The sequence below is a fragment of the Macrococcus epidermidis genome, from assembly GCF_024205965.1.
Lineage (GTDB): Bacteria > Bacillota > Bacilli > Staphylococcales > Staphylococcaceae > Macrococcoides > Macrococcoides epidermidis.
The window spans coordinates 1670422-1901107 of sequence record NZ_CP073819.1; the positions used below are offsets into that span (position 1 = coordinate 1670422).

The window sequence follows — 230686 nt, forward strand, 5'->3', positions numbered from 1 at the left end:
CACCAACTTTAGATAATTGCACATTAACAATCTGGTCGCCTTTAGTCACAATCTCTTTAATTTCTATTTCAACGCCTGGATTCTTTTCTTTAAGTTTAGCGATAAACTGCTTGCTTTGAGTAAGTGCAAGCTGACTTCTTCTAGAACCAACGATAAATTTTTTCATATTAGCCTCCAAATATTAATAGAATAACTGGTGGAATCCTGAAAAACGAGAAATGATTAAATAATTAATGAGTAATAATAAGAATAACACGATATTAAAATCCATCAATCTATGCATCATCAACTTGTTTTTTTGATGTAAAAATATATATACGGAATAACCGATAAGTAGTAACAGTGAACCTAACACTTTAGAGTCCGTCCAGATGGATTTCCCTTCAAAAGTAATTCCCCAGTAAATGCCTAATATTAATGAAATCATTAACATAACGCAGCCAATTATCGAGAATATTTGTACAAATCGATTCAAACTTTCCAGATCACTTATTCTGAAAAATTTATGATTAAATTTCTTTTGTTTTAATTGGTGCATTTGTATTAAGTATAACACGGCATGCAAAGCAGCTATTAAAAACATGACATAAGAAACTATTGCAAGTGTAACATGTATCCACAATAGTTCATTCATCATATGTGAAACAGTTGTTCCAGTAGAAAGATCTAAAGGTTGAAACGTATGAATCATCATAAATACGAATCCTATTAAATTCATCAAAAAGATAAAAAACTCTGTTCGAATTACCTTAGATAATATTAATGATATCAAAATTATGAGCCACGTAAAAAAATAGAAACCTTCATTGATCGTTTCTATAGGAATCCGCCCCACTATAAAAATAAACAAGATAATTGAAATTGACTGCAAAACAAATACGCTAAGTAATAATAAATATCCATAACGTTTAAGTCGGGGTGACTTCTCTACAAAGTCAAAGAAATAACAAGCAATACTTATCATGTATAGAATAAGTATTGCTTCATGTAAACGCATTAATAATAATTCATTCATTTTATCACCTAATGTTTAGGACTTAACGTAAAGCTCTCTTCCGTACGATGTACCATCGTTACATTTTGATTTAAACTTTCAACTTCATTTGAAATATTAAAGATATCCTGGAAAAACTGAAGTTCTGCTTCTCTATTTTCAGAACCACTAATTTCTTTTGCCTGTGAAATTGGGTCTTTTAACATTTGATTGATGATACTCTTCATATGTTTAGAAATTACTTTTCTTTCACGATCTGTTAAGTCCGGCATTTTACGATCAATACTTTCCATCGTTGTTTCCTGAATACGTAATGCTTTTTCACGTAATGCAGTAATAACTGGTACAACACCTAGCATATTAATCCAGGCAATAAAATCTTCGACTTGTGTATCTATCATCGTCTCGATGATATTTGCTGCTTTTTGACGCTCAGCTAAATTTGCATCCACTAATCCTTTAAGATCATCAACGTCGTAGTTAAAGATAAGATCAATATCATTCACAGCAGGATCAATGTCACGTGGCACTGCAATATCAATTAATACGATTGAACGATTATTACGCATCTTCATTAAATCATACATCATCGGTTTCGTAATAATAAAATCCTGAGCACTTGTAGAAGAAATAACAATATCATTTTCAATTAATGCACATTGTAATTCATCCATAGATTTTTGACTCCCACCGTATTTATCTGCAAGAGAGATTGCTTTTTCTGCTGTACGATTAATTACGGTAATCTCCGCTGCACCAGAACCTACTAAGTTCTCTAATGCAAGCTCAGCCATTTCTCCGGCACCAATGATTAAGATTTTTTTATTTTCTAATGTGCCTAAGACTTTCTTAGATAATTCAACTGCTGCATACGAAACAGATACTGCTTTTGAAGAAATATCAGTTTCAGCATGTGCTTTCTTTGCAAGCGTAATTGCATCTTTGAATAAACGATTAAAAATCGTACCTGTTGTACCTTCTGTTTGAGCAAGTAAGAAACTATCTCTCATTTGACCTAAAATTTGAGTTTCACCTAGTACAATTGAATCTAGCCCTGTAATTACTTTAAATAGATGGTAAATTGCAGCATGTCCAACTTTTACATCTGTTACTGATTTAACGATGTCTATATCCACATCAAACCATTCAGATAAAAATGATTTTATATAATATCTACCTGTATGCACCTGATCAACGACAGCATAGATTTCTGTTCTATTACATGTGGATAGGATTACACCTTCTAACACTGATTTTTGATTAATAAGTGCACTATGTGCACGTTCAATCGTTTCATCTGAAAATGTAAGTTTCTCCCTCAAACTCACATCAGCTGTTTTGTGATTCACACTCACAACAACGATATGCATGTATTCCGCCCCCAATTTTTTGCCATTACTTCTATACTAACATTTCTTTTATGTTTTATTTACAAAATATAAATATTCGTCACTAAAAATTCACAAATTATTTTAAGTACTTCTCAATTGCATTAAGGATTAAATCATTCTTGGCATTACTTAATGAAGAATAACTAATAAGTGTATCATCTGGATCCATATCCAAATCTTGTTTAATCACCTTAAGATGTTTCTGAACTTTTCCTTTAGGAATTTTATCTTCTTTCGTAGCGATAACGATTGTTGGTATATCATAATGTTTTAAAAAGTCGTACATTAATCTGTCATCTTCACTAGGATTATGACGTATATCAACAAGTTGAATAACAACCGCTAAAGACTCACGGGTCGTAATATATGTCTCAATCATCTTTCCCCAGCGTTCACGCTCTGTTTTAGAAACTTTTGCATACCCATATCCAGGTACATCGACAAAGACTAATTGGTCATCAATCTTAAAGAAATTTAATGTTTGTGTCTTACCTGGCTTCGAAGAGATACGTGCCATACTCTTACGGCCAATCATCGTATTTATAAAAGATGATTTACCAACATTCGAACGTCCAGCTAAAGCAACTTCCGGTAAACCTGTATCTGGATACTGTTCAGGTTTTACTGCGCTGATTAATATTTCTACATTATTTGGATTTATATTCATGACTTTCTCCTGTTCTTCATTTACGTCTTACTATTATACACGATTTTTTAATAAATATATGATAATTGATTTATAAATAGTAAAAAACCCACCATACGGCAGGTTTTATGCTGAAGTTACAATATCATTAATTAATTTATCATCTGCATCATACATTTCTGGCGCAGCATCATCTTTTATTGCAGCTTCTGTAATAACAACGCGTTTAACATTTTCTAGTGAAGGAATGTCGAACATTACGTCCATCATGGATTCTTCAATAATTGAACGTAATCCACGCGCACCTGTTTTCCTTTCAATTGCTAACTGGCTGATCGCTGTTAAAGCTTCCTCAGTAAACTCTAATTCAACTTCATCTAAAGCAAGCATTTTAGTATATTGCTTAACCAAGGCATTCTTAGGTTGTGTCAAAATACTTTTCAGCGCTTCAACATCAAGTTGTTCAAGGTTAGCGACTACAGGAATACGACCGATAAATTCAGGTATTAACCCATAGCTTTGTAAATCTTCTGGTTTAATTTGTGATAAAAGCGTCTCATCATCAAAATCTTTCTCTTTAATTCCGGTAAATCCAATAACTTTTTCACCAAGACGACGTTTAATCACTTCATCAATACCATCAAACGCGCCACCTAAAATAAATAGAATATTCGTCGTATCAATCTGAATAAATTCCTGGTTTGGGTGTTTTCTACCACCTTGTGGCGGAACACTTGCAACAGTACCTTCTAAAATTTTAAGTAACGCTTGTTGTACACCTTCACCACTTACATCGCGCGTAATCGATGTATTTTCTGATTTACGGGCAATCTTATCGATTTCATCGACATAGATAATCCCTTTTTCAGCACGTTCAATATCAAAATCAGCCGCTTGAATTAAACGGAGCAAAATGTTTTCAACGTCTTCACCTACATAACCCGCTTCAGTTAAACTTGTTGCATCTGCAATTGCAAATGGAACGTTTAATGAACGTGCTAAAGTTTGTGCTAATAACGTTTTACCTGAACCCGTTGGACCAATTAAAGCGATATTACTTTTTTGTAATTCAACCTCTTCTTCATCCATCGGTTTAAAAATACGTTTATAATGATTATATACTGCAACAGACAGCGCTTTTTTCGCTTTTGTCTGACCAATTACATATTCATCTAATAAAGCTAACATTTCATGTGGTTTAGGAATTTCAGTGATTTCTTCATGTTCAATCGTTTTAAGTTCTTCAGCAACGATTTCTGAACATAATTCGATACATTCGTTACAAATGTATACACCACTACCTGCTACAAGTTTCTTAACCTGATCTTGATCCTTACCACAGAATGAGCATTTTAAGTTCTCTTCTTCATTAAATTTAGACACACTTAACACCCCTATCTTTTAAAGAATATACTAAAGTTTCCTGTTGTTTGCAAACTTTTAATTCGAAAATCATCTGCTTTTTATTTATCTATAATTTAAATTAATCATTATCATAACAAAACCGAACAAACTTAAAAATCAAAAGCGATTTTACGGTTTGTTCGGTTTCTGATTATATTGATAGTTAAACTATATACAATACTACTTATTATTTAGTTTTAGATTCAGAAACTAAAACGTCAATTGCTTTTTGGATACGAAGATCGTCTTTTAAGATTGCTCCATTACCTAATGCAGCTTTAATATCTTCAACTGACATACCGAACTGCTCACTCATTTTTGTAAGTTCTGCATCAACATCTGCATCGCTTACTTCAATATTTTCAGCATTAGCAATCGCAGCTAAAGTTAAGTTCGTTTTAACACGTTGTTCAGCATCAGCTTTCATGCTCTCTTTTAATTGCTCTTCAGTTTGACCTGAAAACTGGAAGTATAATTCTAAATTTAAACCTTGTTGTGCAATACGTTGTTCAAATTCTTGCATCATACGATCTAATTCTGTGTTGATCATTGCTTCAGGGATATCTACTTTAGCATTTTCAACTGCTTGCATTACTAAGCTTTCTTTCGTATCGTTTTCAGCTTGTAATTTCTTTTGTTCTTCTAAATCTGCTTTATATTTAGTTTTATAAGCATCAACTGAATCAACTGACTCATCTAATTCTTTAGCCATTTCATCATCTAATTCAGGTACTTCTTTAGATTTAACTTCGTTGATTTTTACTTTAAATACTGCTTCTTTACCAGCTAATTCTTCAGCATGGTATTCTTCAGGGAATGTAACGTTAACGTCTTTTTCGTCGCCAACTTTAGTTCCAACTAATTGCTCTTCGAAACCAGGAATAAATTGACCTGAACCGATTTCTAAATCGTATCCTTCAGCTTTTCCACCTTCGAATGCTTCATCATTAACATAACCATCAAAGTCTAAGTTAACAACATCGCCTTCAGCAACTTCGCCTTCTTCTTTAACAACTAATTCAGCTTTACGTGCTAGATCAGCATTGATTGCTTCATTTAATTCTTCTTCAGTTACTTCAGTCTCAAATTTTTCAACTTCAAGACCTTTGTAATCACCTAATTCAACTTCTGGTTCTACAGTAACTTTAGCAGTAAAGATTAATTCTTTACCTTTTTCCATTTGTTCTACATCAATTTCAGGACGATCTACAGGGTTAATACCTACTTCATCGATTGCGTTAGCATATGCATCCGGTAAGATGATATCTAATGCATCCTGGAATAAAGATTCAACACCGAAACGTTGTTCGAACATTTGACGAGGCATTTTTCCTTTACGGAAACCTGGTACGTTAACTTGTTTAACAACTTTAGCGAATGCTTTATCTAATCCAGCTTTAACTTCCTCTTCAGGAACTGTTACTGTTAATAATCCTTCATTACCTTCTTGTTTTTCCCATTTTGCTGACATGTGTAATTCCTCCACGTTTTTCTAAAATTTTTTCAACTCATTAATTATAGCATATAACAATCTTGCTTCAACATTTTTAGCTGAAATTACAAACTATAATATCATTTTTTATATTTTTTTATCAATGCCATGATAATACTTACATCTATCTATGTATCTAACATGTTTTTATTCATGTATCAGATTATAATTTTCTAGTAAATTAATAGCTTCAATTATATCTTCAAATTGTGTATAAGACAAATCTATCGCACTGTCTTCAATATTAAATAGTCTATTAAACATTGCAATATAAGCATCCACAACAGTTTGAGTAGCGCTATTAAAGAATGTCTGATAGTGAATTGGATGCATTACAGTATTGTGTAACTTCATCGTTTCTACAATAACATCAACGATGTTCGGACTATTGTTCTCATAGTATGCTTTAACTTCTTCAACTACTTCAGACATGAATGATGAATGGACCATCGTGTTTAAATTCAAAACATTGATTCTAGTATCGATATTGAGCTTTGTAAATTTCACTTCACCTTTAAAGTTCGATAATAATAAATACTCTATCATCATACTGCTAATTACAGGATGTATTTCATTATATTCTAATAGCTGAACAAAGCTCATCTGGAATCGAAAATCTTCAGATTCTATCAACTCCATAATCAATTCAAGCTGTTTATTGTAATCATTATCTTTAAAAGTCTGTATAAACTTTAAATGTGCATCATTTCTTTTATTCAACTGATGATTTGCCTCATCATAAAAAGGCATAAGTGACACTATCAGTTTGTGATCAACATCTTCACTACGCAGCCCTTCAATTAACTCAATCACCGTTTTATATTGTTTCAATTTTAATAAACTTTCTATAAAATACGGAACAATTGTTGAATATGCGTAATGTCCTTGATTAAGCAATATACTAGATTCTTCACGTAATTCAAGGAAACTCTCTAACTGATAAAGACAATCCAGTTTTATAAGATGCTCGTCTTCAGTTAACTCGAAATGCTTTTCATAATCATTGAATAAATCATATGCTGTTTCATAATCTGCACGCTTCATTGCTGCTTTTATCTGTTTCATTAAATTTCCTTGCAACTTCGGAAAGATAATAATATCAGACATACTAATGACCTACATTATATATAGATTCTATGATAATACGTGACCATGATTCATATTCATCAACTTGCATTAAAGTATTTTCCGGTTTCCATTCTATCTTTAAAGTATCTGTTTCATTCACATAAACTTCAGACGCTTTAACTTTTAGTTTAAATACTAAACCGATATGTACACGGCCAACTTCATTGTCATCATCGTTAATAAAACCGATTAAATTTAAATTTAGTGGGTTAACATCTTTAACGCCTACTTCTTCTTCTAATTCACGTGCAGCATTATCTAGTAACACCCCTTCAATCTGAGTATCATCTAGCTGATTCATATGACCGCCGATACCAATTGAGCTTAACCCATGAAGACGCGCTTCACCACCACCTGTTAAACGTTCATATACTAATATCTCATCGTTTTCATTTTCTAGGATACAATATGAAATCAATTGCTTATATGAAGGATCCTCTTCCATATCACCGCGACGTTTCACTTCGTATTTAGATAGTGTTTCATAAATTTCTAACGCCTTTTGATTTTCTATAGAAATAAAGCCATTAAAATGATTTTTCTCATGATTAAAGATGGTTTCACGATTCACCACTATTATTTGTTCATCAAATTTATTCATACAATACTCCTTAAATCTGTCTTAGTTAAATTTTAACCAAATTTCTATGCTAACTCAAATATATTTAAGCTTATTATAATGAGATAACAATTCGAAACGATTACTAAACTCACAAATGTTGATTATATCTGAATTCATACAAAGTTGCAAAATTGAGCACAATGACGCGTCATGATAAACTTATTATATTGATGAAAGGAGAAGAATAATGCGTATCCAACAATTTAAACAAGCATTACTTGATAGTAAGAAAATCGTATTCTTCGGAGGAGCTGGCGTATCGACTGAAAGTGGCATACCAGACTTCAGATCTGCTAATGGAATATTTATGCAGGAAACTAATTCAGAATTTTCACCTGAACAAATTATTTCTCATTCATTCTTTAAACGATATCCAAAGCATTACTTTGATTTCCACTTCGACAAACTTGTATATCCAGATGCACAGCCGAACCTTGCACATACTTTCCTTCGAACACTTGAAGATAACGGTAAAGACGTAACTGTCGTCACTCAAAATATCGATGGATTACACCAACTCGCAGGTTCATCAAAAGTACTTGAATTACACGGCACAGTAATCAATAACTCTTGTATTGAATGCAATCAAAATTATTCACTTAATGAATTGACATTAGATGAAACAGGCATTCCAAGATGCCCTAAAGATGGAGGTATTGTAAGACCAGACATCGTTATGTATGAAGAAGCGCTAGATACTAATACGATAGAAAGTGCTATTCAGGCAATCAATTCAGCAGATATGCTGATCGTTGCCGGAACTTCTCTATCAGTTTATCCTGCAGCAGGATTTGTAGATTTGTTTCATGGCAAATATCTCATTGTAATCAATAAAACACCACTGCGATCTGTAAGGGAAGATGCCATCATTTTTGAAGATACTATCAGTAATGTATTTAAAAAAATACAAAAAGAAAACCGCTAAAATGAATTAGCGGTTTTTTAGCGTCCTGGGAGGGATTCGAACCCCCGACCGACGGCTTAGAAGGCCGTTGCTCTATCCAGCTGAGCTACCAGGACTTAATTTTTTAAGACAAGATTAATTATAATCAACTTCTGACTATAAAGTCAATAACATTTGGTAAGGAAATTAATTGATAACCACAATAAATAAGTATATTTACACATTTATTCTAATTTAACAACAAAAATTAAGATAACATCACTGTTATCTTAATTTTTATCGTTCAATTGACACTCTAAAAAATTAATATCTCTTTACCAACAATATCATGCTGCTGGTTATAGAAAGTTACCATCTTATCACTTTCATCAAAAGTTAGAACAGCGTATGTTTCTTCTTCCTGACTTCTTGACTGTGCAATAGAGCCTGGATTAATACATACTACACCTTCAACTAGTTCAACACGTTTAACATGCAGATGACCATATAAAGCGATTTGACAATCTGCATCACGTGCAACACTGGCTAAACGTTCACGCCCATTACCAACTTGATAAAGATGTCCATGCGTTAAAAATGCATTAATATCTTTTTGCTGTAATTCAAATGTATCATAAAAATCTTTTCCGTAATCACAGTTTCCTTTTATTTTAATATAAGGCTTTAATTCAGCATCATTATAATCAAATTCTGAATCACCAAGATGAATATAGACGTCTGCATCATCATGAATTGATACAATATCGGTTAATATATTTTTCATAGAATGATTATCACTCACAACAACCCACTTCATTATTACGCCTCCTCGATTATGCCAGAATCCAGCATTTTTTGTATTGCTTTACCTCTATGTGAAATCTGTGCCTTTTCTTCTCCAGTCATTTCTGCTGTCGTCTTACCTTTACTTTCTACATAAAATATCGGATCATAACCAAATCCATTTTCCCCTTTAGGTTCATGTAGTAATTCTCCTTCTACTTCACCACGGAAAGTGCGTGTCTCTTTACCTGGAATACTGACTGCAATCACACATACAAATCTTGCCTGACGATTATCTTTATCCTGCATATTTTTAAGCACAAGCTCAAGATTCTTCTCATCAGTCGCATCTTCTCCCGAATAACGTGCTGAATATACGCCAGGTGCATTATCAAGTGCATCAACTTCTAATCCTGAGTCATCACTAATAACAATTTTATTTAACATTTTTGCTCCGTATTCTGACTTTAACGCAGCATTTTCTTCAAATGTTGTTCCCGTTTCTTCTACATCGAAGTTTGGAATCAAACTTTTAATACCTATAACATTATAGTCTTTAAAGATATGTTTAAAATCATTGATTTTTCCTTGATTACCTGTTGCGATTACGATATCTTTCATATATCCTCCAAGTGTATTGATTGTATTTTTAAGCTTTCATCGTTTAACCATTCTTTAGCGATACGGGAAAATTTCTCTGTTGGCCCATTAACATAAAATTCATGATGTGGCGTTTCATTATATTTAGCATGTTCCTGACTAAATGTAAGTAATGCACTTACTTCTCTGGCCGTTTCTAATCCAGATGAAATTACTTTCTTTTCACCTTCAAAATACTTTTCAATATAATCCTGTAATAATGGATAGTGTGTACATCCTAAAATGACTGTATCACTCTTATCATGACGCCAGTCGCGTAAAGTTTTATGGATAACGATATTTGATATTGTAGGATCTTTATATCTTACCTGCTCAACTAAAGGCACAAAATCCGGACAACTTACACCATTGACATCTATTTTAGGATTGATGGATTTAATCTTATCACGATAGGCCTCAGATTTAATGGTACCTTCAGTACCTAATACAAGTACTTGATTGTTTGTTGTCGTCATGATTGCCGTACGTGCGCCTGGTTCTATTACACCGATTACAGGAATTGAGAGCATTTTCTGCAAAGGTTCCAATGCAACAGCAGTTGCAGTATTGCAAGCAATTACGAGCATCTTAATATGTTTCGTTAATAGAAATTCAGCAAGCTGAATTGTAAAATCTTTCACTTGTTCAGGTGGTCTTGGTCCATAAGGACAACGACTGACATCACCTAAATAACAAATTGATTCATTTGGCAGCTGACGCATAATTTCTTTAGCAACTGTCAAACCACCTACGCCAGAATCAATTACACCAATTGGAGCTGACACTACTTTCCACCTTCTTCTGTTGCACTGTACAACTTATGTATTTGTTCCTTAAATATGGGTATTGTATCAATCATACTCTCTTCTACAATCTTCTTCAAAAATTTTTGTCTTTTGATGATAACCGCTTTAATTACTGATTCACCTTTTTCAGTAAGTTGTATACTTACTTTACGTTTATCATCAGTTTGTTTCACACGCTCTGCAAATCCATTGTTACTAAGCGCGTCAACAAGTTCAGAAGTGGATGAAATCGCTAAATTCATGTGTTTTGCAAGTGTTCCGATATTTAAGGGACTTGCTTCTTTAATCCACTGAATTGCAATAAACTGTGTTTCTGTAATTTCATGTTTTTTTAGTTCACTACGGCCTTCATTTTTAATAATTTCAGCTAGCCTTCTTAACTCATATTCTAATGTGACGATCGATTGATCCACTTCGCTACACCTCTATTCACCTTTAAACTTATCATATCAAATAATGTGCAAATAAAAAAAGGTTTTGAGATAGTAGAATCTCAAAACCTTTTATAAGGGCTAAACGCAAGTTCGATAGCCTCTTAGTTAACCTGATGATCCGATCCAAAGAACGATTTGAACATCTGGAATGTTGCTTCACGGTTCATCGCAGCGATTGATGTTGTTAAAGGAATGCCTTTTGGACAACTTCTTACACAGTTTTGTGAGTTACCACATTCTGCTAATCCGCCTTCTTCCATTAACGCATGAATTCTTTCATCTTTATTCATGCTTCCAGTTGGATGTAGGTTGAATAAACGTACTTGTGAAATAGGTTGTGCACCCATAAATTTAGAATTTGCATTCACGTTCGGACATACTTCTAAACATACACCACACGTCATACATTTAGATAATTCATATGCTGTCTGACGTTTCTTCTCTGGCATACGTGGTCCTGGTCCTAAGTCATATGTTCCATCAATTGGAACCCATGCTTTAACACGCTTTAAGTTATCGAACATTTTCGTACGATCAACTTGTAGGTCACGAATAACAGGGAATGTTGCCATAGGTGCTAAACGAATTGGTTGCTCTAATGTATCAATAATTGTTGAACAAGATTGACGTGCTTTTCCATTGACTACCATTGAACATGCGCCACAAACTTCTTCAAGACAGTTCATATCCCATGTTACAGGTGTCGTTTTTTCACCACGTTCATTTACTGGGTTTCTTTGAATTTCCATCAACGCAGCAATAACGTTCATATTTGGACGGTAAGGAATCACAAAGGTTTCATCATAAGGCTTAGAATTTTGATCTTTTTGACGTGTAATGATCAGTTTAATCGTTTTTTCTGCCATGATTATTTACCTCCTTTTGACTTCTTAGAGTAGTCACGTACACGTGGTGGGATTAAGCTAACATCAACTGGCTCATAGTAGAATTCAGGTGCTTCTTTAGCGCCTTTAAACTTAGCCATCGTAGTTTTTAACCACTCTTCGTCATTACGTTCAGGGAATTCAGGTTTGTAATGTGCACCACGTGATTCATTACGATTATACGCACCGATTGTCATAACACGTGCTAACACTAACATGTTCCATAATTGACGTGTAAAGAATACTGCCTGGTTGCTCCATAACGCAGTGTCTTCCATATCAATATCATGGTAACGTTCCATTAATTCTACAATTTTCTTATCTGTTTCTAATAATCGGTCATTATGACGTACAACTGTTACGTTAGCTGTCATAATTTCACCAAGTTCTTTATGCAATTTATATGCATTCTCAGAACCTTTCATATTTAATAAAGCATCGAAACGGCGTTGCTCTTCTTCAACTTTACGCGTATAAATATCATCCGGTAAATCTGTATAAGATTTATCTAGCGCTTTAATATATTTAATAGCATTTGGTCCTGCTACCATACCGCCGTAGATTGCAGATAATAAAGAGTTCGCTCCTAGACGGTTACCACCGTGTTGAGAGTAATCACATTCACCTGCTGCAAATAAACCTGGAATGTTCGTCATCTGATCGTAATCTACCCAGATTCCACCCATTGAATAATGTACCGCAGGGAAAATCTTCATCGGTACTTTACGCGGATCATCACCAGTGAACTTTTCGTAAATTTCGATGATTCCACCTAATTTAACGTCTAATTCATGCGCATCTTTATGACTTAAATCAAGGTATACCATGTTCTCGCCATTGATACCTAATTTTTGGTTCACACACACGTCAAAGATTTCACGTGTTGCGATATCACGAGGTACTAAGTTACCATAGTCAGGATATTTCTCTTCTAAGAAGTACCAAGGTTTACCGTCTTTATATGTCCAGACACGTCCACCTTCTCCACGTGCTGATTCACTCATTAAACGTAATTTATCATCACCAGGGATTGCTGTCGGGTGAATTTGAATGAATTCACCATTGGCATAGATTGCACCTTGTTGATATACAACAGAAGCTGCAGATCCTGTATTAATCATAGAGTTTGTAGACTTACCAAAGATAATACCAGGGCCACCTGTTGCCATAATCACTGCATCTGAACCAAATGATTTAATTTCAGAAGTCGTTAAGTTTTGAGCAACGATACCACGTGCAGCGCCTTCGTCATCAATAACTGCGCCCAAGAATTCCCATCCTTCATACTTCGTAACTAAACCTTCAACTTCAAATTTACGTACCTGCTCATCTAATGCATATAGTAATTGTTGTCCTGTTGTCGCACCAGCGAATGCTGTACGGTGATATAACGTTCCACCGAAACGACGGAAATCAAGTAATCCTTCTGGTGTTCTGTTGAACATAACACCCATACGGTCTAATAAATGGATGATACCAGGCGCTGCTGCTGTCATCGCTTTAACAGGTGGTTGGTTTGCTAAGAAATCTCCACCATATACTGTATCATCAAAGTGAATTAAAGGTGAGTCACCTTCACCTTTCGTATTTACTGCACCATTAATACCGCCTTGTGCACACACTGAGTGAGAACGTTTAACGGGTACTAATGAGAAAAGATCAACACTTGTACCTGCCTCTGCTGCTTTAATTGTTGCCATTAATCCGGCTAATCCACCGCCGACAACAATAATATTACTTTTTGCCATTATATTGTCACTCCCCTAAATTTCTTATCCTACATAAATGCAAATAACGCGCGTAATCCGATGAAAGTAATGACTAAAAATGCACCTAATGACACATAAGCCATAATTTTTTGTGAACGATCTGACTGTGTAATACCCCAACTTACTGCAAATGACCATAATCCATTTGAGAAGTGGAAGATAACACTTACAATACCGATAACGTATCCGATAACATTAATCGGACTATTGAATAAATCTGCCATCATATCGTAATTAATGTGATGTCCTAATGCTGCCTGAACACGTGTCTGCCAAACGTGAATCGCGATAAAGATAAAAGCGATAATACCTGTAATACGTTGTAACAAGAACATCCAGTTTCTGAATGTCGAGTAATGAGTCACATTATTTTTAGAAGTAAATGCGATATACACACCATAGATTGCATGGAATAAAATTGGTAAATAAATAACAAGTGTTTCTAATACAATCTTAAATGGTAAATTCCACATAAAGTCTGAAGCATTATTAAAAGCTTCCGGACTATTTACTGCAAAGTGGTTGATCACTAAGTGCTGGATTAAGAATACACCTAATGGAATCACACCAAGTAAAGAATGTAACCTACGTAATGCAAATGATTTTTCTGAGCTTGCCAAGTGAAGTCCCCCCTACACATCTTTTTAAGTAAATTCACAAATTCAATAATACGCCTGTTCAAACGGTAAATCAAGAAACCGATTACAATTTCGTATAAAAAAAGTTTGTGAAATTTAATTTTCATCATCATTGTACCACTCTTTAACGTGCTGTGGGGTATGAAAATGATTCTCAATTAAGTAATTTCACAAACATTTTAATTCAATATTATTCTTTATTATTCACTTTGATGTTCAACTTTTTCCTGTTCTGCATTTAAGGTATTGTGTATTTCAGTCGCTAGTTTAATAGGCACTCCGATTTGATTTATTTCTTCAATGGATGCTTCTTTAATACGACGCACTGAACCGAAATGTTTCATTAGCATTAATTTTCTCTTAGGACCTATACCTTCAATCGCATCTAGTTGTGAAGATAAACCTGTTTTTCTACGTGTGTTTCTATGGAAGGTAATCGCAAATCGATGGACTTCATCCTGAATACGTTGTAGTAAGTAGAAGCTTTGACTCTTTTTATTTAATGGAATGATATCAAAGTCTTCACCGTATAGTAATTCAGCAGTCATATGTTTGTCATTCTTCTTTAAACCTGCAACTGGAATATCCAGATTTAATTCGTTAACAAGCACATCGATAACACTGCTCATATGCCCTTTACCACCATCAACAACGATTAAGTCTGGTAAGGGTAAATTTTCTCTTAGCACGCGTGAATAACGGCGACGAACGACTTCTCGCATACTTTCATAATCATCTGGTCCTGTTACAGTCTTAATTTTATATTTTCTATAATCTCGTTTACTTGGTTTACCATCAACAAAACACACCATTGCAGCTACTGGATCGACACCTTGAATATTTGAGTTATCAAAGGCTTCAATACGGACTGGTGTTTCAATGCCCATTGCATTACCAAGTTCTTCGATTGCTTTTACAGTTCTTTCTTCGTCACGTTCAATGATCTCAAACTTATTTGACAAAGCAATCTTCGCATTTTTAACTGCAAGATCGACCATCTCTTTTTTCTTACCACGCTGAGGTTGAATGACTTTTGTATCTACAACAGACTTAATCATATTTACATCCAGTCCAGTAGGTACATGCACTTCTGCTGGCAATAAATTTTCGGCTAAACCATAAAACTGTCCGATAAAATTGTAAAAATGTGACTTTGAATCATCAATCAACGGAATCATCGTCACCTTTCTTTCAATGAGATTACCTTGGCGAATAAAGAATACCTGTATGCACATCCATCCTTTGTCAACCGCATATCCGAAAACGTCTCTTGTAGTCATATCACTCGTCATCATCTTTTGCTTAAACATAAGTGACTCAACATGAGAGATTAAGTCTCGATATTCTTTTGCTTCTTCAAACTGAAGATTTTCAGCACGTTCATTCATCTTTGCGCGTAAGTCATCAATAATTGCTGTATCCTGACCATTTAAAAAATCCGTCACAACCTGAATGTAATGGCGATACTGCTGTTCTTCAACATTATAGACACATGGTCCTAAACATTGTCCGATATGATAATATAAACATAATTTATCCGGCAGATGATTACATTTACGTAGTGGAATAATACGGTCTAATAATTTTTTAGTTTCATGAGCGGCATATGCGTTCGGATAAGGTCCAAAATATTTACCACTATTCTTTTTAACCGTACGCGTAACTAACAATCTCGGGTGTTTCTCGTTCGTAATTTTAATAAAAGGATAACTTTTATCATCCTTTAACAAAATATTAAATCGTGGATAAAACTTCTTGATAAGTGTCAGCTCTAATAATAATGATTCAATTTCTGTATTCGTCACAATGAATTCAAAATCACGTATTTCCAAGACGAGACGAGTCGTTTTTTCATCATGTGCACCTGAAAAATATGAGCGGACACGGTTACGTAAATTTTTTGCTTTACCGACATAGATGACTTGGCCATTCTTATCTTTCATCTGATAACAACCTGGTTCATTCGGCAGCACCGCTAATTTACGTTTAATATTTAATTCATAATCTTCCATTACGTTCACCACATTTCTTTACTTACAAATAGTAAAACACAACAAAATAAAAAGAGCAAAATCAAAAGATTTCACTCTTAATATATTAATGCGCTAAATCTTAGTAATGTTTTTCTAAAACAGCTTGTAATTGTTCTTTTGGTTGGAAACCAACAACTTTATCAACTGCTTGACCGTCTTTGAATACGATAAGCGTTGGGATACTCATCACTTCAAATTTAGCAGCTGTTTCCTGGTTCTCGTCAACATCAACTTTAACAATGTTTGCTTTACCTTCAACGTCTTTCGCTAAATCTTCTAATACTGGTGCAATCATTTTACAAGGTCCACACCAAGGTGCCCAGAAGTCTACTAATGTTACGCCTTCTTTAATGTTTTCTTCAAAGTTTGTATCAGTTCCTTTAATAATAGCCATAATATAATTTCCTCCTAGTATTTCTGTTTAATATAAATGGAGTATAGCAAATTAAAATTCGTTGGTCACTACTTTTGCTCACTCACTAATTGTTATACCCTATAATGCAATAAATAAATATATTACACCTGCAATTAACATTAAAATTGACACAACAATCAATACTTTAGCAAGTTTATACATATCGAAGTTATCCAAATCAATCGCCTCACGTTATATTATTTTAATTCCACAACAGTAACACCAAAGCCACCTTCAGATGGCATACCGCCTCTAAATGATTTTACGGCCTTTGATTGCTTTAAATACTGCTGAACACCTTTTTGTAGTGCTCCTGTTCCTTTACCATGGATAATCGTTACTTGTTCGTAATTTGATAGAATCGCCTGGTCTAAATACTGCTCAACTTTATACAATGCATCTTCATAACGTTCACCACGAAGATCCAGTTCCATCTTAATCGTTTGACGATTGGCCCGCGGTACAACGCGGTGTTTCTCCTGTTTCGGTGGCGCTTCTTTTTCAAGTTCATTTAATGGCAGTTTCATCTTGATAATCCCCATCTGAACGACAGCTTCTTCCCCATCTACATCTAAGATAACACCTTTTTGTCCATAACTTAAAACTTTAACATGATCACCTTTTGCAATGACTTCATCCTTAGTCGACTTTTTATTTTGTTTAATCTTTGTTTCGTGATACATACCTGATAATTTTGAACGTTGTTCTATCAACTCGTTTTCTTTAATATCCGCATTTGATTTCAGATTACGCAGTTGCTTTAATAATTCATCCGCTTCTTTTTCAGCTTTTTTAACAATATCATTCGCTTGCTGCTTTGCATTTTCAATTAAGTTTTCTTTTTGTTTTTCGTAACTTGAGAAAGCTTTGTTTAAATCTTTGTGAAGGTTCTGAGCTTCAATCTTTAAAGTTTCTGTCAGAACGCGGTCATCTTCAATTTGCTTTGCATTCTTCTCTAATGAAGCAATCATATTATCAATTTCTTTATTATCCATATTGATCATTTGACGTGCTTCCTTGATGATTGACAAATCAAGTCCAAGCTTCTTAGCGATATCAAAAGCATTACTCTTCCCTGGAATGCCCATCAACAGACGATACGTCGGACTTAATGTCTCTACATCGAACTCCACACTTGCATTCATCACATGATCACGGTTGTAACTGTATGCTTTAAGTTCAGGATAATGGGTCGTTGCCATCGTCATAACGCCTCTGTTTAAACAACGGTCAAGTATACTCATCGCAAGTGCTGCACCCTCAGCTGGATCTGTCCCTGCACCTAGTTCATCAAACATTACAAAGCTTTGCTCAGTCATATTTTCTAATATCGATACAATATTAGTCATATGACTTGAGAATGTTGAAAGTGACTGTTCGATAGATTGTTCATCACCGATATCACAGAATACTTCATCAAAGATACTTATTGTTGCCCCTTCAAATGCGGGAATCATCATACCACTTTGTGCCATTAGAATAATAAGTCCGACTGTCTTTAACGTTACAGTTTTACCACCGGTATTCGGACCAGTAATAATCACAGTGTGAATGTCAGGGTAAAAAACAATATTATTTTTAACGACCGTCTCTTTCGGTAACATCGGATGCCATGCTTGCGGCAAATCTATTGTGCGTTCATCTGCGATATTAGGCATAACCATCTTATTGCGGTTACCATATTTCGCTTTGGCAAGATTGACATCAAAATCAGCTAATACTTTCGTTGAATATGTTAGTGCATTGTCATACTCTGCTACTTCGTTTGTCAGTTCATAAAGAATACGTTCTACTTCTTCGTTTTCCCGGTGTGTTACACTGTTTAATTCTGTTGACAGCTGAACGATGCTATTCGGTTCAATATAGAATGTCTGACCACTTGATGATGTATCATGGACGATTCCAGGGAAATCCTGTTTGTATTCGCTTCTTACAGGGATAACTTGTCGACCATTACGAACAGTGACAATTGCATCAGACAATTTCTTTTGATTGTTTGAACTACGCACAATTTGTTCTAATTTTTCTTTGATTTTACGATTGATACGATTCATTTCCTGACGAATTTGAGCAAGTTCTGGGGATGCATTGTCATATAGACTCGTTTCATCACACTTCGCCTGAATAGTTTCGGCTAGTTCTGTTATCGTTGGTAATTGTTTTAATTGATTGTAAATGAGCGGAATCTCTAATTCACGCTCTTCATATTGATTAAAGATATAAGTTTTATAACGGTTAATGACTTTGATGTTATTTTTTATTTTATTGAGTTCGATTACAGATAAGACCGAACCGATGACAGCACGTCGCACAAGTCCTTCAATATCAGAAAGCATACTCATACCCGGTTCGCTTTGCCCCATCTCTATCACACGGGCTTCTTCCAGGTGCGTCATCATTTCACGTACTTCATCAATATTTGAAGTAGGATGTGTAGATTGTAAAATACGTGAAGACAGTTCATTTTGAGAAAACTCAACAACGCGTTCTATAATTTTATCGTATTCTAAAATATTTAATGCTTTTTTATTCATAAATGTTACTTCCCTTTTGTTACCCATTCTTTAAACGTTGCACGGTCCATCGTATTGATAACCTGATTTTTCTTCACACGACCTTTAATAGCCGTACCTACGCCATAAGGCATTAAATCAAGTTGGTTAATCGCATGTGCATCCGTATTAATGGTTAATTGTAAATCCGGATATTGTATTAATATATTCGCTGATAAATCTAAGCGCATTGGATGTGCATTAATTTCCAGTACCGTATTTGTTTCTTTAGCAATTTGGATCAATTGTTCAATATTCACTGCATACCCGTGTCTTTTACCGATTAATCTTCCAGTTGGGTGTGCAATATGTCTGACATATGGATTTTCGCAGGCATTTTTAAGACGTTTCATAATATCCTCTTCAGATTGTGTGAGCGATTGATGTATTGCACCGATAGCATAGTCGAGTTCTTTTAATATATCATCATTATAATCCATCGAGCCGTCACCTAATATATCCATTTCAATACCTGAATAGATGTCTATCTCATTATATTGTTTGTTCAAAGACTTAATCAATGCATTTTGCTCAAGCAGACGTTCTTCAGATAAACCATTTGCTACAAATAAACTTTTTGAGTGATCAGTAATTGCAATGTATTCATATCCTTTTTCAATTGCACGTTCGATCATCTGTTCGATAGAATGCGCACCATCGCTATAAGTCGTATGCATATGAATATCACCCTTAATGTCATTTAAAGTAATGATTTCATCAAGATTTTGAATATCAAATTCTGAACCATCTGTGCGCATTTCGGGCGGAATATAGTTGACATTAAAGTGACGGTAGATTTCTTTTTCTGTTGCATATTGAATAAGTGACCCATCTTCTTTAGTAATTCCGTATTCATTAATCTTTTCATGCTTTGCTTTAGCTAACTGTCTGATACGAATATTGTGATCCTTACTGCCAGTGAAATGCTGTAGCATATGTGCATAGCCTATAGTATCTGTAAATCTGAAATCCGCTGTCGTCACTAAATCATCACGCTCAATCCGCACTGTAATCTTTTCATTTCCCTGCAGCTCAACCTCTTTTATAAATGGTGCTTCACTGATATATTTTGAAATTGCTTTTCTATCAGTGGTATTAATGATGTAATCAATATCACTCGAGAATTCATTTTTCCTTCTGAAACTTCCAGTTGCATCAAATTGTAATATGTCTTTTGACTCAGCGAGATACGCATCTATCATCTGTGTAAATTGATGCATTTGATAAATGCTTAACTTTTCAGTCATCGTAAGCATCTCATCAATACCTTTTAATATATTTTCTTCACTTTTTTTACCGAATCCCGGTAGTTCGCTTATCTTATTATCAATACATGCCTGCTTCAATTGTTCAATATCTTCGATACCCAGTGCTTCATTAATCTTCACAATTTTTTTAGCACCTAGATTACGAATTTTAAGCATCTGGATTAATCCTTGCGGTGTTGATTCTTTCAAAGTTAATAATAGTGAAGATTCACCGTTCTGCTTGATGTCATCCAGCACTTCAGCAACACCTTTACCAACACCTTTTATTTCTGTGAAATTTTGAAGCGTGTTAATATCCCCCTGAAAAGTTTCGATATTCGCTGCAGCTTTGCGATATGCAGAGATTTTAAATGGATTTTCACCTGATAATTCGAGATACGTAGCAATTGTTTCAAGTTGCTTTATATAATCTTTTTTATTTAACATGTTCATCCTCCATAATAAAAGTCATAGACACTTTTGCCTATGACTTTATTTGAATATGTGAATCAATCCGATATTTTCCCACCACGACTTAGCAATTCCGCTTAAGACAGGCGTATAGTTGACGATAAAGTTAGAAATAAAACTACCTTGTAAATGTTCCTGAATCCAGCCATTCGGCATCATCGAAAATAAAAATAGTACGATAAATAACAGCAGATAACATTCGATAAACCCTAACACCGCGCCTAGTGAAGCATTTAATTGTTTAAGCAGTGGTAACTGCGAAATATAATCAAAGACTGTTGCAACAATTTGTAAAATCACTTTACTCATAAAGAAAATGATAATAAAACTCACGACATTATAAAATGTCATCTCATTCGTAACCATATTTAAAAATTCGGATTTATAATTACCTTCAGCTGAAGGAAAAGGAATAATGAGTACAAGATGCTTGGCAAGTTCTGCATAATACATACGTGCAATAATCAGTGAACCAACCGTCCCCAGTAAGTGCAACGATTGTAATATAAAACCTCTTCTTAATCCAATCACAGTACCAAGAATCAAGAAAAATAATAATAATAAATTAATCATTTTGCTCGCCTATTCTTTCTATATTGATTAACTTTTGTTTTAAGATTTCGTACTCTTCTAGTAACTTCACATAATCATCCATTATATTTACCGCCGCTAGCACTGCTTTACGTGAAGTGTCAAGTCCAGCGCTCATACGGGCAATTTCATTGATTCGGTTATCTACGAGACTTGCCACGTGTCGGATATGACTCGGCTCATCTTCACCAATAATCGTATAATGTTGGTCATATATTGTTACAGTGATACGATTTTTAAATTCTCCCATAAAATCACTCCAACATCGTCTTTTATTACTGTTTATGTTACCATTTTTAGAGGAAGTTATACAATAAAAACATATAAGTGAAGAAAAAAATACGGAGTGATATATATATGAGCTCGAATGTTTACCAATTAGATGAAAAATCAGCACTTAAAATAATCAGTTTACTGCCTGAGAGCGATAGCAATTTACCAGCGGGTTCGAAATATCGTAAGAAAATCGAAGGTCATACAGTAACAATTTATAATTCAAATAAATTTATGGTACAAGGTAGTGCCAGTGAAATGCTTGCGATAAAATTACTTGGGAACGCAGGCATTAAAGTAGCTGCCAGTAGTGAGAAGAAGAATGTTGCCGGAAAAACAATAAGTTATGATGCGTTTAACTGCATCGGCAGTGATGAAGCAGGATCAGGCGATTTCTTCGGCCCAATGACTGTAGTCGCCAGCTATGTTTCAAAGAAAAATGCAGAAATATTAAAAGTGCTTGGCGTTATGGATTCTAAAAATTTAAAGGATGATAAGATCATTGCACTAGCAGAACAAATTATCCCGATTATCCCTCATTCTTTGTTAGTATTAGAAAATCCTAAATATAATGAACGAAAAGCGATTGGATGGTCTCAAGTTAAGATGAAAGCAGTGTTACATAACCAGGCGATTACGAATGTATTGAAAAAAATTGATGGCGCACCACTCGATTATATTGTGATTGACCAATTTGCTGTGCAAGGCGTTTATGAGAATTATGCATTAACTGCGATACCCGAACGCGAGAAAACCCGTTTCGAAACAAAAGGAGAATCTAAATCAATCGCGATTGCAGCAAGTTCTATTATAGCGAGATATGCTTTTGTTAAGTATTACGATCAGATTATCCGTGAGACTGGAATTCATATTACAAAAGGTGCCGGAGCTAAAGTGGATTTAGAAGCAGCAAAGATAATTGAAAGAAAAGGGATTGCTTATTTAGACAGTATTACAAAAAAGGACTTTAAAAATCGCGAGAAAGCATTAGGTTTAGTTAACAAAAAAAAATAGGAGTGAGATGATATGATGGATTACTTATATATGACGTTCGGGTTATTAGTATTTGTGTATTTATTGTGGTATATCAAAGTGAATCTAATCGATAGACGCAGGAAATGAGATTATCATTAGAGGAAGCGGCTGTATTTTGATAATACTACCGCTTGCTGTTTGATTTTTCTGGTTTGATTTGAGGAAGCGGTTGTATTTTTCTTTTACAGCCGCATTCTTTTTCATTCGCTGTTCTTTTGTTGAGTAAGCGGCTGTATTTTTCTTTTACAGCCGCATTCTTTTTCGTTTGCTGTTCTTTTGTTGAGTACGCGGCTGTATTTTTCTTTTACAGCCGCATTCTTTTTCGTTCGCTGTTCTTTTGTTGAGTACGCGGCTGTATTTTTCTTTTACAGCCGCATTGTAATTTATTCTTTTGTTAAAAACTACAAAAAATAAAATTCTTCATCATATTTCATTTTTGTATATTCAACTTCATTTTCTCTAATAAGAAAGTCATCAACTTTGTGAGGTAAATATTTACTATCTTTAAAAGTTCCCAATTTGTGATGTTCTTTCCCGAGCACTTCTTTAACTAAAGTCTTACCCACCCCAGTAAATTCAACAACATCTCTAACGGTAACACCACTATTTTTCAAAACATATATTGCGTCAAATGCAAGACGAACAAGTTCTTTCTTTGTCATTTCACAACCACATGTACACTTGACTTTTTCGCGGTCTTTGGAACTTTTGGTAAAAATGCACGACATTTTGGACACTTTACACCCTTTTTCATTTCACTAAATGGATAGTAATGTATGCGTGGACTTCTTCCTTTATGATCATAGTGGTCCGCAAAAATACGAGCGATTTCCAATTCTTCTGATGTTACTTCACGCTGATTTAAATTCTCTACAATTCGATTGATGTCATTATCAAATAATATTCTTTTATCACCATTAAACCCACTTACATTAAATTGTTCACCAACAAAAATTATAAAACTCAATACTTGATAACCAAATCCCATTTTATCTACAAATCGCACTAATCTCATATGTTGTTTTGTTTGCAATGCTATAGGATTATGAATGACATAGCCATTTTCACTTATAAAATTACCATCAACATAATTATATTGACCTTCATAATATTTCGTATCAAAATGCATAATCTTCCTATTTGATATAACAATAAAATCATACTGTGATTGACCGTTTAATCTAAGTCGCATATCCCACAACTTAGCTCCTCCACTACAATCTTTGATCCGCTCATAAAATTGTTCTTCACCTAGTAATCCTTTCTCAGTAGTAAACAAATTTTCTTTGTCAAAATCATCCATTTCATAGCGTTTTGCAACTTCTAAAATATATCGCTCATATTGATTTAATATCCGTGTCTTCAAAAACAAAGCTTCCACCTCATTTAACATATGTTAACACAAAACAAATATACAACATCCCTCTCAAAAAACACAACAAAAAAGAGGCCATCAAAAATGATGACCTCTTAACAAATATTATCCTCTTAACTTCGCACCAGTTGCAGTTAAGTTTTCTAACACTTTATCGTAAATTGGTTTAATATCTTCATCTGTTAATGTTTGTTCTGGGTTTAAGAATTCTAAACGTATTGCCACAGATTTCTTATCTAACGCAATATGTTCTCCTTCATAAACATCGAATACTTTTGCTGATTGTAATAACTTACTATCTGTTGCTTCAATCACTTTAATTAATTCCCCAGTGTCTAATGAGCGCTCAACTTCTAATGCAATATCTCTACTTGTGCCCGGGAACTTTGGAATCATGTTATAGATAATCTGCCCTTGAGCATCATTTAATAAAGCTTTTAGGTCAAGTTCAAAAATATACGTTTCATTTAAGTCGTTTTCTGATTCAAATGAAGGATGTAACTGTCCGATTATACCGACCTTTTTATCACCGACAAATATATCCGCACTACGTCCTGGATGTAATAATTCCTCTTCAGAACGACGATATTCAAACTTAATACCTAGACGTTCGCTGATTGCTTCAACAATTCCTTTTACATGGAAGAAATCAACGGTTTCTTTTTTACCTTGATGATAACTCGGTGTTACCTCTCCAGTGATAATACCTGCAACATGTTCCTCTTCTGAAGGTAATTCAGAACCTTCAACTTTAAAGAACGTGTTTCCAACTTCATAAAATGCCACATTCTTCATTTGACGGGCATTATTATAAACGATAACATCAACTAAATGTGGAATTAATGACTGACGTAATTCAGCATGATCAGCACTCATCGGCATAAGTAACTTAACAGTATCTGCTTGTTTCAATGCAAACTGTTGTGCTTTTTCCTTTGAAACTAATGCATACGTAATTGCCTGGTTTAAGCCTAGTCCTTGTAATAAAGATTTTACAGCACGACGTTTCGCTTGATAATCTGTAAGTCCAACTTGTTTATTCGTTTTCGTAACAGGTAACGTTGCAGGTAACGCATCATATCCATAAATACGAGCAACTTCTTCAACAAGATCTTCTTTAATTTTGATATCACCGCGACGACTTGGTACAACGACACTAAATGCATCACCATCCACTTTAGATTCAAATCCGAGACGCTCAAAAATATTCTTAATTTCAGTGTTTGATATTTCGAATCCGATTAAACGATTAATATCTTCCGTCGTAATTTCAACATTTGTCGTTAATGCAGGTAATGTGCCAGATGATACGATACCGCTTAAAACTTCACCTTGCGCATTTTCCTGTAAGAGATAAGCTGCACGGTTTAACGCATCTTCTACAAATTCAGCTGCTACACCTTTTTCAAAGCGGCTTGAAGATTCTGAACGTAAGTTTAAGCGACCAGCAGTTTTACGAATATTAAGTGGTGCAAACATCGCTGATTCGATTAACACGTTCACTGTATTATCAGTAACTTCTGAGAAATCTCCACCCATAACACCTGCTAATGCTACTGGTTTTTCACCGTTCGTAATTACGATATCTGATGATAATAATTTACGTTCCTGATCATCTAATGTCGTCATCACTTCGCCATCATTAGCATAACGCACTAAAATTTCTTTAGAGCCAATCTCGTCGTAATCAAACATATGTAAAGGTTGACCAAATTCAAGCATCAAATAGTTTGATACATCCACGACATTATTAATCGGACGAACGCCAGCTTTAATTAAACGACTTTGAATGTATTCCGGAGATGGTCCTATTTTTACATTTTTGACAATACGTGCTGCGTAATATGGACTTGCCTGCACGTCATCAATATGAATAGAAATGTAATCACTTGCTGCCGCTGCAATTTCTTTAATTTCAGAAATCGGGAATGATAAATCTTCTTCATATAATGCACTTGTTTCAAATGCTGTACCAATCATAGACATACAGTCGCTACGGTTTGGTGTAAGACCTAATTCCATCACCTCGTCATTTAAATCCAATGCTTCCAAGGCATCCTGACCTGGCTTAACATCGCCTGTAAATACATAGATACCTTCAGAATATTTCTCTGGAACAAGGTTTGAAGCAATACCTAATTCACCTAGTGAACAAATCATACCATTTGATTCAACACCACGTAATTTTGCTTTTTTAATTTTAATACCACCTGGTAAACGTCCACCCGGTAAACAAACGATGACATGCTGCCCTGCATCAACGTTAGGTGCACCACATACGATTTGTAATGTTTCCTCACCAACATTAACCTGGCAAACATTTAATTTGTCAGCATCCGGATGTTTTTCTTTTGACTCGACATAACCGACAACTAAATTTTTTATATCTTTTTTATAGTCAATAATTTCTTCTATCTCAATACCGCTTCGCGTGATCTTCTCAGCAAGCTCTTCTACCGGTAAATCAACTTTAACGTAATCACTTAACCATTCTTTACTTACTAACATCAACATTACCTCCATCTTCAGCACGTAAAAACTGTGTTACAAATCGTAAATCATTTGTATAGAAATGACGAATATCTTCAATACCATATTTCAACATCGCGATACGATCAGGACCCATTCCAAATGCGAAACCAGAGTATTTCTTAGAATCAAATCCTGCCATCTCTAAAACGTTAGGATGCACCATACCTGCACCTAAAATTTCAATCCAGCCGGTACCTTTACAAACGTTACACCCTTTACCTTTACATTTGAAGCAAGAAATATCGACTTCAACAGAAGGTTCTGTAAATGGGAAGAAACTTGGACGCAGACGAATTTCACGATCTTCACCGAACATTTTTTTCGCAAAGTATTCCAATGTTCCTTTTAAATCACTCATTTTAATATTCTCATCAACAACTAAACCTTCGATTTGTGTAAATTGATGTGAATGTGTAGCATCATCTGAATCACGACGGTATACTTTACCTGGACAAATAATCTTTACAGGCCCTTCGCCTTTACGTGACTCTAACGTACGTGCTTGAACAGGAGACGTGTGTGTACGCATTAATACTTCTTCAGAAATATAGAAACTATCCTGCATATCACGCGCCGGATGAGACTTCGGTAAGTTTAAAGCTTCAAAGTTATAATAATCACTTTCTACTTCATAACCTTCAACAACTTCATATCCTAAACCGACAAATAAATCTTCAATATCCTCGACAATACGATTTAATGGATGACTCGCACCACTCGTAAGTTCTTTACCTGGTAACGTGATATCTACTGTTTCACTTGCTAATTTACGGTTAATTAATTCACGTTGGATTTTTTCTTCAACTTCAGCAATCGCTTTTTCAACCGTTTGACGCGCATCGTTTACCAGTTGACCAAACTTTGGTTTCTCTTCATTCGGTAACGACTTCATTTCTTTCATTAAACCAGTGATGACACCTTTTTTACCTAAATAAGATACTTTAATATCCTGTAATTCTTTTTTCTCAGAAATCGATTGTACTTTTTGAACAGCTTCTTCTTTCAATGCTTGTAATTTATCTTTTAACTCCATCGTGATGCCTCCTTAAATTTTTAGAAACAAAAAAATCCTCCCCATCCCTGAATAAGGGACGAAAAGAATTCCGCGGTACCACCCAAATTTGCACAAATGTGCACACTTGTTGATGATAACGGTGTCCACCGGCTTAACTTCTTATTAAGCAACCAAAAAGATGAAAAAATATGTATCAATGACTATCTCTCACCAAACGATAGCTCTCTGAACACGTCCACATATTACGTCTTTTTATCGGTTCTTTATTTCATTAACATTTATTATAATCAATAAAAAAATTATATTCAACCTATAAATCATTGCGTTTATCACGCTTTTCTAAATCTTGTATTCGTCGTTCAAGTTTATTAATCTTTTTATAACGTCGAGAAAAATATATGAGAATTGAAGTAATACCTATCAACATTAGAAATGAAACTAAAGTAAATAATAAGGTACCCCATTCTATCCCCACTGATGTTTCTATCATTTTTTAATCTCCTCTAATTAATTTTTCTTCTTCTGTCAGGCTATTATTTTTGCTAAAACAGAAATTAGTCAACAACAATACTCCCCATGTTGTTTGAATGTATGTAGGGTTATTAATATATATTTGCCACAAGATTAATGCAAAATAAACTAAAAATATAATCATCATTAATGAAAAATGAATTTTCCAATTCAATTGTGTATGGTTCGAACGATGTATTTCATTAGGTAATTCAGTTAGTTTGAATAGTATTAATATAACAGCAGTTCCAATTGCAAATGGCAATTTATCATTTATTGCTAATGTATTCTGTTGCGCTTTTGACAATTCGTAATATGCATCAGTATAAATATCAGTCTGATCTTTAAAAAAATAAAATAGAAACAAAGCTGATGCAATTAAAAATACAAATGAAATCCAACTCTGTTGCTTATATCGCTTCAAATCAATACTCAATTTAGTATCAAACATGGTTTTATAATAAAAAGTAATAGCTTCTATCATTTTGATTCACCTAGCTTTTCTTCTTCATTCGTTGCATATGGATTTGCACCAAAAACGAAATTAGAAATAACTAAAACAAAAAATATTGCTTGCAAATTACCTGGTTGTTGTCGAAGATAAAAATAAATTCCTAATACGATATAAATGATAAAGAATGCTGCTAATATCAATAATCGAATACGCCAATTCTTATTTAACATATTGGCACGATGTATTTCATTCGGCAGGTTAATACCATGTGACAACAACATTAACACAAAAAATGTTACTGCAAATTTTGTATTATCTTTCAAATCATAGTCAAGTCGTTCTTTTTCCGACATCTCAAAATAAGCATCTGAATAGCCAAAATCATCCCACATATACCATAATCCTAAAATAATTAATGGTGCAACAATTAGAAATGCAACCCAGCGTTGTCGCTTATATCGTGTGATACCTATTCTGATATCGGTTCTAAAGAAATTCTCAAAAAAGAATTGTATCTCTTCCTTCATTCACACCAACTCCTTATACCAATAATAACATTTTATTACAATTTATTTCATCCATTTTGTTACAGTTCCAAAAAAATATACAAAAAAATAACCCTTCAAACAGAAGAGTTATATCGTATGCTTAATCCCCATCACCATATCGAGTCTTACTAAATTATTAAATTGAGCACCTTTTCTAAAGAATAAAGTGCATAATGCTTTGTCTTCAATCAATTCATAACGATTATTTTCGCGTGTAATCTCAACCACTACAATACTACTTTCACTTTTCTGCGCATTATAGATGACTTCAAAATCCCACTCTTGATCGGATTCAAACCGTTGTTGTAATAAATCAATTAATCCATCATAATCCATTACAATTTCTTCACATTCATTATTGATAAAAGTTGCTTTAATATCATGCGAAATAATTTTTTTAATTTGCACTATATCCTGATTACTCCATGCAGCTAAAAAATGAAAATACGCCATGCCCACACTTCTCTCTATTTTATGTTGTTAAATCAAGTGATACATTAATATACCTGCACATACTGCCACATTTAAACTTTCAGCTTTACCGTGTATCGGTACATAAAGATTTATGTCCGTTTGATCAAGTATCGCCTGATCTACACCTTGTCCTTCATTACCAAGGACTAATAAAAATGAATCCGTTTTTTCAACTTGATGATAGTCTACTGAATTTTCAAGACTTGTTCCCATAACTTTACCATCCACTTTTTGTCTTGCCTCTTCAAAATCCATCTCTATGACCGGAATATGAAAGACACTGCCTTGTGAGGCACGTAACACTTTATCGTTATAAATATCGACTGTGCCTTTCGCTATAATTACAGCATCTATACCTGCAGCATCTGCGGTACGAATAATTGTGCCGACATTGCCGGGATCCTGTATGCGATCCAGATAAACTGCGCGGTTCAATGTAACGTCGTCGATTGATGGCATATTACAAACTGCATAAATACCTTGAGGTGCTTCAGTTTGAGATAATTTCTCTGCAATCTTAAATGTTATTTCGTATTGCTGTTTACTGTTCTCAACCATCACTTCAGTCAACTTATCAGGATTTACAGTCAAGATCATTTCAATATCAATATTACTTTTTGCTGCTTCTTCTACTAAATGAAATCCTTCAAGTAAAAATTGACCTGTTTTCTTACGCTCTTTTCTTGCATGTAGTTTTGCAATCTGTTTAATTTTAAGATTGTTTACTGATTCTATAAGTTCCATACGTTACCTCGCTTATTATTCTTATCTTATTATGACTCTTTTTCATGCATAATGATACTAAATCCTTCTCTTTTTTGTGATAAACCTTCCATGACTTTATACCAGTCATAACCATGTTCAGAAAACATTTCATCCATCAAATCCCTTTGTGCTTGATTTAACTTCTCAATTAAAGCATAGCCTGACGGCGTGGGATGTAATTCTTTCAGTCGCTTATCATTGGTTGCTGTTTTTTCTTTAATGAGCGCTTTTTCTTTTAATACTTTTAATGTATTGTGTGAACCTTGCTTAGAAATTTCAAGCACTTGAAGTAATTCTTTTTGTGTAATCCCCGGTTTCATACAAATGAAAAATAGAAAACGGTGATGTTGTCGCTGCATGCCATATTGTTCTATAATCTCGTCAGCTGTGGTGATATACGTCTTATAGGCAAAATAAAATAGTAAATGTTCATTGTCACGATCCGGCGTCATTGTATTCTCCTTTAATATACTTATCTTTATTATACCCACTATTGCACTTATTTCAATTAATAGGTCAATAGTGTTGACTTATTATTTTTCACATATTATATTAAAGAAAGAATAATTAATATAAGGAGAGAATATTGATGAAACAAAGAATCGGTCAACTATTATTAGATACATTAGCAGTAAACGGCGTAGATAAAATGTTTGGTGTGCCCGGTGACTTTACATTAGCCTTTTTAGATGATGTTGTACGACATGACAACATTGAATGGATTGGTAACACGAATGAATTAAACGCAGCGTATGCAGCAGATGGTTATGCACGTGTTAAAGGATTAGCTGCAGTGAGTACAACTTTTGGTGTAGGTGAATTAAGTGCGGTCAATGGTATTGCCGGAAGTTATGCCGAACGCGTACCTGTTATAAAGATTGCTGGCGGACCATCAAGTATCGCTCAGCAAGAAGGGCGATACGTTCATCATTCATTAGGTGAAGGTGTGTTTGATGCTTATTCTAAAATGTATGAACACATTACTTGTGCAACAACAACTTTGACAGTTGAAAATGCGCAAACAGAAATACCACGCGTAATCAATGCAGCTATTCGTGAACGTCGTCCTGTTCATATTCATTTACCGATAGATGTTGCATTAACAGAAATTGAAGTAACAGATGCTCCTGTTGCGTATCAGCACGCAGCAAAAGACGTATCACAGTATATTGAAGCAGTTAAAGAAAGATTATCAAAAGCAAAACAACCTGTATTCATTGTAGGTCATGAAATTAATTCATTTGATCTACACGATAAACTTGAACAACTTGCAGACTTAACAAATATTCCGGTAGCTCAATTATCACTCGGTAAATCAGCCTTTAATGAAGAAAATAATAAATATTTAGGTATCTTTGACGGAAAAATTGCTGAGGAAAATGTACGTAACTATGTAAATAACTCAGATTGTATTATTAATTTAGGAGCAAAATTAACTGACTCAGCGACTGCTGGATTCAGCTATGAATTTGACGTTAACGACGTTATCTTCATGAATCAAAATGACTTTAAAGCTGGCAGTGTTGTAAGTGATGACGTTTCAATCATCGATTTAGTAGATGGATTATTGACATTAGACTATAAGAATAGTGCCGACTATCCTAAATTTAAACGCTCTGAGATGGATTATGTATTAAATGATGAACCGTTAGTTCAGGAAAACTATTTTAAATTAGTTAATGCCTTCTTAGAAAAAGATGATATCTTACTTGCCGAACAAGGGACATCATTCTTTGGCGCATATGATTTATCACTTTATAAAGGCAATCAATATATCGGACAACCATTATGGGGATCAATCGGTTATACATTCCCGGCATTACTAGGAAGCCAACATGCCGATGTAAACCGTCGTAACCTATTACTGATTGGAGATGGGTCTTTACAATTAACAGTTCAAGCATTATCAACAATGATTCGCACAGGCATTAAACCGATCATCTTCGTTATCAATAACGATGGTTATACTGTAGAAAGACTCATTCACGGTATGGAAGAACCATATAATGATATTAAAATGTGGAACTATAAACAGTTACCAGAAACATTTGGTGCAAAAGATGAAGTTGTTGTACACGACGCGAAAACTTCGAACGAATTGAAAGCTGTAATGGATAAAATTAAAGCGGATAAAGATCACTTACATTTCGTTGAAATCCATATGGCAGTTCAAGATGCACCGAAAAAATTAATCGACATCTCTAAAGCATTTGCAGAAGCAAATAAAAAAGCATAATATTTAACCCCCGTTTACTCATAAATATGAGGAGACGGGGGTTTCTTTGATTGTGGATACCATAATATGGCTGCATGTGCCCACTTTGTATAAATAGTGTGCATCTGATTACTTTTATTTACAAATATTGCGCAGAGTCCAACAAGAGTGCGCAAGAATTTGAAATAAATTACAACTACTGCACATTTCACATTCAGAGTGTGCAGAAATTGTAAACTACTTACAAATATTGCACTCAACTCATACAGTATGCGCAACATTTTCAAATTTATTACAACAAATCATAAATATTTAACCACTACATTTCCGCCAATTTCATATTCAAATACATCTGGCATGTTCATTTCACAGAAATCATTATAACCAAACGCCCCATCAGTCAGATGATTAAACAATACTGAAAAAGAAGTACCATGACCACAAATAATTAAGTCACCCTCGCTCCCTATAATCAGATCTTCAAACGCCGGCACAATTCTTTGCTTAACATCATTCAATGATTCACCATTCTCAAGTTTATAATCAAAATCCTTCCACTGACGTTCTGCAAATTCCGAGAAATTATCGATCCAATCACCAACCGTACGCTCATAAAAATTATCTAAAATCTCTATCTTCAAACCTTTATTTTCAGCAATCGCCGTAACTGTATCCAATGCACGTTTATAAGGGCTAGAAAAAATCCCTGCAATTTCTTTATCTTTAAAAATCTCAATTAAACCTTGAGCAAGCCTTACACCATCTTCAGTCAATGGTGCACTTTCATCATGTTTATACGAAATATCTCGAATGGAGTGTCTAATAAAATATACTTTGCTCATTTAACTACCCTTTCATCTGAAACATCATTTTTAATCATTTTTATCATTCTTCAGAATTCGGAAAATGTTCTAGCAATTCATCTTGAACTTTCTCATCATCTATTAATATTATCGTTCTTGAACTATCCATCGCTATTAATTCAAATACTGATTTATTCTCTATATGCTTAAATCCGCTATTATAATAAGGTTGTTCATCAGTGATATCATAATCCTTTGAATCCTCAATAATTTCTTCCCAGGAAACTTCATTAGGAAATCCTGATAATACACCCCATATCCACTGCACATCTGAATATTGTTCCAACATTAAATATAACGTTTCTCCATCTATAAATTGATTATCTGGATCATCAAACGGTACAGTATTATAGTTAAAATCCCCATTATGCTCATGGGGATATATCTTCCATTTGAGAGACTTCACATATTCTTCAATGTGTTTAAATACTTCAAAAGGATATGTAACAAATCCACCTTCATTCAGGAGAAATCCCTTCATGAAATCACTTCCCTATCATTAATAAATTATTCTTGATTATTTTTTTCTTTTATCATCATTAGACACAAGCGCTGCGCACAAATTACCAATAAAATCTATTAAATCAGTTATTATAGAAATCATCGTTTCACCTTATCTTTTTTCATATCTCTTTTAAAATAAATAAATGCTATTGTTCCAAATAGTATATTCATAACAGTATATGTTATGAGTGAAGCATTAATATAATCTTCATTCTTCGGATTTCCACTTGTGAAAAATTTAGGAATTAATTCTGGCATAATGATATAAACTAATACTGCAATAAAAAACCAACTTTTTAATACTATACAAACGACAATAAAGATCAAAGAAAGAATCAGTCCAATTATCAAACTATATTTTTCATCAATACTTGCCAAAGACTTACTTGGAAACTTTGACAATAATAGCTCACCTATTGTCATAACAGCAATTATTAAAATAAACAATATAAAACCATAAATATAAGTAGTTTTAGAGTCACCATGTCTCACTAAAATTGATTTTAAAATCCATAATTCTAATGGTGCTAATATAAATATAATAATTGCATAAAATATCAATCTATTCAGACTTAAATCTAAATCTCCGGATATTAATCGAGGTATCGCTAATAAAGCTAATATAGAGATTAGCATCAAAAATATAAAACTAAATATCCCTTTGTCAAATGGTAATTCATTCGAGATAGATTTAATATATTCCTTTACTGATCCTCCTGTTACGCTTTCTACACTTTCACCACGTGATTCTGCTTCGTACAAATGATCACGTAATTCTTCTTCAATCGCATCAATATCTTCGTCTTTCTTACCTTTCGATGCCAACTCTAATCTTAATTGTAATAAAAAATGTTCTGCTTCATTACTTAACATCATCAACACTCCTCATCAAATTATTTATGCCTGTATTCAATAAATCCCACTTTTCCTTAAACACTTTTAATTCATCCAAACCCTCTTTTGTAATTGAATAATATTTTCTCTTTGGACCACCGGTATCAGATTTAATCATTCGCGTACTGACATACCCTTTTTTATCTAATCTAAGTAATACCGGATAAATACTACCATCACTAATTTCAGGAAATTCTTTTTCTTTTAATTTTTCTAATATCTCATATCCATATGTTTCACCTTGAGAAATCAAACCAAGAATTGCTCCATCTAATAATCCTTTCATCATTTGATTATGTACAGACATTTGAAACCTCCTTGCTTCAGATAGCTATCTTATAATATAAGATAGTCTAGAAAATAAAAAAAGTCAACTATCTTATTATAAAAGATAGTCACTTTTTAATTTTACATATTGATCCAACCACGCTTTCTGCCTTTCCTCAAGCACTGGATATATATTATGATAATCATCTAAATCTTTTTCTCTAACATTACTGCTATTCATTTTATACAACAATTGAATTTCAGGTTGTATTATTTTCATATCATTCTTAACAAAATATATATCTTCAATTTTTTTCCTAACAGCAGCGTTTCTTTTATAGATCCAATGTCCCGCTTCTTCTTCAAAAAATAAAATTTGAATAATAAATGATTCTTCATCATCTTTTGCAATCCACAAACTGTCAGTAGAATGAACTTCATTAAATAAAGATAAACTTAAAGATCCATTTCTCGCTGTATAAACTTTATAATTATTAAAAAAATCTAAAATCCGTTCTAAATATTTAAAGTTCACCAATATATCAATATCTTCATGATTTCTCGTTTTTCTTCCTAGAAACTCATCCAGTGCAATCCCTCCAGCCAAATACCAATCAAAGTCTGCATCATGCATTATTTGCTTTAAAGATTCTATACTAAGTAGCTGCCAATTATTAAAGTCCGTCCTCATTCTCAACGCCTCTCTTATATTCTGGCTATTAAAATGATTTCATCTTCTATTTTGTAACCAATAAATTTTATATTAAAGTTTTTTTCCAAGGCGAGGATGTATCTTTTTTTATCTACAGCTTCTTCTTTTCCATCAACCTTATAATAATCCTCAACCTGTATTATTAATTGTGAATTCATTGGATACGTCTCATTAATATATAATACGTTCTTATATTCCGAGAAATCTTTCTGTGCTTTAATTATCATTGTCTTATAAAAAGAATAAAGTACTTTATCATTATGATACATATCAAATACATATACAAACTGAGGGATATAAATATTCATATAGTTCAATAACTTTAATTGCTCATCATCGATAGTACTTTGCGCTATCCGGTTAAATAACCTTTTCTTTCCTCTTAACTTCTTTAATCTCATTCTCTCCTCCAAAAAAATACCCACTTCTCAGTGGGTATTATGATGATTTCGCTTCAAATTTATAAGCTTTTGTGAGCTCGTTTGTAATGATTAACTCATAATCAAGGTTGCGTGATTCTGCACCTTCAACCAATATATCAATTTCCTGCTGATTAAAATATCTTTCAGTTGCTACTAAAGACACTATCATTATTAATGACAGCATGATAATTACTATTAGACCTTTAGTAAATGCTTTCATAATTACCACCTTAGTTGTTTTTTATCATCTTATCATAAACAACCAAATTTATACAGTATTAGTATGTTTGCCCTATAATCTTATCCACTAATGCATCATCCAGTCCTTCAACAACAGCTGTCATCAATTTCACTGCACTGGTATAATCTTCTCGGTTCATCATAGATACATTACTATGAATATAACGTGTTGGTACAGCGATTGTTACTGCTGGCACACCTGTGTTACTTTGTGCGACGTGTCCTGCATCTGTGTAGCCACCCGTTAAGTGATCGAACTGTATTGCAATATGGTGTGCTTTTGCGACATCAATAATATATTGTTTCAATGCAACATGCGCGATATTCCATGCATCGGCTAATATAATAACTGGTCCGTCACCCAACTTCGCATTACCTGCATCCTCCATACCAGGCGTTAATGAACAGAAACATACATCCATTGCAATCGCGAGACTTGGCTTTACTAAGTTAGCAGCTGTCTTTGCACCTCGAGACAATGTTTCTTCCTGTGTTACGGCTCCGGAATATAGATTAATCTTTGGTGAAGTAACATTTTTAACAACTTCATATGCAAGTGCACATCCAAAGCGATTATCAAATGCTTTTGCTAACAGATAATTTGGATTTTCCATCACTTCAAACTCAGTATATGGTGTTATACAATCTCCAACTTTAATCCCTGCTGCTATTGTTTCATCAAGTGATGCCGTCCCGATATCTATAAACATATTTTCTAGATTTACTTTATTTCTCTCTTCAACACTTAACACGTGTGGCGGCTTCCCTCCGATTACCCCTCTTATATCCCTATCTTTCGTATGTATCGTTACTTTCTGACTTGTCATCACTATCGGTGACCAGTATCCGAGACTTGTAAACTTTATAAAGCCTCGTTCAGTGATGTCAGTAACCATAAAGCCAATCTCATCAAGATGGCCTAATAACATGATAGCGTGTTCACTATTCGCTTTACGGACACCAAATATACTGCCAGTGTTATCACGTACCGTTTCAACGTTAATCGTTTCAAATAATTGCTGCATTAATTGTGTCATCGGCAATTCAAATCCCGCCGGTGCATTACATTCTGTCATTTGTTTAAGTAGTTCTAGTTGCTGATCCATCAATACATCTCCTATTCCACCGTAAACTTATATTTTATGTCATTATAGGATATTATTACATATACTGTCCTAAAAATACACCAATCGCTGTGCCGACATAGTTTCCGATAATATATCCGAGTGTACCTACAACAAGAATCGGTCCGATCAATTTATGCCACCCTTTAGCAATAGCTAATGCTGCTGCAGTTGTCGGCCCTCCTATATTGGCATTACTAGCAAGTAATATTTCCTCTAAGTCTGCGCCAATTAATTTACCGGCAACTAAACTTATGACAAGATTTAACATTGCAATAATAAACACAAACAATAATAGCAATGGTGCTGTCTGCATTATTAAAGGTATTGAAGCTGGAATTCCTAATACGAAGAAGAAAAGATATATAAGAAATGTTCCAAATTCACTACTACCATTTAACTGTTTAAAGAATTTAGGGAATAGTAATAGCAATACAAATGTAAACGTCGTTAAGATTAAATATTTATCTGTTACAAGACCTGTAAACATTTCATATAAAATATTGCCATCCGCTTTCGGCAAAATATCAGTCATAAATGCTGACAGTTTAAATGATACAGCTACAATAAAAAATGCTGCACCGAAATTTAACGCAATATCGAGCAGAGAGATTTCTTTACGACTGAAATAATCATCCTGCCCTGCAATATGTGTTCCTTCTACTTCATCAATGTGCGGTGTATTAAATTTCTTTCTAAAGAATTGCATTGTAGGTATCGCCATTAAAGTTAAAATAAATATCGCTGTCATTAAGTTATCTGCAACTACTGCAGCTGATATTACATCTTTAGGTGGATCAAACTTTAAAGTCATGGCTGCAAAATTCACACCACCCCCAATATAGCTTGCACTCATCATCGCACTTAATTTATCGAGATAAGGGATATGTTCTTTTAGTAAAAAGAATGCTACTAAAGTCCCGGCTACTGTCCCCACCGAACTTAATAAAAATATACCGAGTAAGCGACCGCTTTCTTTCCATATTGCTTTAATATCAATTTGAAATAATAATAACGGTAAAGCTAGCGGAATAATAAAACCCCATACTTGATCATAGACAACGGACTCTGTAGGAATCACTTTAAAGTTTGAAAGTAACAGTGCAAAGATTAAGGCAATAATAGCCCCTGAAACTTTGGCTGCCCATTTATATTTTAATTCAAGATAAATACTTAGACTGCTGAATATTACAATGATCGCCCATAACGTCATGACATCGTCTGCTGCAAAAAGTGTCTTCATCGTTTACCTCCTCAAAGCATTATACTTCTAATTTATCAGAATATTCTATATTATTGAAGAGTTAATTATTTATTATAAATGTTTCGCAAACTTTTCTTTGTGTTCTTCAGGTAAAGCATCAACTTTTAATGCTTTTTCAATCAAAGCTTTGTTCTTCTTATCACCGTAAACTAATTCATTAAACTCATGTAACGTCAATCCAGTTTCATCTTTCTTCATAAGTTCTAACTTGCTATTTGGTGCAACTACACCTTCAATAAGCACTCTAAAGTAACAACCTGTTGCTCGACTTACAGCCATCATCTTTACAATATTCGGTACATTGTGAACCTGTGCAATCGTATTACATGGTCCACGTCCTTCAGTCACTTGAATAAGTGCCTCTCCAAGTTTAAACGTATCGCCAATACAAATCGTATCTTTATCTAGTCCAACAGTCGTAATATTCTCACCGAACAAACTAAATTCTGTATCTATATCCATGTAATCTGACCATAAATCATAATCCTTATAATCATATAAACAGACTGCTTTATTGACACCACCATGACCTTTATAAACATGCTGATCTCCGACAAACCCTGTAACAGTAAGTTGTACTGCATTATCAATAGGATATTTATAATAAGCAGTTTTCTTCTCTTTACCGTTTACATCAATCTTTTCTATACCACCGATACAAATTCTTTTTAATTCATAATGCATACGCTCACCTCTAATTTTGTATTACTTCAAGTTTATTATTATCAATTACATAAGTAAATAATAAACAGCCACTCAAGTGAGCAGCTGTTATTTCATAAAATCCCTATTTTCTCTTCTTTTTCTTCTTACTTTTCTTCTGAACTACCTGTATTTTACTTCGTTTATATTCAGGCATTTCACTTACTTTCTTACCACCCAAACGCCATAAACGCACTTCCGTATAAACGTCTTTCAAAAGTCGCGTTAATCGTTCAGTTGGTACGACACTAATCATGTTCTTCACCCCTAAATCTGCGATAAATTCAAATGCAGTTTCAAAACTATCTGTCACACGGAACGTCTCAATAATCTCTGAATAAAGTGCTTCAACTTGTTGATTGTAAATTACTTCACCTTTCATATTGCGTTTTAATTCAACTTTCAGTTCACGTGTATTATTACTTGGTTCAACATATGCGTTTAATATATATTTATATACCGCTTCTTTTGACTGCGGTATATAATATTCCATATTACTGAACATCTCATCTAAATTTAATTGCTGATGTGAATATAATTCGTGCTTTATCCAGTTTCCTTTGATATTCGGTACTAAATTCGGGAAGAACGTTTGAATATCTTTCAAAATCATTTCACGCGTTAATGTTTCTTGATAAAGTTTACCATACACTTGCTGCATGATATCGATGCGTGTAAATCCATATATATTGAAAATACCACGGTAAAATTTAATCTTCTCAATATCCTCATTTAAATACCCATGTTGCTTTTGATATTTCTTAATATGTGCTGCAACATCATTTGGTAAGAAAAGAATTTCATTAAAAGTATGTGCATACAAGAAGATTTCTCTTGTTGCACCTTTCATATATGTAAAGTTATCATAGTTGAATTGTAGTGCATTCTCGATATTTAACAGCAGCTCGTAATCCATATATTTCAGCATTTTTTCTAGCATCGTGAAATCTTTGAAAAATGATTCATGAATGATATTAATTTGGGTTTGCTTATCATCTTTAATGTCCAATTGGTAAAACAGGACGATTGCTTTTAAATCTTCTAACGTAAAATGATTTAAATGTTCTCTTAACGGTTTGTTTCCATGCATTTGAATCATTGTATCGATTTGTTCTTCCATCTTCATCTGTTCATTATATTGCGCAATGTTCGTTTCAAACGCTGCGCTTTCATTTTCGATTTCTTCTTCCGATGGTGATTGTATTTCAGCAAATTCACTATTTAAGACATGTTGATTGTAGATATTGATTATTTCAATCGGCATAAAGAACATTGCACCATTTGTAGCAGGGATGATGCCTGCTTCGACCAAGTTCGGTAAAACGACTTCTGTTTGAATACTATCTCGATTAATGTTTAAGCCACGCTCCGCTAAAAGACTTAAATATACATGTTCTGTGTTGTTTAACTTTGGTAATACCGCTATAAATTTCTCTTCATTGATTGTCATTTGATAACTCCTTGATTTAAAAAAGCTTGAACTAATCGTTCAAGCTTTCATTCATTTTAATCTTTGATGGATTGATTTTTATATTAAATCTACTTTCTAGTAAACTTATTGACTCGAGTGAGTCTGTTATGACTTCATCAAAACCATGAATCGATAATATTTCAGAATGGATGTTGAAATACTTACTTTGTACAAGGTCATCGTTTAACTGATCAATTGCATAATAAAATCCACCTTGATCATACATCTCCAGTATTTCTTGCTTGTCGATGGATTTTTGTGAAATGTATAGTTTTCTTAATCCGAACTCCGGTAGTTGTTCATACCATGACAAACCGTCACGCACATTTACTACATCACCGATAATAATCATTGCTGGGTGTGTAACTTTATATTCTATAACAAGATCGTTTATCGTTGATAAATCTCCTATCACCGTTTTTTGATAACCATAACTTGCATTGCCAATGACAGCTACCTTTAAATGTGCATCCATATCTTTAGACAGGACAGAGACAATTTCAGGTAATGCTTTCATCCCCATATAAAGCGCTAGTGTACCACCTTTAGCCAACGCCTGAAAATCAATTTCGCGCATACTATCTTTTTGCAGATGACCTGTTGAGAAAGTAACATGAGGCGCATGCGCGCGATCAGTTAATGGAAATCCAGAATAGAGTGCAGCCGCACTAGCACTTGTTATACCAGGAATAACCTCATATTCATATTTCTTTTCTAAACTATCTACTTCTTCAGAAAGTCGGCCAAGTATACCAGGATCTCCACCTTTAAGACGCACTACTGTTAATCCTAATGCTGCTTTCTCATTAATAATACGATTGATTTCATCCTGTGCTTTATATTTAACATCTGGATTTTTACCCACATATATAAGTTTGCAATCTTGTTTTGATAATTGTAATAATATCGGATTGACTAGTCGATCATATATGATGACATCTGCAGTCTTTATTCTTCTGATTGCTTTATAAGAAACAAGACCAGGATCACCTGGTCCAGCTCCAATAAAAATGACTTTTCCTAGTCTATCCATATGAATAACTCACCGTTATCTACTTCTACTTTATATGTTGAAACACATCCATCTGCTTCATCTGGTGCCTGAACCTGTCCATCATTTAAATCAATTTTTCTGTCATGTAACGGACAGAATACATAATGTTCACTTACTGTCCCTTCAGATAAAGGTCCATTTTTATGTGGACAACGGTTACTGATCGCTTTAATATCACCAGATTCTAATAAGAAAATACCGATTTCTTCATCTTTAACAAATACTTTCTTACCGATTTGAGGTTCTAGTTCAGATACATTGAATAATTTTATTTTTTCCATGACTATACGCGCTCCACTTCATACATTTTTCGTTTCTCTTCGTCTGATGCAATTGCCTTCCACGGCTCTTCCTGACGTGCTTTATTGGCATCCATTAAACGTTCAAATAATTCTTTTTGTTTCCCTTCATCAAGCAATACATCTTTTACCTGGTCGAATCCTAGACGTTCCATCCATGGTGCAGTACGTTCACCATAAATACCTGTTTCACGGTAGTATTGCATCATCGCACCACATAATTGAATCACATCGTCTTCAGTTGCTACAGTTGTAAGTAATGTTGCAGCTTTAACTTCCGTACCACCGTTACCACCAACAAAGATCTGGAAGCCATTCTCAACGCCGATAACACCGAAATCTTTCACACCAGATTCTACACAGCTACGTGGGCAACCTGATACCCCGATTTTAAATTTATGAGGTGTATCGATATATTCAAATGTTGATTCAAGTCGAATTGCAAGTTGTGTCGTTAACTGCGTACCAAATCGACAGAATTCTTTACCGACACATGATTTAACAGAACGTAGTTTTTTTCCGTAAGCAGATGCTGAACGCATGCCTAAATCTTCCCACACTTGAGGTAATTCTTCTTTTTTAATACCATATAAACCGATACGCTGTGCCCCAGTGATCTTCACTAACGGTACATCATATTTCTTCGCAACTTCACCTAACTTAATTAACTGATCAGGATTTGTAACCCCACCCTGCATCTGTGGAATGACAGAGAAAGTACCATCATTTTGAATGTTTGCATGGAAACGTTCATTTGCATAACGTGAATCTTTTTCATCTTCATGCTCATGTGGCCAGCACATATTTAAGTAGTAGTTGACTGCCGGACGACATTTCGGACATCCACCTAAGTTTTTAAATCCTAATACGTGACGTACTTCTTTAGACGTTTTTAAACCTTTTGCACGAATTTGCGTCACAATCTGGTCACGTGAAAGTTCTGTACATCCACAAATTCCAGTTGGGCCACCCGCTTCAAATTTATCACCTAAAGTATGAACGAGTAAATCAGCGATTTGTCCTTTACATTTACCACATGATCCACCGGCTTTAGTATGCGCTGTAACTTCTGCAACAGTTGTTAAACCTTTTTCGTGTACTGCTTTAACAATCTGTCCTTTTGAAATACCGTTACATCCACAAATTGTTTCATCGTCTGCCATCGTTTCAACACTGATTGCATCAACTTCACCAGCTTTGTGTAATAAAGATACTAATGTGAATTCCTCGATTGCTTCTTCTTTTTTCATCATATTGTAGAAACGGTTACCTTCTTCAGTATCCCCGTAAAGTACAGCACCTACAACTTTACCTTCTTCTACGAATACTTTTTTATAGACATTATCTAAGCCGTTAAACACTTCAATACCGCGCGTCTTTTCACCTTCATAAATCTTACCGGCAGAGAATAGGTCACAGCCAGATACTTTAAGTGATGTAAATGTAGTTGATCCGTGATAACCATCTGTTGGATTGCCTGTGATATGATCTGCTAATACTTTCCCTTGTTCGTAAAGTGGTGCTACTAAGCCGTATACTTTTGAGTTATGTTCAGCACATTCACCAACGGCATAAATATCCGGGTCACTCGTCTGCATATAATCATTAACAACGATACCACGACCGATTTCAAGTTCAGCTGCACGTGCTTGTTTCGTTACCGGACGAATACCTACTGCCATTACAACTAAATCTGTTTCAATTACTGAACCGTCACTTAAACGGATTGCTTCAACACGATCTTTACCGATAATTTCTTGTGTGTTTCCTTGTAATTTAAACTTCATGCCTTGTTTCTCTAAATCAGCTTTTAACATTTCTCCAGCTTTACGGTCTAACTGCATTTCCATTAACCATTCGCCTAAATGTACAACTGTAACATCCATGCCCTGGTCTAATAATCCACGCGCACATTCTAAGCCGAGTAATCCACCACCGATGACAACAGCTTTTTTGTAATGACGTGCCTGTTCAATGATGTATTCTGTATCTTTAATTGTTCTCCAGCCGATAACACCTTCAAGTTTCACACCATCTATCGGTAACATGAAAGCAGTTGAACCTGTAGCAATGATTAATTTATCATATGAAACTGTGATCCCTTTTTTCGTTGTTACTGTTTTATTTGCTCTGTCGATTGATTCAGCTTTATCATCATTGATTAAAGTGATGCCTTGTTCTTTATACCAATCATAATCATTAAGAATCGTTTCCTGTATATCCATCTTCTTCTGTAAAATATTTGAAAGCATAATACGGTTGTAGTTTGGATAAGGTTCTTCACCAATAACTGTGATTTCAAATAAATCTGGATTACGCTCTAATATTTCTTCAATCGTACGTATACCTGCCATACCATTACCGATCATAACTAATTGTTGTTTCATATTATTTCTCCTCTGCACATTCGCTCATTTATTTTAATAAATCTTTAATTTTTTGTTTGAGTATTTTACTTTTCTCCGGGCTTGCTCCATCGCTTGAAATCATAATACGCATATCATCATGTTTAAAAGATGCTACATTAAAGAAATTTGAGTTACGCTTATTTGAACAATCATTAACAAGTTGATTATCATTCACACATTCCATAACCTGCTTATTAACACCTTCATCATTTGTTGCAATAAACACGATATCATAGTGACTGATATCCTGTTTTGTAAATGGGTATGGAATGCATTCAACATCCATTGACGCTATTTCAACATCTATCTCTGGTGCCATGACAGTAATAAACGCACCTTCACCATGTAAGCCGTTTACTTTGCGTTTGGCAATTCTGCCACCACCTACAATCAGTATCTTTTTACCTTCTAAATTAAGCATGACTGGATACATATGCATCCTCCTCAAGTTGTGCCAGTTTATTTAATACACCTTGTGTCATTGCAAAATCTAAATCCAATGTTTCAGTAAAAGATATATCGTATCCTGCTTCTATAAAAGGCTGACTCAGTCTTTTAATCTTACGCACAAGATGACCATCGAATAAGAAATATGGCATTATGATAATTTTGTCTTGCTTATCCATCGTCTTCAGTTTTTCTTCAAAACTTAAATTACCATATAACATTGCTGGTACTAAGTTCTGACCTGACGTCTGCTGCATGACTTCCACCATTTTAGTGAGACGTTCATCTGGTTCAGTAAATCTTTTATTACCATGTGCTGTAATCAGTATCGTTGCATCTTTAAATCCAGAAATAATGCGCTCACATACCTTGTAGACACTTGGTTCATCTCCGAAACAATCTGCAATGTGGTATGTTATATGTGGATAATCCTTCAATACATCATTAAGCTGTGCTGGAATATCTTCTCTTGCATGCATTGCTGGAAATAAGAGCATTGGCATGACTAAAAATTCTGTGACACCAGCATCTACCATACGGCGTGTAATAATTGGTACATTCTCGTCATCTTTTTCGAGAAAAGCTAACTGCTGTACTGTTTCAGGTCGCTTTGATATTATATTATCTACAAATTCTCTGAAAAGTTGATTTTTATCAGGCATCTTTGATCCATGTGCGATATATATGATTCCTTTCATGTGCCTCCCCCTCAATAAAAGATACATTTATATTATAGCTTATTTAGTTGTGAATATGTTCACATGTATATATGAATAGGGATTTCCCTATATAAATTTTTTTGCAAGTAATTTAATAAGAAATATGTCTTTACTTTTTATTACTTTCGGATTTATTATTTTTTTTGTTTATATATCTCCATCGATTTACCCTCCTTTTTTATATTAAAAATGGCCATAAAAAAAATCTCTAAGTCATCATAACTTAGAGATTTTTAAGATTAATATCTTATTATTTGTTTAAAGCCGCTTTCGCTTGTGCTACGATTTCAGCAAATGCTTTTTCGTCAGTGATAGCGATTTCTGATAACATTTTACGGTTGATATCGATACCAGCAACTTTTAATCCGTTCATTAAACGGCTATAGCTGATGTCGTTCATACGCGCTGCCGCATTGATACGTGCGATCCATAATTTACGGAAGTCACGTTTCTTTTGACGACGGTCACGGTATGCATATTGACCTGATTTCATTACTTGTTGTTTTGCTACTTTATATAATGTATGTTTTGAACCAAAGTAACCTTTAGCTAATTTGATTGTACGTTTACGACGCGCGCGTGTAACTGTTCCACCTTTAACTCGTGGCATTATAATTCCTCCTCAGTGTTTCTAATTTTATTATTTTACGTAAGTTAACATTTGTGCTACTCGTTTTTGATCGCCTTTAGATACTAATGACGCTTTACGAAGTCCACGTTTTTGTTTCGTTGATTTGTTTGCGAATAAGTGTGAAGTGTAAGCTCTTGAACGTTTTAATTTTCCTGAACCAGTTCTTTTAACACGTTTAGCTCCACCACGGTGAGTTTTCATTTTAGGCATGTTTTGTTCCTCCTAGTTTTGTTTTTTGTCGACGATTGGCGCTAACATTAAGAACATTGAGCGGCCATCCATCTTTGGTCTTTGTTCAACTGTCGCAAGATCTTTACATTCTTCTGCAAATTTCTCTAACACACGTTGACCAAATTCTTTATGCGTGATTGCACGACCTCGGAATCTGATTGATACTTTAACTTTGTCCTGCTTTTCTAAGAATTTACGAGCATTTTTAAGTTTCGTATTAAAATCATGATCTTCAATCGTTGGACTTAATCTAATTTCTTTAACGACAACAACTTTTTGATTTTTACGTGCTTCTTTTTCTTTCTTTTGTTGTTCAAATTTGAATTTACCGTAATCCATAATTTTGGCTACTGGTGGTTTCGCATTTGGAGCAACTAACACGACATCAAGGTTAACACGTTCTGCAATTTCAATTGCTTCGAACTTAGTTTTAACGCCAAGTTGTTCACCATCATGACCGATTAAACGAAGTTCTCTCGCACGAATTTTGTCATTGATTTGAGTTTGATCTTTAGCTATGGTTGACACCTCCTATTTGATTTACGAAGACAAACAAAAAAGCGAATGCATAATGCACCCGCTAAAAAATAGACATGTCTAACCATGTTATTTAACCCTGTAACTGCTCTTTGCGTCTTCAGGGCGAGAAGCGGGATGCTTCTACTTGTCCGTTTCGTATTCAACAGACTTAAGTATAACAGGCTAATATTTATAAGTCAACATCTATTTTTTCATATTCACTCATATCTGTATCTTGAGATAAATCAACTTCTGTTAAAGGAATCTTACGCGTTTTATATTTTAGTTTGTGGTAGAAATAGAACGCTAAGAAAATTGGAATCCCCATATAAGTGATCAAGAAACCATTAAGATCGAACTTACCACCTAATATTAAATCAGTATCCTGACCGATAATTACAAATAAACAGAGAACAAATGCAAATATCGGACCGAATGGGAACCACATCGCTTTATATTTTAATACTGATATATCTTTGTTCTGAGCATAAAACGCTCTTCTGAATCGATAATGACTAATTGCAATACCAAGCCAGGCGATAAATCCTGTTAAACCACTTGCTGCCACGATATATTCGTAAGCACCACTAGCAACACGCTCTACTAAGAAGATGATTACCACCACAACAAACGTTGCAAGTAAACTCGGAATAGGAACGCCTTTGCGATTTGTTTCTGAGAATTTACGTGATGCTAATCCATCTTTACCCATCGCATATAACATACGCGTTGAAGCATACATACCACTATTACCCGCTGATAGAATAGATGTTAAGATAACAGCATTCATAAAGGATGCTGCAAATGCAAGGCCAGCATTTTCAAATACTAACGTAAATGGTGACTTCGCAACACTATCTCCCCCCATTAAGTTAGGATTCGTGTAAGGAATGATTAATCCGATGACGAAAATAGAGAGAATGTAAAAAATTAAAATTCTCCAGAAAACTTGTTTAATCGCTTTCGGTATCGTTTTTTCCGGCTCTTCTGATTCACCTGCTGTAATACCAACAAGTTCTGTACCCTGGAAACTAAATCCGGCTACTAAGAATACGCCAAGAATCGTTAAGAAAGACCCCGTTAAACCATGACCGACAAATGGAGCATCACCTGTCGTGAAGTTATCAAAACCGATAAACTTGCCACCTAATATTCCAACGATTGTTAGTAATCCGATGATTAAAAATAATATAACAGTAGCAACTTTTATAATCGCAAACCAATATTCACTTTCACCATAAACTCGAACTGACAATGTATTTAAAAATAAAATAATTGCTAAAAACACTAAGCTCCATGCCCAACCCGGCAAGAAATCCATCGGTGCCCAGTACTTTATGACGCTCGCAGCGATACTCACATCTGCTGCAACTGTAATCACCCAGTTAAACCAATAATTCCAGCCAAGCGCAAATCCAAGAGATGGATCGACGAAGCGTGTTGCATAGGTAGAAAATGAACCTGAAATCGGTAAATATGTTGCCATTTCACCAAGACTTGTCATTAAGAAAAATACCATAATACCAATAATCGTAAACGCAAGTAACGCACCACCTGGGCCAGCATCACGAATCGCTCCTCCAGAGGTCATAAATAAACCTGTGCCGATACAGCCACCAATAGCGATCATCGAAATATGGCGCTGCTTCAATTTTCTTTGTACTCCATTCGTACTTTGCATATATTGACTTCCTTTCAAAAATTAAAAATGAGCACACGTATGATACGCGTACTCATTTGAAAGTATAATCATCAAAATTAAGTAGCGCATCACAAATGTGACAGTCTAACACTTGTTCAATGTTAGCCCAGGATATAATGTTCATACACATTATTCCTTCGGCACTGTTTCCTTTCGATAAACTTCGTTTATGTGTATGACATATCCATCATCTACTCATAAACAGTGCAACCTCTACCTCAACGAGGAATATTAAGTTAGTTACTAATATACATGACATCACTTATTATTTCAACCTCTTTTTATTAATACGTTAAAACATTAAATGATGATTTTCCTTAAAAACATAGACTCATAAAAAATCAAATCATTATTTTTTTAGACGAATCTCATCAACTAAATTCCAGATAAACTCGTCGCGATCTAAAGTTTTAGAATCTTTAGAACCATATTGACGCAGGTTTACTTCATTATTCTCAACTTCTTTATCTCCTACTACAACCTGGTAAGGGACTTTATGCATTTGTGCTTCACGAATTTTGTAGCCCATCTTTTCATTTCGGTCATCAATATGACAACGAACACCTTGAGATTTTAACTCATCATATAATTTACGCGCATAGTCATAATGCACTTCATTAGAAACCGGAATAATTTCTAATTGATTTGGAGCAAGCCAAGTAGGATATGCACCTTTATATTCTTCTGTTAAGAAAGCAACAAATCGTTCCATTGTTGAAATAACACCACGATGAATAACTACCGGACGGTGTTTCTCGCCGTCATTACCAATGTATTCTAAATCGAAACGTTCCGGTAATAAGAAGTCTAATTGAACTGTAGATAAAGTTTCTTCTTTACCTAACGCAGTTTTAACCTGTACATCGAGTTTTGGACCGTAGAATGCAGCTTCTCCTGGTGCTTCTTCGTAATCTAAGCCCATTTCATCAACTGCTTCTTTAAGCATTGATTGTGCTTTCTCCCACATTTCATCATCCTGGAAATATTTTTCAGTATCTTCTGGATCTCTATAACTTAGACGGAATTTATAATCTTTAAATTTGAAGTCTTTATATACATCTATTACAAGTTGCACGACACGGATAAATTCATCTTTAATCTGATCCGGACGAACGAAGATATGTGCATCATTTAAAGTCATACCACGAACACGTTGTAATCCGCTTACAGCACCACTTGCTTCATATCTGTGCATTGTACCAAGTTCAGCGATACGGATTGGTAATTCACGGTATGAATGTGGTTTATTTTTATAGACCATCATATGGTGTGGACAGTTCATCGGACGTAATACCATTTGCTCATTGTCCATCTCCATAACCGGGAACATGTCTTCCTGATAATGATCCCAGTGTCCAGAAGTTTTATAAAGATCAACTGAACCCATAACTGGTGTATACACGTGGTCATAACCTAATGCAACTTCTTTATCAACAATATAGCGTTCTAATTCACGACGAATTGTAGCGCCATTTGGTAACCATAACGGTAAACCAGGGCCGACAAGTTGATTTGTAGTAAATAACTCTAATTCTTTACCAATCTTTCTGTGGTCACGTTCTTTACGCTCTTCTAAAACCTGAAGATGTTCTTTTAATGCTTTTTTATCGAAGAAGGCTGTACCGTAGATACGTTGTAACATCTTATTATTCGCATCACCTCTCCAGTATGCACCAGCTGTAGATAATAATTTAAATTCTTTAATTTTAGCAGTTGATGGCACATGTACACCACGGCAAAGGTCAGTGAATTCACCTTGAGAATAGATTGTTACATGCTCATCAGCTGGAATCGCATCGATTAACTCCTGTTTGTATGGATCATCGGCAAAAATTTGTTTAGCTTCATCACGACTTACAACACGACGTTCAATCTTAATGTTTTCACCGACAATTTGACGCATTGTCTTTTCAATTTCAGGTAAATCTTCGCTTGAAATTTTATGTTCAGTATCTACATCATAATAGAATCCTTCTTCAATAACAGGACCTACACCGAAATGCACATTACCATACATACGCTTTAACGCTTGTGCCATTAAATGTGCAGTTGAATGACGTAGTACTTCTATACCTTCAGGAGACTCAGGCGTAATGATTTCGATGTCTCCATCTGTTTCAAGTGCCGTTGATAAATCTACCATCTGTCCATTAAATTTTCCTGCTAAAGCTTTCTTCTTTAAACCAGGACTGATTGAACCTGCAATATCCTCAGTTGTAACGCCAGCCTCAAAACTTTTTACATTACCATCTGGAAACTTAACATTAATTTCACTCATTCATAACGCCTCACTTTTTTATTTTATTTTAAACAACAAAAAAGACCCCATCCCAAAAAGGGACGAAGTCAATTCGCGGTACCACCCTAATTACTGATCACTCAGCAACTCTGCATAAGATAACGGTCTTGAGCCGGACAATGATTAGTTGTCATACCAATAAGGGAGTAACAATCTAACTTAATTACTGATTCTCAGCACCATCAGCTCTCTAAAAATTAATGATAGACTATCTTATCCTTACAATTTATATATATACGAATTTAGTTTTGTTGTTTGTTAATACATATTATACACTTATTATCGTAATTTTCAAACTTATTTTTCACGGCGATAATTTTTCCCTGATAACATATATTCATCACTTAATGTTTCGATACGCTCCATAATACGTCGCGCTTTCGTCTGTTCTGCACCTTGTTTCGTTATTGATAAATGATGACTTAGTTCTTTAAAATCAAAGTTTGAGCTAAAAAATGTCGGCACATTATTCATCATACGATAATTTAATATCGGCCCTAACACTTCATCACGTACCCATGGTGTTAAGTCTTCTGCACCGATATCATCGAGCATTAGAACAGGCGTATTCTTTACTCGATTTAATCGCTCTGTATATGTACCATCGTTAAACCCTGATTTTAATTCTCGAATAAATTCCGGAAAGTACATTAACGTCGTATAAATATGTCGCTCTTTCAATTCATTTGCGATTGCACCTAAAATAAATGATTTTCCGGTACCGAATGGTCCATGAATATACATACCTTTCGTATCGACACCCTTTGCGATATCTCTGCATACCATCCCTGCACGTCTCACAATATCTATTCTCGTTTTATCATCGAGGTAAATATCTGCAAGCTTTGCATTCAGGACATCTTTTGGCATATGAATTGCCGTTATAAACTGCTTCATCTTTTGTTCTTCATCATAAGCAAGCTTAGAAGGGCATGGTAAATGTCTGATCTTAATGTGATTATTTTCAATATATAGTTCAGGCGTGTGACCAGGGACAAAGTTCTTACACTGGCCATAAGATGCACAATCCTGGCACATAATTGAAGAATCTTTATATTCCTGGAGGACAGATAAATCATTATCTATCATCTGCTCGGTAACATGGTTAGCAGCAATAAACGCACTTATTTCAGGATGTTTTATCGTTTCTTTTTTTATCTTTTCAATACGCTTAAAAATTTCACTGTTAGCGTTTAATATTGAGCCCATCGGTTTCATCATTTATCCTCCTCCCATAATTGATTGAGTTCTTGCTGTAACTTACGACGTTCCGCTTCTAGATCGACATTTTCATCAACTTTATTGCTTGCTATCGGTTCTTCCGTTAACCATTTAGGTGTCATCTCTTTAGAAGGCGGTAAATATTGTTTCGGTCTACTTGATTTATCTTTACGTTCAGTACGTTTCTTATCCATCGATTTTACAAAATGATAAGCTTCCTGACTTGTTTTTAAATTTTGTTTCTTCCAGTTTGAGGCTATCTCTTCAATATACGCCTGCGGGAGTTTCATATCCTTTGTAAACAATACATATTGAATAAGAATATTAAACACACCATATGGCAGTTGTTCACGTTCTAAAATAGATTCAATCATGCGTTTCTGCTTTAAGGTCGGTTCTGATTTACTGAATGAAGTAAGCATATCGATTGGACTCGTTGTATCCAGCATTTCAAACCAGTTCAGTAGAGTACTCGCTTCCTTATCTTCAGGCTTTATATTATCTGACTGTTCCTGAAACTGCAAAGTTGGTAGTGCACCGTCGTGTTCTATCTTATAGAAATCACGTGCATTTTTGCGTAACGCTTCATGAGAAATCGTTTGATTGCTTGTAAGTGACTTCAAGATAATCTGACGCATTTCTGTAGGTGCAATATCATATAATGCAGCAAGCTGAGAAATTAAATCACGCGTCTTCTTAGGTAATTGTTCACTTGTGATCAGATTCTGTGCCAGCAATGTTTCAAGCATATCAAAATCAAATGTCTGATGATGAATAGGAATACCATACGGGTCACTTTGTTTAATAATCTCACTATTATATTCGAATACAACGGGTTCAGGAGATTTCGGCGTACCAAATACGTCCATATATTTACTTGAAATATCACGATAACCATCATAATCTATATTATTTGTAAAATATCTACTCTTTAACACTTGATATCGATGCTTACCCACCTGCTGATATAAGAACACAGAAAGCATAGGATCATTAAAAAATTGTGCAGGCATTACAGGACTGATTAATTTATAGATAAACTTCTGATTGCTATCATCTATTCTCATATACGTCTTAAGTAAACCAATTGCTTCAAGCCGTTTACGAATCACTTCGAAATGACTCAAATTCATCTTCAGTTCACTTAAGAAAATATAATGAGTGTAATCGTTACTAACCTGGTTATAGTCATTTAAAAACTGACTTAAGAACTGATAGACACCGACACATTCAATACCAATTAAAGGCGTATAAAGTGTCTTAAGAACATCTTCAGTCAGATGCGTACTTATATAGTTTGTCGTGACGGTAAACTGATCCGTACCATTTAATTCCGTAAAATAATGTTGCATGCTGACACCTACTTCTTATCTTTATCGTTCAATAGACCGCTCATTGTACGTAATAACTGATCGACATCTTTAAATTCTTTATAGACAGACGCAAACCTTACATAGGAAACCTGATCTAAAGTCATTAGATGCTCCATCACCAATTCACCGATATCAACCGAAGACACTTCCGTCTTACCTTTTTCACGTAAAGCAGTCTCAACATCTGTCGTAATTTTTTCAAGTGATTCAAAAGCAACAGGTCGCTTCTCACATGCACGGACTAAACCATGTAACACTTTATCACGGTTGAATGCTTGTCTTGTGCCGTCTTTTTTTACGACGATTAATGGCTGTAATTCAATTCTTTCGAAAGTAGTAAAACGTGTACCGCATTCTTCACATTCTCTACGTCTTCTGATTGCAGTCAAATCGTCTGCATGTCGTGAATCAATCACCTTCGATTGATTAAAACCACATTTTGGACATTTCAAGACAATCACCCCTTTTTTTATTATTATTTAATTATACATGAATACGAAACAATTAAAAATCCATAAGATTACACTGTTCTGGGTATATAATAAACTATATGAATAAGTTAAAATTAATAAATTAATAACTTTCCAGAAGGAGAAAACTGATGAGACCGAATTATATCCATTTACCAAAGTTAGAAGAAGGACATCCTGTAAACAAACTAAGAGAAAGCTTTAATCATAGAAATGAAGTGATACTTTATCATAACGACCCTGTAGGAATCGTCTTTATCGGTGATTCAATTACTGATTACTGGGATATAGAAAGTTACCTGCAATTAAACAATGGCAAGCGAATGATTAACCGTGGCATTGGAAACGATCGTACGCAATGGGTACGCGACCGATTTACAGCAGATAGTATCCAGTTGAAACCCGATTGGATTGTCTTATCGATTGGCATTAATAATACGAAAGCGCTCGACGTTGATCAAAGCGATAACAACCAGCAACAAATTAAGTCACGAATCCTTGAAGATATTGAAGCAATGATTATGATGGCAAATGAAAATAACATAAATATTGCAGTTACTACACTCACATCAACGAACCGACCTAAGTTAGAAGGATTTATAACGCGCTCAAAACTTGTTCAGATAATTAATCACGAAATTAAACAACTATGTACAGAACATGATGCATTATTTATCGATTACTATACACAGATGACTGAAACGAAAGATGGCATCGACTATTTACGAAATGAACTTACAGATGACGGACTACATCCGCATGTATTCGGCTACGACATTATGGCAAAAGTCATTGAAGCAACGTTTACCGATATTTATCCGATACAATTAAAGCAAAGATGAAAAAAGTGTCACACACCAAATACGGTATGTGACACTTTACTTTTAAGGCAACAACTTCAATTCAATGGTACTTGCTAAAATTAAGCCCATAAAAAATAAACGTAATACATTCTTCGATTCTCCGTAAAACAAAATCCCCACAATTGCTCCACCTACTGCACCAATACCGGTCCATATAGCATATGCAGTACTCATCGGAATTGCAATTAACGCAACGGAAAGAAAATAAAGACTACATGCAAATGTAAATATCAGCAATAAAACATAACGCTTTTGATGTGTGTTTGAATACATATTAATCACGACAACACCTAGCATTTCAAAGATACCGGCAAGTACTAAAATCAACCAATACATTACTTTGCCTCCTCTGGTGTTGCCATCTTAAGACCGATGACACCGATAATTAATACACTTATTAATATAACTTTCTCAACGCTTATTGGTTCATTGAAAAATACTACATCTGCAATCGTTACTAACGTTGCACCTAGACCAACAAATACAGCGTAGCTTGTTCCAACCGGTAAATATTTTGATGCATTCAGCAACAAATAGAAACTGATTGAAACACTGATAACAGTAAGTACCCACTCATACCAAGTATCAGCATGGGCTAGACCAATTACCCAGCACATCTCAAAAATCGCCGCAACGATAATTTTAATCCAGTTCATAACATACCTCACTATCAACATAATAGTGAATAGTATAACATATACAAAATTTCATTTTAAGAAATGAGTTTTCCAAACTTAATTCAATGATAAAAACATCTAAATCCAATAAATTTTAGCTGAAATATTGAATATAAGTTTATTTATATACTAATAAGTATCTCGTGCCCTTATTTGAGGATATTATGTTCAATTCTATATTTAACTTCTCACATATATTTCTTATTATTTTATTTCCTTTAGTATCATTAGAAACTTGATTCACGTCATACCCTATACCAAAATCAATAATCTCCAATTTATTTTGGTTAAGATTTATAATTAATTTTTCAGTATGTGAATGTCTAATAATATTTGAAAAAATATTATCTAATAATCTTTCAAAGAACAAAGCTTCAGATTTCCAAATTACATTTTCATCCAAATTCGTTTTAATACTTATTTTATTCTTCTCTAATAAATAATTCCACTTCATTAATGAATTTGTAACGGAAGAATCTATACTACAATCAACCATAAAAATATACTGATCTTCGTAATCAATTTCTTCTGTTTCAGAAACTTTCTTAACTAATTGATTAGTGTACATTATTTTAGAATATATTTGATTAATTTTTTCTTCAGGAATTTCATATTCAATAGCGAGTTCATAAAGCTCTAACATTATCGCAGTAAGGGGAGTGTTGATATCATGAGACAATTGTTTTATATGTTCCTGTTTCGTTTTATTTTGCTGTTCTAATAATGCCTCCTTAAATCTCAATCTATCAATCAATTTATTAATTGCACCTGATAAGGCATTAATTTCATCTTCACTATCTAAATGATATATTAACTTATCAGGAAAACTTTCATCATATGTAATACGTTCAACAGTAGAGTGGATATTATTAATTCTAGATATTACCTTTTCAAAATATTTAGAACCAATCCAGACTAGAAATAACAAAAAAATAAAATAAATAATATAAAAATTAACGTAAAAGAATGAACTTTGAAATTTCCAATCAAAGTTAAATATATAAGTAATACCAGTATAAGTTAATAAGAATAAATAATTTAATAATATAAAAGTAACTGGAATCAAAAATACACCAAATGCCATAATATAAAAATACTTTTTCAATAGCTTTTTATTTTTCATTTCCATTCAACCTATAACCTATACCATAAATTGTATGAATGATTTTACCATCATGATCATTTAACTTATCTCTTAACTTTTTTATATAAACATTTAAACTGTTTTCATATGTATCGCCTTCTGGCCATACATAATCAATTATTTTTTCTTTTTCTAGAATGATATTTTTATTCTGATATAAATAAAAAAATAAATTTCTTTCTGTTTTTGACAATTCTACTTCATTATCTTGGTCATCAAATACCATCTTACTTATTATATCAATTTGAAAATCATAGAAGTAATCCATCGTTTTAGAATATGAAGCATTTAATATATTTTCAATTCTTGCAATTAGTTCTAACGGATGAAATGGTTTTGTTAAATAATCCTCGCCATTTCTTAACCCATCTAATTTACTTTCAATATCATTCCTTGCAGATAAAAAAATAATAGGTATATTATTATCACTTTTTCTAATTAACTTTGTTAGTTCAATTCCATTGTCAAAAGGTAACATAATATCCATCAAAATAAGATGGATATCTTCTAACTGTTCATTTACATTTTCACCTGTCGCATTAACATATACTTTTGCTCCCTTTGATTCTATTAATCGTTTTATACTTGAAGCAATAATACTATCGTCTTCAACAATGAGAATATTATACCCTTCCATAAAAATCCCTCACATCTTAATTAACTAAATATAAGCCCAATACGTATAAAATAATATAACCTAACATTAGATATACAAGTATGATATTACGTTTTTTAGTAAATATTTTTTTGTTATTAATATATGAATCATGATCAATGAAATGCATAAAAATGAAACTTATCGCAAGTATAAATGCTAATCCTAATAAACACATTGCAAAAACCATTAATAATGAACCAAAATTTCCAATCATATTATTACCTTCTCTCATATTTAATTAAGCAGATTAAGATTACTAAACTGGCTTAATAAAAATATAAGCATCAATTCTGAAAAACTTATGAATAAATAGTCAATTCTATAAAATTTTAAAAATATTTTATAGAATATTAAATTCTATTAGCAGACATTACTTCATCCCTCTTAATATATGCGTCGTAATAATATTTGTATCCCATTGTTTTTCACCAAAGTCATATAACCGTATACGCTCAGCATACTTCTGATTTACGATGTCTTATTCTTTATCTTATGTTATCAAACGACTTATATTGCTAAAGAACATCACAAATTCATTTCTACTCACATCCATTCTTAATGAAAATCCAGATTCAGTTGCCACGTACGACGTCAACTCACCATAGTCTATATTTATATAAAAAGTGACATCTTCTTCAGAAACATCAATTGAAGTAATCCAGATATTTGGTTCAGTAAAATAATGGTCACCTATTTCTAGTAAATCATTAAATACCGGTAAATCTATATCCATAAAATATGTTGTAACAGGAATAGAAATTGCTGAACTTTTTAAAGTAAATTCTACTTCTACTAGTTCATCCTCAACGGATGGTTTTGCTGTAAGGCTAAGGTGATTATTTTCATAATCTTTATCTTTCAACTCAATAATATTTTCCATATTTCTCCCCTAATTGAATATCATTGTTTAAAAAGTTAAAAATTTAAACAATGACAAATATCATATTCTTCATATAAAACAATTAATTTTTCATCACGAATATTTATCAAATATTCATTATTCTTGATAATAAAGTGATCTCGTTCATTTAAATCTTGATAAAAATCACAATAAAACACTCCATTATACCCTACACATCCATCACTTAGACCTCTAACCATGAGTTCAAAGATGTCATCGGTAGATATCTTTTCATTTATCACTATAAATTGTTCAATTAATTTATATTTATATCCTTTAGCTTTAACAAATTTAATTGTTTCTTCACCATAATCAAATATTGAACGCGTTATATTTACTTCGTCAATTAACAGTTTAGCACGTTGGTCGTCATTGAAATAATAAATAGTTGATAATTTATTTCCTTTAAAATCAATATAATTAAAAGGTTGATAATTTTCTTCCCATTCTTCTTTTATTAAAAAAGGCGTTTTTAATGAAACATTTTCTTCTTCTATAAATCCAGTGTAATAATTTGGATGATATGAGAAGTTTCCTGTGATGTAATCCCAAATAATCACAGGTTTTTTATTAATATCTAATAAAATTAATAAATTATAATAATTATCAAAATCTTCGATATCTTGTTCAAATTCTTCTTTTGAAAATTCCCAAAAAGAATTTATATAATTTGTTTGATAATGTTTTTCTTTCATATTCGGTAATATTAATTTCAAATAATATTGTACTCTTTTAGGAGACAGTTGAACCGTAATCAAATCATGCTCTGTTGATTTTACTTCTCCATCTACCAAAGTTAAATATTCAAATGAGCTTGGATTTATACTTTTATATTTTCTATGTTCAGCAATTGAATCCTTAATAATTTCTAATTCTTCTTTAATTTTGCCTATTACTCTTTTCATCTCTTTCCCTTTCTCTACACATCTTTACTCCATTTTAACTTTTTATCCCAAATAAAAACACCTCTCAATTAAGAGAGATGTCTTGTCTTCTATATTATTTCGCTAATTTTTCACCCATTAATACTGCTAACTCTACAACACGCGTTGAGTAACCCCATTCGTTATCGTACCAAGATAATACTTTCACTTTAGATCCTTCCATAACGATTGTTGATAATCCATCAACGATTGAGCTATGTGGATTTGTATTAAAGTCTACTGATACTAACGGCTCATATGTTACATCTAAAATACCTTTAAGTTCGTTGTCAGCAGATGCTTTAAGCGCTTCATTAACTTCTTCAACAGTTACTTCTTTCTCTAAATCTACAACTAAGTCTACTAATGATACGTTTGTTGTAGGTACACGTAACGCCATTCCGTGTAATTTACCTTTTAATTCAGGTAATACTAAAGCTAAAGCTTTCGCTGCACCTGTAGAAGTTGGGATGATACTTTGAGCACATGCACGTGCACGGCGTAAATCTTTATGTGGATTGTCTAAGTTCTTTTGGTCATTTGTATACGCATGAACTGTCGTCATTAATCCGTTCTTAATTCCGAATTTATCATTTAACACTTTCGCTACTGGCGCTAAGCAGTTTGTAGTACATGAAGCATTTGAAATAACATCATATGTATCTACATCTAATTGTGCACAGTTCACACCGCGAACGATCGTTTGAACATTTCCTTTACCTGGCGCTGTTAATAATACTTTCTTCGCACCTGCTTTAATATGTGCTGACGCTTTCTCAGCATCATTAAATTTACCAGTTGCTTCGATCACAATATCAATATTTAACTCTTTCCATGGTAATAATTCTGGATTACGCTCAGAAACTAACTTAATTTCTTTACCATCAACGATTAAAGCATTGTCACCAGGTTCTACATCTAATTCAAACTTACCATGAGTAGTGTCGTACTTTGTTAAATGTGCTAGTGTTTCTGGAGGATAGCTCGCGTTAATCGCAACTACTTCTAAATTATCATTTAATAGTGCTGCACGGAACACCATTCTTCCAATTCTTCCTAACCCATTAATCGCTACTCTTGTTTTCATCATATCTTCTCCTTCGCAATGTGTTATACTAATCTCTTTCATTAGTATAGCACAATGATTGCGTTAAGGAAGCGTTTTCTTTAAGAAAATTATTTTCATAATTTTCTTAAAATTAATTTTATATATAGCATTGAATAAGCAATTCAAGTTGCTGATAAAGTGATTGTAAGCTACCGCTATTATCAATGACTTTATCAGCTTTTTGTTTCTTTTCTTCAATTGATAGTTGTGATGATACTCTTGACTCAGCTTCTTCCACTGATAACTGATTACGTGCCATTAATCGTTCAATCTGAACTTCTTTTGGAACATAAACCACCCATACTTCATCAACTGTATGCTCTAATTTATTTTCAAAGAGTAATGGTATGTCCATTACTACGGGTTTATCAAGTGCTAGTCCCACTTCTTTTTCCACTTCCATAATATCTCTTACACGGGGATGAACGATCGCATTTAACTTTTCTCGTTGATTTTTATCTTTAAAGATTATCTCACCGAGTGCTTTTCTATTTAACGTTCCGTCTTCCTGTATTACTCCATCTCCAAATACTGTTCTAATTTCCTCTAATCCAGATGATCCTGCTTCGACTGCTTTGCGACTTGCAATATCTGCATCAACAATGACAAATCCATTTTCCGACAAGAAATTTGCAACTGTTGACTTTCCACTTGCGATACCACCTGTTAAACCTATTACTGTCACACTTACACCTACTTTTGACATTTTTCGCAGTAATGCGTGTTTCTTGTTGCTATCACTTGTGTCGTAATATCATTTTGACATACATTACATTGTTTTAAACCATAGACATTAAATTTACTTTGCATATTGCCACTTTCACCTTCTACATTGCGATAGTCAGAAATACTGGATCCTCCATATTCGATACCTTTATTCAATACTTCCACTATTGCTGAAAAGAGTTTCTTCTTTTTCTGAGTGGATAATGTATGTGTAATATGCGTCGGTAAAATACCTGCTAAATGTAATGCTTCACATGCATATATATTCCCACATCCACTTATTACACTATGATCCATAATGACCTGTTTAATCGGTTTATTCATATATTTCTTTAGTTTCGATTGCTGTATGAAATGTGCCATTGCGTTATTTTCAAATGGTTCTGGCGCAATAGTCTGATTAAAGTTTGCAAAAGCTGCTTCATCTAATATTTTAAATTCACCAAAACGCCTTATATCTGAATAGATCATCTTTTGTCCATCTGACAATTCAAACTGGACATGCCAATGTTTCTTATAATTTGGTATGGGGATTTCCTCAATACTACTTTTCACAAAGAAAGCGCCGGCCATCCCTAAATGGCCGACTAAATATATTTTAGATGTTTGTTCCTGCTCTAATACTTGTTCTTGCTCTATGGAACAGCTTCTTTGTTTCATTAATTCAAAAATAATGTATTTACTTCTGCGGTCTATACTTTTAATTACAGTATTACGCACTATGGTATTAAAGTCATCCAGCTCAATTTGTTTAATAATCGTTTCTTTACCTTGTGCTTTACCACGTTTAACCGCTTCTGAGAATGCTACGTTTATTATTGCTTTATTTAACACATGCGGTCTTAAACCTCTTACCACATGTTCGACTTCCGGTAGTTCCGGCATCTTTCCACCTACTTTGCTTCATACCAACTTTCACCAGAATCATATTCTACTTCAAGTGGTACATTAAGTTCAATTGCATGCTCCATAATATCTTTTACAAATAGACTAAACGCATCTATTTCATCTTTTGGAACTTCAAAGATCAATTCATCGTGTACTTGTAATAACATCTTCGCTTTAAAGTTTGTCTCTTTTAGCGCTTTATCAAACTCTACCATCGCAAGTTTAATAATATCTGCTGCACTTCCCTGGATTGGCGTGTTCATCGCAGTTCTTTCAGCAAATCCTCTTAAATTAAAGTTCTTACTCGTAATATCAGGAATATATCTTCTGCGCTGCATAATTGTTGTAACGTAACCATCCTGTTTGGCTTTCTGAATAATATCATCCATGTATTGTTTCACTTTTGGGAAGCTATCCAGATAATCATCGATAAATTGTTGTGCAGCTTTTCGTGTGATACCTAAACTTTGACTTAGGCCATAATCACTAATTCCGTAAACAATACCGAAATTAACAGCTTTTGCCTGACGACGCATATTGCTATCAACCGCGTCCTTTCCAACATCAAAAACTTCCATCGCTGTCTTCGTATGAATATCAATACCATGTGTAAATGCTTCCATCATACTTGCATCTTCTGTAATGTGAGCAAGGACACGCAATTCAATTTGAGAATAATCGGCAGCAAAGATTACCATGTCATCTCCACTCGGAACGAAAGCTTTTCTAATCTTTCTACCTTCGTCTAATCTAACCGGTATATTCTGCAGGTTCGGATCTATTGAAGATAGACGACCCGTTTGTGCGATAACCTGATTAAAGCGTGTATGAATCTTCTCATCATCACCTATTAATCGTTGTAACCCTTCAACGTACGTTGACTGAAGTTTCGATAATGTTCGATAGACTAGAATATCATCGATAATCGCATGACTGCCTTGTAACTTTTCTAACACATCCACAGCGGTTGAGTAACCTGTCTTCGTCTTTTTAATGATCGGTAACTTTAACTCTTCAAATAGAATCACACCTAGTTGTTTCGGTGAGTTAACATTAAATGATTTGCCGGCATGATTATAGATACTTTCTGTTAAAGCATCTAATCTTTCTTGTATTTCACCCTGCATTTCAATTAATGTCTCTTTATTCACTTTAATGCCTTGAAGTTCCATCTTTGCAAGTACTAGGGCAAGTGGTAATTCAAGTTCGTCATGTAGCGCGAGTTGTTCATGGGCAATTAGCTTTTCTTTAATCATAGGTGTTACGTCATTTATAAGATGCACTTCATTTGCAATGTGCTGATACAAAATTTCTCTATCAGGTATATGCGCTTTCGCACCTTTACCGAAAATATGATCATCAGATTCCACATAGTTTAATCCAAAATCATGTCCGAGTTGCGCTACATCAACCACTGTAGATGATGGATTCAATAAATAATTGGCCAGCATCGTATCAAAGGCGATACCTTCAATATTTAAGGATAAGCGTTCGAACATTACTTTAACTGCTTTTGCATCATACACATGTTTTTTTACATTTTCATCTTCCAGCAATGTGATAAATGACTTATTCTTCGTAATATCTTCAGGTTGTACAACAAATGTTTCGTCATTGTATATAATACCTAATCCTAATATTTCATTCTTCAAATAATTGTCCTGATAGCATTTCAAGTGTAAGGCAATTGCATCGATCGCTTTGAATTCAAATGACTGATAATCGTTATTAAATGTGATTTCTTTACTGCTCTCAATTTGACTTGTTGTATCAAGATTTTCCAGCATTTGCTTAAATTCTAATTCTCTGAACAGTTCAATTTTTTTCGTTTCATCTTTATCCGGAATTACAGTGTCAGCTAATGTTACTTCTATCGGTGCATTCGTCTCAATTGTTGCAAGCTGCTTACTCATGATGGCATCGTCTTGATGATTTGTAAGATTTTCATTGAGTTTCTTCGCAGTAATCTTATCTAAATTCGCGATTACACCTTCAACAGTATCATATTCTAATAATAATTTAATCGCTGTCTTTTCTCCGACACCAGGTACGCCAGGGATATTATCCGACTTATCACCCATTAAGCCTTTAAGATCGATAATTTTCTCTGCACCAAATCCATATTTTTCGTGAATGAATTGAGGTGTATATTTATCAATGTCTGTAACACCTTTTTTAGTGTAATAAACGGTTACATAATCATTGACGAGCTGGGTTAAATCTCGATCACCGGTTACGATAATTGTTTCCACCTTTTGTTCGGCTGCTTCTTTTGAAAGTGTCCCGATAATATCGTCTGCTTCGTAATTATCTAATTCGTAATGCTTTATTTGGTAAGCTTCTGCAAGTCGTCTAATGTGCGGGAATTGTTCACTTAATTCCTGAGGTGTCTTCTGACGTCCTCCTTTATATTCTCCAAACGTTGCATGTCTAAATGTTGTCTTCCCTGCATCAAATGCGATTAAGAAATGCGTTGGTTTTTCTTCTTTAATTAACTTTTCTAAAATTAACGTAAAACCATAAATTGCATTCGTATGCAACTCTGATGAATTCTTTAGTAAAGGTAATGCATAAAAGGCACGAAACGCGATACTATTTCCATCAATTAATATTAGTTTTTCTTTCATTCTTCTACCTCCATCGTATGTCTCTTATAGTCTATCACATCTTGAATTCAGGACATATTTATAGGAACATCATTTTGAAAATAAAAAAAACACAAGTGATTGCTTCAGGATCACTTGTGTTTATCTTCTTCTAAAATGAAGGGGTCTATGTGCAATTATAGTTGAACATTGTTAATTTAATGTAAAGACGAAGTAAATATGAAGTAAAGTTTCAAGTTGTAAAATAAAATATTAGTATAAATAATAAAATATTAATATAAATGTTGTTTTAATATCACTCTAAAAGTAGTTCCTACACCTACTTCACTTTCCACTTCAATTTCGCCTTTAAAGACTTCTACAATATGCTTTACGATCGCGAGTCCTAATCCTGTACCACCTGAATCACGACTACGAGCTTTATCTACGCGATAGAATCTTTCAAAGATACGTAGTTGTTCTTCTGGCGCAATACCGATGCCTTCATCCGTTATCTCTAATATACAGTTACGATCTTTCTGATATACTTTTACCGTAATCGTTGCGTCTTCGTATGAATAATTGATCGCATTCGATAAGAGATTTATTACAACTTGTTTTAATTTACTTGGTTCAGCTAATACAAATAAATCTTTTTCGAAATCCAGATTAAATTTAATATTTTTCTTTTCTGCAAGTGGATGCACAACTTCAACACTGTTAAATACTTTTTGAGGTAAATTGACTTTCGTCATTTCAAAATGATTCGCCTGTTCAATTTTAGATAATTCGAGTAATTCACTTACAAGCACCTGGATACGATTAGACTCTTTCAAAATAATCTCTAAAAACATATCAAGTGTTTCAGGCTCATTTTTAGCTCCATCGATTAATGTTTCAGTAAAGCCCTTAATACTTGTGATCGGTGTCTTTAATTCATGAGATACATTTGCCACGAAGTCTTTACGCATCTGTTCTAAAGACTTAAGTTGAGTAATGTCGTGTAATACGATAACGATACCTTCTATTTTCTTTCGTTTCTTTGATAGCACTGGTACTACTGCAACATCAAAATATTTCTTGTGAACGTTGACTGTAATATTCAATGTATCGTTGACTGGTTTTTCTATCGCTATTGCTTCTTTAATCATTTGTTTGATCGATTGATTTTTAATTACTGTTTCATAATGCCCATGCGCTATCGGTTGGCGTTTATTAAAAAGATTAATATACGTTTCGTTAGCAATTGCCACTTCTCCGTGATTGTTTACGAGCATTGTTGCACTCGGTATATTCTGTAATGTTGTTTCTAATCGATTACGTTGCAATTTCTGCTCATTATTTAGATCCTGGAGTGTTCTGGCAAGAATATTTGTTGATCTAAATAAATCTTTTGTCTCAGTAACGCTACTTTCAGGTACGCGTACTTTATAATTACCGTCAGATAATAACTTTGAAGCATATGTTACTTCTTTAATCGGCTGGATATAGCTTTTATTGATATAACGTACAATGATAAATATTATCGGAAGCATACATAATAATCCGATACCAAAATATTTTATGATGATCTCTTCAATGTCATTGATTGTTTTTATTTCGCTTAAAATATAAACAGTTTGTTTATTTTTATAACGTAGTAAACTTTTCTCGTTTGAACCATCATAACGGTAATTAACCATATCTTTATTTTCTAATGTGTATTTTGTAATAAAACGATCAAATTCATTTTTTGATGTACCGATTGTTTTATAAATAACATGCTGATCTTTATCGAGAATAAGAATTGATGAATTGTATGATTTTTCATATTCATGTATTAAATCTTCCACACGTTTGTCGCCACTTACATACGCTTCAAAGATTTTTGCATCTTTAGTTAATCCTGCTTTATCTCTGTCAATAAATTGCTTCGCAAGCGTAAGATACAATAGTGTTCCCAGTAAAAGAAAACTTACAACAATAACTGTTGTAAGTATTAATAACAATTTACTTTTAAAACTGATCATTCGCGTTTTGGACTTTCTAATTTATATCCAAGACCTCGAACAGTCTTAATGTATTGTGGCTGTTTTGGATTATCTTCTATCTTTTCTCTTAAGTGACTTATATGTACATCAACAATGCGAGAGTCACCAGCAAACTCATAATTCCATACAGAATTAAGCATATGTTCACGTGTAATTACTCTTCCTTGACGTTCTATCAAATATATTAATAATTCAAATTCTTTAGGTGTTAAATCAAGCAATACATCATTACGGTATGCTTCAAAATGTTCCGGTAATACTTTTATCTTACCGATAATAATTTCTTTATTATCCTTTTCATCTTCGACTGTCTTGATCGTGTTTGAGCGACGAAGAATCGCTTTTATTCGCGCAATAACTTCTCTTGGAGAAAACGGTTTCGTCATATAATCATCTGCACCTAATTCTAACCCAAGTACTTTATCAAATTCATCATCTTTTGCAGTTAACATTAAAATCGGCACTTGATTTTTTTCATTTCTAACAGATTTACATACTTCTACGCCGTCCATTTTAGGTAACATTAAATCTAATACTACGATATCTGGCTTTTCACTGAAAATCTTTTCTAGACCTTCTTCACCATCATAAGCTGTTACAACTTCGAATCCTGATTGTTGCAAATTATATTGTAGTAAAGTTACGATAGATTGTTCATCGTCTACTACCAGAACCTTCTGACTCATCCAATCCCTCCAAACAATTATCATATTCATTATATATTAAAAGAATATTGAAATGCTACAACAAATCAACATTCTTCAAGCTATAACAGAATAATTTACATTCTCTTTACAATTAGAAGGATTATCAATCTATCGTTTAAAATATTCTTATTAATTTGAAGACTTTAATGATTGGGTTGTATCTTTCACTGCAGCAGCAGACTTATTAAATGCTTCTTGTTCATCATCTGTAAGTTGCAATTCAACGACGTGCTCAACTCCATTTTTATTTAACTTAACTGGTACACCGATATAAATATCTTCCTGTTTATATTCGCCATTTAAATATGCAATAGCTGGCAATACACGGTTACTATCATTGATAATTGCTTCAGCCATCTCAACCATCGCAGCAGCTGGCGCATAATAAGCAGATCCCGTGCCTAATAAGTTTACAATTTCAGCACCACCATTACGTGTTCTTTCAATGATGCCATCAATTGTTGCTTCATCCATTAAGTCTCCAATCGGTACGCCACTCACCGATGAATAACGGATTAATGGCACCATCGTATCACCGTGTCCTCCTAACACAAATCCAGTAACATCAGTCACTGCCACATCTAATGCTTGTGCTACAAATGTTCTAAAGCGAGCTGTATCCAGCACACCTGATTGACCGATAACACGATTCGGTTCAAATCCAGATGCTTTATACACAGCATAAGTCATTGCATCTACCGGATTCGTAAGCACGATAATAATACAGTCCGGTGAATATTTTACAATTTCTTTCGTCGCAGCTTCTACAATACCTTGATTGGTTTGCACTAAATCATCACGCGTCATACCTGGTTTACGGGCGATACCTGATGTAATCAATACAACATCAGAATCTTTCGTATCGGCATAATCATTACTTGCTTTAATGTCGACATTTTGATGTAATATCGGCATTGCCTGCATAATATCTAATGCCTTGCCTGTTGTGGGATCTAGACTACCATAAGTATCAACAAGGACAATATCAGCTATTCCTTTACTCGCTGCAATAAATGCAGCTGTTGAACCTGTGAATCCACTTCCTACGATTGAAATCTTTTTCTTTGTCATGATAACTCCCCCTTAATCTTTTAAAAAAAGGATAGTAACTATGAATTTCATTCATAATACTATCCTTAAAAGTTAGACTACTTTTCTAATTACATATTTTTAATTAATTCGTCAGCGAACTCAGAACATTTCACTTCAGTTGCACCATCCATTAAACGTGCAAAGTCATATGTTACGACTTTTGAAGCGATTGATTTTTCCATCGCTTTTGTGATTAATTCTCCAGCTTCTTTCCATCCTAAATGATCTAACATTAACACACCACTTAAAATAACAGAAGATGGATTTACTTTATCTAAGCCAGCATATTTTGGTGCAGTACCATGTGTCGCTTCAAAGATAGCGTGTCCAGTTTCGTAGTTGATGTTTGCTCCTGGTGCAATACCGATACCACCTACTTGTGCTGCTAATGCATCACTAATATAGTCACCATTTAAGTTCATCGTTGCAACAACATCAAACTCAGCAGGACGCGTTAAAATTTGTTGCAAGAAAATATCAGCGATTGAATCTTTTACTAATAATTTGCCAGCAGCAATCGCTTCATTTTGCGCTTTATCTGTCGCTTCTGCACCTTGTTCAGCTTTAATTTTATCGTATTGATTCCATGTAAATACTTTATCACCAAATTCACGTTCAGCTAAATCATATCCCCATTGTTTGAAGGCACCTTCAGTAAATTTCATGATATTCCCTTTGTGTACTAATGTTAATGATTTACGGCCTTGCTCAAGCGCATAGTTTAATGCTGCTCGAACTAAACGTTCAGTTCCCTCTTTAGAAACTGGTTTAATACCAATACCTGAAGTTTCAGGGAAACGAATATTTTTAGCACCCATTTCATTTTGTAGAAATTCAATCACTTTCTTAACTTCGTCAGATCCTTCTTTATACTCAATACCTGCATAAATATCTTCAGTATTTTCACGGAAAATAACCATATCAGTATCTTCAGGACGTTTAACAGGTGAAGGAACACCTTCAAAGTAACGCACTGGACGAAGACATACGAATAAATCTAATTCCTGACGTAATGCTACGTTTAAAGAACGGATACCTCCTCCGATCGGTGTAGTTAATGGACCTTTAATCGCAATTAAGTATTCTTCAATAGTATCTAAAGTTTCTTGTGGTAACCAGTCACCTGTGTTATCGAATGCTTTTTGACCTGCTAAAACTTCTTTCCATTCAATCTTTTTCTCACCATTATATGCTTTTTCTACTGCAGCATCTAATACGCGAACAGCAGCATTCCAAATATCCGGACCTGTTCCGTCACCGATAATAAAAGGTACGATTGGATGATTAGGTACGTTTAAAACACCATTATTATTCGTAATTTTTTCAGCCATTTTTATTTTGCCTCCATTATTAATATTTCTTACTTTAGTTTACCTTATAAATGCATTTTTAATCATTTTATCTTTCTTCAATCGGAACATATTTACGACCAACTTCACCCACGTAAGTTGCACGTGGACGAATAATTCTGTTATCACTATATTGCTCTAAAATATGCGCAATCCAGCCAGAAGTACGAGATACTGCAAAGATTGGTGTAAATAAATCATGTTCAATACCCATTGAGTGATAAACTGTTGCTGAATAGAAATCTACATTCGGTAATAAACCTTTTTCTTCTTTTAGAATATCAGCAATACGTACAGACATATCAAATAATTCTTTTTGACCAGTCTCATCAGTAATTCTTCTAGACATTTCTTTTAAGTATTTAGCACGTGGATCTCCATTTTTGTAGACACGGTGACCAAAGCCCATAATTTTCTCTTTTTTAGCAATCTTATCTGCTACATAACTATCCACATTATCTAATGAACCAATTTCATTCAACATCTTCATAACCTGTTCATTAGCACCACCGTGTAATGGTCCTTTTAATGCGCCAGCTGCAGCGACTACACCAGAATACATATCAGATAATGTAGAAACAGCAACACGTGCAGTAAATGTAGATGCGTTTAATTCATGATCCGCATGAAGAATTAACGCTTTATTGAAACCTTCTTCTTGTACAGCTGTTGGTTCTTCACCAAACAATATATATAAGAAGTTAGCTGCATAACTTAAGTCTTCTTTCGGTTTCACGACTTCTTTACCTTGACGAACACGAGCGAATGCTGCTACAAGTGACGCTACTTTAGCCTGAATACGAATCGCTTTGTTCATATGCGCATCTTCATTAAATTCATCAGCACGTGGATCAAAATGTGCTAAATAAGATAAAGATGTACGCAACCCTGTCATAGGATGTACATGATCTGCTGCATAATCTTCAAAGTGACTGTACATTCTTGGATGCAAAGTCATATTTTCAAATAACTGTTTTCTAAAATCAGCTAATTCTTCCGCATTTGGTAAACGGAAGTTCCATAATAAGAAGACAACTTCTTCAAATTGTGCGTTTTCTGTTAAATCATCTATTTCATATCCTGCATAAGTAAGTTGATCACCAATAATTGAACTTACTTTAGTGTTTGAAGCAACAATACCTTCAAGGCCTTTCACTAATTCTGCCATTTTTGACTCCCCTTTGCACCATAGTTTTTGTTATGCCAAATGTAATGGCTTTCACAACTCAATTATATCTAATGTCCTCACTTTTGTGAATGAATTAGGAACTTAGAAAATTTTTATCTTACGTGATAACTTTTACTTATATTTAAATTTTTATTTTATCATTTAATTAATTCTTAAAAATATTAAGAATATTTTAAAAAATGTTTGTAATTTTCAGATTTTAGTAAGATAATATAGATACTAAAAAGGAAAAGGGGTTTAGTATGGCAAATCATAATCGTAGTATCGAAGAACGAAATGATTTACAACGTTCATTGTCAAATCGACATATTCAACTGATTGCGATTGGGGGCGCAATTGGTACCGGACTATTCTTAGGCGCAGGAAAATCAATCAACCTGGCGGGTCCATCCATCTTATTTACTTATATAATTATCGGACTCTTTTTATTTTTATTTATGAGAGCATTAGGAGAATTATTATTATCTAATACCAACTATCATTCTTTCACAGATATAGCCCGAGACTACTTAGGAGACTTCGCAGGATATATTACCGGCTGGACTTACTGGTTCTGTTGGGTCGTAACTGGAATGGCGGAAGTTACAGCGATTGCTAAGTATGTACAGTTCTGGTGGCCCGACTTTCCGACATGGTTATCATCACTTTTATGTATTCTTGTGTTAATGTTCTTAAACTTATTAACTGCTAAATTATTTGGTGAATTAGAATTCTGGTTTGCATTGATTAAAGTTATTACAATTATTGCATTAATCATTACAGGGATCGTACTTATTGTCATCGGTTTTAAAACAAACTTTGGCGTAGCAACGATTACAAACCTTTGGTCACATGGTGGATTCTTCCCAAATGGGACAAACGGATTCTTATTAAGCTTCCAGATGGCAATATTTAGTTTTGTAGGGATTGAGTTAATCGGTGTAACAGCTGGTGAAGCACAAGACCCTGAAAAAACTTTGCCAAGAGCAATTAACAGTGTACCGATGCGTATCGTATTGTTCTATATCGGTTCATTGATCATCATTATGAGTGTCACGCCTTGGGATAAAATCGATCCAAACGAAAGTCCATTCGTTAAATTCTTCGGATTAATCGGAATTGGATTTGCAGCAAGCTTAATCAACTTTGTTGTAATTACTTCTGCGGCATCGTCTTGTAACAGTGGTATATTCTCTAACAGCCGTATGTTATTTGGTTTAAGTAAGAATTATTCAAAAGGAAACGATAGTTTCTTCCAACGTACGAATAAAGCAGGTGTACCTGCCAACGCAGTAGTATTCTCTAGCGTGTTGTTATTATTATCTGTATTACTGAATTACTTTATGCCAAATGCAAACGCAGTATTTACATTAGTAACAACCGTTGCAACAGTATTCTTTATCGTTGTATGGTCTATCATTCTTGCAGCATATCTTGTTTACTTAAAACGTAGACCACAGTTACATCAATCAAGTCTATACAAATTACCTGGAGGCAAAATTTCTGCTATCGCTATTCTTTTATTCTTTGTATTTATGTTCGGTCTATTGTTTATGGCTGAAGATACAAGAATGGGATTATTCGTATCGCCATTGTGGTTTGTATTATTAGCAATTATGTACGCAGCACAAGGTGGATTTAAAAAAGGAAGTTTTGATCCACATAACTATGATAATAAATAATATAAAATAAGAAGCACAGGAAAATGTCCTGTGCTTCTTATTTTATATTCAAATTCACTTAGTTATATAACAATTAATTTACTTTTGCATGTCCAACATAAACTTTATTGTGTTCTGCATCCACTGTTACTAAAGTACCAGTTTCAAGTTTTTCCATAACGTCTACAACGCCTACAATCGTTGGCTTACCTAATGTTAAACCTACAACTGCTGCATGAGATGTTAAGCCACCTTCTTCAGTTACAATTGCTAAAGCTTTTTCAATGTATGGAACCATGTCAGCATCCGTAGATGGAGCTACAATGACTTTATCAGATAAGTCTTTATCGGCTAATTCTTCTGCAGATCTAACAGCTAAAACTTTACCAACTGTTGCATTACGTCCAATACCTTGTCCAGCTGCAATCACATCTCCAATTAAATGGATTTTCATTAAGTTTGTTGTACCAGCTTCACCTGTAGGAATACCTGCAGTGATAATAATTAAATCACCATTTTCAACTGTTCCTACTTCTATTGCTGCCTGAACTGCTTTATCTAATAATTCGTCTGTCGTTGATTTCCCTGTCTTAATTACTGGGATAACACCCCAGACAAGTGCCATATGACGAGCAGTTTCTTCATAAGGTGTTACTGCAATGATATGAGCATGTGGGCGATATTTTGAAATTGTTTGTGCAGTTGTTCCACTTTCAGTTGCAGCAACTATCGTTTGAACATCTAAATTTAATGCAGTATGTGCTACAGATACACCAATTGCATTGACCATTGAAGGCTGATTTAATTTCGTTCTGTCAGATAATAAACGCTTATAATCCTGAGCTTCTTCTGCTGCAAAAGCAATGTTATGCATCGTTTTAACTGACTCTTCAGGGTATAAACCTGCTGCAGTTTCTCCAGATAACATCACAGCATCTGTTCCGTCGTAAATCGCATTTGCAACGTCACTTGCTTCTGCACGTGTACAACGTGGGTTACGTTGCATCGAATCCAGCATTTGTGTCGCAGTTATAACTGGTTTACCCACAACATTACATTTCTGGATTAAATCTTTTTGTACTAATGGTACTTCTTCTGCCGGGATTTCAACACCCATGTCTCCACGAGCAACCATTAATCCATCAGAAACTTCTAATATCTGATCAATATTTTCAATACCTTCTTCATTTTCAATCTTAGGTATGATGTTGATGAAGTCACAATTTCTATCTTCTAAAATTTTACGAATTTCTAAAACATCACTTGCACGACGAACGAAAGATGCCGCAATAAAGTCAACGCGTTGTTCAATACCGAATATTATATCCTGCGCATCTTTATCCGTAATACCTGGTAAATTCACTTTAACACCTGGTAAATTAACACCTTTTTTATTTTTTAATTCACCTGCATTAATCACATCACAGATAATTCTTCCTTCTTCATGTTTGATATCTTTTACTATTAATTCGATTAACCCATCGTCTAACAAAATCGTTGAACCAACATGTATATCATTGATTAAATCTTCATAAGTTACAGAAAATTCTGCTGGCGTTCCTAATACTTCTTTCATATTAATTGCAACTGTAGAACCTTTAACTAATTCGATCTTGTCATTTTCCATGTTATGGGTACGAATTTCAGGTCCTTTAGTATCTAAAAGAATCGCTACTGTTTTATCTAATTTTTTAGCCACTTCACGAATCGTGTCGATGCGTGCTTTATGCTCTTCATGACTACCATGTGAGAAGTTTAAACGTGCTACGTTCATTCCAGCATTCATTAATTTCTCTAACATTTCTGGCGATTCTGATGCTGGTCCTATCGTACATACAATTTTAGTTTTTCTCATGTCTATGAGCCTCCGGTAACTTTTTTTATTCTATTCAATTAAGAAAGTTAATTCTAATTCAGTATTCATTCAACAGTGATAATAAACAATTATATTAAACAGTTATTTTAAATTGATAACTCATTTGATAAAGCATACATTTGTTCATCTAAAGTATGCGTTGCAGAGAAGATATCATCAAATGATGTTTTAGATAATTTGTTATTCTGAATACCAACGGCTAACCCTGTTTCATCATTCATTAATAATTCTACAGCATAGCCACCCAGTCTACTTGCTAATACTCTATCTAATCCTGATGGAGATCCACCTCTTTGCATGTGCCCTAACACAGAAATACGCGTATCAACGTTGATATATTTTTTAAGCTGTTCACCACATTCGTGACCACTCATAACACCTTCAGCAACAACAATGATTGAGTGTTTCTTACCACGTTCAATACCTTGTTGTATTTTATCTGCTATCTCTTTAATTTCTTTCTTATGTTCAGGAACTAATACTGTCTCAGCTCCACCTGCAAGTCCTGACCATAAAGCAAGATCACCTGCATCTCGTCCCATTACTTCAACAATAAACGTACGTTCATGACTTGACGCAGTGTCACGAATTTTATCAATCGCTTCTATAATTGTATTTAACGCTGTATCGAAACCGATTGTAAAATCAGTTCCGTTAATATCATTATCAATAGTACCCGGAATACCGATTGTCTTAATACCTTCTTCATTTAGACGTTGTGCACCACGGTAACTACCGTCTCCACCAACTACAACTAATCCTTCAATGCCGAGTTGTTTTAAATTATCAATACCTTTTTGGCGCACTTCCGGATCTTTAAATTCAGGACAACGTGCAGATTGCAAGAAAGTACCACCGCGTTGAATTTTATCTCCGACGGTACCACGTTCCATCTTATGAATATTATTAGTCACTAAGCCTTGATATCCTTGATAAACACCATAAACTTCAATATCATGGTACATTGCTTTACGCACGACTGCACGCACTGCAGCGTTCATGCCCGGCGCATCCCCACCACTTGTTAATACTGCTATCTTTTTCATAGTATTTTCCTCACCTTTTGTCTATTGATACCTTTAAATTAACACAATCCAATATTTATATCCATTAAAATCATGTATTATAACAGATGTAAACGTTTTATCTTTGAACAAATTAAAAACCCGTTAGAATAAGCATCTAAGGGTTTTATTTTAAGCGTTTTCATTGTTTTTCAATAATTTACATTACATCATTCACCGACATGTAAATTTACATTGAACTTCCAATTTTTCTGAATTTATTATAGCGTTGATTTTTTAATGCCTGTTTATCTAATTGCAATAATTCATTTAAATGTTTTTCAATAGAAATATCAATATGTTCACTTTGAGCAGCGATATTTAAATGTGCGCCACCTTTAACTTCGGTAATCAGTTCATCTACAATATTTAGTTCCAGTAAGTCTGGTCCCGTAATTCTCATACTTTCTGCAGCGAGCTGTGCTAAACTACTATCCTTCCATAACAATGCTGCGGCACCTTCTGGTGAGATAACAGAATACGTTGAGTTTTCAAGCATTAATAATCGATTACATATACCCAAACCTAAAGCACCACCACTACCGCCTTCTCCAATAACAATCGAAATAACCGGTACAGAAAGACCCGCCATTTCAACCAAGTTTCTGGCTATCGATTCACTTTGTCCACGTTCTTCTGCTGCTTTACCAGGGTATGCACCTTTTGTATCAATAAATAGTATAATAGGACGATTAAATTTATCTGCCTGCTTCATTAATCTCAATGCTTTACGATATCCTTCCGGATGTGCCATTCCGAAATTTCTATATATATTATCTTTAGTATCTTTTCCGCGTTGATGTCCTATCACTGTAACAGGTTGTCCTTTATATCGTGCTACTCCGCCAATAATTGCTGGATCATCTCTAAAATTGCGGTCTCCATGCAGTTCAATAAAATCTTCGAATAAATAATGAATGTAGTCTAGTGTTGTTGGACGTTCTGTAAGTCGTGCAATTTGAACACGCTGCCAAGGTGTAAGGTTATCATAGATTTCATTAAATTTTTCTTCTCTCGTAATCTGTAATGTCTTTACTTCATCACTTAAGTCTACGCCTTCAGTAGCCATATATTTCTTTAATTCTTCAATTTTCCTATCAAGTTCGATTAACGGTTTTTCAAATTCAAGCCCCATATTTATACTCCTTTCGTATGTATCGCGATGAGTTTACTTAACGTTTCTTTCATTGCTTTACGGTGTACTACTTTATCCAGTTGTCCATGTTCAAGCAGAAACTCAGCTGTTTGAAAGTCATCAGGTAGTTTCTCATTGATTGTCTGTTCAATAATACGTCGACCCGCAAAACCAATTAACGCTTCTGGTTCAGCTAAATTGATATCACCTACAGAAGCAAAGCTCGCAGAAACTCCGCCAGTTGTCGGATGTGTCATATATGAAATAAATAAGAGTCCTTTTTCGCTATGTCTTTCTATCGCTACACTTGTTTTAGCCATCTGCATCAGAGACAGAATACCTTCCTGCATACGTGCACCACCACTGGCAGTAAAGATGACAAATGGAAGTTCATGATCCGTACAGTAATCGATCACTCTGCTTATTTTTTCACCGACTACTGTCCCCATAGACCCCATTCTAAATCTAGAATCCATCACGCAGATACCGAATCGATTTCTATCTATTTTACCAACACCAGTTACAACCGCTTCATTTAATCCAGTCTTTTCTTTATCGCTTTCTAACTTTTCTGCATAGTTTGGAAATGAAAGTGGATTTTGAGAAGCAATCACTGCATCAAATTCTTCAAAACTATCTTTATCAGTAATGGCTTCTATTCGTTCATATGCACTTAATGCCATATGATGATCACAATGAAAACAAACATTTAAGTTCGTACTTAATTCTTTCGTATACATAATCTTCTTACATTTAGGACACTTGACCATGATACCTTCAGGAACTTCTGTATCTTTCATGTTTTGTACAGCTACATATTTTTTCTTCTTATTACGCTTAAATATATCTTTGAACATATCCATTACTCCTCTACATCATATGTCTTTTCAAACTGTTTCAATAATTTCCATACACGAAACATGATGGTATTACGTGATTCAATCGCATCACTTAAATGTTGTACTTTCGTACCCTCAACAGTTGCGATTGATTCTATCATATGTATAAAATCAGTAATTTCAGCTTGCTGTGTTTCTGTTGTCACAACATAGCCTGCTATCATTTCTATAAATTGATTATTATCCATTTCTGTTAAATAAGTACCTTCACCACGTCGTGTTTCAATCACACCAAGCATTTCTAAAGCTCTAAGTGCTTCACGAACACTTGACCTGCTAATATTAAGATTTTCACTCAAATAACGTTCAGAAGGTAGCTTATCGCCAGCAGTTAAATTTTTAGTTTTTATAATTTCATTAATCGCAGTTATTACTGCATTAAATCCTTTGTTTGGTATTGGATTCAAGGTTTTTCCCCCTTCGCATCAATAAAAAAACCTTAGTGGTCAGACCACTAAGGAATACTATACCATATATTAAAATGATTTGAAATGTTAAATTAGACGAATATCTGCTTTATCGTATCGAGACATAAAGTCATCTAGCTTGTCTCTTTGAATAAATCCTAACGATTTCATTTCATTCTGCTCAAACTGAATCACTTCAATATCACCTTGTTTATTAATTTGTTCTGCGTTTTGAAGTGGCACTCTCACAAATAACTGCTTCGCATTCAAATGAATATTTTTAATAAATTCATCAACTTTAATGACTTCGTTTACAATGATTTGATTATCTTTCTTATCATCAAATTTTCCTTTTACTATAAGGGGCTTATTGGTTTGAATCAATGGCTCGTATCGGTCGAATACTGTTGGAAAAACTACAAGATCCATCTGCTGTATACCATCCATCGCTTGTACAAATGCCATTGGTTGACCTTTTTTTGTTCTAACTCTTCTTAATCCTTCAATCCAGAGTAAAATATATTGGTCATTTACCTTCTGACTCATACGATATAGGGGTAAATACTGTAGTTCATTAAACATTGATTCGATTGGATGTCTTGAAATAAAGAAACCAAGATACTCCAGCTCATAACTAGCCTTTTGATCATCCGACATCTCTTCATGATAATGATAGATTTTCTTCTTATTGAGTCCTAAAGACTCGAGAAAGTTCATTTCACCAAAAGCTTCTTTCTCAACATCAAGAATCGCATCAAGTGAAGCAAGCAAAGTTGCACGATTTTGCTCAAATTGATCAAAAGCACCAACATGTATCAATGCTTCCAGCAATGCTTTAGATTTAACGCGTTTCGGAATTCTGGCACAAAAGTCATAGATATCTTTAAATGGTCCTTTTTTTCTTTCTTCAACAATTTCAACCACACTTCTATACCCTACGCCCTTAATCATACCGAGTGACATCATGATACCTGTCTTTTGCGCCTTGTAATACCAGCCAGCCTGATTAATATCAGCGGGATATATATTGATCATTCTTGATTTAACTTCAGCGATAATTTCTTTTGTTTTATGCTCAACACCAATTTGATTACTGAGTGTCGCGGCATAAAAAATATTTGGGAAATGCACTTTAAAGTACATCATAATATATGATATTTTTGCATACGCGACAGCATGTGCTTTATTGAATCCATAATTAGCAAACTTTAAGATTAATTCATAAATCGCCGTCGCATCTTGTTTTGAATAACCATTCTTCATGCTACCCGATACAAAATGCTCCTGTTCAGCCAGTAATGTCTGATGGTTCTTCTTACTCATAGCACGTCTTAAAATATCCGCCTCACCAAAACTAAATCCAGCAAATCGATTTGCAATCTGCATAATCTGCTCCTGATAGATAATTACACCATAAGTAGGTGATAGTATATCCTCTAAATCAGCATGCGGTAAGTGAACTGTTTGCTGATGATGACGTCTTTCAATATATAACGGTATTTGTTCCATCGGACCAGGACGATAAAGACTTAAAACTGCAACAATATCATTGAAATTTTCTGGTTTTAATCGTTTTAACACATTGCGTATTCCGTCTGATTCTAATTGAAATATTCCCATTGAATCTCCGCTGGATAACTGCTCGTAAACTTTTATATCATCCATCGGAATTTGTTCAATATTTATCGTCTTACCATATTGTGCCTTAATAGAACGTAGTATATTATGTATAATCGTTAAATTACGTAAACCAAGAAAATCAATTTTAAGTAATCCAACCGCTTCTACTTCTGTCATATTCCATTGGGTAAGTGGGTATTCTTCACCCATCAATAAAGGTACATAATCTGTAAGTAACTGGTCATGAATGATGATACCTGCAGCATGTGTCGATGTATGACGTGGTAAACCTTCCAGCGACCTTGCAATCTGATACCATTTTTTGCGTCGTTCATTGTAATCAATAAAGCTTGAGAATGTATCATCTTCATATGCATCGATTAAATTATTAAAGCTTTTATTACTCAATATTGAACTTGCTTCTTTTAACTCACTTTCTGAAAACTGCAGTATGCGTCCGACGTCACGCATCACTGCTTTCATAGACAGATGACCGAATGTCACGATACCGCTCACATTGAATGCACCATATTTCTGAATGACGTATTCAATTACTTTATCGCGCTCTTTATCTTCAAAGTCAATATCAATATCCGGCATCGTTACACGTTCTGGATTTAAAAAACGCTCAAAAAGTAAATCATGCTCTATCGGATCAATAGTAGTGATCCCAAGCACATAACTTACGAGAGAACCACTTGATGATCCACGTCCGGGACCTACCAATATGTCATTTGTCTTAGCAAAATGGATTAAATCACTAACGATTAAAAAGTAATCAGAAAATTCCATGCTTTGAATGACTTCATATTCATACATTAATCGTTCTTCATATTTTTCATCAAATTGAGGAAACTTTACTTTTTGCTTTTGTAGGAGTTTATAAAGATAAGCATCGCTTGATAAATCATCAGGTACCGGATATTTTGGTAAATGCGTTGATTTCTCAAGTGTAACGTTACATGCTTCAGCAATTTCTTCTGTCGCTTGAATGGTACGCTCAGAAATACCCAAATCTAATAATATTTCATCTGATTTAATATACTTTGTTCCAGACTTTAATTGAATGGTCTCTAGCGGTATCTTTTTATTATCATCAATTGCATTTAAGATGCTTAAATCTACGATACCATCCGGCGATAAATACCGCACATCATCGATATATACACGCCTAGCTTCAATTGTACTATCGTGACTGACATAATAATCGGCATCTTCCAACACAAAATGTTCCTGATTCGCATCTAATTGTTTGTAGATAACGATTAACTGGTCAGTATATTGACGCAGTATATCAGTTGATATTTTTTGTAGATTTTTCAGTTGTATACGTGAAGACAACTGCATCAGGCTTTTAAAACCGGCATTATTTTTGGCTAATAAAACTGTATAACAATCTTCAATACCGTCTGTCAGGATGATTTCCATACCAATTATCGGTTTAATACCGACATCAATGCAAGCTGAATAAAATGACTGCACACCAAATAGTACATTTAAGTCAGTAATCGCAACTGCTTTTTGTCCAAGCGACTTGGCACGATTAATCAAGTCATCAATCTTAACTGTTGAATGGAGCAGATCATATGACGTATGAATATTTAAATGTACTACCAAGTTATTCACCTCATTTTATTAAGCATTTACTAACGCTTTTAATTGCGCGATTAATCTTTCTAATTCCTCTACACTATAAACAGATGCACCACTCGCCAATGGATGGCCACCACCATTATATTCTGCTGCAAGTTCATTGATCACTACACCTTTACTTCTCAGACGTACTCGAATCTCACTTGTTTCGTCAATCGCAAACGCCCAAGCTTTAATGCCTTGTGTATCCGCAAGACTATTAACAAATAAAGATGCTGCACTGGCAGATATATTAAATTGTTCTAATATTTCTTTCGTAATGAATATATACCCTACGCCTTCTTCAAGTTTAAAATGTTGTAGCACATATCCCTGAAATCGAATAGAAGTTAAATCACGTTGCTGCATTTGATTGATCATCTGCGTATGATCAATATCGTATTTTAATAGTTCTGAAGCAATCGCCATCGTTTTGCTCGTCGTATTATTAAATAAGAAGCGCCCTGTATCACCTACGATACCGATATAAAGACAGCGCGCAACTTCTCGTGTAATTAAGTCCGTACCATAACCGATATTTAACAGAATTTCATAGATTATTTCGCTTGTAGATGAACTATCCGTATTAACGATATTAATTTCACCATATTGATCTACCGGCGGATGGTGATCTATCTTTATAATAGTTTTACACAACTGATAGCGCTCATCATCAATACGTGGTGCATTTGCCGTATCTAACACTAAGGCAAGTGCATCTGTAAATATCTCGTCATTTATTTCGTCCATTTCACCGATAAAGTTTAAATTGTCAACTGAACTTCCTACTGCATACACATTCTTATTTGGAAATAGCTTCTGTATTGCATGTTTAAATCCTAGTTGAGAACCTAGTGCATCCGGATCAGGACGTACATGTCTAAATATTATGATCGTGTCAAAAGCATTAATTTTTTCAATCAATGCACCAATTTCAGTTTTATTCATAATTTCTCCTTTGTTTGATAGATTTACAGGTCTTAAAGATATGCTATAATCTTTAAGACTGGAGGTTTAAAGATGGAAACAATTTTCCCTTATATTCTTATGACATTTGTTACAATAATGATTTTCGCATTTATTTTTACTATTTATAATATTGCGAAATACTTTAGAGAAGTCAAAGATGTACGACGTGCCTGGTATAGAGCACGTGCACGTCAATGCTTTTCTATATTTATGGCAGCATTTGCTGTAACTCAGATTTTAAATTTCCCAGCTACTTTCACATATATCATATGTACCCTTTTGATTGCATATGCAATATATAATTATCAATATGCAATAAAGGCTAAAAAGTATTTTGAAAATCACTTTGATGAAGAAGATGCAGCATGGGAAGCATTACGTAAAAAACAGCAAAGCAGAAGATAATAATTATGATTAAAAGAGAGGCTGGGACAGAAGTGTTCTGCCACAAGCAAAAACCGGACAAAACTAATAAATCGCGCTTTGATTTATAGTTTTTGTTCGGTTTTTGTCGTAGGGGCAACTTCTGTTCCGCCGTTTAAGCTGTTAAACAGAAGAGAGCTAAGACTATTGTCTCACTGTCTTTTTTGATTAGTAATAATGTTCAATCACCTGAAGAATTGTCATTGCTTTTGCCACCGCATTATTATTCTGCATAATCGCAATTTCAATCTTTGCAAACTTACGTCCAATATCCAGTAACTTTACTTCAACATCCAGAATAGAATCTATCTGGACTGTACGGATGAAAAAGATATTGATACTATCAATCAGTACATCTCCACGAATTAACTTCTTCATATGAAATTTAACTGATTCCTCAATAATTGCAAGAAATACAGATTTACTTAAACTACCATACTGATTAGACATTTGAGGTGTGATCTGTATTGAAATTTGATCATTATTAAACTTCATCTTCTTTAATATCTGATCATTAAATGTATCGCCCATATGTGGCTGTCTGTCCGCTGATTGCATCGCTTTTAACACATCTTCTCTAGAAACAACACCGATTAAGTTATTATAACGCGATACGACTGGCAACAGTTCGATACTTTCCCATATCATAATATGCGCGCAACTTGCGACAGTCGTATTTAAGTTAACAGTTACCGGTGACTTAGTCATAACCTTCTTAATCTTTTCAGAAGGATTTTGATTAAAGATATCTTTACTTGTCACCATACCGCTTAACTTATTGTTTGCATCTAACACTGGAAAACGTGTATGTTTAGAGCTTTCTGATAATGCATGCCAATCGCTGATTGAATCATTTTCCTTTAAGTAACGTGTTTCATCTAATTTAATTAAAATATCTTGTGCTGTCAGCACTTCTTTTTTGATTAATTGATCGTAAATCGCACGATTAATCATATTTGCAACGGCAAATGTATCAAAATTTGATGAAATAATCGGTAATCCTAATTGATCAGATAAATTCTTAACTTCTTCAGCAGTATCAAATCCACCTGTAATTAAAACTGCAGAACCCTTACTTAAAGCAAGCTTTTGAACTTCGATTCGATTACCTACAATCAGCAGTGTATTTTCTCCGATATACTTACTGACTTCTTCTACTTCCATAGCACCAATCGCAAATTTCGTCAGCGATTTGTGCAGACCACTTCTGCCACCTAATACTTGTCCATCTATAATATTAACAATTTCGGCAAATGTCAGGCGATCGATTGAGTTTCTTGTTTTCTTTTCGATTCGAACAGTTCCAACACGTTCTATCGTTGAAACGATACCGTTATTCTCAGCTTCTTTTATTGCACGATATGCTGTACCTTCTGAGACATTAAGATCTTTTGCAATCTGTCTAACCGAAATCTTACTACCTACTGCTAGACCTGATATATGCTCGATGATTTGTTCATGTTTTGTCAATTTGCCACCTAGTTTCCATTACTTTTAATGCTTAAAGTGTTACTGATTGTCCTGCATCCAGAATTTCTACTGGACTTTTAACTTGTGATTTAAATTCATTTGGATCCACTTCAATGTACGGGAATGTATTGTAATGAATCGGCACAGTCAATTTCGGATTAATAAATGTGTTAATTGCATATGCTGCATCATCAATCCCCATCGTAAAGTTATCACCAATCGGTATAAAACATAAATCAACTGGATGACGTTCTGCGATAAGCTTCATATCCGAGAATAAGCCAGTATCTCCTGCATGATAAATTGTCTTACCTTCTACTTCAATAATAAGTCCGCAAGGCATCCCAAAATAAATAATATTTCCTTCGTCATCATATAAGGAATTACTATGAAATGCTTGTACATACTTTACTGAACCGAAATCAAACTTCCATTTACCACCGATATTCATCGGATGTGCATGCTCTATCCCTTGCCCACCTAAATATGAAACAATTTCTGGTGTTGCAACGACTGTCGCATTTGTTCTTTTAGCAATCTCAACTGTATCACCAATGTGATCACCATGACCATGCGTTAGTAAAATATAATCAGCTTGAACAGTTGAAGCATCTAAATCTGATAATTTATTACCTGTAATAAAAGGATCTACTAAAACCTTTTTTCCATTACTTTCAAAAGAAATACAAGATTGTCCATGAAAATATACTTCCATATTTAGCACCTCTTCCTTTTTATTAAGTTCATTATACATTATTAATGAATGTTTTAAAAAGATTGTAAGATACTATTGATTGAATAATGTCCTTATCTTTCATAAACTAGAGTTACTCAGAAATAAAAGGAGCATGATTATGAAACAAACATTAAAAAATTTACAGCAATTGATGCAATCTCAATCCATTGAATATGCATGGATTACGACACCAGATAACATTAATTACTTCAGTGGATTCTTGTCAGATCCACATGAACGACTTACTGCTTTATATGTAACTCAAAACAAAGCTCTCCTCATAGTACCAAATATGGAAGTCGAAGATGCAAAGAAAGCATCAAATCTAACTGCTTATGGTTACTCCGACACTGAAGATGCATTTATAGTTGCGAAGCAAAATACAAGATTCCCGGATAATGCACCGTTATATATTGAAGAAGAACATGTTACTGTCAAGCGTGAAAAAGCTTTGCTTGATACTTTTAAAGCTGCCCAATTAAATGCAATAGATCAAATCATTAAAGATATGCGTAATATTAAAACAGCAGATGAAATTGAAATTTTAAAAAGTGCTGCGCAATTTGCTGATAAAGCATTGCAAATCGGTGTTTCTCATTTAAAAGAAGGTATTACAGAAAAAGAAGTGGCACAATATTTAGAATCGGAAATTTTAAAAATTGAAGGTATCAGCGGTATGAGTTTCAATACGACTGTACTTTTCGGCGACCATGCAGCAAGTCCTCACGGGACACCAGGTAACCGTGAGCTAAAAAATGATGAGTATGTATTATTTGATTTAGGTGTTATTTATAATGGTTACTGCTCAGATATTACAAGAACGATTGCTTTTGGAAATCCACCAGCATTTCATCAGGAAATTCATGCGATTGTTACAGAAGCAAATCAACGTGCAATAGAAGGTGTTAAACCTGGTGTAAAAATTAGTGAAATCGATGCACTCGCTCGTGATTATATATCTGAAAAAGGATATGGTGAAGCATTCCCACATCGTTTAGGGCATGGCTTAGGTATAACTGTGCATGAATTTCCAGATATCTCTTCTGCCAATGATGATATATTGAAACCAGGTATGTGCTTTACAATTGAACCGGGTATTTATTTACATGGTGAAATCGGAGTACGTGTGGAAGATGATATTTTAGTGACTGAAGATGGTTATGAAGTATTGACAAGGTATGAAAAATGATAAAAGAAGCGGTAGTTGAAACATTTGATGAAATCATCTATGCAGCAACTCATGGTGCAAATCGTATTGAACTTTGTGATAATCTGTTTGTTGGTGGTACAACACCAAGTTTCGGTCTTGTAAAACTTGCTATAGAATATTGTCATCCACTAAATATCGAAGTGGCAGTAATGATACGTCCACGTGGCGGTGATTTTACCTATAACTTATTTGAAAAAGAAGTGATGCGCGAAGATATTATCGCATTACAATCATTAAACGTTGATGCATTCGTTTTTGGTGCTTTAACAAAAGATAATGATCTGGATACGTTAACAATGCATGATTTAAGAAAGACAGCACAGGAAGTACCCTGTGTGATGCATATGGCTTTTGATCAGATTCCATTAAGGCAGCAACTAAAAGCAATGGATGCTTTAATTGATATGAATTTCAAGCGTATATTAACACATGGTAGCGAAGACAAATCAACACCAATACTTGATAATGTTAATCAATTAGGACGACTATTAAGACATTCAAAAGGAAATATAGAAATTATGCCTGGTGGCGGTTTAAATAAAGATAACCTAAATGATTTACTTGAACTTATTCCTTTTCAGGAAGTCCACGGTACAAAAATTGTATAAAGAGTAAGAGGAGTGCGAAATCGCACTCCTCTTTTACATACAACATTTAATTACTTTTCTAATAATGATTTTGCATCAACATATTCTAAACCTTGATCATCAGCTACAGCTTTGAAAGTAACATTACCATCTAAAGTATTGAAGCCTTTTAAGATCGCTTCATTATCTAAAGCTGCTTGTTTATAGCCTTTATTTGCAATTTGTAATGCATAAGGAATCGTAGCATTCGATAACGCCATTGTTGAAGTACGAGGTACTGCTCCAGGCATGTTTGCTACTGAGTAATGTACAACATCATGTTTAATAAATGTTGGATCATCATGCGTCGTAATGCGATCTGAAGTTTCAAAGATTCCACCTTGATCGATCGCGATATCAATTACCACTGAACCTGGACTCATCGTTTTAATCATTTCTTCAGTTACTAGTTTAGGGGCTTTAGCACCAGGAATTAATACAGCTCCAATTACTAAATCACTGTTTTTAACTGATTCTGCAATATTTAAAGGTGTAGACATTAACGTTTGAACCTGACTACCGAATAGATCATCTAATTGTTGTAATCTAACTGGAGATAAATCTAAGATGGTAACATCTGCTCCAAGACCTACAGCCATCTTCGCTGCGTTAGTTCCAGCTTGTCCACCACCGATGATAGTCACTTTACCTTTTTCAACACCAGGAACACCTGCTAATAAAATCCCTTTACCACCGTTTGTTTTTTGTAAGAATTGTGCACCAATTTGAGTTGCCATACGTCCTGCAACTTCACTCATTGGAGATAATAATGGAAGTCCACCAGTAGGTAATTGAACTGTTTCATAAGCAATACCAACCACTTTTTTCTCTAATAAAGCTTTTGTCAGTTCCACTTCAGGTGCTAAATGTAAATAAGTGAATAAGATTAATCCTTCTTTAAAATATCCAAACTCTGCTGATAACGGTTCTTTTACTTTGATCACCATATCTGTATCCCATGCTTGCTCAACAGAAACGATTTCAGCTCCCGCTTCTTTGTAATCCTCATCAGTGAAATAAGAACCCATACCTGCACCTGCTTCAACGCGCACAGTATGTCCATTTTCTACTAAAGCGTGTACCCCAGCTGGTGTTAAACCTACACGGTTCTCGTTGTTTTTAATCTCTTTTGGAATTCCGATAATCATTAAAATTCATCCCCTTAATATATAAATAATAACGCTTACATCACCATATTAGCACTTTGATGCTAAAACGCAAACCCTTTTGTTTTAAATTATATTTAAATCATTAGGATGAAAAATTTAACGACGGTGTCACATACATTATCCAGAATTAGTGCTATAATTAAAGTGTAGAAAAGATTCACAATATATAAAAAATGGAGGGATATTTATGTTAGTATATAAAAACATCTTAATTGCAGTTGACGGTTCAAGCGAAGCGGAATGGGCATTTAATAAAGCAGTCGAGGTTGCTAAACGTAACGATGCAACACTTCACATCATCAATGTTATTGATACAAGAAGTTATGCAAGTGTTGAAGCATATGACCGTTCTATTTCTGAACGTGCAACACAGTTTGCTGAATCATTATTAGATGGGTACAAGAAAGTTGCTGGGTCTCGCGGTGTAAATAACGTTGAAACTTTAATTGAGTATGGATCTCCAAAAACAATTATACCTAAGAAAATTGCTCAGAAATTAAATGCTGACCTTATCATGTGTGGTTCAACTGGATTAAATGCAGTGGAACGCTTCATCATCGGATCAGTTTCAGAAGCAATTGTGCGTCATGCTGAATGTGATGTGTTAGTTGTTAGAACTGAAACAATGCCGGATAATTTTGAACCTGAAGTAGCTACGAAGGAATTTATGGAGCAGAATAAATAGAATGAATCAATACGGAGGTGTGTAAAATGGAAATTGCAATTATTTTAGCAATTGCAACTTGCTTCTATTGTGCATTCGTTGATTTACAGAGAAATCACAAGATACCTAGATAACAATCCTCCGAAAATAAAAGAGCTAAAATGATCATCGTCATTTTAGCTCTATTTTTGTTGGTGTATATAATAAATGCATGTTCGGAAACGGTTGTATTTTGTATTTACTACCGCTTTCGGTACAGCTAACGCTGCCACAATAAAAAAACTACCTATTCAATACAAATAGGTAGCATCTTAAATATATTAACTTAACTCCCCGAATTCCATAACGTCACGCGCAATCATTACTTCCTCATCTGTAGGAATGACCATTACTGTTACACGAGAATCATCTGTTGAGATAATTGCTTCTTTACCACGTAAGCCATTATTTTTCTCAGGGTCTACTTTAACGCCTAAGAATTCTAATTTTTCACATACTGCTTCACGGATTGTATCAGAGTTCTCACCTACACCAGCTGTAAATAAGATACCGTCAACACCACCCATAACTGCTGCATATTGACCGATATATTTTTGAATTCTATCTACATAGATATCCAATGCAAGTTGAGCGCGTCCTTCATTTTTTTCAGCTGCGATTTCAATATCACGCATATCGCTTGAAATACCTGTAATACCTAATACACCAGACTCTTTATTATATACATTTAATAATTCTTCAGCTGATTTATGCAATTTTTCCATTAAATAAGGAATTGTAGCAACGTCAATATCACCTGTACGAGTACCCATCGTAATACCAGCAAGTGGTGTGAAGCCCATAGAAGTATCTACAGATTTACCATCTTTTACTGCTGTAATTGATCCACCGTTACCGATGTGACAAGAGATAATCTTTAAACCTTCTTCAGGTTTTCTATCCATCATTTCTGCTGCACGTTGTGCTACATATTTATGACTTGTACCATGCGCACCATATTTACGTACTTTATGTGCTTTATAATATTGGTATGGCAAGCTATATAAGAATGCTGTTTCAGGCATTGTTGAGTGGAATGAAGTATCAAATACTGCAACGTGTGGAATATCTGGTAACATTCTTCTGAAAGCCTGAATACCCATTAAGTTTGCTGCGTTGTGTAATGGCGCAAGTTCAATTAACTTTGCGATTTTTTCTTCTACGTCACGATTCACTAATGCTGAAGTCGGGAATAAATCTCCACCTTGAACAACACGATGTCCTGTTCCATCTAATTCATTGACACTTTTAATAATATCGTAATGAATCATGCGTGCTAACATCATATCAACAGCTTCTTCATGATCTTTAATATCTAGAGTTCTTGTACGTTTTTCACCATCAACCGTAATTGTAAATACTGAATTTTTCAATCCGATTCTTTCTACTAAACCTTTAGTTAGTACTTTTTCTGATGGCATTTCGAATAATTGAAATTTTAAAGACGAGCTACCGGCATTAATTGCCATAATTTTCTTCATGAAAATCCTCCTAAATAATTTTTAACACTCTTATTTAATCATTAATACAGGTTTAAAGCAACAATAATACAGTAATTATTTATTACGATTTTCTGAATACCATGTATCAAGTTCATCTAAAAAGGCTTTCATTTTTCTTTCATCTTTAAAATCCGGTATATTGGCCAGCAAAACTTCCACTGGCTTTGAATCTGTCACCTTTTTATTCTCAAGCACTAATAAACTTTTGCGCAAATTTTCTGACTTAAATAGACTGGTTGGAAAATTTAAAAATGCCTGCATAACTGTTTCTGTAGCAATAAATTTTTGAAGCTGTTCTACATTATCACCTTCAAACAACATGCTTGGAACGATTAAAAATGCAAGACCTCCTGGTTTTAATGAAGCAATCGCTTGTTCGATTAGAAGATGATGGCTATAGCTATGTCCTTCTTTAAAGCCAAGCTTCATTTGATGACTGCGCTCATCAACCGGATAATAACCAATCGGAAAATCTCCTACAGCTATATCAAAATCACCTTCTGGTAATGGCATGATGGCATCTTGCGGGAAAACATCCATCGGCACTTCTAAAAAGTTCGCTAAATGTACACTTAATCTTGATAATACAGGATCTACTTCTACTAATACGTGATCAAATGTCGTTTCCGGATTTTGTTCATGTATTGTCGCTGAAAGGTGTCCAGTACCACTCGTCAGATCAAGCATCTTTAGTTCTTTATTATCCTGCATAAATAAACGAATGACATATGCTACTAAATAACCAATACTGTCCGGTGTCATCTGATGATTTGGTTGGATCATCTCTTCTTTTAACATGCTTAAATAGCTGAATTGAAATGCTTTACGTCGGTCAATAACCGTACTACGTTCTAAAGTTTCACGTTCATTCATATAAATATCTTCAAGTGCGAGACCTAAATTCTCAATGAAACTGTGTCCATTTTCTTTCTGAAAAGCTTTGGCTTTATCGTCTATAAGTTTAAATAATTCTTCTATCATCATTGTTTCCTTTCAAATAAAAACTGCCCACTCGGGGCAGCATCTATACATTATTATTGTAAATTAGATTGATTTTAAAGCTTCGATTGCTTTATCATAATCCGGATGGTTCGTTCCTTCTGAAACGATTTCAGTGTAAACTACTTCATTAGCATCGTTTAATACGAATACAGAGCGTGCTAATAAACGTAATTCTTCCATCACTACACCGTAGTTTGTACCAAATGATAAATCTTTATGGTCACTTAATGTAACGACGTTATCTAAACCGTTCGCTGCACACCATTTCTTTTGAGCGAATGGTAAGTCAGCTGAGATAGTGATTACAACTGCATTATCAATGCTACTAGCTTCTTCGTTGAATTTACGTGTTTGTTGTTCACATACACCAGTATCAATTGAAGGGATAACTGAGATTAATTTTTTCTTACCTTCAAAGTCAGCTAGTGTCTTAAGATTTAAATCTGTATCTAATACTGAAAAATCAGGCGCTGCTGTACCTACAGTTACTTGCTCACCTAATAATGTTACCGGGTTATTTTTAAAAGTTACTTGAGTCATTTGTCTTCCTCCTTAAGTGTTATTCACTTAATAATTTACCATGAACAGGACAAATTATAAAACTAAAAGCATTATTTTAACGGACGCCTTCATTTAAAATAAATTGTCTGATTGGCTCCTTATCTTCTCTTACAACAAATGTATCACTCAGTAAATCGTGAATCCCACGTTTCTTCGGATTGAATAATACAACAAGATAAAGTAGTGACCAAAAGAAATTACTAATATATCGACCGAATAATTCTCTTGTAAGTACTGTACCGATAGAAAGCTTTTCCTCTTTCAAACTTAACACTTTTAGTCCAAGTATCATCTTACCTAAAGTCGCTCTAAAGCAGTAAGTCATCAATACAAAATAGCTGAAATAAATGATCGCACTTAAAATATTTTCTACCGAGAATAATCGTATGCCAAAATAAGTATCCTGTAATCCGCCTAGTCCAACGATCGGTCCAATGATATTCCCTTTAATACTTGAAATGAGGATGATATCAATAAGATATGCTATTAGACGAATACCGAATCCCGCATGGGTCAACGCTAAAATTTCATCTTCAAGTTTACGCTTATGCGTATATGTACCGCTAGCTCTTTCGCTTACATATTGACCACTATCGACTGGAGAATATTGACGGACTGTATTACTTTCATTAAAATGTTCTGTCATTTTTCTCACCTACTCCCCATATAAATACATCGGCTCTATACCTTGACGTTTTGACAGGATTTGTTGAACACGATCAACATCACTTTGTCCCATGAATTGTTTAACGAATGTATTTGCTGCAAAGAAATCTTTACCGAAAAATGAATCATCCGCATTAAATTCGATGACTTCTGCATGCTTTGCTTTCAAATCTGCTTTCATTGCTTTTAATGCATCTTTTTCCATACCGATTTCATCAATTAAATTTAGTTTCTTAGCTTGTAATCCAGAATAAATTCGGCCATCAGCTATTTTTTTCACTTGTGCAGTATCAATATTTCGACCATCACTGATAACTTTTACGAATGCATTATAACTTTCGTCAACAAAGCTCTGTAAAATCTTGCGCTCTTCTTCATCCATCTCTTTTGTCGGACTCATAATATCTTTATGTGGCCCACTTTTAATCGTATTAAATTTAACACCATATTTATCAGCTAATTCTTTATAATTCATAGACTGCATAATTACACCAAGAGAACCCGTAATTGTTTCACTAGAAGCATAAATTTTATCAGCTGGTGCAGAAATATAATATCCACCAGAAGCAGCCATATTTTTCATCGTAACATACACTTTTTTACCTGATTTTTTTATAGCTTCTACTGCGTCATGAATTTCAGCGCTTTCATACACGCCACCACCTGGTGAGTTCACTACAAGCATCAGACCTTTAATATTGTCATCGTCTTTAATTTGTTCTAATGTCTGTAATGTCTTCGTATGGTTGTATCCTGCTTCATCAAACAATCCTGGAACCCCAGTATCCTGGATTACACCGTCTACTTCAACACGTGCAATTTGGTTAGATCCATCTGTACCTTCAAGTACTGTAGTACTTAGTTCATCACTTTTCATACTTGTAGCTTCTTCAAATGATTTCGAAAAATTCGTTGTTACAGCACTTGTAAAGAAACTTACAGATGTTCCCAAAATAAATAAAACTGCCGCAATAATCATTGCAATAACTCTTTTACTCATCAATTCATCCTCCAATATTTTTATTCTACTTAATCATAACAGATTATTAATAGCAGAGAAAAATATCCATTCGCTTTTAAGGTAATTTTAAGATTCTTTACAAAAAAGAATACCTAATAGTCACCTATAGGTATTCCTTGATATAATCAAATATATTTTTACCGATTAATAATACAGTCACACATACAAATAGTACTTTAACATATGATACACCTTTTCTAATGGCAAACTGGCTACCAACATAACTACCAGCAATCATCGCAGCGCCCATGCTTAGTCCATATGTAAAATTGACTTGCCCTAATACAATAAATAATAATAACGCACCTAAGTTACTCGCAAAGTTTAAGACCTTCGCGTTTCCTGCAGCACTTAAAAAGTCAAATCCGATAATCAAAAAGACAAACAGCAGGAAACTACCAGTTCCCCCGCCTAAAAAACCATCATAAAAACCAATCAAACCAATGATAACTATAAATAAAATCAATTTCTTCTTAGTAAGTTTCTGATACGTTGAAATATCGCCCCAATCTTTTTTAAATAACGTGTAAATTAATACGAGTGATAACATAATGATTGCAAGTGGCTTTAAATATTCTGGCGGCAGCTTTGTTGCAACAAATGCACCAATAATAGATAAAATAAATGATAACGGAAACAGTTTTGCAACGATATTAAAATTCACTTTACGGGAACGGATAAATGAAAGCGCAGACGTAAATGATCCAAATGATGATGCGAGTTTATTAGTTCCTAATGCCATAGATGGCGGCATACCTGTGGCGAGTAATGCAGGAATACTAATCAGTCCCCCGCCACCTACCACGGAATCGATAAATGCAGCTAAAAATCCGAAAATAATTAAAATGAGTAATATTTGAATATCCATGTTGAACGCTCCTTTAGTTACTACTATAATAGTAACTATAAAACAAAATCACTATAAAAGGTAATATCTTCAGTGATAATCACACTTTTAACCACAAAAACAACCAACTTTTTGTCCATAGATACACAAGTTATACAGATACAATCGAAGATAAACAATGGTTTATTATCATCAATGATCAAGGCGAGATGATTTATGGGAGTGATCTAAATATTCAGTCACAAGCTTATTACTCAATTGATCCACAACAAATTTATTTAATGCAGAACTTTATCTGGCATGACATACTTGTAAATCAGCTTGTTGAACAGAACCTGGAAGCTGATAAATGGATAGAGCTCAAGCGAGAAGCATTCTTTAATTAATTATCAAAAAAGCTAGCGACAAATAAAGTCGCTAGCTTTTTCACATTAACTTTCAAACACTTCTCCATTATCCAGTCGGAACTGCTTTCTAAGTAAGTCCGGATAATTCGTAAATGCACCGTCAATGCCTTCATTGATAAGTCGCTCCATATCCACTTCATCATTTAAAGTGTATGGGAAGACAAGAAAGCCGATTTTGTGCATACGTTCAATTAACGCTTGATCTAAATCTTTATAGTTAGGACCAACCGCATAAACAAACTGATGAATCTTCTTGAGATCATCATCACTCATATCACGCAGCATGCCTTTCTTACATAACAAGAGTAATGGGATGCCTTGCTTTAACTGATTCATCTTTATCAAACTTTCCAGACTAAACGACTGAATGACAGTTTGGTAATTCGCCATTCGCTCTTCCGTTAACAAATTAAAATCTTCTAGAATCATCGTCAATTGTTCTTCCATACCTGGATAAATATCCGGTGCTTTCGTTTCTATATAATAATTCGCTTGTCCGTAACGCATAAACACTTCTCGTAATGTCGGGACAGTCTGTTCGGCATAATAATCATGTGCAAGTTCAGGAAATTTGTCATTAAACCATTGGCCGATGTGTATACGCTTAATTTCTTCAAGTGTCATTTCTTTGATTGTTCCTTGCATGAGTCCTGTCCGTTCAATCGTTTCATCATGCATCACGATAATTTCTCCGTCCAGGGTCATCTGTACATCCAGCTCAATATAGTCTGCGTGCATATCAAAGTGACTTAAGTCATAGGATGCATAACTATGCTCAGGTGCATAGGCACTCGCTCCACGATGAGCAATTACAACATTTTTATCTAACATCAAACTACCTCCTTATAAAAGGTCAGAGAAGTCACTTTCTGTTTTTTGATTATTTTTTGAAAGTGTGATTGTCTCTATACCTTCAATCGCAGTTTTGATCATTGCATCAAAATCAACTTTACTTTCAAAGCTTTCAACTTTGTCTAGTCTAGGATTAGTCTTAGGATTTTTCGGTGTAAATATTGTACAGCAATCTTCAAATGGTAAGATAGACGTTTCATACGTACCAATTTCTTTCGCTTTAATTACGATTTCTTCTTTATCATACGTTAATAAAGGGCGTAGAATCGGTAGGTTTGTAACCGCGTTAATGGCATACATACTGCCTAATGTTTGAGAAGCTACCTGTCCTAAATTTTCTCCGTTGACAAGTGCTTTCGCATCAATTTGACGGGCAAATTGATCAGCGATACGCATCATCATACGGCGCGTTGAGGTCATCGTTAAATTCTCAGGCACTGTCTTATGAATCATCTTCTGAATATCAGTAAACGGTACGAGATGAAGTTTAATTTCACCGGCAGTTTCCGCCATAATCTGAGTTAAATCTATAACCTTTTGCTTCGCTTCTTCACTCGTAAATGGTGGAGAATGAAAATGTATTGCTTCAATTGTAACGCCGCGACGCATCACTTCAATTCCTGCAACCGGTGAATCGATACCTCCAGATAACATTAATAATGTCTTTCCACCTGTACCAACCGGCAATCCACCTGCGCCTTTAATAACGCGTGAGTAAAGGTATGCTGCATCACGACGAATTTCTACTAATAGCTTGTAATCTGGATCTTTCACTTTTACAGTTAAATGTTCGATGTGCTTTAATATCTCTCCACCCAGAATTTGCTGTAAATCAAACGTTTCATATGGAAAGCCTTTGTCAGAACGTTTCGCATCCACTTTAAATGTTTTGCCTGGTTCATCAATATCTTTAGCTAATACAACAGCCGCTTCTTTAATTGCTTCGATATCTTTTTCTACTTTAACGACAGGACTTACTGAGTGCACACCAAATACTTTAGAAATACGACGCATAATCTCTTCAACGTCCGCATCTTCTGTTACTTCAACATACATTCTATCTCTATTCGCTAATACTTTATATCCTTCTAAAGGGATTAAAGCATATTTTATATTACTTTTTAACTGGTTAACAAATGTGTTACGGTTACCTGATTTTAATGTCAGTTCACCATATCTTACTAAAATATGATCAAATTTCATCGTTTTAATAGCTCCTTCATCTCTTCATAGATCAATTCAAATGCTTTCAAAAATGCTTCAATATGTGCCTGAGTCGTATATTTATCAAAAGAAATACGTACACTTCCAGTAATCGCATCTTCTGGTACATGGAGTGCAGTTAATGTTTCATTTAACTTTGCTCGCTTTGATGAACAGGCACTCGTTGTAGATATCATAATACCATGTTTCGAAAAACTATTGACGATAACTTCACCTTTTACTCCGACAAATGAAATATTAACAACATGCGGTGCACCGTCTTTTACTGAATTTACACGAATGCCAGGATACTGACTCACTTTAGATTCTAGAGTATTTTTAAATGCTTTCATACGTTCAAAATTATCATCTTGTTCATTTAAAGCGATACGCATCGCTTTTGCCAAAGATACGTCACTTGCAACATTTACTGTGCCGCTTCTAAAACCATATTCCTGACCACCGCCGAACAATGTATGAGTAATTGTTACGAGTTGATCAAACACCAATATCCCTTGACCTTTTAGGCCATTAAATTTATGACCACTTAATACAAAACTATCCATCAGTTCAGCATCGATTGGCAGTTTACCAAAGGACTGAACACAGTCTACATGAAAATGAATCTTTGGATATTCCTGAATAATATCATATATCTCTTTTATCGGTAAAATTGCACCCATCACGTTATTAACATGCATTAAACAAACCATAATGACATCCTGATCAAGTATCGATTTAAAATGGACTAAATCAAGCGTGGCATCATCATTAAACTGAACATATTTAATATTGAAACCTTCTTCTTCCAGTGCTCTTACTGTTTCTAACACTGATGGATGTTCAAGTTTAGAAGTGATGATTGTCTTTCCAAACTGTTTCTTACTGCGTGCCATCCCAGTTATCACTAGATTATTTGATTCTGTTGCACCACTCGTAAAAATAACTGATTGATGGGTTAATCCTAATAATGATTTAATCTGATCTCGAGCGGATTCAAGTAATTTACTCGCTTCTATACCTTTGCCGTGAGGACTGCTTGGGTTATAGAAATATTTCGTATTGACTGTATTGAAAGTATTTAATACTTCCGGATCTGGTTTTGTTGTTGCACAATTATCTAAATAATTCATAAATTCACCTCAATGAATAAAAGACTTGAACGAATTCAAGTCTTTTAATGCTTTATTATTGTCTTTGATTTAATACACTTGCTTCAATCTTTTCCGTAACACCAGGTTCAACACGCTCAATCGCAGCTTCTGCAATCTCTACCGCACGCTTATATCGGTTGTTACTAAATAATCGCTCTGCTTCGTTTAAATCTTTGTTTACATCTGGTCTTTCTTTTCTGTATCGATTACCATACTGTATCAATTTCTCAGCATACTTTGCATTTTCTAAGACGTCAACCGCTTCGGCTTCAAATGTATTCATCGTAATTAATACTTTGTTTACTTTATCACGGACTTGTGTCACATTCATCGGACGTTTATTGAATAGTTGGTGCACTTCACGTGTTTCAATATCAATTTCATTCTTCATGATAATAAAACGTTCAGGTACGCTTGATAAGTTCGATGCAAGTAATCGGCGATAAATCTCTTCTTTCTTAGCCTGAATCTTTAATATGTTCTTTTGCGCTTCCTGCTCATCTTCTCGTAAATTTGTTAAATGCTGCTGAATCTTATCCTGGTTATCGTTGATAACTTTCACATGATCATCAATATATTTCAGATTATCTTCAACTTCAGTATAGCGAATACTCGATTTAGCTGTTTCAGTTAAGATTTCATCATAAACTGTAATTAAACTTTGAATCTCATTATCATACTGACGAACTTTTTGAATATCTTCTTCATTGATATAATAGCTTTCTTTTACGTATTCAATTTCAGTGCGTAAAGTATAATTCATATCTTTTGCATGGAATAACTGATCGGTAATGCTTTCTTTCGTTGTCTCTACGTTATTCTTAGCCTTCACTTCATATTCGATTAACTCTAACATTTCATCAAGTGAGTCATTGATTTCATTTATAATCGCTTCTGCTTCATTTAATTGTAGTCTTGCGATTAATGGTTCTACTAAATTAAGCTTACCTTTTAATGTTTGTAGATTACTATCCACTTTAACATGCTCTAAATTGTAACCTTCAATCTTCAGATCCCGACATCCGAAACGAATATCCTGAAACTGTCCCGGCAATTCTTTTTGGACATCACGAATAAGTAATGGGATATCTTCCATATCTTCTTTTAAACGTGTCATTTCATTATGTAGCGCAGTAATATGTTCATGTGCATCATCATAATTTCCCGCTGCAACTAAACTTTCATATACTTCAATTTTTGGTGCATACGTTTCAATTTGAGCTTCCAGCGGATCAGCAGCTTCTCCAAATTGATGACGGTTCGCTAACACATCACGTTTAGCTTCTCTATAAATAATCTTACAGTCATCATACTTTCTATCATCTTCTTTTGTTGAAGATAGATAATTATTAATCTCTTCAGTAAAATGCTGATATTTCTTTTCAATCTGATCCAGTAAATGATGGCTTTCTGCAACTTTCTCTTCACTTTCTTTAAACTTAAATTTATCAAGCGCTTCATCCGCATCATTTATAGTTAACTCACAAGCTTTAATATCTTCATTTAAAACAGTCTGCCATTCTTTTTTCCATTTATCAAAACGGTTATTTGCCTGACCTGATAAATTTAAAACTTTCACTTTTACGAGTTCATCCTGGAACGGTAAATTTTTGATTTCATTTTTTCTTGCTTCAACTCGCTCAACACTTGCTCTTTTTTGATTTCTTAAATAAAACAAAATACCAATAACAATTAGTATTAATACGATTATTCCAACTATGGCATATATCATCAATTTTCATTCCTTCCAAAGTACTCTTACCTATTATAACGTAAAATAGGTATTACAAAAACAATTAATTGTGAAAAGTTCTCAAATTCGTTACACTGATGAATACTAACAATAAGAATTTTAAAAATGGAGTGATAGTATGTTTGAAATTAGTCATATCAATAATTATAAAACGCTCAATCAAATGCTTGATGCTTTGCTTGAAGGAGAAGATGATATTGTAAGTCATCTGGCAAATGCGAGTGCACTGCTCAATGAATTTCTTACTGACGTAAACTGGGTTGGATTCTACACGATGAAAAATGGTCAATTACAACTTGGACCATTCCAGGGTAAACCAGCATGTGTAACAATCCCTGTCGGAAAAGGTGTTTGTGGTACTGCAGTGAGCGAACAAAAAACGATGCGTATCGAAGATGTCCATGCATTTCCTGGTCATATCGCATGTGATGCGGCAAGTCAATCTGAAATCGTTGTACCGATCATCATCAACGATAGTGTCTTTGGCGTGCTGGATATCGATGCGCCAATTAAAAATCGCTTTACTGCTGAAGATCAGGAAGGCTTAGAAAATTTCGTATCAATACTTGAGAAACACGTATCAAAATTAGTTTAATTCGTTATTGACAATACATATCAACATGTTATAATAACATCTATGTGAATAAACGAAGATAGCAGATAAATATTAAGGCGCTCTATAGTGTCCCCTATGTTGGCGTGTTGTGTAACTGAAGCTATAAGGCGAAGACACGGAATGACACCATATCGACTTAAGCATTTATCATATTTTTGTTTTTTACATAAAAAACAAAATAAGAGGAGGAGTCACATTATGGCTCGTTTTACAGGTTCAACTTGGAAAAAATCTCGTCGTTTAGGAATTTCTTTAAGCGGCACTGGTAAAGAATTAGAAAGACGCCCTTACGCACCAGGACAACACGGTCCTAACCAACGTAAAAAATTATCTGAGTATGGTTTACAATTACAAGAAAAACAAAAATTACGTTACATGTATGGAATCAACGAACGTCAATTCCGCACAATCTTTGACCGTGCTGGTAAAATGAAAGGTATTCACGGTGCTAACTTCATGGCACTTTTAGCATCTCGTTTAGATGCAGTAGTATACCAATTAGGTTTAGCACGTACACGTCGTCAAGCACGTCAATTAGTTAACCACGGTCACATCATGGTAGATGGCGCTCGCGTAGATATCCCATCATACCAATTAAAACCTGGTCAAGTGATTTCAGTTCGTGAAAAATCACAAAAATTAAACATCATCGTTGAGTCAGTTGAATTATCTAACCATGTTCCTGAATACTTAACTTTCGATGCAGAAAAATTAGAAGGTACTTTCGTACGCGTTCCAGAACGTAGCGAATTATCTGCTGAAATTAACGAACAATTAATCGTTGAGTACTACTCACGTTAATATTTTGTTCAATCAAAAACACCAATCTTTCGATTGGTGTTTTTTTAATATACAGAAACATTATTATTACTTTCAATTTCAGCTTGATTTCGAACAACAATCTCCTGATCATAAGATTTCATATAATCAGGATAGTCCGTAATGATTGCATCTACTCCCTGCTTTAACAGCGGTTCAATCAATGTTGCATCTCGGACAGTATAAGGTTTCACCTGTAAACCATAACGATGTGCACGTGATACAAGTTCATGAGAGACAATTTTAATAGAAGGATTATAAAAATCAGCAAAAGACTTAAACCATTGTAAATCTCGATCATGAACCCTAGGATTTTTAGCACTGATTAAGACGCCATGTTTAATATCAGGTAATAAAGACTTTGAAACTTTTACAGCATGGTGATTAAACGATTGTATCGCTAATCTATCAGATGCTTTATCCAGATTGAAACGCACAAGTGATTGTTTAATTTTATCCTCGATGCCAGGATAATATTCTGGTGTCTTTATCTCTATCAGAATACCAATCGACTCATTTTTAAAACGCTGTAAAATCTCATCAAATGTCGGTATTCTTTCACCTTTAAACTTTTGATCAAACTTTACACCAGCATCTAACTGCTTTATTTCCGCTAATGATTTATCCCATACAAAGCCAGAACCAGTAGTCGTTCTCTCTAATGTGTTATCATGAATTGCAACAAGATGACCATCATGTGTTAACTGTAAATCAATTTCGATACAATCTGCATTCATCTCGAGTGCCAGTTCATAGGCAGACATCGTGTTCTCAGGAGCATAACCACTTGCGCCACGATGTGCTACAGTTATAACATCTTTACTTGGTTGTGAAACTGAATGAACCACTTGTGGTACGAATAGCATAAAAATGATTATTGCTAAAAACAATCCAAAGGGCTTTTTCATTGTCACTCTCCTTCGTTAGGATATACCTATCATAACAAGAGGATATTAAGTCACCTTTAATAATCATTGAATTTTCGTTAAAAATGTTAAAGAGTTGTGTATCTTTCAAAATTCGCATAAAAAATTTAACGAAAAACAAAATCTAAATTTTTCGCTTAACTACATTTGAGTGATATTATTATCTTGTTTAAAGCTATAGCAATGTTTAATAACATTTCATTTAATGCTATAAATATTAATTTCAAGTAAATATTTTAAACAATACATCAATAACTTCAAAAGGAGATAAAAAATATGGTTAAACATACATTTAAATGCACTGCAAAATTTACCGGCGGATATAATGGTGTCGGTACAATAGAAAATAAACATTTAAAATCTCAAATCTCAATTCCAGAGGAAATGAATGGACCAGACATTGGTACAAATCCTGATGAAATGTTAATGTCAGCTGCAGTAACTTGCTTTACTATCACCTTAAGCTCATATTTTGAGAAGAATAATCTTCATATAGAAGTTGATCACGTAGACGCTACTGCTACAATTTCAGTGGATAAAGGGCTTCAAACATATGAAAGTATTTCATACAATGTTTATCTCAAGTCACTTGAAGATGATGTTCAGGAGGTAAATATTCCTAAATTAAAGAGAATCATTGATAAAGCTGAAAATAACTGTATGATTACAAAAGCTTTAAAAGGTAATGTAACAGTTACGATTGAAAGTATCCTACTAGATGACATTACTATATAATTTTAAAAGTCCACTAATACCTATTAATATTTTAGTATTAGTGGACTTTTCCTGTGTATTCAATAAATCATATAAATTCAATGTTATTTTAATATATTAACAAATTAATATAATGTCAAAAAATATTTATATCATTTTTTATATTTCCATTATAATAATAAAATATTTTCACCTTGACAATAAGATAATCTATGGTGTGATAACGTTTACAATTAAATTGATATTGAATAAAGATTAATCTATAAATAACATAAAAACTCAAACATATTAATATCTATAGTGTAAATCAATACAATATTATTATAACATAATAACTACAGAATTTTCAGACTACTACTTTAAAATTAAATTGACATCTTTAAGCTTTAGCAATAAAATAATCAAGTACGGAAGAAAAGAGGGATGGAAAAATGAGTTCAGTAACAGAGATAAAAAAACCAAAAAAGAAAAAATTTATAAGCTTACCTATGCAGATATTATTAGCATTAGTTCTTGGTGTTGTTGTAGGAGCCATGCTTAACGGAAAAACTGAGTATGTTAACTACTTTCAACCACTAGGTGATATTTTCTTACATTTAATTAAAATGATCGTAGTACCAATCGTATTTTGTTCACTTGTAATTTCGATTGCAGGAACTGGAGATATGAAAACTGTTGGTCGTTATGGCTGGAAAACGTTATTATACTTTGAAATTATTACAACAGTAGCAATCGGTTTAGGTATTATATTTGCTAACGTGTTTAAACCAGGTTCAGGTATCGACAAAAACCTATTACCTAAAGGGGACGTTACGAAATATACAACAAATGCTGAAGCAGCTGCCCAATCAACATATGGTAACCACATGATAGATACAATCGTTAATATTATCCCAACAAATATTATCGATTCAATGGCTCAAGGTCAATTATTACCGGTAATCTTCTTCTCAGTATTCTTTGGATTAGGGTTAGCAGCAATCGGTAAAAAAGGAGAACCTGTTAAAGCGTTCTTCGATGGATTCTTAGACGTTATCTTCTGGATGACAAATCAAATTATGAAATACGCACCAATTGGTGTATTTGCATTTATGGCAGTTACAATTATCAACTTAGGACTAGGTGCTTTAATTCCACTTGGTAAATTAGCATTAGTAGTAGCTGGATCAATGGTATTCTTCATCATCGTAGTACTTGGTGGTGTAGCAGCACTTTGTAAGATTAATATCTTCCATCTACTTGTTATCTTAAAAGAAGAATTAATCCTAGCTTTCTCTACTTCAAGTTCTGAAACAGTATTACCGAAGATTATGGAGAAAATGGAGAAATTCGGTGCACCGAAAGAAATCGTATCATTCGTTGTTCCTACAGGGTATACATTTAACTTAGATGGTTCAGCACTGTACCAATCAATCGCTGCACTGACTATTGCTCAAATGTATGGCGTACATTTATCAGTAACAGAACAGTTAGTATTATTAGTAACATTAATGTTAACATCTAAAGGTATGGCTGCTGTACCAGGAACATCAATTGTAGTATTAATTACAACACTTACTGCAATGAACATTCACCCAGAAGGTTTAGCATTAATTATCGGTATCGACCGTATATTAGATATGATGCGTACAGTTGTTAACGTTGTTGGTAACTCATTATCAACATTAGTTATCGCACGCTGGGAAGGTCGACTGGATTACGAGAAAGGCCGTAGATATTACGAAACATTTAAGAAGAAATAAAAACCACCAGTGGTGGTTTTTTTTATTCCCATTATTTCTCAATGTAAGCTTGTTGTCTTAAATAGTCAGACACTGTTTTAATATCTTTATGAAATGGTCTGTCTTCTATAATACTAGGAACAATCTGACGATATTCATCATATTTTGCTTTTGTTTTCTCAGATAATTTTTCTGCACCTTTGATTTCAGCTGCCTGCAATGCGATAATGCATTCAATTGCAATTACATTTCTCATATTCTCTAATATTTGATACCCATGACGAGAAGCAATTGTTCCCATTGACACATGATCTTCCTGGTTCGCACTTGATGGAATAGAATCTACACTTGCTGGATGAGCAAGCGTCTTATTTTCAGACACTAAACTAGCTGCTGCATATTGCATAATCATAGCACCACTTTGTAAACCTGGTTCCGGTGATAAAAATGCTGGTAGTCCACCATTTAACTGTGGATTGACTAGACGTTCGATTCTACGCTCCGATACATTCGCTAATTCACTTAACCCTATCTTCAAAAAGTCTAATGCAAAAGCGACTGGTTGACCGTGGAAATTCCCTCCTGAAATGACTAATGTTTCTTCACCCTGATCAAAAATAAGAGGATTATCATTAGCTGCGTTCATTTCTGCTTCTAATTTTTCTTTAACATACTCGAATACCTGGAAACTTGCACCGTGAATTTGAGGGATACATCTCAGTGAATAAGCATCCTGAACACGAACTTCACCTTGTCTCGTTGTTAATTGAGAACCCTCAAGCCAATCCAGCATACGTTTAGCAACACCTACTTGAGCATCATTATTACGCACAATATGAATATTTTCGTTATATGCATCTGTTATTCCATTTAATGATTGGTGTGTAAGTGAGGCGATCCATTCAGCCTGATATGCAATATCGATAGCTTCAATGTAATTGATGACACCTTGAGCAGTCATTGCCTGTGTACCATTAATTAATGCAAGTCCCTCTTTTTCCTGTAGTATTAAATGGTTTCTTCCTAAACGTTCAAGTACATCTTTACTATTTTCAACTTTGCCTTGATACTCAACATCACCTTCTCCGATTAAAGCCAATGCCAAGTGTGATAATGGCGCTAAATCTCCAGATGCTCCTAATGAACCTTGCCCAGGAATAACCGGGATAATTCGTTCGTTGATAAAGAATACCAATTGATCGACCAATGCTTCTGTTACCCCTGAGTGCCCTTTTAACATCGTATTAAGACGTAATATCATCATAACAAGTGATACGTTTGAATGAAACGGTTGCCCCACACCACAAGCATGTGAACGAATAAGATGTACTTGTAAATCATTGCATTTATCTTGATCAATTAACACATCACAAAATAATCCAAATCCAGTTGTGATACCATAGATTGTCTCTTTATTTTCTATGATTTTTTCTACAGTTTTTCTACTTCTTCTCACTCTGCTTAATGCATCATCAGAAATAGCCACAACATCTTTGTCGTTTAAGAATTTTCTAATAGCATCGATTGTTAAATTTTCACCTGTTAATAATAAAGTCATTTCCATTCCCCTTTTTAATTTTTCTAATTTTTCAGACAATATTATTATAGAATGAAAACGATTACAAAACAATGAAATATCCAAAAATTGTATTATGGTATTGTGTTATCACATTAAAGAATTAACAAAGTGAAGAAAGAGAAATAATTCAAAAATAAAAAAAACAGCCAAAAGGCTGCTTTTCAATTCATCATTTCTTTACTTTAAATATTCATCTACGACATCTGCTACTTGTTGAACATGTGTCCCGATGATAACTTGAGCATTCTTACGCCCAACCTTCATTACACCAGCAGCACCAGCACGTTTGATTAAATGCTCATCCACAATTGAATTATCTTTTAATTCAAAACGTAAGCGTGTCGCACAGTTTGTAACACTTTCAATATTCTCTTTACCACCTACACCTGAAATAACAGATTGTGCAAGCGTGTCGTACTTACCAGATTGATATTTGTTAACTGGTTCAGTTGAAGTACCATTGTTTTCAAAAGCATCATTTCGTTTTTGTTCGGCAACCATCTTTGCAATTTCTTCATCCGATTCACGACCAGGGGTTTTAATATCTAACCATTTAATTACCGCTCTAAAGATAATGTAATACAATACAAAGTAAATTATACCTAGTACTAATAACATTAAAGGTTGATTGGCATTAGGGTTTTTTAATGAAAGAATATAATCTATAAATCCTGCGCTGAAACCAAATCCAGCTGTCCAATGCATACTTGCTGCAATAAACATGGATAAACCAGTTAAAATTGCGTGTACTACGAATAATGCTGGTGCAATAAACATAAATACAAATTCAACTGGTTCAGTAACACCAGTTAAAAATGCTGCTACAGCACCTGCTAAAAAGATACCAGATACCGCCTTTTTACGTTCAGTTTTTGCTGAATGATACATCGCTAATGCTGCACCAGGAACCCCAAACATCATTACTGGGAAGAATCCTGCTTGATACATACCTGTAACACCTTTAATTGCATCTTTCGACTTGAATTTTGGAATGTCATTAATTCCTGCTACATCTGTCCAAAAAACTAAATTTAATGCATGATGGAGTCCTGTAGGGATTAATAAGCGATTAAAGAATCCATATAGCCCTGCTCCTACAGCACCGAGACCAGTCATCCATTTCCCAAATCCAATCAATATACCATATAAAGTTGGCCAAGCAAAAAGTAATATAACCGATAAAACCATTGCAAATACAGATACTAATATAGGAACCAAACGTCTACCGCTGAAAAATGCAAAGGCTGCTGGTAATTCAGTTTTATGGAATTTATTAAAAGTCCATGCTGATATTAAACCGATTAATATACCAACAAAAACATTATTAATTCTGTCAAAGCCAGGTGGCACTTCTTTTGGATCTACATGTAAAATATTCGAGACTGATGCAGGTTCAAGGACAGTATTTACTACTAAAAATCCTACTACTGCTGCTAATGCTACAGCTCCATCTCTTGATTTAGACATACCAAGAGCAACACCTATAGCAAATAAAATTGCTAAATTATCTAAAATAGCTGCACCAGATTTAATTAAGAATGCTGCGATTTGATTATCTGCACCCCAATTTACAGGATCTATCCAATAACCAATCCCCATTAGCAATGCCGCTGCTGGTAATACAGCTACAGGTAACATCAAACTTCTACCTAATCTTTGTAAGAAAGAATACATCTTCATACCTCCTATGAAATAAAATTTTTTATTGCACCTAATTTTATTATTTAAACAGGGCAAATACAATATATATTTTATTAATCATATATACATTTATTGTACACCCTCAAATATATATGCAATAATAATATATAGTGAAAAAAAGACTTTTAATTATATGGTTTATTCGCTATAATAAACTAATAACTAATTTAAGGGTGATTGAATGAAAGGTCTTCCATTTCTATTTAAAGGTAGATTAACTGCATATCAAATATCAACTGCTACAGATATTGATATTGAATTAATTGAATCACTGTTTACAGATGAACAGAAAATCGAATCTTTAGATGATGATACTTATACAAAGCTTAAAAATTTAGAGCGCAGTCTCTTTCCTACAGAAATTAAAAATAATGAAACAAGTGCATAACTTGATTCATTATTTTTTTATGTATTATCATACTGATTTTGAAGATATTTCATTGAATCCACGATAAGATGTTTTAATACTTTAACATCTATTTGTTCTATATCACTTATATACACACACGTCTTCCCTAGTGTATGTTTCCCCAACTCTTTTAAATAACGATCACGATTAATATTATCCTGAGCAAAGTACAAACTGATTTTACTTTTCTTCAGACCAAATGCAATGAGCGGTGCATCTCCTTCTATTTGATCGTTTAACTTATAATGATACTTTCCAAATCCTATAATATTAGGTCCCCACATCTTTCCGATAAATCCAGAGCTTTCTTCAAATATTTCCAATAATTTAATACAGTCTTTTCTACGTTTTTCATCTTCTATCGTTTCAATAAATTCTATTACAGAATCTTCTTTTTTCATCCTATGTATTGTCATGATGCACCCCCATGTTACTTTTAATAAATTATACTATATATTCTGAATATTTAATATATTGTTTTTTATTTTTATAATAATTTTACATACTATTTTTGGGTGATTTTTTGGAATATTTTTTGTGCTTTTAATAATTTTTTTTGGATTATCTATATAAAATGATTATTGCGATATTTTCATTTTAAATTGAAATAAAATTTATTATCCATTATGCGTTTAAAGCGGCAGTATACGGGAAATAGTATTATAACTTAAATATAAAAATTTGGAAGTGGGTGAAGACTTATGAGTATCATCGTACTAAAGACGTCTTATCCTTACTCATCTGATGAACAAACAGAATATAAATTAATTCAAAATGAAGTTGAGAAAGTATCATATATTAGTAAAATCAAAGAAAAAACACAGGCTATCGCTAGTAAAACAAACCAACCTCAAATCATTAAACTTGAATTTATTTACCCAGAGGAAAAAGAAACGTATCTCTACAAAACATTAAAACACGAAGCGTGATAATTACGCTTCGTGTTTTAATGTTGCTATTAATGTATTTGTTTTACTTTCTAATGTTTGTGTAATCTCTTCAATTGCTTCATTCTTCTTATATTGCGCAGTAAAGCTTTGACTATCTATCGGTTCGCCAAACATAATATAACATTTTTCTTTTCCAAATATTACATCCTTAAACTTTATCGGTCCTTCGTATGCTGCTGGTAATAGTTTAGATTTACTCATTACAGAAATAGTAGCTGCTCCTTTTTTCATCGGTGCATTATCTGCGCGTTGTCCACTTGGAAATATCCCAACAATCTTATGCTCTTTTATTAACTTTACTGGCGTCTTTATTGTAGATGGCCCCGGATTCGCTCTGTTTACTGGGAATGCATTTACAGATCTAAAGAACTTATCAAGTAATTTTCCTTTAAATAATTCCTGTTTCGCCATATAGTGCACTTCTCTTGGGTATAATGCCATTGCAAGTATAATAATTTCAACCATACTTCTATGATTACATGTAACGATAAACGCTTCATTTTTAGGGATATTTTCTTTACCTATTACTTTAACTTTACGTAATAGAATATTTGTTACAAGGTAAATAAGGGTTGCCAAAAATTTGTACATGTTATGAGCTCCTTGTTGTTTGATATAACATTTTTTATTCTTTTTTTTATTCTTTGTTTTTATTCTTTGTTTTTATTCTTTGAATTATATAATTGTTTTCGATTGTTTTTAAATATACTTCATAATTTAGCTCTATTTTATTTTAGCATAAATTAAATGCATATGAATATACTTAGCTGATTTGTCGATTTCGTGAACTTAAGGCTTAATATATGAAATTTTCAGATAGAAGTGGTATCTTATTTTATTATCTCAATTAATTTAGGGGGAAATTTAATGGACAGATATAATCAACATGATAATGAAGAAAGAATAATACATAATAATGAATCATATGATGCTAATGAATCCGTACAATATGTTCGTAATGATGAGGCACGTACACATAGAAAGCATAATGGACCTGGCTTTTTTAAATTATTATTAGCTGCAGTCCTCGGTTCAGGTCTGACTCTTGGTGCAACCCACCTTCCTGATATAGTATCTCCAGGAACAACTTCTAATCCAAATGCTACACCGATCCAGGTGGACCAGAAAACTTCCGGTAATAATACAGAACTTGCTGATATGTTAGAACAAGTTTCACCTGCAGTTGTTGGTGTCATCAATATGCAGCAGGCAAATAGCAGCATCTTTGATATTTTACGTGGAGATAGTGGTAGTAGTGAAGAGACACCTGCAGGTACTGGATCAGGTGTTATCTATCAGACGACTGATAATGAAGCATATATCGTGACCAATAACCACGTTGTAGAAGGTGCGAAAGATTTAAAGGTACGTTTATCTACAGGTGAAACAGTAGATGGCACTTTAATAGGCACTGATGCTTTAACTGATATTGCGGTATTGAAAATCTCTGGTCAATATAATATTAAGCCGATTCCTTTTGCAGATTCTTCTAAAATTCGTATTGGCGACACTGTTTATGCAATCGGAAATCCGTTAGGTGTTGAATTATCAGGTAGTGTTACTGAAGGTATTATTAGTGCGAAAGAAAGAACGATGAAAGTCGATACTTCTGCTGGAGAATCGTCAGTAAAAGCAATTCAGACTGATGCAGCAATCAATCCTGGTAACTCAGGTGGAGCGTTAATTAATAATCAAGGGCAGTTAATTGGTATTAATACCTTGAAGATTTCAGCAGACACTGTCGAAGGATTAGGGTTTGCAATTCCTTCAAACGATACGAAAGTCATCATAGATCAACTTGTAAAAGATGGTAAAGTGGTTCGCCCATTCATGGGTCTTGCATTGGTCAGTATTGAAAATGTTCCTGCTAATTATCTAGAGGAAATGAAAGTATCGGCTAACACGGGAGCACTTGTTGCAAGCACTGATGAAAAAGCCGGAAAAGTATTTAAAGAAGGCGATGTCATTACTCAAATTGAAGGACAGGATGTTAAAACTGATGGTGACGTTCGCAACTATATATACAAGAACAAAAAAGCTGGAGATAAAGTAAAGTTTACAATTATCCGTGACGGTAATGATAAAGAAGTTGAATTAACATTAAGAAGTACCGAAGATAAATAGAAAAAAAGGACTAACAACAAATTATGTTGTTAGTCCTTTTTATTTAGAATCCTCTGCCGGCGCCACCGCCACCAAAGTCTCCACCGCCAAATCCACCGCCGCCGAATCCTCCGCCACCGAATCCTCCTGAAGAGAATCCGCCGCCGAAACCTCCACCGGTTGGGAAGAAGATGACTGGTCCTGATGAACGTCTACGTCCACCACCACCGCCTCCTCGGCCACCTCCCATAAAGATAGAGATGACAAGGTATAATAAGAATAATCCAATCAATATTTCGAATACACTAATGCCATCTGAACTATTATCGACCATCGGTGTATCTCGCGTATATTTTTCACCATCGAATCCATAACTTTTACTGACTTCATCAAATATTGCATTGTAAAGTTTTCCAAGCCCCTGAGCATACAGCGCCTTACTCTCAGCACTTTTACCTTTAGGATCAGCTGCAAGCGCCTTTTGTACATCAGGCATTGCATACTTATCAATCATAGCTCCGACTTTCGCATCATTTAAGACGCCTTCCAAACCATAACCAACTTGTACTTCAATACCTCTATTTCTAAATTCATTACCGTTATCTAAGTTAAACAAAATCACTATCCCGTTGTTTTTCTCTTTATCTCCGACGCCGTATTCACGCCCAACGCGAAGTGCATAATCTCCTCTTACTTCTTGCCCTATCGACGGCATCGTCATGATTAAGATTTCAGCGGTAGTACCTTTTTGTAACGTTTCACCACGCTGATTGAGAAAATCTTTTTCATTTTGTTTGAATATGCCGAGATGGTCCTGAACAAAAATAGGTTGTTCAAGCTTTGGCAATGGCTCAGCTGCATTCGCCGGTAAAGTAATCGTGAAGATTAAAAAGAGCGCGATAAAAATCGCGAACTTTTTCTTTAACATTATTTACTTTCTCCATCAGCGTTAAAATCGATACTTGGTGCTTTATTTGCAGCTTCATCGGCTTTAAAGAATTCTTTCTTTTCAAATCCAAGCATACCAGCATATAATGCTGTAGGGAAACTTCTTACCGCTTTGTTATACGTTGTAACGATATCATTGTAATCATTACGCGCTACAGCGATACGGTTTTCTGTACCAGCTAATTCATCACGTAAACCTGTAAACTGCGTATCTGCTTTTAGTTCAGGATAATTTTCCTGAATCGCAATTAAACGACTTAATGCTGAGTTTAACTCGGCATTGGCATTCGCTTTATCTTCCATTGAACCATTTTCTTTTGCACCAGCTAATTTAGCACGTGCATCAGAAACATCTTTAAATACTTTTTCTTCGTGTTTTGCATAACCTTTTACAGTTTCAACTAAGTTTGGAATTAAGTCCAGACGTCTTTGTAACTGTGTATCAACCTTTGCTTCCGCATTTTGCACATCAGCATCGAGTCCGACAAGTTTATTGTATGGACCAATTAACATACTACCAACAATTAATAATAAAACAACTAATCCAATAATAGGTATTAATAATTTTTTCATATCATTTCTCCTTTTAATTAAGTATTTATTTTTACCCTCTAAATTGCCTTCTAAACGCTTTCAGTAAAGAAATATTAAAGAGATGGAGCACATGCTCCATCTCTAAATATTAAATCATTTATTTATATGTAATCATAAAGTACTTTTTCTTACCACGGCGAATTATTGTAAATTCATCTTCAATTTTATCTGCTGAAGTAATTTCATGACTTGTATCTGTAACTTTTTCACCGTTCAATGAAATCGCTCCGTTCGTAATATCTTCACGTGCCTGACGTTTACTTGGCGCAATACCCGCTTCAATTAATACGTCAACCAGATTCGTATTTTCTACAGCTTTCTGCGGTACATCTTTAAAGCTCGTACGTAACTGATCTGCTGTCAAGGCTTTTAAATCACCTTTAAATAAAGCCTGAGTGATATTGATCGCTTCTTCTAAAGCTGCTTCGTCATGTACATATTTCGTAACTTCTTCAGCCAATTTTTTCTGAGCTAAACGTAAATGTGGTTCTGTCTCAACTGACTTTTCTAACACATCAATTTCTTCTTTACTTAAGAATGTAAAGTATTTTAAGAATTTAATTACATCGCTATCCGGAGTGTTAATCCAGAACTGGTAGAACTCGTACGGGCTAGTCTTCGTACGATCTAACCAGACAGCGCCACCTTCAGATTTACCGAATTTCTTGCCGTCTGACTTTACAACTAATGGTACTGTCATACCAAATGCTTCCACTTCACCGTACATACGACGCATTAATTCTAAACCACTCGTAATGTTCCCCCACTGGTCACTACCACCGATTTGAAGTTTAACATTGTGTGCTTTGTTTAAATGACCGAAGTCAATCGCCTGTAATATTGTATAAGTGAACTCCGTAAAAGAAATACCTGTCTCTAAACGTGATGCAATACTATCCTTGCTTAATAAGTAATTTACACCAACATGTTTCCCGTAGTCACGTAAGAATGTTAATAGATCAATTTGACCTAACCAGTCTTTATTATCAACACGCATCGCACCTGTATCGCCACCGAAATCAAATAATTGTTCCATTTGCGCAGAAATTCCATCTACGTTGCGTTGAACTTGATCTAATGTCTGTAACGTACGTTCATCTGTACGACCTGATGGATCCCCGATCATTCCTGTAGCGCCACCGATTAATACAACAGGACGATGACCGTGTTGCTGGAATCGTTTTAATGTCATGAAGGGTAACAAGTGACCAATATGCAAGCTGTCTGCTGTTGGATCAGTTCCACAATATACACTGACACGCTCCTTATTCAGTAATGCTTCAATCTCTTCAGGATGTGTTTCTTGATAGATTAAACCTCTCCATCTTAAATCTTCTAATAATGCATTTGCCATCTTTGTTCCTCCTCTAAATTTTATTGTTTAAATTGCTGATATAGATAAGACTTTAAAATCAATAAATGATTAATAATAAAATAAAAAAACACCCCTACAAAAAAATGTAAGGGTGCTCATGCACGGTACCACCATACTTATGATAAAATCATCACTTATTAATGAAAAAGGTCATTATCCTTAAGGTCGAAAGTTTAGGTGTATTCATATGTTCATTGCTTAGTTTGCACCAACCACTAAGTCTCTTCATTCAATGTGTCATACTACTTGTCCTAAAAACCTTTATATTCAGTTCAATTTAAATTATGATACTAGTGTAAACAATAGATTCTATGACGTCAAGTCCCTGAAATTATGATATACTAAAAAAATATTCAGGAGGAAATTTGTATGCCGAAAAAACAACGTCAAATATTCAAACCTAAACAAACGAAAGATAATATAAAATCAACTTTTAAGTCTATTGAATTTACCCCTTACGTATGGTTTCACGGTATTTACGAAACACTTACACGTACTATTCTGTTCTTGTTAGTAACGGGATTACTCATCGGTACTTTACTTTTAGGACTCGGCACAGGTTATTTTTTAGCGCTTGTTAAAGATGAACCCGTAAAAAATAATACTGCGCTGAAAAAATCATTATATGAAATGACACAGAGTACTACCGTTTATTTCGGTACCGGTGAGTCACTTGGTACACTTAATGCTGATATACAACGTGAAGTCATTAAGTATAATAAAATGAGTCCCCATGTCGTCGATGCATTAATTGCTACAGAAGACGAAAATTTCTATAAACATAATGGTATCGTACCAAAAGCTTTTATCCGTGCAACTGCACAAGAGTTTTTAAATATGGGTGTCACAAGCGGGGGTAGTACGCTAACACAACAACTCATTAAGAACCAGCTGCTGACGAATGAAACTTCATTTAAACGTAAAGCAAAAGAAATGATGCTTTCATTTAAAGTTGAGAAATCACTCTCTAAAAAAGAAATTATTGAAGCTTATTTAAATGTTGTCAGCTTTGGTCGCAATACAAATGGTCAAAATATTGCTGGAGTTCAGGCTGCAGCACAAGGTATATTCGGTGTTGACGCAAATAAATTAAATATCGCTCAAGCAGCTTATATTGCAGGAATGCCTCAAAATCCTTATACATACACACCGTTCTTACAAACAGGAAAGATTAAGAAAGATAAAGACTTAAAGTTCGGTTTTGAACGTCAACAATACGTGCTAATGCGTATGTATCAAGAGAAAAAAATTACGAAAGCGCAATATGAACAGGCTAAAAAATTTAATCTAAAAAAATCATTTACGAAAGATTTCGAAGTACCTAACGAAAAGTATCCATTCTTAACTCAGGAAGTTGAATCACGTGCAATTGATATTCTAAAATATATATTCGCTGAAAAAGATAATATTTCTCGCCAGGAATTAGATGAAACACCTGTATTAGAAGAAAAATATGTCGGTATCGCAAATCGTGCTATTCGAAATAATGGTTACATCATCGATACGACAATTCATAAGAAAATTTTTGATACGATGGATCAGATTAAAGATAACCCAAATTACTATTCTTATGCCAGAAATGCAAATGTTAATGGTAAAACAAAACCAATCAATATGGAAGTCGGCGTTCTATTAAAAGAAAATGACTCTGGTAAAATTTTGTCATTCATCGGTGGGCGTAATCATAATGATTCTCAAAATAACCATGCGACTAAAACGAAACGTTCTCCGGGTTCAACAATCAAACCATTATTAACGTATGCACCAGCAATTGAGTATGGTGTTACTGCACCGGAAGCATCATTACTTGATAAACGATTTAATTATAATGGTTACTCGCCTGAGAACTATGCAAGAATGGAATACAACGTTGTAACAACGCGTTATGCATTAGAGAACTCACTGAACTTAAGTACATTACGTTTATACTCTGGCATTCAGGATAGAAAGCCATGGGAATTATTGCAGAAAATGAACTTTAATATACCGAAGTCAGAACAAGAGAACTTATCATTAACGCTCGGTGCAACAGATATTACGTTAGAAAACAATGTCGATGGATTTTCTACTTTAGCAAATAAAGGGAACTATCAGGAAAGCTATATGATTGAGTCAATTAAAACGCGTGACGGGAAAGTCATCTATCAGCACAAAGCGCGTCCTATTCGCATTTACAGTCCTGAAACATCTTATATTATGACAGATATTCTGCGTGGCGTATTAGATACAGGTAGTGGTTATCAGTTAAAAGGAACATTTATGTACAACCAGGACTGGGCAGGAAAAACAGGTACAGCGCAAGAAGGTAAAGATAGTTTATTTATCGGCTATAATCCAAAAGTAACAATGGGCATCTGGATGGGATATGACGTCCCCACTTCATTTGATGAAGAAAATCATTACCAGTTACGATTATGGCGTGATATTATCAATCAGATTACCACTCAGGATCAGCTACAGATGGGTGTAGGCGAAAGATTTAATCAGCCTGATGGTGTTAAAACGATTGAAATGTGTCAATATACAATGTCTCAAAAAGGATCTTGCGATAGTGGTGAACCTGTGAAGCAAAGCTTAGTGTGGAGTAAGACAGATACTTCACAAAAGATATTAGATGACTATAAAGTATTATCTCGTTTAGGTGAGAAACTAGATCCTGAAACAAGAAAGAAAATCTCATCCAAACAAAGTGCAGCAGATACTTTATCAAAAGCAAATCAAAATGCAAAACCAACAAATGATAAGAAGAAAGATAATCAAACTCAGCAATAAATCAAGCCTCCACGATTCATTTCGTGGAGGCTCTATTTAAAAAAACTCACTAAAAATAATTTTAGTGAGTTTTTTTATATGGATTAGAATAACCCTACTGCATTGCCGTCTGCATCAACATCCATTTTTAAAGCTGCTGGTTGTTTCGGTAAACCTGGCATTGTCATGATATCACCTGTTAGTGCAACGATAAATCCTGCACCAGTTTTAGGAATTAATTCACGAATTGTAACATTAAATCCTGATGGACGTCCTAATTTCGTAGGATCATCAGAGAATGAGTATTGCGTCTTCGCCATACATACTGGATATTCATTCCATCCATTATCAGCAATTGTTTTAAGTTGCTTTCTAGCTTTCTCTGCAAAAACTACATCATCTGCACCGTAAATTTTTTGAACAATTGTACGGATTTTCTCTTCAACTGGCATAGATAAATCATATAAATGTTTGAAATCTTGTGGTGTTTCTAATACTTCAAGTACTAATTTAGCTAGCTCAACGCCGCCTTTTCCACCATGTTCCCAAACTTCCGTTAATGCTAATTTTACATTTTGTTCTTTTGTCCAGTTTTGAACGAATTCACGTTCAGCATCAGTGTCAGTAACAAAGTTGTTTAAAGCAATAACCGGCTCAACACCAAATAATCTTAAATTCTCAATATGCTTTTCTAAGTTTTGGATACCTGATTTTAATGCTTCAACATTTTCATTTGAAAGTTCTGTTTTAGCAACGCCACCATGCATTTTTAATGCACGAATAGTAGCTACAACAACGATTGCATCTGGTTTAATATCTGCTTTTCGTGCTTTAATGTCCATAAATTTCTCAGCACCTAAGTCAGAACCGAATCCTGATTCAGTAACAACGATATCTGCTAATTTACGTGCAGTCTTCGTTGCGATAATTGAGTTACAACCGTGTGCGATATTTGCAAATGGTCCACCGTGGATTAAGGCTGGTGTGCCTTCAATTGTTTGCACTAAGTTTGGTTTTAATGCATCCTTAAGGATTAAAGTTAACGCGCCTTCTACACCTAAATCTTTAACTGTAACTGGTTTACGATCATACGTATAACCAATTGTCATCTTACCTAAGTTTTCTTTTAAGTCAGTGATGTTATTTGATAAACAGAATACTGCCATGATTTCAGAAGCAACAGTAATATCGAAACCATCTTCACGTGGTACACCTTTGAAAGGTCCACCAAGACCAACAACGACTTGACGTAATGTACGATCGTTCATATCAATAACACGTTTCCACTCAACACGACGTGGATCAATGTTTAATTGGTTACCTTGATAAATATGGTTGTCGATGAATGCAGCTAACGCATTATTTGCAGTCGTGATGGCATGTAAGTCGCCATTGAAATGTAAGTTGATTTCTTCCATCGGTAATACTTGTGCACGACCACCACCTGTAGCGCCACCTTTCATACCGAATACAGGTCCTAAACTTGGCTCACGTAAAGCAACCATAACACTTTTACCTAACTCTTTAAATGCATCTGAGATACCAACAGTTACTGTTGATTTACCTTCTCCAGCTGGTGTTGGGCTCATCGCAGTAACAAGGACAATCTTACCTTCTTTGTTTGTTGTCACTTTAGAAGTATCAATCTTTGCTTTAAAGTGGCCATAAGGCTCAACTGCATCAGCAGGGATTCCCGCTTCTTCTGCAATTTCCAAAATAGGTCGAACTGTCGCTTGGTTAGCGATTTCTAAATCTGATAAATATTTAGTCATTTTCACATTCTCCTAATCTTAAAAGTGTCTTTACTATTCCATAATAAGATAACGCTTTCAAGATGTCGACTAATTTCATATAAATTTTAAGTAAAATTTACATTTAATCTTCCATCGTTGATAAATCACCAGTTGGTAAGTCTAGTTCCCATGCTTTAAGTACACGTCGCATAATTTTACCTGAACGTGTCTTTGGTAATTTATCTTTAAATTCTATTTCTCGCGGTGCTGCATGTGCTGCAAGACCTTCTTTTACAAACACTCTGATTTCTTCTTTTAGCTCATCACTTTCTTTATAACCATCACGTAAAGCAATAAATGCTTTAATGATTTCACCGCGAACTGGATCCGGCTTACCGATGACCCCTGCTTCCTGAACGGCAGGATGCTCAACAAGCTTTGATTCAACTTCAAAAGGTCCAACACGTTCTCCTGCAGTCATAATTACATCATCGACACGACCCTGGAACCAGAAATATCCATCTTCATCCATATAAGCACTATCACCTGAAATATACCAATCACCCGGTAAGAAGTAAGATTGATACTTTGGTTCATTATTCCAGATGGTCTTCATCATCGATGGCCAACCAGCTTTCATCGCTAAATTCCCCATTCTGTTTGGTGGTAACTCATTACCTAAATCATCTACGATAGCTGCCTGAACACCTGGCAAAGGTTTACCCATAGAACCTGATTTAATATCCATATCTGGTATATTTACAATCATATGTGCACCCGTTTCAGTCATCCACCAAGTATCGTGAATGCGAAGTTTAAATACTTTATCTCCCCATTTTACAACTTCAGGGTTTAATGGTTCACCAACTGATAATATATGTCTTAAATGTGATAAATCATACTTTTCAACAAGTTCATCTCCTGCTCCCATTAACATACGGAAAGCTGTTGGTGCTGAATACCAGACAGTCACTTTAAACTGTTCCAGAATACCATACCATCCTTCAGGTGAGAATCTTCCCCCAGCGATGACATTTGTTGCACGGTTTAACCATGGTGCGAATATACCGTAACTTGTTCCAGTTACCCACCCAGGATCTGCTGTACACCAATATACATCATCTTCTTTTAAGTCTAATACGTAAAGTCCTGAAATATAATGCTGAATCATTGCATTCTGTACATGTAATACACCTTTAGGTTGTCCAGTTGAGCCAGACGTGTAATGCAGAATCAATCCATCGTCACGTGTTAACCATTCTACATCAAACTCCGTTGATGCAGCTTTAAAATGATGATTAAAATCTATGTATTTATCTTCGACATTATCATCGATTACGACGATATGTTGTAAATGCGGTAATTCACTTTGTGGAATGCGTCCAAGTAAGCTATTTGTCGTGATGATGACACTTGCTTCACTATTTTCCAGACGATCTTTTACTGCTTTCTCCATAAACGCTTCAAATAAAGGACCAACGATAGCTCCAATCTTAAGCGTGCCGAGTAATGCAAAATAAAGTTCAGGTGAACGTGGCATAAAGATAAAGACGCGATCCCCTTTTTTCACGCCTGCTTCTTTCACCAATACATTCGCAGCTTTATTAGAATTCTCCATCATTTGTTTAAATGTATAGTTTTCATTTCTGCTCGCATCTTTATAAAGTAATGCAACTTTATCTCCATATCCATCTTCGACATGTTTATCGATACATTCATATGCCATATTTACTTTTCCTGTTTCAGACCATGAGAAATGCTTCTCAATCTCTTTCCAGTCAAAGTTCTCATACGTTTTATCATAATCCTTTAAATTATGATTACCTGCTGTTGCCTTAAAAATTTCTGTCTTCACAATAAATCCCCCTTGTAAACGTTTTCAATATTTCCATTTTTATTATATAATAAAATTAACTGATAATTCAAAAAATATGCAAATTTTTATGTATTTAATAATATATTTCATTAACACTACAAGGAGGATGCATGAAACATATAAAAACCTATCACAAATCGACGTATACATTTAATGACCGCGAATTAATAATAGAAGGCCCTGTTGATGGTCATACGCTTCAAAAATATACCTTTGATAAAGGACTCGTAGCTTTTCGACGACCGGATGAACAATTTGAAGCAATCATAGAAATTGCTGATCTCGAAGAAGGACGTATCATTATTTGTCGCGATGGTATTAACATCATTGGGTATACTACCTACTTATATCCAGATCCGTTGGAACGGTGGTCCAATGGTAACCTTGAATTTATTTTAGAACTTGGTGCAATTGAAATTAGTAAAGATTATCGTGCATTAGGATTAGGGAGTGAAATGCTGAGAGTTGCTATGATGGATGATGCCATGGAAGATTTTATCGTTATTACGACAGAATATTACTGGCACTGGGATTTAAAGAATAGTGGTCTTGATGTGTTTCAATACAAAGAGATTATGCAGAAAATGATGGGCAGCTGTGGTATGAAAGTATTTTCAACCAATGACCCGGAAATTACGAGTCATCCTGCCAATTCACTCATGGCACGAATCGGCAAACGGATTAATAATGAACAGATTCAGGCGTTTGATAATTTAAGGTTTCTAAACAGATTTTTCTTATAGGAGGATGCTATGTTAGTTGAACGAATAATGACAAGTCCTTGTATTACATTCAATGTAGAGGGCACAATAGAAGAAATCATCACTTTAATGCATGAAAAAAATATCCATCATGTCCCAATTGTTGATGATGACAATAGACTGCTCGGCATTATTAGCGACCGAGATATTAAACAGGCATTGCCGTCAAACTTACAAGACCGTCTTGTTCTGGATTTAAATGTACCGATAACAAAGATTATGGCGAAAAACGTTATTACATGTCATCCACTCGATTTCGTAGAAGAAATTGCGCTAGACTTTTACAATGAGAATATCGGTAGTATTCCTGTCGTGAAACGAGGCAAAGTTGTTGGTATCGTCACTGCTAAAGACATGTTGAATACTTTTATCGAACTGACAGGCGTCGTAACACCAGGAACAACAATTCAAATTCAAATACCGGATATTCCGGGCAATCTTCACGAAGTGACTGAAGTGTTCCATAGATTTAAGACCGGAATAGAAAGTGTCCTCGTATTTCGTGATAAAAAAAATCCAGGCAAAAAAATCGTAAGCGTACGTATGATGTCAATGCATCCTCAAACAATCATTGCTGAACTCGAGGCCAAAGGATTTCAGGTATACAATCCAATGGAAAACAGCCTATGACGTTATTTGTATATGATGATGCACTGCTCGCATACCGTTTCAGTAACGATCACCCTTTCAATCAAATGCGATTACTGTTAACGAAAACATTGCTAGAAGCTTTACAGTTACTGCCTGAAGATAAAATCATTACACCTCGTATTGCTACAGACGAGGAGTTATTACTTGGGCATCAACCAGAGTATATTCAAGCTGTTAAAGATGCAGGAGAGAATACTTTAATCACATCAGAATGTGAGAAGTTTGGTCTGAATTCAAATGATACGCCAAACTTTGAAGGCATGCATGATAAATGTGCGACACTCGTAGGAGCAACGTTAACAGCTGTAGATGCTGTCATGACCGGACAGACTAAAACAGCTTGCAACTTTGGTGGTGGATTACATCATGGATTCCGAGGTCGTGCTTCCGGATTTTGTATCTATAATGATTCCACTGTTGCGATTGAATATATGAGACAAAAGTATAATAAACGCGTGCTTTATATCGATACAGATGCCCATCATGGAGACGGCGTTCAATTTTCATTTTATAATGATAACGATGTCTTCACATATTCAATCCATGAAACAGGAAGATATTTATTTCCGGGTACAGGAACAATCCATGAAAAGGGAGACGGTAACGGTTATTTATATAGTATGAACTTACCTGTAGATGCCTATACTGAAGATGACTCTTTTCTTCATGTATTCCGAGAAAGCCTGATTAAAGCATGTGAATTCTTTAAACCTGATATTATACTGAGTCAAAATGGTGCAGATGCTCATTACCTTGACCCATTGACACATTTATCTGTCACACATCGAACATACCAGACAATTCCTCAAATCGTTAATCAGTGTGCTGCAAAGTATACAGACGGTAAGTGGATTGCAATCGGTGGCGGTGGATATAATATCTTTCAGGTCGCACCACTTGCCTGGGCACAAGTTTATAATGCGATGTTAGGCAATCCTCCTTTAACAGGAGAGATTCCGAAGTCCTGGATTGATAAATGGCAGCCGAAATCAAAGATAAAGATGCCACATACATGGAATGAGGATCTGAAAAATTACGAGGCAATCCCTAGAAGGTTGGATATCGAAGAAAAAAATCAACAGACACTTCAGAGAATTTTAATGCATTATTAAATTAACAAAATAAATATCATATTATTCATAAAAAAATAAGCGATTAAACTGATTCAGTTTAATCGCTTATTTTTATTTCGTAGTACCTCTATAGACGATACTGTATGGTAATGTTACCTTTGATTCTTCAATTTGTTCATCATTCATATATTTAGTAAGTAATCGCATACCGACAGCACCGATATCATAAAGTGGTTGCATCACACTTGATAATTTTGGACGAACCATCTTAACAAGACGTGTGTTATTGAAACTAATCACCTGTAATTCATTTGGTATATCTTTCCCATCATCTTGAGCTGCATGAACAATGCCGATTGCCTGTTCATCACTGATACACATAATCACTTCAGGGTTTTGTGATTTAATTGCTTCGTATGCTTTCTCGCCATCTAAATATTGTTCTTGTCCGATGTAAATAGATGATTCATCAAGTTCAATATTATTAGCTGAAAGTACTGACTTCATACCTTCTAATATATCAATTTGCGCTTTCTCTGAGTAACCTCCGCCAACGAAAGCAAACTTTTTCACCCCATCTTGAACGAACTTCTCGGTAATTTCCTTACTTGCATTAACGTAGTCTATATTTACTGCTGGTAAACTTGCATCCAGGTCATGTGTACCTGATACCACGACTGGAACAGAAGACGTCTTAATAATATTTGTCGTTTCTTTAGATAAAGTACCGCCTAAGAAAATAATACCATCAACTTGTTTAGATAATAAATTGTTGAAGATTTCCTGTTCTTTTTGTGCATCGTTATCTGAGTTTGAAATGATTGTCTGATATTTATACATCGTTGCAATATCTTCTAATCCACGTGCTAATTCAGAATAATAAACATTTGAAATATCAGGAATGATAACACCAACTGTCGTTGTTTTTTTACTTGCTAGACCACGTGCAACTGCATTCGGTCTATAGTTTAATCTTTTAATTACTTCATTAACTCTATCTCTTGTCGCTGGTTTCACGTTTGGATTGCCGTTCACCACACGAGAGACAGTTGCCATCGAAACTTTTGCTTCGCGAGCAACATCATATATTGTAACTGTCATTTTATCCTCCTGTAACCGTTTTATTTATTATTCTAACACGTTTTCATAACTTTTTCATTTTTCAAGTTAGCAAATTCACAAATTGTTAATAATTTCGTGCTGCCTTTGTAATTTCCTGATAGAAAGTTTCAAATTCGTTAAGGTCCATCTGTTGACCTGCATCACTCAATGCAACAGACGGATCAGGATGTACTTCTGCCATCACACCATCTGCTCCAACTGCTAAAGCTGCACGTGCAACTGGTAACATAATATCTTTACGACCCGTTGAATGCGTCACATCTACCAATACAGGCAGATGCGTACCTTGTTTAAGAATTGGTACTGCAGATATATCTAATGTATTTCGTGTCGCTTTCTCATAGGTTCTAATACCTCGTTCACAAAGTATGATCTTATTATTACCATTGGCATAAATATACTCGGCAGCATAGATAAATTCCTCAATTGTAGCACTTAATCCTCGTTTTAAAAGAATTGGTTTATTTGTTTTTCCCGCTTCTTTTAATAATTCGAAATTCTGCATATTACGTGCACCGATCTGAAATACATCCACATATGGATCAGCAAGATCAAAATGGTTTGGATTAACAATTTCACTTACAACATTTAAGTCATAGCGTTTTTTCATTTCACCTAATATCTTTAGACCTTCAACACCTAGTCCCTGGAAGTCATAAGGAGAAGTTCTTGGTTTAAATGCACCGCCTCTAATAAATTGCTCACCTTTTTGATGTAAATTTTTCGCAACTGCATCCACCTGTTCAATAGATTCTACTGAACATGGACCAAATACAAATGACTTTTTACCGTCACCAATAATCGCTCCATTATCAAAAGAAACAATCGTATCTTCTGGTTTTAATTTACGTGATACTAAAAGATGCTTTTCACTATTTGATTTTTGTAATTCTGTCGATGCTTTAAAGATTTCTTTAAACAACTGCTTGATCACATTATCATCAAATGGTCCATCGTTTTTATCCAGTAACATGTTAATCATTTCTTTTTCACGTTCAGGGTCATAAATTGCAGTGCCTTGTTTACGCTTTTCTTCACCTATTTGTTTAGCGATTTCACCGCGTTCGCTCAGTAACTTTAAGATTTCAATATTAATTGCTTCTATTCTGTCTCGTAAATGATTCAATTCATTCATCGCTATAACCTCTTTTATATAAATTAAAAAAATAGTAGACCGTCAGCCTACTATTTTATCATAATCCGAAAAAATTTGTATATTATTTGTTTCTTGCTTTATTATCAGCATCTTTAGCTGTTTTTATTGTTTGTTCACGTTCTGTTAAAGCTTCATCTTTAATCGGTGTATCTAATGATTTATCTACAATTGCAATCGGTTGTGCTAATGTATCGTCGTTTACTTCAGATTTAATCGCTTGTTTTTGACGCTCTAATTCATTAAACGTCACATGATTATCTTTATCACTATTATTTAATTTTTGTACTGCTTTCTCTTTTAATGCTGCTGTTTTTTCTGTTAACTTTGCAGCAAATGCATTAGATTTTTCTTTGAAACCTTGTGCATTTTCAATTTGTTTATTGTAATGATCCACTGATTTCGCTTTTAAACTTTCTGACTTTTGACTTAAATCCTGTTGTAAATCTTTACCTGCTTTCGGTGCAACAAGTAAACCGATAAATGAGCCAACAACTAATCCCGCAGTTAAACCGATTGAAAAGTCACGTGCTGTTGTATCTTTTTGAACTTTATATTCTTTTACTGTATGTGTATGTAAGTCTCTATTATAAGTATTTGTCATTTTTAAACGCCTCCGTTAATGTATTAATGATTGTTATTGATTACTTAATCTTTATTTTATTCAAAAAATAAAGGAATGTACAATATGTACATTCCCAATTAATGATTATTTTAAACCAGCATTGATTTTATCTTGGTCTAAATGATCACCTTTAGTATGTGTTTCATTAAAATTGTTTTGGTTAACATGGTTCTCGTAATTCGGAGTTGTTGTTTCAGCAAAGTTAACTGAATTACGACGTTGTTTTCTCATTTGCCATTTGTCAGCAACTTCCATCGCTACGTTTGACCATTGAACAACTTGAGAAATTTTGTCTTCGTTTTGTGAGATATTATGAGTGATTGAAGAAGTAACATTATCCACTGAACTGTTTAAGTTTTGAACCGTTGAACCGATACCACTTACTGCATCAACAACTGTATTTAATTTTTGAGCTTTAACCTGAACATCTTCAGCTAAGCGATTTGTTTTGTGTAATAAATCAGTTGATTCACGTGTAATACCTTGAATTTGTCCTTCAACACCGTCAAGTGTTTTAGCAACATGGTCTAAATTCTTCTTAACTGACATTAAAGTCAACCCTAAGAAGATACATAATACTAAAAATGCAATTGCAGCGATTAATCCTGCGATTGGTAAAATCCATTCCATAAAAACGCCTCCTATTATTTATAACTCTTGTTATTTAGTCAAATACCCTGCTGAATAAAGCTTAAACATACTTTGTGTAACGTTATATAAGATTTTCATAAGATTTCTGAACTTTTTGTATATCGCCAGCACCCATAAATATAATAACGCTGTTTTCATGTGTGTTCAATTGAGCAACTGACGTCTCACTGATAAGTTCAGCATTGGGAATTAACGTCTGTAAATCCTTGATTGTAAGTTCTCCAGATGATTCTCTTGCAGAACCGAATATATCACATAAATAAGTTTTGTCGGCCACTTTTAAACTATCTGCAAATTCCTGCAGAAATGCACTCGTTCTTGAGAAAGTATGCGGTTGGAAAACTGCTACAATTTCTTTATTCGGATATTTTTTTGATGCAGATTCTAATGTTGCTTTAATTTCAGTTGGATGATGTGCATAGTCATCAATTAAGATTTGTGTACCAAATTTCTTTTCACTAAAACGACGTTTCACACCACCAAAAGTAGCTAATGCATCCTTAATTGCAGCCATATCTAAGTCTTCAAGATAACAAATTGTAATTACGGCTAAAGCATTGAGTACTTGATGATTACCAAACATCGGCGTTTTGAAATGATCAATAAACTTACCGTCAATATAGACATCAAATGTCGTTCCATTATCTACAGATTCAACATTTTTAGCAGTGACTTTGTTATGTTCACCTAATCCATAATAGTAGATTGGTACATCTGCTTTTAATCCTTTAAGATTTTCATCATCTCCACATGCTACAATCGCCTTCTTCACTTTATATGACATTTCCTGGAATGCACTGAACACGTCTTCTAAAGATTTAAAGTAATCGGGATGATCGAAATCTACGTTCGTAATAATCGCATAGTCAGGTGAATAACTTAAGAAGTGACGACGATATTCACAAGCTTCAAAGGCAAAGTATTCACTGCCTGGCATACCCATACCTGTACCATCACCAATTAAGAATGATGTTTTTTTATCTCCATTCATCACATGAGATAAAAGACCTGTTGTACTCGTTTTACCATGAGCGCCAGTTACTGCTACAGAAATGTAACGACTCATAAAGTCTCCTAAGAACTTATGATAGCGAATCACTTCTAAACCTAACACTTTTGCACGGACAATCTCTTCATGATCGTCGGGAAATGCATTCCCAGCAATAACAGTCATACCTTCTTTAATATTATCTGCATTGAATGGAAGGATTGTAATCCCTTTATCACGCAAACCTATCTCCGTAAAAAATTCCTTTTCGATATCTGAACCTTGAACCTGTTCACCCATATCGAATAAGATATGTGCTAATGCACTCATTCCTGAACCTTTAATACCAACGAAATGATATAAAGTCATGTGCTCATCTCCTAATATTCTGCTTGTTTTTCCGTTATTAATACTGCTCTTGGTTTAGAGCCGTTCTGGCCACTAACGTAACCCATTTCTTCCAGCTGATCGATAATGCGTGCAGCACGATTATAACCAATCTGGAATCTACGTTGAATTTGAGATGTTGAAATATGACCTTCATCAATCATAAAATCACAAATTTCATTAAATAATTCATCTTTAGGTGTTTCCGAAACTTTCTTCAGCAATTCTTTTTCCTGAAATAAATAATTCGGTTCACCTTGTGTCTTGACATATTGAACAACTGCATCTATTTCTTCATCAGAAACAAAGTTACCTTGAATTCGAATTGGTTTATTCATTCCATTACCAAGATACAACATATCGCCATTTCCTAAAAGCTTTTCAGCTCCGCCACTATCAATGATTGTTCTTGAGTCGACTGCTGAAGAAACCATAAAGGCAATTCGCGTAGGAACATTTGCTTTAATCAGTCCTGTTATTACATTTACTGAAGGGCGTTGTGTTGCTAGAATCATATGGATACCGGCAGCACGTGCTTTTTGTGCAATACGTGCGATAGCATGCTCTACATCTTGCGGAGACATCATCATTAAATCCGCTAACTCATCGATAACGATGACAATCTTCGGTAAACGCTCTACGTAACTTACCTTCTGATTATAAGCAGTAATATTACGAACATGAATATCTGCAAATATTTTGTAACGACGTTCCATCTCTTCAACGACCCATTTTAAACTTTCTGTTGCTGCTTTCACATCTGTTATAACAGGCGCAATTAAATGCGGTAAATCATTATACGGCGCAAGTTCTACCATCTTCGGATCGATTAATAGTAATTTAAGCTCATTCGGATTATTTCTATATAATAACGAAACTAATATCGAATTGATACAAACTGATTTACCAGAACCTGTAGCTCCAGCGATTAGACCGTGAGGCATCTTAGCAAGATCCATAATCATCGGCTCGTTATTAATACGAGCACCAAGTGCTACTGTAAGTTTACTCTCTGCAAATTTCATCTTCTTACTGAATAAAACTTCGCTTAAATTTACATTACGCGTTTCAACGTTAGGTACTTCTACACCTACAAGTGAAGTGCCTGGAATCGGTGCTTCAATACGAATATCTTTAGCGGCAAGTGCCATCTTAATATCATCCTGTAAATTTGTAATGCGAGAAACTTTCACACCTTTTTCAACAGACAGTTCAAAACGTGTAACGGATGGACCGACGACAACATTTTCAACCTTTGCCGGAACATTAAAGTGGTAGAAAGCATCATCCAGCTGTGCTTTATGTTCTTCTACCCACGTTTCATCGCGTTCTACCTTATCTTCAGGATTTAATAGAGAAACCGGTGGTAACAAATATTTTGGACCGATACGCTTCGTCGGTTCTTTTTTCACTGGATACCCATTGTTGCTCACAATCTGATGAGATTGAGGTTGTGATGCAGTTACAGTAGTTGATATATTCTCTTTTACTGTTTCAATATCTTTATCTACTTCTTCTGTTTCTTTTACTTCTTCGACTGCGTTATGATCTTGCTGAACGATATTTTCCTCTGCCGTACCCTGCTGTTCAAATGACTGCTGAATATCATCTGCAATCGTAACATCTTCAGCAACGTCCGTCTGTTCAACAGCATTCAAATGATCTTTTACTTCGTTTTGTTGAATATTCTGTGACAGCTGATTTTCAGCTTGTCGTTTTTTATCCAGTAAACGGCGTTTATCACTTGGTGTCATGACGACATTGAATGGTGATACTTTCTTTTTAGGTTGTTGTGCTGATGAGATAACGGCTTGCGGCTGATGATCACGAATATTTGCTTTAATCTCATTATTTTCAACTTGAACGTAATGTCCTGAAGAAAGATGTTGATTGATATTACCTGTAACAACGCTTTGTTCTGCTTCATTTGTTTCATCTAATTGATCACTATCATCAATTGTTAACTCAGGTAGAGTCACTTCTTCTGTATTTTCAGGCGTAAGAACAGGTTCAAATGATGCGTGCGCTTTTGTAGTATCCAACTTATCAATAACGTCTTTTTCTTCAGTAGCATCTAATTCATCGAATACTTCGGTATCTTCCTCAGTTTCAATTAACGGAATAACGGGTTCTAAAGAATTTTCATCAACTGCTTCATACTCACTATCTCCAGAAACTACTACATCGACCTCTGACATTTGTTTGAAATCCGGTTCAAGTATCGGTTCTAATGATTTTGAATGTGCTGTATAAACATCTGTAGTTTCACTAATTACTTCTTCAGATTCTTCTTCTTTATATTCTATATCTTCATCAATCATCTCATAAGCATCATCATCGATTTCAATCCGTTGCTCTTCTAACGGTTCGAACGTCACATTCTCATCTAAGAATTCATCTTCTGTTGATGTTTGTTCCAATGTTTCAACGTCACGCTCTAAAAGTGTTACTTCTTCCACTTCAGCAATTTCTTCTTTACCATCATCAGCAGTTTCGTCTTCATAACTTTGTTCTTCTGCTGCTTCAATAATTGTTAAACGCTCAGCATTAGCAGGATTAAATGGTGTCTTTGTAGAATACGTATATCTTTCACCTTCAGAGATAGTGATGGCTTCTGTTTCATCAATACTTTCTTCTATTTCATGTTCTTCTATTTCACTGACATCTTCTTCACTGTCTTCAGTCAAATCAATATGATTGATAACGGGTTCGTGTACGACAACATCTTCTTCAATAATCGTTACACGTTCGTCAAATTCAGTTGTTTCCGGTTCAGCGTGAACATATTCAACATCACTTTTTTCTTCACGCATCATCGAAGATATTTCTAACTCCTGAAGTTTCTTAAGTTCACGTTCTTGTTCAAACGCTTTTTTACGCTGCAATTTTTTTTCGCGTTCACGTCTAATTTCAGCAACAATTTGAGAAGCATAGACATTCTCAATATTGACTGTATTATCTTCTTTACGATGTGTCGGGGTTGCAGGTCTCGCTTCTACTGTTTTCTTACCTTGTAGCGGCTGAATTGGTTGCTTTAAAGATGCCGGATCTTTTCTTGGCTTCGTACCATAGATAGCTGAAGGTACAACAGATGCTTTAAATTTAGGCTGATGTACACTATATTGTTTCTCACTGAATGTCTGTGTATTGTTAGCTTTATGAATGCTATTACGTTTATCCTTCGGTTGATATGAAGTATACTTTGGTGTATCGTTTAATCTTGTCTTAGGCTGATAACGATCAATAGCTTCATTATTACTTAATGATTCAGTGCGTCTTGTATGAAATGATTGCTGTTCGCTATTTCTACCTCTTCTTCTTTCACGTCTTGGAACGTAATCAGAGGAAAATGATGCTCTAATTTCTTCTGTGTTTACACTTTCATTTTGAGCAATATATGTTTCACGACGAGGTTGAACCGGTTCAATATATTCATGATTATCATCTGTAATCTGTGTATCATTAACATTATCTAGTGTACGATGATGTTCTGCTGTTTTAATATTTTCTACATTTAGTGGGAATCTGAATTTTCCTCGTGGTCTGCGATAGACATCGTCTTCATGTGTTTGATCTTGCGTATGTTCTGTTTTCTCTGATGATTCTCCAAATAGTTTATCAAACCAACTCATGTTATCACCCTATTCTGCTTTAAAGAAGTCTTCGCCAATCTCACGCGAATCATCTAGTACTAAAATACCTTTTTTCTCTTCAGAATCTGTTAATCCTAATTCACGTTCCGAACAAATCATACCTTTTGAAGGTACACCACGTAGCTCAGCATCTTTAATCTGCATCCCGCTCGGCATGACAGCACCAACTTTTGCGACTACAACTTTCTGACCTTGTGCGATATTTTTTGCGCCACAGACAATCTGTAATTTTTCAGTCCCGACATCAACCGTTGTGACATTTAATTTATCAGCATCAGGGTGTTTTTCACATATTTCAACAAAACCTACTACGAATTTAGGTGATAAATCTACTTCTAATGGTGCTTCTAATCCTTTTTGTAATAATAGGTCATTAATTTTAGACATTAAATTTTCATCTAATTTTACTTGTCCATTTGTATCTAATCCTAATGTTTCAACACCGCTAACGTTATATCCTACGACTTTGTCATCTTTTTTTATCGTGATGATATCACCGTTCGTTTCATATTCAAATGGTCCATCAACTGGTTCTAATGTAATAAATAAATAATCTCCAACGACTTTGTTATAAAAAATATTCATATGTTTGCTCCTTAAAAGTTTGTATTATTATTCTTTATCTATTATATGCTTTATTCAATCGTTTTTCTTAAAAAATCAATTAAAAATAACAGAAATATTACACTCAATATAATTTAATGATATCATCATTTTTTGTCTTTATGTTGTGTTTGTTGCGCTTGTTCTGCCATAAACTTCTGACGGTTACTTTCAATACGCTTGATTGCTTCCTGATCACGCTTTGCATTATTCTTTCCTAATATAAATACCGGTGTTAACACATCATCTTTATACTGGAAAGATAAAGATGTAATCGGTACGAGTCCATTCGCAAAGAAAGTCATCATCATTTGTGCAAGTATGTCATACCCCGTTTCATTTTGAATATCAGCGATTATCAAAACATCTGCATGAGGTGTAGCAACTAACATTTCTCCAGTAATGTGTGCTTCAAAATCTTTTAACAGCTGCTTGTTTAATATGCGACTTGCATCATAACCATCATTAGCATTGAAGAAATAATATGTATTGCCTGCGACAACATCTGTTTTATACGTCGTCTTTAACCCTTTTACATTAAATAAAGCTTGTTCTTTAATGTGTGTTTCATCAATACCTAATTCACTTTGAATCTCTGCATCAATTAAACGATATGACTTGCCTAAATCTATCGCGTAATAAATATTTGTTTCTGCCGTATGTTCTGTAATTAAAAACGGCACATCATTTTGTGCTTTAGGAAAACTCGTCGAACGAATAACAGGCATGATCTTCGCACCTTCCGGCAAAGTCGTATTGCCCATCGCCTGAATGGTTTCGTTGATATAATATAATACTTCTTCAATAATGCTTTCTTTCTTCTCTTTATATTTAGCTGCAACAGGTGCAAGCTTTATCGTTAAACCTTTATTATTATCAAGACGCTCTACGCGCAGTGTTTCTTCTTTACGGTCAAACTTTGTTGAAACGATTGAAGTATCTAATGATTCAGTCAATCGATCTCTTATTTCAAAAACATTCACATTCTCACTCCTCACATAACTTTCATTGTACAATAAAACCACTACCGTTTAAAGCAACGCGTAGTGGTTAACATATTTTATAAACTTTGTATAAATTCGTTCACTTGTTCTTTTGTTTTTCTATCTTTCGATACAAAACGTCCGATTACTTCAGAATCTTTAAATGCGATAAAGCTCGGAATACCCATCACTTCATATTCTACTGCTAAATCAATAAATTCATCTCTGTCGATAGAAATAAACTGGTATTCTGGATTTTCTGCTTCGATTTCAGGCATCAACGGATCAATAAAGTGACAATCCGGACACCACGTTGCAGTAAACATTGCTATCGTTGGTTGTATAATCGCTTCTCTAAATGCCTCAATATGCTCTATCTTTTTCATTACGTTAACCTCCTGTGTTAATCTTTTGCTCGCCGGCTTTGATAATATTAGCTCGGCTCATCATTATATATACAATATAACTGATAACACCAGGTAAAAGGAAATGAAACAGTCCAATCTGCATCCATGTTGTTAAACTACTGCCCATCGTTTTGATTGTCATAATCTGTCCTACGAAACCACTCGTCCCCATCCCAGCACCTGCAGCAGCATTTTTCATTGGCCAGAGCATCGTCATAATTGGTGCCACAATAATGCTCGCGATCACAGGCGGCACTAAAATAAATGGATGTAACATGTAGTTTGGAATTTGAATCTTACTCGTTCCAATACCATGCGCAATCAATCCTTGTATACCGTTATCTTTAAAACTTGTCATCGCAAAACCAATCATATGACAACAACAGCCGATTGTAGCAGCCGCCGCTGCAGTGCCATTAATACCTAACATCAGTGCTAAAGCTGCACTCGAGATTGGACTAGATAAAGTAAGTCCAAAAATAAGAGAAACAAGAATTCCCATAAGTAACGGTTGTTGGTCTGTAGCAAATGTAATAAATTCACCAAGTGACAACATAAATGCCTGAATAAATGGTCCTACAAGCTTGGCAATGATTGCTCCGATTACTAATGTTAAAAGTGGTGTCAATATAATATCAATCTTTGTTTTACCACTATAAAATCTACCTAGCTCAGCTGTTGCTAGACTGACCACATACGTTCCAGCAGCCCCACCTTGCTCATAGCCATACATACCAGTTACCGCACTCGCAAATATGACCATTGGCTTTGCACCTAAACCAAATGCAACGGCAACGCCTACTGCTGCACCGGTATAAAGTTTTGCCAGTTTACCGATTTCTATCAATAATGAAGTGTCTAGAAAAGGCTTTAACTCTGTTCCTACAGTTTCTAAAATAAGACCGATAATCAACGAACAGAATAAACCTAATGCCATAAAGCTCATTCCATCAACAAACCAACGTTTAAGTAATGCTTTCAAACTGCCAGCTCCTTTAATATCATTTTCATTATCATAGCACAAATGTATTTAATAATAACATATGTAAATTGATTATATTGTGATTAAGGTGTGCTTATCAATCATTACAAAAAAATCATTCACCTGCATATGCAAATGAATGATTCAATTAAATCGATATAATGTTTAAGAACCGCTGTAAATGTTCTGACTTTGGATTTGTGAAGATTTGTTCCGGATGATCTAACTCTTCGATACGTCCATCATGGATAAACGCAACTTTGTCGGCAACACTTCTTGCGAATGCCATTTCATGCGTAACGATCACCATCGTCATTCCTTCATCTCTTAAGCCTTTAATGACTTTCAGAACGTCTTGCACAAGCTCTGGGTCAAGTGCTGATGTCGGTTCATCGAATAGCATCACTTTCGGATTCATCGCAAGTGCTCTTGCAATACCTACACGTTGTTGCTGTCCACCAGAAAGAGAAATTGGATACTGATCTTTAACATGTAATAAATCAACTTTTTCAAGTAAATTTACCGCAATTTTCTCCGCTTCCACTTTACTCATGCCTTTCACTTGCACTAAGCCTTCCATTACGTTTTCAAGAGCAGTCATATGAGGAAACAGCTGGAAGTTTTGAAATACCATCCCTGTTTTCTTACGTACTGCAATTTGTGATTTTTTGTCGTTTGCTGTGTAAGTTACACCATCAACAGTCACAGTACCTGATGTAGGGATTTCTAACGCATTCATTGTACGCAGTAATGTCGTTTTACCTGAACCACTACGACCGATAAGTACGACAACTTCACCGTTCGCAACTTCAAGATCAATATCTTTAAGTACAGTTTTTTCACCAAATTTTTTAACTAAATTTTGTATTGAAATCATCGTTGATACTTCCTTTCAACACGTTCTTCATAAATACCTTGAATAATTGAAACGATGAAACAAACCACCCAGTACATAATCGCCACTAAAGTATAGATTGATAAGAATTCATATGTTGTTGAGGCAACTTGCTGCGCATTTCTAAACATTTCAGCCACCAATATATATCCTAATAGGGATGTATCTTTAATTAAACTCAGGAATGTGTTTCCTAATGCTGGTGTTGCTGTACGAATAGCCTGTGGTAAGATGATGCGTTGCATCGTTTTCTTTGGGCTCATCCCGATTGAATATGCTGCTTCAGTTTGTCCGTGCGGTACTGATAATATACCACCACGAATGATTTCAGAACCATAAGCACCAACATTTAAACTTAATGAAATAATAGCAGCTGTAATGGATCCGAGTTTAAATGCCTGATCCGGATCACCTGTAATCAGACGGCCGATTTCAGGGATACCGAAGAAGATAATAAACATCTGAACAAGCATTGGTGTGCCTCGGAAGATTGATACGTAAACACGCGCTGGAATGCGTAATAATTTATTATTAGAAATACGTGCAAGCGCCGTAAATATCGCAATAATAAATCCTAGTATAAACGTAACAATCGCAATCGGAATCGAATATTTGACTAAACCCCAAAGCATTGGCTCAAAAGCTTGAGCCGCCGCATTCAGGGCATGGGACATTTCTTCATTAAGGACGAGTGACATCTTCACCGAACCATTTTTCACTGATTTTTTTCATTGTACCGTCTTTTTGTAATGCATCTAATGCTTTATCAAAATCTTTGATGATTTTCTCATCTGTTTTCTTAGTAAATACAAATCCTGATTGTGTTTTCTCAGCGTTACCTTCAACAATTTTGATATCAGCATTTTTCTTTTGTTTTAAGTAATCTAATACTGAAATTTTATCATTAAAAGTTGCTTCAACACGGTTAGATAGTACCATTTCCATCGCCTGATTAAATCCTTCAACTGAAGTTACTTTAGCGCCTTTTTCTTTCGCTAATTTGCCGTAATTAGATGTTAAAGTTTGTGCTAATGCGCGACCTTTAACGTCATCAAATGATTTAATATCTGAATTTTTACGTGTTACTAATACACCTTGTGTGTAAGTGTATGGTTTAGAGAAATTATATTTCTTCTTACGATCTGCATCCATACCTACCTGGTTTGCAATCGTATCGAAACGACCGGAGTTAAGTCCCGAGAACATTGAATCCCATTGTGTTTCTACGAATTTCACTTTATATCCTGCTTTTTTCGCTACTGCTTCTGCTACTTCCACATCGAAACCTGTTAATTTGTTGTTCTTATCATGGAAAGTAAATGGTGCATAAGTACCTTCTGTTCCAATCGTGATCTCTTTCTTGCTGTCTTTTTTATCTGAGTCATTACTACCACATGCTGCTAAAATAAATAATGCTGTAAACAATAAAGCTAATAATTTTTTCAATTTTCCATTCTCCTATTCTTATCAATTTACTCGGAATAGGTTTTATTTTAAAGCATTTTAATTTTAAGTCAATAAAAAGATACTCAAGATGAAAAAGATGAAGCAAATACTATCGCTTCATCTCAATAAAAAGTAAACTATTAATTCATCTTTAAATATTCAATTTTTTCATCATTGACGTCTTTGAGTAATGCAAGCAGTCCATCACGTGCTGCATAATAGTCCCGAATATCAAAAATTGTGTGATTGGAATGGATATAACGTGCTGGCACACCGATTACTGCTGTCGGAATGCCTTGTAAAGAAGTATGGATAACGCCACCATCCGTACCACCTGGTGAAGTATAATATTGATGTTGAATATCATTTGTTCCATAGATTTCTTCAAGCCATTGTTTAAATGACGGTTTCAAAATCATCGTTCTATCAATAATTCGAACGAGCGTTCCCTCGCCTAGTTTACCATTCGCATTACTTCCTGCAGTGTCATTGGCTGGTGAACAATCAACGACAAATGCTAAGTCTGGTTTGATCATATTTGCAGATGGCCCTGCACCACGTAATCCAACTTCTTCCTGCACGTTTGCACCTACATAAAGGTCAAACGGTAAGTCTGTATCTTTTAATTGTTCAAACAGGTCGACGATAATTGTACATCCATAACGATTGTCCCATGCTTTACATAGGAATCTGTTCTCAGTCAATTGTTCAAAATCAACTGCCGGAACGATTGAATCACCGATTTGGATGCCCATTGCTAATACTTGTTCTTTACTTTCTGCTCCCACATCAAGTAACATATCTTTAATTTGCGGTGTTGCTTCCTTACCTGTTCTAAAATGTGCAGGCACACTGCCAATTACACCACTATATGTTTTGTTGTCACGCGTTAATACTTGCATCTTTTGAGCCTGCAGGACATCTGCTGGCCACCCACCGATTTCCGTGAATTTAAGTAATCCTTTTTCCGTAATATCTGTTACCATGAATCCGACTTCATCCATATGTGCTGCAATCATGATGCGTTTAGCATTGTCCTGTTTTGATTTCTTTACGAAGAAGACGCCACCTAAGCCATCTTGTAATACTTCGTCTGCCAGTGGTGATAATCTTTTTAACAGATAATCACGTACGAGACGTTCATGTCCTGGCGCACCATGTAATTCAGTTAAAGTTTTTATCGTATCTAATAGTTGTTCTGTCATGTTTTTTGCTCCTTATGTTAGAATATAATCAAAACGTTAACCTAAAAGTTATACGCTTTGCTTCCAAATTTATTGATGAGAGGACTTTTAACTATGAAAAAATATCAAATCATCATTCCCGTTATTGTAGTCACTGGTATTATCGCTTATCAACTACGTCATCATATGACGATGCAGCACCCAGAAACGCTGCTACAACAGGTGCTGACAAACTTCGATCACGTTACAGGTTCAGCTATCGTATATGAACCAGAAAAACAAGAAAAGTTTGGTCAGATCTCTCACATTTATCGCGGTATCATTAATACGCAGGATAAAGATTACGAATTTACAGTCGATGCTTATACCGGTGAACTCATCGACACAATTGAGATTTAAATTAATTGGATATAAAGATGAATTTGAAGCACAACATTTATTGTGCTTCTTTTTCTTTTGTTGTTTTTAAGTAATCGAATGATTTTTTTATGCGGTCAAGACCTTCTAATAATTTATCTTCACTACACGCGACATTAAATCTAAAATGTGTACTTGCCGATAATTCGTAAGTATTACCGATACCCGTCGCAATCTTTCCGACATTCTGTAAGGCATCCTGTACTTCCATTTCACTAAATCCACTCTTCTCAAAATCAATCCAGGCTAAAAATGTAGCATCCGGCTTCTGGAAAAATAAACAATCAGACAGATGATCTGCAATGTAGTCTTCTACGAGGGTCATATTATTATCGATATGCTGATTCAGCGCATCGACCCAGTCGCCACAATCTAAATAAGCTGTTTGAATAACAGTTAAGGCAACTAAATTTACTGCCGCTAAACCATACACAGACATCACTTTCGTATTAATTGTCTCGCGCATATATTTATCTTTTGTTATAAAGTATGCATGCGGAATGCCAGAAACATTAAATGTCTTACCTAAACATGTCGTCACTAACATCTGTTCATAGTCATGCATATATTTTGCAAGTGTTTCGTGTTGACCGCGACGCACAAAATCCATATGAATTTCATCAGCAATGATATACACATTATATTTCTTACAGATTTCAATAATCTTTAAAAGTTCCTGCTCAGAAAACACTTTACCTGTTGGGTTATGTGGATTGCATAATAAGAACACTTTATTTTGAGGCATCTGACACAGATATTCAAACTGTACAAAGTCCATCGTGTATTCGTAACCATCAAAGTAAAGTTCACTTTCAACAATCATACGTTTATTACCGTTAATCAGATTGATAAAGTTGTTATAGGAAGGTGTATTAAGGATAACACCATCACCTTCATTAGTCAGGATACGTATTGCTTCTGTCACAGTAAAAAGCACTGATGGCGAATAGAATAGATCTTGTTTAAGAATATTTGTATTAAATCGGTTACTATACCATTGTTTAACCGGCGTATAGAATGCATCATTTTTCCAACTCGTATATCCGAAAATTCCGTGTTCCAGGCGATTAGCGATAGACTTTGTAATCTTTTCCGGCGTTTTAATATCCATATCTGCTATCCAGAAGGGCATTAAATCTCTACGCTGATAGATTAATGGAATCATTTCAGTTTGAACTGCATTTGTATTTAAACGGTTAACATTTTCATTAAAATTATACATAGTTTCCTCCAGTTCAGAAAATTCTCTCAATATATCAAGTCTACACTAAATAAAGCATAAAAAAAAGATGAGACACTTATAATGTCTCATCATTTAATAATGCTTCAAATGTTATTTAAAACTTGCTTCAAGTCGGTTGATTCTAAAACCTTTAGCAGAAAATTTCTCTTCGTACTCTGTCTTGATATTATCAGCCGGTTCATTATCATGAAGATTTAAATTGATATTTTTGAGTTTCATACCAAACTGACTCATACTTTCAATAGAAAATTCAAATAGTCCTTGATTATCTGTCTTGAAGTGAATTTCACCATCATCTTTCAGGATCGTCTTATAAACTGATAAGAAATTAGCATGTGTTAAACGACGTTTGGCATGTCGTGTCTTCGGCCATGGATCTGAAAAGTTTAAATAGATGCGGTCAATCTCTCCAGGATTAAATATTTCAGTCAGCTTCTCAGCATCAACTGTCAATAATCGTAAGTTTTTAATATCCTGCTCTATCGCTTTTTCTACAATACGAATCATTACATTCTTATCTCGTTCAATACCGATATAATTGATTGCTGGATTTGCTTTTGCCATCTCAGTAATAAATCTACCCATACCGCTTCCGACTTCTATATGAATCGGCTGAACTTTTTCAAACCATGATGTGATATTGTCTTTTTGTGACAGGTCGATACTTACAATATCACGATGTTCAAGCAGATAATCTTCTGCCCACGGTTTATTACGCATTCTCATGTATGTTGCTCCTTTAAATAAATCTATTCTGTGTTAAAACTTCATCTAAAAACTTCAACCATTCGTTCATATCGTGGTAACGACTCTTCTCCTCATACCACTCTACCATCGCAATCGCCTGTATAATCGTATACCATTTCATACGTTTCTCTAAATCGATTGTATAGTTAATACCGTAATCAGCAAGCCACGCTTCCCAGTCAACTTCTTTGCTATACGTATATAAAATCATACCAATATCAATCGCAGGATCCGCAATCATTGCACCTTCCCAGTCAACAATAAACAGTTCATCCTGATCTGAAAGTAACCAGTTATTATGATTCACATCGCCATGACAGACAGTATAAAACTGACTATCTAGATTAGGCATATGTTCTTCTAAGTAAATTAAAGCTTTTCTAACCGTATGATGTGCTAATACATTGCGTGAAAGAGAACTATTAATTTTCTTAAGTAAGATGTGAGGATACATCGGTTTCATTTCTAAACGTTTTAACATATTAAGTAAAGGTTTAGAGCGATGAATTTTTCTGAGGAGTTTCGCAACACGCTTGGAACCCATTTCTTCGTGTGTCAATGATCTTCCATTCTTCCAATGTTGAGCGGTAACGACCTCGCCCGTTTCAATACGTTTTGTCCATACGAGCTTAGGTACGATACCCTCAGCAGATAACGCTGCTAAGAATGGCGAAGAATTTCTTTTAAGAAATAATTTGCGGCCATCCTGCTCTGCCATATATGCCTCTCCAGAAGCGCCACCAGCGGAATCTAATGTCCAACCAAGCTGATAGAAATGTTCCAACATGTTCACCTCCCACAGTAGAAAAAAGAAAAGGCAATGAGAAATAATCTCTTGCCTTATTTTTAGTTCGAACGTTTTAACGACTTATTTAAATTTTATAACCTTTTATAAAAATATTCAAGTCAAACTTTTTTAAGCGTACTGAATATATGTTCAAATGTAATTCATTGTGTAATATGATGCCTTTTAGGCGTGATTTGTGATAATATGCTCATCAAACTTGCTTTGCAGACGCTTCGTAATCGGACCAACCTGACCCTGATTAACATTCTCACCATCAATCTCAGTAATCGGCATTACTTCCTGTGTTGTACTCGTCAAGAATACTTCATCCGCATCCTTTAACGCTTTCTCATCAAATGTAAATTCTTCAAAAGCAATACCTTCAGCATCTGCAATCTGTTTAATGACACGACGTGTAATACCGTTTAAGATGAAATTATTTGCAGGATGCGTAATGATTTTCTCATCTTTAACGATGAATATATTGCTTGATGCGCCTTCTGTAACAATACCGTTACGTATTTGGATCGCCTCTTTTGCACCATTGGTTACCGCTTTTTGTTTATTCATAATGTTACCAAGCAGATTCAAACTTTTAATATCACAGCGTAACCATCGAATATCTTCAGTCGTAATCGCTTTCACACCTTGCTGAAGATCCTGCATCGGACGTTCTGCAGTATTGGTATAAAGTAATAAATTTGGTTGAGTATCTGTTGGATACATATGATTTCTAACTGCATCTCCTCGTGTTAACTGAACATAAATTGTACCGTTATCTATTTCATTTTCCTTGATAAGCTGATTACAAATTTCGATATATTCCTCAACAGAATAGGGACTTGTTATTTCTATTTCATTTGCACTACGTACGAGTCGTTCGAAATGTTCAGTGGCTGTAAATAAAGTGCCATGGTATACTCGCACGACTTCATATACACCATCTCCAAACTGGATGCCACGATCGTTGTAACTGATTTTCGTATCATCAGACACATAACTGCCATTAATAAAAACTACCATTTTACTCACCTTCTACACATACAGAGTGGATTGCTTCTAAATAAATCGCTGTCGCATCAAATAATTGTTTCTTGCTGATATATTCATTTTTTTGGTGCATTAAATCTTCTGATTCTTTAAACATCGCACCAAATGCTACACCTTTTTCCAGGTTACGTGCATATGTTCCACCACCGATAGTATACGGTTCTGTCATATCTCCAGTCTGGTTACGATATGCTGTTAATAACTTTTGAACGAATGGATCATTTTTATCGACATAGTGAGGAACCTGGTGCGTTTCAACTTCAATTTCAAAGCCATCTTTAGCAATCTGTTCTTCAAATTTCTTAATTTCAGTTTCAAAATCAAAACCGTTTGGATAGCGTAAGTTTACACCATAATGTCCGCCATCAACGTCCGTATAACTAATTACACCATAGTTAGTAGTTAACTGACCCATTTCTTCAGTTTCATAAGCCATACCTAGCTTCTCACCAAAGTGAGAAGCAAATAAATATGTATCACCAAAGTTAACGAATGACTTTGCTTTCTTATCTAGATCTAATGTATTTAAGAAATTAACAAGATATAGACCAGCGTTCACACCTTTAAATGGTTCCATACCATGAACTGACTTTCCTTCAATTTGAAGTGAAATCTGACCGTTCTCTACGAATTGTTTCCCTGTTAATTTGTTGTTTAATAAATATCCTTCAAAAGCTTGAATGACTGCATCCATCTTTTCTTTAACTTCGATTTTTGCTTCTGCAAAATCCGGGACCATATTGTATCTTTCACCAGCTTTAAATGCCTTTAATTCCACTTCTGGTGCTGTTTCGCTTTCTTCATCACTATTTTGAATAATATCAAATGTTGTGATACCTTTTTCACCGTGAATTAATGGGAAATCAGCATCCGGTGCAATCCCTAGATCAGGCATCTGTTCAGTTTCAAAATAACGGTCCGTACATTTCCAGCCTGATTCTTCATCAGTACCGATAATGATATGGATGCGTTTTTTCCAGTCTACTTTCATGTCGTCTAAAATTTTAATAGCGTAATACGCAGCAATTGTTGGTCCTTTGTCATCTAAAGTACCACGTGCAATAATTTTATCCTCAGTTACGACAGCCTCAAATGGATTACTATCCCATCCACTACCTGCAGGTACTACGTCAACGTGACATAATATACCGAAAATATCCTCACCATTACCTGCTTCGATACGTCCAGCGATATGATCGATATCCACTGTCTCGTATCCATCACGTTGTGCTAATTCATACATATAATCTAAAGCTTTTCGTGGGCCTGGTCCAACAGGATTTTCACTATCAGCTAAACTGTCATCACGTACACTTTCTATATTTAATAAACCCGTAAGGTCTTCAATAATTTTATCTTCATATTGTGCAACTTTTTCTCTCCACATAATGATTCCTCCTAATGCTTGTATATTCCTATATTACATGATACATAAAGGAATTCAAAATAATAATCGTAAAATTTATCAAAATAAAAAGCCAGCATGCGCTGACTTTTATAGCGTTATTATTTTAATTCGTCTTTAGATACGGCATTAGGATTTTTTTCAGCAACTTCTTTGTCTGTTACGACATGGATGTTGTTCGCTCCACCTTCGTCGTCAAAGTTTTGTTTTTCTTCTTCAACAGTAACATCTTTTTTAGTTAATTTATCAGCTAATGGTGCCGCTTTTTCTTTTAACGGAGCAACTTTTTCTTCAACTTTAGAAGTTAAGTTTGCTTTGTAAGCATTTGGATCTTCTTTCGCTTTGTTGATTTCTTCTTTCGCTACTTGTTGTAAGTTAGCAGCTTTGCCTTTAGCGTTATCTGCATAACCTTTAGGATCTTGTTTCGCTTTGTTGTATTCTTCTAATACTTTATCTCTGTTTTCTTTTTTTGAAAGGAATGCTGCTACTGCAGTACCACCAATAACTAATGCTGCTTTTAATAAACCTGTTTGATTGTTGTTCGCCATGTTAAACACCTCTTCTTTTGATTTGTACTGTAATTATACCCAAGGTGTAATGGTCTAAACATTTATAATCATTTTCTTACTAAATTAATTTCATTCTGCATTAATTTCTTATATTCTCCAGGCTTTAAGCTACTATCTAAAGACAAATCACCCATCTTAATACGTTTTAGGTAAGTTACTTTCATACTTACTGCCTCAAACATTCTTTTCACTTGATGAAACTTACCTTCCTGGATTACAAGTTCTATTTCACTTGTATTATTATTCGTATCAACTGAAAGACACGTTAAATCACCAGGCATAGTATGATACCCATCATCTAAAGTTACGCCTTGAGCAAATTGTTCCACCGTGTGATCAGTGACAATGCCGTCAATTTTGGCATAATACGTTTTATTCACATGTTTCTTAGGACTCAGCACGTCATGCGAGAACTGACCATCATTGGTTATGATGAGCAACCCTTCTGTATCTTTATCCAGTCTGCCGACCGGATGCAGGTCATAATGATCCAGCCCTGTAATAAGGTCAATGACTGTCTTATCTTTATCATGTGTGCTTGAAACTACGCCAGCCGGTTTATTAAGCATAAGATAGATAAAGGGTTCAAAGTGAATCATCTCACCTTGAACCTTTATGATATCTTTTTCCGGATTAATTTTAATATCTGGTTTCGTGACAACTTCCTCATTAACCGTAATCACTTTTTTCTTGAGAAATGCCTTAACATCTTTTCGTGAGCCTACGCCATGGTTGCTTAAAAATTTATCAAGTCTCATCGCGTTAACCTATTTCTTAAAGATTGGATACGTGCACCGAAGAATTGATCGGCTAAACGTGATTTCATCGATAATGATGCATAGACTAAAGCACCGACTACTGCTCCAATCACTAAAATGATAAGTGCATCCAGTTTATTGGAAACTGTGAGGAATTGCATTAAAATGACATAAACGATTTGTACAACTAGTACCATAATTAAGCTGTATAACGTAATCATCAACATTTGACGGGCAGTCGTTCGATACTGGAATCCCGCATATTTCTTGATGACATAAAGATTACAAACAATATTAAAGGTCATCGCAATCGCAGTCGCAAGTACTGCGCCTACTGTATGGAATACCATAATTAACGGGATATTAATCACTAATTTAACAAGGAGCGCAGCAAGCACGATATAAACCGTTAAATTTTGTTTATCAATACCCTGCATCATCGCAGCAGTTACAGAAACAAGCGCAAGTAAAATGCCTACAGGTGCATAATAAAATAGAATATTATTCGCAATTGGATTATAGCTGTAAAATACCGTATAAAGTGGTGCAGCTAATACCATAATACCTAATGAAGCTGGCACTGTAAGAAACATCAGTAAACCGAAAGTCGTTTTAATCTGATGATGCATTTCTTTAATCTTGCCTGATGCATGTGTTCTTGTAATTGACGGAACAAGACTAATTGCAAACCCTCCAGCAAGTGAAGTCGGAATCATAACAAGTTTATTAGATGTCGTATTTAATATTGTAAGGAGCATATCATTCATTTTTCCAGGCACACCTGCTAAACCTAATGCATAGTTATGTGTAAACTGATCAATCGTTGTATAAAGCGGTACACACAAACTTACGATAACGAATGGAATACTGTACTTTAATATTTCTTTATACATACTACCGTAACTAACATCAGTATTAGAATCATCGGAATCAACCATCTTGTCGATAAATGGTTTACGCTTTCTCCAGTAATACCAAAGTGTTAGAATCGCAGCGACCGCACCGATTGCTGCTGCAAATACAGCAATCTCATTAGCCAGTAGCATTGATTTATTCATAACGTTAAGGACAACGAACGTACCTCCTAGTAAAAATAGTATACGTGCAATTTGTTCAATAACTTGTGACACCGCTGTTGGTCCCATTGAATCATAACCTTGAAATATCCCACGCCATGTCGCTAAGAAAGGAATAAACAACACTGCAAATGAGATGATGCGAATAATCTCGGTAATATCTTCAACAGTCCATTTACCTTCAGAACCAGCAAGTGATGCCTCAGCAATCATCGGACTTAAAAAGTAAAGAATAACAAAGCCTAAGAAACCAGTGATACCCATTACTAATAATGATGACTTATAAAGTTTATAGCTAACTTTATAGGCACCTATCGCATTATACTTCGAAACATATTTAGCTACCGCTAACGGTATCCCGCCTGCAGCTACAGTAAGCATAACTACATATGGTGGATAAGCCATATTATATGGTGCTAAATTTTCTTCACCACCGATAATGGCATAGAACGGAATAATATAAAGTATCCCTAAAATCTTAGTAATAAAAATACTTGCCGTTAATAAGAACGTACTTCTGACAAGTGAATCTTTCTGTGACATAACTTCATCCCTATCTTTTTTAAAATAAAAGCTTCATAAATGATTAAACCCATTTTCAATGTAGATTATCATACCACCATTATAAATTTTTAACTACTGAATTCATATATTTTACCATAAATAAAATGTATAATAATTGAAAATGGAGGTATCAAATATGTATCAGACAATTGTCATAGGTGGTGGCCCTAGTGGATTGATGGCTGCAATCAGTGCGAGCGAAAATAATAACAAAGTCTTACTTATCGATAAAAAAGATCAGCTAGGTCGTAAATTACAAATATCTGGTGGTGGACGTTGTAATGTTACAAATAACGTCACTCATGAAGAACTGATTAAACATCTGCCTGGTAACGGTAAGTTTTTATATAGTGCATTTAATACATTCGATAATTATGCCATCATCGAATATTTCGAAAATCTTGGTGTCGCTTTAAAAGAAGAAGACCATGGTCGTATGTTCCCTGTATCCAATAACGCAAAGGATGTTGTCAACGCCCTTAAACAACAACTTATCAATAATAAGGTGGAAGTACGAACAACGACAAAGGTTGAATCTTTAATCATAGAAGAAGATAAGATTAAAGGTGTGATGCTATCAGATAACATACCTGTATATTCAGAAAAAGTCATTATCGCGACCGGTGGCAAATCTGTACCGCATACCGGTTCTACTGGAGATGGCTACGTATTTGCACAGCAAGCAGGACATACGATTACCGAGCTGTTTCCTACCGAAGTACCAATCACATCAAGTGAACCATTCATAAAATCTAAGATACTACAAGGACTTAGTCTGCAAAATGTCGGGTTAAGTGTATTGCGTAAAAATGGTAAACCACGCAGTACCCATCAAATGGATATGTTATTTACACATTTCGGAATATCAGGACCAGCAGCTCTTCGCTGTTCACAATTTATTTATCACGAGCAAAAAAGTCAGAAGAAACAAGAGATACAGATGATGATTGATGTATTTCCAGACATGACTATCGGTCAACTTACACAACACATCGAAAAAATCATTAATGATAATAAAGATAAAGCCATCAAAAATAGTCTAAAAGGTTTGGTGCAGGAACGTTATTTACATTTTCTACTGGAACGTGCTGAAATTAACCTTGAAGAAAATGGTCATCATATCAAAAAAGAAAGTCTTAAGACATTTATAGCGCTATTAAAAGGATTTGCATTTACCGTTAACGGTACATTATCAATTGATAAAGCGTTTGTTACCGGCGGTGGTGTTACTGTAAAAGAAATCGTACCAGCAACGATGCAGTCTAAAATACATGATAATCTTTATTTTTGTGGTGAAGTGTTAGACATACATGGCTATACTGGTGGTTATAATATTACAAGTGCACTAGTCACTGGTTATGTTGCCGGAATGAGCTGCAGATAAAACTAAATATAATGAAACAATTCCGGATACGCTTAGTATCCGGAATTGTTGCTTTACATATTATTAAATTTGGTTTCATCTTTGCCGGATACTCCTAGTATCCGGAAATGTTGGCTACATAACCATCAAATTTAACTTCATCTTTGCCGGATACTCCTAGTATCCGGAAATGTTGGCCACATAACCATCAAATTTAACTTCATCTTTGCCGGATACTCCTAGTATCCGGAAATGTTAGCTACATAACCATCAAGTTTAACTTCATCTTTGCCGGATACTCCTAGTATCCGGAAATGTTGGCCACATAACCATCAAGTTTAACTTCATCTTTGCCGGATACTCCTAGTATCCGGAAATGTTGGCTACATAACCATCAAATTTAACTTCATCTTTGCCGGATACTCCTAGTATCCGGAAATGTTAGCCACACATTTATTCACTTAACATCGGTTCAATAACTGCCATGCCACCTTCTACATTCACAGCTTTATAATCATTTGCTAATAAATAATGAGTAACATTCGCACTTCTTACTGCATGTGCACAAACAATATAATATTCTTTTTCACGATCTAAATTTTCCATCTGTTCAGGTATATCATTCATCGGAATATGCATTGCACCTTTGATCATACCTTGTTCTACTTCAAATTGCTCACGCACGTCAATAATGTTCATCGCTTCATTAGCTTTAATCTTGGCACAAAATCTTCAGTTGATATATTCATCATAACTCCTAGTTTGCCACAATATTGACTAATTTATTTGGTACTGCGATAACTTTGCGAATCGTCTTACCTTCAATTTGTGTTTTTATAGCATCCTGCTCAAGAGCAAAAGCTTCTAACGCCTCTTTATCAGTATCTTTTGCTACTTTCGCTTTAAGTTTTACTTTTCCGTTTACCTGAATGACAATTTCTACTTCGTTATCAACAAGTTTACTTTCATCATATGTTGGCCACGCTTCATAAGTAATTGTTCCATCATGTCCTAAAATTGACCAGATTTCTTCTGTAATATGAGGCGCAATTGGAGATAATAACTTCACAAATCCTTCAACGTATTCACGACTTACAGCATCTTGTTTATAAACTTCATTGATAAATACCATCATTTGAGAAATTGCGGTATTAAATCCTAAAGTATTATAATCATCTGTTACTTTCTTCACTGTCTGATGATAAACTTTTTCTAATGCTGGTGTCTCTGTATCTACAACTTTAGCAGATAAAGTACCCTCTTCGGTAATAAACGCACGATATACACGGTCTAAGAATCGGCGAGCACCGTCTAATCCATTCGTACTCCATGCTATGGATGCATCAAGTGGCCCCATAAACATTTCGTAAAGTCTTAATGTATCTGCACCGTGACTTTCAACAACATCATCAGGGTTTACGACGTTTCCTTTAGATTTACTCATTTTTTCGTTGCCTTCACCTAGAATCATCCCTTGGTTAAATAACTTCTGGAATGGTTCTTTCGTTGGGACTACACCTAAGTCATATAATACTTTATGCCAGAAGCGCGCATATAATAAATGAAGTACAGCATGCTCTGCCCCACCAATATATAAATCAACTGGTAACCAGTATTTTAATTTTTCAGGGTCGGCTAACGCTTCACTGTTATGTGGATCGATGTAACGTAAATAATACCAGCAAGAACCTGCCCATTGCGGCATCGTATTCGTTTCGCGTCGGCCTTTCATACCAGTAACAGGGTCTACTACATTAATAAATTCATCAATATTTGCAAGCGGAGATTCACCTGTACCTGATGGCATAATCTTATCCGTTTTCGGTAACATCAAAGGTAATTCGTCTTCTGGTACAGTCGTCATTGAACCATCTTCCCAGATGATTACTGGAATCGGCTCACCCCAGTAACGTTGACGTGAGAATAACCAGTCACGTAATTTATAAGAAACTTTCTTCTCACCGATTTGTTTCGCTTCAAGCATTTCGATTGCACGCGAAATACCATCTTCTTTGTTTAAGCCGTCTAGTTCACCAGAATTAATATGAACGCCGTCACCAGTGAATGCTTCTTTGTCGATATCTCCACCTTCAAGTACCGGTTTAATTACTAGTCCGAATTGTTTCGCAAATTCATAGTCACGTTCATCGTGCGCCGGTACTGCCATAATCGCACCTGTTCCGTAAGATGCTAATACATAATCAGAAATCCAGATTGGCATTTGTTCATTCGTAAACGGATTAATCGCATAGCTTCCTGTAAATACACCAGTCTTATCTTTCGCTAAGTCTGTACGTTCTAAATCCGATTTACGACTTGCCTGTTCCTGATAAGCTTGAATCGCCACGCGTTGTTCGTCTGTAGTGATTGATGCTACAAGTGCATGTTCAGGTGATAATACAGCATAAGTTGCACCATAAATAGTGTCAGGACGTGTCGTAAACACTTTAAATGACGCATCTTTTCCATCAACTTTAAATTCAACTTCTGCACCTTCAGATTTACCAATCCAGTTACGTTGCATATCTTTTAATGATTCCGGCCAATCCAGCTCATCTAAATCCTCTAGCAGTCGATCTGCGTATTCAGTAATTTTAAGTACCCATTGACGCATCGGTTTACGGATTACTGGATGTCCACCACGCTCTGATACACCATCGATTACTTCCTCATTTGAAAGTACTGTACCGAGTGCAGGACACCAGTTAACAGCAACTTCATCGACATAAGCTAACCCTTTATTGTACAGCTGGATAAAGATCCACTGCGTCCATTTATAATACTCAGGATCTGTCGTATTTACTTCGCGATCCCAGTCATAACTGAAACCAAGTTCCTGAATTTGTCGCTTAAATGTTTCGATATTTTTCTTTGTGAATTCAGCAGGGTCATTACCTGTATCAATCGCATATTGTTCAGCAGGTAAACCAAATGCATCCCACCCCATCGGATGTAATACGTTATAACCTTGCATGCGTTTAAATCTAGAGACGATATCAGTAGCCGTATATCCTTCTGGATGACCAACGTGTAATCCAGCACCAGATGGATAAGGGAACATATCTAAAGCGAAGAATTTTGGTTGTTCCATGTCTTCTCCAGTTTTAAAAGTTTTATTATCTAACCAATATTTCTGCCATTTCTTTTCAATACTTTGATGATTATAGCTCATAACTTTTTCCTCCTTTAATATATAAAAAGACAGCCATCCCTAAAATAAGGGACGACTGTCATATATGACAACCGCGGTACCACCCGCAATTCACTTTAATAAGTGCAGCTTTTGTTATTTATTTCAACACTAGCAAGTTCACAAGTTTCAAATACCAGTTCACAGCACCCACTGGCTTTCTTTAAAATGATTGCTTGTTACTACTCTAGATACATTTACTATAAAGGAGCTTTAAATCTTTTTCAAGTCTTTTTACTAAAAATAAAATACATCTCAAACAATTAATTTGAATTATGCAAATATTTTAAATTTTTAGTGTAAAATTAAAACCTTATCGATTATGTCGTCTGTTTTATATTTTTATCAAATATTGACAAAAATATAAATCCGATTAAGACAAATCCAATCATCGTATAGAACATTGCATGCATATTGTATAGGTCAACGATAACGCCACCTAAAACTGGTCCTATCGCTCTACCTAATGTTGCGGTTGAATTAACAATACCCTGATAGACACCAGTTCTCCCTTGAGGTGCCAGTTCATTGGCAATGGTCGGAACTGCTGGCCAGACAAACATTTCACCGATCGTCAATATAACCATCCCAACAATAAACATTGAAAAATCCTGTGCAAAACTCGTTACGATATATGAAATAATAAATATAATCAAACCTGTTGCTATCTGCATCTTTATCTTTTCACTCATAAAATTAATCACCGGTTTAATCAGTGGTTGTCCAACAATGATTAATACGCCATTGATGGCCCATAATAAACTGTACTGTTTAAGCGATATGCCGAGGTCTTGCGTATAACTTGAAATCGTTGACTGCCACTGTACATAACCAATCCAGCATACACAATAGGTAACACAAATGAGTATGAGTGCTGTAAAGCGATCCTTATCTTTAATATTGCCGACATCTTTCATTACATTCCCACCACTATGGACTACACCAGCTGTTCGGTAGCCAAAGAATGCGATAAAGAAAAATACGACATACAGCAATAGATTTAACATGAATATATAATCGAAACTCAGTTCAGCGATAAAACCACCAAGTGCTGCCCCTAATGCCACACCTATATTTTGAGATAAATAGATGGCATTAAATGTTTTACGTCCCCCTTGTGGCCATGCTGTACCTGCCATTGCATAGATAGAAGGAAATACGATACCTGATCCAAAACCTAAAATGATGAGCCACACAGCATACCATGGCCATCCATGTAAGAATAAAATACCGATTAAACTAAGCATTGAAATAACGATACCAATCAGTATCGAACGGTAGCCACCGTATTTATCGAACATCGTCCCACCTAACAAGTTGCCAAGCACAGAAGCACCAGAATTAAGCATTAATACTAATCCTGCTAAACTTAAACTTTTCCCTAGTTCATTATGTAAATAGATGGTATTAAGCGGCCATACTAAACTTGCACCTGTAACGTTTACTGCCATTCCGATGACAAGAAGCCAAACGAGTTTTGGCATTTTCATTGCATTTACCTCACTTTCTTAAAATTTATTTTTTCCGATTTCCTCTATTATATGTTAAAATCCATATGTTAAGAAAGAGGGAGACATAATGACACAATTTAAATATGCACTAGATTCAAAACTTTATCATACATGGAACTATCATTTAAGACAAAAATTCGGTACAAAGATATTCAAAGTTGCTTTAGAAGGTGGATTCGATTGCCCCAACCGTGACGGCACTGTAGCGTTTGGCGGTTGTACGTTCTGTTCTGCTGCGGGAAGTGGTGACTTTGCAGGTGATCGTGTAGACCCTATCCCTGTCCAATTCGAAAAAATAAAAAATAAAATGCACGAAAAATGGCATGATGGTAAATATATCGCCTACTTTCAAGCTTATACGAATACACATGCTCCACTCGACGTATTAAAAGAAAAATATGAAGCCGCATTAGCGCAACCCGGCGTTGTCGGATTATCTATTGCAACACGTCCTGACTGTCTGCCGGATGACGTCGTTGAATATTTAGCAGAATTAAATGAAAGAACATACCTCTGGGTTGAACTTGGTCTTCAAACCGTTCACGAAAAAACTTCTAACATCATCAATCGTGCACATGATATGCAGTGCTATTATGACGGTGTTGCGAAACTGCGTAAACACAATATCAATATTTGTACGCATATTATTAACGGATTACCGTTAGAAGATTACGACATGATGATGGAAACTGCACGTACTGTTGCACAAATGGATGTACAAGGCATTAAGATCCATTTACTTCATCTATTAAAAGGCACACCAATGGTAAAACAATACGAAAAAGGCATGGTCGAATTTATGAGTCAGGAAGATTATGTGAAACTTGTTGCCGATCAGTTAGAAGTTTTACCGGAAGAAATGATCATACATCGTATCACAGGTGACGGACCTATTGACTTAATGATTGGACCGATGTGGAGTGTCAATAAATGGGAAGTATTAAACGGGATTGATGCAGAACTCAAAAATCGAAATAGTTATCAAGGAAAATTTTATAAGAAGGAAACAGTATAAATGAAAGCGTTAGGTATACTCCCTTATGCACGTGCACTTTTAACAAATTATATCGAACCGGACGATATCGTTATCGATGCAACGTGCGGCAATGGCAATGATACTTTATATTTAGCACAACTTTTGAATAATACAGGTCATATACACGCATTCGATATTCAGGCGCAGGCAATTAACAATGCTAAAGAAAAAACGAAAGATTTTAATAATATAAGCTTTCATCAGACAGGTCATGAAAATGTGCTGGATGTGTTAAACCAAACTGTAAAACTTGCTATTTTTAATCTTGGTTATTTACCGAAGGGTGATAAGAGCATTGTAACGGTACCAGAGACAACTATTCAGGCTATCGACAATATATTTTCAATACTTGAAGTTGGAGGCATCATCATACTCGTCATCTATCCTGGACATCCTGAAGGAAAGGATGAAAAAGATGCAGTATTAGACTATCTTAAACAAATAGATCAGAACAAGGCGCATATCTTTAAATATGAATTTATTAACCAGAAGAATAATCCACCATTTGTCGTAGGGATTGAAAAAAGATAAAAAAAAGCAAGTGTTTGTCATTAGACATCCACTTGCTTTTTCTATAATCCACAAATCTCTAATATCGAATCAAATTGTTGCTTTAACTTTTCTTTCTTACCTTTCAGGTTAGAACAAGCTGCATCTACTATCTTTTCTTTTTCAGGTAGACGATCCTCATTGTAATATATCATAACAGTACGCTCATCATCTGCCGGACGAACTTTCTTAATCCAGCCATTCGCTACTAGATTATTGTAGAAACGCGTTCTTTTATATGGCTTAATATCCAAATATTTGTCTAATTCTTTCATCGGCATCGGTCCCTTGTCCCAAAGTGCCACCATTACGATATATTCTTCTTTCGTTAAGTTAAATTCTGAAGATATCATTTCGAAAATTTCATCTATTTCTTTCTGTAAGTCATTTAACAGAACCATATCACTTACTTCATGTTTATCTTTTGACATTCATTTTCACCCTCTAAATTTGCAATATCTTATTCTATACCCACTTCCTCTGTAATCAATCCAATATAATTCATTCTATTGTTCATAAATGATTCGATATAGTATAAAACATTGTCTTTTTCAGGCTCATTGTGAAGTTCATGAAATAGCGTACGCCAGTTTTTAATGTATATTTCAGAAGACTTAATTTCCTGTGAAAATAATTTAATCTGATCGATATCTGCAATACGGTCTTGTTCTGAATACATTATTAGTACCGGGATATCATTGATTTTGTGAATATTCTCCATCGTTTCCTTCATGATTTCAATAATTGACTTGTACCAATTAAAACTAACTTTTTGGAGCATCAAAGGATCACTTTTCATTTCAGCAATAATTTCTTTATCACGCGAGAAATCTTCTAAAGGAATATTCATATCAAACTTCGCATCCTTTGATATAGAACTTAAACTTGATGCGAGGAAATTTTTACGTGTAGTAACTGTGTTCTGAAATCCAAATAAAGGTGAAATCAACATCACACCTTCTAGTTTTATATTGACCTTTTCAAGTAAATTGACAGCGATTAAGCCTCCTAATCCAACACCTAGTAAAAATACCGGAAGATGATATTCTTCAGCAACTTCAATCCATTCCAATACTTTCTCTCGATATTCATCGAAATTTTCGATATGTCCTCTATTTACACGGGAAGTTTGTCCTTGTCCCGGTAAATCTCCCATAATTACATGATAGCCATCACGTCTTAAATGTGTGATAAACCATGCATATCTTCCATGATGCTCTAATATATTATGTACAATTACAACTATCCCTTTCGGTGCCTTTTCAGTTTCCCATTTCCACATAATGATACTCCTTTAATAATTTCTTTATCCGTCTTTTTAATGATATTATTATTATATCAAAACTTATGAAAGGTGGTTACAATATGTTATATGAATATGATGGTAAGTATCCTGAAATTGATGATAGTGCGTTTATCGCACCGAATGCAGTGATAACTGGCGATGTAAAAATCGCAAAAGATGCTTCAATCTGGTACGGTACAGTAATCCGAGGAGATGTCAGCCCAGTTATTATCGGAGAACATTCAAATGTTCAGGATCTATGCTGCCTCCATCAATCACCGGATGCACCGCTTATCATTGAAGAGAATGTAACGGTCGGACATCGCGTCACGCTTCATTCAAGTATGATTCGTAAAGGCGCACTCGTAGGAATGGATTCTACAGTTCTCGATGGAGCAGAAATTGGTGAGGGTGCATTTTTAGGAGCAGGATCTTTGCTTACACAAGGTAAAAAGATTCCACCAGGTATGCTCGCGATGGGCAGACCAGCCAAAGTAGTAAGAGCTTTAACAGAAGAAGATAAACAAGATATGGCACGCATCCAGCAGGAGTATGCTGATAAAGCGAAAGTTTATAAGGCGATGCACGAAAATAAAGCATAAAAAAGGTGAAGCCGAATCGGCTTCACCTTTTTTAAAATAATTATGCAATTCCAAATTTCTTATGCATGAATGGTAATCCAGCGATAATATAGCTGAATACGAACTCATAGAACATTGAGAAGAAATTAGCAAAGAAATATGTGAATGTATGACTAATCACTGCACCCATACCTTCAGCAGCAAAAGCAAAGTTTGCATCAATTGCACTATCGACTAAGTTTAATAAAATAATTACAATTCCCATTAACCACGCTTTTTTTGTTACCATTGCAACAATCAACGCGATAATTGTAATAACAATCGGTTCAAATACGAATAATTGGAAAAATGGATCTAACCCACCGAAAATATAATATGCCATATCTTTAAACATGTAGACACCTCTTCATTGATATACTTTATAATTCACTTTTTATTCTATCATTGAAAAGGAATAATCAATATTAAGATTATTTAAAGATTACTCAGTTACATTTACAAAGAATTTACAAATGACTGGTTATGTTGATTTAGAACCATTGAATCACTTCGTCAACAGACTTTCTAGATTTTTCCTGTCGGGGGTCAAACTTTCGATAACCAAACGAAACCATTACGGAAATTCCTTCTTTCTGACGATCGATGATACCCGCTTCTTCTAAAATAGCATTTACCTTACGATAATCGAACCCTTCTATCGGACAAGAATCAATACCGATTTGTGCAGCAGCAGTCATCATATTCCCAAGCGCAATATATGTCTGTTTACTTGACCAGTCAAATAGAGCACGCTCTGAATCTACTACTTCAATATGTTCCGTTTGAAATTCTTCATAGATCGATAGCATACGCTTTAATTTATCTTCATCCGGTTGACGTTGTTTAAAATGCTCAATAAAATAATCCGAATCATAACGTACATCCTTTCGCGCTAAAATCAATACGAAATGACTTGAAGTCGCCAGTTGTTTCTTTGCACCCCAGGCTACATCGCTAATGCTATTCTTTATTTCTTCATTCTCCAATACAATAAATCGCCACGGCTCTAAACCCACTGAAGATGGACTAAGTCTTGCCACTTCCAGAATAAAATCCATATCCTCTTTAGGAATTTTCACTTCATTATATTGTCTTGCAGCATGTCTAAAATGATGTGCTTTTAATATTTCTTCCTTGATTATTGATTTATCCATTATTGTCACCTCTTACATTATATATACAACGCCTATGTTTAAAATCAAAATAAAAAGACTCAACCGAGTCTTAAATTAATGCTTTTGTGTTACCGCAAAGTAGTTACCTTCAAAATCTGAGAAGTTGAATACTTTACCTGTCGGCATCTCAACAAGCTCACCTACTGTTACATCCATTGACTTCATTCGCTTATATAATGCTTCTAAATCATCTACTTCAAACATTAATGATGGTGGATCAAGTGTTACTCCAGGACTATATTTTTCGATAAATGCTCTATCAAATAACACAATCGTCGTTTCACTTTCTTTCGTCGCACCAATTTCATAAGATTTATATTCTTCTATTAGCACTGATTCATTAATGATTTCAAACTGCATAACCTCAGTCCAGAACTTAACCGCCTGCGCCTGATCTTTAACATAAAGCATCACACTTTGTAATTTCATCTGTATCTCCCCCTTTTTTATCCATTATATATGAAATATAAAAAATTCTCCCTTATATAAGAGAGAATAAAAAATTATTGTTGTGTTTCAATCTGAAGTTTCTTCCAGTAGTAGTATCCGTATACACTATTAATCAGGAATCCAATCCACATCACAACCATTGTAACACCTGTCGCATCGATTGCACCAGTATGCATCATTTTTCTCACCCAAAGTGTAATAGATACGATATTAACAACAATCCAGAAGAACCATTGTTCTTTAAATCGAAGTGACATCAATACTTGACCAGTTAAATTTAAACTTACATTTAAGGCATCAAGAAATGGTTGACCAGACTTTATACTTTCAAGATATTTAGCAAATGCGAAGTAAAAAGCTCCGCCAAGTAATAAAGTGATTAACCATTGTATCGCTGTTAAACCTTTCGTATCAACTTCCTGAACTTCAACTTTAGGTGTGCTTAACGTATGCATATTACGAATCCATGCATATAAACCGATAAATTGGAATACACCAAATACAACCTGTAAGTAAACTTCACCCATTAAATTTGCCTGATAACTGATCCAGCCATATGTGATGACCTGAATTAAACCGTATAGGAACGTACTTAAACGACCTTTCGCACTCATGATCACACATAGGATACCAGAAATACTTGCTATGACGTTAATCCAGTCAATATCCTTCGTTTTGATAAAGAAATACACAAGAATAGCTACTTGCGCTAATAAAAATAACCCAAAAAATATTTTTTCATATTTCGTAAATCCTCTAAAATCTTTAAATAAAAACATACCCCATCTCCTTAGTTATCTTTTCCATCTGCTAAAATTTCATCTACAAGACGATGTGCTTCTTCATATTTTTCCTGGAAGCTGTCCCCTTTAAGCACAACCATCTTATCTTCCAGTCCTTGATATTTTATTTCATCTAAGAACATCTGATGCATATCAATACGTGCTTTCTGATCCGCCATACTCATATCACGGAAACCATCATCGACATACTGCGTCGTAGGAGGTAATACGATGATCAATGCCCACGTCTGTAAAGAAATATAATAATCAAAGACCGGTGCAATTTTTTCGTAATCTTCTGGTAGTGCATATAATTTCGTATAAAGTTTTGTTGTCATCACGTCTGTATCTGCAAAGAATACTTTACGTGTACCTGGCGAATGAATATGCTTACGATTTAGTTCAAACTGACCAATTCCGATTGCATGTAAGTCTTTAATATCAAGTTCATCATCACGCACCTGGCGTGTCGTCTGGTATTCTCTTGAATATTCTAATGAATACGAAGTAGAATAACGGCGTGCTAAATCTCGTACGAGTGTTGTTTTACCCGTGCTTGCCGTTCCGATAATCAATATATTCTGTACAAAGAAACGTCTGAATGGGCGCGTTACAAAATCCCAGTTTAATATTGGATTCTCACGAATAGAAGTTCCGCTTATACCAGTGATACGACGATCCACTTTCGTAATCTGAACGTCGCTTGATTTGAATTCACCTTTAAAATACTCATCAAGCGGCTGAATATATTCTTCTTCACCAACATAAAATGTTACAGATTCCATCGCATAGTCATTTTCTTTTGCTGCTGTTTCAATCTTTTCCTGAAGTAAAGCAAGCCATGGACCCCAACCGTCAGGATAACGTGGAATATTCGTTTCATCCAATGTTAAAACAGTAACATTCGTGTCATCCTTTAATAATTCACGCATTGCCTTCACACGGTTTGTTAAACTCATACCTGCTAAATCACCACGATCGCCATCATATCCAGAAACAATTACTAACGCATGCGCATTTTCACGTTTCGCTCTAATAATCTGTTCCAGATGTCCAACATGACACGGTGCGAACGTACCAAAATAAATTCCTAAATCTCTCATCTGTCTTACCCCTTTTATGTAAATTAATATCATTATAGCAATTATACGATAATTATCTATCTTATTATTATTTACAATTTCTATATAAACACTTTACATATAATTCATTGCTTCTTCATATTCAAAGTATAAACTGAATTTAAATATGAAGGAGGCGCGTTATGAAATTTATAAAAAAATTAATCATCGTATTATCTATCTTTTTAGCTTTACCCCATTTTATAGAAATTAGTAACGAACCTATCGAAAAAACATTCGTCGCAGATATGAAAAAAGCTCAGTCAAATGATTAAGCTTTTTTCTTTGATTAAAAAGTGAAATTTTTGTGAATTTTGTGTTAAATGATACTTAATTTTTTATGATTATTTAAATTTTCCTTTGACCTTTAAAAGCGTTTTCATTATGATTATCCTATTAGGGGAGTGTAATCAGATGATTACTATAATTAAGGAGGAACAATAGATGGGATTATCAAGAGATTTTTTTATTGCTTTAAGTGAGAACGCAACTTTAAATGAAGCTGCAAAAAAGTATGGTTTAGCATTAGGTGCTAACAAAGTTGTTGCTGGAACTGATGTTAAAACAACAATCGAATCAATTCGTGCATTAAATGCACAAAACATTTCTGCAACTGTTGATAATTTAGGTGAATTTGTTTTCTCTAAAGAAGAAGCAACAGCAGCAAAGAACAATATTTTAACGATGATCCAGGCATTATATGATGCTGGTGTAGATGCACATATGTCTATCAAGTTAACACAAATCGGTTTAGATGTAGATCCGGAATTCTGTTACGAAAATGTACGTGAAATTCTGTTAAAAGCACATGAGTGTGGTAACATGCACATCAACATGGATACTGAAGACTACAATCATACAGTTCAAACTTTTGAAATGTTAGATCGTTTAAAAGGTGAATTTAAGAATGTTGGTACAGTAATTCAAGCTTACTTATTCCGTGCAACTGAAGAAATCGAGAAATATAAAGATGTACGTTTACGTTTAGTTAAAGGTGCTTATAAAGAAGATGCATCTGTTGCTTACCAATCTAAAGAAGATATCGATGCAAACTATATCAAAATTATCGAACAACGTTTATTAAACGCTAAAGCAATGACTTCAATTGCAACACATGATCATAATATTATCGATCACGTGAAGAAGTTTATCGCGCAACATAACTTAAATAAAGATTTAATCGAATTCCAGATGTTATATGGATTCCGTTCTGAGTTACAAGTTGAAATCGCAAACTCTGGTTACAACTTCTGTACGTATGTACCATACGGTGAAGACTGGTATGGTTATTTTATGAGACGTTTAGCAGAACGTCCACAAAACTTACAATTAGTTTATAAATCAATCGTTACACCTGAAGTAGAGCGTGGTGCGATTGTTGCAGGATCAGCTTTAGCTGGACTTGTAGTTTTAAGAAAATTATTTAAGAAATAATCGTTTGAAGACCGTGAACAAATTGTGTTCACGGTCTTTTTTGTTTTTGAGGTTTTGAAATTGGGGGATTACCAATTTCGGGTGAGATTTCGCACTCCAAATTGGGGTTTCACCAATTTCGCACTAGATTTCGCACTCCAAATTGGGGTTTCACCAATTTCGCACTAGATTTCGCACTCCAAATTGGGGTTTCACCAATTTCGCACTAGATAGATTCAACCATCTTATTAAGATTTGCCATCTCGATTGCACCGATTGCCGCTTCTCCACCTTTATTACCTGCTTTCGTACCTGCTCTTTCAATCGCCTGTTCGATTGTTTCAGTTGTAACTACACCAAATATTACTGGTGTTCCATATTCTCCAGCTTTAGCAATCCCTTTTGCTGCTTCATTACATACGTAATCATAGTGTGTTGTCGCACCGCGTATCACACAACCTAATGTAATAATTGCATCGTACTTTTTCTTTTGTGCGAGTTTACTTGCGATAAATGGTAATTCAAACGCACCGGGTACTAAGAAAGTATCGATGTTCTCACTTTCTACGCCATGTCTTTCTAACGTATCAACCGCACCTTCTGTTAAACGGTCTGTTATAAAATGATTAAATCTTGATGTAACAACTGCAATCTTTAAGCCTTGTCCTGTTAATTGTGCACTATAGTTCATATTAATTTCTCCTCCAGTAAATGTCCTAATTTTTCTTTTTTCGTTTCTAGGTAATGTTTATTTATTGCATTGCTTTGAAATTGATGTGGAATTCTCGTTTCAACTTCTATGCCATATTGCTCTAATCCGTTAATCTTTCTAGGATTATTTGACATGAGATTCACTTTACCTATTCCTAAATCCTTTAATATTGAAGCAGCAACAGCATAATCACGCATATCACTGTCAAATCCCAATACATGGTTGGCTTCAACTGTATCAAGTCCTTGTTCAATCTTTTCATATGCTTTTAGTTTATTGATCAGTCCGATGCCACGGCCTTCTTGTCGTAAATAGATTAAAATACCGCCATTTTCTTCAATATGCTGCATGCCTTTTTCTAGTTGTATCCCGCAATCACATCGTTTACTATGGAACACATCTCCTGTCAGACATTCAGAATGTATTCGAATATCCGGAACACCACTATAGTCCTTAACATATGCAACGTGTTCTTTATCACTATAAATCTCACTAAACCCATACATCGTAAAGTCACCAAATTCAGTTGGCATATTTACTTTAGTTTCGCGTGTTACGAGTGGCTTTTCACATTTTATATACTCAACTAAATCGGCAATAGTTATCATCTTTAATCGATGTTCTTCTTTATATATTGCAAGATCATCTCTTCTTGCCATCGTTCCGTCATCTTTAATAATTTCACAGATTACACCTGTCTCGGTTGCACCACAAAGTTTTGCTAAATCTACACATGCTTCTGTGTGTCCGACACGTTCAAGGACACCGTTCGGTTTAGCAATTAACGGGAATACATGTCCCGGTTGATTGAAGTCACTCAAAGTAACATTTGGGTCCGCCAATGCCTTCACCGTACAATATCTTTCAAATGCACTGATACCTGTGGTCGTTGAAACATGGTCGATACTAATGGTAAATGCAGTTTTATTTGGATCCTGATTATTATAAGTCATCGGCTGTAAATTCAAGCGCTCATTTAACGCTGCAGATATTGGTGCACACACCAATCCTCGAGCATGTGTAATCATAAAATTTATCGTATCTTCAGTCATAAAATCTGTTATCGCTACAAGGTCACCTTCATTTTCACGATCTTCATTGTCAACCACGATAATTGGCTTACCTGCCTTTAAATCTTCTAATGCACTTTCAATAGCATCAAACATTACATCATCATCTCCAATTTAGATAAAGAAAGACCACTTTCTTCTTGTTTACTGTTCAATATATACTTTCCTAACATATCGAATTCAATATGTACTTTATCACCTGATTTAAGTTCTGACAGCATCGTACTTCTTACCGTTTCAGGTATGATATTCAGCTCAATTGCATGATCTAATTTAAATATCGTTAAAGATATACCATTAACTGCGATCGAGCCTTTCGGTATAACAAATTTACGAAATTCATCTGGAAGTCTGAGCTTTAACTGCATTGTCTTTTCCATGTGTTTTACGCTTTCTACAACGAGACTCGTATCGACATGCCCGCTTACAAAGTGACCACCAAGCCTTGTTGTCGGTAATAATGCACGTTCTAAATTTACCTTAGTACCTTGCTTCATATTTCGAAACAACGTAATAGCACGCGTATCTTCTAATATATCCACATTGAAGCTCGAATGATTAAAGGCTGTGACTGTAAGACATACACCGTTTACACTGATAGAATCACCAATGTGCATGTCTTCTATAATACGATTACACTCAATCGTCATAAAGGTAGTATCACCCTGTTTATTTAGTTGTGCTATGACACCAACTTCTTCAATGATGCCTGTAAACATCAACATCATCCTTTCTGTAAATCAGTAATACATCCTGGTCGAAAGTCTTAACAGAGACAAGAGAAAGGTCAGTAATTTCTGACATTTGTGAAGGTTGATCAGTTGTTAAAAACTGATGCTTTGAGGATCCACCTAAAATTTTCGGGGCAATATACTGGTGTATTTCATCAAAAGTTCTGGCAGATACAAACGAACGCATCGTCTGCATACCGCCTTCTATAATTATGCGGTTAATTTTATGTAAATATAAAGCTTCTAAAATGGTTTCAGGATGTAGATCAGTGAGTACAATTACCGTAACACCATCAATCGACTGTTTAGTTGTCGTCACAACGATTAATCGTGATTTATCATAATCATTATTATCTTTGTCATTGATTTCGAATAATCCATTAGAAATAACAACTTTCCTGATCCATTTATCTTTATAGTTTCTACTATCAAGAGTTGGCTGGTCATGTTTATATGTATTGTAGCCTACTAGTATGGCATCGCTGGCATAACGGACACGGTGTGCATGATTTCTTGATGCGTCATTAGTAATCCACTTACTAACGTCACTATCATCTGCTGTCTTTCCATCAAGCGTTACACCCATCTTTAATATCGTATATGGTAATTTGTGCAGCTTCGCTTTAAAAAATGGCTGATAATAGTCGTAAATTTCACTTATATACTCTTGTTCTACTTGTATCCCGTGTGCTTTCATATCATCGATACCAGAGTTTAGTGATTCATCACGTACTGCAAACACAACATGTTTAATACCACTATCAATAATTTTTTGTGTGCATGGCGGTGTCTTGCCAAAATGACTACACGGTTCAAGCGTACAGTAAAGCGTAGCGCCGTCTGCATGCGCACCAGCCATATCCAGTGCATTCACTTCAGCGTGTGCTTCACCTTCCGTAAGATGTGCACCAATACCTACTATTCTGTTATCTTTTACTACAATACAACCTACAGCTGGATTACTGCCTGTTTGACCATCCGTCCATTGAACAAGTTCAAATGCTTTATCTAAATACAAGTTATTATTCATCTCCTATAAAAAAATGCCCAAATCATAAGATTTGGGCATTTGTATTTTAGGTTCAATAAATAAGACCATGATAATAGTATTTGCAGAATTTATGCATCAACAAATAAACCATCAAAATGGCACCTTATTCTTTCTCCCATCCAGACTATACTGTCGGTTTCTGAGTTTCACAGAATCAGCATCAAATATATATTATCAGCTCACGGACTATCACCGCCGGTTGGGAATTTCACCCTGCCCCGAAAGAATAGTTATTAACTTGTCTGTCAATTAAGACAATTTCATCATAGCGAAGATTGTATGAAAAATCAATGCAAATAATTTAATTCATCGAAAAATTTAAAGCGTTTGAGACATAAGTCTAGGCTCTCTTCTTTTTAACAGCTTAAACGGCGGAACAGAAGTTGCCCCTGCGACAAAAACCGAACATAAACTATAAATCAAAGAACAATTTATTAGTTTTGTTCGGTTTTTGCTTGTGGCAGACCACTTCTGTCCCAGTCTCTGAAATTATAATTTAAATTGATTATTCACAATCACTTTACCGTTATGGATTACTTTTTCTGCATGGTTCACTCCATAATGATAAGGGATATATTCATGATTCTTTGCATGCCAGATGACTAGATTCGCTGCATCACCAGCATCGATCGTACCTGCGTCAACACCGATTGCTTTCGCTGCATTAACCGTTACTGCATTCCAGATTTCTTTTGGAGATAATTTCAATTTAAGCGCAGCGATACTCATTACCATCTGTAAATTACTTGTAACACAACTTCCCGGATTATAATCCGTTGCAATCGCAATTGCTCCATTGTTGTCTAACATGCCGCGAGCATCTGCATATTCTTCTTTATTTAAATAAAAAGTTGTTCCTGGTAATAATACAGCTACTGTATCACTATCTTTTAACATCTGTTTACCTTTTTCGCTTGCTGCAACAAGGTGATCAGCACTAATTGCTTCTTCTTCTATCGCTAACTCTAATCCACCTAACGGGTCGATTTCATCTGCATGAATCTTAACAGGTAAACCAGCCGCTTTTGCTGCCTGCATATATTTACGAGACTGATCTATTGTAAATACACCTGTCTCACAGAAAATATCTGCAAAATCTGCAATATCCTTAACTTCCTGTAGATCTTTAATACATTCATCAATAAATGTTTCACTATCTTTATCTTTTGGTACTGCATGCGGTCCAAGATATGTGTGTTTCATATTGATGCCGTATTTCTCCTGAAGACGTTTAGATACACGCAGTTGCTTTAACTCATGTTCTAAAGATAAGCCATATCCACTCTTGCTTTCTACACTTAGTACGCCGTGATGAATCATTCGTAGTAATTCATGCTCAGCTTTCTCGAATAGTTCTTCTTCAGATGCTTCACGCGTAGCTTTCACCGTCGAATGAATTCCGCCACCTTGTTCTAAAATTTCAAGATAAGAAACACCTTGACGCTTTAAACTCATCTCATGTTCACGTGAACCACCATGTACTAAATGTGTATGGGCATCAACAAGTGCAGGAGACACAGTTTTATGCATTCCATCGATCGTCTCTTTAGCCTCAAAGGCTTCGCTAAATTCACCGGCATATATAATCTTGCCATCTTTTATCACAACTGTACCATTTTCAATTACTTTTAGCTCAGCAAGTTCAGCACCTTTAAGCGGCTTTTCTGTCTTCTTTGGTAAGATCAGTTCACTAATATTCTGAATGATGATATCGTTCATTTTCTACATCCTTTCAAATATATATTGATAGCTTAATATCAGTATTAAACTATTTTATTTATCTAACATCGGTACGTTGATACCTTTTTCTTTCGCAACATCAATCGCAATATCGTATCCTGCATCAACGTGTCTCACTACACCCATACCTGGATCAGTTGTTAACACACGTTGTAATCGTTCTTCAGCATTCTTCGTACCATCTGCAACAACAACCATTCCTGCATGTAGCGAGTAACCCATGCCCACACCACCACCATGATGGAATGAAATCCATGATCCACCTGCTGCAGTGTTAATTAAAGCGTTCAATACTGCCCAGTCACCAACTGCATCACTACCATCTTGCATGCTTTCAGTTTCTCGGTTTGGACTTGCAACACTACCTGCATCTAAATGGTCACGACCGATTACGATTGGTGCAGAAATTTCACCTGTCTCAACAAGTTTATTTAATGCTAACCCCATTTTAGCGCGTTCACCATAGCCAAGCCAAGCGATACGAGAAGGCAATCCCTGGAACGCAATCTTCTCACTTGCTAAATCTAACCAGCGCATCAATTTCTTATTATCCGGGAATAGCTTTCTCATCTCTTCATCTGCACGTTCAATATCTTTTGGGTCACCACTTAATGCTGCGAAACGGAAAGGTCCTTTACCTTCACAGAATAGCGGGCGAATGTAAGCAGGAACGAATCCAGGGAAGCTGAATGCATCTTTAACCCCTTCATCAAAAGCAACTTGTCGAATATTGTTTCCGTAATCGAATGCTACAGCACCACGATTTTTGTATTCAAGGATGTATTCCACGTGTTTCGCCATTGATTGCTTCGCTAAACGCACAACTTCTTCAGGATTTGTCTTACGTAACTCAATTGTTTCTTCGAGTGAATAATCTACAGGCACGTAACCATTTAACGGGTCATGTGCTGACGTTTGGTCAGTGACAATATCAACTTTGAAATCTTTTTCGAGTAATGCTTTGTATACATCAACAGCGTTTCCTACTAAACCAATAGATAACGCTTCCCCTTTTGCTTTCGCTTCATTCGCTAAACGAATAGCTTCATCTACGTCATGTGTCTTAACATCACAATAACGTGTTTCGATACGCTTATCAATACGTGATTCATCAACATCGATACCGATCACAACACCGCCGTTCATCGTTACAGCTAAAGGTTGCGCACCACCCATACCACCAAGACCTGCTGTTAATGTGATCGTACCTTTTAAATCACCATTAAAATGCTGGTTTGCAAGTTCACCAAACGTTTCATAAGTCCCTTGAACAATACCTTGAGAACCAATGTAAATCCAGCTTCCTGCAGTCATCTGACCGTACATCATTAGACCTTTCTTATCTAATTCATTGAAATGTTCCCAGTTTGCCCATTTAGGTACTAATACTGAGTTTGATAACAGGACACGTGGTGCCTGATCGTGAGTTTTAAACACTGCGACAGGTTTACCGGACTGTACAAGTAAAGTTTCATCTTTCTCTAAGTTGCGTAAGCTTTCAACGATTGCATCAAAACTTTCCCAGTTACGTGCTGCTTTACCGATTCCGCCGTAGACAACTAAATTCTCTGGATGTTCTGCTACTTCTGGATCTAAATTATTATATAACATACGAAGAACAGCTTCCTGTTCCCATCCTTTACACTCAATCTCTAAACCTTTCTTTGCTCTAATATTTCTCATCATAAAATCCTCCTATTATATTAAAAAATGAATAATGCGAATGGAATTGTGATTAATAATGTTAATACGACTCTTTCAAACCAGATAACAACAAGTTTCCAAATTGGAATCTTAATATCAGTTGAAACGATAACAGGTACTACACTTGAGAAGAAAATAATTGCCGAAATACTCATAACACCTGTCGTAAATCTCGTTATCAAATCTGCATCCTGAGATATTGCTGCCGGTAATAACATTTCAATGACTGAAAGTGTAGATGCTTCAGCAAGAACAGGAACGTTAATACCAGGGAATAATGATAATATCGGATAGAATATTAATGATGCATATTTAATAATTGGTGTATACTTCGCTACGAGTAAACCCAGAAGTCCAATCGACATGATTGAAGGCATAATCGCCATCGTCATGACCACACCATCTTTAATGTTAATAATGATGTTTTGTAGTAATGTGTTCCCATGCTTTATGGCCTCTTTTGCTTCTGAATATGCTTCTTTCAATAAAGGCATCCCTTTACTTATCTCCTCTTTATAAGGAATATCATTATATGTTTTATTCGATTCAAATTTAATCGGCGGAATATGAACAGTGATCGCAGTCACTATAAAAGTGATAACCAATGTACTCCAGAAAAATAAATTCCAGTGATCCATAATTCCTAAAGTTTTTGCAACGATGATCATGAAAGTTGCAGATACAGTTGAAAACCCTGTTGCGATGATAACTGCTTCCTTATGTGTATAATGTCCTTCTTTATATACTTTATTAGTAATTATCAATCCGATTGAATAACTACCAACAAAAGAAGCTACAGCATCAACAGCTGATTTACCTGGTGTATTAAATACCGGTCTCATAAACTTTCTGCAAAGTACACCGATAAATTCGAGTAATCCATAACCAACAAGTAAAGAGAGAAATACCGATCCTATTGGAATCAATAAGCTTAACGGAACCGCTAATTTTTCAAATAAAAATGGTCCTAAATCAGGTAACAAAACAAATTCTGGACCCACTTCAAATACAACCATGAAACCAACAATTACTCCTAGAATCTTAAATATTGTAAATGATAGATCAGTAAAACTTTTCTTCCAGCTACCATTTAAAAATGGATAAATCGCTCCAACAATAATTAACAGCAATACATAGTATGGTAACACTGGTGCTAAACTTACTTTTAACCAATTCACGATATGATCGATAATAATCGTATTATTCTCTCCAATTGTGATTGGAACAAAGAAACAAATAATACCTATGATGCTATAAACATAAAACCTCCACATCTACATCCTCCTCATTTTCTGAATATTCTATCTACATTTTCATTATAATTTGTTATCATATAGATATCTAATATCAATAAACTAATAATTAATAGTTTCAATCTATTAATAAAAGGAGATTATATGAAAATACTGCATTTTGAATATTTTATCGCCGTTGTAGAACACAATAGTTTCACGCGTGCTGCAGAATATCTTCACATCGCTCAACCATCGTTAACAACAGCAATAAAAAAATTAGAACAAGAATTAGGATATGCGCTTCTTACACGTTCGACAAAAGCAATCAAAATTACTGAAAAAGGCATATTGTTCTATCAGTATTCAAAAGAAATTGTCAAAGCTTATCACCATACTGTTGAAAAGATGTATGATTTGAACGAGAGTGATTTCCCTAAAATAAAGATTGGTATATTGGAATCAACAAATCGATGGGTATCACAAGTCGTCAAAAATCACGCAAATCAATTTGAATCACAGCGATATCAAATTAAAGAAATTCTTTCGGTCAGAGATTCTTTAAAAGCACTGATAAACTATGATGTGGATATTGCAATTACAAATGAGTTAATCAATGATGAAGCGATTAATTCCCTTCCTCTATACACTGAAGAATATATTATTTTAGGAAATCAAAATGATTTGGCGGATAAAGTCGTTACATTAGACCAACTGCCGTTAATATTACCGAATGAATCATTTCAAGTCAGACAACATTTAAACGATTATTTTAATCGCCATGCAATTAGACCAAATATTGTAATGGAAGTCGATCGTTTCGATACTGCATCTAATTTTGTGCATGACGGTTTAGGATATGCAGTTGTTCCCAAAATATATTATCAATCCTTTAATGCAAACCAACTCACTGCCCATAAAATCGAACCAACAATTAATCGTACGATTTATATCAACTATCACAAAAAAAGAAAGCACTCATCGAGAGTACTTTCTTTAATTGATAGGTTTATTCAATATTGGAATTTCGATGCAGTATATGAAACATAATATGACCGACCATTTTAGCTGTACGTCCATCAATATCATATTCCGGGTTCATTTCAGCAATACTGATATGTTGCGTTTTATCATACTTCAATACTTCTAAAATCAGACGGTACACCTGCTTTGGACTTAATCCAAAGCTACAAGGTGCACTAACGCCTGGTCCATATGCACTATCAATCACATCAAGGCATAGCGTAAGCATAATGACATCATATTTATCAATAAATGATGCGATGCATTCGTTTGTACTGTCCTGATCAATCTGTTCAGCGAGCACATATTCAACACCACGTTCCTTTGCAATGTTAAACAGATGCTGTGTATTTGCTGCTTGCTGAATGCCAAGTACCAGATAACCTGCTTCAGGATCTTCATCTATAATCTGCTTAAACCCTGTGCCACTTGTTGCATATTTTGCATCACGTAAATCGAAATGCGCATCAATATTAATTACACCAATGGATTGATGTGGATAAATCTGTCTTAATCCTTTGTAATGCGCATATGAAATATCATGACCGCCACCTAATAACATATGAAACTTCGCAAGTGAGTGGCTTTTCTTAATCATATCCGCATATTCAATTTGCACGTTTTCAACATAGGTTTCATCAGTCGATATATTCCCAAAGTCACCAATCGTTATATCGTTCATCAAAGCCATATTGCCAAATTTTTCTCTTATTGCATCCGGTCCCTGTTGTGCTCCAATGCGACCTTGATTTAAGTACACGCCACGGTCAACGGCATATCCAAGTATACCGACATCATATTGAGGTGCATAATCTTCTATTTGTTCATTTTCACGATTATCATCTATTTCTTCAAGATCAACGACATCCACAACCTGAAAATTTCTAAAATGCGCTCTTTTTTCAGTATCATCAATTCTACCAGTCCATAAATTTTCATCGCCCTTTGTATACACCACTATTCCCCCTTCGTATGTTGTACAAAGCCTTTAACAACACGTTTCGCTTCTTCAGCAAGTTCAACGATACCATTGTTATAAATATTGACACCACCTGATCTTTGGCCAAGTAAATAAAAATGCTCTAACTTACCTTTTGCACTTATCACTTCATTATTGACTGGTGTTACATAAAAACCACCATCTGGATGCGTAATCAACAAGTTTTGATCCACAAGATTTTCGATAAGTTGATTAGGTTCAATCGCATCTTTATAATCTTTCGCTGGACCTGTTGCATTAATGACATAGTGCACGCGAATTTCTTTTTGTTTCGTATGAATTCTATATTTATTATATTTATATTCAACTGATGATATATCACTTAAAATTTCAATCGTATTGTTGTTAATGCCTTCAATCATCGCTTCTGCTGTAGCTTCCGGCATTGGATTTGAATAGGCAGTAATCACATCAGCGTAATGATCCTTATAATATTGTTTGTCCGACTTTGTCATAAACGGCCAGATTAAAGGCGCTGTTCTTGTTAATTCTAAGACGAAAGATTGAAGATATCCGACTTCTTTAGGATTTGCTAAATCGAATGTCATCGCACGCAATGGGTTTACACGACTTACATTAAATAATTTATCCGCATTAATATTATGATATTCAACTTCTTTGTCAAATAAAGCTTTTAATTCTGCTAAAGGCAGGAAGCCATTATGCTTTGATTTTATCTTCTCTAATTGAGATAACGTTAAATATTTAAATGTTATTTCTACCATCTCTCCACGTACAGATTGTACTTTACCATCCCTACTCACAAGATAAAGCTTCGTTTTTAATTCCGGTGTAAAATATCGAACAATGTCAACAGCAGATAGCCCTGACCCGATTACCGCATAGTCTTTTTCCGGTTCAATCTTTATACGATTTAACGGGTATGCCCATTTGAAATAATTCGGCGTATCAATCAGTTGATAAGGATCCATCGGACCGAACTGACCTGGTGATAAAAACACAGCATCGACTTCAAATGTCTCATCCTGTGTTGAGACAATATAACCGTTATCAATCTGTTCAATATTCCTTACATGATTACTGACAATCTTGACGTTTTTCTTCTTAGCAAATTTCTCAAAATGATCTGTCATATATTTACCGAATAACTGCCTTGAATAATATTGATTCTGAGATTTATTTTCATTATCTTCTTTATGTATCTCTAACTGAATCACATCTTCATTTTTGGCAATCCACTTCACAAAATCATCCGGTTTGTTCGGTTTCATGCTAATTAAATTACCAGGATAATTCATGAGTAATTCCGGATCATCATATTGAAACGCACGACCGTTTCCTAAATATTTCTGATCATCGAAACAAATCACCTTGAAGTCATCCATTTTACTTTTTGATAAGTATTTAAGGACATTTACACCTGCTACACCTGTACCTACTATTGCAATTTTCATAAAAAGTTCCTCCTTTTATATATATATTATCAAAAAATAGGGTAAACAAACTTAATGAGCGGGATTTAATCATAAACAAATATATTTATCTTGCAAAAACAACAATTAGAGGTGACATTATGTTAGAAATCAACAATGTCTCGAAAGTATATCGAGGCGGAAAAAAGGCAGTCAACAAGCTAGATATGACAATCGAGAAAGGTGAGTTTATCGCCTTCATCGGAACTTCTGGTTCAGGTAAAACGACCGCAATGCGCATGATTAACCGCATGATTGAACCGACAAGTGGTTCAATTGTATTGAACGGAAAGAACATTAAAGATATGAACCCCGTACAATTACGTAGAAACATCGGTTATGTTATTCAGCAAATTGGATTACTCCCTCATATGACAATCCGTGAAAATATTACGCTTGTTCCTAAACTTCTCAAATGGTCAGAAGAAGAAAAAAATAAAAAGGCAGAAGAATTGATTCAACTTGTAGACCTTCCCGTATCTTATCTCGATATGTATCCATCACAACTATCAGGTGGACAACAACAACGTATCGGTGTCATCCGCGCACTCGCTGCAGATCAGGAAATCATTTTAATGGATGAACCCTTTGGTGCATTAGATCCTATTACACGAGATACGCTTCAGGATTTAGTAAAAGAACTGCAAGTTAAATTTAATAAAACATTCATTATGGTAACGCATGATATGGACGAAGCGATTAAACTTGCGGATAGAATCGTGATTATGAGTCATGGTGAAGTGATTCAGATCGACACGCCAAATAACATATTACGCAATCCGGCAAACGATTTCGTAAAAGATTTCATCGGAGAAAACAGGTTAATCCAAACAACGCCAAATATTAAAACTGTTGATGAAGCAATGAATAAGCCAATATCGATCACACCAGAAAAATCAATAGGTGAAGCGATTAATCTTATGAGAACAAAACGTGTAGATACACTGTTTGTTGTAGATGATCAAAATGTACTTGTCGGTTATGTTGATATTGAAGACTTATCGGAAGCACATAAAAAACATTTAAGTTTATCGCGCATTATGAACCATAAAGTATATTTCGTACGCACCGGGGTTTACCTTCAGGATACTGTTCGAACGATACTGAAAAGAAACATACGCGTCATCCCTGTACTGGATAAACAAGATAAATTATTAGGTGTTATTACACGTGCCAACTTAGTAGATATCGTGTATGACACAATTTGGGGTGATGAGGAAGAGGAGGCATAAACATGATTGAATTTTTAAAGGATAATCAAGCCGAACTCTTTACGAAGACGATTGAACATATTTCAATATCACTACTGAGCCTACTCGCAGCAATAATCGTTGCCGTACCTCTTGGCATCTTGCTTACGAAGTCAGATAAATTAGCGAAAGTTGTACTCTCTATCACCAGTGTATTACAAACCGTACCATCACTTGCGATACTTGCGATGATGATTCCATTCTTTGGTATTGGAACACTACCCGCAGTAATCGCATTGTTCCTATATGTGTTATTACCGATCTTAAATAACACATATTTAGGTATACAGTCTGTAAAGAAAGATGCGAAAGAAGCTGGACGCGCGATGGGAATGACATCTAACCAAATTCTCAGAATGGTAGAATTACCGCTTGCAGTACCAGTCATAATGAGTGGTATTAGGTTATCAGCAGTTTACGCGATCAGTTGGGCAACACTCGCATCTTATATCGGTGCAGGTGGACTCGGAGACTTTATCTTTAATGGGTTGAACTTATTCCAGCCAAAATTAATCATTGCCGGAGCTATTCTCGTGACATTGTTAGCACTTATAACAGATTTAATTCTTGCAGTAATTGAAAACTATACGACCCCAAAAGGCTTAAAAGTAACAAAGGGGGATTTATAATATGAAATGTAAAAAGAAAACTATCTTATTGTTGAGTGTGATGATACTTATTATTTCACTCACAGCTTGTTCTAATAAAAATGATACAGATAAAGTTAAGATTGCTTCAGTTTATACAACTGAAAATCAGATTTTGGCACATATGATAAAGATACTTGTAGAAAAAGATACAGATCTACCTGTAGAAATCATCAATAATCTAGGCTCAGGTACTGTTGTACATCAAGCTATGGTTCGTGGAGATGCGAACGTATCAGCAGGAAGATATACAGGTACAGATTTAACCGGTGCTTTAGGTAAAGACCCTATCACTGATCCCAAGAAAGCAAGAGAAGTCGTAACAGAAGCTTTTGAGAAAGACTTTGATCAGCACTACTTTGATTCATATGGTTTTGAAAATACTTACGCTTTCATGGTAACCAAAGAAACAGCTAAAAAGTATCATCTCAAAAAAGTAAGTGATTTAAAGAATGTGGCATCTAAGCTTAGAGCAGGTGTCGACTCTTCTTGGATGAAACGTAAAGGTGACGGATACGAAGGATTTAAAAAGAAATATGGCTTTGACTTTCTGGATACTAAGCCGATGCAAATTGGTCTCGTATACGAAGCAGTTAATGCAAACAAGATGGACGTTGTGCTAGGTTATACAACTGACGGTCGTATTCAAAGTTATGATCTTCAAATCTTAGAAGATGATCTTCATTTCTTCCCACCTTATGACGCTAATCCTGTAGCTAGTAATGCATTATTAAAGAAACATCCTGAAATCAAATCAATATTAGAATCAATGAAAAACAAAATTTCCACAGAAGAAATGCAGAAGCTAAACTACGAAGTAGATAACAACTTAAAAGAACCTGCTGTTGTGGCTGAAGCATATCTGAAAAAGCATAACTACTTTGAAGGAGGTAAATAAGATGGAAAAAATGAATACATTCGAACAATTCATCCATTACTTCCAGGATAATGCGGGTTATGTATTTCAATTGTTTATCGATCATTTCTTAATCAGTATCTACGGTGTACTACTAGGTGCACTTGTCGGTATTCCGATTGGTATATGGATTGCACGTCATAAACGTTTAGTAGCTCCTGTTATTGCTATCGCAAACATTATACAGACCGTTCCAGCAATCGCCCTACTCGCTTTGTTGATGTTAGCGTTAGGTTTAGGTAAAACGACTGTTATTACAACTGTATTCTTATACTCATTACTTCCTATCATCAAGAACACGTATACAGGTATTAAATCTGTTGATACACACTTAATTGATGCAGGTAAAGGGATGGGTATGACAAAACGTCAGTTACTGACAATGGTCGAACTGCCTTTAAGTCTGTCTGTTATTATCGCTGGTATTCGTATCGCACTCGTTATCGCAATCGGTGTAACAGCAATCGGTTCATTTATCGGTGCACCGAGTCTTGGTGATATCATCATCCGCGGTACAAATGCTACAAATGGTACTTCTATTATACTAGCCGGCGCATTACCTACTGCTATTATGGCTGTATTAGCAGATATCATTTTAGGATTTATTGAGCGACATCTCGATCCGATTAAACGTAATAAAGTGTTGAAACAAGCACCACAAGACAGATAATAATATCCTGCTTAAGTCTTATTTTAATAAATTAAAGTTTTGTGCTATGATTTATTTAATGACTTAAGGAGGATTTTTCTATGAAATCAAAACATTTATTATCAGCATTACTTAGTACGACTTTAATTTTTGCAGCGTGTGGCAATGATTCTACCGATAAAACTGAAGATAAAGCTAAGACTGAAGCAACAAAATCTAATACTGATAATCAAGCAACTGAAGAAGCTAAAACTACTGAAAGTAAAGAAACTACCTCTGAAACAGCAGATACAACTAAAGAAAACAAAGATGCTGTAGACTTAATTGAAAAGGCAAAAGATGCAGGTAAAGATACGAAAAGTTACCATGCTGTATTAGATACGACGATGACAGCAGATGGTAAAGATACAACTGTGAACATGGATATGAATGTTGATGACAAAGGGACAACTCAAATCACAACTGAGTCTATGGGTCAAAAGATGGATATGTATATCTTTGATAAAAAGGTTGTAATGTCACCTGACAGTAAAACATTTATGGATGTGACAAAAGCAATGGGCGCACGTGTTCAAAAGCAGCTAGAACAATTAGATTATGCGACTGCTTTAAATTCATTAGATGGATATAAAGATGCTGAATTTAAAGAAACAGCTGATGGTTACAGCTTAACTAAGAAATTTAAAAATTTAGCTGAGTACAAAAAGATTGCCGAACAAACAGGTTCTCAGGAATTAATTTCATCGATTGAAAAACAAGTTGAAGACGTGAAAGGTGAAGCAGTCATTAACTTTGATAAAGATTATATGATGAAGACGACTGAAACAAAAGTTGATATGACGATTAAAGATAAGAAAATTGCAACTGAAACGAAAGCAAATTATGATAACTATGATAAAGTTCCGGCAATTACAGTGCCTGCTGCTGCAAAATCAGCAAAACCACTAGAAGAGGTTCAAAAAGAAATGCAGGACAAAATGAACAGTTCTTCTACTGAAACATCAACTGAAGCAAAATAATATCAAAAAAACTACCTTGAGGTTTTTCCTCAAGGTAGTTTTATTTATTTCTTGCCTTCAATGTAAGCTTCTTTATAGTTATTAATACCAGAGCTGTTTACGACAACGCCTTTCACATACGGTTTATCCATAAATGCTGATCCACGTTGAATCACCGGAATTAAAGCTGCATCATCAAGTAACATCGTACTTGCTTCACCTAAAGCCTTCCAGCGTGCTTCAGGGTCTTTCAGTAACGGCCCTTTTGCATCTTCAATTAACTTATCGTAAGCCGGATTATTATATCCAGTATTTGTTTCAGTTGATAAGAATAAATCTAAGAATGTCATTGGATCTGCATAATCCGGGAACCAGTTACCATATGAAATATCATACTGCCCTTTTTTCTCTAAATCTAATTTTTGTTTAAATGGTTGTTGTTTAATCTTAATTGTTAAACCATCTAAGTTAGATTCTAACTGCTCTTTAAAGTACTCAGCATCTTTTTTCGCTGTATCGATATCTACTGTTAATAATTCTAACTCTAATTTATCGACTCCTAAAGCAGCTTTCGCTTTTTTCCAGTCTTCTTTAGCACTTTCTCTATCAAATTTTAAGTTTTCTCCACCTGCAATTTCAGAGAAGTCACTGCCGTCTGGTCCTTTATAGACATCTTTTGGTGTTAATTGATTTGACGCTACAGATCCGTTATTTAAATTGTTCTTCACATACTTATCTTTATCGATAGATTTCGCTAATGCTAAACGTAAATCTTTATTCGATAATTCTTTCTTATGATCACCTTTATAAGAAATTCTGAAGAATGATTGCGCTGCAGATAATTCTGTTTTAAAGTCTTTATTAGACTTATATTTATCTACGTTTTCGGCAGATACACCCACTGAATCCACTTTACCTGTTTCATATAAATTCAATCCAGTTTGCACATCTTTAATCACTTTATAGTTGATTTCATCTAACTTCACCTTATCTTTATCCCAGTATTTATCGTTCTTAACGAGCTTTACGCTTTCTTCTGTTTTCCACTCTGCCATTTTAAATGGACCGTTGTATAACGTTGATTTTGCATCGATACCATATTTATCCCCTAATTTTTTAGCAAACTTTTCATTTTTAGGCATAAAAGTTCCGAAAGCGAGTAATCCTTTGAAATATGGCTGATTATTTTTCAGTTTAATTTCAAGTGTGTTATCATCGATTGCTTTAACACCAAGCTCTTCAGGTTTCTTTTCACCTTTGTTAATTTCCTGAGCATTCTCAATATCATACATAATAAAAGCATATTCTGAAGCAGTCTTAGGATCTACAACGTTTCTCCATGCGTAAACGAAGTCGTTCGCTGTAACAGGATCTCCATTCGACCATTTTGCATCTTTACGTAATTTAATTGTCCACGTCTTACCACCATCTGTTTCTTTTGGATCTCCTTCAGCTAATGCTGGAACTGGCTTCGTATCTTTATCTAAACGATATAATCCTTCCATAACATTCTCATACATCTGGAAACTTACCATATCAGTAGCCAGCGCTGAGTTCATCGATGGAATATCAGATGATGTTACTAAATTTAATACTTGTTTCCCCTTACTATCTTTATCGCCGCTGCCCCCACTACATGCAGCGAGTACACTTGATAATACTAATACAAATGCAATTAACCATGAATAATTCTTCCTCATGCTTTCTCCCCCTAAATGAATAAAGTACTAACTTAAAATTATTTTATATTAAAAATTCTGATAATTCAATCTTTTATTAAAATAAATTTTTATGTATAAAAAAACAGCAAGCGTCTGCTTACTGTTTATAATAGTAACGAGTAAAGTACTTACCCTCTAAATTTAATCTTTGATAGTCTTTTGCAATACCGCGTGCGTTATGATGTGCCCAGCGTACATCTGTAGCATATTGATGTTTGCCAGGATGATTTGGATTAAAGCGCATGCCGTATAAAGTATTTTGATGTGCTTTAGATATAAATTCATCTTTAATGAATTTCGCACCACCCATCACAGCTTTCTCAGGTGTATCCCATCCTTCTTTAAAGGCAAACTTCGCCGCTTCATTTACAGGGTCATGATCATACGCACCAATACCGAAGAAATTATAATATTTCTTATCACCTTTACCAACGCGTCCTTTATCATCGACTTTAACCCCACGCGCTAGTTCACTCTTACCTTTACCTGTCTCAAGTAACGCATGATTGACCAGATAGATTTCATTGATATCTTCAATACGACTGGCTTTAGCGAATGTTGTACCGAGACCATCTAAAGTGCCTTTCCCTTTAAGTAAGGTATTTAATTTAGCAGCAGCTACTTTCTGACTCATGCCAAGATTTAAAAACTGGTAACGCTGTTCAGGGTGATGATAGTATTTTTTAGGATTTAAATAATAATCAATCTGTTTTTTCGTCGCATTTTTCCACACGACGCCATTAGAGAACTGAGCTGCACTTTTCATCTGTTGATTCAATGCAAATTGATATGAATGTGGCATTTCAACTTTATAATTCATCATTTTCTTTTCGTATTGTTTAATCGAATAACCTATCATTAAATAAATGATGCATGCAATGCCGCAAAGTATCAATAACAATATCATTTTATTTCTTTTTTCCTGTCGTTTAGTAATTTTCGCCATCGTGTACTCCTAATTTAATCTATTTAATTATTTATTATACTATAACTCTTTTTGTGAAATTAAACACATATAAAAAAAGACGAGACCTAAGTCTCATCCAATCTCTATTTCGGATAGCCAGGCGCAAGTACTGGTTTACCTTCACTATCCAATATCGGTGTTAAACCAGCACCATAACCCATTGCAGCGTACAAATACTGCACACCTGTTTGTTCATCAGTAATGATATAAGTACTCATCATCTTTGAACCTTTATCTGAACCATCTTTAATATTTGAAAATCGTTTATTTTCACGAGACATTATTTTTCCCCCAGTGATTTGATAAATAGTAACATCTGTCCTGCATCGAGTGCTCTTTTGTAATCAACCTTTGAAATATTAGATAAATTTTCCGCTTCATAATGATGACTAGAAACGTCTTTACCTGTGAAGAATGCTTTAATCTTGTCCGGCATATTACCATCAGCACTAACATAATTAACGTCCTGATCAATCAATGCCAGTCCGTCTATCTTACTTTTAGAAACGATAAATAAATCACGCGTATCAATACCTTCTTCTCGTAACTGTTCAATCTTGCCATGCAAAGGTTGTTCACTTGTGAAAGCATCTACAAATTTCACGTTAATCTCCTCCAAAGCATTGTGTTACCTTACTATTCCCATAACAACTTGTTATGAAACAAAACTAGTTATTTTACGTAAGAAGATTTAAATAATATTTTTAAGTTCTAATAAATTATGGATACGATATTTCGCCTTGCTCTCTTTATTCGAACCGAAATAACAGGCATCAATACCAGCATTGATGGCACCATAAATATCTGAAGTTTCAGTATCACCAATCATCAGAACTTCAGATAAATCTGTAATATTTAATGATTCTATAATCACATCGAAAAAGGCTTTCTGAGGTTTCTCGTATCCTACTGCTTCTGAAATAAATTGATGGTCGAAGTATGAGATAATATTTGCATCTGTCATGCGACGCATCTGAGTATGTAACACACCATTTGTTGCTGAACAAATCACATAACCCTTCGACTTAACGTATTCAAGAATTTCAATTGCATGTGGCACAAGCTGATGATTTTCATTGATACCGATTCTAAAGATATTCTCTTTCTCCTGAGGATTTACATTGATCCCTTTCTCGCTAAAGAACACCTCAAAACGTTTCGTCAGCACCTTTTGTTTCACAAGTTTACCCTCTTCAAGTAAGCCCCACATCGATTTGTTAATCTCTGAATAACGTTTAAAGTTTTCCTCACTATCATCAATCCCTTCAGAATCAAACACAGCACGAATCGCTTCTCTTTCACCTTTGCTGAAATCAAGTAACGTATTATCTATATCAAATAGAATATATTTGTACATTGTTAAACCTTCTTTGTTTTTTCTTCTATTATATTATAGTTGTCAATAATATCTATCAGCATAATAATAACCTAAGCATGGGCTTAGGTTATTATAAAAGTTTATTTAACTAAAGAATCCGCAAATACCTCTTCACTTATCTCTTTTATCAGCTGCAATTTTTTCCATTGATCTTCTTCAGTGAGTATATTCCCTTCTTCTGTTGATGCAAAGCCACATTGTGGACTTAAACTTAATCGCTCTAGAGGGATATATTTTGTTGCTTCCTTAATTCTTTCTTTAATCGCTTCTTTATCTTCTAGCTCAGGAAACTTAGAAGTTATCAAGCCTAACACAACTTTCTTCTCTCCACTTACTTTTTCTAGAGGCTCGAATCCACCTGCGCGTTCTGTATCGTACTCTAAATAATAGCCATCGACATTTTCTTTACCAAATAACTCTTCAGCTACTGTTGTATATGGTCCGCTTGATGCATAATCAGATTTATAATTACCACGGCAAACATGAGTATTTATGATTAAATCATCTGGCGCATTCGCAATGACACGGTTATTAATCTCTAAAATTTCCTGAATCAATGCTTCGCTAGATTTATCCGTACCTCCACCTTGTCCATGAATTTTTTCTCGAATTTCCGGTGAGATATGAATGCCCCATGAACAGTCATCCAGTTGCAGAACTTTTAATCCTTCTTTATGTAAGTCATCGATTACCTGTTTATATGTTGTAACGATATCATCATATAGTTCTTTTTTATCCGGGTACACAGCATCTACTGTCTCTTTTACACCAGGTCGTGTTAATTCAACGAGTAACTGCGCAGGTGCAGGTATTGTCTGCTTTACTGTTAAATGACTCGGTGCGTTATTTCTTACAAATTTAAAATGCTCAACGAACGGATGATCTTTCCCATTAATTTTATCCACGAACTTTACTGAATCACTACGTGTTTCAATATTGTTAAACTGATAACCATGATCTAGCTGCTGCTGTTCAATACCATTGAATCCAAAGAAGAAATCCAGATGCCAGTAACTACGTCTGAACTCACCATCCGTCACTGTTTCATAACCAAGTTCATCTAATTTTTGAATTAACTTTAAGATTTCTTCATTTTCAATTTTTGTCAGTTCATCCTGCGTAATTTCGTTATTTTTAAATTTTTCACGTGCCACTTTTAATGCTTCCGGTCTTAAGAAACTGCCTACATAATCGAATTTTGGTTGTTTGATTGTATTAGTCATATTGATAATCCTCCAGTAAGTTTAATTTTTTGTTTATATATATTTGCATGTCGTACATATCACTATCAGCCATAATAAAAAACCCCACACTCCTTTACACTTTAGTAAAGGGTGAGGGGTTTCCCACGGTACCACCTTTATTCATATAGCCATCACTGACTATACCTCATTGAGTACAAATAATACTCTGACGTTGATAACGAGCGCCAATCCTCGGACATAACCTACTAGAATACGTTCAGCATGCAACTAAAGAGGCCATTTTCAACTTAGTTCAAACACTCCATCTCACCACCTGAAGCTCGCTGTAGAAATTCGTAAGTTTACTTTCCTCTGTACGTTTTGTAAATATTGAATTAATACACATTATAAGAACGATGTTTCTATTTGTCAACAACAATTCTGAAAATTCTTATTTTTTAATTGGATTTTGGTGGGTACGCGCAACTTTTGTTAGATTCTTACTTTTGGTGCGCGAGACTGTAAGCAGCGATTTACTTTTTTATACAATTATTGCCCACCTCTAAAACAAAGTGGGCACCCGATTACTTTTTTTTACAATTATTGCCCACCCCTAAAACAAAGTGGGCACCTTATTACTTTTTTATACAATTATTACCCACCTCTAAAACAAATTGAGCACCTGATTACTTTTTTATACAATTATTGCCCACCTCTAAAACAAAGTGGGCACCTGATCACTTTTTTATACAATTATTGCCCACCTCTAAAACAAAGTGAGCACCTGATTACTTTTTTATACAATTATTGCCCACCCCTAAAACAAAGTGGGCATTGATTTACTATATTCACCAAATACTCTATGCTACAATCTTATAATCTACCAATCGCATCTGCAATCGCTGTATCACCATTGACCACTTGGAACTCTTTGCCGACAGTATTGTCATTCTCAATAACCGTCTTCAAGACTTCGGACACGTCTGCTCTTGTGATCTTAGCAACTTCTAATGTTTCTGCAACTTTGACATTACCAGTTTCAGCATCGTCTGATAGGATTCCTGGATGAACAATTGTATAATCTAGTCCAGCTGCTCTTAATACGTTATCTGCATAATGCTTTGCTACAACATAAGGTCTGAAACCAGCATCCGCTTCTTGAATTGCGTTACGTGTTGTATCAAACGAACTCACCATGACATAACGTTTAATGCCAACTTTCTTAGCTGTATCAATCGTTTTCACGGCAGCATCTAGATCAATCAGCATTGTTTTATCAGCACCTGTACTACCACCAGAACCTGCTGTAAATATTACGCTATCGACATCTTTAAATACACTTTCATATGCTGGTAGATCATCTTCCAAATCTAATATTCTTGCTTCGACATTTAATCCATCAAAATATGGCTTTTGTTCATCCTTGCGAATGACCGCGATAGGTGTTACATCACTATTCTTCGCTAACTTCTCAACAAGTTGTTTACCAACCTGTCCATTTGCTCCGATAATTAATGTTTTCACTAAAAATCACCCTTTCGAATTTGTACCATCATTGTACAGCACACAATACAAATTTCAATTTATCTGTTTATATCAAAAAACCATCACATTTTGTGATGGTTATAAATTAATGCCGCTTTGGTTATTATTTAATACTTGAGCAGGTTTCTCACCTAGTTTTTTCTGCATTTTATTATCGACGGTTTGATTAGCATCTGGATTATATTCACTTGTCGCATGTTTCGGTGGATATGTACTCCTTGTTTCTTTCCTTTTACGCTTGAAAAACTTTAACATATTGACACCCCTATATTATTTTATACACATATAATAGCTAAAATTTCATAATAATTCCAACTTTATACTGTTATTTCAATCTGATTTCCTTCAGGATCTTTGATACAACTTTCATAATATCCATCACCTGTCGTACGAGGTCCCGAAATATGTTCACATCCTGCATCAATCAGTGTTTGTGTTAATTGATTCACTGTCTCTTTACTTCCAACACTCATTGCTAAGTGTGTAAATCCGTATACCCATAAATCATCAGATGCTTCATTCACACCAGGACGCGTCATTAATTCTAAACGGGCACCGTCATCAAATGTAATAAAGTATGTCTCTAATCCAGTCTTAGGATTATAATACTTTGAATTCGCTTCTCCATTGAAATGGTGACAATAAAATGCTTTCATCATCTCTAAATCTTTCACATACATCGCAACATGTTCGATTTTCACCATAAAACCCCTTTTCCGTTATTCTTAATTTAAATTTAACATATCTTAGTGTATAATCATAAAAAATATAAAGGGGTTATCACAATGACAAATCTAAGACTCGTTCGACCTACACTACAATTCAAAGAAGATATCTTAAGATACCAGCAAGAGTTTAATGCAACAAACGAAGTAATCCACGGTTCGTCGTCACTCCACAAATTCGAAGATTTCGACGAGTGGTTTAATAAAGTACAGGACAGTGATAACCTCGAACGTATTCCTCATGGCATGGTCCCTGCAACACAATTCCTATGTGTAAATGAAGATAATAAAATAGTTGGCATGGTGAATATCCGACACTATCTCAATGAACATTTATTACAAATTGGTGGTCATGTCGGTTACTCTGTAAGACCTGATGAAAGAAGAAAAGGTATCGCAAAATGGATGCTTAAAGAAAGTCTAACATTCTTACAGGAAAAAGAAGTTGAACGTGCGTTGATTACATGTGATGTCGATAATATCGGTAGCAGAAATACGATACTTGCGAACGGCGGACAATTTGAATCCGTTGTTCATGATGAATATGATGATATTGATGTTGAACGTTACTGGATTGACATCAAAGGAGTAAATAAAAATGGATAACATATCCATAAATACTTTCGCTAATACGGTTTCAATCAATCCTTATGATCACACTGCAATGTACCATTTACTGCAAAGTGAATATCCAGACACTGAACATATCCCACTTGGCAATACATTTAAACAGCTGGAAAAGATTGAACTAAAAGAAAACGAAGGATATTTCGAAGGGAGCATTGAGTTAATCGTTAATAACAAAACTATAATTCCAAGAGATATTACTTCAAGCAACTTATATCAACTATGGCATGATTTATATTTAACAACCGTTCAACAATCCCATGATTTCGACTATCTGGATATTAATTATAAAGTAATCACCGAGACCATTGACGATAAAATTAATATTGAAACGCATGACTTAGTACTTACAGAAGATGGTAAAAGACTAACTAAAAATGATTTAGTGACAGATATTAGTCAATATACAAAAAAAGAAACCAACAATGTATCATGTACGTTTGAATCATATCAACAAGCAGTTCAAGATGGACTTACATTATTCTTTGAACATCTCAATCATGATTTTAAACGTAACGCGGTTGATAGTCCGTATTACTTTGAATTAGAAAATATTTATAAAGATTACATCAAAATTTAAAAAAGCAAGATTCCATTAGTACATGATGGAATCTTGCTTCTTATTATATTACTTCTTCGAATTTCTACCTTCATCTCTATTGATGAATATATTTGCGATTCTGCCGAAAATATCGTTATTAAAGTCCGCTCCACCAAAGGCAGCTTTTGCATAAGTGTCGTCTTCTCTACCTTTTAAGCCTGGTGTATCAAAATTCGTATTGCCAGTACGACCTTCAGGATTGTGTTCACCATGATGTTTCGGTGGCCAGTTATTATTCTTTTCAGTCATAACACATTCTCCTTTGCAAAATAACATATATTTCTTAAATGTATTATACCATAAATAGAGATTAAAACATAAAATGTAAATATTTTTTATCGAAAAACGATAATTTTTATTGTTATTCGATAAATTTAATGTTATATTTTTATTGTAAAACGATAAAGGAGAGATTGATATGATTAAAAGCATTGCATCTTTAAAATTTACAAAGTATTTCGTTCTATTCACAATTATTATCACACTACTAACAACATTTCTGACAATTTCAGATTTCTTATCAAGTCCCATCAGTACTAATCTATGGACCTTTACAAATCGTGGTTTATATTACTTTTTGGTCTATATTATTCAATGTATAATATTATTAACGATATTAATAAATACATACCAGCTTATGAAAAAAGTTGACGTTGCAGATTATTTTAATACGATTAATCATGATAAATTATTCCTTATTGCCACATTAACAATATTATTTGGTGCATTTAATTTAGTTAAGAAATACCTAAACGCACCGGTAGAATATTTAATATTATTAGATACTACGGTAGAAACAAATCTGTTATTATTTATCTTAGGTATTGTCATTATTACCTCATTATTTATCTATGAAGCATCAAGTAAAATTAAAGAAGAACATGACTTAACGATATAGGTGTACACGATGATCAAAATAAAGTTAGATGAAGTATTAAAAGAACGTAATGTTTCTTTAACAGAGTTATCGAACGCAGTTGATGTCACCATTGCAAATCTTTCTATCTTAAAGACTGGAAAAGCAAAAGCAGTGCGTTTCAGTACTTTAGAAGCAATATGTGATTACCTTGATTGTCAGCCTGGTGATATTATCATCAATGAAAAGAAGGTATCTGAATAATTTCAGATACCTTCTTTCTAGTTATTTGCCATCCAGCTTTGATACTTAATACCTGACGCTTCACAACCCATTCTGTCATCATCGCGATCAAATTTAGATTGATACGAAATGTGACTATCCGTAATACCATAAGGATAATATTGTTTCACTTCAGTACAATTAGCAAGCACTTTAGGTGCACCAGCTTTATAGCGAGAAGTTGGATAACCAGCACGAGATGGTGTTGGTGATTTTTGAACTGTGCTCGTATTATTCGTTGAAACAAATCCAGACACATTACTACTTGTCGTTGATTTAACAGGTTTAGCAGTTTCTTTATAAATATATCCCTCACCTAATGGATTTACATAACCTTTAATTGACCATATTTTATAATGCTTCTGTTTCGCATGTGATTCATTTGTCTTTAATAAATTTAAGTAATATTTCTGTGTATATACGTAACCTACACGCGCATAACCATAACGCACCATTTCTTTATTAACTAATTTGCCGTTTGCATAAAGATATACAAGATGACGACCGTACTTATCTAACTTCTGATTGTTATCATATTGAATTTGGAGTTTACCGTATCTCATATAATTCTCTAAATATTTTGCCGCTTCTTTGGCATAAGGTTGAACAGGCTTTCTCGGATCTTTTGATTCTGGTGTGTCGATGAGTAACATACGAATCTTAATCGTCTTTTTACCAAGTTTTACGTACGCTGTGTCACCATCAACCACTGAAACGTATTGTACATTGTATTTCGATGACAATGCCTATGATTCTTTTTGTGGAACGAGGATAAATAATAAAATTATTGCAATAAACATTTTTAACACTTTCATAAAAATTCCCCCAAATGAAATAATCTACTTAAAGTAAGTATATATGATTTATTTGTAATTGGGGTAAATATTTCTAAAAAAACAGTACTTAAAAATAAGTACCGTTAATTTACTACTATTCTATTGGTTCATCTGATTTAAAAACTTCAATTTCCTCTATGTGATTACCATCTCTTTTAATAATTTTAAATAGATAGTTATCATGATAAATCTCATCTTTATTTTCACTGATAAATGATAACATCCAGCCACCGATAGTATCGACATTATCTACCTCAAATTGAACACCTAAAAGTTTTTCTACATCACTAATTAATACACTTGAATGCATCTTATAATGATTATCATCCATTCTAATTATCTTTTCTTTCTCATCAGCATCAAACTCGTCACGGATTTCTCCGACAAGCTCTTCGATGATATCTTCTATAGTAACCAATCCACTTGTACCACCATATTCATCCATTAGAATTGCTAAGTGTACTCGATTTGCTTTCATCTTATGCAGAAGTTTAGTTAAAGCTACTGTTTCAATTTCTCTCATAACTGGATGGATATAATCCGTTAATTGCTTCTCTTGTATAATCTTAATATCTTGTAATGTTAAATCAATAAAATCTTTTATATGAACATAACCTACAATATTATCTTTATCAATTTCATATACTGGATATCTTGTATAACGTTCGTGCTGTATCATTTCTATGACGTCAATAATATTAGCATTGATATCAATCGCAATAATTTCATTTCTTGGTGTCATTACTTCTCGAGCAACTTTATCATCAAACTCAAATGCGTTATTAATTACTTTAAGCTCATTGATATTGATTTCACCAGATTGATAACTATCTGCAAGTAACATACGTAATTCTTCTTCAGTATGGGTTAATTCATGTTCTCCTACTGGTTTAATACCGATTGCTTTCAATAATAATCTTGCTGAACCATTTAATAACCAAATAAACGGATAAAGTATTCTATAGAAGAACATTATCGGTTTACTAAACGCCAATGTCACTGCTTCTGCTTTCTGTATCGCAATTGTTTTCGGAGCTAACTCACCCACAACTACATGTAAAAAAGTAGCGATAATGAATGCAGCAACTAAAGTAAAAATATGAATTAAATCAGTTGGTATGCCCATCATCTCAAACATAGGATGAAGGATAAATTCAAAAGTCTTTTCCCCAACCATACCTATACCTAATGCTGTAATTGTAATCCCTAATTGACAAGCACTTAAATATTCATCTAAATGATTTACTACTTTACTAGCAGATAAAGCGCCTGGCTTGCCTTCATTAACAAGCTGATTTAATCTTGAATGTCTTACTTTGACGATTGCGAATTCTGTTGCGACGAAAAATGCGGTTAAAATGATTAGTATCGTAAATATAAGTAAATTTATAATTGTTTCCAATAATATATTCTGTCAAATGACAGAATACTCACCTCCATTAATTTTGTATAAATAATAGTAATGCTTTAATTAAAGCTAAATCTTTCTTGGCTAAAGATCTTGCTTCAGTTATATCTTCAGACTGTGCAATATGCTTAATATCATGTTCTAATTGATTCATCTTTAATCTTAAATCTTGAATATCTATGACTTCATGTGATGTAAATTTATTTTTAATTTCATTTAAATGCATACTTTCTTGTTTAAGCTGCTCAATTTCCTTAATTCTGTTTACCATTGTGTTTGAATAATATCTGTAGTTTGATTCACTTCTATTAAATTCTAATAATCCAAGATTGGTGTAATAATCTACCGTTCTATTTGTTACACCTGCTAATTTAGCAAGTTCTCCTATTTTTAATATGTCTTTCCCAATTAGCTCTCCTCCATCCAAACCATCACGTGATAGTTTATATATTAAAGAATCTTTAATCTAACCTCAATAAATATGTATATATATCTGCAAAATATTTTTATAATTGTGAATATTTTCGACACAAAATAAAAAACACCCTTTTCAGGGTGCTTTATCTAATCGATTAAACCAAGAATAAAAATTTCCTGGACAATACCATTATCATCAAAATCTACTCTTACAAGAAAACCATTCGTTTTATCGTTATCATAGAATATACTATTCTCTTTACGGATATCAACCTTACTCTTCCAAGCTTTCTCTAATGCATCAATATGCACATTTTGATCAGCAACGTTGAGCTTGATGCCAATCACTCTATCCTCTATCATCTCAAAACCGAAATTGCCAAATTCTTTAATTGTACCATTTTCACTATATTCACCAAGATCATCAAGATTTGGAGTATCTCCTAAACCTATACCGTTAATCTTAAATGCTGCGGTACATACTTGATATGCAAAATCAAAGTTTGTAATGTCAGGGAAATTGTAATATGCAGTGCCATCACGCATTTCTATATTTGGGTCATCTACAGATGTATTATTTTCTGTATCACCATTCTTATAATCACCTTTACGGATATTAATAGTTTCAACTATATGATCAGCATTTTCAGTTACTACAACATGATAACTATTATTATTAATACCATCATAAATAATCGATGATTCTGTATTATGCGTAACTTTTACACCCCATGCTTTAATTAAATCATCCGTTCGTACGCCTTGATCTTTAACCTCTAGAACAAATGTACTAAAATCTCTCGTATAAATATCACCACCAAGAACCATTTCGAAATTATCATATTTTAAGCTGTTTTCATGTGATAATTTTCTATCTTCTCTAAGAATACTTGGCACATTTACCTCTTTGTTGATTCCCCATCCTTCAATATTAAAGGTATTACTTAATATTGAATCAGCAAAATTTTTATTTAATATTGACGGAAAATTATAATGAGACACCCCATTAACTAACGTTAACTGACCTTCTTTCGTTGATTGCTGGGTATCCTTATCCCTATCTTCAGTAGTAACGACTTCTTTCTTCTCACTATTCGATACTTTCTTATCCTTTGTATCATCTTGTGATGTATTACTTTCGATTTTTGTTGCACCTTTTTCTTTCGTCTCTTCTTCTCCACAGCCACTTAAAATTAATGAAAAACTAGCTAAAGTAATTAAAAATTGCATACTTTTATTCATAATATTTATCTCCTATGATAATATTTGGTAACTATTTTTATTTAATTATAATAAATTTTATTTCTTATTACACTATATTTTTAATAAACGTCGGAGATACCGTGTTTGAAATACACTTTACAAATCTATTTTTTACCATCACAATAAAAATATAACAACACTATGAGGTGGTAATAATGAATCCATTTTATCTGTTTTTAATTTTAAGCTTTAATTTATTCTTAGGATTCTTCCTAAAAGAGAACGTATCCGATATTATGTTCCATTTGTTCATGAGCAATCTGCTTGCTGCTCTTCAGTTTTCTGATGAAATGAAAAAACAAACCTTATTATCTAAAGATTATTACATGTATATTTTCATCCATATAATCTATAGTGTTATTTGCGTAACTATCCTCAGTTTTTATTTTAACTTTTGGGTGAAAATCGGACTATTCTTAATGCTGTTTATTATTGTTACTACTTATCTAAAATTTATTAAAAATAAATAAGCCCTACTAATGTAGCGCTTATTGTAATTCTGAATCAATGGGATTTATTCGTGTGATAAGCACAATAAATCCCATTCTTTTTCTAAGTGCTCATGTTTATCCATGCTCCTAATATTCCTTCTCAATATCCATCGACTGTGGCCAGCCGGATATAGATTGTTTCTTATCGAGTAAACGCAATAAATTCATATCTTCATTTGTAATCTTAAAATCAAAGATATCAATATTATTCTTAATATGTTCTAAGCGTGTAGACTTTGGAATAACGACAACCTGTTCCTGGATTAAGAATCTTAACATAATTTGTGCCGGTGACTTCTTATATTTATTTGCTAATTCTTTCACGACTGAGTTGCCTAATAAAGCACTTTCTCCAAGTGGCGACCATGCTTGATGAACTATATCTCGTTCTGATAAATACTGATGTAACTTCTTCTGCTGAAAATTTATATGCGTCTCTACTTGATTCACTACAGGTTTAACAGTAGCAATATTTAGTATTGCTTCAGTCTCTTCTGAATTAAAATTTGATAAACCGATTGCGCGGACTCTTCCGTCTTTCACGAAACTTTCTAATGCTTGATAGGTACCAATACTATCATTTGTCGGCCAGTGAATAAGTACGAGATCACAATAATCGATTGCAAGCTTCGTAAATGAATCGTTCAATGCAGCAATTGTCGCATCATATCCATCAGACATTACTTTCGTTGTTAAGAAAATATCTTCACGTGTAACACCAGACTTATGAATAGAATGACCAACCGCCGCTTCGTTATGGTAATATGCAGCTGTATCAATTAAACGATAACCTGCTCGAATCGCCTGCTCTACGTACTTTCCGATATGCGTGTTATCACTTAAATAAGTACCAAACCCCAGTACCGGCATATCCATTCCGTTATTTAACTTAATCGTTTCCACCTGTATCATCTCCTTATCCCTATTATATAACAGCATTTATATTTCTAATAATCTTAGCAACGCTCAATAAAATATTTATTACTAAAACTAAATATATTATCATTTTCTTTTTTAATACACATGTATTAAAATAAGATTATATTATTTAATACACGTGTGTTAAAAAGGAGATTAACGATGCCGAAAATAGTAAATCATGAAGCAAAAAAGCAACTAATATTAGAAATTGCCTATCATAATATACAGGAACTCGGTAAACAAGGCACATCTGTTAGAAGTATAGCCAGTGCAGCGAAAATGACACCTGGCCAAATCAGGTATTACTTTCCAAATCAGTCTGCATTACTTTCAGAAATACTAAATATGCTTACTGAATCAATTGAATCAAATATCAAATCAATATTTATGGACCGAAAAATACCTCTTGAAAAAAGAATTGTCGATGCGATATTACTAACAATGCCGCTCGATAAGAAAAGAACTGCGGATATGATCGTGTGGTTGGCGGTACAAGAAGAAAATAGCACAATTGATGAAAACACGATGAGTGATGAAATCTATGTATTAGTACAAAAATCTTTTGAACTCTTGCATCAAAATAATAAAATAAAGCCTTCAATCGACAAAGAAAAAGCCATCACAAAAATGCATGCTTTAATTGATGGATTAGCGTTACATAAACTTTATCAGCCGAAACAATTATCAATCACTTTAGTAGAACAAATCATAACGGAAGAAATTCAATCATGGATGGAGTGAGTAAAGTGAACAAATTATCAAAAATTATTTATATACTCTCGTTCTCAATTATTCTGTTCTCTTGTCTTTACGTTCAATCTAAAACTGAAGGATATATTAAAGTAAGTGCTGATCATAATCACAAAATACATTTTCTGCTAACATGGTTCCCAAGTATTATCGGTATTCTACTAATTCTTATAACTTCAAAACCAGCCAATAAATTCAGTACATTAATAGATACAAATGTAAAGTCAATCAAATTTTTTATTTTATTATCAATTGCATTAATACTATTAATGATCATTACGCCGAAATCCATTGTATTTAACCTATTTTACATTTATAAATTATTACTTTTACTAATTATACCTATGATATTTTTCTATAAGGAAAATATAAACATATTAAAATCAACAAAAAAACAGAGACTTTGGTTGATACCGTTAATCATATGTATCGCTTGGTACATCACCTATATCATCGTTAACTTTAACACATTGACACTACATAAATATAACATTCCATATGACTATTTAATTATAGGCGCTACTATTTCATTCTTTTTAAATGCAGTATTAGAAGAACTATTTTACCGATCATGGTTACAGACGCGGCTTGAACCATTGCTCGGCTTTATACCAGCAATCTTTATAACAAGTATATTGTGGGCTTTATGGCATATGGGAATCCAATATCATTCAAACATTTTACTCACCTTTGCAAACGTCATTGTATTTCACAGTATTACCGGCATCTTCTTAGGATTATTGTGGTTAAAATATAGAAATATCATCATAAACATATTCGTTCATGGATTATTAAACTTTCCTATTTATATCGTTACTTATTGGTTTAATTAATGATTAGAGATAAAAAAAATAAGCCCTATATTCAATAAGACTTATTTATCAACTATCTAAATCAGATTATATAATTAGCACTTGTATTCCTCAACTGGTCCTTTTTAAACATCAACTTATTTAGGTGTAGGTGCATACTTTTGTTCATAGTAATTTATCGCCTCTAATACTTGTTCGGCATCTTCACCTTCATAAGTTCCATTTAAAATAGCATTTCTCGTTTGAATTTCACCAGATGACAATCCTCCGGCATTTACTCTCCATTCTGGATTGGGTAAGTTAACATACGGATTGTTTGACGGTTTTTGAACATCAGGATTTCCACCGATTGGCGCTCTAGTATAAGATTGTTCTGGTGTGGCTTCTCCCATTCCATACCCTACAGCTTGGCTACCAGGCTTTTGAACCATATCTACAATTGGTTCACCTTCCGGAGTATAATCAACAATCTCATAACCTTCCGGAGTATAACCTAATATTTTTCTGCCGTTTTCATTTGTTTTTACATCTGATTGTCCATTAGTGACTTGATTACTTTGCATAGATTGGATTTCATTTGTTTCTGTAGAACTTTCAATAGTATTTAATTCTTCTGTTTGATTTTGATTTGCTATATCTTTTTGATTATCATGCTTTATAGATTTATTTTCTTTCTTTTTAACATTTTTCTCTTTTTTTACTGATTTGCTATCGTCCGCTTTTTTATTTATTGTTATATTATTTGGTTTTTTTGATTCCTTTTCTTCATTTTGTCCACATCCAGCTAATAAAACACTTAAAGTAATTGTACAGCATAATATTTTTTTCATTATTAAACTCCTTAATATTTATTTTTATCATCATTGAATGTCGTTATGGAAACAGGTATTATATATGCAAAAAATAAGCCCTGCATTTGCAGGACTTAATATTAGTTTTTCGCCATCCAAGCTTTAAATACCATATCTTTTGCTTCACATGCCATTTTGTCTTTATCTCTATCAAGACTTTTTGCATAAGAAACATGGTTATAAGTAATACCGTAAGGATAATATTTATTTACTGTCTTGCAATTCGAAAATTTTTTAGGTGCACCTTTTCTATATTTAGAAGTTGGGTATCCAGCTTTTGTAGCTGCCTTTACTGTATGAGAATCATTTACAGTATCAATTTGTGAAAATGGTAAAGCTACTGTTAATAAAGCAATTGATGTTAATACTTTTAAAGTTTTCATGTATTATCCCCTGTCTGTACAATAGTTACATATATATGTTAATTATATATAACCATATCACCCATAGATTGTAAATAAAATATTTATTTAATTTTATTAGTATAATCAAGTAATAAATCAGCTTATTACATAAATTAAAAATCGCAATTTAGCATAGTAATAGGAGGTCTCCAATGCGCAAACTAAAGGTTGTCCCGTATAATTCTGAATGGCTAAATATGTTCCAAAATGAAAAAATCGCATTAGCTCAAATTCTGAATGATGAACTGATTAGTATCCATCACATTGGAAGTACTTCAATACCTGGTCTAATCGCTAAACCCATCATCGATATCTTAATCGTTGTAAAAGACATTAATAAAATCGATGATTATAACGCTGCGCTTGAATTAATTAGTTACGCGGCAAAAGGAGAAAATGGTATTCCTAATCGAAGATATTTTCAAAAAGGTGGCGATAATAGAACACATCATCTGCACATCTATGAAGTGAATGACTTTAATATTATAAGACATATTGCATTTCGGGATTATTTAATCGCACATCCTGAACAAGCGAATCGATATGCAGATAAGAAACTAGCGTTAGTTAAAAAAAATGCCACTGACATAGAAGCATATATAGAAGGAAAAAATGATCTCGTAAAAGAATTAGAGGAACATGCGATTGAGTGGTATGAAAAATAATAATATAAAAAAATCAATATTTTTGGTAAGTAGCTATTTAAACGTAACGCAGTATTACATTAACACTTAAAAATCTTTGTATTATCACCATTGCATTTATTATCTCATAAGAGTTATTCTAGATTATACAAGTTAGCAAAGATAAATGGTTAACTATTAATTAATGACAATAATCAACATATGAAGTTAATTATTCATTATACTTTTTTTCAACTTAATCCTGTAAGGTAAAAAATATATGACAAAATTTAAGAAGAACAAATATTTCACATTATTATTTTAAAAAATCTTTTTAAATCTAACTATCAACTATAAATTATGATATGGAGAGTCCAATGTTATATCGTTCCAAAAAACAATTTATCAAAGAAACTGCACTTAATATTATAGAAAACTTGAGTGAAGAACAAAAAAATTCGTTAATTTCAAACCCAAATCCTTCACATTACCATTTCACTTTAGGTATTTATATCCGTAATAAATATATTTATAAAAACCAACTAAAATTTCATTATAACCATGCAGATCATTTATCCTATGAAATTATAGATTCTGTTCTTGCGCGTATCGTTCCTAAATATAAAAAAGGACAACATAGAAGTTTTTTTGAAGATGATATAATACAAATATTTAAAAATAATTATAACTGGAGGTCTCCAATGCGCAAACTAGAGGTTGTTCCGTATAATTCTGAATGGCCAAATATGTTCCAGAAAGAAAAAATCGCACTAGCCCAAATTCTGAACGATGAACTGATTAATATCCATCACATCGGAAGTACTTCAATACCTGGTCTAATCGCTAAACCCATTATCGATATATTAATCGTTGTAAAAGACATTAATAAAATCGATGAATATAACGCTGCGCTTGAATTAATTGGTTATGAAGCAAAAGGAGAAAATGGTGTTCCTAATCGACGATATTTTCAAAAAGGTGGGGATAATAGAACACATCATCTGCACATCTATGAAATGAATGACTTTAATATTACAAGACATATTGCATTTCGGGATTATCTAATCGCACATCCAGAACAAGCCAATCGATATGCAGATAAAAAAATAGCGTTAGTTAATCAAAATGCCTCTGACATAGAAGTATATATAGAAGGCAAAAATGATCTCGTAAAAGAATTAGAGGAACATGCGATTGAGTGGTATGAAGATTAACGTCTTTGATTTAAAAGTTTTTTAATGATTAAAAATGGTGAAATTATAAATGCAACTACTTGAACAAGCGATCTTACAGCTTTAACTTTTAATGCGAATGCACTAGCATCCATAGCAATCAATGGATAGCAGACCAATGACAATATAAAGTATCCTGTAACTATGTTATAAGGAAAATGCCAAGGGTTAAGATGATAAATGTTTCCCATAGCAAATAAATACAATCCAAAAAATGCAATACTTAGTATAATTGTAATAATTCTAAAGAAAAAGTTATCAGATTTCATCCAAATTACTCCTTTACTTATTTATATATAATTATAAACATATATGCTAAAATATGTATATAATTTATAATGGTATAAATTTAATTAAGGAGGATTATTAATGACGATAAAAGAATTTATAAACCAACTATTAGAAAAGAAATGGACGATGGAAGATTTATTGTATATATTTTTATCAGCTTGTATTGCTGGTGTAATCGTAACACCAATATTTGCTTTACCAGTAGGATTAATTATTTATTATTACTTCTTCTATGATGAAGAATAAATTTGAAAAAATAGAAAATGCATAAAACGTTAAAGACAATGTAGTGAACCCAAAAAGTTGAACTTTTTATTAAGCTACTTTCATTAAAGCAAGATTTCTGTATTCTACAGGAGTCTTGCTTTTTAATTTTCTCTTCTTTCTGACGAAATTATAATATTCCATATAATCATTAATTTCCTCTACTAACTCATCATACGAATCAAATGATTCACCATAAAACATTTCTTGTTTCAATATTCTAAATTACTTATTGTATATTGGTTTGATGTTATTTCATATTTACGGAAATAGTATCATTGAATTGGAAGGTATTTGGGTGTACTGCTCAATTGGTATAAGTTCATTAATAATTATTTTTTATATGTTTCATCTGCTGGATAAATATCCTGGATATAAAAAATTATTATATTTTTCACTCGCAATTAATTTTTTTAATATTGTAGTATATATACCAGTGATGTACTTGATATTACTTTCATTCCCTTAATACCGAGGTATCATTTATATTCGATACCTTGTCCATTTTCCTAGAAGTATATATAGAAGGCAAAAATGATCTCGTAAAAGAATTAGAGGAACATGCGATTGAGTGGTATGAAAATTAATAATATAAAAAATCACTATTTTCTATGAAACTTACAATTTTTAAAAAATAAGGCAGCCATATTGCTATGACTGCCATCTGTTATTTATCTTTCTTTTTATTTGTGACTGGGAATAGGACTAAGAATAAAATAGGCAGCATAATGATGATCCAAAAATACCATTCCAAAAGGACTTCCTCCTAAATTATCAAAAATTGTATTTCATCTCATAATATAACATGGAGAAGAAGCATTTAAAATTAATAATATCATTATATATATATCTATTTTTCAGCGTTCTTATACAAATCCATAATTTTATATTTAACCTCTTTATCTTTAAATCTTAAAACAATAACATCTTTCTCGTCTATTTTTTCTTTTTCATTATCTGAATTGATTATCGTATTTTTATTTAGAAAAGTTATAGGAATATCAATTCCTTTTTGCAATGAGACCGGATCATTTAAACCTTGTCGTGACTCATAAATTAGGTATTCTCTTCTATTTTTAGATTTAATATAATATTCCTGACTTGGCAATACGAAATGATTTTTATTTTTTGGTGTTAAATTCAGGTTTGTCGTATTACCCTTCACAATTTTTTGTATATTAACATTATCTGAATCGGTCTTCCACTGTGTACTATATAGATATGTATACAGACCAAATAATACGAGAGAAACAAATAGAGTTCCTAATATTGACCACATTACTTTCTTTTTATTCGACTTCTTAACTTTCTTTAATGCATCAAATTCTCGTGCTTCCTGATGTTGATAATCAGTTTCTTCACTCAATTGGTCTTCCTGTAAACGCTCATATAACGCTCTGCAAGCTTCACATTTATTCATATGATCATTCATCAATTCATTTGTTTCATCACTCGTCAGACCATCGATATAGTTCGGTAACAAGTCTTTAAATAAACTATGATTCATTATGATACACCTCGATTAATTTTTGTTTTGCTCTAAAATAAGTAACCCTAGCCCAATTTTCAGTTTTACCAAAGACAACCGCTATTTCATTGAATGTGAGTTCTTTCTCAATTCTTAGTAACACGATTTCTTTTTCAAGTGGTTTTAATTGATCAATCAAATAATACAATTCGCCTAATTGTTCTTTTAATAGATAATCCTTTTCGACGTTCATTGAAGTACTGTTAATATTATTCGATAATCTATCCACTAAATTTCGTTGTTTAGTATTTTTATGTAGGGCTTGTTTCGCCAGATTTAACGCTATTTGACATAACCACGATGAGAATTTGGTATTCTTATCAGGATCAAATTTATCTAACGACTTAATCGCCTGATAAAACGTTTCCTGCGTTATTTCTTCAGCAAGATCTGCATTATTCATATACTTTAACAAGAACTTATAAATAAAATCACGATATTCTATATAAATCTGATTATCATTCATCCCGACCCTCCTTCTATATATTATTCATATTTCTAATACTTTCGTTACAAAAATATATTTTAAAAAACAAAACGCATAAAAAGTTTTAGACAAACTTTTTATGCGTTGTTTAAGTATTGATTATCTATATAGGTAAAATATATATTTCTTTGACTATGTAAATTTTTATTCTATCGATTAATTTTCCTAACATTATATTCTTTAATAACAATTAAAATTATTAAGAAAAACACCAAAAATGGAATAACATTATGAGATACCTCTGACCATTCCCATACATTACCTGTAGTTAAATAGCTCATAAAAAATTGAACGAGCAGTACACCGAAACATCCTCCTAAAGCAGCGTAAACAACATCTTTATTTGTTTTCATATTTAATAAACATTCCTTTGATTTTTATATAATTATATACATATATTCTAAATTATGTATATAATTTAGAATAAGTTATATTTTTTTAGAGGTGATTTACTTGAAGAAGAAAGTTATGACACTCAATATTCTAAATTACTTATTGTATATTGGTTTGATGTTATTTCATATTTACGGAAATAGTATCATTGAATTGGAAGGTATTTGGGTGTACTGCTCAATTGGTATAAGTTCATTAATAATTATTTTTTATATGTTTCATCTGCTGGATAAATATCCTGGATATAAAAAATTATTATATTTTTCACTCACAATTAATTTTTTTTAATATTGTAGTATATATGCCATTGATGTACTTGATATTACTTTCATTCCCTTAATACCGAGATATCGCTTATATTCGATACCTTCTCCATTTTCCTATAGGTATATCCTCTAAGTCTTCCTTGACTTTCTCTGCAGTTAGGATAATGGCTTCAAGGATTAGAATAATACTGAGATAATAGAATTGGTCACCCAGAGCGATGAATTCATAAGGGAATATCTTACTTCCGAAATAATATAATAGTGATAACGCAATAACCGTATCTAGACTATACATGACGATTCTTAATATAGTTATATGTCTTTTAAAGTTCATTTTAATACTCTTTCTATTTTAAGATTTATAAATATAAATTCTTCAATGAAAATATATTTTAATACTACCCCAGCCACTCCGCTTCTGTCATTACCTCATCAATATCAAAGTCATGCGCATAATCATATTTATATTCCTGCTTAATCCACGCAATAAGCGCTGTATCCTCTGAAATGACATCAATGTAAAACGGACTTAATCGAATAAACGTTTTATCATTATAAAGATAACTAAAAAATGGCATCTTTTCTTTCCTTTTATGGTATCTCACGTAATTGATTGCATCTTCTAAAGATAATCCTTTAATATTAACATGCGTAAAATCTTTCTTTAATTCTTCATTATAGACGATATACTCATTGTACCTTTTGATATCAATAATCTTTCCTAACCTGTAATGCTTCGCATTAATATCAAATCCATTGTATAGCAAATCATATTTGTTTGAGATTTTCTTTAGTAACTTCATATAACCAAAGTACGTAAGTCTAGATTCATAAAATCTTACACGTTTATCATTCTCTACAAACATAAAAGGTGATACCATTTGATTTAAAATATCGATACCAGCAACTTTAATTGATGTCATGATTCGTCTCCTTTACTTTGTATTAATATATAGTATTCTTTCAAATCGTCACGACTGTCTTCCGTTCTCAAGATGAGTTGCTAAATTCTTAAAATACATTGGCATACCGATCATTAGAAGTACACCTGCAATGAGTCCGTGAATGCTATCCGGTTTAATATCATATAGTAACGCATATCCAATAAATATAAATCCGATGATACTGAGCGCCGCACCAATAAAAAGTTTATGACATGATTTCATTACTTTTATCACCTCATTTTCTTTTTATTATACTATCTCAATCCATGTACTTTACCTTAAACTTACCTTAAAAATATGGCTCAAAAAATATTACAAAATGATTTCGAAGGGTTCTGAATAAAAAAAGTATGTTATAATTAACTTACAAAAAAATAGCTCGTATCTTATTCAGAGCAGGTGGAGGGACTTGGCCCTATGAAACCTCAGCAACAGGCTTATGCACTGTGCTAATTCCAACAAGATGATATCTTGAAAGATAAGAAGTTCTTACTTAAGCTCTTCTTTCTTTAAGATGAGCTTATTTTTATTGTAAAAACGATTTAAGGAGTGTTTATAATGAGAACAAGAGCAGACGTATTAGCAGAATTAGTAGAGGCACAAATGAAGAAACCGAACAGTTGGTCATCTAGCATGGCTAGAATGGGAAAAATTTCTCAGCTTAAAAGTGAATTAAATGCATTAGATGCTGAGCTTTATACACAAGCGCCTGAAGAACCAACTATTGTTAAAGAGAACCGTAAAGTTGAGTTTGTTATTAATGGCTACAAAGTGACCGTAGAACCACAATATTAATAGAAGTGCCTATCATATGATGGGCACTTCTATTAATATAATTGTAATAAAATTCTATTAATTTAAAAATTCTATATATTTTTTTTGTATAATAATAATTTGGATTCTTCGATAAAATATAAATTTCTTGAAGTTCGAGTACATGCTACATAAAATTTATTTTTGGTCAAAGGTGCTAATTCATTTAATTTATCTTTATTATACTTTTCAAAAGTAGATCTATTTAATACAACGCAAACATCTTCAAACGTTAATCCTTTAGACTCTCCCCAATTCATTGAATATCCAAGATATTGATTTGCCTTTTGATAAAACAATTTTGGTATATTATCATTTTCCATAATATTTTTAATCTTATCTATTTCCGTCAAAAGATTTATTTCATGCTTTTCAGAAGTATGAGATTTCATATCAATTTGCAATTTATTTGTTATGAATTGAGTGACTGATTGAGGGCATCTTTTTGAAAAAATAAATTCATTTGTGTTTATCTCATAACCATTAGATTTATATCCCTTTAGAAAGTTATCAATTTTTATTTTCATACTTTTATTAGTATTTCCTCTGATTGATGTAGAATAAGTGGTTTGAAAAAAGTCTCCATACAAATAAACATTCCCTGAAAATTCTATTAATTTAAATGCAATATTAATCTCATCTGAAGAAAGATCTTGAAACTCATCGATAAATACATTATCAAAAAATTTATTTAATCTACCAATAAAATCTATTTCATTAAATAAAATAAACTTTGAAATTTTATTGTTATATATAAATTTATTTGAATTTAAATAATATGAAATATTGTCAGATTTATATTTGAAATGATTCGGTGTTTTATAAGTTATTCCATTTATTTCAAAATCAATTGGTAGATAAGGCTTTAAACAAAAAGAATACAAAAAAGAATATACTTTTTTAACAACAATATTTTCTGGAATGTATCCAAATTTCATAATAATTCTTGAAATTAATTCTTTTTCGTTATTATTAGTATAAGTTAGGACTAATGATCTCTCTTTTTCATTCAATTTGTCAATAATAGCAGTGGTTTTCCCGGATCCAGCAACTGCATTATAAATTATTTTTCTTTTATCCATTGTAAACCTTCTTTAATATAAATTGGTATATTAATTTCTATTTCTTCATTTTCTAATTTTTCAAGTAACCTCATGGCAAATTCAGTTTTATTATTTAGCATATATTCTAGTAACCCATTTTTCATACTTTTTGTTTTCATTGAATAATCAAGTATCTGAATATTAGAATTATATATACATACTTCAAAAGTATGATTATCGTTATTAATATCGGAAACAATTTTTATATTTTCAAAACTATTAACTTCTTCATATTTCTTTAATATATTTTCATCATAATTTTTATCATTATCCGTAATAACTAAAGTCTCAATACCGAGTAATTTAGATAACTCTAAATAATTTTTAAAATTTAAACCATTTACGGATATTATTGATATATCGTTACTATGAGGTAAACAACCATGAATAATTTCATAGAATTTGTTCATTAAAATAAATTCCGCGGGTCCTTCAACTAATATTGCTTTCTTTGATAATATAAAATCCAACAAACTTGTATTTGGAGATTTTTTAAAATACCTATTTGCCTGTTTTGAAATATCTATTATACTTGTTACATTAGTTTTTGAAAGAATATGCATATTGTTTATTTCTAATCTTGAAGCAATCATATTACTATGTGTTGAAATAAATAATTGTAAATTTGAATCTTCTATTAATTTTATTAATTTTAACATATTAATATAACTCAAATGATTTTCAGGTTCTTCAATTAAAATAATCTTTACATTTTCACTTGTTGAGTTTAAAGAGGATTGAATTCCTAATATTAATTGTTCTCCTTTTCCTTCTTGTTCTATAGAAATATCTTCTTTAACCGCAGTAATATGTTTATCAAATTGGCTAGTAATTAAATTTGATGTTTGAATTTTATATTCCTCATATGAATTCAAACCGTAATTATCATATAAATCATTAGAAAAATTATTAAGTTGTTTTCTAAATTCAAATCTAATTTGATTTTTTTGTTGTTCATTTGCATGTTGATCAAATAAATTTGAAATAAATTTCTTAATACCAATTTTTGAATTTAACTTTGAACTATCTATAAATTCATAACGGATTTTATGTTTCTTTGAATAACTATCATAAACAGTATTTGCAAAGGTTTTAAATTGCAATTTATAAAACTCATACGGGAAGATATCTTCTTCTAATGAAAGAATTTCATCAATTTCTTGAGAATATAATTCTAAATCTGGCTGCACAATCATATATATACCATATGTTTCTTTATTCAATAAATTATTTTTACCATACAATGATTCAAAAATCGGATTATTAGGTAACTCTAAATAAAGTTCAATATTTATAGTTGGAAGATTTGAAATTATTTTCTCATTTTCAAAAAAAGTTTTCACTGCATTATTATTAAACATTGCTTGAAACCCTAAACTATCGACAACATTTTTTGAACCATTGAGAACTAGTGATATTGCTTCCAATAAGGTACTTTTTCCAACTCCATTTTCTCCAACAAGAATATTCTTTTTTTCGTGCACATTTATTTCAAATTCTTTAAATATTTTATAATTTCTAATCTTTATTTTTGTTATCACTAATATAATTGCTCCCTAAAATTTATTATTATTATTGAAAAACGAAATATAATTATATTTGATATAGACTACAATTTCATTATATCAATTTTTTATTGCTTAATTAATAAAAAAGACCACTTAATTAGCAGTCTTCTTAGTATTTCACCTGATTGTTATATGCAGTCATAAAGAGTAATCCCTTTTTAGTTACTTCAATATTAAGTAAAGATTTGAACACGTTATCATCGATTAAGACATTGAACTTGAATTCAACTAAGCCCATCTCAAGTAAGATAAATATGATGTCGTCTTCTTTAAAGTAACCGTAATAGTCTGCATCTGGGTGATCGGTTAACGTTACTAAAATCTTATGTATGCGACCAAGCTCAAAATCCACGGAGTCACCCCCTTTGTATTATGATATTTTAATCATAATATGGAAATTAATACATAAATTAAAAATTTCTGATTTGGAAAATTCGCACTAAAATATACGAGAAAAACTTATAATAATTTAGTAAAAGACATTATTTTTCAACATTAGATAAAAACATTAACTTTCAATTATAATATAATTTACAAAAAAATTGTGGGTATTTTCTGAGTTGGAAAATACCCACTTTTTTATGATTTTCTTTGTTAATTTCACCTAAAAAAGAGGTGGAATACATTGAATAACTCCGACTTTGCGAAATCGATCAAATACCACAGAGAGAATCTAGATTTTACTTCCAAAGAAATGGCGCATCAATTAAATATTGGATTATCAACCTATTCTAAATTAGAAAATGGTGAACGCAATATTACTGCTGTTGATCTGTATAACATCGGCAAAATATTTAATATGACGATGGACGAAATCATAACGAAGCAAGGAAGGAGGAAATAGTCATTCACTATTCCTCTACCATTTCATCAAAAGAATCTTTATACCTTATAATCCCCATATATATCTTATGCTTTTTCAAATGGATAACAACATCAGATTTCGGTATATATTTCTTGTGTTTAGAAACGATGAAATCATAATTATAATTTTTTAGCGGTTGAGAAAATGTTGAATACTTAGGCGATTCTTTAACTCTACTCGTTGTTCCAGAAAGCGCGTATGCTGCTACTGAATACTTATTGTTCTTCACATTGATATAAAATGGTGAAATATTTAGCATCTTATGATTTTCATTATCAATTTGGAAATCAAATGTCATTACACCCGGTATTTGATGTTGTTGTTCAAATTTATCTGTTACTTTATAGAAAGTATCATAGTTCGAAACCCCTATCTCTTTTGCATACGCTATTGCAAATTGATTAACAGCTTCATCAATAGTATCGAACTCTTTTCCCTCCATACTTTCGGGGGTACCTCCAAAATGTGCAATGTATTTCGGTTGTTCAAATTTATTAAATTCCCATAACGTTATCAGCCCAACGATTGTTAAAACAATTAAAGCACTTGAAATCCATCTCGCTTTAGTTCCCATAAAATACCTCCTCTGTTTTTATTTATTATACTATATATATATAACTCATAGTAGCGCAGATATATTCTTTTCTAAATATTTATAGATAACTTCACCATAAAATAGTGTTCATGAATTTTTTTAAATAAATACCCTTAATGTTGAATTTAAAGATTCAACATTAAGGGTAGAAACAATATATTCGAAAGTTCATTATTATTTTAATTCATAAAAAGAATTAATTTCTCTCATGTAATTATTAAAATAATCTTCTTTAATTAATCGAATTTCTTCTTTATTGAAACCTGTCGACAAGACTTCTCCAAAGTTTTCAAAAGAGTAAATTGATTTTTCATCCGTTAGTACACTATATTTATTTATATCATTTGCTTTAATTATTAAAAATTCTTTTTGAGGAAGTTCATCAGTATAATGTGTGTTATTGTCTTTATGGGCGTATAAATAATGCTCATTAGGTGAGAGTGCTATAATATTCTCCACGTAACCACTTATACTAGGAAATTCTGATGCTGAAAAAATATGGTGCATTTGTGTTGCTTTTTCTTGTTTATTTTTCGAATATTGAGAAATTCCATTTTCAAATTCTTCATTAAATCTTTTTATAATTTTTTTAGCTTGATTAGATTGAAATTTAAAATGTGCAATATTTGGTTTTTCTATTGATTCATATTCGGCTCTGGTTTGTGATTTAGGTTTATTTATGTAAATATCTCTAAAATTATTTCTATTGTACATTAATAAATCTTTAGTAATGATATCTCTACTTATATGACCTTTAATAGTTCCTTTTAAACTTTTTTTATACGATAATGGATTTAGTACCTTAGTAAAAATTCTTCGGCATTCCAAAGTCTTGTTAATTGCAGTATTTTGAATGATAAAATCCGTAAATTCATTTTTTAATTTATTAAAAGATGTACTATCTTGCTTTTCAAAAAAATTATCAAATACTTTATTTAAACCACTATCATAAATCACTTTTTCAATGTATATTACTAAAAAATTCAACGCAAATCTTTCACTTAAAGAAATAGCTTCCAGTATATCTTTTTCTTTTAAAGTAAATAATAATCTTCTACCATTTTTATTTTCTTTAAGAATTTTAGCATTTGCAAACATTTTTATAGGTTGAGAAAAGAATTTATCATATTCATTTTTTGATAATTTATCATTAGTATTAGGTTTTTTAAAAATATCTACTATTTCTTCTTTTGCAAATTTAGAATTCCAAATATCTCCAATGTAAAATTCTTTCGTTTCATTTAAATCGCAATATTCTATTATTGCGCTAGCAATAACTTGAATAACATCTGGAGTACATTTTTGATCAATCCATCTTCCATTATTACTTTTTCTAATATCCAGATCAAATTTTTCATAAAAATCTGGTAAGTCATTAATTTTATACAAATTTTTTCCTCCTTAAGAAATAAATAACTTAAATTAAGATACCAAAATAAAATACTGAATTTTTATCAATATTTAAACTTCTAGTCGAATAATTTCTTGCTATAGAATAAAATTTTTGGAAATCTAATGAAGATAAAAAGTCTAATTCGCTATTTGTTAGCTCTCTATTTAAATTATTTATAAGAATTGCCACTGATCCATTTACAAGCGTATCCTTAGGTTTTCGGATTACTCTTGGGTAATATGTCATATTTGGAGTTAAATAAACAGTTGAATTGTTTAAATATTTAAATACACTTAAATTTCTTGCGTCTTCGAAAGATATATATACATCATAATTTTCAATATTAATTATTTCTTTACCATCACGGGAAATATTACGACTTTTTAAAACTCTAATATCACCATTTTGTTTCAATATTTTATTTGTAATTTGTCTATCACGAAATACTGTAAATTGTCCTAAGAGCAATTTTGAACTAATATCATCAAAAAAATCATTTCTGTAGATAAGCCAGTTTGGATAAATTTCATCAGTAATATATCCTTGTTCTTGCACTATATCAATTGATCTAGTTATATTAGATATTGCTGTAAAATCTTTATTTAATAGTTTATTTATGAAAATACATAGTGTTTCAATTTTAACTCCTTTAAATCCATGTTCACCAAAATCAATTATTCTTTCAATTTTATATTTGTTTAACTCATTTCTTACATCTCTAAAATCTTCATTACTTAACATATATTTTGGTAGTATCATAATTAAATTGTCAGTATGCTGAAGTGCTTTAATTACAAAAAGCCCAGCTAAATTTTTAATACTATTATATTTTGGAGAAATATTTTTTTTGATTTTTTTGTTAATTTTTAAAAATGGGGGATTACCAATTATTAAATCATAATTTTTTAAGTCATTTATTAAGGTATAGTCTTCAATAAAAAAATTTATAAACACGTTCTTAGGTATTTCCATTTTATTTAAAATTTCTTTTAATATATCAATACTAATATGATCAATATCGATAACATCTATATTTACTTTTCTATGATTATCTTTATAATTATTTATAAGAATAGGAAGAAAATTTCCAACTCCAACTGATGGTTCTAATATAAAAATTTCTTCTTTATCAAATGTAGGTAAATATTTTTGTATATAACTTAAGATACTTTTGTCAGTATAGAATGCTGCAGTATCAGTTCTTAAATTATTAACTTTTTCAGCTATTTTAGATAATTCATTAACATTTAAATTTAATGGGTTGAAATTAATAAAATCAATTATTTTACTTCTTTCATCAAGGTTATAAACATCAATTATTTTATTTATTTTCGAATCTTGCAAGTTTATCACACTCTTTTATTTTTTTTGCTATTTTTTGAACGATAATTGTTGGTATAGCTTCACCGATAGATTGTCTGATGTTTATCTCATTTTTTTTCAAAAACAGTTTTTTCTCTTCAACATTCATATTATTTAATTCGTTATAAGATAAATTTGTCCATTTAAATTCATTCGGAATATTCATTAATAACATTAATTCTCTGATACTGAATACTCGATCATCCTCAGGATGAATGGTATTTTGACTTGCAAGAATATCGTTTCTAGTATGAATGCATGGAGCTACTTTATTCCATTTTTGTCTTTTATATTTATCTCCATTTTTATTTACATTTTCGATAATTTCACCATTTATTATCTTGTGCGGTCTATTTTCTGGCTCCTTATTGACAAAAGCACTCTCACCAGGTTTTAAGTCCTTAATCCAATTCCTCATATCTTTTCTATAACTTTTAAAATTATGTAAAATATCGTCGGGATGACTTTCTCCCATAATTGTTAACTTGGGCAAATGACCGATAACATTTTCTAAAGTTTTCACACTTTCAGTATCTGGAAATAAGTTTTTAGGGTCTACTGATATATCATTTCTTACACCTATTACTAATGTTCTTGTCCTACTACTATTGGCACCGTAATCTTTAAAATTAATGATCTGTGATTCATAGTTATAGTCGTCCGATAACCAAGAATTAAATGCATTTTCTATCTTAGTTTCTTTATTATGATCAATACATTTAGTATTCATAAATGATCTTACATTCTCAGCAATAAAATACTTTGGATTTAGTTCTTTTATTATCTCTAACGCTTCGACTACTAGCGAATTTTTTATTATTGTTCCATCATTCTTTTTATGATTAGCCACTGACATACCTTGACAAGGAGCAGTAAATATAACCACATCTATATTATTACTATTTTTTTCAACTATTTTATAAAGCTTATTTTTTGTATCTTCTTCCGTTATATCTCCTAAGATATACCCTTCAGGATCTTTTACTTTATTATTATATTTTTGTATTTGTAATCTTCTTTCAATTAGCTCTGATGTAGCAATGCAGTCAAAACCCTCTTGTAAAAATCCATAACAGCCGATGCCTGCCGAGCTAAACAAACTTACATAATTCAATTTATTCACCACTTTGCTTAATTATTATATTATCCTAGCATAAAAATGTGAACAAAGGAAGGAGACAGCAATAATTTTCTAAAATTTTAATTTGTTTTGGAAAATATAATAAATTGTTATAGCATTTAGCAAATCAAAAATAAAGTAAAATATTTTAATAATCATATGGAACTTTAAATTAATATCATTTCAAAAAAACACTATAATTGTTTTTCTCTTAAATAACAATTACAGTGTTTGATATTAATTATGAATTTAATAATTTTCAAACCGTCCATGACATTGGATTCGGATTTCTATTCAGTTGTTTCACATTATTCTTAGGTAAATGCTCACGTTTAACGACTTTCGGTGTCATACCGCTATTAATTCTTTTGTATAATTTCGGATCCATCTGATTCGTTCTAAAACTTTTAAACACTCTATGCGTCGCCTCGTCACACGTTGGACATGTATCTTCCTGTAAATTACTGCTCATCGATTTCCATACATCATATTCTCCACAAGTTGCACAGCTAAATGTATATTTCGGCATTATTCATCCAGCTTCGGAATAATGTTATTTGTAAATATTTCTTTCGGTAATGACAATGTACAACATGCGTTTGGAATATCAACGATACCACCAATATTACCTTGTACTGGTGCTGATCCGAGTAACATATACGCTTGCTCTCCTGTATAACCACATGTCTTCAGGAACTCAATCGCATTTAAACAAGCATTTCGATAAGCTGTATTTGCATCAAGATATAACTGATCTCCAGAGAATTCATTCACTGAAATCCCTTCGAATACTAAATATTCATTGTAATGTGGCATCACTGGTCCTGGCTGGAATGCAGGGTTCTTCTTAATCTTATATTTCTCCATACCGCCTTTAATAACGTTCACCTTTAATTCAATCCATCCTGGAATCTCAATTCCACCACAGAATGTAATTTCACCATCACCTTGTGAGAAGTGCAGGTCACCGACTGATAATTTAGCCCCTTCTACAAATACCGGGAAGTAGACGCGTGATCCTTTAGAAAGGTTCTTAATATCACAGTTACCACCATTCTCTCGAGGCGGTACAGTTCTTGCACCTTCTTTAGCAACGCGGTCAAAGTCTGCACCTTTCAATGTTCCTAATACACATGAATCTGGATCTGGCAATTCAGCTAATGCCGGCACACGATTTGGATTCGTATCAACTAAAGCTTTCTCACGTCTGTTCCATTCATCAAGCATTTCCTGACTCGGTGCCACACCCATTAGCCCTGGGTGAATGATACCAGCGAACTTTACATTCGGTACGTGTCTGCTTGTCGCATAGATTCCTTCGAAATCCCATATTGACTTTGCTGCTTTCGGATAGTGATCCACTAAGAAACTACCACCATTTTCTTTAGCAAATATACCGTTAAAGCCCCACTCATGCGCACTAAATGTTCCGATATCTAAAATATCTACTACTAATAAATCCCCCGGTTCTACACCATTTACATGTACTGGTCCACTTAATACATGCACACGTTTTAAATTAACCTTTTCAATATCAGATGGATCATCATTGTTTTTAATCTGCCCATCCGTCCAGTCCAAACATTCCATCTTAAAGACCTCTCCAGGTTCAACAGAGAAAGCCGCCGGAATATCTGGATGCCATCTGTTATGTCCAGGATGTTTTTGTTCGTGCATTTTCTTCGTTAAATCAATTTCAAATATTTTCTTAGCCATAAAAAATATCCCCCTTGAAAAATCAATTTAATATTACACTTTTAGTGTATTCTAGTTTTCAGAATTTTTCAAATTTTAACGAGATATTTTTATGATAGGAATTCCACAAAAAAAGACCTCTTCAGGTCTTTTAAAGTTTATTATCTTTATCCGCCAATTGTTGCTCTAATACTTTGATTCTCTTCTCAAGTTCCTTCTTTTTAAGTGCTTCTAATTCAAACCTATTATCTGTTTTCTTTTTATGATTATCAATCATCCTTCTAATCGATAAACCAATTTTAATCGCAATCAGAAATAAAAAAATATAAATAACAATGAGCCAAAATGTTTCCATATTTTTCACCACCATCTTATCTTTTTATTTTATCCTTATAATACCATTTTATATGTTTAAATCACATATTATTTTTATCCTCTATTTTAGAATGATATAGCCATTTTATTATGATTAAATTCATTTCAATTCAATAGTTTCAAAAATTAAACCAGCACATAAATGCTGGTTTAATCGTTCTATTTATACTCTGCAAAAAACTCTTTCGTCAGTCGTTTCACTTGTGGGCTAAGCAGTAATACTGCGATTACGTTCGGAATCAAGATTAAAGCTAATGCAAGGTCTAATAGTTTCCATAGTTCTGTTCCGTACCCAACTGCTCCGATTGTTATCGAGATAATATAGACGGCTTTCATTATGTTGCCCATCAGTTCTCCAAACAAGAACTCTGCCATTCTTGAGCCATAATATACGACAACGATAACTGTAGATAACACAAAAAAAATCAACGATATTGATATTAAGGAACTTCCGAATACACCAAATGCATCTTCATAAGCACGTGCTGTTAATGCGCCTGGATTTGCTTTTGCATCTTTATGTAAGTATACATCAGATACTAATACAACAAATGCTGTTGTTGAACATATTATGATTGTATCCACTACAATTTCAGAGATACTCCAGAATGCTTGTCTTACCGGATGATCTGTCTTTGCTGCAGCATGGGCAATAGGTGATGTTCCTAATCCTGCTTCATTAGAATACACACCTCTTGCAAATCCCCATCTTACTGTTGAAGCTAGTGCTGCTCCGAATCCTCCCCCTGCAGCTGCTTCTGGTTTAAATGCTTTCTCCACGACTAATGAAATTACCTCTGGTACATGCCTAATATTCATCACAATAATGATAAAGCCAAATAATAAATATAGTCCTACCATTACAGGTACAAGTTTCTCCGTAAATGTAGCGATTCTTTGAATACCACCAAACACGACAATTCCGGTAACGATCGACATGATAATTCCTGTAATCCACGGGTTAATTGAAAATGTATCATGTATAGAATCAGCAACTGAATTCCCTTGCACCATTACACTTGGAATTAGCTCAATCATCAACATGAATGCGAATATTACAGCAAATATCATACCGACTTTTTTATTTTTAAATCCTTTCTTCATATAGTAGGTTGGGCCACCAACGAATTCACCTTTTTTATTCTTCTCACGATACTGCATCCCTAGTACATTCTCACTAAACTTCAGTGCCATTGCTAAGAATGCAATTACTAACATCCAGAATACCGCACCAGGTCCACCCATAATAATTGCTGTCGGTACGCCTACGATATTCGCAGCGCCTACAGTAGAAGACAGCGCTGATGTTAGTGCCTGTCTAGGCGTAATTGTTCCTTCACCTTTTGGTTCTTTATTAATACTTCCAAAAGTTTGTTTCATGATATAAGGGAAATGTCTAAATTGTATAAACCCTAGATAAACAGTTAAAAACAAACTAGTGAAAAATAGAAGTGATATCAATGGATAGCCCCATAACCATTCTGAAAACTTTACAATATAGTCCATAATCTTCTCCTTAATTTTAATATAGTTTAAGTTTACAGAAATATTTATATCATTTCAATTATTTTTCAGAATATTCAGACCTCATTGTTATTATTTTTTATATAAAAAGAGAGATTCTAAAAGTTAGAATCTCTCTTTGCTATTAACTGGTGTACGCCAAGATTTTGCTGTAATTATATTGGCTATTTTGTTGATTTCTATTCAGTGTTGTTCATAATAGTTGAAGGTACTAGGAACTTATCTTCTGCATTATTCTTAAATTAATCGATCGTAAGTCCTTCACCAACAAATGTCTGATATGCTTCATACATTCTTCCTGGTACACCGCTTTCAGCACTGTTATAACGATTGAAGTTCTTATCATTCACTACTTCTTTGATTATCTCAATCGTGTCATCACTTCTCGGATCTTCAATCTTCTTCCCTGTCGTTTCTTCAGCAATAACAAATAATCTTACTAAATATCTCGTATATGAATCATCTTTATCGAGCGTAATCTCTAATTCTTCTGTTAGTTCTTTACTTGTCTCCACAAAACATCTGAAATCTTCAAAGAAGTCTCCAAATCTTATCAATACATGCCGATAATGTTCATCTGATAGCTTCATATATCTGAATGCCAATTGCTTAACCACCCTTAATTTTTAGTCAATTCTAGTGTATCACTTTTGTAAGCGCTTGAAAATGTCGAATTTATTTATCGTGAAAATACTTATGCTTCGTCTATGCCATGTGCTGCTCTCATTCCACTAAATATACATCCACCGAGGAAAGTGCCTTCAAGTGCGCCGTATCCGTGTACGCCGCCGCCTCCAAATCCTGCGACTTCTCCTGCTGCATATAATCCATGGATCGGTGTATCTTCCTGACTGATAACCTGACTGTTTAAGTCGGTTTGTATTCCGCCTAACGTCTTACGGCTGATAATGTGCAGTTTAACAGCGATTAATCTTTTAGATTCAAGTATTTTATGTGGTTTAGCGGTTCTAATCAGCTTGTCACCAAGAAACTTTCGTGCGCCGTGAATAAATGTCACTTGTGGATCTTTACTGAACGGGTTATCGAGTTGCAGGTCTCGTTCTATAATCTGTGTCTTAATGTGATCTGCGTCTAGTAATTCACTGCCTGCTAATGCGTTCATCTTACGTACTAGGTCGTGAATATTCTCTGCGACAATAAAGTCTTCTCCTTTTTCTTTAAATGCTTCTACGGGTCCTGTCGCATTTGAAGAAAGGCGTTCTTTTAATAGTAGTTTAATGTCTTTTTCAGTGAGGTCCGGATTTTGTTCAGAGCCTGATAAGACGAATTCTTTCTTTAGAATATCTTCTGTTAAGATAAACCATGAATAGTCATATCCTGTCTTACAGATGGTTTCCAGCGTATGCAATGTATCAAATCCTGGATAGTCTGGTGCTGTCATGCGATTACCTAACGCATCAAACCATAATGATGATGGTCCGGGTATGATTCTAATCCCGTGATTATTCCAGATTGGTGTATGGTTGATAATGCCTTCAGTATAGTGCCACATGCGGTCTTTATTCACGAGTTTCACGCCTGCTGTTTCACTGATGCCTAACATCTTACCATCTGTTGAATCCGGCACACCTTGTATCATCGTCTCCGGTGCTTTACCGAGTCGGCGTGGCCAGTTCTTCTTAATCAGTTCGTGATTTGCTCCGATACCACCTGTCGTAATAATGAGGTATGGTGTATCAAATTTGAACTGATCAATAATTTCACGGTTAGATGGTTCACCGCGCTCTGCTTCACTTGGCTTGAGTATATTACCTTCAATCGAAGTTATCTTATTGTCTGTAATATTTAACTGTGTCACTTGATGTCGTTCTAAAAAGCGGAAGTTCCCTTTCTGTTCTTCAGCTAATACATAGTTCACAAATGATTCAATCAGGCCAGGGCCAGTTCCCCATGTAATATGGAAACGTGGTACTGAATTGCCGTGTCCGGATGCACTATATCCTCCACGTTCTGCCCATCCTAATATTGGTGTCAGTTTAATCCCCATACTTTCTAAATAGGCTTCTTTTTCAAATGCTGCAAATTTAATATATGCTTCTGCCCATTGTTTCGCCCAGTAATCTTCTGTATCTAGACGGTCGAATTGTGCTGTATTTAACCAGTCGCGTTGAGCGAGTTCATAACTGTCTTTTACACCAAGTCTTCTCTGTACTTTTGAATTGACTAAGAATAATCCTCCGAAACTCCAGAATGCTTGTCCACCGATTGCTGTCTTCGGTTCCTGATCGATCATCGTCACGTGATGTCCATTTTTCAATAGTTCTGTTGCAGCAACTAATCCTGAAAGTCCTGCACCAATAATTGTTACCTCTTTTTTCATGATCAATTCCTTCTTTCTTTAGACAGTCTTAATATGATTATAAACGAAAAAGACAAAGCATGAGTGTTCACGCTTTGTCTTATAAATGTTTTATTGATTCCATAGATCGATCAATGATTGAATCGACATAAATCCTGCACCGATTGTAGCAAGTACTGCAATCACACCTAAAATAAGTAACCACGTTGGATGTTTATAATCTCCAACGATACGTTTATTTTTCGATGCAATAAGAATCGCAGTTAATGTAATCGGTAAGATAAGGCCGTTAAATGCGCCTGCTAGTACTAATAATTTCACTGGTTTACCTACAAGTAAGAAGACGATTGTAGAGAATACGATAAATGAAATTACGACGATATTATTGTGTTTCGTAAATACTGGATGGAATCCTTTTAAGAATGAAGCTGATGTATATGCTGCACCGATAACTGAAGTCAGTGCTGCAGCTAATAATACTAAACCAAAGATTTTAGGTCCGATTGGTCCTAAAGCATGCTGGAACGCAGAAGCGGGTGGGTTTACTGGATCTAACTTCACACCCGTTGCTACTACACCTAACACTGCTAAGAATAAACAGAAACGCATTAATCCTGTCGTTAAGATACCTAAGTTTGCTGCACGAGATACGAATGGTAAATTCGCTTTACCAACCATACCATCATCAATCAGACGGTGAGCTCCGGCAAACGTAATGTATCCACCAACTGTACCACCGACAATTGTTACAAGTGGCATTACAAGTCCTAATGGATTATCAGGCATTACCATCTTCGTTAAAGCTTCCCCATATGGCGGTTGAACTTTAATCATAACAAATGCTACTGTCAGTAACATTACTACACCTAGAATCTGTGTTACAACGTCCATCATCTTATTTGCACTTTTACTACTGAATATGATGATTGCAAGTATTCCTGTAATCACTGCACCAATTCTCACGTCAATACCAAGTAATGCATTAAAACCGAGTCCTGCTCCGGCAACGTTACCGATATTAAATGCTAGTCCTCCAAGTACGATAAGTATCGCGATAAAACTTCCTAATCCTTTAAATACTTCATTTGAAATATCTTGTCCACGTTTACCTGTTACGGTTAACACACGCCAAATATTTAACTGTGCACCGATATCAATAATGATACTCAGTAAGATCGCAAAGGCAAAGCTTGCCAGGAATTGTTCTGTAAAGATTGTCGTCTGTGTCAAGAAGGCAGGTCCGATTGCAGACGTCGCCATTAAGAAGATTGCGCCGAACAGTAATCTGCGCTGCGCTGATGTCATTTTAGGTTTCTCGTTGTTCATAATAAGCCCCTTTTCTTAGTTAGATTGTAGTAATTTCTATATTTTTTTGTAACAATGTATCACGAATTTGTTCAACAAAAGCTAATGCTTCTGGTCCATCCCCATGGACGCAAATTGAATCTGCCTGAATTGGTATTAACTTACCTGTTTCTGTCTTTACTTGTTGATCTATGATCATGCGCAATACATGTTCAACCGCTTCGTCTACATTATGAATCATCGCATTATTCGCTTTACGAGAAACAAGTGTGCCTTCATCTGTATAATTACGATCTGCAAATACTTCGTTAATCGCTGTTAAGCCATTTTCCTGTGCGACGCGTACTAAATTACCACCCGCAATACCCATCACCTTTAATTTCGGATCAAATTGCTTGATCGCATTCACGATAGCCTGCGCAAGCTTTTCATCATTAAAGGTTGCATTGTAAAGTGCACCGTGTGGTTTAACATGATTTAATTCTACTTGATGTTTATTACAGAATGCCTGTATTGCACCAAGCTGATACGTAACGAGGTTCTCAACTTCGTCATAGCTCATATCGACTTGTTTACGACCAAATCCCATGAGATCATTGTAACCAGGATGTGCACCGATGCCGGTATTATTTTCCTTACACAGTGCTACCGTACGATTTAATACATTGAAATCCCCTGCATGCATACCACATGCGATATTAGCAGAAGTAATTAAAGGTATAATCGCTTCATCATTGCCAATCGTGTAATTACCAAAGCTTTCTCCTAAGTCTGCATTTAAATCAATCTTCATCTTTAGCCCTCCAGGAAGTGATTTTTCTCTAAGAATTTAATATCGATAATATTTTCCTGATACCTTGGATGCTGCATAATACGATACTGATAATCAAGATTTGTCGGGAAGCCGGTAATCACCGTCTCATCAAGAATAGATAACATTCTGCGTATCGCTCTATCACGCGTCTTCTCAAATGTTATAAATTTACCGATCATTGAATCATAATACGGAGAAACCATACACTTTTGATATAAGAATGTATCGATTCTTACACCTGGTCCACTAGGTAAATTTAAATATTCTACTTTCCCCGGACTTGGTCTAAATCCGTGATCTGGATCTTCAGCGTTAATTCGACATTCGATACTAAAACCATTAATCTGAATCTCATCCTGCACAAGCTCGAACTTATCGTATAATGCGATATTAAGTTGTGCTTCGATAATATCGACGCCAGTCACCATTTCGGTTACCGTATGTTCTACTTGAACACGCGTATTCATCTCTAGGAAGTAATACTCTTTTGTTGACTCAACGTATAAGAATTCTAGCGTACCTGCACCACGATAATTAATATTTTTCGCTGCGTTGACGGCATCACGTGTCATGCGTTCTCTTACTTCATCCGGTACGATAGCAGCAGGCGCTTCTTCTACAAGCTTCTGATTGTTACGTTGAATAGAACAATCACGGTCGTAAAGATGTACTGCATCTCCTTTACCGTCACCAATGACCTGCACTTCAATATGTCTTGCAGTCTTAATAAATTTTTCTATGTAAACACGGTCGTCTCCAAATGCTTTCTTTGCTTCTGATTTAGCCGCATTAAATAAATTTTCGAAATCTTCCATACGGCTGACGATACGCATCCCTTTACCGCCACCACCAGCGACTGCTTTAATCACCATCGGTACGCCGATTTCCTGTGCTTTCACCGTCGCTTCAGCGAGTGTCGGTATTACATCTTTTGAACCAGGTATTACAGGTACACCAGCAGTGACCATCGTCTTACGCGCCTCAGCTTTATCACCCATCTTCTCGATTGTTTCAGGTGTAGGTCCGATGAATACTAAATCATGTTCAGCACATAGTCGTGCGAAATTAGCATTTTCAGCTAAGAAACCATAACCCGGATGTATCGCATCTGCACCTGTAATTTCAGCTGCAGCAATCACATTATTCATATTCAGATAACTTTCAGTTGAACTAGATGGACCGATACAAACTGCTTCATCTGCTAAAGTAACGTGTAAGCTATCCACATCTGTCGTAGAATAGACAGCAACCGTCTTAATGCCCATCTTCTTACATGTTCTAATAATTCGAATCGCAATTTCTCCTCGATTGGCAATCAATACTTTCTTCAAAGTGTCACCCCCTATTTTTCTTTAATTGTCACTAACGGTTCATCATAGCCTACAGCAGTTCCGTTCTCGATATGAATCGCTTCAATAACACCATCAACATCAGCATGAATATCATTCATTACTTTCATCGCTTCGATGATACCGATACGGTCACCTTTCTCAACTTTGTCACCGACACGGATAAACGGCTCTTTTGATGCTTCATCCTGCATATTATAGAATGTTCCTACCAGTTGAGACTTTTGTACGTGATGTCCATGCTCGACAACTTCCTGCTCTGGTTGTTGTGTCACTTGTCCTGGTACTTGCTGTACCGGATAGGCCTGTACTTCTTTAATTGCTTTTTCGATGTAGTATTCGTTATCGCCTTCTTTTACCGAAATAACTTTTAGTTCATTACTATTCATCATATCAATGAGCTGTTGTAATTTATCTGAATTCATTATGATTCCGCCTTCTCTAATAAGTTTTGGATTTTTTGACTCGTGTGTCTGATATCAAATGCATGCATGCTTACTTCATTTATAATCTTCATCATCTTTTTCTTCTCTGCTATCGCTTCTTCTAAAGTGCCTTCAACGAGACGAATCTCACTCCCAGGACCTTTTTGCACAAGTGTAGGGATATCACTGAAATATACTGTTCCTAGCTTTGCATATCCGCCGACAGTTTGACGATCATTCATCAGTATAATCGGCTGACCGTCAGACGATACCTGGATTGAACCGAGCTGAACCGGTTCAGAGATGATATCATAGTTCGTCTTCACTTCTAATATTTCACCTGACAGACGGATACCCATTCTATCTGATGTATTAGAAATTTCGTATGTGCTTGATAGTGATGCCGCTAAATTTTTAAATCGGTCATATTGACGACCTGGAATAAAACGAATCGTGCTTACTTTATCGATAAAATGCGTGTTAACGCGTCTCGTTTCAACAATTTCCGGTTGATTGAATGCAAGAAAATCATCTTTAATCAACGTACGTCCATCTAATCCGCCTAGTTTAATCTTCATATGCGTTGAATAGCTACCCTGAACTTTCGGTAGATTAAAACCACCTTTGACCGTCAGGTAAGTACGGTATCCATTTTTAGCAGTCTTAAATGTTAATATATCGCCGGCTTTTGCGTTATATACACATCGATTAACTACAGGCGTATCATTTAACTCAGCAAGCATATTACCACCAGTAATGATAAATGCATTATCTTCAGTAAATTTAAAGATGCCACCCTGCATCGTCATCTCAATACTCATATGATCTGTATTACCAAGCAGATTGTTACCTAATAATAATGCACGATAATCCATTGCGCCTGCTGGTGATAAACCAACATTTTGAAAGCCTGTGCGTCCGAGATCCTGTATTGTAGAATACATTCCCGGATGTATGACTTGAAGTCCCATTATTGTACCTCCGTTTCAATTTCATAAGTACCGTTATTTACAGCCTGTTCAATGTTATCATATTCTTCTTTTGAGATGCGTTTAAACTTAATATAATCTCCAGCTTCATAGTAAACTTCAGGATCGCGTTTCGGATCGAATAGCTTTAAAGGTGTCTTTCCGATAATGTTCCATCCCCCAGGTGAAGCTAATGGATAGATACCAGTTTGTGCATTTGCTATACCTACAGAACCCGCAGGAATTTCTTTACGCGGTGAAGCTTTGCGGGGTGTTGCAATCGACTCATCTAATCCTCCTAAAAATGGAAAGCCAGGCATAAAGCCTAACATATAGATAAGATAAGGTTTACTTGTATGTATTTGAATGATTTCTTCTGTCGTTTTATTATGTAATGAAGCCATTTCATCCAGATCAAGATTGAACGGTGCCTCGTAACACACAGGAATAACGTATGTCGTTGTCTGCTGTTGAGCTGTTGAAGATAGTGTAAGACTCTGTAAAGATTCACTTAACGTTTCATGATCTGTCACTGTATCATCGAAATAAATAACGAGCGTGTTATAAGAAATGACAAGCTCTAATATGCCACTGATAGCGCTATTTTGTATCGCAGATTTTAACTGGATCACCTGCGCATTAATCTCAGGATCAATACGCTCTTCAAAGACGACGCTCATACAGTTCTCATTGATATTTACAATATTCATGATGTAACCCCTTTCTTTTTTACCAAAATAATCATATCATAATAGTCTGATAATTTAAATTACTTATTTTGAAAGTTTAAAGTAATAAAGAGCAACAATAATTAAACTTATAAATAAGTATATAAATATACCTCATAAAAAAACCATTACACAATTTGTGTAATGGTCTAAGATGTCTTATAAAATGCCTAATCCACTTGATTGAATGTCTTTAGCGAATCCTTTAACTGTATCTACTGATAATTCATCGATGTCACGACCGATATTCGGAATCTTCTCCACAACGTCCCCTGGACATGTGATAATGTCGCAGCCGATTTCATCTGCCTGAATCACGTTATAAAGCTCGCGACATGATGCCCATAAAAGTTTCACGCTTTCTTTTTCGTGACAAACTTTTACAGCAGCACGCATTAATGGCATAGGATCTACACCAGTATCTGCGATACGGCCAGCAAATACTGAAACGTATGTTTCAACACCTGGTTTAATTGCTTTTACGATTTCTGTCACCTGTTCGATTGTATAAACCGCAGTAACGTTTAATTTAATATCCTGTTCAGATAATTTCTTGATTAATGGAATCATAGATTCGCCTTTCGTATTCACGACAGGAATCTTAACAAAAACATTTTCACCGAATGACTGAATGATTGCTGCTTCTTTCTCCATCGTTTCCATATCATCGCCGAATACTTCAAATGAGATAGAAGCATCTGGTATTGCCTTAACTGCAGCTTCTGCAAAAGCTGTATAATCTTCTACACCAGCTTTAGCCATAAGTGATGGGTTTGTCGTAAATCCATCAACTGTCTGGTTTTGGTAAGCTGTTTTCATTTGTTCGATATCCGCACCATCAGCAAATACTTGCACATTTAAATTTTTCATTATTATTCCTCCACATTTAATGTATACACTTCTACTTATTATAATCACATAATGTATGATATTGCTAATGATTGAGTATACTTGTTTGTTTTTTCAATATATTTACTATTCTTTTCAGAATTTTATATTTTTGTTGTCATTTGATGTGGTAAAATAAAATGATTAATGAATGGAGGAACATCATGAAAGCGAACAAATATGTTTACTTCTCTATATTTTTTGTTATCTTAAGTATCTTTTGTAACGGTTATAATCCCGTGCTGGCAATACTTTTCGGTTCTATCAATGCCATCATACTGTTTACCGGACTAGTAAGCTGTATTTTACTTATTATTAGTATTGTCTTAATTGATAAAGCTTTGAAGCAGCCTGAAAACATTTCAAGCGGTTTATATAAGGTCGCGAAAATTTGGCCATGGGTCATCTTAGTTGTTATTCTCTTACAACTTGCTAGTATTCTGTTTAGATTTGGTATCATTTAAGGATTGATTCGTCAATCCTTTTTATTATGGAGGTTTTTATATGGTCTATCTTTGGATTGCATGTATGAGTGTCTTCGGTGCATTATGCAGATATAGTATAAGTTTAGCGCTTCATGCACCGCTGTATACAATTATCGTGAATCTCATCGGCGCATTTGCTTTAGGATTTTCTACAACTTACTTTAGACGGCTATCCTGGTCATCGCACATAAAGACTGGAATTACAACCGGTTTTCTAGGAAGCTTCACTACATTCTCTGCACTGAGTAAAGACGTTGCCGATCTCTATTTAGCACATCATTATCTTTCACTTTTCATCTATTATAGTATTAGCATCCCTGGAGGTATGATATGTGCTGTTATCGGTATGAAATGGGGTGACAGAAATTGATCTATGTTGCAATCGGTGCACCATTCGGGGCTATGTTACGATTTTATATCAGTCAGAAGATGAATGGGCGTTTTCCATTTGGTACACTGTTCATTAATTTACTAGGTGCATTGTTGTTAGGCATCGTTGCACGTTTTGATATGACAACGATGCTTTTCCTCGGTACTGGTTTTTTAGGCGCATTCACAACATTTTCTACGTTGAACATTGAGATTGTTAAACTGTATGAAACGAATAAAAACTGGTGTATTTTCTATATAACAATTACCTATATATTCGGTCCGTTACTCTACTTGTTTGCATATACATTTCATTTATAATTTTTTTGTAAATTTAGCGTAATTTTTTCTTAAAATTATCACAGCTTATGTATTTATACATTATTATAATATTGAAATTAAAATTTATTTTGGAGGGAACACCGTGAAACGAATTGCATCAATGGTATTAATGTTAACGTTATTAATCTCAATGCTTTTCCAAAGTCCTTATGCACTTGCAGATGTGACGACAGAACAGCCAACGACAGAAGCACCAACTACTGAAGTAGCAACGACTCAAGCAGCGACAACTGAAGCGCCTACAACTGAAGCGCCTACAACTGAGAAAGCTACGACTGAATTACCAACGACGGAACAAGCAACAACAGAAACTCCTGCTGGACCGAACTCAGTAAAGATCTTACATACAAATGATATGCATGGTCGTTTAGATGCTGAAGATGGCCGTGTTATCGGCATGGCAAAGGTAAAGACAATCAAAGATAAAGAACAACCTACATTGATGTTTGATTCTGGGGATGCTTTCCAGGGCTTACCATTATCTAACTTCTCAAAAGGTGCTGACATGGCAAAAGCGATGAACGCTGTTGGTTACGATGCGATGACTGTTGGTAACCATGAGTTTGATTTCGGTTTTGAAACTGCGATGAACTATAAGAAACTATTAAACTTCCCTATTTTAAGTTCAAACGTTTATAAAGATGGAAAAAGTGTTTATGCGCCTTCTGCAATTATCGAGAAAAATGGTAAGAAATATGGTGTCATCGGTGTAACAACACCGGAGACTGCTACAAAGACGCACCCGAACAACATTATCGGTGTATCGTTCCTTGATCCAGTTGCATCTGTAACTGCAGAAATGAAAAAGCTACAAGGAAAAGTTGATGCATTTATCATCTTAAGTCACTTAGGTATCGACACAACAACGAAAGAAGCTTGGCGTGGTGATAATTTAGCGAATAAGATTGCCGGCAACAAAGATTTTAAAAATAATGCAATCGTCATATTAGATGGACATTCTCACTCTGTCATTGAAAATGGTGAATTAAAAAATACGGTAATGCTTGCTCAAACAGGTACGGCACTTGCAAACATCGGGAAAGTTACATTTGATTTACAAAATAAGGTTGCAAGTAATCTGAAAGCTTCAATGATTAAAGAAGCAGATACGAAAGAAGTTACACAAGATGCTGCAGTTAAAGCTATCGTTGATACTACAAAAGATAACTTTGGGAAAGCAACTTCTGAAGTCGTATTCCACAATCCAGTACAACTTCAAGGTGAACGTAACGACGTACGTACACGTGAGACAAACTTAGGTAACGCAATTGCTGATGCAATGGAAGCATATTCTGTTAACGGATTTGATGCAGCTGGTGACTTTGCTGTAACTAATGGTGGAGGTATCCGAGCTTCAATCGAAGGTAATAAAGATGTAACAATCGGAGATATTATTAAAGTATTACCTTTCGGAAACACTATTACACAAATTAACGTCAAAGGTACTGACGTTAAAGCAATGTTTGAACACGCTTTAAGTGCACCGGTTGTTGAAAAAGACGGAAAAACAGGATTAGATGCAAACGGTGCCTTCTTACACATCTCTAAATCAATCAAAATTCATTATGACATGACTAAACCTGCTGGTGAACGTGTTTATGCAATTGAAGTATTCAACAAAAAGACAAACAAATTTGAACCATTAAACAATACTAAAACATACAAAGTTGTAACAAATGATTTCTTAGCCGTTGGTGGCGATGGTTATACCATGCTTGGTGGACCTCGTGAAGAAGGACCATCATTAGATGCAGTTGTACGTCAATACTTTAAAGCTGCTGATATGACAGCTTATACAAGTGAAGCATTACAACGTATCTTAGCAGGAAACGCGAGTGCGTATCAACCAGTTGTATCTGAAGAAGTAACGACTGAAAGACCGACAACTGAAACTGTAAAACCTCAAATTGACGTACCTACAGAAGAAGATGGACGCGAAGGTTTCATCATCAACACAGAAGATTCTACTGAAGAACCTGTCGTATTAGAAGTTACGAAGGCTGCTCATGATGATAAAGTCATTCCATTTGAAACTGTTGCAAAGACGAATGAAACAAATTTAGATACGACAATTCAAGCGGATCAAGTTGCAGATGATACAAACAAACCTGCAATTACTGAAGCGGTTGAGCAATTACCGATTACTGGTGAAGCGGCTGGTACAGGTGCTGCTGCAATCGGATTATTAGGATTAGGATTATATTTAGTGAAACGTAAATCTGCGTAACAAATAAGCCTTGAGTGAAATTCACTCAAGGCTTATTTGTTACGGATTTAAATGTTCAATTTGGTCCATAATATTTTCAAGTGCTTCAACTTTATACTGGAATCTACCATGGAAGACAAATTTTTCGAAGAATGTTTGCAGTTCTTCTTCACCTACAATCACCTTCACACCATTATCTCTCGAATAATTCGTAATGTGTTCACTACCTACCCCTTCTGCATTGTAGTACGCAATCGGTGTTACCGGATACGGTAACTCAAACACTTTCTCTAAACGTTCTGCTTTTAATTTCAATGCTTCAATCGAGTGGTTATATGTTCTGAATTCAGCATTACCGTCTTTGTTCTTATCGAGTACGATTGTCTGTTCAAGCTTCGGATCAAGCTCTAATATGTTGAATACACCTTCTAGCATCGGTTCGCCAGCAAACTGCATCTCACTTACACCGTGATAAATATGACCTGTCCAGTAATTAGAATCTATCAGGTAGATACCAGTTCTCGTCAATACGACATGATCAAGTTTATCAGTGCTTTTCACGCGTTTACCAGGAATATAGATATTTGCAAGAACGTGCATATCTTCCGGACGAATACGCTCCTCACGGATGAACTGTTCTTTTAACTGAATTAAAGTAAGGTCAGTTAAATATTCACCTTTATCTTTCGAGAACATCTTTAAAGATTCGATATGTGATGATTTCTCATCGATTGTTTTCTGTAATGTTTCTTTTTGTTCTGCTAATTCTTTTTTATATTGAAGTCGAGACTTTTCACTCTCATCGTGATACTCATCTGATCTAATTTTCTGTGCTTTACGAAATTCTTCTTCTTTACGCGCAATTGATTTTTTCTTGCTGGATAATGCGAGTAACCATAAGACGAAGAATAATAAAGCCAGGACACCTAAACCAATTAACACATAAAATAAAGTACTTCCTACTTCTACTGACATATCATTCACCTTTCTAACCGTATTTCCTTTATTATAATGAAATTTCAGAAGAACTTCATCGAAAATATGAAAGTAATTTGTGAAAGTTTACTCTAATTAAAAATATTAATAAGAAATTAATATTCTGAACAAAGATTAACAATGTTTAATAAAATATAAATTCTTAATTAATAATGATATGAAATAATTTAAGTGTCCTAAAAATATTTTTGGGCAAAATTAAATTTTCTCGGAGGATGATACCATGGCAATGTATAAACGTTTATTATTAGCAGGTACTTTCGCATCAGCATTATTATTAGGTGCATGTGGTGAAGAGGAAAAAACTGACGACGCAAAAACTGAAGATGCAGCAACAACTGAAGAAGAAGCTACTGAAGATGATGCTGCTACAGAAGAAGAAACTACTGAAGATGATGCTGAAGAAGAGACTACTGAAGAAGAAACTGAAGAAGCTTAATATTTTTTTATTGACTATCTCGCATGAGGTAGTCTTTTTTCATCCTACGAATAAAGCTAAAACGGCGGAATAGAAGTGGCCACTACGACAGAAAACCGAACAAAAACTATAAATCAAAGAACGATTTATTAGTTTTGTCCGGTTTTTGCTTGTGGCAGAACACTTCTATCCCTGCCTCTATTTATTTAAATTTGCTTTTAAATCTTCAATTTTATCTGTCGCTTCCCATGGTAAATCAACATCTGTACGACCGAAGTGACCGTAAGCAGCTGTTTGTTTATAAATTGGGCGGCGAAGATCTAACATCTGAATGATACCTGCTGGACGTAAGTCGAATGTTTTACGTACTGCATCAACAAGTTGTTGTTCAGTGTATTCAGAAGTACCATAAGTTTCAACTGAAATAGATACGGGTTGTGCTACACCGATCGCATAAGCTAATTGTACTTCACATTTGTCAGCTAGACCTGCTGCAACGATGTTCTTCGCAACATAACGCGCTGCATAAGCACCACTACGGTCAACTTTAGTCGCATCTTTACCAGAGAATGCACCACCACCGTGACGCGCATATCCGCCGTAAGTATCTACGATAATCTTACGGCCAGTAAGACCAGCATCCCCTTGAGGTCCACCGATTACGAAACGACCAGTTGGATTGATGAAATATTTTGTTTCTTCATCAATTAATTCAGCTGGAACAACTGGTTTAATAACGTGTTCTTTAATATCAGCCTGAATTTGTTCTAATTCAATCTTCTCATGGTGTTGAGATGAGATAACGATCGTGTCAATTCTTTTCGGTTTACCCGCTTCGTCATACTCAACAGTAACTTGTGTCTTACCATCTGGACGTAAGTATTCTAAAGTGCCATCTTTACGCACTGCAGTCAGACGGCGTGCTAATTCATGAGATAATGAAATTGGTAAAGGCATTAAGCTTTCAGTTTCATTACATGCAAATCCAAACATTAAACCTTGGTCACCAGCACCGATTGATTCGATATCTGAGTCAGATAAGTTACCACGGTCTTCTAATGCACGGTCTACCCCTTGAGCAATATCAGGCGACTGCTCATCGATTGCAGTAAGTACTGCCATCGTCTGGAAGTCATAGCCGAATTTAGCACGTGTATATCCGATTTCTTTTACAGTATCACGTACTACTTTAGGAATATCAACATATGTTGATGTAGTAATTTCACCTGCGATTAATGCCATACCTGTTGTTACTGATGTTTCACACGCTACACGTGCTTTTGGATCTCCTGTAAGAATTGCATCTAAGATTGCATCTGAAATTTGGTCAGCAATTTTATCTGGATGTCCTTCTGTTACTGATTCTGACGTAAATAATTTACGATCTGTCATTTATAAACACTCCTAATAAATATATATTTCACGGTTCAAGCTATAAATAAAAAATAGCCCTCTCTCCTATTAAGAGAGAAGGCTAATTATACATAATTAGTCCATTCTGCTCTTATCGTTCAGACAGCTGTCTGCAAACGGTTTGGCACCTTACTTAACAATGAAGTTAAGGGTTGCTGGGCTTCAAAGGGTCCATGTCCCTCCACCACTCTGGATAAGAGAATCCGCAAGTTAGATAATACTAAACTTTTTGTACACTGTCAATATATCGGATTGATTCACAAATTTTCTGAATAATATTTTATCTATAAAATTTTATTTATATTTAATGTAACACTTAAAACCTTATGTTATACTATTTCATGAAACTGCTTACATCAGCAGAAAATATAAACTTGGGGGACCTTTTAATGAGCGAACAAATCTTTGGTAAACTAGATAACTTATTAAAGAGTGATAGCGTATTAAATCAATTATCAAGAACACAGTTAATCAACGAAATTTTAGCAAATCGTGAAGGTGTATTAACAGAGTCAGGTGCTGTCAGAACTGAAACTGGTAAATATACAGGTCGTTCACCAAAAGATAAATTTATCGTTGAAGAAGAAGAAACAAAAGACCAAATCGACTGGGGTACAATCAACCAACCTATCTCTGAAGATATCTTCTTAAAATTATTAGACCGCGTTTTAGACTATTTAGGAACAAAAGATAAAGTTTATGAATTCAATGGTTATGCAGGTGCAGATCCTGCTACTCAATTAAATTTACGCGTCATCAATGAGTTAGCATGGCATAACTTATTTGCACGTACAATGTTTATCCGACCTGAAACATTCAATGAAGGTATCTTAATCGATCCAGACTTCACTATCATTTCTGCGCCACACTTTAAAGCAGATCCAAAAATCGATGGTACAAATTCTGAAACATTTATCATTACAAGTTTCAAACATAAAATTATCTTAATCGGTGGTACTGAATATGCTGGAGAAATGAAAAAAGGTATCTTCGGTGTAATGAACTACTTATTACCAACACAAGGTGTAATGAGTATGCATTGTTCAGCAAACGTTGGTGAAAATAAAGACGTTGCGTTATTCTTCGGTTTATCAGGAACAGGTAAAACAACTTTATCAGCTGACCCACACCGCAAATTAATCGGTGATGATGAACATGGCTGGAACGATAATGGTGTATTCAATATCGAAGGTGGATGTTACGCGAAGACAATCGACCTTTCTCGTGAGAAAGAACCACAAATCTATGATGCGATCCGTTACGGTGCGATTTTAGAAAATGTTAAAGTTGATG

Annotated in this window: 238 protein-coding genes, 1 tRNA gene, 4 riboswitches and 4 other annotated features (2 of these 247 running past the window's edge); of the genes, 51 read left to right on the forward strand and 188 right to left on the reverse strand. The window is 34.3% G+C overall.

The genetic code is table 11. The annotated features are described in order from the left end of the window. The 8 genes from hemC to KFV12_RS08875 form a co-directional block, all read right to left on the reverse strand. Positions 1 to 166, reverse strand: the start of a protein-coding gene (gene hemC, locus KFV12_RS08840) for a hydroxymethylbilane synthase (RefSeq protein ID WP_099580052.1). The gene continues 767 nt to the left of window position 1, outside the view; the window shows 166 of its 933 coding nt (coding positions 1-166); its start codon is at positions 164 to 166; its stop codon lies beyond the left edge, outside the window. Between the two features lie 15 nt (positions 167 to 181). After that, positions 182 to 1015: a cytochrome c biogenesis protein CcsA gene (ccsA, locus tag KFV12_RS08845; protein ID WP_254256592.1), complete on the reverse strand. Its 834-nt coding sequence runs from the start codon at positions 1013 to 1015 to the stop codon at positions 182 to 184. An 8-nt stretch (positions 1016 to 1023) separates the two neighbouring features. After that, positions 1024 to 2364 carry a glutamyl-tRNA reductase gene (gene hemA, locus KFV12_RS08850; protein WP_111715334.1) on the reverse strand — a complete coding sequence of 447 codons (1341 nt, stop codon included), beginning with the start codon at positions 2362 to 2364 and terminating at the stop codon, positions 1024 to 1026. Positions 2365 to 2461: 97 nt separating this feature from the next. Then, positions 2462 to 3052: a ribosome biogenesis GTP-binding protein YihA/YsxC gene (yihA, locus tag KFV12_RS08855; protein ID WP_099580046.1), complete on the reverse strand. Its 591-nt coding sequence runs from the start codon at positions 3050 to 3052 to the stop codon at positions 2462 to 2464. A gap of 105 nt (positions 3053 to 3157) precedes the next feature. After that, positions 3158 to 4414 carry an ATP-dependent Clp protease ATP-binding subunit ClpX gene (clpX, locus tag KFV12_RS08860; protein ID WP_111715337.1) on the reverse strand — a complete coding sequence of 419 codons (1257 nt, stop codon included), beginning with the start codon at positions 4412 to 4414 and terminating at the stop codon, positions 3158 to 3160. A gap of 208 nt (positions 4415 to 4622) precedes the next feature. Then, positions 4623 to 5906, reverse strand: coding sequence for a trigger factor (tig, locus tag KFV12_RS08865; protein WP_239242838.1), 1284 nt, complete (start codon positions 5904 to 5906; stop codon positions 4623 to 4625). A 168-nt stretch (positions 5907 to 6074) separates the two neighbouring features. Next, on the reverse strand, positions 6075 to 7034 hold the full coding sequence (locus tag KFV12_RS08870; protein ID WP_254256593.1) for a hypothetical protein: 960 nt from the start codon (positions 7032 to 7034) through the stop codon (positions 6075 to 6077). A 1-nt stretch (position 7035) separates the two neighbouring features. Further along, positions 7036 to 7656 carry an NUDIX domain-containing protein gene (locus tag KFV12_RS08875; protein ID WP_111715341.1) on the reverse strand — a complete coding sequence of 207 codons (621 nt, stop codon included), beginning with the start codon at positions 7654 to 7656 and terminating at the stop codon, positions 7036 to 7038. A 208-nt stretch (positions 7657 to 7864) separates the two neighbouring features. Here KFV12_RS08875 and KFV12_RS08880 point away from each other — a divergent pair, with 208 nt between their 5' ends. Further along, positions 7865 to 8602, forward strand: coding sequence for an NAD-dependent protein deacylase (locus tag KFV12_RS08880; protein ID WP_254256594.1), 738 nt, complete (start codon positions 7865 to 7867; stop codon positions 8600 to 8602). Between the two features lie 21 nt (positions 8603 to 8623). Here the strand turns inward: KFV12_RS08880 and KFV12_RS08885 are convergent. From KFV12_RS08885 to zapA, 14 genes are all read right to left on the reverse strand, one after another. Continuing rightward, positions 8624 to 8697, reverse strand: a tRNA-Arg gene (locus KFV12_RS08885). A gap of 179 nt (positions 8698 to 8876) precedes the next feature. After that, entirely contained in the window at positions 8877 to 9377 is a 501-nt protein-coding gene (locus KFV12_RS08890; RefSeq protein ID WP_111715344.1) for a YfcE family phosphodiesterase, read from the reverse strand. A gap of 2 nt (positions 9378 to 9379) precedes the next feature. After that, positions 9380 to 9964 carry an XTP/dITP diphosphatase gene (locus tag KFV12_RS08895; protein WP_240837063.1) on the reverse strand — a complete coding sequence of 195 codons (585 nt, stop codon included), beginning with the start codon at positions 9962 to 9964 and terminating at the stop codon, positions 9380 to 9382. Continuing rightward, the gene (gene racE, locus KFV12_RS08900) at positions 9961 to 10767 is read right to left on the reverse strand and encodes a glutamate racemase (RefSeq protein ID WP_099580030.1); all 807 of its coding nucleotides are present in this window, start codon (positions 10765 to 10767) and stop codon (positions 9961 to 9963) included. The genes KFV12_RS08895 and racE overlap by 4 nt, the downstream gene beginning before the upstream one ends. After that, complete coding sequence (locus KFV12_RS08905) at positions 10767 to 11201, reverse strand: MarR family winged helix-turn-helix transcriptional regulator (RefSeq protein WP_254256595.1); 435 nt, start codon at positions 11199 to 11201, stop codon at positions 10767 to 10769. Before KFV12_RS08905 ends, racE begins: the two co-directional genes overlap by 1 nt. A gap of 122 nt (positions 11202 to 11323) precedes the next feature. Further along, a complete protein-coding gene (gene sdhB, locus KFV12_RS08910) occupies positions 11324 to 12088 on the reverse strand; it encodes a succinate dehydrogenase iron-sulfur subunit (protein ID WP_099580027.1) in 765 nt (254 codons plus the stop codon). A gap of 2 nt (positions 12089 to 12090) precedes the next feature. Then, positions 12091 to 13854, reverse strand: coding sequence for a succinate dehydrogenase flavoprotein subunit (sdhA, locus tag KFV12_RS08915; RefSeq protein ID WP_133424076.1), 1764 nt, complete (start codon positions 13852 to 13854; stop codon positions 12091 to 12093). Between the two features lie 29 nt (positions 13855 to 13883). Then, entirely contained in the window at positions 13884 to 14495 is a 612-nt protein-coding gene (locus KFV12_RS08920) for a succinate dehydrogenase cytochrome b558 subunit (RefSeq protein WP_096076223.1), read from the reverse strand. A 218-nt stretch (positions 14496 to 14713) separates the two neighbouring features. After that, positions 14714 to 16525, reverse strand: coding sequence for an excinuclease ABC subunit UvrC (gene uvrC, locus KFV12_RS08925; RefSeq protein WP_111715350.1), 1812 nt, complete (start codon positions 16523 to 16525; stop codon positions 14714 to 14716). A 100-nt stretch (positions 16526 to 16625) separates the two neighbouring features. Further along, the gene (trxA, locus tag KFV12_RS08930) at positions 16626 to 16940 is read right to left on the reverse strand and encodes a thioredoxin (protein WP_096076221.1); all 315 of its coding nucleotides are present in this window, start codon (positions 16938 to 16940) and stop codon (positions 16626 to 16628) included. A 218-nt stretch (positions 16941 to 17158) separates the two neighbouring features. Continuing rightward, complete coding sequence (locus KFV12_RS08935; protein ID WP_170122466.1) at positions 17159 to 19495, reverse strand: endonuclease MutS2; 2337 nt, start codon at positions 19493 to 19495, stop codon at positions 17159 to 17161. Positions 19496 to 19500: 5 nt separating this feature from the next. Next, a complete protein-coding gene (gene polX / locus KFV12_RS08940) occupies positions 19501 to 21207 on the reverse strand; it encodes a DNA polymerase/3'-5' exonuclease PolX (protein ID WP_254256596.1) in 1707 nt (568 codons plus the stop codon). Positions 21208 to 21252: 45 nt separating this feature from the next. Continuing rightward, positions 21253 to 21804 carry a CvpA family protein gene (locus KFV12_RS08945; protein ID WP_111715355.1) on the reverse strand — a complete coding sequence of 184 codons (552 nt, stop codon included), beginning with the start codon at positions 21802 to 21804 and terminating at the stop codon, positions 21253 to 21255. Further along, the gene (gene zapA, locus KFV12_RS08950; protein WP_239242495.1) at positions 21797 to 22072 is read right to left on the reverse strand and encodes a cell division protein ZapA; all 276 of its coding nucleotides are present in this window, start codon (positions 22070 to 22072) and stop codon (positions 21797 to 21799) included. Before zapA ends, KFV12_RS08945 begins: the two co-directional genes overlap by 8 nt. A gap of 107 nt (positions 22073 to 22179) precedes the next feature. On the opposite strand from zapA, the gene rnhC reads away from it, so the two are divergent. After that, entirely contained in the window at positions 22180 to 23109 is a 930-nt protein-coding gene (gene rnhC, locus KFV12_RS08955) for a ribonuclease HIII (protein ID WP_239242496.1), read from the forward strand. A gap of 422 nt (positions 23110 to 23531) precedes the next feature. Here the strand turns inward: rnhC and KFV12_RS08960 are convergent, their stop codons facing one another. The 10 genes from KFV12_RS08960 to KFV12_RS09005 all read right to left on the reverse strand — a co-directional run bounded on the left by KFV12_RS08960 (position 23532) and on the right by KFV12_RS09005 (position 31255). Next, positions 23532 to 23792: a hypothetical protein gene (locus KFV12_RS08960; protein ID WP_254256597.1), complete on the reverse strand. Its 261-nt coding sequence runs from the start codon at positions 23790 to 23792 to the stop codon at positions 23532 to 23534. Continuing rightward, positions 23789 to 24496, reverse strand: coding sequence for a nuclease-related domain-containing protein (locus KFV12_RS08965; RefSeq protein WP_254256598.1), 708 nt, complete (start codon positions 24494 to 24496; stop codon positions 23789 to 23791). Before KFV12_RS08965 ends, KFV12_RS08960 begins: the two co-directional genes overlap by 4 nt. Before the next feature lie 114 nt (positions 24497 to 24610). After that, complete coding sequence (gene pheT, locus KFV12_RS08970) at positions 24611 to 27013, reverse strand: phenylalanine--tRNA ligase subunit beta (protein WP_254256599.1); 2403 nt, start codon at positions 27011 to 27013, stop codon at positions 24611 to 24613. Beyond that, positions 27000 to 28070 carry a phenylalanine--tRNA ligase subunit alpha gene (gene pheS, locus KFV12_RS08975; protein ID WP_111715362.1) on the reverse strand — a complete coding sequence of 357 codons (1071 nt, stop codon included), beginning with the start codon at positions 28068 to 28070 and terminating at the stop codon, positions 27000 to 27002. The genes pheT and pheS overlap by 14 nt, the downstream gene beginning before the upstream one ends. A 51-nt stretch (positions 28071 to 28121) precedes the next feature. Beyond that, positions 28122 to 28317: a binding site (T-box leader), on the reverse strand. 45 nt (positions 28318 to 28362) lie between these two features. Then, a complete protein-coding gene (locus KFV12_RS08980; protein WP_254256600.1) occupies positions 28363 to 28542 on the reverse strand; it encodes a hypothetical protein in 180 nt (59 codons plus the stop codon). Positions 28543 to 28545: 3 nt separating this feature from the next. Then, positions 28546 to 29046 carry a hypothetical protein gene (locus tag KFV12_RS08985; protein WP_254256601.1) on the reverse strand — a complete coding sequence of 167 codons (501 nt, stop codon included), beginning with the start codon at positions 29044 to 29046 and terminating at the stop codon, positions 28546 to 28548. Then, on the reverse strand, positions 29043 to 29543 hold the full coding sequence (locus KFV12_RS08990) for a hypothetical protein (RefSeq protein ID WP_254256602.1): 501 nt from the start codon (positions 29541 to 29543) through the stop codon (positions 29043 to 29045). The genes KFV12_RS08985 and KFV12_RS08990 overlap by 4 nt, the downstream gene beginning before the upstream one ends. A 108-nt stretch (positions 29544 to 29651) precedes the next feature. Continuing rightward, positions 29652 to 30017, reverse strand: coding sequence for a hypothetical protein (locus tag KFV12_RS08995; protein WP_254256603.1), 366 nt, complete (start codon positions 30015 to 30017; stop codon positions 29652 to 29654). A 27-nt stretch (positions 30018 to 30044) separates the two neighbouring features. Beyond that, positions 30045 to 30782, reverse strand: coding sequence for a TrmH family RNA methyltransferase (locus tag KFV12_RS09000; RefSeq protein WP_111715370.1), 738 nt, complete (start codon positions 30780 to 30782; stop codon positions 30045 to 30047). A 29-nt stretch (positions 30783 to 30811) separates the two neighbouring features. Further along, the gene (locus tag KFV12_RS09005; RefSeq protein WP_111715372.1) at positions 30812 to 31255 is read right to left on the reverse strand and encodes a MarR family winged helix-turn-helix transcriptional regulator; all 444 of its coding nucleotides are present in this window, start codon (positions 31253 to 31255) and stop codon (positions 30812 to 30814) included. 137 nt (positions 31256 to 31392) lie between these two features. Between KFV12_RS09005 and KFV12_RS09010 the strand changes: the two genes are divergently transcribed. After that, positions 31393 to 33039: an alpha-keto acid decarboxylase family protein gene (locus tag KFV12_RS09010; protein ID WP_254256604.1), complete on the forward strand. Its 1647-nt coding sequence runs from the start codon at positions 31393 to 31395 to the stop codon at positions 33037 to 33039. A 281-nt stretch (positions 33040 to 33320) separates the two neighbouring features. Here KFV12_RS09010 and KFV12_RS09015 read toward each other — a convergent pair whose 3' ends face one another. The 24 genes from KFV12_RS09015 to nrdR form a co-directional block, all read right to left on the reverse strand. After that, positions 33321 to 33860, reverse strand: a complete 540-nt coding sequence (locus tag KFV12_RS09015; RefSeq protein WP_254256605.1) for a histidine phosphatase family protein — start codon at positions 33858 to 33860, stop codon at positions 33321 to 33323. A 43-nt stretch (positions 33861 to 33903) separates the two neighbouring features. After that, positions 33904 to 34362, reverse strand: coding sequence for a hypothetical protein (locus KFV12_RS09020; protein WP_254256606.1), 459 nt, complete (start codon positions 34360 to 34362; stop codon positions 33904 to 33906). A gap of 119 nt (positions 34363 to 34481) precedes the next feature. Further along, positions 34482 to 35258: a hypothetical protein gene (locus KFV12_RS09025; RefSeq protein WP_111715378.1), complete on the reverse strand. Its 777-nt coding sequence runs from the start codon at positions 35256 to 35258 to the stop codon at positions 34482 to 34484. Beyond that, positions 35248 to 35586, reverse strand: a complete 339-nt coding sequence (locus tag KFV12_RS09030) for a PadR family transcriptional regulator (RefSeq protein ID WP_111715380.1) — start codon at positions 35584 to 35586, stop codon at positions 35248 to 35250. The genes KFV12_RS09025 and KFV12_RS09030 overlap by 11 nt, the downstream gene beginning before the upstream one ends. A 75-nt stretch (positions 35587 to 35661) precedes the next feature. Continuing rightward, on the reverse strand, positions 35662 to 36237 hold the full coding sequence (locus KFV12_RS09035; protein WP_254256607.1) for a nucleotidyltransferase domain-containing protein: 576 nt from the start codon (positions 36235 to 36237) through the stop codon (positions 35662 to 35664). 14 nt (positions 36238 to 36251) lie between these two features. Next, complete coding sequence (locus KFV12_RS09040; RefSeq protein ID WP_254256608.1) at positions 36252 to 36659, reverse strand: hypothetical protein; 408 nt, start codon at positions 36657 to 36659, stop codon at positions 36252 to 36254. Positions 36660 to 36696: 37 nt separating this feature from the next. Beyond that, entirely contained in the window at positions 36697 to 36900 is a 204-nt protein-coding gene (locus KFV12_RS09045; RefSeq protein ID WP_111715384.1) for a hypothetical protein, read from the reverse strand. 58 nt (positions 36901 to 36958) lie between these two features. After that, entirely contained in the window at positions 36959 to 38026 is a 1068-nt protein-coding gene (locus tag KFV12_RS09050) for a M42 family metallopeptidase (protein ID WP_239242507.1), read from the reverse strand. Positions 38027 to 38081: 55 nt separating this feature from the next. Next, positions 38082 to 39287 carry a DUF819 family protein gene (locus tag KFV12_RS09055; RefSeq protein ID WP_254256609.1) on the reverse strand — a complete coding sequence of 402 codons (1206 nt, stop codon included), beginning with the start codon at positions 39285 to 39287 and terminating at the stop codon, positions 38082 to 38084. A 72-nt stretch (positions 39288 to 39359) separates the two neighbouring features. After that, positions 39360 to 39992 carry an MOSC domain-containing protein gene (locus KFV12_RS09060; RefSeq protein WP_254256610.1) on the reverse strand — a complete coding sequence of 211 codons (633 nt, stop codon included), beginning with the start codon at positions 39990 to 39992 and terminating at the stop codon, positions 39360 to 39362. Positions 39993 to 40095: 103 nt separating this feature from the next. Next, positions 40096 to 41460 (reverse strand): hypothetical protein, encoded by a 1365-nt coding sequence (locus KFV12_RS09065; protein WP_254256611.1) that lies wholly within the window; start codon positions 41458 to 41460, stop codon positions 40096 to 40098. A gap of 31 nt (positions 41461 to 41491) precedes the next feature. Further along, complete coding sequence (cobA, locus tag KFV12_RS09070) at positions 41492 to 42514, reverse strand: uroporphyrinogen-III C-methyltransferase (RefSeq protein WP_254256612.1); 1023 nt, start codon at positions 42512 to 42514, stop codon at positions 41492 to 41494. Next, a complete protein-coding gene (gene nirD, locus KFV12_RS09075) occupies positions 42502 to 42816 on the reverse strand; it encodes a nitrite reductase small subunit NirD (protein ID WP_254256613.1) in 315 nt (104 codons plus the stop codon). The genes cobA and nirD overlap by 13 nt, the downstream gene beginning before the upstream one ends. A 2-nt stretch (positions 42817 to 42818) precedes the next feature. Further along, positions 42819 to 45221: a nitrite reductase large subunit NirB gene (gene nirB / locus KFV12_RS09080; RefSeq protein WP_254256614.1), complete on the reverse strand. Its 2403-nt coding sequence runs from the start codon at positions 45219 to 45221 to the stop codon at positions 42819 to 42821. Positions 45222 to 45249: 28 nt separating this feature from the next. Next, a complete protein-coding gene (locus KFV12_RS09085) occupies positions 45250 to 45675 on the reverse strand; it encodes a precorrin-2 dehydrogenase/sirohydrochlorin ferrochelatase family protein (RefSeq protein WP_170122468.1) in 426 nt (141 codons plus the stop codon). Next, positions 45656 to 46387 (reverse strand): sirohydrochlorin chelatase, encoded by a 732-nt coding sequence (locus KFV12_RS09090; RefSeq protein WP_170122469.1) that lies wholly within the window; start codon positions 46385 to 46387, stop codon positions 45656 to 45658. The genes KFV12_RS09085 and KFV12_RS09090 overlap by 20 nt, the downstream gene beginning before the upstream one ends. 271 nt (positions 46388 to 46658) lie before the next feature. Continuing rightward, positions 46659 to 47018 (reverse strand): 50S ribosomal protein L20, encoded by a 360-nt coding sequence (rplT, locus tag KFV12_RS09095; protein ID WP_111715401.1) that lies wholly within the window; start codon positions 47016 to 47018, stop codon positions 46659 to 46661. A gap of 30 nt (positions 47019 to 47048) precedes the next feature. Continuing rightward, the gene (rpmI, locus tag KFV12_RS09100) at positions 47049 to 47249 is read right to left on the reverse strand and encodes a 50S ribosomal protein L35 (RefSeq protein WP_012657249.1); all 201 of its coding nucleotides are present in this window, start codon (positions 47247 to 47249) and stop codon (positions 47049 to 47051) included. A gap of 12 nt (positions 47250 to 47261) precedes the next feature. Continuing rightward, entirely contained in the window at positions 47262 to 47798 is a 537-nt protein-coding gene (gene infC / locus KFV12_RS09105; RefSeq protein ID WP_254256615.1) for a translation initiation factor IF-3, read from the reverse strand. Between the two features lie 18 nt (positions 47799 to 47816). Then, positions 47817 to 47942: a sequence feature (ribosomal protein L20 leader region), on the reverse strand. Positions 47943 to 47979: 37 nt separating this feature from the next. Further along, entirely contained in the window at positions 47980 to 49470 is a 1491-nt protein-coding gene (locus KFV12_RS09110; protein WP_254256616.1) for an amino acid permease, read from the reverse strand. A gap of 74 nt (positions 49471 to 49544) precedes the next feature. Next, positions 49545 to 49715, reverse strand: a riboswitch (Lysine riboswitch). 125 nt (positions 49716 to 49840) lie between these two features. Next, positions 49841 to 51769, reverse strand: a complete 1929-nt coding sequence (gene thrS / locus KFV12_RS09115; protein WP_254256617.1) for a threonine--tRNA ligase — start codon at positions 51767 to 51769, stop codon at positions 49841 to 49843. A 55-nt stretch (positions 51770 to 51824) separates the two neighbouring features. Further along, positions 51825 to 52019 (reverse strand) — a binding site (T-box leader). 68 nt (positions 52020 to 52087) lie between these two features. Next, positions 52088 to 53008, reverse strand: coding sequence for a primosomal protein DnaI (gene dnaI, locus KFV12_RS09120; protein WP_254257650.1), 921 nt, complete (start codon positions 53006 to 53008; stop codon positions 52088 to 52090). Further along, positions 53008 to 54363 (reverse strand): replicative helicase loading/DNA remodeling protein DnaB, encoded by a 1356-nt coding sequence (gene dnaB / locus KFV12_RS09125; RefSeq protein WP_239242517.1) that lies wholly within the window; start codon positions 54361 to 54363, stop codon positions 53008 to 53010. Before dnaB ends, dnaI begins: the two co-directional genes overlap by 1 nt. 8 nt (positions 54364 to 54371) lie before the next feature. After that, the gene (gene nrdR / locus KFV12_RS09130) at positions 54372 to 54836 is read right to left on the reverse strand and encodes a transcriptional regulator NrdR (RefSeq protein ID WP_099579958.1); all 465 of its coding nucleotides are present in this window, start codon (positions 54834 to 54836) and stop codon (positions 54372 to 54374) included. Between the two features lie 149 nt (positions 54837 to 54985). Between nrdR and KFV12_RS09135 the strand changes: the two genes are divergently transcribed. Beyond that, a complete protein-coding gene (locus KFV12_RS09135; RefSeq protein ID WP_111715408.1) occupies positions 54986 to 55696 on the forward strand; it encodes an SGNH/GDSL hydrolase family protein in 711 nt (236 codons plus the stop codon). A 42-nt stretch (positions 55697 to 55738) separates the two neighbouring features. On the opposite strand, the gene KFV12_RS09140 is transcribed toward KFV12_RS09135, so the two are convergent. The 16 genes from KFV12_RS09140 to KFV12_RS09215 form a co-directional block, all read right to left on the reverse strand. Further along, the gene (locus tag KFV12_RS09140) at positions 55739 to 56053 is read right to left on the reverse strand and encodes a DMT family transporter (protein ID WP_254256618.1); all 315 of its coding nucleotides are present in this window, start codon (positions 56051 to 56053) and stop codon (positions 55739 to 55741) included. Continuing rightward, positions 56053 to 56373 (reverse strand): DMT family transporter, encoded by a 321-nt coding sequence (locus KFV12_RS09145; RefSeq protein ID WP_254256619.1) that lies wholly within the window; start codon positions 56371 to 56373, stop codon positions 56053 to 56055. The genes KFV12_RS09140 and KFV12_RS09145 overlap by 1 nt, the downstream gene beginning before the upstream one ends. 139 nt (positions 56374 to 56512) lie before the next feature. Next, on the reverse strand, positions 56513 to 57517 hold the full coding sequence (locus tag KFV12_RS09150) for a sensor histidine kinase (RefSeq protein ID WP_111715413.1): 1005 nt from the start codon (positions 57515 to 57517) through the stop codon (positions 56513 to 56515). Further along, positions 57507 to 58175, reverse strand: a complete 669-nt coding sequence (locus tag KFV12_RS09155) for a response regulator transcription factor (protein WP_111715415.1) — start codon at positions 58173 to 58175, stop codon at positions 57507 to 57509. Before KFV12_RS09155 ends, KFV12_RS09150 begins: the two co-directional genes overlap by 11 nt. A 16-nt stretch (positions 58176 to 58191) precedes the next feature. Beyond that, on the reverse strand, positions 58192 to 58410 hold the full coding sequence (locus tag KFV12_RS09160; protein ID WP_111715416.1) for a hypothetical protein: 219 nt from the start codon (positions 58408 to 58410) through the stop codon (positions 58192 to 58194). A 276-nt stretch (positions 58411 to 58686) separates the two neighbouring features. Further along, positions 58687 to 59076 carry a hypothetical protein gene (locus KFV12_RS09165; RefSeq protein ID WP_254256620.1) on the reverse strand — a complete coding sequence of 130 codons (390 nt, stop codon included), beginning with the start codon at positions 59074 to 59076 and terminating at the stop codon, positions 58687 to 58689. Positions 59077 to 59111: 35 nt separating this feature from the next. After that, entirely contained in the window at positions 59112 to 60002 is an 891-nt protein-coding gene (locus KFV12_RS09170; RefSeq protein WP_254256621.1) for a hypothetical protein, read from the reverse strand. A 94-nt stretch (positions 60003 to 60096) separates the two neighbouring features. Beyond that, on the reverse strand, positions 60097 to 61107 hold the full coding sequence (locus KFV12_RS09175) for a glyceraldehyde-3-phosphate dehydrogenase (protein WP_254256622.1): 1011 nt from the start codon (positions 61105 to 61107) through the stop codon (positions 60097 to 60099). Positions 61108 to 61225: 118 nt separating this feature from the next. After that, on the reverse strand, positions 61226 to 61834 hold the full coding sequence (gene coaE / locus KFV12_RS09180) for a dephospho-CoA kinase (protein ID WP_254256623.1): 609 nt from the start codon (positions 61832 to 61834) through the stop codon (positions 61226 to 61228). Continuing rightward, positions 61822 to 62739 (reverse strand): DNA-formamidopyrimidine glycosylase, encoded by a 918-nt coding sequence (gene mutM / locus KFV12_RS09185; protein WP_254256624.1) that lies wholly within the window; start codon positions 62737 to 62739, stop codon positions 61822 to 61824. Before mutM ends, coaE begins: the two co-directional genes overlap by 13 nt. An 8-nt stretch (positions 62740 to 62747) precedes the next feature. Continuing rightward, positions 62748 to 65369: a DNA polymerase I gene (gene polA, locus KFV12_RS09190; protein ID WP_254256625.1), complete on the reverse strand. Its 2622-nt coding sequence runs from the start codon at positions 65367 to 65369 to the stop codon at positions 62748 to 62750. Positions 65370 to 65620: 251 nt separating this feature from the next. After that, positions 65621 to 67336, reverse strand: coding sequence for a two-component system histidine kinase PnpS (pnpS, locus tag KFV12_RS09195; protein WP_111715429.1), 1716 nt, complete (start codon positions 67334 to 67336; stop codon positions 65621 to 65623). Beyond that, positions 67333 to 68043: a response regulator transcription factor gene (locus KFV12_RS09200; protein ID WP_099579930.1), complete on the reverse strand. Its 711-nt coding sequence runs from the start codon at positions 68041 to 68043 to the stop codon at positions 67333 to 67335. Before KFV12_RS09200 ends, pnpS begins: the two co-directional genes overlap by 4 nt. A 150-nt stretch (positions 68044 to 68193) precedes the next feature. Next, the gene (gene mdh / locus KFV12_RS09205) at positions 68194 to 69135 is read right to left on the reverse strand and encodes a malate dehydrogenase (protein ID WP_111715430.1); all 942 of its coding nucleotides are present in this window, start codon (positions 69133 to 69135) and stop codon (positions 68194 to 68196) included. An 89-nt stretch (positions 69136 to 69224) separates the two neighbouring features. Further along, complete coding sequence (icd, locus tag KFV12_RS09210; protein WP_254257651.1) at positions 69225 to 70493, reverse strand: NADP-dependent isocitrate dehydrogenase; 1269 nt, start codon at positions 70491 to 70493, stop codon at positions 69225 to 69227. 61 nt (positions 70494 to 70554) lie between these two features. Continuing rightward, entirely contained in the window at positions 70555 to 71673 is a 1119-nt protein-coding gene (locus KFV12_RS09215) for a citrate synthase (protein ID WP_254256626.1), read from the reverse strand. A 263-nt stretch (positions 71674 to 71936) separates the two neighbouring features. Between KFV12_RS09215 and KFV12_RS09220 the strand changes: the two genes are divergently transcribed. Further along, positions 71937 to 73355 carry an amino acid permease gene (locus KFV12_RS09220; RefSeq protein WP_111715436.1) on the forward strand — a complete coding sequence of 473 codons (1419 nt, stop codon included), beginning with the start codon at positions 71937 to 71939 and terminating at the stop codon, positions 73353 to 73355. Positions 73356 to 73428: 73 nt separating this feature from the next. Here the strand turns inward: KFV12_RS09220 and pyk are convergent, their stop codons facing one another. The 7 genes from pyk to KFV12_RS09255 form a co-directional block, all read right to left on the reverse strand. After that, positions 73429 to 75189 (reverse strand): pyruvate kinase, encoded by a 1761-nt coding sequence (pyk, locus tag KFV12_RS09225; protein ID WP_111715437.1) that lies wholly within the window; start codon positions 75187 to 75189, stop codon positions 73429 to 73431. 107 nt (positions 75190 to 75296) lie between these two features. Further along, positions 75297 to 76256, reverse strand: coding sequence for a 6-phosphofructokinase (gene pfkA, locus KFV12_RS09230; protein WP_239242526.1), 960 nt, complete (start codon positions 76254 to 76256; stop codon positions 75297 to 75299). A 208-nt stretch (positions 76257 to 76464) separates the two neighbouring features. Next, entirely contained in the window at positions 76465 to 77409 is a 945-nt protein-coding gene (gene accA / locus KFV12_RS09235) for an acetyl-CoA carboxylase carboxyl transferase subunit alpha (RefSeq protein ID WP_111715440.1), read from the reverse strand. A gap of 2 nt (positions 77410 to 77411) precedes the next feature. Beyond that, entirely contained in the window at positions 77412 to 78266 is an 855-nt protein-coding gene (gene accD, locus KFV12_RS09240; protein WP_111715442.1) for an acetyl-CoA carboxylase, carboxyltransferase subunit beta, read from the reverse strand. 5 nt (positions 78267 to 78271) lie between these two features. After that, positions 78272 to 78715: a FadR/GntR family transcriptional regulator gene (locus tag KFV12_RS09245; RefSeq protein WP_239242527.1), complete on the reverse strand. Its 444-nt coding sequence runs from the start codon at positions 78713 to 78715 to the stop codon at positions 78272 to 78274. Between the two features lie 87 nt (positions 78716 to 78802). Beyond that, positions 78803 to 81952, reverse strand: a complete 3150-nt coding sequence (locus KFV12_RS09250; protein ID WP_254256627.1) for a DNA polymerase III subunit alpha — start codon at positions 81950 to 81952, stop codon at positions 78803 to 78805. 18 nt (positions 81953 to 81970) lie between these two features. After that, positions 81971 to 82915 carry a DHH family phosphoesterase gene (locus KFV12_RS09255; protein WP_254256628.1) on the reverse strand — a complete coding sequence of 315 codons (945 nt, stop codon included), beginning with the start codon at positions 82913 to 82915 and terminating at the stop codon, positions 81971 to 81973. Positions 82916 to 82987: 72 nt separating this feature from the next. Between KFV12_RS09255 and KFV12_RS09260 the strand changes: the two genes are divergently transcribed. Then, the gene (locus KFV12_RS09260) at positions 82988 to 83341 is read left to right on the forward strand and encodes a YtpI family protein (protein ID WP_254256629.1); all 354 of its coding nucleotides are present in this window, start codon (positions 82988 to 82990) and stop codon (positions 83339 to 83341) included. A gap of 186 nt (positions 83342 to 83527) precedes the next feature. Here KFV12_RS09260 and KFV12_RS09265 read toward each other — a convergent pair whose 3' ends face one another. Together KFV12_RS09265 and KFV12_RS09270 are read right to left on the reverse strand one after the other, a co-directional pair. Continuing rightward, on the reverse strand, positions 83528 to 84829 hold the full coding sequence (locus KFV12_RS09265; protein WP_096076163.1) for a DRTGG domain-containing protein: 1302 nt from the start codon (positions 84827 to 84829) through the stop codon (positions 83528 to 83530). 31 nt (positions 84830 to 84860) lie between these two features. Next, the gene (locus KFV12_RS09270; protein ID WP_111715449.1) at positions 84861 to 85544 is read right to left on the reverse strand and encodes a metal-dependent hydrolase; all 684 of its coding nucleotides are present in this window, start codon (positions 85542 to 85544) and stop codon (positions 84861 to 84863) included. A gap of 139 nt (positions 85545 to 85683) precedes the next feature. Between KFV12_RS09270 and KFV12_RS09275 the strand changes: the two genes are divergently transcribed. Together KFV12_RS09275 and KFV12_RS09280 are read left to right on the forward strand one after the other, a co-directional pair. Next, the gene (locus KFV12_RS09275; protein ID WP_111715451.1) at positions 85684 to 86754 is read left to right on the forward strand and encodes a M24 family metallopeptidase; all 1071 of its coding nucleotides are present in this window, start codon (positions 85684 to 85686) and stop codon (positions 86752 to 86754) included. Beyond that, entirely contained in the window at positions 86751 to 87383 is a 633-nt protein-coding gene (locus tag KFV12_RS09280; protein WP_111715452.1) for a copper homeostasis protein CutC, read from the forward strand. Before KFV12_RS09275 ends, KFV12_RS09280 begins: the two co-directional genes overlap by 4 nt. Before the next feature lie 50 nt (positions 87384 to 87433). Here KFV12_RS09280 and ald read toward each other — a convergent pair whose 3' ends face one another. Then, on the reverse strand, positions 87434 to 88549 hold the full coding sequence (ald, locus tag KFV12_RS09285) for an alanine dehydrogenase (RefSeq protein ID WP_099579899.1): 1116 nt from the start codon (positions 88547 to 88549) through the stop codon (positions 87434 to 87436). 208 nt (positions 88550 to 88757) lie between these two features. On the opposite strand from ald, the gene KFV12_RS09290 reads away from it, so the two are divergent. Beyond that, on the forward strand, positions 88758 to 89255 hold the full coding sequence (locus tag KFV12_RS09290) for a universal stress protein (protein WP_111715454.1): 498 nt from the start codon (positions 88758 to 88760) through the stop codon (positions 89253 to 89255). A gap of 299 nt (positions 89256 to 89554) precedes the next feature. On the opposite strand, the gene KFV12_RS09295 is transcribed toward KFV12_RS09290, so the two are convergent. The 6 genes from KFV12_RS09295 to KFV12_RS09320 all read right to left on the reverse strand — a co-directional run bounded on the left by KFV12_RS09295 (position 89555) and on the right by KFV12_RS09320 (position 94893). Next, a complete protein-coding gene (locus KFV12_RS09295; protein ID WP_254256630.1) occupies positions 89555 to 90754 on the reverse strand; it encodes an acetate kinase in 1200 nt (399 codons plus the stop codon). Between the two features lie 75 nt (positions 90755 to 90829). Then, a complete protein-coding gene (locus KFV12_RS09300; protein ID WP_170122470.1) occupies positions 90830 to 91759 on the reverse strand; it encodes a class I SAM-dependent methyltransferase in 930 nt (309 codons plus the stop codon). 60 nt (positions 91760 to 91819) lie between these two features. Then, positions 91820 to 92317, reverse strand: coding sequence for a thiol peroxidase (tpx, locus tag KFV12_RS09305; RefSeq protein WP_111715457.1), 498 nt, complete (start codon positions 92315 to 92317; stop codon positions 91820 to 91822). 76 nt (positions 92318 to 92393) lie between these two features. Further along, positions 92394 to 92984, reverse strand: coding sequence for an RDD family protein (locus tag KFV12_RS09310; protein WP_254256631.1), 591 nt, complete (start codon positions 92982 to 92984; stop codon positions 92394 to 92396). A gap of 9 nt (positions 92985 to 92993) precedes the next feature. Continuing rightward, complete coding sequence (sppA, locus tag KFV12_RS09315) at positions 92994 to 94004, reverse strand: signal peptide peptidase SppA (protein ID WP_111715461.1); 1011 nt, start codon at positions 94002 to 94004, stop codon at positions 92994 to 92996. Between the two features lie 124 nt (positions 94005 to 94128). Next, positions 94129 to 94893 carry a sulfite exporter TauE/SafE family protein gene (locus tag KFV12_RS09320; protein ID WP_254256632.1) on the reverse strand — a complete coding sequence of 255 codons (765 nt, stop codon included), beginning with the start codon at positions 94891 to 94893 and terminating at the stop codon, positions 94129 to 94131. A 188-nt stretch (positions 94894 to 95081) separates the two neighbouring features. On the opposite strand from KFV12_RS09320, the gene KFV12_RS09325 reads away from it, so the two are divergent. After that, positions 95082 to 95258 (forward strand): hypothetical protein, encoded by a 177-nt coding sequence (locus KFV12_RS09325; protein ID WP_254256633.1) that lies wholly within the window; start codon positions 95082 to 95084, stop codon positions 95256 to 95258. A gap of 45 nt (positions 95259 to 95303) precedes the next feature. On the opposite strand, the gene KFV12_RS09330 is transcribed toward KFV12_RS09325, so the two are convergent. Genes KFV12_RS09330 through ezrA form a run of 4 tightly spaced genes read right to left on the reverse strand, consistent with a single transcriptional unit; the run spans position 95304 to position 100223 of the window. Continuing rightward, a complete protein-coding gene (locus tag KFV12_RS09330) occupies positions 95304 to 96110 on the reverse strand; it encodes a glycerophosphodiester phosphodiesterase (protein WP_254256634.1) in 807 nt (268 codons plus the stop codon). 12 nt (positions 96111 to 96122) lie between these two features. Then, positions 96123 to 97334, reverse strand: a complete 1212-nt coding sequence (gene thiI, locus KFV12_RS09335) for a tRNA uracil 4-sulfurtransferase ThiI (RefSeq protein ID WP_239242539.1) — start codon at positions 97332 to 97334, stop codon at positions 96123 to 96125. Beyond that, entirely contained in the window at positions 97331 to 98467 is a 1137-nt protein-coding gene (locus KFV12_RS09340; RefSeq protein ID WP_254256635.1) for a cysteine desulfurase family protein, read from the reverse strand. Before KFV12_RS09340 ends, thiI begins: the two co-directional genes overlap by 4 nt. 55 nt (positions 98468 to 98522) lie before the next feature. Then, positions 98523 to 100223, reverse strand: a complete 1701-nt coding sequence (gene ezrA, locus KFV12_RS09345; RefSeq protein WP_254256636.1) for a septation ring formation regulator EzrA — start codon at positions 100221 to 100223, stop codon at positions 98523 to 98525. 136 nt (positions 100224 to 100359) lie between these two features. Between ezrA and KFV12_RS09350 the strand changes: the two genes are divergently transcribed. Further along, complete coding sequence (locus KFV12_RS09350; protein WP_111715471.1) at positions 100360 to 100836, forward strand: GAF domain-containing protein; 477 nt, start codon at positions 100360 to 100362, stop codon at positions 100834 to 100836. A gap of 219 nt (positions 100837 to 101055) precedes the next feature. Further along, positions 101056 to 101658 carry a 30S ribosomal protein S4 gene (rpsD, locus tag KFV12_RS09355; protein WP_096076146.1) on the forward strand — a complete coding sequence of 201 codons (603 nt, stop codon included), beginning with the start codon at positions 101056 to 101058 and terminating at the stop codon, positions 101656 to 101658. A 44-nt stretch (positions 101659 to 101702) separates the two neighbouring features. Here the strand turns inward: rpsD and KFV12_RS09360 are convergent, their stop codons facing one another. Further along, on the reverse strand, positions 101703 to 102584 hold the full coding sequence (locus KFV12_RS09360; RefSeq protein WP_254256637.1) for a glycerophosphodiester phosphodiesterase: 882 nt from the start codon (positions 102582 to 102584) through the stop codon (positions 101703 to 101705). A gap of 294 nt (positions 102585 to 102878) precedes the next feature. On the opposite strand from KFV12_RS09360, the gene KFV12_RS09365 reads away from it, so the two are divergent. Together KFV12_RS09365 and KFV12_RS09370 are read left to right on the forward strand one after the other, a co-directional pair. After that, positions 102879 to 103337 (forward strand): OsmC family protein, encoded by a 459-nt coding sequence (locus KFV12_RS09365; RefSeq protein ID WP_239242543.1) that lies wholly within the window; start codon positions 102879 to 102881, stop codon positions 103335 to 103337. Positions 103338 to 103747: 410 nt separating this feature from the next. Further along, complete coding sequence (locus tag KFV12_RS09370; RefSeq protein WP_111715475.1) at positions 103748 to 105058, forward strand: cation:dicarboxylate symporter family transporter; 1311 nt, start codon at positions 103748 to 103750, stop codon at positions 105056 to 105058. A gap of 31 nt (positions 105059 to 105089) precedes the next feature. Here the strand turns inward: KFV12_RS09370 and hutH are convergent, their stop codons facing one another. Together hutH and nagE are read right to left on the reverse strand one after the other, a co-directional pair. Then, the gene (gene hutH / locus KFV12_RS09375; protein WP_254256638.1) at positions 105090 to 106595 is read right to left on the reverse strand and encodes a histidine ammonia-lyase; all 1506 of its coding nucleotides are present in this window, start codon (positions 106593 to 106595) and stop codon (positions 105090 to 105092) included. Between the two features lie 198 nt (positions 106596 to 106793). Beyond that, positions 106794 to 108290, reverse strand: coding sequence for an N-acetylglucosamine-specific PTS transporter subunit IIBC (gene nagE, locus KFV12_RS09380; protein ID WP_254256639.1), 1497 nt, complete (start codon positions 108288 to 108290; stop codon positions 106794 to 106796). A 208-nt stretch (positions 108291 to 108498) separates the two neighbouring features. Here nagE and KFV12_RS09385 point away from each other — a divergent pair, with 208 nt between their 5' ends. Continuing rightward, positions 108499 to 108705, forward strand: a complete 207-nt coding sequence (locus KFV12_RS09385; protein WP_096076141.1) for a hypothetical protein — start codon at positions 108499 to 108501, stop codon at positions 108703 to 108705. Between the two features lie 17 nt (positions 108706 to 108722). Here KFV12_RS09385 and KFV12_RS09390 read toward each other — a convergent pair whose 3' ends face one another. Beyond that, on the reverse strand, positions 108723 to 109142 hold the full coding sequence (locus tag KFV12_RS09390; protein ID WP_111715481.1) for a DUF1801 domain-containing protein: 420 nt from the start codon (positions 109140 to 109142) through the stop codon (positions 108723 to 108725). Positions 109143 to 109427: 285 nt separating this feature from the next. On the opposite strand from KFV12_RS09390, the gene KFV12_RS09395 reads away from it, so the two are divergent. Beyond that, a complete protein-coding gene (locus KFV12_RS09395) occupies positions 109428 to 109655 on the forward strand; it encodes a hypothetical protein (RefSeq protein ID WP_239242546.1) in 228 nt (75 codons plus the stop codon). Between the two features lie 3 nt (positions 109656 to 109658). Here KFV12_RS09395 and KFV12_RS09400 read toward each other — a convergent pair whose 3' ends face one another. Further along, positions 109659 to 110267 carry a lysophospholipid acyltransferase family protein gene (locus KFV12_RS09400; protein WP_111715484.1) on the reverse strand — a complete coding sequence of 203 codons (609 nt, stop codon included), beginning with the start codon at positions 110265 to 110267 and terminating at the stop codon, positions 109659 to 109661. 276 nt (positions 110268 to 110543) lie between these two features. Here KFV12_RS09400 and KFV12_RS09405 point away from each other — a divergent pair, with 276 nt between their 5' ends. Continuing rightward, positions 110544 to 111800, forward strand: a complete 1257-nt coding sequence (locus KFV12_RS09405; protein WP_254256640.1) for a S1C family serine protease — start codon at positions 110544 to 110546, stop codon at positions 111798 to 111800. A 43-nt stretch (positions 111801 to 111843) separates the two neighbouring features. Here KFV12_RS09405 and KFV12_RS13305 read toward each other — a convergent pair whose 3' ends face one another. From KFV12_RS13305 to tyrS, 3 genes are all read right to left on the reverse strand, one after another. Then, positions 111844 to 112707: a TPM domain-containing protein gene (locus KFV12_RS13305; protein ID WP_302054709.1), complete on the reverse strand. Its 864-nt coding sequence runs from the start codon at positions 112705 to 112707 to the stop codon at positions 111844 to 111846. Then, positions 112707 to 113300: a LemA family protein gene (locus KFV12_RS09415; protein ID WP_111716564.1), complete on the reverse strand. Its 594-nt coding sequence runs from the start codon at positions 113298 to 113300 to the stop codon at positions 112707 to 112709. The genes KFV12_RS13305 and KFV12_RS09415 overlap by 1 nt, the downstream gene beginning before the upstream one ends. Positions 113301 to 113418: 118 nt before the next feature. Continuing rightward, entirely contained in the window at positions 113419 to 114675 is a 1257-nt protein-coding gene (gene tyrS / locus KFV12_RS09420; protein ID WP_254256641.1) for a tyrosine--tRNA ligase, read from the reverse strand. Between the two features lie 390 nt (positions 114676 to 115065). Here tyrS and KFV12_RS09425 point away from each other — a divergent pair, with 390 nt between their 5' ends. Beyond that, complete coding sequence (locus KFV12_RS09425) at positions 115066 to 117468, forward strand: transglycosylase domain-containing protein (protein ID WP_254256642.1); 2403 nt, start codon at positions 115066 to 115068, stop codon at positions 117466 to 117468. A gap of 83 nt (positions 117469 to 117551) precedes the next feature. On the opposite strand, the gene KFV12_RS09430 is transcribed toward KFV12_RS09425, so the two are convergent. Both KFV12_RS09430 and acsA read right to left on the reverse strand, forming a co-directional pair. After that, positions 117552 to 119219, reverse strand: a complete 1668-nt coding sequence (locus tag KFV12_RS09430; RefSeq protein ID WP_254256643.1) for a formate--tetrahydrofolate ligase — start codon at positions 119217 to 119219, stop codon at positions 117552 to 117554. A gap of 103 nt (positions 119220 to 119322) precedes the next feature. After that, on the reverse strand, positions 119323 to 121035 hold the full coding sequence (gene acsA / locus KFV12_RS09435; protein WP_239242551.1) for an acetate--CoA ligase: 1713 nt from the start codon (positions 121033 to 121035) through the stop codon (positions 119323 to 119325). Between the two features lie 131 nt (positions 121036 to 121166). Here acsA and KFV12_RS09440 point away from each other — a divergent pair, with 131 nt between their 5' ends. Genes KFV12_RS09440 through KFV12_RS09450 form a run of 3 tightly spaced genes read left to right on the forward strand, consistent with a single transcriptional unit; the run spans position 121167 to position 123580 of the window. After that, positions 121167 to 121799, forward strand: a complete 633-nt coding sequence (locus KFV12_RS09440) for a GNAT family N-acetyltransferase (RefSeq protein ID WP_111716556.1) — start codon at positions 121167 to 121169, stop codon at positions 121797 to 121799. Positions 121800 to 121808: 9 nt separating this feature from the next. Beyond that, positions 121809 to 122447 (forward strand): CBS and ACT domain-containing protein, encoded by a 639-nt coding sequence (locus KFV12_RS09445; protein ID WP_111716555.1) that lies wholly within the window; start codon positions 121809 to 121811, stop codon positions 122445 to 122447. Then, positions 122444 to 123580: an acetoin utilization protein AcuC gene (locus KFV12_RS09450; RefSeq protein WP_254256644.1), complete on the forward strand. Its 1137-nt coding sequence runs from the start codon at positions 122444 to 122446 to the stop codon at positions 123578 to 123580. Before KFV12_RS09445 ends, KFV12_RS09450 begins: the two co-directional genes overlap by 4 nt. Before the next feature lie 72 nt (positions 123581 to 123652). Here the strand turns inward: KFV12_RS09450 and ccpA are convergent, their stop codons facing one another. The 14 genes from ccpA to KFV12_RS09520 form a co-directional block, all read right to left on the reverse strand. Continuing rightward, positions 123653 to 124642 (reverse strand): catabolite control protein A, encoded by a 990-nt coding sequence (ccpA, locus tag KFV12_RS09455; protein ID WP_111716551.1) that lies wholly within the window; start codon positions 124640 to 124642, stop codon positions 123653 to 123655. Positions 124643 to 124727: 85 nt separating this feature from the next. Further along, positions 124728 to 125798, reverse strand: coding sequence for a bifunctional 3-deoxy-7-phosphoheptulonate synthase/chorismate mutase (locus KFV12_RS09460; RefSeq protein ID WP_133423999.1), 1071 nt, complete (start codon positions 125796 to 125798; stop codon positions 124728 to 124730). Between the two features lie 82 nt (positions 125799 to 125880). Continuing rightward, positions 125881 to 126420 (reverse strand): YtxH domain-containing protein, encoded by a 540-nt coding sequence (locus KFV12_RS09465; protein WP_239242553.1) that lies wholly within the window; start codon positions 126418 to 126420, stop codon positions 125881 to 125883. Positions 126421 to 126525: 105 nt separating this feature from the next. Next, a complete protein-coding gene (locus KFV12_RS09470; RefSeq protein ID WP_099579831.1) occupies positions 126526 to 127071 on the reverse strand; it encodes a DUF948 domain-containing protein in 546 nt (181 codons plus the stop codon). A gap of 82 nt (positions 127072 to 127153) precedes the next feature. After that, on the reverse strand, positions 127154 to 128449 hold the full coding sequence (gene murC, locus KFV12_RS09475) for a UDP-N-acetylmuramate--L-alanine ligase (RefSeq protein WP_239242554.1): 1296 nt from the start codon (positions 128447 to 128449) through the stop codon (positions 127154 to 127156). Between the two features lie 11 nt (positions 128450 to 128460). Continuing rightward, positions 128461 to 132099 (reverse strand): DNA translocase FtsK, encoded by a 3639-nt coding sequence (locus tag KFV12_RS09480; RefSeq protein WP_254256645.1) that lies wholly within the window; start codon positions 132097 to 132099, stop codon positions 128461 to 128463. Positions 132100 to 132108: 9 nt separating this feature from the next. Next, entirely contained in the window at positions 132109 to 132705 is a 597-nt protein-coding gene (gene ytpR, locus KFV12_RS09485) for a YtpR family tRNA-binding protein (RefSeq protein ID WP_111716546.1), read from the reverse strand. A gap of 125 nt (positions 132706 to 132830) precedes the next feature. Beyond that, on the reverse strand, positions 132831 to 133706 hold the full coding sequence (locus KFV12_RS09490; RefSeq protein ID WP_111716545.1) for a DUF1444 family protein: 876 nt from the start codon (positions 133704 to 133706) through the stop codon (positions 132831 to 132833). A 77-nt stretch (positions 133707 to 133783) separates the two neighbouring features. Next, positions 133784 to 134092, reverse strand: a complete 309-nt coding sequence (locus KFV12_RS09495) for a thioredoxin family protein (protein ID WP_111716543.1) — start codon at positions 134090 to 134092, stop codon at positions 133784 to 133786. A 4-nt stretch (positions 134093 to 134096) separates the two neighbouring features. Continuing rightward, a complete protein-coding gene (locus KFV12_RS09500; RefSeq protein WP_254256646.1) occupies positions 134097 to 135095 on the reverse strand; it encodes a PTS sugar transporter subunit IIC in 999 nt (332 codons plus the stop codon). Between the two features lie 148 nt (positions 135096 to 135243). Then, positions 135244 to 135972: an amino acid ABC transporter ATP-binding protein gene (locus KFV12_RS09505; protein WP_240836856.1), complete on the reverse strand. Its 729-nt coding sequence runs from the start codon at positions 135970 to 135972 to the stop codon at positions 135244 to 135246. Further along, positions 135969 to 136688, reverse strand: a complete 720-nt coding sequence (locus KFV12_RS09510) for an amino acid ABC transporter permease (RefSeq protein WP_111716538.1) — start codon at positions 136686 to 136688, stop codon at positions 135969 to 135971. The genes KFV12_RS09505 and KFV12_RS09510 overlap by 4 nt, the downstream gene beginning before the upstream one ends. Further along, the gene (locus KFV12_RS09515; protein WP_111716536.1) at positions 136672 to 137436 is read right to left on the reverse strand and encodes an amino acid ABC transporter substrate-binding protein; all 765 of its coding nucleotides are present in this window, start codon (positions 137434 to 137436) and stop codon (positions 136672 to 136674) included. Before KFV12_RS09515 ends, KFV12_RS09510 begins: the two co-directional genes overlap by 17 nt. 140 nt (positions 137437 to 137576) lie before the next feature. Beyond that, positions 137577 to 138641 carry a M42 family metallopeptidase gene (locus KFV12_RS09520; RefSeq protein WP_254256647.1) on the reverse strand — a complete coding sequence of 355 codons (1065 nt, stop codon included), beginning with the start codon at positions 138639 to 138641 and terminating at the stop codon, positions 137577 to 137579. A 93-nt stretch (positions 138642 to 138734) separates the two neighbouring features. Between KFV12_RS09520 and KFV12_RS09525 the strand changes: the two genes are divergently transcribed. Further along, positions 138735 to 139019, forward strand: coding sequence for a hypothetical protein (locus KFV12_RS09525; protein ID WP_096076113.1), 285 nt, complete (start codon positions 138735 to 138737; stop codon positions 139017 to 139019). Positions 139020 to 139056: 37 nt separating this feature from the next. Here the strand turns inward: KFV12_RS09525 and KFV12_RS09530 are convergent, their stop codons facing one another. The 8 genes from KFV12_RS09530 to KFV12_RS09565 form a co-directional block, all read right to left on the reverse strand. Next, positions 139057 to 140259 (reverse strand): MalY/PatB family protein, encoded by a 1203-nt coding sequence (locus KFV12_RS09530; protein ID WP_111716531.1) that lies wholly within the window; start codon positions 140257 to 140259, stop codon positions 139057 to 139059. Between the two features lie 111 nt (positions 140260 to 140370). Further along, a complete protein-coding gene (gene trmB / locus KFV12_RS09535; RefSeq protein WP_111716530.1) occupies positions 140371 to 141006 on the reverse strand; it encodes a tRNA (guanosine(46)-N7)-methyltransferase TrmB in 636 nt (211 codons plus the stop codon). A 13-nt stretch (positions 141007 to 141019) separates the two neighbouring features. After that, positions 141020 to 141811, reverse strand: a complete 792-nt coding sequence (locus KFV12_RS09540) for a phosphotransferase family protein (RefSeq protein ID WP_099580143.1) — start codon at positions 141809 to 141811, stop codon at positions 141020 to 141022. Between the two features lie 186 nt (positions 141812 to 141997). Beyond that, positions 141998 to 142837, reverse strand: a complete 840-nt coding sequence (dat, locus tag KFV12_RS09545; RefSeq protein ID WP_111716528.1) for a D-amino-acid transaminase — start codon at positions 142835 to 142837, stop codon at positions 141998 to 142000. A gap of 1 nt (position 142838) precedes the next feature. Beyond that, positions 142839 to 144251, reverse strand: coding sequence for a dipeptidase PepV (gene pepV, locus KFV12_RS09550; protein WP_254256648.1), 1413 nt, complete (start codon positions 144249 to 144251; stop codon positions 142839 to 142841). 119 nt (positions 144252 to 144370) lie between these two features. Beyond that, entirely contained in the window at positions 144371 to 144817 is a 447-nt protein-coding gene (locus KFV12_RS09555) for a YtxH domain-containing protein (RefSeq protein ID WP_099579801.1), read from the reverse strand. Positions 144818 to 144885: 68 nt separating this feature from the next. Further along, positions 144886 to 145596 carry a pseudouridine synthase gene (locus KFV12_RS09560; RefSeq protein WP_239242561.1) on the reverse strand — a complete coding sequence of 237 codons (711 nt, stop codon included), beginning with the start codon at positions 145594 to 145596 and terminating at the stop codon, positions 144886 to 144888. Further along, positions 145593 to 147215 (reverse strand): putative polysaccharide biosynthesis protein, encoded by a 1623-nt coding sequence (locus tag KFV12_RS09565; RefSeq protein WP_239242562.1) that lies wholly within the window; start codon positions 147213 to 147215, stop codon positions 145593 to 145595. Before KFV12_RS09565 ends, KFV12_RS09560 begins: the two co-directional genes overlap by 4 nt. A 157-nt stretch (positions 147216 to 147372) precedes the next feature. On the opposite strand from KFV12_RS09565, the gene KFV12_RS09570 reads away from it, so the two are divergent. After that, positions 147373 to 148620, forward strand: a complete 1248-nt coding sequence (locus KFV12_RS09570; RefSeq protein WP_254256649.1) for a BaiN/RdsA family NAD(P)/FAD-dependent oxidoreductase — start codon at positions 147373 to 147375, stop codon at positions 148618 to 148620. 432 nt (positions 148621 to 149052) lie between these two features. Here KFV12_RS09570 and KFV12_RS09575 read toward each other — a convergent pair whose 3' ends face one another. From KFV12_RS09575 to KFV12_RS09585, 3 genes are all read right to left on the reverse strand, one after another. Further along, a complete protein-coding gene (locus KFV12_RS09575) occupies positions 149053 to 149298 on the reverse strand; it encodes a rhodanese-like domain-containing protein (protein ID WP_254256650.1) in 246 nt (81 codons plus the stop codon). 58 nt (positions 149299 to 149356) lie between these two features. Next, positions 149357 to 151771 carry a leucine--tRNA ligase gene (gene leuS / locus KFV12_RS09580; protein WP_254256651.1) on the reverse strand — a complete coding sequence of 805 codons (2415 nt, stop codon included), beginning with the start codon at positions 151769 to 151771 and terminating at the stop codon, positions 149357 to 149359. A gap of 338 nt (positions 151772 to 152109) precedes the next feature. Beyond that, positions 152110 to 153279 (reverse strand): MDR family MFS transporter, encoded by a 1170-nt coding sequence (locus KFV12_RS09585; RefSeq protein ID WP_254256652.1) that lies wholly within the window; start codon positions 153277 to 153279, stop codon positions 152110 to 152112. Between the two features lie 88 nt (positions 153280 to 153367). Between KFV12_RS09585 and mnmL the strand changes: the two genes are divergently transcribed. Next, a complete protein-coding gene (mnmL, locus tag KFV12_RS09590) occupies positions 153368 to 154315 on the forward strand; it encodes a tRNA modification radical SAM protein MnmL/YtqA (RefSeq protein ID WP_111716514.1) in 948 nt (315 codons plus the stop codon). Continuing rightward, positions 154316 to 154867: a tRNA 5-(aminomethyl)-2-thiouridylate-methyltransferase MnmM gene (mnmM, locus tag KFV12_RS09595; RefSeq protein ID WP_254256653.1), complete on the forward strand. Its 552-nt coding sequence runs from the start codon at positions 154316 to 154318 to the stop codon at positions 154865 to 154867. Between the two features lie 41 nt (positions 154868 to 154908). Here the strand turns inward: mnmM and KFV12_RS09600 are convergent, their stop codons facing one another. Both KFV12_RS09600 and KFV12_RS09605 read right to left on the reverse strand, forming a co-directional pair. Beyond that, complete coding sequence (locus KFV12_RS09600; RefSeq protein WP_099579783.1) at positions 154909 to 155316, reverse strand: transcriptional regulator, SarA/Rot family; 408 nt, start codon at positions 155314 to 155316, stop codon at positions 154909 to 154911. Positions 155317 to 155345: 29 nt separating this feature from the next. Next, positions 155346 to 156167, reverse strand: a complete 822-nt coding sequence (locus tag KFV12_RS09605) for an alpha/beta fold hydrolase (protein ID WP_111716511.1) — start codon at positions 156165 to 156167, stop codon at positions 155346 to 155348. 83 nt (positions 156168 to 156250) lie between these two features. On the opposite strand from KFV12_RS09605, the gene KFV12_RS09610 reads away from it, so the two are divergent. After that, positions 156251 to 156772, forward strand: coding sequence for a gamma carbonic anhydrase (locus tag KFV12_RS09610; RefSeq protein ID WP_111716509.1), 522 nt, complete (start codon positions 156251 to 156253; stop codon positions 156770 to 156772). 40 nt (positions 156773 to 156812) lie between these two features. Here the strand turns inward: KFV12_RS09610 and KFV12_RS09615 are convergent, their stop codons facing one another. The 5 genes from KFV12_RS09615 to KFV12_RS09635 form a co-directional block, all read right to left on the reverse strand. Continuing rightward, positions 156813 to 157145, reverse strand: coding sequence for a hypothetical protein (locus KFV12_RS09615; RefSeq protein WP_111716508.1), 333 nt, complete (start codon positions 157143 to 157145; stop codon positions 156813 to 156815). Positions 157146 to 157281: 136 nt separating this feature from the next. Next, the gene (locus tag KFV12_RS09620) at positions 157282 to 157944 is read right to left on the reverse strand and encodes an NAD(P)H-dependent oxidoreductase (RefSeq protein ID WP_254256654.1); all 663 of its coding nucleotides are present in this window, start codon (positions 157942 to 157944) and stop codon (positions 157282 to 157284) included. 75 nt (positions 157945 to 158019) lie between these two features. After that, on the reverse strand, positions 158020 to 158394 hold the full coding sequence (locus KFV12_RS09625; protein WP_242444246.1) for a VOC family protein: 375 nt from the start codon (positions 158392 to 158394) through the stop codon (positions 158020 to 158022). A 74-nt stretch (positions 158395 to 158468) separates the two neighbouring features. After that, entirely contained in the window at positions 158469 to 159194 is a 726-nt protein-coding gene (gene pnuC, locus KFV12_RS09630) for a nicotinamide riboside transporter PnuC (protein WP_254256655.1), read from the reverse strand. An 11-nt stretch (positions 159195 to 159205) separates the two neighbouring features. After that, the gene (locus KFV12_RS09635) at positions 159206 to 160300 is read right to left on the reverse strand and encodes an AAA family ATPase (RefSeq protein ID WP_254256656.1); all 1095 of its coding nucleotides are present in this window, start codon (positions 160298 to 160300) and stop codon (positions 159206 to 159208) included. Between the two features lie 161 nt (positions 160301 to 160461). On the opposite strand from KFV12_RS09635, the gene KFV12_RS13310 reads away from it, so the two are divergent. Together KFV12_RS13310 and KFV12_RS09640 are read left to right on the forward strand one after the other, a co-directional pair. After that, positions 160462 to 160593, forward strand: coding sequence for a hypothetical protein (locus KFV12_RS13310; protein WP_255724750.1), 132 nt, complete (start codon positions 160462 to 160464; stop codon positions 160591 to 160593). 169 nt (positions 160594 to 160762) lie between these two features. After that, positions 160763 to 161752, forward strand: a complete 990-nt coding sequence (locus tag KFV12_RS09640; RefSeq protein WP_111716499.1) for a proline dehydrogenase family protein — start codon at positions 160763 to 160765, stop codon at positions 161750 to 161752. 205 nt (positions 161753 to 161957) lie between these two features. On the opposite strand, the gene ribH is transcribed toward KFV12_RS09640, so the two are convergent. From ribH to KFV12_RS09675, 7 genes are all read right to left on the reverse strand, one after another. Continuing rightward, positions 161958 to 162422 carry a 6,7-dimethyl-8-ribityllumazine synthase gene (ribH, locus tag KFV12_RS09645; RefSeq protein ID WP_111716498.1) on the reverse strand — a complete coding sequence of 155 codons (465 nt, stop codon included), beginning with the start codon at positions 162420 to 162422 and terminating at the stop codon, positions 161958 to 161960. Then, complete coding sequence (ribB, locus tag KFV12_RS09650; RefSeq protein ID WP_254256657.1) at positions 162419 to 163609, reverse strand: 3,4-dihydroxy-2-butanone-4-phosphate synthase; 1191 nt, start codon at positions 163607 to 163609, stop codon at positions 162419 to 162421. The genes ribH and ribB overlap by 4 nt, the downstream gene beginning before the upstream one ends. Continuing rightward, positions 163609 to 164232 carry a riboflavin synthase gene (locus KFV12_RS09655; protein WP_111716494.1) on the reverse strand — a complete coding sequence of 208 codons (624 nt, stop codon included), beginning with the start codon at positions 164230 to 164232 and terminating at the stop codon, positions 163609 to 163611. Before KFV12_RS09655 ends, ribB begins: the two co-directional genes overlap by 1 nt. Next, a complete protein-coding gene (ribD, locus tag KFV12_RS09660) occupies positions 164213 to 165262 on the reverse strand; it encodes a bifunctional diaminohydroxyphosphoribosylaminopyrimidine deaminase/5-amino-6-(5-phosphoribosylamino)uracil reductase RibD (protein ID WP_170122527.1) in 1050 nt (349 codons plus the stop codon). The genes KFV12_RS09655 and ribD overlap by 20 nt, the downstream gene beginning before the upstream one ends. Before the next feature lie 136 nt (positions 165263 to 165398). After that, positions 165399 to 165525, reverse strand: a riboswitch (FMN riboswitch). A 259-nt stretch (positions 165526 to 165784) separates the two neighbouring features. Beyond that, positions 165785 to 167014, reverse strand: a complete 1230-nt coding sequence (gene hutI, locus KFV12_RS09665) for an imidazolonepropionase (RefSeq protein WP_254256658.1) — start codon at positions 167012 to 167014, stop codon at positions 165785 to 165787. Positions 167015 to 167068: 54 nt separating this feature from the next. Further along, positions 167069 to 168718 carry a urocanate hydratase gene (hutU, locus tag KFV12_RS09670; RefSeq protein ID WP_254256659.1) on the reverse strand — a complete coding sequence of 550 codons (1650 nt, stop codon included), beginning with the start codon at positions 168716 to 168718 and terminating at the stop codon, positions 167069 to 167071. 20 nt (positions 168719 to 168738) lie between these two features. Next, on the reverse strand, positions 168739 to 170013 hold the full coding sequence (locus KFV12_RS09675; protein WP_254256660.1) for a YjiH family protein: 1275 nt from the start codon (positions 170011 to 170013) through the stop codon (positions 168739 to 168741). Between the two features lie 123 nt (positions 170014 to 170136). Between KFV12_RS09675 and KFV12_RS09680 the strand changes: the two genes are divergently transcribed. After that, positions 170137 to 171021 (forward strand): LysR family transcriptional regulator, encoded by an 885-nt coding sequence (locus tag KFV12_RS09680; RefSeq protein WP_111716486.1) that lies wholly within the window; start codon positions 170137 to 170139, stop codon positions 171019 to 171021. Here the strand turns inward: KFV12_RS09680 and hutG are convergent. Both hutG and KFV12_RS09690 read right to left on the reverse strand, forming a co-directional pair. After that, positions 170981 to 171949 (reverse strand): formimidoylglutamase, encoded by a 969-nt coding sequence (gene hutG, locus KFV12_RS09685; protein WP_170122526.1) that lies wholly within the window; start codon positions 171947 to 171949, stop codon positions 170981 to 170983. The genes KFV12_RS09680 and hutG overlap by 41 nt on opposite strands. A gap of 2 nt (positions 171950 to 171951) precedes the next feature. Further along, a complete protein-coding gene (locus KFV12_RS09690) occupies positions 171952 to 173409 on the reverse strand; it encodes an FAD/NAD(P)-binding protein (RefSeq protein ID WP_254256661.1) in 1458 nt (485 codons plus the stop codon). A 119-nt stretch (positions 173410 to 173528) separates the two neighbouring features. Here KFV12_RS09690 and KFV12_RS09695 point away from each other — a divergent pair, with 119 nt between their 5' ends. The 5 genes from KFV12_RS09695 to KFV12_RS09715 all read left to right on the forward strand — a co-directional run bounded on the left by KFV12_RS09695 (position 173529) and on the right by KFV12_RS09715 (position 177908). Then, the gene (locus KFV12_RS09695; protein WP_239242573.1) at positions 173529 to 174659 is read left to right on the forward strand and encodes a betaine/proline/choline family ABC transporter ATP-binding protein; all 1131 of its coding nucleotides are present in this window, start codon (positions 173529 to 173531) and stop codon (positions 174657 to 174659) included. A gap of 2 nt (positions 174660 to 174661) precedes the next feature. Continuing rightward, positions 174662 to 175306 (forward strand): ABC transporter permease, encoded by a 645-nt coding sequence (locus KFV12_RS09700; protein ID WP_111716479.1) that lies wholly within the window; start codon positions 174662 to 174664, stop codon positions 175304 to 175306. A gap of 1 nt (position 175307) precedes the next feature. Next, positions 175308 to 176222, forward strand: a complete 915-nt coding sequence (locus KFV12_RS09705; protein ID WP_254256662.1) for an osmoprotectant ABC transporter substrate-binding protein — start codon at positions 175308 to 175310, stop codon at positions 176220 to 176222. A gap of 1 nt (position 176223) precedes the next feature. After that, positions 176224 to 176910: an ABC transporter permease gene (locus KFV12_RS09710; protein ID WP_302054710.1), complete on the forward strand. Its 687-nt coding sequence runs from the start codon at positions 176224 to 176226 to the stop codon at positions 176908 to 176910. 80 nt (positions 176911 to 176990) lie between these two features. Then, the gene (locus KFV12_RS09715; RefSeq protein WP_254256663.1) at positions 176991 to 177908 is read left to right on the forward strand and encodes a DUF6612 family protein; all 918 of its coding nucleotides are present in this window, start codon (positions 176991 to 176993) and stop codon (positions 177906 to 177908) included. 44 nt (positions 177909 to 177952) lie between these two features. Here KFV12_RS09715 and KFV12_RS09720 read toward each other — a convergent pair whose 3' ends face one another. From KFV12_RS09720 to KFV12_RS09760, 9 genes are all read right to left on the reverse strand, one after another. Next, positions 177953 to 179587 carry a peptide ABC transporter substrate-binding protein gene (locus KFV12_RS09720; protein ID WP_239242577.1) on the reverse strand — a complete coding sequence of 545 codons (1635 nt, stop codon included), beginning with the start codon at positions 179585 to 179587 and terminating at the stop codon, positions 177953 to 177955. A 118-nt stretch (positions 179588 to 179705) separates the two neighbouring features. Further along, positions 179706 to 180554 carry an N-acetylglucosaminidase gene (locus KFV12_RS09725; RefSeq protein WP_111716470.1) on the reverse strand — a complete coding sequence of 283 codons (849 nt, stop codon included), beginning with the start codon at positions 180552 to 180554 and terminating at the stop codon, positions 179706 to 179708. A gap of 104 nt (positions 180555 to 180658) precedes the next feature. After that, positions 180659 to 180856, reverse strand: coding sequence for a DUF6440 family protein (locus KFV12_RS09730; protein ID WP_099579681.1), 198 nt, complete (start codon positions 180854 to 180856; stop codon positions 180659 to 180661). Further along, a complete protein-coding gene (locus KFV12_RS09735; protein WP_239242579.1) occupies positions 180856 to 181179 on the reverse strand; it encodes a general stress protein in 324 nt (107 codons plus the stop codon). The genes KFV12_RS09730 and KFV12_RS09735 overlap by 1 nt, the downstream gene beginning before the upstream one ends. Before the next feature lie 87 nt (positions 181180 to 181266). Continuing rightward, positions 181267 to 181932: a YjjG family noncanonical pyrimidine nucleotidase gene (locus KFV12_RS09740; protein ID WP_254256664.1), complete on the reverse strand. Its 666-nt coding sequence runs from the start codon at positions 181930 to 181932 to the stop codon at positions 181267 to 181269. 101 nt (positions 181933 to 182033) lie between these two features. Beyond that, positions 182034 to 183176, reverse strand: a complete 1143-nt coding sequence (locus KFV12_RS09745; protein WP_239242581.1) for a 5-methyltetrahydropteroyltriglutamate--homocysteine S-methyltransferase — start codon at positions 183174 to 183176, stop codon at positions 182034 to 182036. Positions 183177 to 183280: 104 nt separating this feature from the next. Next, positions 183281 to 183523 (reverse strand) — a binding site (T-box leader). A 487-nt stretch (positions 183524 to 184010) separates the two neighbouring features. Further along, the gene (locus KFV12_RS09750) at positions 184011 to 184661 is read right to left on the reverse strand and encodes an SDR family oxidoreductase (RefSeq protein WP_254256665.1); all 651 of its coding nucleotides are present in this window, start codon (positions 184659 to 184661) and stop codon (positions 184011 to 184013) included. Between the two features lie 99 nt (positions 184662 to 184760). After that, the gene (locus KFV12_RS09755) at positions 184761 to 184937 is read right to left on the reverse strand and encodes a hypothetical protein (RefSeq protein WP_254256666.1); all 177 of its coding nucleotides are present in this window, start codon (positions 184935 to 184937) and stop codon (positions 184761 to 184763) included. A gap of 62 nt (positions 184938 to 184999) precedes the next feature. After that, a complete protein-coding gene (locus KFV12_RS09760; protein WP_254256667.1) occupies positions 185000 to 185383 on the reverse strand; it encodes a VOC family protein in 384 nt (127 codons plus the stop codon). Between the two features lie 84 nt (positions 185384 to 185467). On the opposite strand from KFV12_RS09760, the gene KFV12_RS09765 reads away from it, so the two are divergent. Both KFV12_RS09765 and KFV12_RS09770 read left to right on the forward strand, forming a co-directional pair. Further along, entirely contained in the window at positions 185468 to 186013 is a 546-nt protein-coding gene (locus KFV12_RS09765; RefSeq protein ID WP_254256668.1) for a GNAT family N-acetyltransferase, read from the forward strand. Next, entirely contained in the window at positions 186006 to 186614 is a 609-nt protein-coding gene (locus KFV12_RS09770) for a hypothetical protein (protein ID WP_239242588.1), read from the forward strand. The genes KFV12_RS09765 and KFV12_RS09770 overlap by 8 nt, the downstream gene beginning before the upstream one ends. 48 nt (positions 186615 to 186662) lie before the next feature. Here the strand turns inward: KFV12_RS09770 and KFV12_RS09775 are convergent, their stop codons facing one another. Beyond that, on the reverse strand, positions 186663 to 186884 hold the full coding sequence (locus KFV12_RS09775; RefSeq protein ID WP_239242589.1) for a hypothetical protein: 222 nt from the start codon (positions 186882 to 186884) through the stop codon (positions 186663 to 186665). Between the two features lie 169 nt (positions 186885 to 187053). Here KFV12_RS09775 and KFV12_RS09780 point away from each other — a divergent pair, with 169 nt between their 5' ends. Both KFV12_RS09780 and KFV12_RS09785 read left to right on the forward strand, forming a co-directional pair. Then, a complete protein-coding gene (locus KFV12_RS09780; protein WP_254256669.1) occupies positions 187054 to 187533 on the forward strand; it encodes a hypothetical protein in 480 nt (159 codons plus the stop codon). 9 nt (positions 187534 to 187542) lie between these two features. Continuing rightward, a complete protein-coding gene (locus tag KFV12_RS09785) occupies positions 187543 to 187755 on the forward strand; it encodes a helix-turn-helix domain-containing protein (protein WP_111744587.1) in 213 nt (70 codons plus the stop codon). 17 nt (positions 187756 to 187772) lie between these two features. On the opposite strand, the gene KFV12_RS09790 is transcribed toward KFV12_RS09785, so the two are convergent. The 5 genes from KFV12_RS09790 to KFV12_RS09810 form a co-directional block, all read right to left on the reverse strand. Further along, complete coding sequence (locus KFV12_RS09790; protein WP_254256670.1) at positions 187773 to 188516, reverse strand: thermonuclease family protein; 744 nt, start codon at positions 188514 to 188516, stop codon at positions 187773 to 187775. A gap of 187 nt (positions 188517 to 188703) precedes the next feature. Next, positions 188704 to 190011 carry a hemolysin family protein gene (locus KFV12_RS09795; RefSeq protein ID WP_254256671.1) on the reverse strand — a complete coding sequence of 436 codons (1308 nt, stop codon included), beginning with the start codon at positions 190009 to 190011 and terminating at the stop codon, positions 188704 to 188706. A gap of 37 nt (positions 190012 to 190048) precedes the next feature. After that, a complete protein-coding gene (locus KFV12_RS09800; protein WP_254256672.1) occupies positions 190049 to 190444 on the reverse strand; it encodes a MerR family transcriptional regulator in 396 nt (131 codons plus the stop codon). A gap of 137 nt (positions 190445 to 190581) precedes the next feature. Continuing rightward, positions 190582 to 191676, reverse strand: a complete 1095-nt coding sequence (locus KFV12_RS09805; protein WP_254256673.1) for a hypothetical protein — start codon at positions 191674 to 191676, stop codon at positions 190582 to 190584. Positions 191677 to 192275: 599 nt separating this feature from the next. Next, positions 192276 to 193091, reverse strand: coding sequence for an aldo/keto reductase (locus KFV12_RS09810; protein ID WP_254256674.1), 816 nt, complete (start codon positions 193089 to 193091; stop codon positions 192276 to 192278). A 177-nt stretch (positions 193092 to 193268) separates the two neighbouring features. On the opposite strand from KFV12_RS09810, the gene KFV12_RS09815 reads away from it, so the two are divergent. Both KFV12_RS09815 and KFV12_RS09820 read left to right on the forward strand, forming a co-directional pair. Then, entirely contained in the window at positions 193269 to 193850 is a 582-nt protein-coding gene (locus KFV12_RS09815; protein WP_254256675.1) for a TetR/AcrR family transcriptional regulator, read from the forward strand. A 5-nt stretch (positions 193851 to 193855) separates the two neighbouring features. Next, complete coding sequence (locus KFV12_RS09820) at positions 193856 to 194692, forward strand: CPBP family intramembrane glutamic endopeptidase (protein WP_254256676.1); 837 nt, start codon at positions 193856 to 193858, stop codon at positions 194690 to 194692. 116 nt (positions 194693 to 194808) lie between these two features. On the opposite strand, the gene KFV12_RS09825 is transcribed toward KFV12_RS09820, so the two are convergent. Both KFV12_RS09825 and KFV12_RS09830 read right to left on the reverse strand, forming a co-directional pair. Further along, positions 194809 to 195501, reverse strand: coding sequence for a hypothetical protein (locus KFV12_RS09825; RefSeq protein WP_254256677.1), 693 nt, complete (start codon positions 195499 to 195501; stop codon positions 194809 to 194811). Positions 195502 to 195602: 101 nt separating this feature from the next. Continuing rightward, on the reverse strand, positions 195603 to 195905 hold the full coding sequence (locus KFV12_RS09830) for an excalibur calcium-binding domain-containing protein (RefSeq protein WP_239242596.1): 303 nt from the start codon (positions 195903 to 195905) through the stop codon (positions 195603 to 195605). A 173-nt stretch (positions 195906 to 196078) separates the two neighbouring features. Here KFV12_RS09830 and KFV12_RS09835 point away from each other — a divergent pair, with 173 nt between their 5' ends. Together KFV12_RS09835 and KFV12_RS13400 are read left to right on the forward strand one after the other, a co-directional pair. Further along, positions 196079 to 196591 (forward strand): GrpB family protein, encoded by a 513-nt coding sequence (locus tag KFV12_RS09835; RefSeq protein ID WP_254256678.1) that lies wholly within the window; start codon positions 196079 to 196081, stop codon positions 196589 to 196591. 335 nt (positions 196592 to 196926) lie between these two features. Further along, positions 196927 to 197763: a GrpB family protein gene (locus tag KFV12_RS13400; RefSeq protein ID WP_367304755.1), complete on the forward strand. Its 837-nt coding sequence runs from the start codon at positions 196927 to 196929 to the stop codon at positions 197761 to 197763. Here KFV12_RS13400 and KFV12_RS09845 read toward each other — a convergent pair. Beyond that, positions 197760 to 198050, reverse strand: a complete 291-nt coding sequence (locus tag KFV12_RS09845) for a hypothetical protein (protein WP_111716434.1) — start codon at positions 198048 to 198050, stop codon at positions 197760 to 197762. The two genes, KFV12_RS13400 and KFV12_RS09845, sit on opposite strands and share 4 nt — an antisense overlap. 100 nt (positions 198051 to 198150) lie before the next feature. Between KFV12_RS09845 and KFV12_RS09850 the strand changes: the two genes are divergently transcribed. Further along, entirely contained in the window at positions 198151 to 198318 is a 168-nt protein-coding gene (locus KFV12_RS09850; RefSeq protein WP_254256679.1) for a VraH family peptide resistance protein, read from the forward strand. A gap of 69 nt (positions 198319 to 198387) precedes the next feature. On the opposite strand, the gene KFV12_RS13405 is transcribed toward KFV12_RS09850, so the two are convergent. From KFV12_RS13405 to KFV12_RS09870, 5 genes are all read right to left on the reverse strand, one after another. After that, entirely contained in the window at positions 198388 to 198552 is a 165-nt protein-coding gene (locus tag KFV12_RS13405) for an IS3 family transposase (RefSeq protein ID WP_240836771.1), read from the reverse strand. Between the two features lie 634 nt (positions 198553 to 199186). Further along, positions 199187 to 199843 carry an anti-sigma factor family protein gene (locus KFV12_RS09855; protein ID WP_254256680.1) on the reverse strand — a complete coding sequence of 219 codons (657 nt, stop codon included), beginning with the start codon at positions 199841 to 199843 and terminating at the stop codon, positions 199187 to 199189. After that, positions 199833 to 200330 carry an RNA polymerase sigma factor gene (locus KFV12_RS09860; RefSeq protein ID WP_111716431.1) on the reverse strand — a complete coding sequence of 166 codons (498 nt, stop codon included), beginning with the start codon at positions 200328 to 200330 and terminating at the stop codon, positions 199833 to 199835. The genes KFV12_RS09855 and KFV12_RS09860 overlap by 11 nt, the downstream gene beginning before the upstream one ends. A 1078-nt stretch (positions 200331 to 201408) precedes the next feature. Then, positions 201409 to 201933, reverse strand: coding sequence for a hypothetical protein (locus tag KFV12_RS09865; RefSeq protein ID WP_254256681.1), 525 nt, complete (start codon positions 201931 to 201933; stop codon positions 201409 to 201411). Between the two features lie 48 nt (positions 201934 to 201981). Beyond that, entirely contained in the window at positions 201982 to 202176 is a 195-nt protein-coding gene (locus KFV12_RS09870; protein WP_254256682.1) for a hypothetical protein, read from the reverse strand. Positions 202177 to 202337: 161 nt separating this feature from the next. Continuing rightward, positions 202338 to 202439, forward strand: a riboswitch (SAM riboswitch). A 73-nt stretch (positions 202440 to 202512) separates the two neighbouring features. Here KFV12_RS09870 and KFV12_RS09875 point away from each other — a divergent pair. Next, positions 202513 to 202749: a hypothetical protein gene (locus KFV12_RS09875; RefSeq protein WP_254256683.1), complete on the forward strand. Its 237-nt coding sequence runs from the start codon at positions 202513 to 202515 to the stop codon at positions 202747 to 202749. A gap of 71 nt (positions 202750 to 202820) precedes the next feature. Here KFV12_RS09875 and KFV12_RS09880 read toward each other — a convergent pair whose 3' ends face one another. From KFV12_RS09880 to KFV12_RS09890, 3 genes are all read right to left on the reverse strand, one after another. After that, positions 202821 to 203849 (reverse strand): hypothetical protein, encoded by a 1029-nt coding sequence (locus KFV12_RS09880; protein ID WP_254256684.1) that lies wholly within the window; start codon positions 203847 to 203849, stop codon positions 202821 to 202823. Then, positions 203831 to 205411 carry an ATP-dependent nuclease gene (locus KFV12_RS09885; RefSeq protein WP_254256685.1) on the reverse strand — a complete coding sequence of 527 codons (1581 nt, stop codon included), beginning with the start codon at positions 205409 to 205411 and terminating at the stop codon, positions 203831 to 203833. Before KFV12_RS09885 ends, KFV12_RS09880 begins: the two co-directional genes overlap by 19 nt. Before the next feature lie 136 nt (positions 205412 to 205547). Beyond that, on the reverse strand, positions 205548 to 205790 hold the full coding sequence (locus tag KFV12_RS09890; protein ID WP_239243543.1) for a hypothetical protein: 243 nt from the start codon (positions 205788 to 205790) through the stop codon (positions 205548 to 205550). Positions 205791 to 206063: 273 nt separating this feature from the next. On the opposite strand from KFV12_RS09890, the gene KFV12_RS09895 reads away from it, so the two are divergent. Continuing rightward, a complete protein-coding gene (locus tag KFV12_RS09895; protein WP_254256686.1) occupies positions 206064 to 206282 on the forward strand; it encodes a helix-turn-helix domain-containing protein in 219 nt (72 codons plus the stop codon). 7 nt (positions 206283 to 206289) lie between these two features. Here KFV12_RS09895 and KFV12_RS09900 read toward each other — a convergent pair whose 3' ends face one another. The 17 genes from KFV12_RS09900 to KFV12_RS09980 all read right to left on the reverse strand — a co-directional run bounded on the left by KFV12_RS09900 (position 206290) and on the right by KFV12_RS09980 (position 223146). Beyond that, on the reverse strand, positions 206290 to 206877 hold the full coding sequence (locus KFV12_RS09900) for a hypothetical protein (protein ID WP_254256687.1): 588 nt from the start codon (positions 206875 to 206877) through the stop codon (positions 206290 to 206292). 195 nt (positions 206878 to 207072) lie between these two features. After that, entirely contained in the window at positions 207073 to 208287 is a 1215-nt protein-coding gene (locus KFV12_RS09905) for a hypothetical protein (protein ID WP_254256688.1), read from the reverse strand. Between the two features lie 28 nt (positions 208288 to 208315). Beyond that, positions 208316 to 209635: an Eco57I restriction-modification methylase domain-containing protein gene (locus KFV12_RS09910; protein ID WP_254256689.1), complete on the reverse strand. Its 1320-nt coding sequence runs from the start codon at positions 209633 to 209635 to the stop codon at positions 208316 to 208318. Next, positions 209613 to 210767: a DNA cytosine methyltransferase gene (locus KFV12_RS09915; RefSeq protein ID WP_254256690.1), complete on the reverse strand. Its 1155-nt coding sequence runs from the start codon at positions 210765 to 210767 to the stop codon at positions 209613 to 209615. The genes KFV12_RS09910 and KFV12_RS09915 overlap by 23 nt, the downstream gene beginning before the upstream one ends. A 265-nt stretch (positions 210768 to 211032) precedes the next feature. Further along, positions 211033 to 211302: a zinc ribbon domain-containing protein gene (locus tag KFV12_RS09920; protein ID WP_254256691.1), complete on the reverse strand. Its 270-nt coding sequence runs from the start codon at positions 211300 to 211302 to the stop codon at positions 211033 to 211035. Beyond that, complete coding sequence (gene fmdA / locus KFV12_RS09925; RefSeq protein WP_099576773.1) at positions 211302 to 212489, reverse strand: formamidase; 1188 nt, start codon at positions 212487 to 212489, stop codon at positions 211302 to 211304. The genes KFV12_RS09920 and fmdA overlap by 1 nt, the downstream gene beginning before the upstream one ends. Positions 212490 to 212619: 130 nt before the next feature. After that, on the reverse strand, positions 212620 to 212823 hold the full coding sequence (locus KFV12_RS09930; protein ID WP_254256692.1) for a hypothetical protein: 204 nt from the start codon (positions 212821 to 212823) through the stop codon (positions 212620 to 212622). A gap of 179 nt (positions 212824 to 213002) precedes the next feature. Beyond that, positions 213003 to 214349: an alanine/glycine:cation symporter family protein gene (locus KFV12_RS09935; protein ID WP_254256693.1), complete on the reverse strand. Its 1347-nt coding sequence runs from the start codon at positions 214347 to 214349 to the stop codon at positions 213003 to 213005. A gap of 260 nt (positions 214350 to 214609) precedes the next feature. Then, on the reverse strand, positions 214610 to 214972 hold the full coding sequence (locus tag KFV12_RS09940; protein WP_254256694.1) for a hypothetical protein: 363 nt from the start codon (positions 214970 to 214972) through the stop codon (positions 214610 to 214612). Positions 214973 to 215061: 89 nt separating this feature from the next. Next, positions 215062 to 216708 (reverse strand): FAD-binding dehydrogenase, encoded by a 1647-nt coding sequence (locus KFV12_RS09945; protein ID WP_254256695.1) that lies wholly within the window; start codon positions 216706 to 216708, stop codon positions 215062 to 215064. A 90-nt stretch (positions 216709 to 216798) separates the two neighbouring features. Further along, on the reverse strand, positions 216799 to 218013 hold the full coding sequence (locus KFV12_RS09950) for an NRAMP family divalent metal transporter (protein ID WP_111716375.1): 1215 nt from the start codon (positions 218011 to 218013) through the stop codon (positions 216799 to 216801). Positions 218014 to 218032: 19 nt separating this feature from the next. Continuing rightward, positions 218033 to 218785: a LamB/YcsF family protein gene (locus KFV12_RS09955; protein ID WP_239243231.1), complete on the reverse strand. Its 753-nt coding sequence runs from the start codon at positions 218783 to 218785 to the stop codon at positions 218033 to 218035. A 2-nt stretch (positions 218786 to 218787) separates the two neighbouring features. After that, positions 218788 to 220137 (reverse strand): acetyl-CoA carboxylase biotin carboxylase subunit, encoded by a 1350-nt coding sequence (gene accC / locus KFV12_RS09960; RefSeq protein WP_111716372.1) that lies wholly within the window; start codon positions 220135 to 220137, stop codon positions 218788 to 218790. 11 nt (positions 220138 to 220148) lie between these two features. Further along, positions 220149 to 220580 (reverse strand): acetyl-CoA carboxylase biotin carboxyl carrier protein, encoded by a 432-nt coding sequence (locus KFV12_RS09965; protein WP_239243230.1) that lies wholly within the window; start codon positions 220578 to 220580, stop codon positions 220149 to 220151. Next, on the reverse strand, positions 220580 to 221551 hold the full coding sequence (locus tag KFV12_RS09970) for a 5-oxoprolinase subunit C family protein (RefSeq protein ID WP_099576756.1): 972 nt from the start codon (positions 221549 to 221551) through the stop codon (positions 220580 to 220582). The genes KFV12_RS09965 and KFV12_RS09970 overlap by 1 nt, the downstream gene beginning before the upstream one ends. Beyond that, entirely contained in the window at positions 221551 to 222258 is a 708-nt protein-coding gene (pxpB, locus tag KFV12_RS09975; protein WP_254256696.1) for a 5-oxoprolinase subunit PxpB, read from the reverse strand. The genes KFV12_RS09970 and pxpB overlap by 1 nt, the downstream gene beginning before the upstream one ends. Positions 222259 to 222435: 177 nt before the next feature. Beyond that, the gene (locus tag KFV12_RS09980) at positions 222436 to 223146 is read right to left on the reverse strand and encodes a transaldolase (protein WP_254256697.1); all 711 of its coding nucleotides are present in this window, start codon (positions 223144 to 223146) and stop codon (positions 222436 to 222438) included. 182 nt (positions 223147 to 223328) lie between these two features. Between KFV12_RS09980 and KFV12_RS09985 the strand changes: the two genes are divergently transcribed. The 4 genes from KFV12_RS09985 to KFV12_RS10000 all read left to right on the forward strand — a co-directional run bounded on the left by KFV12_RS09985 (position 223329) and on the right by KFV12_RS10000 (position 226587). After that, positions 223329 to 223628 carry a hypothetical protein gene (locus tag KFV12_RS09985; RefSeq protein ID WP_099576750.1) on the forward strand — a complete coding sequence of 100 codons (300 nt, stop codon included), beginning with the start codon at positions 223329 to 223331 and terminating at the stop codon, positions 223626 to 223628. A 40-nt stretch (positions 223629 to 223668) separates the two neighbouring features. After that, positions 223669 to 224019: a fluoride efflux transporter FluC gene (locus tag KFV12_RS09990; protein ID WP_111716364.1), complete on the forward strand. Its 351-nt coding sequence runs from the start codon at positions 223669 to 223671 to the stop codon at positions 224017 to 224019. Continuing rightward, a complete protein-coding gene (locus KFV12_RS09995) occupies positions 224016 to 224339 on the forward strand; it encodes a fluoride efflux transporter FluC (protein ID WP_254256698.1) in 324 nt (107 codons plus the stop codon). Before KFV12_RS09990 ends, KFV12_RS09995 begins: the two co-directional genes overlap by 4 nt. Positions 224340 to 224442: 103 nt before the next feature. Then, on the forward strand, positions 224443 to 226587 hold the full coding sequence (locus KFV12_RS10000) for a 5'-nucleotidase C-terminal domain-containing protein (protein ID WP_254256699.1): 2145 nt from the start codon (positions 224443 to 224445) through the stop codon (positions 226585 to 226587). A 39-nt stretch (positions 226588 to 226626) separates the two neighbouring features. On the opposite strand, the gene KFV12_RS10005 is transcribed toward KFV12_RS10000, so the two are convergent. Continuing rightward, complete coding sequence (locus KFV12_RS10005) at positions 226627 to 227541, reverse strand: nuclease-related domain-containing protein (RefSeq protein WP_111716363.1); 915 nt, start codon at positions 227539 to 227541, stop codon at positions 226627 to 226629. A 244-nt stretch (positions 227542 to 227785) separates the two neighbouring features. Between KFV12_RS10005 and KFV12_RS10010 the strand changes: the two genes are divergently transcribed. Continuing rightward, positions 227786 to 228001 carry a hypothetical protein gene (locus tag KFV12_RS10010; RefSeq protein ID WP_254256700.1) on the forward strand — a complete coding sequence of 72 codons (216 nt, stop codon included), beginning with the start codon at positions 227786 to 227788 and terminating at the stop codon, positions 227999 to 228001. Between the two features lie 177 nt (positions 228002 to 228178). On the opposite strand, the gene metK is transcribed toward KFV12_RS10010, so the two are convergent. Continuing rightward, positions 228179 to 229372 carry a methionine adenosyltransferase gene (metK, locus tag KFV12_RS10015; RefSeq protein ID WP_111716361.1) on the reverse strand — a complete coding sequence of 398 codons (1194 nt, stop codon included), beginning with the start codon at positions 229370 to 229372 and terminating at the stop codon, positions 228179 to 228181. A 109-nt stretch (positions 229373 to 229481) separates the two neighbouring features. Continuing rightward, a riboswitch (SAM riboswitch) is annotated at positions 229482 to 229593 on the reverse strand. A 189-nt stretch (positions 229594 to 229782) separates the two neighbouring features. Here metK and pckA point away from each other — a divergent pair. Further along, a protein-coding gene (gene pckA / locus KFV12_RS10020; protein WP_111716359.1) for a phosphoenolpyruvate carboxykinase (ATP) crosses the window boundary here: on the forward strand, positions 229783 to 230686 show its 5' portion. The gene runs 686 nt beyond the window's last position; the window shows 904 of its 1590 coding nt (coding positions 1-904); it begins with the start codon at positions 229783 to 229785; its stop codon lies off the right edge, out of view.

What these genes read in the sequence shown, in the direction of transcription:
- ccsA (WP_254256592.1), bottom strand. Translation starts at nt 1,015, where the DNA reads ATGAATGAATTATTATTAATGCGTTTACATGAAGCAATACTTATTCTA.
- hemA (WP_111715334.1), bottom strand. Translation starts at nt 2,364, where the DNA reads ATGCATATCGTTGTTGTGAGTGTGAATCACAAAACAGCTGATGTGAGT.
- yihA (WP_099580046.1), bottom strand. Translation starts at nt 3,052, where the DNA reads ATGAATATAAATCCAAATAATGTAGAAATATTAATCAGCGCAGTAAAA.
- tig (WP_239242838.1), bottom strand. Translation starts at nt 5,906, where the DNA reads ATGTCAGCAAAATGGGAAAAACAAGAAGGTAATGAAGGATTATTAACA.
- KFV12_RS08870 (WP_254256593.1), bottom strand. Translation starts at nt 7,034, where the DNA reads ATGTCTGATATTATTATCTTTCCGAAGTTGCAAGGAAATTTAATGAAA.
- KFV12_RS08875 (WP_111715341.1), bottom strand. Translation starts at nt 7,656, where the DNA reads ATGAATAAATTTGATGAACAAATAATAGTGGTGAATCGTGAAACCATC.
- KFV12_RS08880 (WP_254256594.1), top strand. Translation starts at nt 7,865, where the DNA reads ATGCGTATCCAACAATTTAAACAAGCATTACTTGATAGTAAGAAAATC.
- KFV12_RS08890 (WP_111715344.1), bottom strand. Translation starts at nt 9,377, where the DNA reads ATGAAGTGGGTTGTTGTGAGTGATAATCATTCTATGAAAAATATATTA.
- KFV12_RS08895 (WP_240837063.1), bottom strand. Translation starts at nt 9,964, where the DNA reads ATGAAAGATATCGTAATCGCAACAGGTAATCAAGGAAAAATCAATGAT.
- sdhB (WP_099580027.1), bottom strand. Translation starts at nt 12,088, where the DNA reads ATGGCAGAAAAAACGATTAAACTGATCATTACACGTCAAAAAGATCAA.
- sdhA (WP_133424076.1), bottom strand. Translation starts at nt 13,854, where the DNA reads ATGGCAAAAAGTAATATTATTGTTGTCGGCGGTGGATTAGCCGGATTA.
- uvrC (WP_111715350.1), bottom strand. Translation starts at nt 16,525, where the DNA reads ATGGAAGATTATGAATTAAATATTAAACGTAAATTAGCGGTGCTGCCG.
- trxA (WP_096076221.1), bottom strand. Translation starts at nt 16,940, where the DNA reads ATGGCTATTATTAAAGGAACTGATACAAACTTTGAAGAAAACATTAAA.
- KFV12_RS08935 (WP_170122466.1), bottom strand. Translation starts at nt 19,495, where the DNA reads ATGAATAAAAAAGCATTAAATATTTTAGAATACGATAAAATTATAGAA.
- polX (WP_254256596.1), bottom strand. Translation starts at nt 21,207, where the DNA reads ATGTTAAATAAAAAAGATTATATAAAGCAACTTGAAACAATTGCTACG.
- KFV12_RS08945 (WP_111715355.1), bottom strand. Translation starts at nt 21,804, where the DNA reads ATGATTAATTTATTATTATTATTTTTCTTGATTCTTGGTACTGTGATT.
- zapA (WP_239242495.1), bottom strand. Translation starts at nt 22,072, where the DNA reads ATGGGAGAATTTAAAAATCGTATCACTGTAACAATATATGACCAACAT.
- rnhC (WP_239242496.1), top strand. Translation starts at nt 22,180, where the DNA reads ATGAGCTCGAATGTTTACCAATTAGATGAAAAATCAGCACTTAAAATA.
- KFV12_RS08960 (WP_254256597.1), bottom strand. Translation starts at nt 23,792, where the DNA reads ATGACAAAGAAAGAACTTGTTCGTCTTGCATTTGACGCAATATATGTT.
- pheT (WP_254256599.1), bottom strand. Translation starts at nt 27,013, where the DNA reads ATGTTAGTAAGTAAAGAATGGTTAAGTGATTACGTTAAAGTTGATTTA.
- pheS (WP_111715362.1), bottom strand. Translation starts at nt 28,070, where the DNA reads ATGGAGTTAAAAGATAAATTACAAGCATTGAAAGAAGAAGCTGTTCAA.
- KFV12_RS08980 (WP_254256600.1), bottom strand. Translation starts at nt 28,542, where the DNA reads ATGATAGAAACATCAGTGGGGATAGAATGGGGTACCTTATTATTTACT.
- KFV12_RS08985 (WP_254256601.1), bottom strand. Translation starts at nt 29,046, where the DNA reads ATGATAGAAGCTATTACTTTTTATTATAAAACCATGTTTGATACTAAA.
- KFV12_RS08990 (WP_254256602.1), bottom strand. Translation starts at nt 29,543, where the DNA reads ATGAAGGAAGAGATACAATTCTTTTTTGAGAATTTCTTTAGAACCGAT.
- KFV12_RS08995 (WP_254256603.1), bottom strand. Translation starts at nt 30,017, where the DNA reads ATGGCGTATTTTCATTTTTTAGCTGCATGGAGTAATCAGGATATAGTG.
- KFV12_RS09000 (WP_111715370.1), bottom strand. Translation starts at nt 30,782, where the DNA reads ATGGAACTTATAGAATCAGTAAACAATCTTAAAATTAAACAGATTGCA.
- KFV12_RS09005 (WP_111715372.1), bottom strand. Translation starts at nt 31,255, where the DNA reads ATGACGCCGGATCGTGACAATGAACATTTACTATTTTATTTTGCCTAT.
- KFV12_RS09010 (WP_254256604.1), top strand. Translation starts at nt 31,393, where the DNA reads ATGAAACAAAGAATCGGTCAACTATTATTAGATACATTAGCAGTAAAC.
- KFV12_RS09015 (WP_254256605.1), bottom strand. Translation starts at nt 33,860, where the DNA reads ATGAGCAAAGTATATTTTATTAGACACTCCATTCGAGATATTTCGTAT.
- KFV12_RS09020 (WP_254256606.1), bottom strand. Translation starts at nt 34,362, where the DNA reads ATGAAGGGATTTCTCCTGAATGAAGGTGGATTTGTTACATATCCTTTT.
- KFV12_RS09025 (WP_111715378.1), bottom strand. Translation starts at nt 35,258, where the DNA reads ATGTTAAGTAATGAAGCAGAACATTTTTTATTACAATTAAGATTAGAG.
- KFV12_RS09030 (WP_111715380.1), bottom strand. Translation starts at nt 35,586, where the DNA reads ATGTCTGTACATAATCAAATGATGAAAGGATTATTAGATGGAGCAATT.
- KFV12_RS09035 (WP_254256607.1), bottom strand. Translation starts at nt 36,237, where the DNA reads ATGAGGACGGACTTTAATAATTGGCAGCTACTTAGTATAGAATCTTTA.
- KFV12_RS09040 (WP_254256608.1), bottom strand. Translation starts at nt 36,659, where the DNA reads ATGAGATTAAAGAAGTTAAGAGGAAAGAAAAGGTTATTTAACCGGATA.
- KFV12_RS09045 (WP_111715384.1), bottom strand. Translation starts at nt 36,900, where the DNA reads ATGAAAGCATTTACTAAAGGTCTAATAGTAATTATCATGCTGTCATTA.
- KFV12_RS09050 (WP_239242507.1), bottom strand. Translation starts at nt 38,026, where the DNA reads ATGGATCAGCAACTAGAACTACTTAAACAAATGACAGAATGTAATGCA.
- KFV12_RS09055 (WP_254256609.1), bottom strand. Translation starts at nt 39,287, where the DNA reads ATGAAGACACTTTTTGCAGCAGACGATGTCATGACGTTATGGGCGATC.
- KFV12_RS09060 (WP_254256610.1), bottom strand. Translation starts at nt 39,992, where the DNA reads ATGCATTATGAATTAAAAAGAATTTGTATCGGTGGTATAGAAAAGATT.
- KFV12_RS09065 (WP_254256611.1), bottom strand. Translation starts at nt 41,460, where the DNA reads ATGACAATCAATGAAGAGAAATTTATAGCGGTATTACCAAAGTTAAAC.
- cobA (WP_254256612.1), bottom strand. Translation starts at nt 42,514, where the DNA reads ATGGATAGACTAGGAAAAGTCATTTTTATTGGAGCTGGACCAGGTGAT.
- nirD (WP_254256613.1), bottom strand. Translation starts at nt 42,816, where the DNA reads ATGGAAAAAATAAAATTATTCAATGTATCTGAACTAGAACCTCAAATC.
- nirB (WP_254256614.1), bottom strand. Translation starts at nt 45,221, where the DNA reads ATGAAACAACAATTAGTTATGATCGGTAATGGTATGGCAGGTATACGT.
- KFV12_RS09085 (WP_170122468.1), bottom strand. Translation starts at nt 45,675, where the DNA reads ATGTATCCAGTCATGCTTAATTTAGAAGGTAAAAAGATACTGATTGTA.
- KFV12_RS09090 (WP_170122469.1), bottom strand. Translation starts at nt 46,387, where the DNA reads ATGAAAGGAATCATATATATCGCACATGGATCAAAGATGCCTGATAAA.
- rplT (WP_111715401.1), bottom strand. Translation starts at nt 47,018, where the DNA reads ATGCCACGAGTTAAAGGTGGAACAGTTACACGCGCGCGTCGTAAACGT.
- rpmI (WP_012657249.1), bottom strand. Translation starts at nt 47,249, where the DNA reads ATGCCTAAAATGAAAACTCACCGTGGTGGAGCTAAACGTGTTAAAAGA.
- KFV12_RS09110 (WP_254256616.1), bottom strand. Translation starts at nt 49,470, where the DNA reads ATGCAAAGTACGAATGGAGTACAAAGAAAATTGAAGCAGCGCCATATT.
- thrS (WP_254256617.1), bottom strand. Translation starts at nt 51,769, where the DNA reads ATGAGTGAAATTAATGTTAAGTTTCCAGATGGTAATGTAAAAAGTTTT.
- dnaI (WP_254257650.1), bottom strand. Translation starts at nt 53,008, where the DNA reads ATGAAACCGATGGGCTCAATATTAAACGCTAACAGTGAAATTTTTAAG.
- dnaB (WP_239242517.1), bottom strand. Translation starts at nt 54,363, where the DNA reads ATGCAACATTATTTTACGGAATTAAATGGTACGGATCAGTTTACCGTC.
- KFV12_RS09135 (WP_111715408.1), top strand. Translation starts at nt 54,986, where the DNA reads ATGAGACCGAATTATATCCATTTACCAAAGTTAGAAGAAGGACATCCT.
- KFV12_RS09140 (WP_254256618.1), bottom strand. Translation starts at nt 56,053, where the DNA reads ATGTATTGGTTGATTTTAGTACTTGCCGGTATCTTTGAAATGCTAGGT.
- KFV12_RS09145 (WP_254256619.1), bottom strand. Translation starts at nt 56,373, where the DNA reads ATGAACTGGATTAAAATTATCGTTGCGGCGATTTTTGAGATGTGCTGG.
- KFV12_RS09150 (WP_111715413.1), bottom strand. Translation starts at nt 57,517, where the DNA reads ATGAAAAATAAAAAGCTATTGAAAAAGTATTTTTATATTATGGCATTT.
- KFV12_RS09155 (WP_111715415.1), bottom strand. Translation starts at nt 58,175, where the DNA reads ATGGAAGGGTATAATATTCTCATTGTTGAAGACGATAGTATTATTGCT.
- KFV12_RS09160 (WP_111715416.1), bottom strand. Translation starts at nt 58,410, where the DNA reads ATGATTGGAAATTTTGGTTCATTATTAATGGTTTTTGCAATGTGTTTA.
- KFV12_RS09165 (WP_254256620.1), bottom strand. Translation starts at nt 59,076, where the DNA reads ATGGAAAATATTATTGAGTTGAAAGATAAAGATTATGAAAATAATCAC.
- KFV12_RS09170 (WP_254256621.1), bottom strand. Translation starts at nt 60,002, where the DNA reads ATGAAAAGAGTAATAGGCAAAATTAAAGAAGAATTAGAAATTATTAAG.
- KFV12_RS09175 (WP_254256622.1), bottom strand. Translation starts at nt 61,107, where the DNA reads ATGAAAACAAGAGTAGCGATTAATGGGTTAGGAAGAATTGGAAGAATG.
- coaE (WP_254256623.1), bottom strand. Translation starts at nt 61,834, where the DNA reads ATGTCAAAAGTAGGTGTAAGTGTGACAGTAATAGGTTTAACAGGTGGT.
- mutM (WP_254256624.1), bottom strand. Translation starts at nt 62,739, where the DNA reads ATGCCGGAACTACCGGAAGTCGAACATGTGGTAAGAGGTTTAAGACCG.
- polA (WP_254256625.1), bottom strand. Translation starts at nt 65,369, where the DNA reads ATGAAAGAAAAACTAATATTAATTGATGGAAATAGTATCGCGTTTCGT.
- pnpS (WP_111715429.1), bottom strand. Translation starts at nt 67,336, where the DNA reads ATGATCAGTTTTAAAAGTAAATTGTTATTAATACTTACAACAGTTATT.
- KFV12_RS09200 (WP_099579930.1), bottom strand. Translation starts at nt 68,043, where the DNA reads ATGAGTCAGAAGGTTCTGGTAGTAGACGATGAACAATCTATCGTAACT.
- mdh (WP_111715430.1), bottom strand. Translation starts at nt 69,135, where the DNA reads ATGACAAAGAAAAAGATTTCAATCGTAGGAAGTGGATTCACAGGTTCA.
- KFV12_RS09215 (WP_254256626.1), bottom strand. Translation starts at nt 71,673, where the DNA reads ATGGCAGAATTAGTGAAAGGCCTTGAAGGTATTGTTGCTTCAAACACT.
- KFV12_RS09220 (WP_111715436.1), top strand. Translation starts at nt 71,937, where the DNA reads ATGGCAAATCATAATCGTAGTATCGAAGAACGAAATGATTTACAACGT.
- pyk (WP_111715437.1), bottom strand. Translation starts at nt 75,189, where the DNA reads ATGAGAAAAACTAAAATTGTATGTACGATAGGACCAGCATCAGAATCG.
- pfkA (WP_239242526.1), bottom strand. Translation starts at nt 76,256, where the DNA reads ATGAAAAAGATAGCAGTATTAACAAGTGGTGGGGATGCGCCGGGCATG.
- accA (WP_111715440.1), bottom strand. Translation starts at nt 77,409, where the DNA reads ATGGGGCTTGAATTTGAAAAACCGTTAATCGAACTTGATAGGAAAATT.
- accD (WP_111715442.1), bottom strand. Translation starts at nt 78,266, where the DNA reads ATGTTCAAAGATATATTTAAGCGTAATAAGAAGAAAAAATATGTAGCT.
- KFV12_RS09255 (WP_254256628.1), bottom strand. Translation starts at nt 82,915, where the DNA reads ATGAATAAAACTGAAATTGGTGCATTGATTGAAAAAATTAATGCTTTT.
- KFV12_RS09260 (WP_254256629.1), top strand. Translation starts at nt 82,988, where the DNA reads ATGGAAACAATTTTCCCTTATATTCTTATGACATTTGTTACAATAATG.
- KFV12_RS09270 (WP_111715449.1), bottom strand. Translation starts at nt 85,544, where the DNA reads ATGGAAGTATATTTTCATGGACAATCTTGTATTTCTTTTGAAAGTAAT.
- KFV12_RS09275 (WP_111715451.1), top strand. Translation starts at nt 85,684, where the DNA reads ATGAAACAAACATTAAAAAATTTACAGCAATTGATGCAATCTCAATCC.
- KFV12_RS09280 (WP_111715452.1), top strand. Translation starts at nt 86,751, where the DNA reads ATGATAAAAGAAGCGGTAGTTGAAACATTTGATGAAATCATCTATGCA.
- ald (WP_099579899.1), bottom strand. Translation starts at nt 88,549, where the DNA reads ATGATTATCGGAATTCCAAAAGAGATTAAAAACAACGAGAACCGTGTA.
- KFV12_RS09290 (WP_111715454.1), top strand. Translation starts at nt 88,758, where the DNA reads ATGTTAGTATATAAAAACATCTTAATTGCAGTTGACGGTTCAAGCGAA.
- KFV12_RS09295 (WP_254256630.1), bottom strand. Translation starts at nt 90,754, where the DNA reads ATGAAGAAAATTATGGCAATTAATGCCGGTAGCTCGTCTTTAAAATTT.
- KFV12_RS09300 (WP_170122470.1), bottom strand. Translation starts at nt 91,759, where the DNA reads ATGATGATAGAAGAATTATTTAAACTTATAGACGATAAAGCCAAAGCT.
- tpx (WP_111715457.1), bottom strand. Translation starts at nt 92,317, where the DNA reads ATGACTCAAGTAACTTTTAAAAATAACCCGGTAACATTATTAGGTGAG.
- KFV12_RS09310 (WP_254256631.1), bottom strand. Translation starts at nt 92,984, where the DNA reads ATGACAGAACATTTTAATGAAAGTAATACAGTCCGTCAATATTCTCCA.
- sppA (WP_111715461.1), bottom strand. Translation starts at nt 94,004, where the DNA reads ATGAGTAAAAGAGTTATTGCAATGATTATTGCGGCAGTTTTATTTATT.
- KFV12_RS09320 (WP_254256632.1), bottom strand. Translation starts at nt 94,893, where the DNA reads ATGGATATTCAAATATTACTCATTTTAATTATTTTCGGATTTTTAGCT.
- KFV12_RS09325 (WP_254256633.1), top strand. Translation starts at nt 95,082, where the DNA reads ATGATTTATGGGAGTGATCTAAATATTCAGTCACAAGCTTATTACTCA.
- KFV12_RS09330 (WP_254256634.1), bottom strand. Translation starts at nt 96,110, where the DNA reads ATGTTAGATAAAAATGTTGTAATTGCTCATCGTGGAGCGAGTGCCTAT.
- thiI (WP_239242539.1), bottom strand. Translation starts at nt 97,334, where the DNA reads ATGAAATTTGATCATATTTTAGTAAGATATGGTGAACTGACATTAAAA.
- KFV12_RS09340 (WP_254256635.1), bottom strand. Translation starts at nt 98,467, where the DNA reads ATGAATTATTTAGATAATTGTGCAACAACAAAACCAGATCCGGAAGTA.
- KFV12_RS09350 (WP_111715471.1), top strand. Translation starts at nt 100,360, where the DNA reads ATGTTTGAAATTAGTCATATCAATAATTATAAAACGCTCAATCAAATG.
- rpsD (WP_096076146.1), top strand. Translation starts at nt 101,056, where the DNA reads ATGGCTCGTTTTACAGGTTCAACTTGGAAAAAATCTCGTCGTTTAGGA.
- KFV12_RS09360 (WP_254256637.1), bottom strand. Translation starts at nt 102,584, where the DNA reads ATGAAAAAGCCCTTTGGATTGTTTTTAGCAATAATCATTTTTATGCTA.
- KFV12_RS09365 (WP_239242543.1), top strand. Translation starts at nt 102,879, where the DNA reads ATGGTTAAACATACATTTAAATGCACTGCAAAATTTACCGGCGGATAT.
- KFV12_RS09370 (WP_111715475.1), top strand. Translation starts at nt 103,748, where the DNA reads ATGAGTTCAGTAACAGAGATAAAAAAACCAAAAAAGAAAAAATTTATA.
- hutH (WP_254256638.1), bottom strand. Translation starts at nt 106,595, where the DNA reads ATGACTTTATTATTAACAGGTGAAAATTTAACAATCGATGCTATTAGA.
- nagE (WP_254256639.1), bottom strand. Translation starts at nt 108,290, where the DNA reads ATGTATTCTTTCTTACAAAGATTAGGTAGAAGTTTGATGTTACCTGTA.
- KFV12_RS09385 (WP_096076141.1), top strand. Translation starts at nt 108,499, where the DNA reads ATGAAAGGTCTTCCATTTCTATTTAAAGGTAGATTAACTGCATATCAA.
- KFV12_RS09390 (WP_111715481.1), bottom strand. Translation starts at nt 109,142, where the DNA reads ATGACAATACATAGGATGAAAAAAGAAGATTCTGTAATAGAATTTATT.
- KFV12_RS09395 (WP_239242546.1), top strand. Translation starts at nt 109,428, where the DNA reads ATGAGTATCATCGTACTAAAGACGTCTTATCCTTACTCATCTGATGAA.
- KFV12_RS09400 (WP_111715484.1), bottom strand. Translation starts at nt 110,267, where the DNA reads ATGTACAAATTTTTGGCAACCCTTATTTACCTTGTAACAAATATTCTA.
- KFV12_RS09405 (WP_254256640.1), top strand. Translation starts at nt 110,544, where the DNA reads ATGGACAGATATAATCAACATGATAATGAAGAAAGAATAATACATAAT.
- KFV12_RS13305 (WP_302054709.1), bottom strand. Translation starts at nt 112,707, where the DNA reads ATGTTAAAGAAAAAGTTCGCGATTTTTATCGCGCTCTTTTTAATCTTC.
- KFV12_RS09415 (WP_111716564.1), bottom strand. Translation starts at nt 113,300, where the DNA reads ATGAAAAAATTATTAATACCTATTATTGGATTAGTTGTTTTATTATTA.
- tyrS (WP_254256641.1), bottom strand. Translation starts at nt 114,675, where the DNA reads ATGGCAAATGCATTATTAGAAGATTTAAGATGGAGAGGTTTAATCTAT.
- KFV12_RS09425 (WP_254256642.1), top strand. Translation starts at nt 115,066, where the DNA reads ATGCCGAAAAAACAACGTCAAATATTCAAACCTAAACAAACGAAAGAT.
- KFV12_RS09430 (WP_254256643.1), bottom strand. Translation starts at nt 119,219, where the DNA reads ATGACTAAATATTTATCAGATTTAGAAATCGCTAACCAAGCGACAGTT.
- KFV12_RS09440 (WP_111716556.1), top strand. Translation starts at nt 121,167, where the DNA reads ATGAAACATATAAAAACCTATCACAAATCGACGTATACATTTAATGAC.
- KFV12_RS09445 (WP_111716555.1), top strand. Translation starts at nt 121,809, where the DNA reads ATGTTAGTTGAACGAATAATGACAAGTCCTTGTATTACATTCAATGTA.
- KFV12_RS09450 (WP_254256644.1), top strand. Translation starts at nt 122,444, where the DNA reads ATGACGTTATTTGTATATGATGATGCACTGCTCGCATACCGTTTCAGT.
- ccpA (WP_111716551.1), bottom strand. Translation starts at nt 124,642, where the DNA reads ATGACAGTTACAATATATGATGTTGCTCGCGAAGCAAAAGTTTCGATG.
- KFV12_RS09460 (WP_133423999.1), bottom strand. Translation starts at nt 125,798, where the DNA reads ATGAATGAATTGAATCATTTACGAGACAGAATAGAAGCAATTAATATT.
- KFV12_RS09465 (WP_239242553.1), bottom strand. Translation starts at nt 126,420, where the DNA reads ATGACAAATACTTATAATAGAGACTTACATACACATACAGTAAAAGAA.
- KFV12_RS09470 (WP_099579831.1), bottom strand. Translation starts at nt 127,071, where the DNA reads ATGGAATGGATTTTACCAATCGCAGGATTAATCGCTGCAATTGCATTT.
- murC (WP_239242554.1), bottom strand. Translation starts at nt 128,449, where the DNA reads ATGACTTTATATCATTTCGTTGGTATTAAAGGTTCAGGAATGAGTGCA.
- KFV12_RS09480 (WP_254256645.1), bottom strand. Translation starts at nt 132,099, where the DNA reads ATGAGTTGGTTTGATAAACTATTTGGAGAATCATCAGAGAAAACAGAA.
- ytpR (WP_111716546.1), bottom strand. Translation starts at nt 132,705, where the DNA reads ATGAATATTTTTTATAACAAAGTCGTTGGAGATTATTTATTTATTACA.
- KFV12_RS09495 (WP_111716543.1), bottom strand. Translation starts at nt 134,092, where the DNA reads ATGAAAAAGATAGAGCATATTGAGGCATTTAGAGAAGCGATTATACAA.
- KFV12_RS09505 (WP_240836856.1), bottom strand. Translation starts at nt 135,972, where the DNA reads ATGATTTCAATACAAAATTTAGTTAAAAAATTTGGTGAAAAAACTGTA.
- KFV12_RS09510 (WP_111716538.1), bottom strand. Translation starts at nt 136,688, where the DNA reads ATGTCACTCGTCCTTAATGAAGAAATGTCCCATGCCCTGAATGCGGCG.
- KFV12_RS09520 (WP_254256647.1), bottom strand. Translation starts at nt 138,641, where the DNA reads ATGACAGAACAACTATTAGATACGATAAAAACTTTAACTGAATTACAT.
- KFV12_RS09525 (WP_096076113.1), top strand. Translation starts at nt 138,735, where the DNA reads ATGAAAAAATATCAAATCATCATTCCCGTTATTGTAGTCACTGGTATT.
- KFV12_RS09530 (WP_111716531.1), bottom strand. Translation starts at nt 140,259, where the DNA reads ATGTATAATTTTAATGAAAATGTTAACCGTTTAAATACAAATGCAGTT.
- trmB (WP_111716530.1), bottom strand. Translation starts at nt 141,006, where the DNA reads ATGAGAATGCGTAATAAACCGTGGGCAGAAGATTATCTGCTTGAACAT.
- dat (WP_111716528.1), bottom strand. Translation starts at nt 142,837, where the DNA reads ATGGTAGTTTTTATTAATGGCAGTTATGTGTCTGATGATACGAAAATC.
- pepV (WP_254256648.1), bottom strand. Translation starts at nt 144,251, where the DNA reads ATGTGGAGAGAAAAAGTTGCACAATATGAAGATAAAATTATTGAAGAC.
- KFV12_RS09555 (WP_099579801.1), bottom strand. Translation starts at nt 144,817, where the DNA reads ATGGCGAACAACAATCAAACAGGTTTATTAAAAGCAGCATTAGTTATT.
- KFV12_RS09560 (WP_239242561.1), bottom strand. Translation starts at nt 145,596, where the DNA reads ATGAGACTTGATAAATTTTTAAGCAACCATGGCGTAGGCTCACGAAAA.
- KFV12_RS09565 (WP_239242562.1), bottom strand. Translation starts at nt 147,215, where the DNA reads ATGTCACAGAAAGATTCACTTGTCAGAAGTACGTTCTTATTAACGGCA.
- KFV12_RS09570 (WP_254256649.1), top strand. Translation starts at nt 147,373, where the DNA reads ATGTATCAGACAATTGTCATAGGTGGTGGCCCTAGTGGATTGATGGCT.
- KFV12_RS09575 (WP_254256650.1), bottom strand. Translation starts at nt 149,298, where the DNA reads ATGAACATTATTGACGTGCGTGAGCAATTTGAAGTAGAACAAGGTATG.
- leuS (WP_254256651.1), bottom strand. Translation starts at nt 151,771, where the DNA reads ATGAGCTATAATCATCAAAGTATTGAAAAGAAATGGCAGAAATATTGG.
- KFV12_RS09585 (WP_254256652.1), bottom strand. Translation starts at nt 153,279, where the DNA reads ATGAAAATGCCAAAACTCGTTTGGCTTCTTGTCATCGGAATGGCAGTA.
- mnmL (WP_111716514.1), top strand. Translation starts at nt 153,368, where the DNA reads ATGACACAATTTAAATATGCACTAGATTCAAAACTTTATCATACATGG.
- mnmM (WP_254256653.1), top strand. Translation starts at nt 154,316, where the DNA reads ATGAAAGCGTTAGGTATACTCCCTTATGCACGTGCACTTTTAACAAAT.
- KFV12_RS09600 (WP_099579783.1), bottom strand. Translation starts at nt 155,316, where the DNA reads ATGTCAAAAGATAAACATGAAGTAAGTGATATGGTTCTGTTAAATGAC.
- KFV12_RS09605 (WP_111716511.1), bottom strand. Translation starts at nt 156,167, where the DNA reads ATGTGGAAATGGGAAACTGAAAAGGCACCGAAAGGGATAGTTGTAATT.
- KFV12_RS09610 (WP_111716509.1), top strand. Translation starts at nt 156,251, where the DNA reads ATGTTATATGAATATGATGGTAAGTATCCTGAAATTGATGATAGTGCG.
- KFV12_RS09615 (WP_111716508.1), bottom strand. Translation starts at nt 157,145, where the DNA reads ATGTTTAAAGATATGGCATATTATATTTTCGGTGGGTTAGATCCATTT.
- KFV12_RS09620 (WP_254256654.1), bottom strand. Translation starts at nt 157,944, where the DNA reads ATGGATAAATCAATAATCAAGGAAGAAATATTAAAAGCACATCATTTT.
- KFV12_RS09625 (WP_242444246.1), bottom strand. Translation starts at nt 158,394, where the DNA reads ATGAAATTACAAAGTGTGATGCTTTATGTTAAAGATCAGGCGCAGGCG.
- pnuC (WP_254256655.1), bottom strand. Translation starts at nt 159,194, where the DNA reads ATGTTTTTATTTAAAGATTTTAGAGGATTTACGAAATATGAAAAAATA.
- KFV12_RS09635 (WP_254256656.1), bottom strand. Translation starts at nt 160,300, where the DNA reads ATGAGAGATTTAGGAATTTATTTTGGTACGTTCGCACCGTGTCATGTT.
- KFV12_RS13310 (WP_255724750.1), top strand. Translation starts at nt 160,462, where the DNA reads ATGAAATTTATAAAAAAATTAATCATCGTATTATCTATCTTTTTAGCT.
- KFV12_RS09640 (WP_111716499.1), top strand. Translation starts at nt 160,763, where the DNA reads ATGGGATTATCAAGAGATTTTTTTATTGCTTTAAGTGAGAACGCAACT.
- ribH (WP_111716498.1), bottom strand. Translation starts at nt 162,422, where the DNA reads ATGAACTATAGTGCACAATTAACAGGACAAGGCTTAAAGATTGCAGTT.
- ribB (WP_254256657.1), bottom strand. Translation starts at nt 163,609, where the DNA reads ATGTTTGATGCTATTGAAAGTGCATTAGAAGATTTAAAGGCAGGTAAG.
- KFV12_RS09655 (WP_111716494.1), bottom strand. Translation starts at nt 164,232, where the DNA reads ATGTTTACAGGCATCATTGAAGAAGTTGGTGTCATAGCACAACTAAAT.
- hutI (WP_254256658.1), bottom strand. Translation starts at nt 167,014, where the DNA reads ATGAACGATATCATCATTCAGAATATTAGTGAACTGATCTTACCAAAG.
- hutU (WP_254256659.1), bottom strand. Translation starts at nt 168,718, where the DNA reads ATGAGAAATATTAGAGCAAAGAAAGGTTTAGAGATTGAGTGTAAAGGA.
- KFV12_RS09675 (WP_254256660.1), bottom strand. Translation starts at nt 170,013, where the DNA reads ATGTGGAGGTTTTATGTTTATAGCATCATAGGTATTATTTGTTTCTTT.
- KFV12_RS09680 (WP_111716486.1), top strand. Translation starts at nt 170,137, where the DNA reads ATGAAAATACTGCATTTTGAATATTTTATCGCCGTTGTAGAACACAAT.
- KFV12_RS09690 (WP_254256661.1), bottom strand. Translation starts at nt 173,409, where the DNA reads ATGAAAATTGCAATAGTAGGTACAGGTGTAGCAGGTGTAAATGTCCTT.
- KFV12_RS09695 (WP_239242573.1), top strand. Translation starts at nt 173,529, where the DNA reads ATGTTAGAAATCAACAATGTCTCGAAAGTATATCGAGGCGGAAAAAAG.
- KFV12_RS09700 (WP_111716479.1), top strand. Translation starts at nt 174,662, where the DNA reads ATGATTGAATTTTTAAAGGATAATCAAGCCGAACTCTTTACGAAGACG.
- KFV12_RS09705 (WP_254256662.1), top strand. Translation starts at nt 175,308, where the DNA reads ATGAAATGTAAAAAGAAAACTATCTTATTGTTGAGTGTGATGATACTT.
- KFV12_RS09710 (WP_302054710.1), top strand. Translation starts at nt 176,224, where the DNA reads ATGGAAAAAATGAATACATTCGAACAATTCATCCATTACTTCCAGGAT.
- KFV12_RS09715 (WP_254256663.1), top strand. Translation starts at nt 176,991, where the DNA reads ATGAAATCAAAACATTTATTATCAGCATTACTTAGTACGACTTTAATT.
- KFV12_RS09720 (WP_239242577.1), bottom strand. Translation starts at nt 179,587, where the DNA reads ATGAGGAAGAATTATTCATGGTTAATTGCATTTGTATTAGTATTATCA.
- KFV12_RS09725 (WP_111716470.1), bottom strand. Translation starts at nt 180,554, where the DNA reads ATGGCGAAAATTACTAAACGACAGGAAAAAAGAAATAAAATGATATTG.
- KFV12_RS09730 (WP_099579681.1), bottom strand. Translation starts at nt 180,856, where the DNA reads ATGTCTCGTGAAAATAAACGATTTTCAAATATTAAAGATGGTTCAGAT.
- KFV12_RS09740 (WP_254256664.1), bottom strand. Translation starts at nt 181,932, where the DNA reads ATGTACAAATATATTCTATTTGATATAGATAATACGTTACTTGATTTC.
- KFV12_RS09745 (WP_239242581.1), bottom strand. Translation starts at nt 183,176, where the DNA reads ATGACTAATACAATCAAACAACCAAAATTCGATTATGTAGGCAGTTTC.
- KFV12_RS09755 (WP_254256666.1), bottom strand. Translation starts at nt 184,937, where the DNA reads ATGTTAAAGTTTTTCAAGCGTAAAAGGAAAGAAACAAGGAGTACATAT.
- KFV12_RS09765 (WP_254256668.1), top strand. Translation starts at nt 185,468, where the DNA reads ATGACAAATCTAAGACTCGTTCGACCTACACTACAATTCAAAGAAGAT.
- KFV12_RS09770 (WP_239242588.1), top strand. Translation starts at nt 186,006, where the DNA reads ATGGATAACATATCCATAAATACTTTCGCTAATACGGTTTCAATCAAT.
- KFV12_RS09775 (WP_239242589.1), bottom strand. Translation starts at nt 186,884, where the DNA reads ATGACTGAAAAGAATAATAACTGGCCACCGAAACATCATGGTGAACAC.
- KFV12_RS09780 (WP_254256669.1), top strand. Translation starts at nt 187,054, where the DNA reads ATGATTAAAAGCATTGCATCTTTAAAATTTACAAAGTATTTCGTTCTA.
- KFV12_RS09785 (WP_111744587.1), top strand. Translation starts at nt 187,543, where the DNA reads ATGATCAAAATAAAGTTAGATGAAGTATTAAAAGAACGTAATGTTTCT.
- KFV12_RS09805 (WP_254256673.1), bottom strand. Translation starts at nt 191,676, where the DNA reads ATGAATAAAAGTATGCAATTTTTAATTACTTTAGCTAGTTTTTCATTA.
- KFV12_RS09815 (WP_254256675.1), top strand. Translation starts at nt 193,269, where the DNA reads ATGCCGAAAATAGTAAATCATGAAGCAAAAAAGCAACTAATATTAGAA.
- KFV12_RS09825 (WP_254256677.1), bottom strand. Translation starts at nt 195,501, where the DNA reads ATGAAAAAAATATTATGCTGTACAATTACTTTAAGTGTTTTATTAGCT.
- KFV12_RS09830 (WP_239242596.1), bottom strand. Translation starts at nt 195,905, where the DNA reads ATGAAAACTTTAAAAGTATTAACATCAATTGCTTTATTAACAGTAGCT.
- KFV12_RS09835 (WP_254256678.1), top strand. Translation starts at nt 196,079, where the DNA reads ATGCGCAAACTAAAGGTTGTCCCGTATAATTCTGAATGGCTAAATATG.
- KFV12_RS13400 (WP_367304755.1), top strand. Translation starts at nt 196,927, where the DNA reads ATGTTATATCGTTCCAAAAAACAATTTATCAAAGAAACTGCACTTAAT.
- KFV12_RS09845 (WP_111716434.1), bottom strand. Translation starts at nt 198,050, where the DNA reads ATGAAATCTGATAACTTTTTCTTTAGAATTATTACAATTATACTAAGT.
- KFV12_RS09850 (WP_254256679.1), top strand. Translation starts at nt 198,151, where the DNA reads ATGACGATAAAAGAATTTATAAACCAACTATTAGAAAAGAAATGGACG.
- KFV12_RS09855 (WP_254256680.1), bottom strand. Translation starts at nt 199,843, where the DNA reads ATGAATCATAGTTTATTTAAAGACTTGTTACCGAACTATATCGATGGT.
- KFV12_RS09860 (WP_111716431.1), bottom strand. Translation starts at nt 200,330, where the DNA reads ATGAATGATAATCAGATTTATATAGAATATCGTGATTTTATTTATAAG.
- KFV12_RS09865 (WP_254256681.1), bottom strand. Translation starts at nt 201,933, where the DNA reads ATGACATCAATTAAAGTTGCTGGTATCGATATTTTAAATCAAATGGTA.
- KFV12_RS09870 (WP_254256682.1), bottom strand. Translation starts at nt 202,176, where the DNA reads ATGAAATCATGTCATAAACTTTTTATTGGTGCGGCGCTCAGTATCATC.
- KFV12_RS09875 (WP_254256683.1), top strand. Translation starts at nt 202,513, where the DNA reads ATGAGAACAAGAGCAGACGTATTAGCAGAATTAGTAGAGGCACAAATG.
- KFV12_RS09880 (WP_254256684.1), bottom strand. Translation starts at nt 203,849, where the DNA reads ATGGATAAAAGAAAAATAATTTATAATGCAGTTGCTGGATCCGGGAAA.
- KFV12_RS09900 (WP_254256687.1), bottom strand. Translation starts at nt 206,877, where the DNA reads ATGGGAACTAAAGCGAGATGGATTTCAAGTGCTTTAATTGTTTTAACA.
- KFV12_RS09920 (WP_254256691.1), bottom strand. Translation starts at nt 211,302, where the DNA reads ATGCCGAAATATACATTTAGCTGTGCAACTTGTGGAGAATATGATGTA.
- fmdA (WP_099576773.1), bottom strand. Translation starts at nt 212,489, where the DNA reads ATGGCTAAGAAAATATTTGAAATTGATTTAACGAAGAAAATGCACGAA.
- KFV12_RS09930 (WP_254256692.1), bottom strand. Translation starts at nt 212,823, where the DNA reads ATGGAAACATTTTGGCTCATTGTTATTTATATTTTTTTATTTCTGATT.
- KFV12_RS09935 (WP_254256693.1), bottom strand. Translation starts at nt 214,349, where the DNA reads ATGGACTATATTGTAAAGTTTTCAGAATGGTTATGGGGCTATCCATTG.
- KFV12_RS09945 (WP_254256695.1), bottom strand. Translation starts at nt 216,708, where the DNA reads ATGAAAAAAGAGGTAACAATTATTGGTGCAGGACTTTCAGGATTAGTT.
- KFV12_RS09950 (WP_111716375.1), bottom strand. Translation starts at nt 218,013, where the DNA reads ATGAACAACGAGAAACCTAAAATGACATCAGCGCAGCGCAGATTACTG.
- KFV12_RS09955 (WP_239243231.1), bottom strand. Translation starts at nt 218,785, where the DNA reads ATGAAGATTGATTTAAATGCAGACTTAGGAGAAAGCTTTGGTAATTAC.
- KFV12_RS09965 (WP_239243230.1), bottom strand. Translation starts at nt 220,580, where the DNA reads ATGAATTCAGATAAATTACAACAGCTCATTGATATGATGAATAGTAAT.
- KFV12_RS09970 (WP_099576756.1), bottom strand. Translation starts at nt 221,551, where the DNA reads ATGGGACTTCAAGTCATACATCCGGGAATGTATTCTACAATACAGGAT.
- pxpB (WP_254256696.1), bottom strand. Translation starts at nt 222,258, where the DNA reads ATGAATATTGTAAATATCAATGAGAACTGTATGAGCGTCGTCTTTGAA.
- KFV12_RS09980 (WP_254256697.1), bottom strand. Translation starts at nt 223,146, where the DNA reads ATGAAAAATTTAAATGTGCAAGTATTTGCTGATGGTGCGGATATCGAA.
- KFV12_RS09985 (WP_099576750.1), top strand. Translation starts at nt 223,329, where the DNA reads ATGAAAGCGAACAAATATGTTTACTTCTCTATATTTTTTGTTATCTTA.
- KFV12_RS09990 (WP_111716364.1), top strand. Translation starts at nt 223,669, where the DNA reads ATGGTCTATCTTTGGATTGCATGTATGAGTGTCTTCGGTGCATTATGC.
- KFV12_RS10005 (WP_111716363.1), bottom strand. Translation starts at nt 227,541, where the DNA reads ATGTCAGTAGAAGTAGGAAGTACTTTATTTTATGTGTTAATTGGTTTA.
- KFV12_RS10010 (WP_254256700.1), top strand. Translation starts at nt 227,786, where the DNA reads ATGGCAATGTATAAACGTTTATTATTAGCAGGTACTTTCGCATCAGCA.
- metK (WP_111716361.1), bottom strand. Translation starts at nt 229,372, where the DNA reads ATGACAGATCGTAAATTATTTACGTCAGAATCAGTAACAGAAGGACAT.